This is a genomic window from Dyadobacter sp. (assembly GCF_017744695.1).
GTDB lineage: Bacteria > Bacteroidota > Bacteroidia > Cytophagales > Spirosomataceae > Dyadobacter.
On record NZ_JAGIAS010000003.1, the window covers coordinates 519,045 to 749,730 of the forward strand.

Genomic DNA, 230,686 nt, shown 5'->3' on the forward strand with positions numbered 1-230,686 from the left:
CATTCAGGTTTCTATGGCTACCCCAACGCCGACTTCGGTGGCCCTCAGCGGGAATACCTGGCCGATCCCTTCGGCCCGATGCCTCAAAAAGTTTAAAACAATAATTCATCCAACAAACAATCAAATACCATGTGTGATAACAGATTCGGACGTCGTGGCTTTGGAATGCGCCACGACCATTATGGCAGGCATTTTGGTCCGCAGCGCGAGTTCCGCGTGCCTGTGAACATTGTCAGAAACGAGGGCAGTTATGAAATGCTCATCTTCGCACCCGATCGGAACAAGGAGGATTTCAAAATCAACGTGCAGGGGCTGGAACTGACCATTTCCTATGAATTGAAAGACAATCTAAGCGAAAAGCGTAACTGGATAAGACAGGAGTTTAGCAAAAGCTCGTTCCAGCGGACATTCATGATCGACAGCACCGTCGATACGGAGAACATCAGCGCTCAATACAACAATGGTATCCTGCAACTGACACTGCCGATCGTACCAGGCTCAGAGAAGCCTGCCCAGGAAATCAATGTAAGCTAGCGATTTCAAAACCTTCATCAACTAAGAAAGCCCCTGCATCTTCGCAGGGGCTTTTCTGATTACAAACGCTTAACAAATACTGGTTTTAACTAACCAAAATCATTTATACGCAGGATCCTGTGTGAGCGTAGCCGCTCCCGCCTTGTACGACCGGTCGATCGCCTCCTGTGGAATCGGGAAAAACTCATTCTTACCTTTGGTAAATATCGCACCCTTTTTGTAAACTCTTTTATTCGCTTCGACCGCCACGTAAGCATTCAGTACCTCCGCCGCAATTCCCCAGCGTTGCAAATCGAAGAAACGGTGACCTTCCATTGCGAATTCAAGGCGGGTTTCGAAACGGACTGCTTTGCGGGCGGTAGCAGCGTCGGTCCATGCCTGGTCGTAAGTTTTAATCACGTAGTTTGCAGCCGGCTCATTGAGAACTGAATAATCATCTCTGGATTTAGGTCCTTGTACTGCTTTTTTCACGAAACCGGCCGGATTCATTGCCCTTGTACGGATCTGGTTTACCAGTTTACGCGCGCTTTCGAGGTTACCCAATTCTACCTCGCATTCTGCAAGCCAAAGCAGGATCATACCGTAACGCATGATGCGATAGTTGTTGCTCGAAAGGTTACCCCAGCCGTTGATACCAAAGCCTGCCTTTTCAGAAATATGCTTTTTCGGTGAATAAGGACCTGCATAAGTCTGGTCACGGATGAAATCACTCCCATGAATTTTGAAATCTTTAAAAAGAATTCCTCTGCGCCCAACTGTCTGATCCAAACGCGGATCGAGTGTTCCTGTGTAGGGTTCAAACGGATCGGTGTATTTCAAACCCTGGTCGTTTTTCACGTCGCTGTCATTGAAATTATCCAGCATAGGCAGTCCTGCCGCTGTGGTCTTAAATGCATTCACAAGGTTTTGCGAAGGCTGGTAAAATCCACAGCATCCCCACGGGTCAATGTAAGGGTGGGCCAAACCTACGCCCGCATCGGCAGCATCGCCTGAAGCACTTGAAACTGCATACTGGATCTCAAAGATCGATTCCACATTGTTACGGGTCGCGATCAGGAAGTTATCCTCAAACTTGGGCGCCAGCGAAAACTTGCCCGATGCGATGATCTGTTCCAAAATAGGCTTCGCTTTTTGCAAAACAGCCACATTAGCCGCGCCGGTAGAGATATTCCAACCCTGATACATGTAAGTCTTGGCCAGAAAAGCCAGTGCCGCCCATTTGGTCGGGCGACCTACCTGAGACTGAGCTTCCGGCAGGCCTTCGGATGCAGCTTTAAAATCCGCCTCGATCATCGGCCAAACGTCTTTATCGTTCGGAACTTTCGTGCTTTCGAGATCGTCGAGTTTATAAATCGTCTCGTCGATGTACGGGATCGTTTTCCACATTTTCTTCGCCTCGAAGTGAAACAACCCCCGCAGGAAACGTGCTTCGGCGATAATCTGCTTTCTACGTGTGTCACTTACCTCCGGTACTTCCGCCAGTGTGTTGATCACGTCGTTGGTACGGGCGATGCCTTTGTACAATCCGCGCCACTTATTTTTGATGTGGTTGTTGGTAGGCTGGAAGTCCCATTTTTCAATAAACGATTCTTCGGGCTGGTCACCCGCGTCGGTACCCTTGTACGAATCATCCGAAGCAATTCCACCAAAAACCCAGCTTTGAATGTCGTTGTTCCACGGATCCTGGCCGTCGAGGCCCTGCCCGTCAACCATCGCATAGGCTCCCACAAGCAAGCCTTCCACACCAGAAGGGGTTTTAAGGGCCGTCGGGCTATATTGCCCTTGTGGATCGCGGCTCAGGAATGAGTCTTTACAAGCCGAGACAATCCCGATTGCCAGACCCACCGATAGCATGTATTTTACAAGTCTTGAATTCATATATATCGAATTTTTAAGATCAGAAGAAAAACGGGTTATCAGAATGACACGTTAAGACCGAGCAGGAACGTCCGCGACACAGGCATATAACCACCGTCGAAGCCGAGGGTACGGTCCTCACCTGTCTGGATTTCGGGGTTCAGACCGGTGTATTTCGTAACCGTGAACATATTTTGTCCTTGTACATACACCTGCGCATTACTGAAACCGATCTTCGCGGCAAGCGGCTTGGGCAAGGTGTAAGTGAGTTGCACGTTTTTCATGCGGAAATAAGTGCCTTTTTCAACGAAATAGCTGGACGGGCGGCTGCTGATCTGATCATCCGCATCCATAATGGGTACAGTACCTTGTTTGTGATCCGGCTGCCACGCGTCGTACAATGCACGTTTCGCGCGGTTGCCCTGGAACGTATTGAAATCGGTGAAGTAGCGCAGGTAACTGAAAATCTCATTACCTACGACACCGTTACCGAAAACCGTCAGATCAAAGGCTTTGTAGCCGATATTCAGGTTAACACCATACACAAAATCGGGGTGCGGGTTACCGATAACGGTCCGGTCGTCGTCAGTGATCTTACCGTCGTTGTTAATGTCCGCAATTTTGAATTTACCTGCTTTATTATAGGAGCCGTAAGGTGCCCAGGCTTTCGCTTCTTCGTCAGACTGGAAAATACCCAACACTTTATATCCGTAGTAAGACGAAATCGGTAGTCCCGCCTGTGTGAGGGTCACCGCGGGTACACGTGAGCCTGCGCCGAAGTACTTGGTATTCTCGCTTTCATCGAGCTTATCGACTGTATTACGGTACATCGAGTAGTTGAATGACGCTCCATAACGCAAATCGCCTTTCATCGCGGTATTACGGTAGGATAACCCCAGGTCAATACCTTTGTTCGTCATCTGGCCTACGTTGAATGAAGGTGCATTGGCATCACCGGCCGTAAATGTGATCGGCGTCGAGAAGAGCATATCCGTGGTTTTCCTGTTCCAGAAATCGAGTTCGAGTGTTAACGCGTCGTTCAGGAATGTCGCGTCGAGACCAATGTTGTTGGAAGTGGTCGTCTCCCATTTCGCATTAGGGTTACCGAAAGAAGAGGCATCATAACCGATAGTAGGTTGGCTTCCTGAACCGTCGATCGGATAACCTGCGTGGAAAATATCTGCCCGGTACGTGGTGTAAGCATTGTAGTCCCCGATTTTCTGGTTACCGGTTTTACCCCAACCATAGCGAAGCTTCATGTCATTAATAAAGCTTACCGATTTCATGAAACCTTCATCCGACAAACGCCAGCCAACGCTGAATGCCGGGAATACCGCATTTCTGGAAGCCTGCTGAAAACGGGAGGAAGCATCATTACGCAAGATGAACTGGAACAGGTATTTGTCAGCAAAGGCATAGTTAACCTTTCCGAATTGCGAGTAGAGACTGTAATCCCGGTTTACACCACCATAGTTGGTAGCCTTCGTTGCGTCACCCAGGTTCAGGTAGTTGATAATGGAGGGTATTTCAAATGCATAACCTGAGCGAGAGGCTCCGAACTCTTCTGCAAATTCACGGATAGCCTCAACCCCTATGTACGCGTCTACTTTGTGGTTAGTACCAAAATTGTGGGAGTAGCTCAGTGTGTTCGTCCAAACCCATTGATAGGAGTAGTAATCGGTGGCTGTCGAACCATTGTTGAAGCTACCTTCCACGTATTCAGGGTTGGCGCGACCGATATAACGTCCACGCTGGCTAACACCATCGATACCCAAGCTCGTTTTAACAGTCAGGTTTGGAATGATGTCGAACTCCCCGTAAACGTTACCGAATGCACGCAAGCGGTAAGTGCGGTTGTCTTTTTCGCGATACAGTGTCGCGTATGGGTTGGAGTTATTTCCAAGGTTCAAACCGCGGGAACCGGCGAAATTACCTTTGATGTCGTAGATAGGTAGCAACGGGTGGTGCTTATAGCTACCCGATACCGCATTTTGTTCCTGGTTATTACCAAACCCCCCTTTTCTGTTGTCAAACGATACCGCAAGGTTCTCTCCTACGCGGAAACGCTTGTTGGCTGTCGAGAATTCGGTGTTAGCTCGCACCGTGTAGCGGTCATAGCCGATGAACTTCACAACACCGTCCTGACTAAAATAGCCTACGGACAATGCGTAACGGCTATTCTCCGTACCGCCGGTTGCCGACAGCTGGTAATTTTGAATGGGTGCTGTGGTGGTCAATTCTTTCCACCAGTTGGTATCTGCCGCCTTGGTGATGGCATATATATTACCAGGCACGAGCGAGTATTTTGCCGGATCCACATCCGGTGTACCCTCTTTGCCTTTACTTGGAAATACATAATCCGGCAACGTAACCTCGCCATTCGGACCGTAGGTATATTGCCCATGCGATGGCGTTTTGCCCGCGTACTTGTCTGCCAGATAAAGGTATTGCCCTAGTTCTTTGGCATTCAGCGCTTCTACATCTTTGTAAGCTTTTTGTGTTCCATAATATGCATTGAAGGAAATCACCGGCTTGCCAATCTTACCGCGCTTGGTCGTGATGATCACGACCCCGTTTGCCGCACGCGAACCATAAATGGAAGCCGACGACGCATCTTTCAGGATCTGGATCGTCTCGATGTCATTGGGGTTGAGGTTACCCTGGTTTTCGGTAGGCACGCCGTCGATAATGAACAGCGGGTCGTTGTTCCCGATAGTACCGAACCCCCGTATACGCACGGTTGCGTTACCACCCGGCGTCGCATCGTTCACGATGTTCAGGCCTGACGCACGCCCTTGCAATTGCTGTGCGAATGTGGTCGCCGGAACAGACTGCAGGTCCTTCGCATTAACGGTCGTCACCGAACCGGTAATGTCACGACGTGACTGTGAGCCGTAACCCGTCACAATCACTTCCTCAAGAGCACTTACATCACTGGTCATCGACACATCGATAACGGTCCGATTGCCTATCGCCACCTCCTTGGCAGTATAGCCTATAAATGAGAAAACCAGAGCCTGCGCGCTGGAAGGCACTTTAATGGAATACTTACCGTCTGCGTCAGTGGTAACGCCAATGGTCGTCGAACCTTTTAGTGTGACAGAAGCTCCCGGCAAACTCGAACCGGACTGTTCATCCATCACCTTGCCGGTGATGGTGATATCCTGTGAAAAAGCTGTTAGGGAGATGAGAAAAAGAAGCATGCAAAAAACCAGCCTGCTTCCCAGGTGAAGGTAGTTTTGTTTCATCGTATTTAGTCAGGTTAATATAATTATGCTATTCAAAAATATTCATTTAGAATCATTAAATAATCTAATATCTACAAAATATATTCAATCTAATACAGAATTGAACTATTCCACTTCAATACATCGACCAGAATTGACTTTTTCCAAGAATATAAGGCCAAACAGGATGCATTTTAATCTAATTTTAATGTCAATATAAATAAGTGTCAATTGCACAATTGACACAAAATCAATGATTTATAGTAAAATAATGGTTACAAATGAAAGATTTAGCGTAGGATCAGAAAAGATAAAATATCCGGAAAAGGCTTACCGACGTATTTGGAAGTGAAACTCAAATAATTTTATATAATTAACTTAAATATTCATATTTTAAATTATCCGAAATTAACATCAAATGAGAAAATTTATATTTCAATAAAAAAAGCCACTGTGATGTTCACAGCGGCAAAGTACTATAACACAAACAATTCGGACGTCGAGCTATTTCAACTCCCTCTTGTTCCCTTTCGAGTCTGTAACGGTTACTGTTGATACGTAGTCTGGCAAGAACAATGCATGACTGGATTGCGACAAAAACGACGACCCGTAACCCGGTTCCTCCCGCCTCGATTTTCCATTTTTCAAATGTAACAGTGCGGATGTCTCGCCAGCAGCTAATCCTATTTTCCGGGCCGGCTTGGCAGCTCTGTGGAAACGCAACAAGTCGCGATTCTGAGAGGTAACTGAAAGCCAGTTCCCCCCCGCCGAAGCGACACGCACGAGCCCCTTCATATTACCACCCGCCATATAACCACTTTCGGAAATACTGAGTGGACGAAAACCGCCCTTACCGTCACCTTTGAGCACAAGACCATACATCGCATCGTAGCGTCCCACCGACACCTCGGAGCCGTAATCGTTTCCTGAAAGCATCAGATCGAGGTTTCCATCCTGATCGAAGTCCTCTGCTATCATCCCGAAAAGCGGGGCGAATTGCGCCTGAACAGGCAGTTCACGCAACGCAAACTTTCCACCGCCCAAATTCTCGATATAGCTGCTTTTCATCCAGGTAGCCGACAAATGCAATGCGTCTTTCAACTCCTCCGGTTTCAAAATATCCGGCAACTGCGATTCCGCAAACTTTCCGTACTCCTGGAAGCGTTGCCGCACCTGGATCACCTGCTTACCCATGTCGTCGCGTGTGTTGTATGGAAACTCCTTGTAAGTATCATCCTGCGCCTTGTAAAACACGGTCGGAATCGCATCGAAGTAGCCGTCGTTGTTAAAATCCTTCGCGTACACGCTCACGGGATGGCTTTCCGATGCCCGGCTAAGCGTATTCATCCCCAGGTTTCCGCCTATATAATCCATGTCGCCATCGTTATCGAAATCGCCTGCTGCAAGGCTCCCCCACCACCCTTTTTGCGCTTCAAGCCCGGTGGTAATCTTCTTGAATTTACCCTTTTCATTTTTAAGGAAAGTCAAAGGCATCCATTCGCCGGCCAGCAGCAGATCCGCCCAGCCATCGTTGTCATAATCAGTCCAAAGCGCATCGCAAACCAGCCCGATACCTGCCAACTCGGGCGCAACCGCAGCTGTGACATTCGAAAAGCGTACCGTAGTGCCGTTAGAATCATTGCGCAGCACGTAACTTGAAACCGGCTTCGGGTATTTCCCGGATTCGACCCGCCCTCCGACAAACAAATCCAGATCGCCGTCGCGATCGAAATCAACGGCTTTTACACACGAACCATTCACCAAAAATCCGGGCAATGCAGCGGCATCACGTGTAAAATGCCCTTTCCCGTCATTGAGATACAACGCATTCTTCAATGCATCCGAGCCTTCCTTGATCTCGTAACTGCCGCTTACGATATACAAATCCAGGTCCTGATCCCGGTCAGCATCAAAGAGCAATACGCCCATATCCTCTGATGTTTTCTCAAAACCTTCCGGTCCGGGCAGCAGATCTGCAACCGTGAATTTACCATCGGGCTTTTGGAGTAAAAAACGTCCCTTATGCAGGTAAGCCCCGCCAACAAATACGTCCTCCAACCCATCTCCGTTTACATCCCCTACCGCAAGCGCTGGCCCGTACTGTGACATTTTATGCGGCAATAATTTTTGAACATTAAAATCGATAATATCCATTTCCTCATGCCGGTAAGGCACATTCAAATCACCTGTAACATCGGTAAAAAGCGGCGTCACTGCCATTTCCACTGGTACCGGCGTCAGCACCGCATCTTTTTCCCGAACGACGAGCAACTGGTTTGCTTTGATATTTTTCAAAACCTGACTTTTTCCTCCCGGCCAGGTGATTTTTACTTCCTGCACGGCCTTTTCTTTTCCCAGCCCGAAATGCAAAAACGGCTCGACAGTCGACAAATAGCCCCGATAGGGTGAGTTTTCCGCCACCTGCTTTTTTCCCTCTCCGTAAGAGATCTCCGCAATAGCACCAATCCCCGCCCCATTATAACGGTCTCCTTTAAACGCAATGCGCAGATAATTGCTTTCTTCCGGCTTTAACTGAATACTGTTGTTGCGATAAACCATCGCGGAGTCATTGATATTATTGACGATGTAATCCAGGTCGCCGTCATTATCCAGATCGGCGTATGCCGCTCCATTCGAGAACCCGGGCGTTTCGATCCCCCAGTCGTTGGTCACGTCCTCGAAGCCGAGATTGCCTTTGTTTTTGAATGCAAAATTCCGGATCCTGACACTCGGAATATAATCCAGCATCATCATCGGGGCCATAATGCTCGACACCTCGTTGCGGTAAGCAATGAAATCGAGATCGGTGATGTCTCTTGGAAAGCCATTTGTAATAATAATATCGCGGAGGCCATCATTGTCAAAGTCCGTAACCATTGGCGTCCAGCTCCAATCTGTCTCAGCAACACCGCTCAGCAAGCCTATTTCACTGAAAACCGGAGATTTACCTTTTCCCGAAGGGCTTCCCATATTGAGCTGCAGTGTATTTCTGGCTACCTGATACTGATAACCGAAAAGATCGTTGTTCTGCCAGGTTACGTAGCTGTTTGCCGGTGTCATCATTTTTTTGCGCCGGTTGGTCGCCGGCATCATATCCACCGCCACCACATCCACTAAGCCGTCGTTATTAAGATCGGCTACGTCATTACCCATCGCCGAATGCGAGGTATGCTTGAAGTAATTTGCGGCTTGATCTGTGAAAGTACCATTGCCGTTATTGATGTAGAGAAGGTCGTTCGTCAGGTAGTCGTTCGTAATATACACATCCTTCCAACCGTCCTGGTTCACGTCCGTCACATTGATACCCAGGCTGTAACCCTCGATCAAAATACCCGCTTCTTTGGACACGTTCGTAAAAACCGGATGATTCGATTTCGCATCCCAGTCGTTTCGGTATAGCCGGTCAGTACGCGGCGACGAGCCGTCGACGATTTTTTTGTGATACTTGTTGGGGAAGTTGTTGTCATCCATTTCATTGACGATCAGAAACAAATCCAGGTCGCCATCATTGTCATAATCGAAGAAGGCTGCATTTGTCGTATGCGTCGTATCGGCGATCCCGTACTCCTTAGCCATTTCCTTGAAAACCGGTACCTTGTCTTTCCCTAAGCCCTGATTGACATACAGCAGGTTCTCGCGCTGCTGCGCCACTTCACGCACCGAGGCGCACACGTAAATATCCAGTAAGTTATCATTGTTAATATCCACCAAAGCCACACCGGTCGACCATTTGTTCTGCGGGGCGACTCCTGCCTTTTCGGTAACATCCTCGAATTTGAAGTCACCTTTGTTTAAATACAATTTGTTTGATGCCGTGTTACCAGTAAAATACACGTCGGTCAGGCTATCGTTGTTAAAGTCACCCAACGCTACTCCTCCGCCATTGTAGACATATTCGAACGCCAGAATATTCATTGTATCGTTTTCGGCAATACGGTTCGCAAACCGGATGCCTGTTTCATCAGCGGGCAGTTCGGTAAAAGTTTTGAGTTCTTTTTTGCAGGATATAAGCAGGACCGTGCCCACCAAAACAGGGAGTAAGCGCTTAAAAAGCATTTGCCAGGTGCGATAAAGTTGACAGAATCAGGATATCTCGAAATTAACAAAAGGAGATGGTAAATACATACCATCTCCTATAAATTAGTCAGGTTTGAAATGCTTAGAAACCAGGGTTTTGTTTAAGGACGTCTGCGCCCTGAAGGTCGATCTGGCTCTGTGGTATCGGAAGTAATTCATATTTAGTCGCAAACTTCGCGTTGCCCAACGCACCTGTGAGTTGCTTCGATTCGAAAGTCAGGTAGGCATTCAACTCCTTATCGGCGATTCCCCAACGTACGAGATCGAAGAAGCGGTGGCCTTCCAGGTTCAGTTCCAGTTTTCTTTCAAACCGGACGGCGGCGCGGGCCGCATCCTTGTCGGTCCATGCAGTCTTATAAGTTCCGATCACATATTTCGCTGCCGGAGCACCTCCCTTTTTCACAAAGCCGTCGGGGTTAGCAGCACGAGTACGTACCATGTTGACATATTCTCTTGCCTTTTCAAGCGTACCGGCTTCGATCTCCGCCTCTGCGGCCATCAGGAGCACGTCGGCAAAGCGAATCACGGTGTAGTTGATCGCCGTGTAACCGGGAGTCCATGAGCTGTTATCCTGCAAAGAACCTACGTCGGTTTTGTAATAGGCATACTTTTTGGGGCTGTACGGACCACCATTGGCCTGGTTACGGATCCAGTCGGCGCCTGGGTGATCGATCCAGTCGAGGAACGGAATACCGCGGCGCCCTACCGAGTGATCGAGCCGTGGATCGAGGTTGCCAGCATCAGGGGTGAATGGCGCTTTGGAGAGCAAGCCCATATCCGATACCACGGCGTTCTTTTCCGAGTTATACGAGCCATCGAGAAGCGGCAAGCCGTTCGCATCGGTACGGTGAGAGTTGACCATTTCGAAGCTCGGCTGGAAAAAACCGCAGCAGTTACCCGGGCCATTCGCACCGGTGTTGTAAGGCCAGTTGAGGTCAAACTCAGGGTTCGCATTGTTCACGCTACCTGTGTTGGCCGCTGCCTGTACCGCGAAAACGGATTCCGAGTTGTTGTCGTTCGAAGCACGGAATACGTCGGCATACTTAGGTACCAAAGCGTATTTCTTGCCATTGGTTGTCTGCCCGTTGGCAATGATCTGATCAAAAAGCGTTTTAGCCTCAGGGAATTTTTTCTGATAGAGATACGCTTTGGCAAGGTAAGAAGCCGCTGCCCATTTGTTGGCACGGCCCACCGCGTCCTGGCTTACCGGCAGATTATCGAATGCAAATTTGAAATCCGCCTCGATCTTAGGCCAGAGATCCGCATCATTTTTCACCTTTTCGATCCCGGTTCCATAGTCAACCGACTCGTCTACATAAGGTGTATTGCCAAATGCCTTTTTCAGTTCGAAGTAATAATGTCCGCGCAAAAAGCGGGCCTCTGCGGTGATCCGTGTCTTGGTAGCATCGGTAACATCCGGATCAGCCTTGGCTATAAGGCGTAATACAGCGTTCGCACGAGAAATACCTTCGTAGTTGCCTTGCCATTTTTCAGAGATAACCCCTTGTGTAGTGAGGTATTCATAGCGCTGGATCGGGTTAATGTCACTATAATCACCAGGGTCGGTACCTTTATTGGCATCGCCTCCCCGGATACTTCCCCAAACCCAGTTGCTCGGACTGGCCATCCGGCCGCCCGCACCCTTGCCGTTAATTTGCCCATAAACGGCGATGAGCGCTCCTTCAAGTCCTTTTGTAGAGGTAAGAAGCCCTTCACTCACCGCACCTGTGGCCGGCTTTTCCAGAAAACTCTCTTTGCAGGAGAAAAACACCGTCATAACGCCGGCGATAATCACCATACTATTTGTCAATATCTTTTTCATCGATTCAGAATATTAATGATTCATTCCATGTAGAAACAGCCTGTTGAATAATTAGAAACCAAGGTTTACACCGAAAACCCAGCTTCTTGTTACAGGATAGTTACCCACATCGATCCCGAATTGCGTGTCCGCGTTACCACCAACACCGGGGTCGAGTCCCTGGTATTTGGAGATTGTGAAAATGTTATTGGCTGAGGCGTAGAGTCTCAGTTTCTGCATTTTCAGCTTGGCCAGCAAAGTCTTGGGCAGGTTATAGCCCAGCGAAATATTCTGCATTCTCACATAGTTGCCATTTTCCACGTAGAAAGAGTTGGCTTGCGTATTGGTACTGAAGTTCGAAGCACTTTCGAAAATAGGAATAGTAGCACCTGTGTTCGTTGGCGACCAGGAATCCTTCACCCTTTCGCTGATTGCCGCGCCGGCAAACGAAGGATAGAAATCGGTAAACCATTTTGAAGCATTGAAAATCTTGTTACCAACAGACGTGTACATGTAAGTTTCAACCTCGAAGTTCATGTAGGTCAATTTCAGGTTCAAACCACCCGTGAATTTCGGAACCGGGCTACCCAGGTACTTGCGGTCATCGGCATTGATTACGTTATCGCCATTGATATCCTCATAACGGAAGCGGCCAATGCCTTTTCCATCTTGTGCCGGTGCACGGTCCACTTCTTCCTGAGTCTGGAACAAGCCGAGTACATTATAGCCATAGAATGCTGAAAGCGAATAGCCGAGCTGGTTACGGATGGGTTGCAGACCGCGATAACCGGGGTTGATACCCGCCAGATATTTGTCACCGCCAAGATCGCCGATCTCGTTTTTGAGCACGCTACCGGTTACGTTCAGTTCATAGCCGAGCTTGCCGCCAGCTTTGCCTTTTGTGATGATCTGGAAGTCGATACCCTTATTAGTAATCGTTCCCGCATTCACATATGGAGGCGTTGCGCCAGAGCCTACCACAGCCGGCACTCCTTTCTGGAATAGCAAGTCTTTGGAATCTTTTTGCCACAAATCGAGGATCACGTCCAGCTTGCCATTGAAGAATGTCGCATCAAAACCGATGTTTTTGGTTACGCTGGTTTCCCATTTAGCATCTGCATTACCCAATTTGCTGCGGTAGTATCCTTCGGCTGCGCTGGTGTTGGAACCGGTAATGTCATATGCGGATGTTCCGATCCCTGCCGAATAGAGGCTGTACTGGTTATCAGGCCGCACGGCATTGGAGTTACCCATTGTACCGTAACCTCCGCGAATTTTGAGGTCGCTCAGGAAAGTTACCCCCTTCATGAAATTCTCGGAAGTAACGCGCCATGCCACCGACACCGCCGGGAATACCCCGTAGCGATTAGCAGCACCGAAGCGTGATGAACCATCCCGACGCAAAACTCCGGAAACGATATACCGGTCGTTGAATATATAGTTCACACGGCCGAAGAGCGAGTAGAACGTCACACCATTGCTAAGCTGGCTGTTCGTAACCTTCGACGACACGTTCGACATGTTTACATAATTAATGTCGTTCGAGAATGGGTTCAGACCCGAAGCCTGCAAATCGCGGCTCACGCCGGTATTCAATGCTTCCTGACCTACCAAAACGTCCACATTATGCAAGCCGAATGTCTTGCGGTATTGCGCAGTGTTGGTCAAGGTCCATGCAAAGCGGTATCCCGAACCTTCGCCGTAGCCCACTGCCGAGTTGTTTTCAGAGTTTTCGTACTGGCGGCGTGAATAGTTCCAGTAGGTATAGTTGTTGTACTGGCCACCCAGGCTTGAACGTAACGTCAGGTTTTCAATCGGATCGAACTCGAGGTAAATGTTACCAAAGCCATTCGCATTGAAAGCATTGTTGTTTTTCATACCATCTCTGGTAGCTACCGGGTTTCTCGGGTTGTTGAAACCTTTTGCCGCCGTTCCCGCATAACCGCCGAATTCGTCGTAAACGGGGATAATCGAAGGCATACGGAAAGCGCTCAGGATATCATTCTCGTCGTTTGCTACGCCCTGGCCGTTGTTTGCTCCGCCAATACCCAGTACCTGACGGTATGTTCCCTGAATGTTCTCACCGAATCTCAGGTTTTTAAGGATATTAAACTCGGTATTCACACGGAAAGTGTACCGTTTGAAGCTGTTATTTAACAAAATACCTTTCTGATCCTGCAAGCCCAGACCTACAAAGTAGCGCCCGTTTTCGCCACCGCCGGAGAAGCCCAGCGAGTGCCGGGTAACCGGTGCTGTACGGGTAATCGCATCATACCAGTCGGTACCAGCGCGGTTTGCCCTTACCACCTGATAAACCGTTCCTGCCGTAGGATCGACATTGTATTTTTTACGTTCTGCTGCCAGATCCACGTTGCCGGTAACACCGTACGTTCCGCCCACCATCAGGTAGTCGGGAATTACAGGTGTGGCGCCGGTACCAAATTGGGGGTGCGTCCAGTTTTTATCGCCTGGTTTCCAGCCCGAATTCCGGAATGCATTCCAGGTCCAGTCCGCAAAATCAGTCGGATTCATCATTTTCTGACCACTGCCCGGGGTCGTAAAACCGACCAGACCGTCATAAGTAACGCTCAACTTTCTGTTGCGGGTACCTTTCTTGGTGGTATAGACGACCACACCCGCCGCGGCCCGCGCTCCATAAATAGATGCTGCGGCAGCATCCTTCAATACGGTAGTCTGATCGATGTCGTCCGGATTGAGGAAGTCTGTTGAACCCACTGGCACCCCGTCCACAATGTACAATGGTTCGTTGGCTTCAAAAGAACCGAAACCGCGGACGCGGATCTGGCTGTTGGTACCAGGCTGACCATTGGTAATCACCGTTACCCCCGCCACGCGGCCCTGCAACTGCTGCTCCACGTTACCGGACGGAACGGCCGTCAAATCTTTCGCTTTTACGAGCGCTACCGAACCGGAAGTTTCACGGCGCTTATCGGTCGTATAACCGGTCACCACCACTTCTTCCAATGCCGCTACGTCGTCTTCCATTTTCACATCGACCACCGTCTGATTTCCTACGGTGATTTCTTTCGTTTTGTAGCCGACAAAGCTAATGACAAGCACGTCTTTGTCTGATCTGACATTTACTGCAAAACGCCCTTCCGCATCTGTGTTCGACCCGAGCTGCGTACCTTTTATCAGAATGGTAGCTCCGGGAATTCCTGTGCCCGCGGGATCTGACACAACGCCAGTCACTCTCCGATCCTGTGCAATAGCTGAAAAAACAGTCAGAAAAAGGAGGAGGAAAGTGAATAAATCCCGACCGGGACTTTTGTAGATTATTTTCATATTCCTAGTTAGGTTAATAAATTATTAGGCAAACCAAATTTATAATTATTTAATCAAATATTTATACATATAAGAGCCTTGATTTTATTTTTTGACAGAATAGTACCATAAATGGCTAAAAAAATGTCATATCATGTCACTATTGGACACTTGTGATTTTGACACTAAAAAATTCTCTTTAATCGTTTAAGTAGCGATAAATTATACGATATTACCCTATCGATATAAAAAATGAGTGACAAATGGACAACCAGCAACTGTGTTTTTTACCATGTCGCTGCATTCACTCACAAAATGGTGAGTAACCCGGCCAATGGCTACGGGAAACATTATACGTAAACAGAAAGATTACTCGTCCCGCTTCCAGTCGGCGGGGAGAAGGTTGGAGAAACGGTCGTTGCCCAGGTCGCCGGCAATTTCAAAACCCATCGGCATGACCACCCATCCTTGCGGCGTCGTGACCATGTAGCCCTGCGGAAGCGTTATCTGCGTGTAGGCGTACGACATGTCCGCATAAGGCGACTTACCGTGTTTGTTCATGTTAAATACTTCCAGCTGCGTCAGTGACACCACCAACCGCTCGGTAGGCAGCTCGCCCGGGCGAACGAGGCGCATGCCGCGTACTGGCTCTATCCGGTTATGGATGTGATTAGTAATGGTGTTGTACCCATTCACGCTCCTCACCGACTTAAAAATGCGAAGAGAGTCCGGGATCACCTGAAAAACCTTGAAACCCTGTTCCTGTAAACTATCGGCAACCATGCTCGTCAGCAAATGTTTGAGAGAACCCTTGTAAGCCTCCTTCTGGTTGGTCCGCCATTGCTTGCGCTGTGCATCGTCTTTCGGGGTCAAAAGCTCAAAACGTGTGGCGCCACCATAGTAAACCTTTCCATTAAAATAGTCGAAATCATCCAGGTCCTGATGAATGCGGTAACCCAATGCGTAATTCTCGATAATCAGCGGTTTCGTTGTCTGCGCGCCGAGGTGCCCGTCGTCATCCTCCGAGATCCGCAATACTTCCGGGTTCAGTACTTTGCACAACTTGCTGAATTTACCTCTCCCCAGCAGCTCACGAATGATGATTTTCAAATGCCTCTCGCGCTTTTTATTCTTTTTAGCCACGATGGTCACCCCTTTCAGTTCCTGCCCTTCGCGTAGTTTGAAAACAACTGTCTTGGTACCCGGCTGTTCAAAGCGCAATGTTTGCTTCACGGTTTCGTAGCCCAGGAACGATACCACCAGTTCCAGGTTCCCGACCGCGAGGTTAGGCAACCGGTAGTTGCCGTTTTCGTCGGAATTGGTTCCTATGGTCGAATTATTAATGAAGACATTGGCAAAGGGCAACGGTTTTCCGGTTTTTTCGTCGGTGACCTTTCCTGCGAGCGCAACCGTTCCTGCCTGCTGCGCGAACGTGCTTGTACGCGCAAAAGCGGTTACGGTCAATATCAATAAAAGACGGATAAGGGATATGCGGTTCAGAAAGGGGTGCATCGGACATTCAAAGCTTTAAACCTCAAAGATAAACGAGGAGTTTGTAAACTTTGAACCGATACCCGAAATACCCTGCAAACGTTGCATATCCCTTTCTCTTTCAGCTACGGCTTCGTTTTCAACGTGGCCGTTTTTTGGGACGACGCGTATGAATTTTCTGCAATAATCTCAGCAAAAATGATGGACGTCACGCCTTTGCCCTTCGGCGCGGTGATAGGCACCTTCATCACATAATTGCGCAGCTCGGCATCATACTTCTGCGCACCCGCAGGGATAGTAGCAAGCAGCGTTTGTGCCCCCGCAGCGGTCGGTGCTGAATAAATTTTAAACTCTTTGACGGCTATTTCCGAGGTATATTCGATGTTCACATTCACCGTGCTGAGCGAATCCACTGTTGTAGTCGTTTGCAGCACGCCGGCTGCATTATAGACTTTCGCATCGCCCAGCCAAACTACGGCGATCTGCGGCACTTTTCCATTGCTGACCAACAGCTCCTCGAACAAATCGGGCTCTTTATAGCAACTCGTAAGCACCAGAGACAGGGTCAGGCAAGAGAGAATGTATTTCAAGATCAGTTTCATATTATTTCAATTTTATAAAATCTATTTGTTGATCAGCCACATGAGCACTTCGGGATCCTTTTGATTGGCCAGCACGGTCTTGGAATTACGGGTGATTTCCGAATCAGGGTACTTCATCCGCTGAATGCGTTTGCCCTGCAAATCAGGATTCGGATTGGTCGGCATAGGGAAATCCAGGTAATCATACTTACGGATATCCGTCCAGATATCGCCGATCAACAGCATGGATTTGAATTTCTCGGTAACGATTTGTTTGGCTGTCAGCTTGGAAGCACCTATATTGATCCTCGCATCTTTCAGAAATTGATCGATATCTGTCTGCTCAACACCCACCTTCTTCATGTTGGCAGAAATCATTTCCTGGTACGCCGTATACCCGGCTGCCGAAGTACCTCCGCCTGCATTCCCGGCCAGCCTTGCTTCCGCTTCGATCCCTTTCAACTCGGAGTAGGTCATCATCACGAGTGGTGAGTTGATATTCGAATGCCAGGCTTTGTTGTTCAGGTCGACCGTCGAGCCGCTGCCCGAGCCGGGCACAACGCCGGAATAGACAGTCTGATTATTTTTCAAACCAATCACTTTCGATAAACGCGGGTCGATAATGCCCTGGCTGGTACCATTAAAGAGATCTACGATAGTATTCGAAAATGTGACGGACAGGTTGCCGGTTGTGTTCGGGATAGCCACTTTACTATACCAGGGACTGAGGTTTTTGGAATTGTACTGCAATTGAAAATCATCCTCATTTCCCTTCATACCTTTTTCCAGGGCAGCAAGCGCACCTTCTGCGGCCTGTTGGGGATTCCATATGGAACCATGCCAAAGGTAGCGGGCGCGCAGCGAGTAGGCCAGCCGGGTCCATTTGCCCAAATCGCCCTGGTAAATGAGGTCATCTTGACCGGGTTTCGTTCCGGTGCTGCCGCTGAGCTCAGTCACCGCTTCGCCCAGGAGCTTATCAATTGTAGCATATATCTGCTCCTGCGTATCATATGCGGGAGAAAAGTTCTTCTGGTCAGCCTGGCTGTACGGCACATTCTCCCAGCTGACGGTCGCCAGGCCAAGATTATACGCCGTAAGTACCTTTGCAATACCTACATAAGCCGGCGAGGCTTCTTTCTCTCCTTTTTGAATAATTGCGTTGAGCTGCGGCAGCGCATACAGGTAAAGATTGGACCATCCCAGCGTGTTATCCGTTTCGGCATAAGTATCGATTCCATTGGCTCCGAGCGCGCTACCCAGTTGCTGGGCATACTGACAAGCAACATAGGCCTGCTGAAAACTCGCCTCAGCCGTGTAAAACTGCGCGGTCGGCAGGAGTTCCTGCATGGTCGCATCGCCTTTGAGTGTTTCGTCTGTGTTGATATCCAGGAATTTATCGCACGACGTCAGGAGCAGACCCGCCAATGGCAGCATTTTGAATATGTATCGAATATTTTTCATAAGTTTCTAGAAGTTGACATTGATACCCAACTGAAAACTGCGTGTAGCCGGATTATTCCGTCCCACGAAACCGATGAGGTTGGTCCCGGAGCCAAATGTAAGGGCCTCCGGGTCGTACCCGCGGAATGGCGTATTCAAAAAGAGGTTTGTACCGGTAAAATTGAATCGTACAACTCCTTTGAAAACGGTTTTGGCCAATGCAGCTTTCGGAATCGCGTAGGAGAGGCTCACCGTACGTAACCGGAACCATGAACCATCCTGGATATTGAATTGCGCGGAATTCCCCATGTAACGTGCCGTCGATGGGTTGTAGAATGCATCGTCGAGCACTACCGACTTGGTATTGGGCACATAGGTTACCGAATTATCGGCACCTTTTTGTTCGACAACACCTTTAAACACGACCCGCTCGTAGCGCCGACCGGTAATCTCGATCGAACCGGAACGGAATGCATTGCGCTCGCCGAGATCGACCACGTCGCCACCCTGTCGCCATTCAAGCAGGAATGAAAGACCTATTCCGCGGTAGTTGAAGGAGTTGGTGAGTCCGGCCGTCCAATCGGGTAATGCGTTGCCCCAAGGCACAGTTACCTGGCTCGTAAGCGGAAACCCGTTCGACTGGATGAGCAACTGGCCATCCGGCGCACGCAGGTAGTCGAGACCCCACAGTTCACCGAGCTTGCTGCCTTCCCGCACTTTCAACACACCGCGGCTGCCGTTGTCGAAATAGGAGATTTCTTCAAGCTCATCCGGCATTTCAATCACCCGGCCAGACATTTTTGTAAAATTCAATGACATATCCCAATTGAACCGAGCCGTCTGCACCGGCTTGAAACTGGCTAGCAACTCGACACCCTTATTACGGATCAGGCCGATATTGGTATAATAAAAGGAATAGCCCGATACATTCGAAACAGGCGCACGAACGATCTGATCCTTGCTGTCCATCGTAAAATAGGTAGCATCGAGCATGAGCCGGTTCCGGAAAAACCGTAGCTCGGTACCGAATTCGAGCGAAGTCGTGCGCTCGGGTTTCAGGTTATCCGCCGCAGTCGTAGACCGCCGGACATAGCCGGGCACCGTATTACCAAACGGAAAATTGTCTGCCAGCTCGTAATACACGCCAATCACGTACGGATCCGTGCCCTTACCTACCTGCGCCCACGACGCGCGAAGCTTTCCGTAGCTGAGGATATTGTTTTTGGGCAGGTTTTCCGTGAAAATATATCCGGCGCTGAACGAAGGATAAAAGAAGGACCTGTTAGCCTTGGGGAGCGTCGAAACAATGTCGTTCCGGCCGGTCGCATTCAGGTACAACACATCCTTATAACTCAGCTTGGCATCCGCAAAAAAACTCACGATGCGGTATTGCAGCGGCGAATAGAAGCGCTTTTGCTGGTTACGGTAACTGCTGATTTCGTCGGTAAAAGGCGCTTTCCATCCTTCGCCGCGTTCATAATAGCTGTCAGGCCGTTTGCTGCCCACCACTGAGTTCCCGACCATCAGCGAACCATTCCAGTTTTCATTGAACTGCTTCGTGGCTGTCAGATATAAGTTGGAATTGATTTCACGGTAATTGATATACTCCCTGATCAAAAAACCTTTGACGGCCGTGCCTACATCGAAAGTACTGTCGACCTGCCGCTTGCGCCGCTCGTTGAAAGCGTCCAGGGTAATCTGGTATTTGGCCGTGAGCCAGCCGGTAACATTGTAATTCAATGTCAGATCGGCGATATAGCGATTGACCGCATCGATCCGCGGGCTCTTTTTGACGAGATAAACGGGATTATCCGTAAAACCGGGCAAAAGATTCTTGTAGGATCCATCCGGGTTCAGATAGTCGTTTACATCATAGGTATTCGGCCAGTACGACAATGCACTGAATACTGATTTATCGCCGGCAGGCGGGCGTTTTCCGCCGGAACGAATGTAGTTGAACGAGCCCGAGGCAGAAAAGCGCTTGGTAAAATTATAGGTACCGGCAATTTTAGCGGAAGTCCTTTCAAAATAGGTGGCCGGCACGATTCCTTGCTGGTAGTTATGTCCTGCCGAGACATAGATGTTGCCCTTTTCACTTCCTTTAGTGAGTGTAATATTATTATTGGTACGAAAACCAGTCCGATAAAAGCCGCGGAAATTGTCATAAATGTGGTCGGTTGTATTGCCGATGATCGATGGCCCGAACGACTGGTAGGGCGTCCGCTGGCGCACTTCCGTAGGCGAAATGAACTCCCCGAAACGGCCTTGCAGAAAGCGTGTCTGGATATCGGGTGACTTCCCCAGCACATCCACTCCACCTGATAGCGACACCGAGACATTCAGCTTCCCCGATTTGCCGCGCTTGGTGGTGATGATAATGGCGCCGTTGGAGGCCCGCAAACCATAAAGCGCCGTTGCAGCGGGACCTTTCAGTACAGAGATACTCTCGACATCGTCGGGGTTAATGTCGGCGGCGCGATTGGTATTGGCAAACTGCTCCGAGGCGCCGGGAGAAGCTGAACCTGCGCTCGGCAACGGGTTGCCGGCTGTGGTAGCATTACTGATAATAATGCCGTCAATCACAAACAATGGCTGATTATCGGCGCTTCCGCTGAGCGAGGTAATGCCCCTGAGGATGATGTTCACCCCGGCCCCTGGTGCGCCGCCCGAGCCGGTAATCACCGCGCCGGCAATCTTCCCCTGCAATGCCCCTACCATATTCGGATTGCCTGATTCTTTGATTTCATCGGACCGGATCGACTGTACCGAGTAACCGATCGCCCGCTTTTCCTGCGTTTGCCCGAGCGCAGTCACCACCACCTCATCGAGCATCGACACATCCGCCTCCATTTGCACATTTACATCTGAACGCTGGTTACCCAGAAGCACCTCTTGCTTCTTAAAACCGATAAAACTGAATACCAATACAGCACCAGGTCCGGCTTGCACCGAATATCCCCCCTTTTCATTGGTAGAAGTACCTTGGGAGGTCCCTTTGACGCTCACACTTACGCCGGGAATTTCAACCCCGTCTTTGTCCGTGACTTTGCCCGTCACCGGCCCGCTTTGCGCCCAGGCGGCATTACAGCAGAATGCCATCATCAGGCAAAGCAACGTCATGTTGTTGTGAAGTAGTTTTTTCATCATAATCAGTCAGGTGTCGTTACATGATACATGTAATTTACAATTCGTTCTTTAAAAAGTATTAATATAAATCACAATAAGACAACAAAAGGTAACATATCGATTACCCAGCGGCGCATTAGAAGCTGCCCGATGCGCATATTTTTTTTCAAGTTTTATTTCAAAAAATATTATTACTAGAAAAATAGTTTGTTAACTATAAAAATAGTTTCATATTTACGGTATGGAACTTGAAAAGCTGACCAATAAAGAAGAAGAAGTAATGCAGGTACTATGGAAGCTGGGCACCGCATTTGTGAAAGACATGCTTCCGCTTTTTACCGAGCCGAAGCTGCATTACAACACCGTATCGACCATTATCCGGAATCTGGAAGAAAAGGGCTATGTATCGCACCGGCAATTCGGGAATACCTATGAATATTTCCCTGTCGTGAAGCAGGAGGATTACCAGAACCATTTCGTGTTGGGGAAAGTCGTTGGAGGCTATTTCAACGATTCCTATAAAGACCTCGTTGCCTATTTCGCGAAGCAGGAAAAAGTGACGCCGGACGATCTGCGCGAGATCATCCGGATGATCGAAGAAGGAGCGTAGAGTATTGATGTACCACATTAATCCGCCGACTTATGCTGATCCCTTACCTCATGAAAGTCAGCCTGGTGCTGGCCGTGCTCACATTAGCTTACCGCTGGCTGATCCAGTTTGAAACATTTTCGAGACTTAACCGTGTGCTCCTTTGGCTCAATGTGGCCGCAGCCTGGACATTACCGCTCGTAAGCCTGCCGAGTTGGGGGCCGGTGGAAGTGCAAACGGAGTTTCACCAAAGCATTCCGAAAGTAGTGGAGAAACTTCCGGCACTCGGCCCATCACTGGCGGGTATTCAGTCCGAACCATTTAAAACGCAAATCGCAGCCGCGGAGCCTTCCATGACTGTTGCCGATTGGCTGCTGGTCATGTATTTTGCAGGGATGATGATTTTTTCCGCCCGATTGCTATTTCAATTAAGCCGATTGTTCATTATCGTCGCAAAAGGCCACGCCGAACAATATGCGGGCGGCAATCGCATTCTTCGTGTCGCAGGCTCGGCACCTTACTCATTTTTTAAATGGATCATTCTTGATCCGTCCAAGCATTCCGATTTTGAGTTGCGCAACATTATCGCGCACGAAACCGAACATTCCCGGCAATGGCACAGTGCCGACCTCCTGCTGACCGAAATTCAGAAGATCTGCCTGTGGTTTAACCCGTTTGCGTGGATTCACCAGAAACTCGTACGGGAAAACCTCGAATACCTCGCCGACCGCGCCGTACTGGACAATGGTATTGAGAAAAAGCAATATCAATACAACCTCCTGCATACGGTCATGCGCACGCAGGACTTGCCGTTGACCAATTCATTTGCCCAGTCGCTGCTCAAAAAACGCATTAAAATGATGAACCGGAAGCCCTCGCATTATCTGGTTTGGGGTAAATATGTGGCGGTGCTCGCATTGGTTTACATTTCATCGGCATTCGTTGCGCCTTATCGGGAGCAGATTGTTGAGCTCGCGCCGGAAATGATCAAGCCATTTGTGAAGCCATTGGTAGGAGAAGTGATTACACGAACCGAGCCTGCAAAAGACACACTTACAAGTACAATAAAAAACGAAGAAACCAACCCGGTTCCATTACACGCAAAACTTGTTGGTGAAGTATATGACACACTTCGGATTGCACAGGACTTAGGACCAAAAGTTAAAGGGATTTTTGTCCGAAATGACACCTTATACTGGGCTATTACACCTTTAATGACGTGGGAGCAGATCAATGATATGAAACCCGAACTCAAAAAATTCGGCTACGACATGACTATCAATAAGTTGCAATACGACCCATTGCAGAATTTTATCACCTCTATTTCAGTACACGTTAAAGGTCAAGGCAGTATGGGCGAAGGTGATGAAGGCGATGATAGTACTACGCCTATGAAAGGTTACTCCGGTTTTGTGCGGAAAGGCGGCCTCGGCATGGGCCAAAGTCCACCAGCTCCATTGCGAAGCGAAATGGAAAGAGATTATCGGAGTGCATTAGCCATTAAGAAGGAAAAAGAGGTTGAATTTTTTGAGAAGAACCTCTTCGGTACTATTGGGCCTAATTCGGGTGGCTCGATAAACGAGGGATTTTTTGACGGCAACGGCAACAAAGGATTGCTGGAAAGGGAAGGCTTTGGAAAATCAGAGCAAAACACGCTGCTATTTACTGACAAGCACGCCAATTCCGAATTTTACATTAATACCAACCGCTCGACCCGCGAAGAGGCAAGCAAACTTACCGTCGATAAAATCAAGAAGATTTCTTTCCGGGAAAACAACCAGCACAAGACCTACTTTGTCATTTACACCAAATAGCAGAAGGCGGCCCAAATGAGCCGCCTTCACGTTTTATTAACCTATTACAAGGTCCTATTTCAAATTCAGCTCCTCGCCAATCGCTTTCACTTTCTCTTTCAACGAAGCGTAAACGCTGTCGAAATCCTCGTTCTTCTCCAACGCAGCGCGCACGCCTACGTAGAATTTGATTTTCGGCTCGGTACCGGACGGGCGACAAGTGAACTTCGTGCCGTCTTCGGTGAAGAACTGTAACACGTTCGACGACTCGATACCCATTTCGCCCGATGGAATGGAAACCGTGCTATCCGATTTGAAATCGGTCGTTGTCAATGCTTTGTAGTCGTCCATTCTCACAACCGGCGATCCCGCGATGGTTTTCGGAGGATTGGCACGGAAGTCGGCCATCATTTGCTGGATTTCATCGGCGCCCGATTTACCTTTTTTGGTAAGTGAGATCAGCCCTTCGTAATAGAAACCGAACTGTTTGTAGATTTCCATCAGCATATCGAACAGGCTCAGGCCTTTGTCTTTGGCATAAGCCGTCAGCTCGGCGATCATTGCACAAGACGCGATTGCATCCTTGTCGCGCACCGCGTCGCCGATCAGGTAACCGTAACTTTCCTCACCGCCGCCGATAAACTGCTCCTGGCCTTCTTTCTCGCGGATTACCTGTGCGATATATTTGAAGCCCGTAAGCGTGTTATAGCATTTCACATCGTATGCCGCCGCCATTTTATCGATCAGGTCGGTGGTAACGATCGTTTTACAAACAAACTGCGTCCCGGTGAGCTTACCTGCGTCCTTCCATGCATTCAGGAGATAGTAAATGAGCACGCTGGCTGTCTGGTTGCCATTCAGGAGCTGGATTTCTCCGTGGTGGTTTTTCACAGCGATACCCACGCGGTCGGAATCAGGGTCGGTACCCATTACCAGGTCCGCATCGATTTCCTTCGCCTTCTCCACAGCTTTGGACATTGCCTCGCTTTCTTCCGGGTTTGGATAAACCACCGTCGGGAACTGGCCATTGCCTTTCGGTTCAGCCTGCTCCTGGATGACCGTCACCGCCTCGAAACCCATTTTACTCAACAATTGCGGTACCAGGGTCACGCCGGTTCCGTGCAATGGCGTGTACACGATCTTAAGGTCTTTCTGCCGCTCCAATGCCCCTTTCGAGATCGAAAGCGAGAGGATATGGTCGATATATTTTCCATCCACATCGGCACCAATTTTGGTAATCTTCGAAGCATCGCCGTCAAATTTCACCTGGTCGATGGACGTGATGGCATTCACTTCGTTAATAATGTTGGTATCGTGCGGCGCTACCACCTGCGAACCATCGGTCCAGTAGGCTTTGTAGCCATTGTATTCTTTCGGATTGTGCGAAGCCGTCACCACTACACCGCTTTTACAACCCAGCAAACGGATCGCGAAGGAAAGCTCGGGCGTAGGACGCAACGCTTCAAAAAGGTATACCGAAATCCCGTTAGCTGTGAAAATATCGGCAATGATTTTCGCAAACTCATCCGATTTGATCCGGCTGTCATAAGCCACTGCCACGCTTTTGGCCTCATTCGGGAAAGCTTTGTTCAAATAATTAGCCAATCCCTGCGTAGCGGTACCTACGGTGTAGCGATTCATACGATTGGAACCAATACCTATCAGGCCTCTCAACCCGCCCGTTCCGAATTCGAGGTCTTTGTAAAACGCATCCGTCAGTTCAGTATCGTTGCCTTCATCGATCAATTGTTGAATGGATTGTTTCGTATCGATATCATAATCACCGTTGAGCCAGCTGCTCACTTTGGTCATCACATTCGGTTCCAATTTTGCAGTCATAATCAGTTAAATAGAATTAATTAAGAGAATTTTAAAATGTATGTATCGTCCTTATTTACTAACCTCCATCGGTTCCTTCTCGATGGCCGAGAACTGCTCTTTCGCAGTTTTGTGGATCAACTCCGCCACAAGGCCCGTCCAACCGGTTTGGTGGCTTGCCCCGCATCCGCGACCATTATCACCATGGAAGTATTCGTAAAACAGAACGTGGTCGTTAAAGTTAGGGTCTTTCTGCATTTTCTCATCATGCCCGTACACCGCGCGCTTGCCCTCCGAATCTTTCTTGAAAATATCGATCAGCCGGCACGCAATAGCCAGGGCAGCGTCCTTAATTGTCGTGAGATTACCGGAGTTTGTCGGGTACTCGATCATGAAATCCTCGCCGTAGTAGGTGTGGAATTTCATCAATGAGTCAAATATGAGGTAATTCAGCGGGAACCAGATCGGCCCGCGCCAGTTGGAGTTCCCCCCCATAATGTCGGTCAACGCTTCCGCAGGCGTGTAATCGACCTGCAACACTTCTCCGTTAATATAAAACTTGTAGGGGTTTTCCTCGTGGTACTTGGACAAAGCCCGCACGCCGTAATCCGACAGGAATTCGCTCTCGTCGAGCATCCGTTTCATGATCATCTTCATCCGGTGCCCGCGCAGGATCGACAGCAGTCTGTTTTCCCCCTTCCCTGATTCGAACCAGCGGGAAATCAGCCGCGCGAGGTCAGGGCGGTTGGCCAGCACCCATTCAACCCGGCGTTTGAAAATCGGTAGCTTGTCCAGATTCTGCGGATCAAGGATTTCCACCGCAAACAACGGGATCAACCCTACGATAGAACGAACTTTCAACAGAATGCTCTGGCCGTTCGGAATGTGGATTACGTCATAGTAGAATTGGTCTTCCTCGTCCCAAAGGCTGATCGACGAGTTTTTACCGCCAATCGATTCCATCGCACCTGCAATGTGCAGGAAGTGTTCGAAGAATTTAGAAGCCATATCCTGGTAAACGCCATGTACAAGCGCCACCTCCACCGAAATACGGAGCATATTGAGCGTGTACATCGCCATCCAGCCCGTCGCGTCGGCCTGTTGCAACTTCCCGCCAAATGGCATCGGCGTAGATCGATCGAATACTCCGATATTATCCAGCCCGAGGAAACCGCCACTGAATATGTTGTTGCCGGTATCGTCCTTCTGGTTAACCCACCAGGTGAAGTTCAGCAGCAGTTTATGGAATATCTTTTCCAGAAATTCAATATCCCCTACCCCGTTGTTCTGTTCCCGGTCGATCTCGTACACCTTCCAGGTCGCCCAACCGTGTACAGGCGGGTTGACGTCGGAGAAGTTCCACTCGTATGCGGGTATCTGCCCGTTCGGGTGCATGTAATACTCGCGCAGGAGGATTTCGAGTTGTCTTTTGGCAAAATCGGCATCTACCCTCGCCAATGGTACGCAATGGAAAGCTAAATCCCAGGCGGCAAACCACGGGTATTCCCATTTGTCAGGCATTGAAATGATATTGGCCGCATACAAATGCTTCCAGCCCGAGTTACGGCCCCATTTACGGCCCTGGTTCGGTCCCGGTTGCGCGGGGTCACCTTTCAACCATTCGTACACATTATAGTAGTAGAATTGCTTGCTCCAAAGCATTCCGGCGTACGATTGCCGCTGGATCGAGCGAAGGTCGGCGTCGGCTACATCACGCTGTAAATCATCGTAAAACTCATCGGCTTCACGGATTCGTTTGTTGAAAAAATCTTCAAAACCACCGAACGGCTCCGAAATGGAGTGATTCACAAACCGGAGGCGTAAAGTGACGCTTTCCCCGCCTTTGATGGTTTTGGTAAAACGGGCCGCAGCCTTTGTACCGATATTGTTCGGATTAACGGTATTCGACTTCTGACCACTTACAATGTAGTCGTTGATCCCGTCTTTCGGATAAGCCGTGTTATTGGCTGTGCCGTAAAGCTTTTTGAAGTTCGTCTCGTTCTCGCAGAATAGCAGTTCATCCGCACCATCGAGATAGAGGTTGTATTTCCCATGCTTCCGGTGCGTTACCTCGATCAGGCGGTTTGAAATACCATTCATGATCGGCTTATAGTTGAACGCCTCATAACCCCACGACCAGGTGTTCCGGAACATGATTTGCGGCAGCACGGTAATAGGCGCATCTTCCTTGCCCCGGTTGAAAACCGTCACTTTCATCAGGATATCCTCCTCATCGGCCTTTGCATGCTCGATAAAAATATCGAAATACTCATCGTTATCGAACACACCTGTGTCCATAATCTCGTATTCCGGGTCCTGTTTGCCCCGCCGCCCGTTTTCCTGCCGTAGCTTGTCGTACGGAAATGCCTGCTGCGGGTACTTATACAGCATTTTGGTATACGAATGCGTGGGGGTACTATCGAGATAATAATACATCTCCTTCACATCTTCCCCGTGATTCGATTCGCGGTTGGTCAGACCGAAAATGCGTTCTTTCAGTATTTTGTCCTTATGGTTCCAGAACCCGAAAGACAGACATATATGTTGCTTGTTATCAGAAAAACCACCGATCCCGTCCTCGCCCCAGCGGTATGCTTTGGAAAGGGCCATTTCATGGGTGATATAGTTCCAGGCGTCGCCATTTCCACTATAATCCTCCCTAACCGTGCCCCATTGGCGCTCCGATAAGTAAGGTCCCCATTTCTTCCATCCCTTATTTTCTGTTTGAAGACTTAACCTAACTTTTTCAGCTCCTTGTGCCATTAATCCGTCAATTTTTCGAAAGGAATGAATTTCAATAATTACCCAATTTAGAAAACCGGTTTTCAAAAACACCAGAAACCGGAAGAAAATTGAAAAAATTTAACAATCCGGCAGCTGGTTATCCGCGGCTACAAAAAAGCGCATAAACGACTCATAATGAGCCCAAATAAGTAACCTGCGAATACTTGCAATTAAAGGACCGGGTTGTCTATTCGGATAATATCATAGGAAACGTCCCCCGCGAAGAAATGCGTAAGGGGCGCCGCCTTTTGCGAAGTTTCGACCAGCAGGGGATGCCGTTCGGCGTGCAACAATTCCTCCACGTCCGAGACATATTCCTTGAACATCAATGGATTGGGCAGCTGATAAAACTGGCCGTCGGCGGCTTTCAATACCGGAACGGGAGTCACTTTTCCCCCGGCATTCAATAAGCCATAGCGACGCCGCGCTTCGACATACGCTTCGTCGGTGGCATCGAAAACGATATGTTCAAGCGGCTTTTCAGTGGCCAAACTGGCAGCTATGCGTTTATCGAGCGTTTCGAGCAATGCACGGAGCGCCCAGGTGTGCTTGCCCGTACGTATGCGCTCGCGCAGCGACTGACGTACCAGGTAGGTCAATGCCTGAGTTACGTTCAAACCTATCTCCGCCATTTGTTTGAAAATGAAAGAGGTAGGTGACATTCCCGGGATCGTGTTCGGGTCGTGGAGCAGGATAGTGCCATTTTCAGTCAGAAATCCATCGATCCGCACGCAGGCGTTAATACCCAGTTGCTGAAACGTCGCGGCGATCATCTGCTGAATTTCCTGGTTCTTTTCAAGCGTTGTATCCACGGGAATACGCTTGCGGCTCGCACCAGGCTTATATTTGGCATTAAAATCGAAAACCTTCACCATTTTGATTACTTCGCTCGGCGGCAATGCCAATGGCGAACCATCATCGAACTGAATGCAGCCACAGGAAAACTCCTGGCCATCCACAAACTCTTCTACCAATACCTGATCCTCTGCATTGGAGCTGCTCAGTAACGCGTGCTCATTTCCTTTCGAAAAATAGATTTCCAGCTCGCTGATCAGCGTCGTAGGATGATAGATCGTCTTTTCGCCCAGGATCACCGGGAAACCGATACCTTCATCCAGGTTAGCGATTTTTTGTCCCCAGGCCAGTTTTTCGGCTTCATCCAACTCCGTCCAGGTCTCCGCATCGAGTTCAATCTGGAAAAAACACTGGTTTACAGCCGATACGAATTCTTCCAGGGAATCTTCCTTCACAATCGCCACGCCGATCGACGAGCCCTGGTGAGGAGCCTTGATGACCAACGGCAGTCCAAGATGCTTTTTCAAAACCTGGAAAAGCAGCGGGTAATCCTTCGGTATCCACTGATTGTATTTGAGCGTCCAGCTTTTCTTTTCCTGCCCGTTCACGAGGGCAATCATTTCATTTTGTAATATCTTATCAATTCCAACAGCGGAGCCCATCAAACCCGGACCGCTATATGGGATTTTATACCATTCCAGCAAACCCTGAATCGCACCATCTTCACAATCCGGGCCGTGCATAGCCAGGAACGCAAAATCGAAATGCTCCTTGAATTCCAGCGGCGAAATCAGTTTCCCGATTTCAGCAGAAACACCGGCAGCCGCCAGTTCGGGAAAAGATTCGATGTAAGTTTTAAAGCCGTCTTTTTGAATGCCCGGCGCGGGATAAAATTCCCGGATCTCGGACGAATACATTAATTCCTTTTGCAGCAGAATAAACCTGCCGAAACTGTCCACAAAAACCGGTACCGGCTCAAAAAGTGACTTATCGAGGTATTCAAATGCCGTTTTACCGCCTGCAAATGATATCTCCCTTTCGCGGGAAGGACCTCCAAAAAAAATTCCGATACGCATGTTTGATATTCCTGATTAATGCATTCCAATGATGCCCGCAATATAAGTGACTAATCGGGAGGAATCAATTTCTGGCTATTTACCGCACCGATTAAAACGCAAAAAGCAGCTTCCCGTTCAGGAAACTGCTTTCGATCAATATTGATATGCGTTTTCCGCTGCTATGCCAGCTCGGCCACATTCGAGGAAACAACTTTATTAATGTAAGGCACTGCTTTGCGGATCGATTCTTCCAGGCCTGCGCGGAAAGTCATAGCGCTCATCGGGCAGCTTTGGCAGGAGCCTTGCAGTTCCAGCTTCACAATCATGTCGTCCGTCAGTTCCACCAATTTCACATCACCTCCGTCTGCATGCAGGTAAGGACGCACGGTTTCGAGCGCCTGCTCGATCAATTCTATGGTTTTTTCTTTTGAATCCATTGTTAAAAAGTCTGTCTGCTAAGATGCAAGATTATATCCAAAAAATCAAATCATTCAGTTACTAACTGCTAAACCTGAATTTCAACAGCTTTCGTTTTTTCACGCGATGCATTCCGGATAGCAATTTGCTGTGCCAACGCTTCCGCGGCGTCCATAAACGCGTCATTCACGATCGGATTCGTATCCATTACCGCCGGACGGCCGTCATCGCCCGCCTCGCGAATGCCCTGTACCAATGGAATCTGGCCGATCAGAGGCACGTCAAATTTATCCGCCAGCGATTGTCCGCCTCCTGTGCCAAAAATGTGGTATTTGTGGTCGGGCAGCTCCTCGGGCGTAAACCAGGCCATGTTTTCAATCACACCTAGGATAGGCACATTAATCTGCGGTTGCTTGAACATCGACAAACCTTTCACAGCATCCGCAAGCGCCACTTTTTGGGGTGTCGTCACGACTACCGCTCCGGTTACCGGCACAGTCTGGACCAATGTCAGGTGAATATCGCTGGTACCGGGAGGCAAGTCGATCAACAAGTAATCCAGATCGCCCCAGTCGGTATCGCCGAAAAACTGGCGCAACGCCTGACTAGCCATGGGGCCCCTCCAAACAACCGCACTATCAGGCGGTGTCAGAAAGCCTATCGACATCATTTTAATGCCATATTGACGGATCGGGTTGATAAAGTTCTTTCCGTCTTTGGGCGTAATTGTGGGCTGCATATTCTCCGCACCAAACATCACCGGGATCGAAGGCCCGAAGATATCCGCATCGATAATACCCACTTTCGCTCCCGAGCGGTGCAACGCCATCGCGAGGTTGGCCGTAACCGTCGATTTACCGACCCCGCCTTTCCCGGACGAAATTGCGATCACGTTTTTAACGCCTGGAATCAGCGGACCTGTGTGCCGGGTAGTCGTCACATTGGCCGTAAGCTTGATGATCACCTCTACATCCGGACTCAGATGCTCATGGATCGCATTCTCGCAATTCTTTCTGATCAGTTCTTTGAGGGGACAGGCCGGCGTGGTAAGCACTACCGTAAACCGGACCTGGTTCACACCGATTTCTATATCCTGGATCATACCGAGCGTCACCAGGTCCTTTTTCAAGTCCGGCTCTTCCACAGTACTCAACGCCTGCAATACTTTTTCTTTATTGATTGTAAATTCTCCCATTATTATGGTTGGTACTTTGACTTGATATTATGCAACACGAAATGCCGCCAATGAGTTTGTTACATTCCCGGAAATTCTCCGATCCTACGTTCCACTTCCTCCATTTCCTCTGAAACATCCAAATTTCGTGAAATCGCGTTGAGCTTGCTCCACAGCGATTTCAACATTTTCAAATGTCCCGGCGTGAGGCCATGCTGCGGCCGGTGCGCCAGGGTATCCCGGACAGACGCCCATTCATTCATGAACTTCAATGAGCCGGCTTCTATGTAGGTCCGGGCAAATGCGTTGAAAACGTATTCTTCCGCCACCGTACTTGGATGGATCATATCTTCCTTGTAGAACCGGTAATCACGCAGTTCATCGATCATGATCTCGTACGACGGAAAATAGTCTACATGCTTGTATTTTTCCGAAAGACGGTGGGCGACCAGACGCAGCGTCGACTTGCTCACCTGATTAAGCGGAAGCGTGTCCCGTGTGTGGCGCACAGGGCTTACCGTAAGCAATATGCGCAACTTGCGGTTATAGGGTATCAATTTCTGGATCAACTGGTCGAATGCGATCGCTATCTGATCGAAATGCAGGAGCTCCTTAATGAAACGATCGCTGGGGAGCTTATGACAATTGCCTACGATCAGGTTTGTCTGCCTGTGGCGGTACGCATAGGCAGTCCCGAGGGTAATCACGAGCAGGTCGGCCTCCGCCAGAAACTCACGAATCTCATCCAATTGGTCGGAAAGCTGGGCATCCAATGCACCCTGACCAGTTGCCCATTGTGAAGAATGAAAATCGTGGTGAAGCCAGATTTGGTCGGGATTTTGCAGGAACAATGCCGGATTAGGCCTTTTCCCTTCCACGGCGCTGTCGAGTATTTTGCATATCGTCAGCGGATTGAACACCGTCCCCATCGGGTTATTGAGTACATCAAACTTAAAACCGCCCAACTGGCTGCCCAATACTTCGGCAAAGCAGGAGCCGATGGTCAGTATTTTAGTGTGATGGTCAATCTTCCAATCCGGGGTATCCAGGGCAACTTCCGTACTCAACTTTATTTCCTTCATTACATAAAAACGACAAGCGGGCTACAAAATTAAGCATGAAAACCACAGGATTTCACTAAATGCTGGGGTTTAGCAATTTATAATTTGGGTTATTAGAAAATTTTATATGTTTGACGGTAGTTCACAACACACTATCAGTCGTTAAATGTATGGATGAGAAGACGTATCCGTTCACGCTCATTCCCGGGGAGCTGGTCTATAAGTTTGAGAGCGTTAGTGCAAACAAAAAGATTCAGAAAGCTGTTTTGTTTACACCAACCGGAAATGGGATCGTCTTCAACCTGGCTTTGGTAGACCTGGATACAGACAACCAGATGAGAGATGATATTGAAAGTAGGAATGGGGATATGCCAACAGTTCTGGCCACTGTTTTTCAAATCATTGAGGACTTTCTGAATACGAGCCCGGAGCGCATTGTAATGTTCAAGGGCAGCGATAGCCGGAGACAGCGGCTGTATAGAATCGTCCTGAGCCGCGAATTTTCCTCCATTTCGGAGAAATTCGAAATATTTGGTGGACAGCGTGGCAAAGCGGTCCCCTTCGTCGCAAACGTTAGTTACGAACAATATTACATCAAGCTGCATTCACATGAAGGAGAACAAAGCATTAAAACAGAGCGAGACATTTAAGCTAACTCCCGCCCAGCAACAATTCGTGGATCAAAAGTTAAAGGATGCCAATGAATACCTTAAGACGGCAGATTTATCCCTGCTTTTTGAAAAAAAGTCTAAACCTGAACACCCCTCAAAGTCATAGATAAATGTTCCTACCCTTTGTATTCAAATTGGCAGTAACTGCCGCAATCGTCGGTTGCTCCCAATCCACGTCAGACAAGACACTAGCTCCCGCTACCTACGAATTCGCCCCCACCCCGTCCTGGCAGGACGAGTTCAACTATACCGGCAAACCGGATGCAACCAAATGGAGCTACGACCTCGGCGACCACGGCTGGGGCAATAACGAGTTGGAAAATTATACCGACAAAATCGAGAATGCGAAGGTAGAGAATGGCAATCTGGTCATTATCGCCATAAAGGAACCATCCGGTAAGCAACAGCATAGCTCTGCACGGCTGGTTTCGAAGGGTAAAGCAGATTTTACGTACGGAAAATTCGAGATCAGAGCGAAACTGCCGAAAGGCCGGGGAACCTGGCCGGCCATCTGGATGCTGGCCAGCGGGAACAGCTACGGTAACAGAGGCTGGCCTGATAATGGCGAGATCGATATCATGGAACACGTCGGTTTCGATCAGGACCGGTTGCATGGGAATATCCACACGAAAGCTTTCAATCACGCCATTAAAACCAACAAAGGCAACAACATAGTCGTGAAACGCCTTTCGGAGGACTTCCACGTGTACACATGTGAATGGACGCCCGAGGCGGTCACGATCCTGGTGGATGGCAATGCCTATTTCACATTCAAAAAGGAAGCAACCTACCAATGGCCGGAATGGCCGTTCGACAAGCCGTTTCATTTAATTTTAAATGTCGCGGTAGGCGGTAACTGGGGTGGGCAAAAGGGCGTGGATGACAGCATTTTCCCACAAAAAATGGAGGTCGATTACGTGCGCGTGTACCCGCTCGTAACGAAGTAACGGCTTTGAAAATCCAGTGCACGGAAGTATCTTGCACCATGGATCATTTCGTTGTTTCGGCCAGGAAGTATCGTCCCGTCACCTTTGATTCGGTGGTGGGTCAATCACACATCACTACCACATTAAAGAATGCCATTCGCACCAATCACCTCGCACAAGCTTTCCTTTTCTGCGGTCCCCGCGGCGTAGGAAAGACGACCTGCGCGCGTATTTTGGCCAAAACCATCAACTGCCAGAACCTTGGCGACGATGCGGAGGCTTGCGGCGAATGCGAGTCTTGTGTGAGCTTCCAGAACAACGCTTCTTTCAATATTCACGAGCTCGATGCGGCTTCCAATAACTCTGTGGAGGACATCCGCAACCTGATCGATCAGGTGCGCTACCCGCCCCAGACCGGGAAGTACAAGATCTACATTATCGATGAGGTCCACATGCTTTCGCAGGCCGCTTTCAATGCATTCCTGAAAACATTGGAAGAGCCGCCTTCGTACGCCATTTTCATTCTTGCGACCACGGAGAAGCATAAAATCCTGCCAACGATCCTTTCGCGCTGTCAGATATTCGATTTTAACCGCATTCAATCGAAAGATATCGCGCACCACCTTGCGGATATTGCGAAAAAAGAAGGCATCAACGCCGAACATGAAGCCCTCGAACTGATCGGCCAGAAAGCCGACGGCGGTCTGCGCGATGCGCTTTCCATGTTCGACCTTAACGTCACGTTTTCTACGAACAACCACCTCACCTATGCTGCGGTGCTGGAAAACCTGCACATTCTGGATTACGATTATTATTTCAAAATCACGGACGCGCTCACGGCAGGCAGCATTGCCCGCTCGCTGGTCCTGTTCGATGAGATTTTAAGAAAAGGATTCGACGGCCACCTTTTTGTCATAGGCCTTCTGGAACACTTTCGAAATCTGCTCGTGTGCAAGGACCCGGCAACGGTTACCCTGTTACAGGTTTCGGAATCTGCCGAGCGGAAATACCTTGAACAGTCCCTGATGGCCGATCTCAGCTTCCTGCTCTCGGCGCTCAGCATTACGGGGCAATGCGATATCAATTACAAATCGGCAAAAAACCAGCGATTGCATGTGGAGCTCTGTCTCATGAAACTCGCCAATTTGCCCCAGGTTCTTCAACTTCATTCTCTTGCTGCCGTTGATGAAACGGCAAAAAAAAAAGTTGAGCCCCAACAACCCCTGAACCATTCGGGAGCCACCGCTCCGGGAGCCACCGCCCCGGGAGCCGCCGCTCCGGGAGCCGCTGCTTCACAGCAAGTCGCTCCGGCAAATGGCCAACCATCCAACGGAAGTGCATATACCAATGCGCCCGCACAATCAGCGGCGCAGCCAGCGGGATATCAGGCACAGCCTATTCAGGCCGTTCCTCAGCAGCAAGCTCCCCAGCAAGCTGGGCCTTCGCGACTGAAAACTACCGTTTCGCTGACACAATCGCTTACACCACCCACACAGCAGCCTGCCAAGCAAAGCAATGCCGAGGCTTCAATAGATTACGCTACTGTTCCCAATGGTGCAAAAAAGGAGGAATTGACACTGGCAAACCTGCAACGCTTCTGGTATGAATTCTCCCAAAAGCGCCTCCAAGCAGGAAATTCAACCACGGAGCAAATCACATTGAACCGTGAAATTCAACTGAATGGCAGTACGATCGAAATCGCGCTCGACAATGATCACCAGCAGGATGCGGTGATGAACATGCGGTATGAATTACTGGGTTTTCTGAAAGCGAGGCTCGATGCCCCGAAACTGGATATTAACCCTCGTGTTGCACCACAGGAAGTGAACAGGCTACCTTATACACCTGCCGAGAAATTCAATTTTTTGGCAGAAAAAAACCCCTACTTACTCGAATTGAAACAAGCACTCGGGCTGGATGTGGATTTCTAGTATTGGGAAGATTTCCTTTTCAGGAACAGTTCGTGCAAATGAAGTACTTGCGGGATCAACTCGGAAGCATCGTCATTGTTCACAATGTAGTCCGCAATTTCACGCCTGGATTCATCGGAAACCTGGCGTTCGATAATCGCCCTGATCTCCTGCTCCGAACGCTTGTCTCTTTGCAATATCCTTTGGACGCGTAGCTCAGCAGGGGCTTCCACCACGACTACATAATCCACCGCATTGGACTGACCAGCCTTAGCCATAATAGCCGCCTCCTTCACCACGTATGGCACGCCGGCATGTTGCGCAACCCACGCTTTCGTATCACGAAGCACAACAGGGTGAATAATCGCATTCAGTTCCTTTAACAATGACTCATTTTTGAAGACACCGGACGCGACAAACCGGGTATTGTACATCCCATCCTGATCATAGGCCTCGTCTCCGAGCAATGCAACCACTTTTTCGCGAATCTCGCGATCGTTATTGGTAAGCCATTTGGCGCGACTATCGGCATAGTAGACAGGAATATCCAGGCATTCGAACAACTTGCAAACCATGCTTTTCCCGGAACCAATGCCCCCGGTAACACCTATAAGAAGCGGAAGATCCATGTGGTTATCAGTCAAATGAGGAATAAGCTATGGCTGTGGCGGTGCGCTCAGGAATTGTGCGACTTCGAAGCTGACATATACGTCGCGGTGGCTCACTTCCACCAATGGCGAAACCGGCAACGGAATCGGCAGGCTTTCGTCGTAGTTGTTCTGAATCTTGGGCGTAGGCACGCGGATTTTAATCGTATCCGGGAAGTTTTTGATCAATGAAACCGGCCCGTCCACTGAAATAAGTGAAGGCGAGACATTGATGAAACTGGAAATCACATACCCTTCGCGTACGTCAATACCCGCGCTATCGACGCGGATCGGGATGATCTTCCTGATTTTGGGCTCGAAATTAAGTTCAAAAGTATCCGCTACCACATAGTTGACGTGCAGGTTAGGGAACATTTCCGTAATCTGATCTGTCAGCGTGGTTGAGTTGATGAAACTGGACACCGTCGGATTCTGCACCCGGTAGACCACCGGATTGGCATTAAAATTCAGCCAGGATTTTTGAAGCAAAGTCCAGCCATCCCCCGTTACATTTACCGAAATCCGTTTGGGAAGCGGCTGCATCGGAACATAGGCTGCGTTATCGTACTCGATCGACAGCGGATAATTCAGTTTAAGGGAGTAATTGTCCTTGTTAAGGACATTCATTAACCAAAAAAAGGATGCTGCAAGCAAGCATCCTATAAACGTTTTGATCCTGTTCTGGTTGGGTGGGACTTGACTCACAACAATTTTGAAAATGCATGCATTGGCAGGAATGCATGCCGTTCATGATTAGTTTTACCCGGCAATCGTACGTGAAATAGCCGATTTTTCGACTGTCAGCTTCACTCCTTTGTCCAGCTCAAGCGTGACCGTCGACTCTTCCACTGTATAGATTCTGGCGTGGATACCGCCGATCGTCACAACTTGATCGCCTTTTTTCAGGTTATTGAGCAGTTCTTTCTGTTCCTTCTGCTTTTTCTGCTGCGGACGGATCATGAAAAAGTAAAATACCCCGATGATACCGACCCACATCACGACCTGATAAATCATGCCCTGGGAACCGCCGGCTGCTTGTGCTAAAATAGAATAATTCATTGTAGTAGATGGGTTGTATAAATATTACTTCTTCGCCGTGGTCGAATCCGGCTGAGGCACTGCATTTACAATACCTTTCAGCCTCAATTCAGTATTAGCCGGCTCTGTATTGGCATAGACAGTGATTGTTTTCACCTGCGGCCCGGCCTTGTGCTTACTATCGAAACGGACTTTAATGCTCGAAGTCTGCTTCGGCTCGATAGGATCCTTCGGCCATTCAGGCGTCGTACACCCGCATGAAGAGCTGATGTTGTTGAGAATCAAAGGATATTCTCCATCGTTGCGGAACTTGAACTCGTGTTCCACAATGGCACCTTCCTTGATCGTTCCGAAATCGTATTCCGTACTATCGATCAAAGCAAAAACAGGCAGTTTTGAATTTGCCTGTTTTTCTTCACCACTCTTTTCATTTTTGGAGCATCCGGAAAAAGCTACCGCTATCCCCAGAAACGCGAAAAGGGCTATTTTTTTCATAGGTCATTCGCTGGCCTGGCCCTTGATCTGCGCCATCAGGCGATCCACATCTTCCAGAAGCTTCTCTGCTTTTTCACGCGCATCGTTCACAACACGCTCACCTTCTGTTCTGGCGTAGCTATCGGGCTGGTCTTTTTTATCTACCAGGTCCTGAATCACTTCTTGTAGTTTTTCACGGTATTTGGACAGTCTGTAGGTCAGTTGGGTACGAAGCACCTCTCCTTTGTCGGGAGCATAAAGGATGCCCAATGCCGCACCGGTGGCACAGCCTGTCAGGAATGCGATTAAAGTATTACTGGTTTTACTCATGGTTTCTGCTGTTTTTTTTGCTGCAAACGGGTATCAGCTCATGTATTTATAATGGCTTCCAAAAATTGTTCCATTCTACCCGGCCACAATTTCGGCAGCTTTTACTTATTATCAATCAATCCGCGTCCGCTTTTTCTGATCACGCCTTCTTTGGCCAATTTCACCGAAAGCACGTCCAGGACGCCGTTCACAAACTTACCACTTTTTGGGGTACTGTACCTTTTTGCGATCTCAATAAACTCATTAATGGTGACTTTCACCGGGATACCAGGAAAATGAATAAGTTCTGCGAGGGCTGTTTTGAGGATAATTAGGTCTACCAGGGCGATCCTTTCCAGCTCCCAGTTCTTCAACTGGTCTTCCAGATAAACATCGTACTGGTCGCTTTCTTTCACCACAATCTTGCAAAGTTCCTCCACAAATGCCCTGTCCTCTTCCCAATCCTTGGTAAGCGGCGCAAGCTGGAATGTGTGTGCCAAATCGGCAGTACGCAATGTTTTGATCGCGAGGCTACGGATCAGCTCGCTGTGGTCTGCCCAGTAAAGATCGCGTTGTTCGAGGTATTCTAGTGAAACCTCGTGTTTGAGGATGATCTGTCGCAGGACATGCTGGATAATCTCCTGGTCTTCCTCCGGCGTATGGGTCGCCGATTTGCAATATGTTTCGTAGGTTTCGTCCTTCCGCAAACCCTCCCGGTAAATCTTCCGGATCAGGTTCATTTCGTTGCTCCAGTTGATGCCGCTGCGGATAATCTCCTCTTCCAGCGCCTTATCTTCCTGCAAAACCTTGATCACCCGGTTGGTATCCAATCCTGAATCTTTCGGGAATGGTGCTTCCGGGTCGTCGTACCTGCGCTCGCGGTCGATTTTTGCCTGGTGTGATAGTTCGATCAGCATCGACAGGATCCGGATGAAATCGGCGTAAATCGTTTCCGTTTCATTCAAAACCCTTCTAACGAGTTTTTCTCCATCCGTATTCGTCTGCCGGTTATATGCTTCATAGGCTGTCTGAGCCACTCTCAGCACGCGATCGGGAAGCTCTTCATCTCCGTTGGGTTTACCATTTTTAATAAACTCATCGAGTGTCATGTTCGCGAGCCGTTTCATGCCCGAAAGCTTTTTCTTGTCCTGAAACTCCATCGAGTTAAGGTCAGGAGCAAATGCCTCTTCAATCTGATCGAGTGCCAGTAAACGGTTCGCATCGGCTGTGAGCTGCCGTGCATAAAGTGCCTGAACCGCCTTGGTTCTTAGTAATCTTCTATTCAGCATATGCCGGAATACTATTTGGATAAAAGGTACAGTAAATCAAAGAACGTGTCTGCATGTATTGCAGGGTCATTCTGTATGTAACCCTGCACAGTTGTTTTTAAAATCGACCGCAAAATTAGACTATTTTGTTCACAATCGGAAAATTGGGACGCGTCGTTTTAATTTTGCAACGTTTTGGTAAAATAGGATGTTGGCTAGAAAGCGTCCTGCGCCATCGACAAAAATCTGAACTGGTGAAAGCACTAAAATCCCTTAACAAGTATTTGTGGAAATATAAATGGTACCTCATTCTGGGTATCATTTTTACGATCATATCCAATCTTTTCGGCATTATCCCGGCCCAGCTCGTGCGTTACGCGCTCGACCTCGTGATCGAAACACTGGACATTTATTACCTTTACAATGGCGTATCGCTGCAAAGCGATATGTATGACATTTTTGCGTTCAGCATTCTGCTCTATGGGTTTCTGATCCTACTGATGGCGCTGCTCAAAGGGATATTCCTCTTTTTGGTACGCCAAACGATCATCGTCATGTCGCGACATATCGAATTCGAGCTCAAAAACGATATTTACCAGCACTACCAAACACTCCCCGCCGCCTTTTTCCGCCGCCACAGCACGGGCGACCTCATGGCGCGCATTTCGGAAGACGTGAGCAACGTCCGAATTTACGTCGGTCCGGCGCTCATGTACGGCATTAACCTGATTGTCCTCTTTTTCCTGGTCATTTCTTATATGATCTCCGTCAGCCCGAAACTAACGCTTTATGTGTTGCTGCCGCTGCCCGTACTCTCGGTAAGCGTGTACGTAGTCAACAGCATGATCATGAAACGCTCGCAGGAAATACAGAAGCAACTTTCGGCGCTTTCGACCTATGTGCAGGAAGCGTTTTCAGGCATACGTGTCATTAAATCCTTCGTTCAGGAAGACCGCTCTTACAGTAATTTTCAAAGGGAGGCGGAAGTTTTCAAAACCAAATCACTGGGTCTTACCAAAGTCGATGCGTTCTTCTACCCTATGATCGTCCTTTTGATAGGATTGAGCAACATCCTGGTCATCTATGTCGGCGGTCAGGAAATTATCAATGGCCGCCTTACTCCGGGAAATATCACCGAGTTTATATTGTATGTCAACATGCTCACCTGGCCGGTAATGGCATTGGGATGGACTACGAGCCAGATTCAGCGCGCTGCGTCCTCACAGCTGCGGATCAATGAGTTTTTGAATGAAAAAACGACCTTGGTATCCGAAACAAATCTCAGCAAATCGCTGGATGGCAAGATTACTTTCCGTCACGTCGGCTTCGTATACCCCGACTCGGGCATTAAAGCACTGCACGATTTCAACCTGACAGTCGAAGCCGGTGAAAGTGTCGCCGTTCTCGGAACGACCGGCTCAGGCAAAAGCACCCTCGCCCATTTGCTATGCCGGCTCTACGACCCGACCGAGGGCCAGATCCTGATCGACGGCATTCCCATGAAGGACTACGACGTTCGTGGTTATCGCCGCCAGATCGGTTATGTGCCGCAAGACGTATTCCTTTTCTCCGATAGCATTGAGAACAACGTACGGTTCGGCACCGAAGACATGCCTTTTGAAAGGATAGAACAGGCTGTGAAAGACGCCGATCTTTACAACAATATCAAAGACTTCCCGCAGGGCTACGAAACCATGCTCGGAGAAAGAGGCATTACGCTCTCCGGTGGTCAAAAACAACGCCTCTCGATCGCGCGCGCCATCGCCCGCGACCCGAAAATTCTGGTCCTCGACGACTGCCTTTCCGCCGTCGATACGAACACGGAGAATATTATCCTCAACAACATGAAGCGGATCATGGACCAGCGCACCTCCGTGATCATCTCCCACCGCGTCTCGTCCGCCAAGCTTGCCGACAAAATCGTAGTTCTCGACGAAGGCCGCATTGTGGAGCAAGGCACGCATGCCGAGCTTATGGCGCTGAATGGGGCTTATAAAGAACTGTATGAGAAACAATTGATCTCGGAAGAGGTGTAAAATACAACCTGCACTTGAAATGCAATAGTGATAATTTAACTTTGAATACTCACAAATACTAAATTGATCACACTATGCACTACACAGTCACAATCGATGTTCTCGACGACAATGCGCTTGAACTTTTAAGGAAACTCGAAAACCTGAGCGTCATTCGTCTCCGCGAAAGCACTCTACAGATGAAAGACACGAGCGCCATCCGTTTTCTGAAAGGCAAAATGACCAAGCAGCCAGTGGAGGAAATTGAGCGGGAATTTAGACGATTACGCGGCAAATGAACCAGGCCTATCTTTGGGATACCAACATTGCCGTTTACTATCTTCAACAACAGCTCCCTCCTTACGCAGGGAAAGTAATGGATGACATTGCCGGAAATTCCCGAATCTGTTTTTCAGTCATCACCGAAATAGAATTATTCAGCTGGAAACCAGCCAATCACACATAACACAACAGATTTCGTAGGCATCGAAAAATTGCGTTTACTTGACCCATTCGATCCGCAATAGTTTAGCAGCGCTATTTAGCCAGCTTCTTCACCTCCTGCCGCAAGTCCCGCATTTCCTGATACAGGCCTTGCAAACTTATTTCCGTCTTGTCCTCTTCCAGATTGAAAGACAATTTACTGTTCACCTGCCATACTTCGCGGATCTCGTTGCGATCGATGCGGATCGGCACATAGTCCGGATTGAGCGATATCAGGTTCACAAAAGTTGAATCTTTTTCTTTCCGGATTCTTTTGACCAGCACGCTGTCGATCGTGACAATAACATACATATGTTTATCACTCAGCGAATCCCAGTCATCCACCGCGCGTGCCCAGATCCATTCACCCGACTGCAACGCTGGCGTCATACTATCACCATCCACCTGGAACCCCCTGAATGTCGCATTTCGGTATTCCGGCAGTGGGATTGTAAACGCGGGCAGCGCTTCGAACCACTCGGCATCGCCAATATTGTTGGGATAACCGGCCGCTGCTTTCGCACTGACGAGCACAATGTTATCATTACCCGCCTGATCGACCGTCACCACTTTCGGGTTGACGAATATTTTATCCGTATAAAGGTACTTCTGTGAACTATCTCCAAACAACCAGAGTGGATTGATATGGTATTTTTTGAGCAATTCCTTCACCACCTGCCCGGGTATACGCGTACGCCCCCGCTCGATGTCGGCGGTAGTTGCGCTGATACCCAGTTCTTCGGCAAATGCCGCCTGCGTCAGGTTGAGTTCCTCTCTGATCTGCTTGAAACGCCTGAATTCTTCATCAATAGCCATAAGCATGCGTGATGATTATCGGTTGACAATGTCTTGACCCTTCAAACATACAAATATTTTGGAATATTTCCTTTTAAAAAATGGATATGATCCATATATTTGGAATAAATCCATAATTTTGTAAAAACTCCAAACAGTAGTGGACCGTGCGATATTACATTTTGACCTGGATACCTTTTTCGTATCCGTAGAGCGCAAGCAGGACAGTCGGCTTGAAAACAAACCCATACTGGTAGGCGGCACAGGCGACCGGGGTGTGGTAGCCGCCTGTAGTTATGAAACGAGGCAATTTGGCGTGCATTCGGGCATGCCCATGAAAATGGCCCGAATGCTTTGCCCGGAGGCAACCGTCATTCGCGGAAACGGTGAAGCGTATTCCAAACAATCGAAAGAAGTGAGTGAGATCATCAGCCAGAGTGTGCCCGTGTTCGAGAAGGCGAGTATCGACGAGTTTTATGCGGATCTGTCGGGAATGGACAAATACCACAGTTGCTATGGAATGGCCAGCGAGCTCCGTCAGCGCATTATCCGTGAAACCGGCCTACCGATTTCGTTTGGGTTGGCTACCAACAAGCTGGTATCAAAGGTTGCAACCGGGGAAGCAAAGCCTAACAACCAGCTCAAAGTGGACGCCGGCACTGAAAAGATATTCCTGGCACCTATGGAAGTCCAGAAGATCCCGATGGTAGGCGAAAAAATGAACCAGACGCTGCATAACCTCGGGATCCGGTATGTGAAAACAATCCAGGAGATGCCGATGGAAATTATGGGGCAGGTTTTGGGCAAGAATGGAGTTGCGCTCTGGAATCGAGCCAACGGGCTGGATAACTCCCCTATTGTCCCCTTTCACGAGCGCAAATCGATTTCCAGCGAGCGGACTTTCGGGAAGGATACCGGCGATGTGCGGAAGATGCGTGAGATGGTGCGGGCAATGGCGGAAATACTGGCATTTCAATTACGAACGGGAGAGAAATTAACCTCCTGTGTTTCTGTTAAAATCCGCTATTCCGATTTTAACACCTTTTCGAAACAGTTGAAAATCGCCTACACGTCCGCGGACCATGTATTGATCCCGCATATCGAACGACTTTTCGACCAGCTTTACAACCGGCGGATGATGGTCAGGTTGGTGGGGGTGAGTTTCAGCGACCTTGTGACGGGGAATTACCAGATCAATCTCTTTGACGACACCGAAGAGCGGCTCAACCTCTATCAGGCGATGGATTATATTAAAACCAAATACGCCTATAATAAGGAAGGCGACCAGATCCTCACCTGGGCCAGCACGATGGGGATCTCGGATATCGGCGCCATGGGAAATCCATTCAACGGCGAGCCGCCCATTATTCCCGCGCATAGAAATGCGTAACAATAATCAGGCGGCGTTGGGCTGCAAGGCTTTTATCTCATTCAATTCCTCGGAAATCAAATGTTGTCCTTCTTCAATATCATAATCGTCTTGCAAACCGAGCCAGAACTTGGGCGTCGTGCCGAAGTATTTGCTAAAACGCAATGCCGTATCAGCGGTGACACGTCTCCGCCCTTTAATGATCTCGCTGACCCGCGTCTGGGGAATACCGGTTTCCTTTGCCAATCGATAAGCGGAAATGCCCATTGGTTCAAGAAACTCCTCCATCAGGACTTCACCTGGATGAATATTATTCAGTGTTTCCATTGAAATTTAATGATAATCGACAATTCTAACCTCAGCAGCATTACCATCTAACCACTTGAACACAATCCGCCATTGATCATTGATACGTATGCTGTAAAACTCTTTCAGGTTTCCGGAGAGCTTTTCCAGCCTGTTCGATGGCGGAATGCGTAAATCCGCAAGATTTTGTGAGTTATGAAGCATTCTTAGCTTTCGTCTCCCCACTTGCTGGATTTCCAATGGCGACTTTCCGACCCGCTCGCCGAGCCATATTTTTTCGGTTTCCTTTGAAGAAAAGCTTACGATCATTGCAGGCTGCCGACTCGCGTTAGTAACGCCAAAAGTAAGTACTCAGTTCCGTTTTTCAAATACTCATGTTACTCAACTGCCACTCTTATTTCAGCCTTCGCTTCGGGACGATTCCCGAGGATGAGCTTCTTGCGCTTTGCCGGGAGAATGGATACGACTGTGTCGCACTGACGGATATTAACAACACCTCGGGGTGCCTGAATTTCATCCGCATGGCGCCGAGGTTCGACATTAAACCTATTATCGGGATCGATTTCCGCAATGGCGTAACACAGCAATTTGTGGCACTGGCGAAGAACAACATCGGCTTTCAAACTTTGAACGCCTACCTATCGGCCCAGAAACTGGCGGACGTCCCTTTTCCCGACCGCGCACCGGAAATGGACCATGTGGCATTTATTTATCCCTTTGAAAAACTGAACAAGGAGCGCCGCGAACAGTTTCGCCCCAACGAATACATTGGCATTTCGATGCAGGACCTGGATAAACTGCATTATTCACCACTGCACCGGTTCATGGACAGACTGGTGATCCAACAGCCGGTAACTTTCAGGAACAAAAAGGATTTCAATGCCCATCGCCTGCTGCGCGCGATCGACGGTAACACCCTGCTGAGCAAGTTGACCACGTCGGAAACGGGCAAGGAAAACGAGCAGATCGTACAGGCGAAAGTTTTAGAATATCATTTCAAACAAAAAGACTTCCGGGTTATACTCGAAAACACCCGCAGGCTGATGGGCGAATGCAACATCCAGTTCAGCTTTGGAAGCGAACGCGAGCATCAAAACCTGAAAGTTTTCAGCAAAAACGAGGAGGAAGATTTCAAACGGCTGAAATCAATGAGCTACCAGGCACTTGGCTACCGGTACGGCGACAACATCACGGATGAAATCTTCGATCGCATCGCCAAGGAGCTGGACATGATCCGGCAGCAGCATTTCGTCCCATTTTTTCTGGTCAATCACGACATTGTGAATTATGCACGCCGGAAGGGCTACTACTATGTCGGCCGGGGCAGCGGGGCGAACAGCATCATCGCCTATTTGCTCAATATTACCAATGTCGATCCCATCGAGCTGGATTTGTATTTTGAGCGGTTTATCAACCTCCACCGCAAAAATCCGCCCGATTTCGACATCGATTTCTCCTGGCGCGACCGTGAGGATGTGACACGCTATATTTTTGATACTTACGGCAAAAATGGCCAGGCAGCGCTGCTCGCGACGTACAGCACTTTTCAGCACAGCTCAGCCGTACGCGAGTTGGGCAAAGTATTCGGTTTGCCTGCTTATGAAATCGATGCATTAAGCAATGGCAAATACGACCCGAAAAAGCTCGATCAGCTTTCAGGACTGGTGATCCGGTACGCCGATTATTTCCAGACCAACAATCAGCCGAACCATTTGAGTATTCACGCGGGCGGTATCCTCATTTCGGAACGGCCAATGCATTACTTTACCGCCACCGACGTCCCACCGAAAGGCTTTCCCACCACGCAATTCGACATGGTGATTGCCGAGGATGTGGGGTTAAATAAATACGATATCCTGGGCCAGCGCGGGCTCGCAAAGATCAAGGAAACGCTTGAAATCATCCGCTACAACCGTCCCGAAGCAGCCGGTTTTGATATTAACGACGTCCGGAAATTCAAGACAGATCCGAAGATCAACGATCTGATCAGGCAGGCGCAGTGCATCGGCTGCTTCTACGTGGAATCACCGGCCATGCGGATGCTGCTGAAAAAGCTGGAAGTCGACAACTACCTCGGATTGGTGGCGGCCAGTTCCATTATCCGGCCCGGCGTAGCCAAAAGCGGCATGATGCGCGAGTATATCCTGCGTCACCGTCACCCCGAAAAGCGGAACGAAGCACATCCGCGCCTGTTGGAGCTGATGGAAGAAACGTATGGCATTATGGTGTATCAGGAGGACGTGATCAAGGTCGCGCACTATTTTGCCGGACTGACACTCGGCGAAGCCGATGTAATCCGACGTGGCATGAGTGGCAAGTTTCGCGGGCGTGAAGAGTTTGAGCGCGTTAAAAAGAAGTATTTCAAAAACTGCCGGAGCAAGGGTTACGACGAGGAAATGACCATGGAGATCTGGAACCAGATCGCCAGCTTTGCCGGATTTGCCTTTGCCAAAGGGCATTCCGCCTCATATGCCGTCGAGAGCTATCAGACATTATTTCTGAAAGCCTATTTCCCCCTGGAATTTATGGTGGCCGTTCTGAACAACGGCGGTGGCTTTTACGCGCCCGAGCTGTACATACACGAAGCACGCATGCTTGGCGCGCTCGTACATGCGCCATGCGTAAACCACAGCGAAGCTCAGGCGACAATCCAAGGGCACGAGATTTATCTTGGCATGCAGTTTCTGAATGCATTGGAGGACAAAACGATCGAAAGGATCCTCAGCGCCCGCAGGCAAGACGGGCCGTTCACGTCACTCAACGATTTCCTCGACCGCGTGCCCATTTCAATAGAACAACTGACGATCCTGATCCGGATCGACGCGTTCCGCTTTACAGGTATCGGCAAAAAAACGCTGCTTTGGAAAGCGCATTTCCGGCTGAGTACCACGCCCGTCAAAGTACCTCAAAAACAACTTTTCCATACCGAAATCAAGGATTTTAACCTGCCGGAATTCCACTCTTCCATCCTCGATGATGCCTATGACCAGATCGAATTGCTCGGCTTTCCGCTTTGCAGCCCTTTCAACCTGTTGAAAAATCCATTGCCTAAAAGTGTCATGTCGCGCGAGCTGCACAATTATATTAACCAGGAAGTGGTACAATATGGCTACCTGGTGGCCCTCAAAAACACCCGGACAAATCGCGGCGAGTCGATGCAGTTCGGCACCTTCCTCGATTATGAGGGACAATTTATCGATACCGTCCATTTTCCCACGACGGCCGCCAAAGTGAATGGGTCGGTCAAAGGCGTTTACAAAATCCGCGGCGTCGTGACGGAAGAGTTTGGTTTCCTTACCGTGGAGGTGACAGAAATTACGCGGATGGAATCGGCGGCGCGCTGATGTCTCGCGTGCGCACGGGAGCGATTTCTGAAAGCAGCTCTATCAAAAGCCAGATTAACAAGCCGTTGCGGATGTTAAGAATAACTACCATCGGCAGTTGTTTTGAAATCAGTCCATAGTAATGACCCGGGAATATCAAAACCGTGAACATCAGCGCAACAGTGAATATCACCGAAGCTTTGAATCTGCAAAAGGGGATCAGCGGCAGGAGCCAGATCAGATACTGCGGAGAAAGCACCTTATTGAGAAGAATGAATAACAGTATCTGTGCCGCCGCTGCTGCATTCAATTGCCGGAACGTAATGCCGCCGGGGAGCGAAAAAGATTTGTAAAATGCCCTCAAGAGGAAAACCGCCATGCTAATAAAACAAACAGGCATAGCGATGTTAATGCATTTTAAAACCAGATCCGACAATGGTGTAACAAGGTGCATAGCGCCAAAACTATGCGTAACGTCCAGCTCTATTAATCCGGTTTGTTCCAAAATCAGTAAAATCCCGCCGGCAAGGCTCTCGATCTGAATACCGCGCAGAAGATGGTAATGCATGAAATCGGTAGCTGCATCCATTCCCAGCCAGGCAATGCAGCTGAGAATAGCTGCGCAAATACAGCCGGCGCCGGCAATCAGCCAAAGCAATTTCTTCCCGTCGGAATTGAAAACATAGTATAGGCCAAAGACGGGGAACAGCACGATGCTGTACAACTTCGCAGCTACGGAAACCATCAGCGCCATTCCGGCAGCGAACGGTTTATGTGAAACGTTAACAATCGCCAGCAACGTGAGCAAAGCCGGGAACGGATCAAAGCGAAACAGGAAGATAGGAAAAGCGAACAACGTCGCGATCAGGAAACGCGGGAATGCCTTTCCGCTGGCATCAGATCTGGAAATAATCCACGCCATAACCAATCCTAATACCAGATTTTGAAACACAAACCAGCATGCGAAGCTCTCAAACGACCCGCCTGCCAATTGGCTCAAAAGGCCCGGAATCAGTATGGGAATGAGCGCAAAAATGGGGTATTCGATGCGAAAATCGCGAAATGGCACCTGCCCCTCCATGGTTTTCGAGGCGATACCTTGATATAGTGAAAGATCCTGTATATGCCCGTGGAAGCGAAAGAAAAGGTAATAACTTTCAAGCGCAAGGTAAAACAGGATCACTAGCAGCACCAAAATGTGGCGCGGGCTTTTGGTGAGGTACTTCCTAACGACAGCATTGTCTATGACAACCTGTATTCGAGGTATTCTAAATTCAGACATATATCGGGGTGCTTACGGGGGGGGGTACCTACTTATAAAACTAGCAATTTCCGGGTACTTTCCAACAATTCGTCGCTCACTATTAGGACAATAGGAAACGTCCTGCATTCATCACGACCACATTTGGCCTGTGCGCCATAAATTTTCCAGGGCTACTGTCATACCGTTGTCAATAAGCGGCCATTAATTGCAGTCATTATTAACCTGAAACCAACACAGCCATGGAAAAACTGGATCTTACCAAACATTTCAAAAGTTACTACACCGCAAAGGCCGAACCCGAGATTCTACACATCGAAAAGGCGCAATACCTGTCCATTACCGGCAAAGGAGACCCTTCGGGAGCGGATTTTGCGCGAAAGATCCAGGCGATTTACCCGGTGGCATACGCATTGAAATTCGCATTCAAAGCCCAGGGAAAGGACTTTGTCGTAGCCAAACTGGAAGGTTTGTGGTGGTATGACGAAAAACGTTATGCCGGCATTTCGATAGCCGACTCCCCGAAAGCGATTCCCCGCAGCGAATGGGAATACCGGCTCCTGATCCGGATTCCGGATTATGTGGAGCAAAAAGATGTGCAAGCCGCTGTGGAAGCCTGTTATACCGCCAAAGGTCACGCCGCCATCAGGGAGGTTTCCTATTTTGAAATGGAGGAAGGGAAAGTCGTGCAAATGCTGCATACCGGCCCCTTTGATAACGAACCTGAGACGTTAGCCAAACTGAACGATTACATTTCGGCCCATGCATTGGGCCGCAACGGGCTCCACCACGAGATTTACCTGTCCGATTTCCGCAAAACCTCTCCGGATAAATTAAAAACCATTCTGCGCGAACCGGTTAAATAGATTATTTCAATATCTTTCGCCCCTCCTGAATTTCATCAAAATTAAAATTAGAAAAATGAAAAAGGCGTTCATAGCATTATGCTTGGCCGGATGGGGTGTAGTTTCTGTCGCAACAGTGCACGCACAGAACATGAGCACTCAAAAAATCCCTCTCGATCCCAGTGTAAAGACCGGAAAACTAAAAAACGGAATCACCTACTACATTAAAAAGAATGCGGAACCCAAGAACCGGGCGGAACTCCGGCTGGCGGTAAAAGCAGGCTCGGTGTTGGAAACGGATGCGCAACAGGGGCTGGCGCACTTTATGGAGCACATGAATTTCAATGGCACCACGCATTTCCCCAAAAATGAGCTGGTCAATTTCCTGCAAAAAACCGGGGTACGCTTCGGCGCCGACCTGAACGCCTACACCGGGTTTGATGAAACCGTCTATATGCTGCCTATCCCGACAGACTCCGCCGGATTGCTCGAAAAGGGCATTCAAGTGCTGGAAGACTGGGCCCACGGCGCATTGCTCGATCCTTCCGAAATAGAAAAGGAACGTGGCGTAGTGCTCGAAGAATCGCGCATGGGTCGCGGCGCGCAACAACGCATGCGTGACAAATTCCTGAAAGTGATCCTCAACAATTCGCGTTATGCCGAGCGACTACCGATAGGCAAAGACAGTATTCTGAAAAGCTTCAAACCCGAGACCATCAAGTCATTTTACAAGGATTGGTACCGCCCCGACCTGATGGCGGTGATTGCCGTCGGTGATTTTGATGTTGCCAAAGTGGAGGCGCTGATTTCCCAGAAATTCGGCTCCATTAAGCCGCCTGTCAATCCTAAAAAACGCATTCGCTATGATATTCCGCTGGATGGTTCCACCAAAGTGGCCATCGTGACCGACCCGGAATACCCGCAGAATCTTATTCAATTGATTTATAAACAGCCTAACATAAAGGAGAAATCGTTGCAGGATGTGCGGAACAACTTCGCGCAGGAGTTGTACAATGCCATGATGGGCCAGCGGATGCAGGAACTTACCCAGAAGGCCAATCCGCCGTTCCTCTACGGTGCGAGCCAGTACGGCGATTTCCTCGGAAACCTAGATTCCTACACATCCATTGCGCTCGCAAAGGACGCAGCTTCGATGAAAACCGCCTTAACAACGCTTCTCGAAGAGAATGCACGCGTTCAGAAGTTCGGCTTTACACAACCCGAGCTCGATCGCGCAAAGAAGGATTTTTACAATGCCGTTGAAGAAGATTACAAGGAGCGCGACAAAACGAAATCGGCCAATCACGTGCAGGAATACCTCAACCACTTCCTCCACGACCAGGCGTTTATGGGCGCCGATGCTTATTTCGAGTTTGTGAAAAAGCATTTGGACGGTGTGACGCTGGCCGAAATCAACGGGTTGGCGAAGAAATATATTACCGACAAAAACAGGGCGGTTGTGATCATGGGACCTGAAAAAAGCAAGGACGCCCTCCCTACCGAGTCAGATATCCGTGCATTGCTCAGTGAGGCGGGCAAAGATGTTACGGCTTATGTGGACGACGTTGTGGATGCACCGTTATTAAAAGCCGAACCCGTTCCTGGTAAAATCACGGGTGAAAAAACGCTCGACAAACTGGGCGTCACCGAACTTACACTTTCGAATGGTGTGAAAGTGCTGTTGAAGCCGACTGACTTCAAGAATGACGAAATCCTGATCAAGGCGACGGCCAAAGGCGGATATTCGCTTTTCCCGGGCGAGCGCGAGACGGGTATTTTCACGAGCTATCTCGTTCAATCCGGCGGTGTGGGGCCTTATAACCAGACGCAACTGCAAAAGTTCCTCGCAGGCAAGACAGCCAGCGCAGGCCCATACCTGAGCGAGCTCACGGAAGGCATCGGCGGCAATACCAATCCAAAAGATCTCGAAACTACATTCCAGCTGATATACGCCTATTTCACGGAGCCACGCAAAGATGCGGATGTGGTAACGGGCATATTGGCCAACCAAAAGGCCTATCTGGAAAACATGCAAAAGACTTTGACTCCCGAAAAAGTCTATTCCGATTCATTGAATGCCGTACTGACAAGCCATAACCCCAAGCGTCAGCCGTTGAAACCAGAGAGCATCGACAAAGTGAATCTCGACAGGGCATTTGAAATTTACAAAAACCGTTTCGCCGATGCGTCGGATTTTGTGTTTACGATTGTGGGCGCATTCAAGCCGGAGACGATGAAACCACTGATCGAAAAATACATCGGTAGCCTGCCATCGAGCGATCGGGACGATACGTTCAGCCACCCGAATATTTTCCCGCCAAAAGGGCGCATCGAGAAGGTGATTTACAAAGGTTTGGAACCTAAAAGCCGCGTTACCCTCGTTTCGAGCGGGGAATATGACTATAATCCTGAAAACAATGTGCAGATCGAGGCATTGCAGGAGATTTTGCAGATCAAACTGATCGAATCTTTGCGGGAAGAAGAAAGCGGCGTTTACGGCGTGAGTGTTTCAGAAGGCACCGATAAATTCCCAACTGGCCATTACCGCTTCTCCATCGGCTTTGGCTGTGCACCTGAGAATGTGGACAAACTGGTGAAAAGAGCGCAGGAAGAGATCAACAAGATCAAAACAAACGGAGCAGACCAGAAGGATATCGAGAAATTCGTCGCTGAGACCCAGCGAAAAACAGAGACCGCACTGAAAACCAACGGCTTTTGGCTCGATTACCTCGACGATAATACATTCCTCGGCGACGACCTGAATGAAATTTTCGAGCAAGACCGGTTACTGAAATCGGTAACGGTGGCCAGTACCAAAGCTGCCGCGCAGAAGTATTTCAATGATGATAATTTCATCAAAGTGGTGCTCATGCCCGAGAAGAAGTAAGTACCCCTGTTAAAACAAATCGCCCGGTTCCGAATGCGGAACCGGGCGATTTGTTTAGGCGACTTTTCGTAAACCCTGGATCAGAAACTCCAATCCGTTCATCTTGATTTCCAGCATCGTCCCCAGCAACATGCCGAGCTTGCCGGACGGAAACCCTTCACGGTAAAACCATTCGAGGTAGGATACAGGGAGGTCGGCAATGACCCAATCCTTGTATTTGCCGAAAGGCATTTTGTAGTTAATCAGATCTTTGAGGATCTCGCTGTTCGGATGTGTTAACTCTTGCATACTCGTGTTTTCACGCCTGATTACCTGCGCGAAGTTTAAAAATCAGGTTCGTTTTTAAATCAAATAATTCCTTTTCTAGCCCTACCGGGTAGGTGTGCGGGTTTACAAAGCGTTTAATTCCCTTATAAAAATGTGCCAGCTGCTGTTGCAAACGCTTTCGTGTATCGTGTACCGACGGCAATTTGTAGATCAACTGACCTTTTGCGAAAACGGGGACGAGCAAATCCTCATAATGCACTGACTCGTCGAATGACCTATTTTTTGTGAAATCATACGGGTCCACCATCGTAGCCTTGCCGATCAGCGGAGTTTCGATATCGAATATCATATCCGACACAAAACCGCTTGCATCCCTGAACCGTCTTACCTGCTGAATGCCGGGAGTCGATACCTTGATCGCCTGTTCGGATAGTTTCAGCTTGTAATCCCATTCACCCGAATCGGTACGGATCGCCGCCAGTTTGAAAACCCCGCCCAATGCAGGCTGGTCAAATGCCGTGACGAGTTTTGTACCGATCCCCCATACGTTTATTTTCGCTCCCTGTATTTTTAAGCTGTCCATGATGTATTCGTCGAGGTCGTTGCTGGCCACAATGCTGGTCTTTTCGAAGCCTGCATCATCCAGAATTTTCCTCGCTTCGATACTCAGGTAAGCAAGGTCGCCCGAATCGAGACGGATGCCTGCGAGATCGTGCCCCTGTGCGCGCAACTGCTTCCCCACTTCTGCCGCATGCCGGACGCCGTTCAAAGAGTCGTAAGTATCCACCAGCAAAGTCACATTGTTGGGCATGTGCTTCGCATAGGTTTCAAAAGCTTCCAGTTCGGTGTCAAACGACATCACCCAGCTATGCGCGTGCGTGCCTTTCACCGGAATATCGTACAATTTACCCGCAAGTACATTGGAAGTAGCATCGAACCCGCCGATATATGCCGCACGGCTTGCGGTCACGCCCCCGTCAGGCCCCTGCGCGCGGCGCAAGCCAAACTCGAGCAATGCATCCTCTTTCGCGACGAGCCGCATCCGGGCCGCTTTGGTGGCTACGAGCGATTGAAAATTGATCAGGTTCAAAAGCGGCGTTTCAAGCAGCTGGCATTGCAGAATCGGCCCCTGAATGCGGAGCAACGGCTCGTTAGGGAATACCACCGTGCCCTCCGGAATGGCGTCGATGCTGCACTGCAACTCCATTTTGCGGAGATAATCGATGAAACCGTCGTCGAAAAGCCGGTTGCCGTCCCCGCCGGTGAGCGATGCGATGTAGGCCAGGTCCTCTTCGTTGAAACGGTATTCCTGCAAATACTCGATCACACTGTTCAGCCCGCACGCTACGGTAAATCCGCCCTGAAATGGATGTTTTCTGAAATAGAGGTTAAAAACTGCCTCTTGCTCGGCCTTACCCGACTTCCAGTAGCCATAAGCCATGGTAAGCTGGTACAGGTCTGTCAGAAGGCTCATCGAAGTATCGTAAAGCTGGTTGATCATTTCACTCCGGATTGGTGTCTTAAAACCGCCTATTTACTAAATAATCGGCATTATAGCTACCAATACTGATTTACCAGCCAGACAATCGACCCAAAGGTAGGGGGGAGCAAATGAGTGAATGAGTGAATGAGTGAATGGAGGAAGAATATTCACTCATTCACTCATTCAAAATTAATCATCAGATTGCTTCGAGAATACGCTCGATCGCAACCTGATACCCGATCTTTTCTTTCAATTCGCTGATATGGACACGCTCCTGTTCCATCGAATCGCGGTGACGGATCGTAACGGTGTCGTCCTCCATTGTTTGATAATCCACCACAATACAGAACGGTGTTCCGATCAGGTCCTGCCGGGTGTAACGCTTACCGATCGCCGCATTGTCGTCGTAAACGGTACGGAATGATGATTTCAGCGAGTTGGCCAGCGTCTGCGCTTTTTCCGCCAGACCGTCCTTCTTCACCAATGGCAACACCGCCGCTTTGAACGGCGCCAACGCCGGGTGCAGTTTCAGGAAGGTACGTTCCTTGGCGCTATCACCTTCGCCTACCGATTCGACGGTATAAGCATTGCAGAAAGTCGCAAGGAAAAGGCGGTCAGCCCCTACGGATGTTTCCACCACGTAAGGAATATAGTTACCGTAAGGTTTGCCATTCTCGTCCAGGTCGGCATCGAAGTATTGTTGTTTTTTCTTCGAAAGCTCCTGGTGGTTGCGCAAATCGAAATCGGAGCGGGAGTGGATACCTTCAATTTCGCGGAAACCGAATGGGAATTCGAATTCGATATCGACAGCCGCTTTGGCATAATGCGCCAGCTTCTCGTGGTCGTGGTATTTCAACTTTTCCACCGGCAAGCCTATCGCCTTGTGGAACTTCATCCGTGCTTCTTTCCACTTGTCGTACCACTCCTCTTCGGTGCCGGGGCGCACGAAGAATTGCATTTCCATTTGTTCAAACTCGCGCATACGGAAGATAAACTGGCGCGCCACGATTTCGTTCCGGAATGCCTTACCGATCTGTGCAATACCGAAAGGAACCTTCATACGGCCGCTTTTCTGCACATTCAGGAAGTTCACGAAAATACCCTGCGCCGTTTCCGGACGGAGGTAAATCATATTGGCGTCCTCAGCCACCGATCCTACCTGCGTACTGAACATCAGGTTGAACTGACGAACTTCCGTCCAGTTGCTCGTCCCCGACACCTGGCATTTAATACCTTCCGCAATGATCAGTTCGCGAACACCGTTCAGGTCTTCGGCGCTGAGCAAACGGCCCATTTCGGCCAGCAATGCTTTGGCTTTTTCGGGATCACCGTCTTTTTCATATTGTTCTGCCTTGCCTTCCAGCAACTGGTCGGCGCGGTAGCGTTTCTTCGAATCCTTATTGTCGATCATCGGATCGTTGAACCCGTCGACGTGGCCGGATGCTTTCCAGGTAAGCGGGTGCATGAAGATCGCCGCATCGATACCCACGATATTGTCGTGAAGCTGCGTCATAGCCTTCCACCAGGCCGCTTTCAGGTTGTTTTTCAATTCAACGCCGTTCTGGCCATAATCGTAAACAGCTTGTAATCCATCATATATTTCGGAAGACGGGAATACAAAACCGTATTCCTTCGCATGCCCAACAATGTCTTGCAGAGAGGTAGCAGGTGCCTGACTCATTCTATTCGTTTAAAATCAATAAGAAAAAAGACTATTAAATCCATCAAAATCATGAATTTGGCAAAATTAGGGATTTTGACGGCATTGCGTATTCTTCGCCTGACGGAAATCCCGCGTTAATTTTTCGCTATCGTGCGTACGCCGCTGAACAGGAATGTCCGTTAGCGAACAACCAACATGATATTCCTTATCATAATCCCCTAATAATCAACCAAAAATACCATTGGCATATAATTTATTGGTTTAGGATTACTGACTAACAAACCTGGACTTATGCTATTCAACTACCTTAAAATATCGATCAGGAACTTCCGCAAGCAGCGGTTGTTCAGCGGCCTGAATATACTTGGCCTCGGGATTGGCATCGCGGCCGTGTGGTTAATGCTGCTTTATGTGGCCGACGAATTGAGCTACGACCGCTTCCACGCTAAAGCCGATCGTATTTTCCGGGTGACGCAGGAAGCCGAATGGGCGACAGGCAGTTTCAAGCTCGCCCCTACTTCTGCCCCATTCGCACCCGCTTTGCAAAATGAATATCCTGAGATCGAAAAGGCGGTGCGTATCAGTACCGAGGGCGGTGGCAAAATCCGGTTCGGAGAGAAGCAAGTCGATGCGCACGACATTTTCTTCACCGATGCGTCCGTTTTCGACATATTCTCCTACAAGTTCCTTTATGGCAACCCCGCAACGGCCCTGCGCGAACCCCAGAAGATCGTCCTGACCAAAACACTGGCAACCCGCATATTCGGGGACGCTTCGAAGGCAATGGGACAAACCGTTTTCTTTTCCAATAATTATCCCAATGTCGTCACAGGCGTTATAGAGGACGTCCCTGCCAACTCCCATTTGAATTTCAGCGCATTGCGTTCGCTCCCGACAGATTACACCGGCGGATGGCAGGACGGGGACATTTACACCTACCTCCTTTTAAAACAAGGTACCGACGCGAAAAAACTCGAAGCCAAGTTCCCCGCTTTTTATGCCAAATACTTGCAAAAACAAATGGACAATGCCGATTACCACCTGAATCTGCAACCGCTGACATCCATTCACCTGCATTCAAATCTGGAATACGAGATCGGCACCAACGGCAATATCAAAACGGTTTACATTTTCTCGGCTATTGCCTTGCTGATTCTGATTATCGCCTGCATCAACTATATGAACCTGTACACCGCCCGTTCGCTCAAACGCGTGCGTGAAGTAGGTGTACGCAAGGCCATCGGATCGCAACGTTTTCAGCTGATCGGCCAGTTTCTCACGGAATCTTTTATGATGACGATTCTGTCCGGACTGGTAGGATTTCTACTCGCCAAAGCAGCATTACCATTTTTCAACCAGTTGGCGGAGAAAACATTAAGCCTTGATTTTCAGGAAAACAACTTATTAACGATCGGTATCGCTGTCGCATTCCTGCTTTTAATCGGACTGCTTAGCGGGCTGTACCCTGCATTGATGCTTTCGGGTTACCGGCCCGTCATCGCATTGAAGGGGCAGCTAGGCAGCCAATCGGGCGGCGCGGGTTTCCGGCAGTCGCTGGTAGTATTTCAGTTTGCCGCCACGGTAGTCATGATCGCCTGCTCGGGCATTGTGTACAGGCAGATCCGGTATGTGAATCATAAAGATCTGGGTTTTAATAAAGACCAGGTCCTGACTTTTCACATCGATAAAAACGAGGTGCGCACGCAGGTGGCCGCATTGAAAGAGAAACTGGGACAAAACCCGGTGATCGAAAGCTCAGCCGCCGCCAGCAATCCGATCGGCAGCAACAACATCGGATCGGCCGCACTATTTGTCGAAACCAATCAGGGTGAAATGCCTTCGACTACGCAATTGACGCAACGCTTTATGGCCGACGCGGACTACCTGCGTACCATGGAAATCAAGCTGCTGCAAGGCCGCGATTTTATCAAAAATTCGCCTGCCGATCTGGCCGGTTCGGTTATCGTGAATGAGGCATTGGCTAAAAAACAGGGCTGGCCGAACCCGATCGGCAAAAAAATGCGCTACCCTGCGGATAAAGATGGACATGTAAAAGAACTGACCGTTGTAGGCGTAACCAACGATTTTCATATCTATTCCCTGCAATACAAGATCGAGCCGCTGGTAATCCAGCTCGCGCCTCCGCAGGAACAGGACAACATGTATGTGCGCATCAACGCTGCCAAAACGCCCGAAGCACTTGCCTATATCAATCAGGTTTACAAGACTTTCGACCCGGAAGCACGTCCGGAATTCCAGTTCCTCGACGAGAATTTTGCCAAACAATACCAGGCAGAACAACGCCAGGGTAATGTGTTGCTGGCATTTGCGATATTGGCTATTGTCATTGCCTGTCTGGGGTTGTTCGGGCTCGCTGCATTTGCCGCCGAAGCGCGTACCAAAGAGATTGGCGTCCGCAAGGTACTCGGCGCCAGCGTGCAGGATGTGGTACTGATGCTTTCCAAAGACTTTGTCAAACTTGTGCTCGTCGCCATTGCCATAGGTACACCCATTGCCGTTTACGCAATGAACAAATGGTTGCAAAACTTCGAATACCGTGAAACGCTATCCTGGTGGGTTTTCGCCCTCGCCGGCATCGTCGCGATCGTCATCGCACTGGCAACCGTAAGTTCGCAGGCATTGAAATCGGCGCTCACTAATCCGGTGAAGGCTTTAAGGGCTGAATAAATGGAGGAAAGGGAGGATGGAGGAAAGGAGAAAGGAGGAAGTTAGAATTTTTTATATTCTCAATTCTACCTCCTCCCCTTTCTCCTGTCCTCCCCGTCCTCCCAAACCAAAAAACTATGTTAAAAAGCTACCTGAAAATCGCCATCCGCAACCTCTGGAAGCACAAGTTGTTCTCCTTCATCAACATTACCGGCCTGGGCCTGGCGATGTCGTTCTGCTTCATGCAGCTCATTCAGGTGCAAAGCAGCTTTGAAAAGGACTCCTTCCATCCTTATCCGGAGCGCACGTTCCGCGTCCTCACAGATGCCACCGACAATGTAGGCGAAAAGCATTCTCTCGCGTCGACACCCTTTCCGCTAGGCCCGAAACTGGCGGATGGACAAAGTGTGATCGAAAAGACCGTACGCATTAACCGCTCCTTCGGTGCGAATCTGAGCAATGGTATTAAAACACTTCGGACCTATGGGCTTTATGTAGAGCCCGCATATTTCGAAATTTTCGGCTTCCCGCTGGAAAGAGGGAAGCCGGCCACCGAGCCATGGACGGCAGTGCTCACGCACGATATGGCCGAACGCTATTTCGGCGATGCCAACCCCGTAGGAAAAACCCTCACCAATACCGAAATAGGCACATTTACCATCACCGGCGTTTTTAAACCCATTAAAAAATTCCGGACGCATCTGGATGCCGATATCGTGATATCGATGGCAACCCTACCGCTGGTGAGCAAGGATATCAAAAACGATGACTGGCTCAGCTACAATACTTATACCTTCGCATTGATCACCAAAGGCTCTTCCCGCGCCGACCTCGATCAGGCACTGGCGCGCGTTTCCGCCGAAAATCAAAAGACGGTCCGTTTCAAGGATATCAAAACGCATTCATTCCGCAGCCAGGCATTGTCGGAGATTTCGCCGGATTGGGAAGGACTGCTGGACAATCCGGACGTGGAGCCGATATGGAAAATGGGTGTTAGCCTGCTTATTCCGCTGATGATTATCGTATTGGCGGGTTTCAATTACATTAACCTCACACTCACGCGGTCGCTCAGCCGTGCGCGCGAGGTGGGTGTACGCAAGGTTGCAGGTGCGAAAAAATTCCAGTTAATCAGCCAGTTTTTGGTCGAAACCATTGTGATCGCATTGCTTGCATTCGGACTTGGCTACCTGGGGCTGGTACTTTTGCAGGAGTACATCCATGTAGGCTGGCTCACGTGGGAGGTGGGCGATACACGCATGCTTTGGGCAATCTTTATCGGTTTTACATTATTTACGGGCTTTCTGGCTGGTATTTTGCCTGCGCGAATACTGTCATCTTACCAGCCTGTACAAATCCTGAAAGGTGAAATGGCACCTACCGGGCTGGGCAAATTCGGTTTTCGGAAGACGCTTACGGTTATCCAATTTGTGGTTGCACTGGTATTTATGACCGGTACCGGTATTATGAACAGTCAGTTTGAGTACATGGCGAACGACAACGAGAGCTTTAACCGCAGAAACATCCTGAATATCCCGCTGGCACCAGATAGCGATTTCAAACTTCTGGCCAATGAAATGGGAAGAGAAGCCGGAGTCAAACGCGTGGGCCTCACCTCCGCCACTTTGAATGAAAACGCGGGAAAGGCAAAACTTGCACCGTTATCACGCCAAAATCCGGCTAACCCGGTGGAAACCTTCATTTACGCTGCCGACCGGAATTTCATCGAGAATATGCGGTTGCAATTCGTAGCGGGGGAAAACGTACCTGGTTCCGCCGACACCACCGTCCATTTCGTGGTCCTGAACCAGAAAGCGGCAGAGTGGTTAGGGTGGAAAAATCCCAAAGAGGCCGTTGGACAAACCATTCTGCTGAACGAAACGCAGGTAATCGTATCGGGAATCGTGAAAAACTTCTGTTTTATGCGTTACGAACTGCCGGTGGCACCGCTGGTGCTCGCATTCGATCCGCGGGAAGTCAAGGTCCTGTCGCTGGAAATAGCCGCCGGTACCGATCGTGAACACCTCGCTACTGCATTGGGCAGGACCTGGAAACGATATCATCCACATGAATCGTTTGTGTATTCCTGGTATGAAGACCAGCTTTACGAGGATTACCTGGAAAATGAAGATCAAAAGATCACCGATTTGCTGGTATTCGTCGTATTCACGATCGCAGCAATGGGCTTGCTGGGCATGGTCACCTATTCCATCGCCAAGCGTGTAAAGGAAGTGGGTGTACGAAAAGTAATGGGTGCCAGTACGGCGCAGATCATGCGACTGCTATCCGGTTCATTTGTAAAACTGATCCTGATTGCCGCAATCATCGCGATGCCGATCGGCTACGGCCTCGGGGCACTATTTCTCAACATTTTCACCTATCATCCTAGCCTGGGCCCCGGTGTTTTCCTTACTTGCATCGGCAGCCTGGGGCTCATCGGCCTGCTGACTATCGGCGTACAGACTTACAAAGCCGCGACGACCAATCCGGCCGAGACATTGCGAAATGATTGAATGGAGGGAAAGGGAGGATGGAGAATGGTAAATTTTCCCTTTCTCCATCCTCCCTTTCCTCCATTCTCCCTTCTTCCTTCCTCCTTCGTTAAAAAAAGTTAAACCAATCCCTACTGACAATCAACATCTTGATAAACGTCTAGTTTTGAAGTATGCTAAAAAATTACTTCAAAACTGCCTGGCGAAATCTTTTGAAACGCCGGTTTTACACGCTGGTTACGATCCTCGGCCTGGCTGTCGGAATGACGTTTTCGTTTCTGATGATGAGCTATGTATGGGGTGAATGGCAGGTCAATCGTCATTTGGCTCATGCCCGCAACCAGTACATCATTCGCAGCAAATGGACCAACCCGGAGATGGGCCTGGACCTTACCACCCTCGGCCCGCTGGGGAAAGCATTGAAAACAGACTACCCCAATCTGGTCGCCAACTACTATCGTTACGACGCCATTACCGTAGCCGTATCACGCGGCGACAAGCATTTCAGGGAAGATGTGCAGACCGGCGACTCCGCCCTGCTTGCGATGTATGGCTTCCCGCTCCTGCACGGGCATGCACAAACCGCATTGAACGCGCCTAATTCGATCGTGATTACAGAAAACAAGGCGATGAAATACTTCGGTCGGACGGATGTCGTCGGCGAGTCGCTTACGCTGCACAATTTTATGGGAGGTAAGCAGGAGTACCAGATCACCGCGGTCATGAAAAAGCCACCCTTTAATTCTGTGACTCATTTGCTTACCACTGAGGCGGAGATCTTCTTTCCGTTCAGCAGCCTCGAAGGCCGCAAAGGCTCGGAAGATAACTGGGGATTTGCTTTTATGGTCAACTTCATCGAACTGAAAGACGGAGTCACTCCTGCCGATCTCGCCAAACCCATTGCCCAGGAACTCGCAACGCACGCACCAGAAGCCATCAAAGCCAACCTTAAAGTATACCTGACCCCGCTCAGCAAGTATTACCGCGAAGCGAATAATGGAATCGTCAATAAAATGATCCTGACCCTTTCGGGCATTACATTGTTTATTTTGCTGATGGCAATCGTCAATTTTGTCAATATCTCCATCGGCAGCTCCTCCTCCCGCTTGAAGGAAATTGGTGTGCGGAAAGTCCTGGGCAGCCTGAAACGGCAGCTTATCGGCCAATTTCTGGCGGAATCCATTCTGCTGGCATTCCTGGCGATGCTCATTTCACTCGGATTGTATGAGTTGCTACGACCTTTTTTCAGTGGTATCCTGGGCAAAGAAATCGCATCTCTCTGGTCGCTGACGCCTTACACGCTCATCGCCCCTATATTGATCGCCGTGCTTGTAGGACTGCTCGCCGGACTGTACCCGGCACTGGTACTCTCGCGGGTGCCGTCGGTAGAATCAATGAAGGGTAAACTCCAATCGGTCGGAGACAATATTCTTTTCAGGCGATTGCTCGTTGCAGTGCAGTTTGTCATCGCATTGTTCGTGTTTGCCGGGGCGGGAATTGTGGCACGGCAGGTCGACTATTTTTTCAATAAAAATTTGGGCTACAACAAAGAATCGTTGGTTACCCTTGGCGTTCCCCGTGACTGGACACCCGCAGGGCTCACCAAAATGGAGCAGGTACGCGACGGCCTCGGCCGACTTAAAGAGATTAAAAACATCTCACTCTCTTACGAAATCCCGAATGGGAATGGCGGCTATTTTGGCTTCTACAAACCTGGCCAGGATTCCACAGAAGCTGTTTTAGCCACCGTCCTGCGTACCGACGTGTCCTATGCCCAAACCTACGACGTAAAACTTCTGGCAGGCGATTACCTTCAAAGTCCCAACACCGCCTACCAGCCCGACCGCATCGTCATGAACGAAACGGCGATCAGGTCGCTCGGGTACAGAAGCGCGCAGGACGCTTTGGGACAGCAGGTAAGGGTGCATTTCTATCCCAGCCCATTGACTATTGTCGGTGTCGCCAAAGACTTCCATTTCGAGTCGATGCAGCAACCTATCAAGCCGCTGGTATTTGCCGACGTCCGCGGTACCAACACTTACCGATACCTGAGCATTCGGTTGAACCCGGGTAATATCGGCAGTTCAATGGCAGCGATCCAGCAAAAATGGCGTGAACTCATGCCCGATGCACCGTTCGAGTATGTGTTTATGGATGAAACCCTGCAAAAACTCTATCAGTCTGAAATACAGCTCAAAAAAGCCTCCCGTGTTGCTACATTTCTTTCAGTTGTGATTGTCATGCTGGGAATACTGGGTATGGTTTCGCTCAACGTAGCCCGTCGCACCCGCGAAGTAGGGATCCGAAAAGTACTGGGCGCGACCAGTCTGCAAGTGATCATGCTTTTTTTGCAAGAATTCCTGGCAATCCTGGCCGCCGCTGTTCTGATCACATTTCCGCTGGCAATGCTGCTGGGCAACCAATGGCTGAAAACCTATGCTTACCGCGCAGAAATCGGCTGGGAGGTATTGGCAGGTATTGCGGCGACCTTTGGAGCGATGATCACCGCGCTCGTATGTACGCAGACGTATAAAGCTGCCATTACTAATCCGGTCAATAGTTTGAAGAGCGACTAGTATTATCTTCTCTTAAAATAATTTCAGGAAAGTAGCTAAATCAATCACGTTCAATCTGGGGAACTCTAAATTTTTGAAGACATTAAATCCTCTGTCGTTGGTCACTAAATAGTCGCAATTGCAACTGATCGCAAGGTCGGAGAATTTGTTATCATCAGGATCAGCAACCAGGTTCCATTTAAATGCGGCTTCCGCATGCACTGTATTAGGCGCTACACTCAAGTGATAAAGTACCCTTTGCGCAGTCTGAGCTGAGTATGTTTTTGTGAGGATTTCTTCGTATTCCAACAAAATTTCATTGCTAACATACCAATGGAATTTTTCCGTTGCGAATTCCCGATAAAGCTGATAGTACTTACTAAATGGAGGTACTGAGGCCCTCAGACAATTTGTATCGACAACAATTTTCATTCATTATTTAAAAAAATCATCATCGGTTAGCATTCTGTCAAAATCCTCCTGGGTGTATTGCTTTTCCTTTTGAACTTCTTCTAATTCCTTTTTCAACTCTGAATCAAAGTAAGCCATCAGCAACTTGCGCAACTCGTACGTCTGAGCGTCGCTCATCCCAACGTCGAATAGTCTCAAAAGACTAATCTGCAAGTCACTCAACTTGCCTTTTTCGCTTGATTTTGCCGCAATATCCATTGTCAGTCGATAGATTTTTATATTTATAAATTTAAACAATTTATACAAAAAACCTGCGTCTTCAACTAACTCAACCGAACCGAAAACAAATCCTTGGAACGCAAGTAAACCCAGGTTACCACGACTAACGTCAACACGCCTCCCATCATAACGGATGGAACAGTGCCGAATGCTTTTGCCATCACCCCGGATTCGAAGGCGCCAAGTTCGTTGGAAGAACTAACGAATATGCCATTGACGGCCGCCACCCGGCCCCGCATTTCGTCCGGCGGGTAGATTTGCAGAATGGTCTGGCGGATGATAACACTCACACTATCGAACACACCGGTTGCGAAAAGAGCTGCGCACGAAAGCATAAAACTCGTAGAAGCAGCGAAAACCAGCGTGAATACCCCGAAACCAGCCACGGCCACCAGCATATTACGCCAGGCATTATGCGTTGGAGGGAAATAGGCCATGGCGAACATGGTCAGCATGGAACCTATCGACGGTGCTGCACGTAATAGCCCCAACCCCTCGGGCCCGACTTTCAGGATGTCCTCAGCAAAAATGGGCAACAGGGCAATAACGCCACCAAAAAGCACCGAGAATAAATCCAGCGTCATGGCGTACAGCACAATGCGTGTTTTGAAGACGAACTTGAAACCCTCTTTGAGACTTTCCATGATCGGCGTCACGATTTTCGGAAACTCCGGACGCGTTTTGATCATGCCTAATAACACCCAGCAAACCAGAAAGTTGACAATTACAATCAGTAATGTGTGGGTCAACCCCAGGTAAGCATACAAGAAACCCGCGGCCGCCGGACCAATGATCGCTCCCGCCTGCGAGAAGGAACTGCTCCAAGTAGATGAGTTATGATAAATCGCCCGCGGCACCAGAAAGGGTTTGAGCGAACTTGCCGCAGGAGAATAGAAGCCCTTTGCAAAACCAATTAACCCGAATACAGCATAAATAACCGCCAGATGCTGCCACTCCGCCAGCTTGTTGTAAACACCGGGCTGAAATGCAGTGTATAATATCCCCGAACCCAGCAAAATCACCACCAGACTAATGTGCATGATCGTGATCTTGTTCTTCTGATCGGCCACATAACCGCCAAACAACGACGTAATAATAAACGGAATCGCCTCTGCCAACCCCACCAGACCCAATGCAAGCGGGTCGTGCGTGGTTTTGTACAACTCATAACCCACAATCACTTCCTGAATGCGGATCGTAGCGGAAAAAAGGAAGGAATTGGATACAAAAAACCGGAAATCAGAATAGCGGAGTGCTGCGTACGGATCGTTGGTTGCTACTGTTTTCAAGTGAGTGTTTGGGTGTTGCAAAAAAACAACACCGGCCCCCGGGAAGAATGTTCTGCTTTAACTGAAAATTAATCCCATTTACTATCCCAATGCTATAAAAAGCCGTTAAAGTGCCAAAATCAATGTTTTACATTTCGTTTACAATGTTTTACAGACATTTGTTCGCGTGGATTTCCGGTGTCGGTACTTTTGGATCAAGTAGTCAAATTCATCCAAAAACACATTCGGACATGAACTTCAAAGCAACCAAAATCATCCCGGCGGTACTCCTGTTGTTTATCCTGCAAGCGTCGGTGGCGCTGCCGAACTCAGCTAATACACCCGACGAGAATTCTTTGCTCATCAACGGCCGCGTGGTCACAACGGAACAGTTTGCATATGTCACCAAAGGCATTCTCACACTCGCGAAAAGCAATTCAGTTTCAAACCAAAAAACAACAGTCCCTTTCCTGATTTACCTGAAGCGCGGTAACATGATCGTGAACCCCGAATCCCATGCACACAACTTTGCGGTGTGGAGCTCCGAAATTCACGATATTCTGGAATTCGCCGAGGCTGGCGACCAGCTCATTATCGATCCCGTCAAACCGCACAATACCTCGGCGAGGAAGGTTATCGTCATCAAAAAGACGCAAATCGTCCCGCGATTCCAGTGGTTTTATGTTTTAAGGCAAAAAAAGGACAATTGCTGAAATTCATTAAATTTGGTTATTGGTTCGAGGCTTTATGATGCGGTATTTCAAAGCAATTTTCGGAGGATTCCTGTTCGTGACATGCGTATGCGCGGTACGTCCGGCCATTGCCAATAGCGACGCCGTGCGCTTCTCCGAAAATGTCAACCTGTCGCTTCGGAGGACGGTCGACCTTCTGCTCAGGGCCAATGGCGATTCGCTCTCGCAGATCCCGCCGGTGAGGCAAACCGACGCCCACACGTTTTTAGTGCAGATGGAGCATATGTTCGACTATGATAAACTGCCCGAAATGTTACAACGCTCGTTCGATTCCTACCACATCGACCAGCCATACAGCGTCGCCGTGTTGAATTGCGAAACCGGCGAAGTGAGGCTCGGCTACCAGTTCTTCGATCTCAACCAACCCGGCGGGGTGCCGTGCAGGGGGCGCTCGCGCGAAGCGGGTTGCTATACGCTGCAAGTTCGCTTCACACCGGAAGTCACCAAACCCCAGACTGCGGGTAACACCTGGCTATTGGTGACGGTGGGCGGTACGCTGGCGGGTATTGGCTTTATCGCCTGGACACGTTCACGGAACAAAAAAAGGCCGGAAGCCGGGCCGCAGGAAGCCCCGGTTACGCATTCGCGCATTGCATTCGGTAACTCCTGGCTGGATACCGCCAACCAGGCCCTCTACAACAGCCAATCCACGCAAACATTAACATTCCGCGAAGCCAAGTTACTCGCCTTGTTCGCCCGGAATATCAACCAGGTACTGGATCGTGACGCGATCCTGAAATCGGTTTGGGAGGATGAAGGCGTCACCGTCGGAAGGAGCGTCGATGTATTCGTATCACGCCTTCGCAAAATGCTCGCGGCCGACCCGCAAATCAAAATTACCGCCATACACGGCATAGGCTACAAAATGGAAGTTCATTCCTGATAAAAATCCATGTTCAAAACTTTTCTGAAAATAGCAGCGCGTCAGCTCTGGCAGGGACGGCTGTATGCAGCGATCAACGTCATCGGTTTGGCAATAGGTACTACCTGCATGCTTTTCGCGGTGATCTACATGAGCGACGAACGTAGTTTCGACGGATTTCATCGTAACAATCCCCATCTCTACCGCATTACCAGTTCCTACCGCGAGCGTGGCGAGCTCATTTTGTCGGGCGGTACAGGACAAGTACAGGGGCCGGCCTTCCAGGCGCGCATGCCCGAGGTCGCCCATTTCACACGCGTGATGGGCGGCGACATTTACGGAGATGTGCGGCATGAGCACAATGCATTCAAATTGCAATTGCTTTTTGTGGACGCTTCATTTTTTAACGTGTTCACCTTCCCGTTACTGCATGGAGATACCCATAGCGCACTGCGAAACGTCAATTCGGTAGTCATTAGTAGACGTACGGCGCTGAAGTTCTTTAACCGCACCGATGTACTGGGCGAGTTGCTGCAAATGGATGCCGACCCGTCTGCGATGCGGATCGGGAAACCGCTGATCATCACGGGTGTGGCAGAAGATCCCCCCGGCAATTCCTCGATTCAGTTCGATATACTTTTCCCGTTCGAGTTCATGAAGGTCTCATTCGACGACACGAGCTGGCTGAATGCCTATTTGGGAACGTTCGTAGTGTTACGCCCCGACGCGTTCCCCGGCCGGGTAATCCGAAAATTCAACCGAATTGCGGGTGCATTGGCCCAAACCCAGCTGAAAGATCATCCCGAAGCCTCCGGCATTACCTACGGCTTACAAAAAATGACCGACATTCACCTGAACACGCAGGCAATTCCTAACCAGAATGGCGAATCCGGCATTGTGAATACAAGCAGGCCCGAATACTCTTATATTTTCGTCGGTATAGCCGGATTTATTCTGATCATGGCGAGTATTAACTTTATCAACATCCACATTGCTTCCTCGATGAAGCGCGCAAAGGAAGTCGGGATACGCAAGGCCACCGGCAGTAGCAGTGGGGCGATCGCCATGCAATTTCTCGGCGAATCGGCGATCCTGGTAGGCATTTCTGTGGCTTTTGCCTTCGTGGTTGTAGTTTTATTACTGCCTGCATTTAACCACCTGTCCCAAAAACAAATTGCGCTCGGTGAACTCCTCAAACCGGGACTAATAGGCTGGGTGGTATTTATTTTCGTAGTAAATATCGCCTGCGCCGCTTTCTATCCTGCCTGGCTGATTTCCAGGCTATCAGCGATTGAAACGCTTTACTCTAAAACCCGGCTTGCAGGCAGGAATCCGGCCGGGAATGTGCTGATGGTGTTTCAGTTTGCAATGGCCGTGCTGCTAGGCATCGCGAGTGTGGTATTTTACCGGCAAATGCATTTCATCAGGTCCAAAAACCTGGGTTACAATCCCGATCAGATCATCAAAATAACCATTCAGGGAGTGCGGGATGTTCAGCAGGTTCATATCCGCTTTCAAAACGAACTCGCAAACGATCCCGCATTCGGAGCGGTCTCGCTTGCAGGCGAATTTGGCAACCGTGATGTAGTCGTGAAGGGGCAAAAATTGCTGACTAATGTGCGTACGGTCGACACCGATTATCTCCCGATGCTGGAAATGAAACTGCTGCGAGGCCGCAACTTCTCCCCCACTTTTGCTTCGGACAAAAAATTCGGTGTTTTGGTGAACGAAGCCTTCATTAAAAAAGCGGGTATGACCGATCCCATTGGTAAAACATTAATTCCCGACGACTATTTCGGCAGGCAGGAGCTGACCATTCTCGGCGTCGTCGGCGACTTCCATTTCAACTCGCTTAAAGAGCGCATCGGGCCCATGATCATGCCCATGAGCACGCATTACGGGGGTGGGGAACTATGGGTTAAAATCGCCCAAAACAAAGAAAATTATGCCGTTCGAAAGCTGGAAACAACATTCAGAAAGGTTTTACCCGACGCCGTTTTTGATTATACCTTCCTGCACGACGCTAACGCCCGCGCCTATGCGACGGAGCTTCGCTGGCAACAGATCATCACCCTGGCAACCATCGTGGCAATAATCGTTTGCAGTCTGGGGCTATTCGGCATGGCACATCTTGCGATCGCGCAACGCCGGCGCGAGACAGGCGTCCGGATCGTGTTGGGTGCGACAGGTTATGATATTGCCTTCGGTTTTTCCAAAAACTTCCTCCGCATTATTTTTATCGCCATTCTCATTGCATCAGTCTCAGGCCATTATCTGATGCAATCATGGCTCAGTCAGTTTGCCTACCATACCGGCCTACCATGGTGGGTATATGCCTGCTCCGGGGCGCTGGCACTCCTATTGGCATTGTTTACGGTATTCGCCCAGGCTTTGAGAGCAGCGGCGGCGAATCCTGTGAAAGTTTTAAGGGCTGAATAACCCCTTTTCCGAACGGCTATTCCCGTGTCCGAAACGCGTCCGATTGCGTACACATTTTGTACGGTATCGGACGCACGCTTATCACGATCATTTTAAAATAATCTAAAAATCAATGATTTACACTTTTGGCAAGGCTTTTTAAAATAGGACTGGCATAAGAGACGCGGATGTAAGCATTTGTTTTTAAAACAGGTTGTCCGTAATTACATACCAAATCTCAAACTCCAATTTTTTATGATCCAGTTAGAAAAGATATCCAAATATTACCCGGCAGGTTTTGGCAAAACATACGTGTTGCGCCACATTGATTTGAACATTAAAGAAGGTGAATTTGTGTCGATCATGGGGCCTTCGGGTTCCGGCAAATCCACCCTGTTACATATACTGGGCTTGCTCGAAGAGCCATCCGAAGGCGAATACCTTTTCCTCGACGAGCCTGTTCAGAAACTTTCCGAAAAGAAACGCACCGAATTGCACCGCCACCACATCGGTTTTGTGTTCCAGGCCTATCACCTGATCGACGAACTGACGGTTTATGAAAACATTGAGACGCCGCTTTTGTATAAAGGCACGTCGTCGTCGGAGCGCAAGAGCCGTGTAGCAGAATTGCTCGACCGCTTCAATATGGTTGCCAAGAAAGACCTGTTCCCGCATCAGCTTTCGGGTGGCCAGCAGCAGTTGGTAGGTGTCGCCCGTGCTATCGTGCACAACCCGAAAGTGATTTTCGCCGATGAACCGACCGGCAACCTGCATTCGGAACAGGCGATCGAGATCATGGAATTATTTCAAAAACTTAACCAGGAAGATAAAGTCACCATCGTTCAGGTAACTCACTCGGAAACCAATGCAGGTTACGGCAACCGGATCGTCCGGTTGAAGGACGGATGGCTGGCGTAACCTAACTCAATCTATTAGCCATGAAACGTTTTATTTTACTTTTCTGCCTCCTGCCGTTACTCGGGCAGGCTCAATCCAGGCTGAACCTCGCCGATTGCGTGGACTTGCTGGCCAAAAACAACCTCCTTTACCAGCAAGGCACATTGCAAGCGGAAGCGGCGCAGGCACAGCTGCGGCAGACAAGGTCACAGATTCTCCCTCAGATTTTTATTACGGCCGACCAAAGCCTTAACCTTGGCCGGAGTATCGACCAATACACCAATGCGTATATAGACCAGCTTTACAGCTACAATTCGATCAGTACCGGGTTTCAAATGCCTGTTTTCCAGGGAGGGAAACTGGCAAATCAGACACGGCAAGGAACATTACTTAAAGAGTCGGCAATGGAAAACCGGACAGCTGTACTGAATGCGCAAACCATCCTGCTCATGCAGGGGTACGTGAATGTGCTCGCTACAAAAGCATTGCTCGAAGCCGCCGATCAGCAAGTTGCATCGTCGCAGCAACAGGTAGATAAGGTGCAAAAACAAGTAGACGCCGGGACCGCCGGTAACAACCTGCTGGCGGAGATTAAAGCTCAACTGGCAAACGATAGGTACTTGCAGGTAACCGCACTAAGCAATTATCGTACGGCGCGGCTCGCATTGTTCCAGCGAATGAACGTGACACCCGACGACAATATCGAGTTCGAACCGTTGATACCGAAAGAAAACATCGCACCTGCTGCCGCCAACTCGACGGAGCTTTATGAAAGCGCCTCCAAAACGTTCCCTGAAATCCGGAGTGCCGAGCTGAACCGCCAGAGCTACAAATACCTGGTGAAGTCGATCAAAGCATTGAATTATCCGTCGCTGAACCTCAGCACCAATGTGCGGGCGTTCTATGCTTCGACCAATGATAAGCTCGATTATTTCAAACAGTTGAATGCGACGCGTAATGGCTACATCAACCTCGGCCTGAACATCCCGATTATGGGCCGCTGGGTAACCCGGCCACGTGTGGAACTGGCCAAAGTGCAGGAGCGCCAAGCCCAAAATACCCTGGACATTACCAACCAGCAGCTCCGCCAGGCGATCGAGACAGCCGTACTGAACCTGAATGCTATGGCCGACAAACATGCAGCGGCAGAAGGACAGGTAGAATCGCTCGGAGCAGCATTCGCGGTGGTTGAAAGCAAGTTCAATGCAGGCGTATCCAGCATTTTTGAGTACACGCTTTCCAAAGCGAAACTCGCACAGGCCCAGGGTATCGCTATTCAGGCAAAATATGATTACCTGATGCAACAGAGATTGTTACAATACTACCGTCAGGGTAACTGGCAAGGGGTGTTTTAGACGATAGGCTGTTAAGCTTTAAGCTCTAAGCTGTAAGCTAGAAGCACTAAGACATAAAAGGGGGATCAGCTTATAGCCTATGGCTTACAGCTTAAAGCCCCAAAGACTGTTAGGTTAAATTTGGTATCGGTAATTCTTAGAGGCAGCCAGGCGCATTGGCTGCCTCTTTTTGTTAAATAAACCTAAATGATTAGGTGGTTACATTATGGTTAGTAAATTAGGTGCAAACTAAATTTATGGACCATGAAAAAACTTTTTCTATTGTTACTGCCGGGAATGCTGCTGCTGGCAGGCCAGGCGGAGGCGCAGTTGCAAAAAGGGACGACACACTTCGGCGCGACGATTGGCGCATCAGGTGATGGGGCGCGAAGCAAATCTTCCTCCGGGCCCGTCGAATACAGCGACAAGAGCAATTCGCACGGTATCGCGCCCTCGCTGCAAACCGGCTGGATGATCAGGGATAACCGGATGTTCGGATTTCGGCTTACTTCCGGTATTGTGCTGAGAAATACCAAATACGAGGGAACCGGCCCACTCAACCATTTCGTCAACAATAATTATTCTCTGAGCCTGTCGCCATTTATAAGGCATTACAAATCGATTAATTCCAAATGGGCGCTTTTCCTTCAAAGCGGTGTCGAAGGTTCCTACGTTTGGTCTAAAACCAAAACTAACGATGCTGTCGAAAAGGAAAATGGTTACACCGTCGGGCTTTATGTGCTTCCCGGAATTACCTACTGGATTTCCCCAAGATTTGCCATCGAATCGGATTTGCGGCTGTTATCGCTGGCCGCGAATTACACTGATTTTAATGATTCAAAAACATTCACTTTCAATGCGGGCATCACATCCGGCATTAACAGTTACTTCGGGGTACGTGCAGCATGGTATCTTCAAAAATCCAATTAAATAGCTATGAAAAATACTGCTACATACATTCTTGTGCTGATCATCGTATCAGTATCGACGGCATTCGGCCAGTTGGAAGGCAAACGTTTCATTTCCGGCAATGCGGGGGTGGGCTTCTCTAACCAGAATTCTGAGTATAACCGGTCATCCACTGGCTATTCCTATAATGTTAGTCTCGGCCTGGGGAAATTCAAAACGAGCACTAAAACGGGCGAATGGCTCATTGTAAGTTCGTTGATAGGTGGCAAGCAAAACTATGACCTTCCCAACGAGTCGGTGAACTGGAATGGCATTACTTCGTTTTCGCTGGGGACAGGGTACGCATGGAATTTCTACAAGCATTTCAGTGATAAATTCGGGATATTCGGTGGCCCGGGACTGTCTTTGGTTTATAGTTTCGGAAAGTCGCTTACCAATCCCGGGTCTATTTATTATGAAACTAAGTCAAACCAGGTTTCTTTCAACCTGCAACTTGGAGCGGGTGCCTACTATGTATTAAGCGAGCGATGGTGGCTTACCGGCTCTCTCGCATTTTCGAATCCGGTCTATCTCTCCTACAAATTCGGGAAATCCAAACCCTTTGACCCGGGGCCCAATGTCGACAATTCCGGATTCGAGTATAAGCTCGCGCCTGATTTCACTTTCCCGTCCGTAGGCCTCGGTCTTCGCTATTTCTTTAAAGACTAATATTCCAAATATCCATTCGTCTATCATTAAAATCCCCGTGGATATGGCTTTTAAGGCCATATCCATTTTTTTAGTAATGAAAAAACACTTTCTGATTGTCCTTTTCGCTGCATTCAGCGCCTGTCATAAACCACAAACAACTAACCTGGCCGGACCGTGGGAGCCCGATTACGATATCACACGTTCGGAAGGTGCTATCAAGGAATTCGAGAGAAAAGATGCGGAGCACATGCCGGCGCCGGGCGGAATAGTTTTCACGGGAAGCTCTTCATTTACCAAATGGCCTAATGCAGTGAATGATCTCGCGCCACTGCCGATCATTAACCGTGGCTTCGGAGGTTCTACCCTGCCGGAAGTAATCCATTATGCCGACCGCACCATTACCAAATACAAGCCGAAGACAGTCGTGATCTATTGCGAAAACGATATGTTTGGCAAAAAGCCGAAGTCGCCTGAGCAGGTGCGCGACGCGTACGTGGCGCTCGTGAAAAAGATCCGCGAGAAGCAACCGGATGTCCAGTTGTATGGTGTCTCGCTGAAACCCTCGCCGTCGCGTTGGGCGAAACGCGAAGATGTGATCAGGGCGAACAAGCTCATTCAGGATTTCATCAAGAAGGATAAGAATCACCACTACATCGATGTCTGGCCGGTTATGCTCAAAAACGGACGACCGGACGGCGCTATCTTCGTGAGCGACAGCCTGCATATGAACGAGGAAGGTTACAAAAGATGGACGAAAGTGTTCCGCCCGATACTGGAAAAATCAGTCTGAAAGTATCCTGCACTTTACGGTTTTTTACAAAGATTTTAAAAGAACAGATAAGGGTATTGGTTTTAACGTAAAGTCACTATATTGACCGAAAAAATACATTTCCGGGTAAAAAAGTGATATTCCAGTAATGAAAGTAACAGCGGTTTTTGATATTGGCAGGACCAATAAGAAGTATATACTTTTCAACGAAAAGTATGATATCGTTCATGAGTTTTCAGAATCCCTCCCAGAAACAGTTGACGAAGACGGCTTCCCTACCGAAGATTGTGAATTGTTGACCAAATGGGTGCAGGACCGCTGGGCCGAATTACTGGCTAATCCGGAATTTGATATCAAGGCGGTGAATGTGGCCGGCTATGGCGCCAGCCTGGTGCACCTCGACGCTGCCAACCGTCCGCTTACGCCGCTGTACTCTTACCTCAAACCATTCCCGGAAGACCTATTAAAGCAATTTTACAGCACCTATGGCGATCCAACGCGCATTTCCCTTCAAACTGGTTCGCCAGCAATGGGTATGCTCAATTCGGGGATGCAGCTGTACTGGCTCAAACATACCAAACCAGAGATTTACAGCCAGATCGCTACGACTTTGCATTTACCCCAATATATCCTTTACCTGTTGACAGGCCGGAAAGTGAGCGATTACACCTCTCTGGGTTGCCATACCGCATTGTGGAGCTTCGAAATGTGGGACTACCACGAGTGGGTGAAGCAGGAAGGTATTCATAAGAAACTTGCGCCGGTACTCGCTTCGTCGTCGTTCATTTACCGCCATGGCGACAAGGGCATTCAATCGGGCTTCGGGTTGCATGACAGCTCGTCGGCGTTGATCCCTTACCGCATGGCCGTCAAAAAGCCATTCGTGCTGCTTTCGACCGGTACCTGGTGTATCAATTTCAATTCTTTCGCGTCGAAACCGCTGACATCCTACCAGCTCGAACGCGACTGCATGAACTACCTCACGCCGGAAGGCAGCGGCGTTACCGCATCACGCCTCTTTATGGGCCGTGAGCACGATTACCAGGTAGCGCGCATTGTGGAGTATTTCAAAGTAGCACCTGATTTTTACAAAAAAGTAGTATTTGACGAAGCTATCCTAAACCAGGACACTCCGAAATTCTACTCGGCCTGCATGACCGGTAACGGGCCGTTCCCCGAACCAAATACCCAGGAGTGGCAGATCAGCGCATTTGCTTCGGCAGAGGCCGCATACCATCATTTGATAAAGGGACTTTGTGAATTGCTTTACGTATCACTCGATCTGGTGAATATCAACGACGTGCATGCGATTTACGTGGACGGTGGCTTTGCCCGCAACGAAATATTCACACGACTGCTTGCGCGGCGTTATCCGAACCACAAAGTTTACGTATCGGATCTGCCGTATGCGACATCGCTGGGTGCCGCATTGCACGTGACACGCCCGCAGACGTACGAATTTGCCAACGAAATCCGTGAAATAAAACCTTGATCAGCTGATCCGGCTCCAGTTGGTTTCTTCCTTGCGCAAATTTTCGAGATGATTGCGTATGGGATGGTGAACCGGCTGGAGCAGATCGGGATCGGCAGTCAGGATTTCTTCTGCCGACGCGCGCGCAGCCTTCAATATTTCCCCGTCCTGCGCCAGATTCGCTACCAGTAAATCTACGAGGCCGCTTTGCTGGGTCCCCGAAATATCCCCCGGGCCGCGCAATTGCAGATCCACTTCCGCTATTTCAAAACCGTCATTGGTATTACACATCGTATCGATACGCAGCTTGGTATCCTTGCTGAGCTTGTAATCCGTCATTAAAATACAATACGACTGCTCCGCTCCCCGCCCTACCCTGCCGCGCAACTGGTGCAGTTGCGACAGTCCAAATCTTTCCGCATTCTCGATCACCATTACCGAGGCATTCGGGACGTTCACACCGACCTCTATCACCGTCGTAGCGACCATGATTTTCGTCTCGCCGCGCACGAACCGCGACATTTCAAAGTCCTTGTCCTGCGAACGCATCTTGCCGTGCACAATGCTCAGCGGCACGCCGGGAAAGGCCCTTGCCACGCTTTCGTAACCATCCATCAGGTCCTTCAAATCCATTTTCTCGGATTCTTCGATGAGCGGATATACCATGTATACTTGCCGCCCCTTGGCAATTTCTTCCTTCAAAAATCCGAAAACTGACAAGCGATGCTTATCGAACCTGTGAACTGTTTTAATGGGTTTCCGACCGGCGGGGAGCTCATTAATGGCCGAAATATCGAGGTCGCCGTATAATGTCATCGCCAGCGTACGCGGGATGGGCGTGGCTGTCATCACGAGCATATGCGGATTGATATGCTTGTTTTTGGCCCAAAGTTTGGCTCGCTGGGCAACACCGAAGCGATGCTGCTCATCGATAATGCAAAGGCCCAGGTTTTTGAACTGCACCGCGTCTTCGATCAATGCATGCGTACCTACAATGATATGCAACGTACCGTTCAGCAACTCGCGGTGAATAATGTCCCGCTCCTTCTTCTTTGTCGAGCCCGTGAGTTTCGCAATGTTGACACCGAGCAGGTCGGCAAACTTTTTGAGGCCCTGATAATGCTGGTCGGTGAGGATTTCCGTGGGCGCCATGAGGCACGCCTGCGCGTCATTATCCAATGCAAAAAGCATGGTAATGAACGCAACAATCGTTTTTCCCGAACCTACATCGCCTTGCAGGAGGCGATTCATTTGCTTGCCCGTTTTGAGGTCTTCGTGGATCTCGTGCAACACACGTATCTGCGCGCCCGTGAGCTTGAAAGGCAAATGCTGCTCATAAAACTCCTTCACCAGCACTGTTTTATCAAAAATCAATCCCGGATACTCCGTCTTATGCAGCAGCTTATTCTTGATTAACCGGAACTGGTTATAAAACAGCTCCTCGAATTTCAGCCGTCGCTGCGCCTGGTGCAGCGTGCGGGCGTCCTGCGGCAAATGGAAATGCCAGAGGGCTTGTGCCTTGGAAACGAGCCTGTACTTTTCAACGAGCGGCGCCGGTAATGTCTCACGTATATGCGTATGCGCGATTTCGAGCAGGCTACGCATCATTTTGCTGAGCGCCTTACTATCGAGAAACTTCTTGCGCAGTTTTTCAGTGAGCGGGTAAATGGGCTGCCAATAGCCTGCCGCGGAATTTTCGGGTGTCAGGACCTCTATTTCGGGATGGGTAATGCTCCATTTGCCACCGTAGAGCACCGGTGTTCCATAAATAATGTACTCCCCGCCCCGCCGCAGCCACTTTTCATACCACGCAATACTTTGAAACCAAACGAGTTCCAGATAACCGGTTCCGTCCTGAAATTGCCCGACGAGCCTTTTTTTGTTACCCTCACCAATGAGAGAGAAATCTTTCAAACGCCCTTTCACCTGCGCCGCGGGCATATTTTCGGCCAGTTCGCTGAGCCGGTGAAAAACACTACGATCCTCATGGCGGAAAGGATAATGCTGAATCAGGTCGCCGAAGGTAAAGATATTCAGTTCCTGGTTCAGCAATGCGGCCTTTTGCGGCCCTACGCCTTTCAGGAATTCGATCTTGGTGTCGAAAAAACGGGTTCTAACAGATGGGTTTGTTTCAGAAGTCATTATTCAAATATAAACCGAAATCACAAAAAACACCGTTTGCAGGTCGCAATTGTTAATCTCTGTTAACGGAGTAGCTAATCCGCAGGTTTTGGCTACAAGCCGCTTGATTCACAACGATCGAATGCCTTACTTGCTGCTTCGTATTTCTTGAACCATCAATCATTTACCAAAATCTACACGACTTATGAAAACCACTTTGTTATCGCTTTTCCTCACCCTGATCGCATTCACCTGGGCATCCGCGCAAAGTCCGCACGTAACCGCCAATGGTAAGAATTTAAGCGTAAGGTACGGCCAGCCATCTAAAAAAGGCCGTGTATTATTTGGAAAAGCCGGAAGCGGCAGCCTCGAACCATACGGCAAGCCATGGCGTATCGGTGCTGACAGCGCTACCACGATCACCTTCAAAAAAGACGCCACATTCGGCGGAAAGGCTATTAAAGCAGGCACTTACACCCTGTTCGCAACTCCGAACGAAAAAGAATGGACGCTCATCCTGAACAGCCAGCTCGGCCAGTGGGGTGCTTACAAATACGAAGAGCACAAAGCCAAAGACGTAGCGCATATCACCGTTCCTAACAAGAACTACCCTACGTCGGAAGAAAAACTGACTTTCACAGTAAAAGACAACTCACTGGATTTCCAATGGGATAAAGTTGGGTTTTCAGTGCCTGTGAAATTCTAAAATCAGGCTAGCCTATAAATAAAACGGGGTGTTACCAAAAGTAGCACCCCGTTTCATTTTTCCTTTTCTCCTTCCTCCCCTTCCTCCTTCCTCCTTTTCACAAATTCTGCCTGATCATATTTTCCAGCACCTGCAAATGCTCCGTAAATGCTTTATGCCCATCCTCGGTTGCTTTGTAGGTAGTAAGCGGCTTGCGGCCGTTGAATTGTTTCTGGAATTCGATGTATTTGATTTCTTCCAACGCCTTTAAATGCGAGGCGAGGTTGCCGTCGGTGAGCTGCAACAATTCTTTCAATTCATTAAAACTCAGGGAATCGTTGACCACGAGCACGGACATAAGCCCAAGCCTGATCTTACTTTCAAATACCTTATTAAACTTTTCTAACCACTCCATTACAGGTTCCCTGTGACGCGGACGTCGAGTTATTATTGATTGGCTTCCAGAAACAGCATGGCATCCCGGTTACGGATCCAAACCGCCTGATCGCGTTGATTGTTGGCGGCCATAGTAAATCCGGAGCCTACCAGGCCCGTTCCGACCGACACCCAGAAAAAAGTTTTCAAATTATCGCGGTTACCCGAAAGCAACGATATAATCGAGCCAGCTGATCCGGCCAGCGAAATGGCCAGGCCTATGCCGCGCGTTCTCCTGGATTTCAGATACAGTCCGAGGCCTTCCGGCGAAACCATAAATTCATTGCGCAATGCCTTTTGTCCGGCATAAACGACATTGTTTTTGACAAAACTATTCCCATTTCTCAAATAAATGGTCTCCTTATCGTACCATTTTCTCGCTTTGGAAGCAGTACTGTCCGATGATATCCGTATTTGCGCAGAACAAACCGAGCCCGTGGCCAGTATCAACAGCACCACTGCAAGAGGTGATTTTCCGCCTGGCAACTTCTCCCGCTCGTACCGGTTATACATCGTGAGGCCATAAACGATGTGCAAAACGCCGAAGCCTATTCCCCAGAATATCAGCGAATAACCGGTCAGGAACAACGCGACACAGCCAATACCGATTTCTGAAACACCCATATAAAATACCTCCGGGTAAGTAAACCGGCTCGCATTGACGAGCGCCAGCCCGTAAAACAGCAGCGTTACGGGAAAAACCAGCCAAATGAAACCGTAGTTGAGCATGGCCAAACAGAATATCCCGCCTGTCGCTAGCGGGATCAGCATGGCGATCAGCAACCGCTTGGAACTCCCGTTCCAAACCGTAAGGCCCTTTTTCCGTCCTCTTCGCACCGTGAGAATGATTCCCACCGCCAGCGACGAAACAAGCACGCAAATGCCGTCGACAAACAAAAATTGGATGACATCCTGGCGCGAATGCCCGTGATACGTCCCCAGTGGGGCCAGAATATCGCTGAGCCAGTCGGTTTTAAAGCGAACATACGCCGCGCCAGCGCCGATCAGCGCGAAGATACCGGCGAAAACCCCGCTTAAACCGCTGAGCGAAAGAAATTTGGACGAGCGCTCCATCAGGCTGCGGATCTCGTTCAAAGTATGCAAAGAATCCTGATTCGGGTTCATAAGCGCGTCAAAAGGTAGTAACAGTCAATAATTGTCAGAAATAGTCAGGTGGGCCATTAAAACAGCAGCAGGATTTTGGGTATAAAAACAATTCCTCCCACAATGACAGCTGAAATCGCCAGCAGCAACACGCCGGCGGCAGCGGTGTCCTTCACTACTTTAATGACCGGATGATAGTCGGCCGATACGAGATCGGCCAGTTTCTCGATAGCAGTATTAAATGCCTCCCCTGCCCACACCAGCGCGATCTGGATCACTATAATGCACCATTCGGAGGCCGATATATGGAAAAATACGCCTGCTATGGCCACCACAATGCAGGCGATCAGGTGAATGCGTGCATTATTTTCGTAACGGAACAGGCTGTAAATCCCGGCACCTGCGTAACGGAAGCTTCGGACGGCTTTAAGAATATCGATGGGTCCGTTCATGTTGTTTCAGTTCGGCAAAAATATGGAACGCAAAGTACAACAACATGAGCACGAACGAAAACGTAATGGTGTGTTTGATCGCCAGCGGGTCCCTCAGACTATGGTAAATGCCCTTCGCGAGCGCACCTGGCTGCGTGACGATGTCCCAACTGTTCCAGCGGCCATAGCGGCCCAGAAAGATCCCGAAACCGCTCAATATCATCGAATTCAGGATCGCGAACCAAGCCAGACGCTCGTTCCAGCGGTGAGCGATAATGCGGTGGACGATACGGATGCTGTAAAGGCCAGTCATAAAACCTGCCAGCGAGAATGTAAAAATCATCAACGCATCGTACCAAAGCATATTTTCAGGCACGAAGCGGAGGTGTTTCAAATCGGTGATGATATAAGGCGCATTCGGGAAAAACAGCAGCCAAACTGCCAGATAGATCATCAGAATCCCGAACGGTGCCGGTTTTCGCTTTTCCATTTCCCAAACCCATTTAATGAAAAGCAACGGTATCCACGCCAGAAACAGGTTCCAGGCCAGGAAAACGAAATCCCAGTTTTGCAGGGCAATCCTGACAGATAATAACGCCATTGCAGCGGCAGAAACAAATGCAAGGAGTGCCACTTTCAAATTGCCCTCCAGATAGTTGACCAGGTTTCTCAGCATTGTTTAAGTTTTTTTTAAAGTACTTTGAAACACAAAGTTAATATAAAACAGACTAAAACTCCAAGCGCGCAGGCCGGATTAAATCCAGAAACGGTTACTTTGATTAAACGGTTACTTTTTGTTGTTGGCTACGAAAGCTTTCATCATTGCCCACTCACGGCCCGCAGTTTTGGCTTTAAATGTTTCCAGGCAGCCGCGGTCCTGCAAGGTAATGTAGCAGGTTTTCCCATTCTTGCCCCCAAAGCAGATGTTCGACACCTTCTTCCCGATGGTGTGAATGGTATGGATTACTTTTCCTTCGGGAGACAATACAGCCACTTCGCCTTTACCGTGACGGGTGATGTACAGGTTGCCGTGCACATCGCAGCGCATGCCATCCATCCCGCCATCTTCGAAATGGTGGAGCAGTTTTTTATTGGATAATGTACCATCCGTCGCCAGATCGAACACCCATACGTTACGCTGGACGCTTTCGTTGACGTACAGTTTCTTCTCGTCGGGGCTTACGTCGATACCATTGGTAGTCCCCATGTTGCCAAAGGCCAGATTTACTTTTCCTTCGGGTGTGATATGCCAGATTTGCCCCGTCCCCTCTTTCCAGTTCGGGTCGGAAGCGAAGACGTGCCCGGAAGCGGTCACGGCGAGATCATTCGGCTGGTTCATCTTCGGCTCGTTCGCGAAAACAGAAACATCCTTGGTGATCATATCCACTTTCAGAATGTTGTGCCCGGTGAAATCGGCCACGTAAAAAGTGTTTTTATTCACAAAACGGATCCCGTTGCCCGTACTCCCTTTTGGAAGAGTCACGAAAAAGCTCGCATTCCCCTTTTTACTGAGCTGTGCGATCGTACCATCCCGGGCGAAGTTCACGGCATAAACATTGCCGTCTTCGTCCACCGCAGGTCCTTCGCAGTTGGCGGTAAACTCTCCTTCGTTGGAAAATTTCTTACTTTTTGTCTGAGCGAGACTGATTCCCGAAGACAATAGCGCGACGGTGAGGAGGATTGCTAAAATTCTGGTCATGGGGTAATATCTTCAAAATCACTGATTTTTCCACTTGATGGCGCAGCCAACCGGTTTGGTGATGGTCGTTACCACAGGTTTGCCGCCCACCAGGTTGGTTACGGCCTCGTCCACGTACAGTTTCGTCACACCGGCGGCGTCCTGCGGGTTGTCGTCGATCATCCCCATGTACCGCACCGCAAACTGCGCGCCATTTTTCTGTAACACAAAAGCCTGTGGCGTACGGCCGGCTCCGAACTTACGGGCAACCTGCTGCATATCATCGACAAGATAAGGATAACCATAATGCTTGGCCGTAGCACGCTCCTTCATTTTTTCGAAAGTATCGTCCTGATGCGTTCCGGGGTCGCTCGGGTTGATCGCGATAACGGGGTAACCCTGCCCCGCGAACTTGTTATTGAGGGCAATAATGCGGTCCTCATAAGCCTTCGCGAACGGACAGTGGTTGCTTGTAAAGACCACGATTATCCCTTTCGAATTGGTAAAATCCGAAAGCGACACCATACTTCCGTCGGTATTTTTCAAACGGAAGTTCGATACAGCATCGCCCACCTGGTATCCACCCTGGCCTTGCGCATGAGCGAGGCGCCCGAGTGATACAAGAAAGAGGACCATTAAAACCCACCGACTAACTTTTATCTTCATGTTTTCTAAATCTACTGTCTCTATGACCTCAATAATAGGTAAAAGTAAAAGCGCGACCTGTTAAATTTTGTTAAGGCAACCGTTTACGCTCCATGTCTAAACGCGGGAGTTTACCCGAACCATATAAAGGTAACTTTTTGCGCATTTTTAATCACATCGGCCATTTATAATTCAAACGCGGGTAAGTCCTCAATGATGACAACCCAGGGGCGCCTTACCCTGAATATCGGGACGGGGTCCTGCGAGATATTAAAAAAACGGGAATATTCCGCTTAATACATTGTAATTCTGTCACTCTCTTTCTATCTTTGCACCTCAAATTTTGAATCCAGTTTAATATAATTATTAACATGTACGCAATCGTAGAAATCGCAGGTCAGCAATTTAAAGTTGAAAAGGGTCGCGAAATCTTCACGCATAGGCTTGAAGGTGACGTGAACGCTGCACTTGTATTTGACAAAGTCCTTCTCGTTGATAACGGAGGCACAGTACAGGTAGGTCTTCCGACAGTAGCGGGTGCTTCTGTAAAAGCAACCGTTCTCGAACACCTGAAAGGTGAGAAAGTGATCGTTTTCAAAAAGAAACGCCGCAAAGGATACCGTGTGAAAAACGGTCACCGTCAGTATCTGACCAAAATCAGCATCGACGAAATCGTTGCCTAAGCATTTGGCGGAAGCCTGAAACAGTTCAAAACAGGAAACTACAATTTAAGTATAAGATATCATGGCACATAAGAAAGGTGTAGGTAGCTCGAAAAACGGACGTGAATCGGAAAGTAAACGTCTTGGTGTAAAATTATTCGGTGGCCAGTTGGCAAAAGCAGGTAACATCCTGGTTCGTCAGCGTGGAACCAAGCACAACCCAGGTAAGAACGTAGGCATCGGCCGCGACCACACATTGTTCGCATTGGTTGATGGTAACGTAGTGTTCCGCAAGACCCGTGAAAACAGATCTTACGTTCACATCGAACCGATCGCGGTTGAAGCTGCTGCGGAAGCGTAAGCCACGCACCGTCAGTACTTCCAAAGAAGTTAAAAGAACCCGTCAGGCAACAGTTTGACGGGTTTTTTATTGGCTAATGCGCCCGCGGTCAAACCAAAAGGCCGCATTCGGTGTTCTCTAAACCGGAAAGTTGTTTTACCCTATCATTATCGACCATCCCAATGTTGTCACGACCTATTTTTGTATATACCGAATTGAGCCCCAACCCCAACTCGATGAAGTTCGTCCTGAATTTCGAGCTGGTACCCGACGGCCTTTCGTTTGATTACCCTTCACTGGAAGCTGCGTTGGAAGAGGGCAAGTCGTCACCCCTCGCGGCCGACCTCTTCCAGTTCCCGCACGTGAAACGCGTGTTCATCGCAAGCAACTTCATTACCATTACCAAAGGCGACGATATTGCCTGGGAAGAGGTGCTGCGCGACACGAAGCAATTCATCAAGATTTATTTCGAAGAAAACCACCCGGTATTCGAGCAAAAAACGATCGATAGCAATACGCTGATCGTCGATGCGAGGGATTCCGATACGGTACAGAAAATCAAAGCCGCATTGGATCAATATGTACGTCCTGCCGTTGAATCGGACGGAGGCGCGATCAACTTCCATTCGTTCGACGAAGGTTCGGGCGTGGTGAAGGTACTTTTGCAAGGTTCTTGCAGCGGCTGCCCGTCGTCGACACTCACGCTGAAAGCCGGTATCGAAAACTTGCTCACCCGCATGGTGCCTGATGTGAAAGAAGTAGTAGCCGAAGGCGTTTAATGCCTCATACATATACATTGAAAACCCTGCCGCACCCCGGCAGGGTTTCTTTTTATGATGTGTTTTGTTAGTTTCGGCGCATGAAGCCACCGCTCGAAAAGTTTATCGACCGCATTGAAGCATTACAATCGACCGGTAATGCATTGTTTCCCAAAGGCATTTTCCCGGCGCAGCGGTCCAACTCCATGCTCGGCTATCGGCGACCCGATACGACGATGTTCTTCTCGGCGATCACGGCATTCACGCTTCAATCCATTCGAAAATATTGCAGTCCCGAAAGTCAGGCGCAAATCGACGCTATCCGCAGCCGGGTAACTGCCAACTATCCCGATTTCCAGAATAAAGACGGCCTGAAAACCTATAATTTCTGGAAAACCAAACCTTCACGCCACTTCCCGAATGGCCGTTGGTTTCACCGTTTCGAGCATTTCCGCATTCCCGACGACATCGACGACACTGCATTTGCCTATCTGACCACCTCTCCTTCGGAAGAGGAGTTGTTTTGGTTAAAGGAAAAACTGGCACTCCACGCGAATGGCACCAAGCTCTGGATCAGGAATACCTATCCCGAGTACAAGCAGTTAAGAGCCTATTCCACGTGGTTTGGCAAGAATATGTATGTGGAGTTCGATATGAGCGTGCTAAGCAATATGCTATACTGCATTTTGCATTACAAATTACCCCTGAATGCACATGACGAAGCGAGTTTTGAATACATCCGTTCGGTGATTGAAACCCGGCGGTACATCGATGCGCCGTTCCGTTGCGCGCACCAGTACCCACGCACACCGCTGATCATCTACCATGTTTCGCGACTGATGGCCGCATTCAAACCAGCCGCATTATTACCGGTTTGGGCACAACTGGCCAACGATGCCGAAAACCTTTTGAAAAACACCCGTAACCCTATGGATCGCGTCCTGCTTGCCACATCGCTCATGCGGCTTGGCCGCGCTACGGAACGCATTCCGGTGGAGGATTTTTCAGCAAAAGATTTCAAGGGCTTTTACTTTTTCATAGCCGGCCTTCTGACGGCTTACGAGAACCCTGTGCTTTACAGGCTGTCGGTTAACCCGCTTGTGCACATGCATTGGACGTGCGAGGCTCATTGCTGGGCACTCCTCGCAGAATACGAGGCACTTTGGAACCAGCAGCGACCTCATGCCGCTTTACCATTATCCAATCCCAGATAGGCAAATGGCAGATCATACCATATCATTAAAGCTCCGCGAAATTATCCGCGAAACCGACGACGCCAAAACTTTCATTTTTGAAACGCTCGACGGCAGTACGTTGAACTACAAGGCCGGCCAGTTTCTCACCTTTCTCATCGATATACACGGCCACGAAGTGCGGCGCTCCTATTCGATGAGTTCGGCTCCCGGTGTGGATGCATTTCCCGCCATAACCGTCAAAAGAGTCCCTAATGGCGAAATTTCCCGCTTCTGGATCGACACGGTGCAAACGGGGGATACATTCAGCGTATTGGCCCCCTCTGGCAGGTTTGTACTGGAAAACGAAGATACGGGTGCACGCGACATTGTACTGATCGGCGCCGGAAGTGGTATTACCCCGCTTTTCTCTCTTTTAAAACAAACACTTACACAGGATACCGAAAGCCAGGTAACGCTGATTTACGCGAGCAGAAACATACGCAACACGCTTTTCTGGAACGACATTATCGAATGGCAGGCACGCTTTCCCGAACGACTGCGTGTAGTCCACATCCACAGCCAGCCCACGGAGGAATGGACCGGCATTCAGGGCCGCATTAACAACACCCGGCTGGAACAACTGGTGAGTAAATCGATCCGTTTCAACCGTGAAGATGCCCGCTTCTTTATCTGCGGGCCGTTTGAACTGATGCGTTCCGCGGGCATTACCCTACATTTTATGGGCTTCCGGGGCGAGCAGATCCGCAAGGAGAACTTTGTAATACCATCCCCGCCCCCGCCGCCACCTGTTTCTTACCCGCATCGCATCATGCTCGATTTCCGCGGCTTGACATACGACCTGCTCGTTCCGGCGCATTCCACCGTGTTGGATGCCGCATTGGCCGAAGGAATACAGCTCCCATACAGCTGTAAAGGCGGGCGTTGCTCCTCTTGCGCGGCCGTATGCACGAGTGGTAAGGTACATATGAGCGTGAACGAGGTACTCACCGATCGCGACCTCGCAGAAGGCTGGATATTAACCTGTTCCTCGTATGTCGACAGCGACGACGTAGCGATCGAATTCAGGCAGGAATAAAAACAAAGAAGCGTACAGACCGGGCCGTACGCTTCATTAGGTTTAGGATTAGAGGAATTTCAATGAATGAATTCCTGAAAAGGTTAAGTGTTAGGAATATTAAAGAATAAAATTTTCTTTCTTATCTTATTTACAAAATTACTTGCCAAATCGGTTTTTCCTAACAAAATTTAAAAAAGTGTTCGAGCACGCATTAAAAAACACACAATGTGCTCGTGCACGATGGTTGCTAGAAATAGTATTTTTTAGTGAGATAAAACTAATGGGCAATAGCAGAAATCTCAAATTTATTATAAATAAAATTTGAAAATTTTTGTTCCATATAGTTGCCTTTCACTAGAAATACACTATTTCACCCATCTTCATAATTACTTGTTAGATTTGCTGAACGGAACTGAAAAATCCCTGAATTAAAAGTCGAGTGTGAAAAAGAAAATTGTCAGAATCAAAGATATAGCGGAAAGGGCACAAACCTCCAAAGGCACGGTGGACCGCGTTTTGCACAATCGCGGCAGAGTAGCCGACGATGTACGTGAGCGAATCCTGGCCATCATTAAAGAGTTGAATTACGAGCCAAACCTGATTGCCCAATCCCTGAAATCGCAGCGGGCTTTCAACCTGGCGGCCCTTATCCCCGACCCTAACCTCGACTCCTACTGGGAAGCACCGCACAACGGTCTGGAAAAGGCCGAGAAAGAGCTCCGGCAATACGGGGTACGCATCACGAAGTTCATATTCAATTCGCATTCCGACACTTCTTTTATCTCCAAGGCCAAGGAAGTGGGCCGCGAGCATCCCGACGGTCTGCTGATCGCGCCGATATTCTACAAAGAGGCATTGCCATTTTTCAAGGAATGGGCGGAAATGGGCATACCTTACGTGCTTTTTAACACGCAGATCGAACATGTGAACCCGCTGTGCTACATCGGGCAGGATTCGTACCGGAGTGGGTCCCTGGCGGCGAAAATCCTGCGTTTCGGGCTGCATTCGCCCGGCACCGTGCTCGTAGCACACGTGAATGAGGACATTTCCAACTCTGCGCATTTGATTACGAAAGAAGAAGGTTTCCGTAATTATTTCAAAAGCGAGCAGCTGGAAGATACATTCAGGGTGATCAGCAAGGAAATCAACTTCCCGGATGAAGAAGGGCCCGATAAGCAACTCGACGAGCTACGCAAGCAATATCCCGACCTAAGTGCGATATACGTCACCAATTCAAAAGCATTTGAAGTAGCGGCTTATCTCGAAAAGAATGCATTGAAGGATATCAAATTGATCGGCTATGACCTGATTGGCCGTAACCAGCACTATCTCAACAAAGGCATTATCGATTTCCTGATCAACCAGAACCCGCTGGGACAGGGTTACTGGGGTATTCACCAGCTCGCAAACCATTTGATTTTCAAAAAAGAGATCCCCGCGATCAAATTCCTGCCGCTCGATATTATTACGAAGGAAAACCTGGATTACTACCTCGATCCGCAGTAATGCGACGACGGTAATGTGGGGTCAGGGTTTGTCAGGTGTAGTCAGGTATTGTCAAGTGTGGTCAAGTGTGGTCAGGAGGAGTCATTTGTGGTCAGGAATTGTACCCACTGTTTGGTGTAAGAAAATGCAATGCATAACCGTGTAGCGATGAAATTTAGGTAGCAATCGAAATAAATGATGTATTTTGAAAAATGCCGTCAGGCATGTAACAACAATGCGCTGTTGTTGCATGCCTGACGGCATTTTTAACACAATCCATCGGGTTACGCTTCCTACCAATTTTCCATGCCTGACGGCATTTGGCTCCCGATCAATTTAAAAATTAAAGGCACTTGACCACCACCTGACTACACTTGACAATACCTGACTACACCTGACAAACCCTGACAACTTCTCCTTCAAGTTGCATTACGCATAAACGTTACAGATCCCCAAACTGGCTATACATCTCTTTCAATTTCGGCTCAGTTTCCTTCGCGCGAATGTCTTTCCGTAGCGCGGTTACGCCTTGAATGTCAGTCAGCAGCCCCAACGCCTGGAATGCACCGAAACGTACGAAATATGAAGAATTGTCGCGTGCGAGACCTTCGAGAATTGGAATGCTTCTACGCTGGATATCCTGCTTCGATTTGATGAGGTATTTACCAAAAACTTGCAGGAAATTGTATTTCTCCGTCGGCTTCATTGCGTTCATTTTGGTAAGGAACCACTCGAAGCGCTCGGGCTGGGCGAGGCCGGCATAGTAGTTACCTACCGACGTAATGATTGCGTCATTAGGTGAATTTTCGAATTGCGCTGCCACTTCCGCCGCGTCGTTGGGCTGACTCATGAGGTATTTCTCAATGGCCACCGATGCTACGAGGTAAGAGCTGTCGGTCAATGCCGCTTTAAAAATCGGATCACTGTTATTGTCGCCGAATGAAGCCAGCGTAATGATCGCCTCCGAACGTACCTGCGGGTGCGGATCTTTTTGCGCGCGGTTCTGGATCACTTTTTCAATGTCCGCAAAACCCTCTCCTGCATATTCAGCGAAGTTACTGATCGCCATTTGGCGCAATTTCCAGAACGGATCATCCATAGCCTTCACCAGAATTTTACGTGCCGTAGTATCTGCCAAAGCACCTTCGAGCGACGACAATGCTTCATACTTATGCAGGAAACGGTCGGAATTCACATACTGGAACTCCATTTCAGGCCTATTCTTGTCATGCTCGACAACCGCCAGCAGGTTCGCATCGGCATCGAATACCACCAGGTCGGGCTTTTTCGCAGCAGGGAATTCCAGCGTCTGGTTCACTTTATCCACCACGACATCGTAGCGGCTCTTTTTGCCGGAAACCCACACATCCACTTTCGTCGGCAGCCGGTAAACCGTTGTAGCCAGCGTGTCCTGCGTTTGTTTTACTTTCAAAACCACCTTCGACTGCGCCGGCACAAATTGCTGATCGATCTTCAACACGGGATGTCCGGGGCGGTGGAACCACTGGTCAAAAAACCAGTTCAGGTCCTGACCCGTCACTTTTTCGAAAGAAATACGCAATTCGTCAATTTCAGCTGTGCCAAACGCATGCGATTTGAGATACAGCTGCAATGCCGCAAAGAATGCGTCATCTCCTACCAACGACCGGAGCATATGCAAAATACGGCCTCCTTTGGCATAGGAGTGCGCATCGAACATATTTTCACGATCCTTATAAAAGTAGCGGATCATCGGTACCTGCTTGTTTTCCGATTCTGCCAGATATTCCTTCGTTTCCTGCAAATTACCCCAATCCGCCTCGAAGCGGCCATCGTTATATTCGCTCCAAAGATATTCGGCATAGTTGGCGAAGGATTCGTTCAAGGGTAATTGCCCCCATTCTTCAGCAGTTACATAATCGCCGAACCAGTGATGCGCCAGTTCATGAGCGATCACCGCATCAGAATTGCCGTCTACCAGCGAGCGGGCATCATTTTGCACACCTTCCTCATGCACTGTCGCGGTGGTATTCTCCATAGCACCTGCCACGAAATCACGCACGGCAATCTGCGCGTACTTCTCCCACGGATACTCCACACCGAAGATATTGGTAAAGAAACCCATCATTTCGGGTGTCCGGCCGAAGATCGCATGCGCATCGGCCCCGTATTTCGGTTCCACATAGTAGCTCAGTTCGAGTCCGTTCGGCATCATGTCCTTAGCCACGGCAAAATCGCCTACTGCGATCATGGCAAGGTAAGGGGCGTGGGGTCGTGTCTGTTTCCAGTGATCTGTGCGAAGGCCCTTTTTACCCTCCTCCTGCCCCACGAGCAAGCCATTTGAAAGGGTTTTGTAGGTACTGTCGACAGTAATGTAAATATCCTGGGTAAACTTCTGATTCGGCGCGTCGATGGTTGGGAACCAGCAGGAACTACCCTCAGTCTCCCCTTGCGTCCACACCTGCCGGGGCTTACCTTCGTCGAGGCCGTCGGCATTGATAAAATATAATCCCTTATCGGAAGCGCTGTCGTCTTCCTTTCCTCTTGGCACGTCGTTTGGTTTCGCTATGTAATCGATTTTTACAAAAAGCGTGTCCTTACGGGTGTATTCCTGGCCGAGTTTAATGATGATCTTGCGCTTGTCGTAGGTAAATTCGAGCTTCTTTTTAACTTTTCCTGCAATTTCCTCACCGGTCAGGTCCCCATATTCGCCAGTGGCATCCAGCATTGAAATACCTTTTATTTCAAACCCTTTTGCATCCAGTTCGAGCGTATTCTGCGGATAAAAATGCGGTTTGAACTTCAATATTGCCGATGCCGGCACCTGCTGTTTCACCCAATCCAGCTGTATATCCAGCCTCGTGTATAAAATATCGCTTTTGCGGGCTCTTTCGGGCCGGTAAGGCCCCTGCTTGGTTACCGTGCCCGGATTTCTTCGGTAGAGTGTGTCAGCATCGACGCCAGCCGATGCCGGAGCGCTGAATGAAAGAGAAAGTATGCCAAAAACTGTAAAGATCAATCGGTTCAAAGAAGGCCTTTTAATATCACCGGTCATATCCGCTTTCTGATTGATTGCTAGGAAGTAAGTCAATGTAAATAAGTTAATAAACGATTTTCTGGTGTCTTCGGGCCATTGCTACACCCGCAGCAACGCGCCCGCCTCTGCGGCCCTTCTGGCCGGGATGTACGAAACAACCATAGTTATCATAACGACAATTACGCCCGTGTAGAGTATGTCTTCCCAAATTAATTTAACGGGATAAGCATCCACCAGCGAGGTGGTCATACCCATCGAAACAAAGCCGTACCGCGTTTGCAGCCAGCAAATCACAATGCCGCCCAAAAGCCCCACAATGGCACCCGAAAATGCCACAATAGCGCCTTCGGCCAAAAAGATCCTGCGGACCAGCGACTGCGTTGCCCCCATGGCAAAAAGCATCGAAACATCCTTCTTCTTCTCAATCGCTAACATACTGAGCGAGAAAAAGATATTGATTGCAGCTACTAAAATAATCAGCGAAAGGGTCACTGCCACAAAAAGCTTTTCCATTTTTATCGCCCGGAGCAGGTCCGCATTCAGCGAATCCCGGTCTTTCACTACAAAAGCCTTGCCCAGCTTCGCAGCGATTACCTCGCTTACGTCCTTCTCGGTATAGCCAGGCTCAATGTAAACTTCCAGGGCAGAAAGCTCTCCATTGTAGCCCATCAGGCTTTCTACCTGCTTCAATGGCGCAATGATGTAGTCGTCGTAGCGTGACTCGATGGAAAACACACCACCCGGACGAAGGTCCAGTTGATTGAATGCCTCCGGGGACGTCAGGTTGAGCGTCTTCGTACCCGTACGCGGGTACAGGAGCTCGAGCGGCGTAAATATGTCTTCCAGAGAGATGGATAGTGCATTCCGGATACCTTCCGCAATGATCGCGTAAGGCGTGCCATTGTTTCCCACGAGCTTCACCGAACCCTCGACTATCGCGGTATCGAGTTGTTTCTGTTGTTCGAATGTACTGTCGACACCTTTCAGCCGGATAATGGTTTGCTGGCTTCCGTATCGGGCCAACGCATTATCTTCAATCACCTTAGTGACCAATTTCACTCCCTTAACCGCTTTCAGTTCACTCGTGAGCGCCGGCGTCATTTTGAACCGCTTGCCTTCCGCGGGTACGATACGCACATCCGAATCGAACGTCTTGAAAATTTTGCGATTAAGGTCCTCCATGCCATTGAACACGGATAATACCACCACCATAGCCATCGTCCCGACCGCCACGCCTGCCATGGCAATGCGTGCGATCAGACTGATAAAACTCCTTTTGTTACGCGAAAAAAAGTAGCGAACGGCAATCCGATAGGAAATGTCCATGGGCTCGAACTTGAAATCAGTAGCTATCTTCCTCCTCGTCGGGCTGTGCAGGCGGGATCACCAGATCCGCGAACAACTGATCCATTTTAGCCGCGTATTCGGCAGTGTCGTCGATATAGAATTGCAGGTGCGGAACGATCCTCAATTGGTGGCGAACGCGTTCGGCGAGCTTCTGGCGAATGAAACGGGTATTTTCCCGGATCGTTTCCAGCAGCATGGTTTTGTTTTTATCGGGCAGGAAGCTGAGGTACGCCCGCGCGATGCTCAGATCGGGTGTGACGCGCACGGCAGTGATGGTCACAAACGCACCACTCGTTAAATGCTGCGCATCCTTCTGAAAAATTTCTCCCAGGTCTTTCTGTATTTGCCTGCCTACTTTTTGTTGTCTTTTCGATTCCATGTCTTGAATGTTAAACGGAGGGGTTTTGCCGGTCCTGACCGCACATCCTGGTTCACCAGTTAGGCTAATGTAAACTAACATCTCCTAAATCATTCCCTCTCTCCTTTCAATAAGTACAAATATCCATACTTATTTTGTTTTTGTAGAACCCGGCATTGTAATTTCGTGAAACTTATTCCCATAAGATACCTAATCCACCAGCCGCTTGCTTAGTTTTTTTCGCGTAAACGCACGGTACCAGACCATCAGTTTAGTAGTATTCTTCCTGCTGCTCCGTCTCCCTTTTTTCCTGGGCGGCGCGCCGTTGCTGATACCTGAGTTGAGCTGGATGCTCGTAGGTGAACAAATGGGCCGGGGGTTTATGCTCTACCGCGATGTTTGGGACAACGTGAGCCCATTCTCGGGTCTCACCTACTGGCTGATCGATAGCCTCTTTGGACGGGCTCAATGGGTGTACCAGCTAGCGGCCATGGGCGTTTCGCTGGTGCAGATATTGTATTTTAACTACGTTATCCACTCCCGCGACGTCTTCCCCGAGCGCACGTTCCTGCCCGGCGCATTGTATGCGTTGTTTCTGAATATTTCTTTCGATATGGGTACGCTGTCGCCCATGTTGCTGGCCAATACCTTTCTGCTTTTCGCATTTGGTTCGATTGTGAAAATGCTTGTCAGAAGGGAAGTAACCACGCAGGTTTTCGAGCTGGGGCTTTACATTGGTATCGCTACGCTGTTCTACTTGCCGGCGTCACTGTTTATGGTATGGGCGTTTCTCGCATTGCTGTTCTATACGGGTTCCACTTTCCGCCACCACCTGCTCGGGCTCTTCGGATCGATATTCCCTTTGCTAATGGTCGTGCTGTTTTTCTACCTGAACAACGGGATGGAGAGCCTGAACCGGAACCTCCTCACCTCGGTATTCCAGGTAAAACAATATAACCTCAACGACTTTTCTTCCTTGCTGGCGTCGCTGTTGCTGCCGCTTGGCTTCGGGATCATGGGTTTTATGCGGATTTTCACGACGCTAAGATTTGTGAACTATCAAACTCGCATTCAGCAGGTTATGGCACTGTGGTTTATTGCAGCGGTGTTTACGATCCCATTGATGCAGTTCCTGGCGCCTATGCAATTCGTCATATTCATTCCGCCTGCGGCATTCTTCGCTACGCATTACTTCCAGAGTTTCAAAAAGAACAGCTGGGCTGATGAACTGCAGTTCACGCTCATGGGCGCGATGATTGTTTTGATACAATATCAGGGATTGAGAGGGGTACTGCCGGGCGTTGCCATGGGTAAGCTGGAAAACCTGCGGGCCAAGCCTGCCAGTCTGCCGGAGCAGATCCAGAACAAACGCATTCTGGTTTTAGGACAAAATTCAGGAGAGTATATCAATAACCTCACGGCCACCCCCTACCTCAACTGGGAACTGGCAAGCTACGACTTGCGGAACCTCGATAACTTCGACAGCGTGATTCACGTTTACGACAACTTCCGCAAAGATCCGCCCGAATATGTGATCGATAAGGTGAATATCATGCCGAAACTCCTGAACCGGGTTCCGGCATTGAAAAAACAATATATCCTAAGCCCCTGGAAAGGTATTTATCAACGGGCTTATTAGCAGGAAATCTTGTCGACACGCGTCTGGTGACGACCTCCTTCGAATTCAGTACTCAAAAATGCTTCCAGGCTGGCCAGAGCAGTTTCCAGCTCGATAAACCGCACGGGGAAACAAATCACATTCGCATCGTTATGCTGGCGGGCCAGAGGCGCGAGCGGCAAATCCCATACGAGCGCAGCACGCACACCCTGGTGCTTGTTCGCGGTGATGCACACGCCCTGTCCGCTTCCACAAAGCAGCACCCCCTTTTCGAACTCCTTGCTTTCCACGCCGCTGGCCACCGGATGCGCGAAATCCGCGTAATCCGCCGAATCAGCACTGTAAGTCCCGAAATCCTTTACTTCGAAACCATTGGTGGTAAGCCAGTCGATAACCGGTTGCTTGTAGGGGAAACCTGCGTGATCGGAGCCGATAGCAATTTTTCTCATTACTTTTTTGTTAATTACAGCCCACCGTTCGTTAACGAAGGCGGACAGAGTGAAAAGTTTTTTATTATTGGGTTAATGGTACAAAGTTACCATTATACTGATCAACAACTCAATTGAATGCTAAATATGAGTGAAGAAGTAAAACCAACCAATGGAGAATTAGTGGATGTTTCTCTCCTCAATCCGGCGGTTCCGGAAGACGAGAAAAGGATCAAGGAGGCGTTTGAAGACCGCAACTGGAACGAAATCAAGAGTGCCGATTCATGGGTTGTTTTCAAAGTAATGGCCGAATTCGTGGAAGGATTCGACAAGCTGGCCAAAATTGGCCCGTGCGTTTCCATTTTCGGTTCCGCCCGTACATTGCCCGACAACCCTCACTATAAAACCGCGGAAGATATAGCCGCGAAGCTGGTACGCCATGGCTATGGCGTGATCACCGGGGGTGGCCCGGGTATCATGGAAGCCGGTAACAAAGGGGCATTCCAACAGGGCGGTAAGTCGGTCGGGTTGAATATCAAACTGCCGTTCGAACAGCATAGCAACCTGTACATCGACCACGACAAGAGCATTAACTTCGATTTCTTCTTTGTGCGGAAAGTAATGTTTGTCAAATACTCGCAGGGCTTCATCGTCATGCCGGGCGGCTTTGGCACACTCGACGAGCTCTTCGAGGCGATGACATTAATCCAGACAAAAAAAATCGGCCGTTTCCCGATCGTACTGGTCGGCTCCGCCTACTGGTCGGGGCTGATCGACTGGATCAAGGGAACGATGCTTACCGAGCACAATATCAATCCGGAAGACCTCAAACTGATTAGTCTGGTAGACACCCCCGACGAGGCCGTGAAAGTGATCGATACGTTCTATTCGAAATACCTCCTGAAACCCAACTTCTGACAACAAATATTCTCCACATAGGGCCGTACCGTCAGAACGACAGGTACGGCCCTATTTTTTGGATTATCCCATCATCCAGCACTTTTACATTCCGCAATTCTTCCAGCGAACGGAACGGTCCGTGCTGTGTGCGATAATCGATCAAAACCTGTATTTGTTTTCGATTTCTCAGATAGGGATGCCGCCCGAGCTCCTCCGTGGTTGCCGTATTGATATGGATCTTTTTAACCGCGCTACCCACCTTCGCGAAGCGCTTTAACTCGGATAAAGCAACAGAATCGAGGCCGTAAACTTCATTAAACTGGTCGGTGGAATGAAACCCGCCCAGCCCGTCACGGAACTTCACAATGCGCGCTGCGAGCTTGCTACCGATCCCTTTCAGGCTGATCAGCGCTGTTGTGTCGCATTGGTTAATATCGAATACCTGAACGCTGTTTTTTGTCTCATGCCCGCGGGTTGCGCCCGAATAAGGTTTTGAAGAACCTTGCTGCGCTTCCTCAAACCCCGGTTTCCGGTTCCGGATCACAATATACTGCTCCAATCGCCCATACAGATCCGGCGGGAAATCGTAAATCTTCATCAGATCTTCCTTCCGATTGAAGCGCCCGCCCTTACTTCTGAACCTTTCAATGCGCCCCGCCAGGAATCCGGAAATACCAACGCCCATCAACTCGCGCTCCGAGGCTGTGTTGGGGTCAAATCTGACGAGTTTTATTTGTTCAGGCTTCAATGCAACCGGCTCATTTGAGGCGCTGGACCGATTACGAGGCTTATATTTCGTCTTTTGCTGTTTTTCTAAAAGCAATGCAATGCTATCCAGCACCCTTCGTTCGGGCGGCGGGCTGCCTGTGGGCACGAAAGGCAAGATCCAGCGCCGGAACATGAAGGGCGTCCAGATGATCATCACGCAGCCCAGCATCATTACCAGGGCACCACGCGCTTCTTTTCGGGATATTCCGAAAAAATCCTGTAAACCATTTAAAATTTTCTGATACATACGTCGGGATTGTTTTCTCCTTTTGACGCTGCACCGGCATTTTGGTAACAGATTTTAAAACACAAATGAGCAGACGGTAAGCCGCCTGCCCATTTGTGAACCTTAATTGTATCTATAATTATTGATTTACATAAACACTACCCGCGCTGGCCGACAATGTTACCGGGATACCGCCCCCATTCATTTTACCCTGAACACGGTCCTTCTCCGCCGAGCCGTCAAAGTTTTTGAGCGGGATGGCCACTTTATTACCTCTTAAGTTCAAATCAACGCCTTTATCCAGTGGCATCGTTACGCGCACGCTGCCTGCGGAGGTGGAAAGATCCACATACTTGCCGAGTGATTTCAGTTCCAGCTCAATGCTGCCAGCGCTCGTACTGGCACGCACGCTGCCCGAAACATCGGCCAACCGTACCGAACCGCCCGAAGTTCCGGCGTCGAGCGAACCGTCCACACCCTCTCCGCGGATGCTTCCGCCGCTGGTATGCGCGAGAATATCTCCATTCAGCTTATTCAGTTCAATGCTTCCGCCGGAAGTTTTAAGCTCAATTTTCCCTTTCAATTCATTGGCCTTAATGCTGCCGCCACTGGTATGCAGGTTAATTTCCTTACTGCAATGCGCCACGTCGATGCTACCGCCGGAAGTGCGGCCGTTGATTACGCCATCCAGATCGTCGATTTTCAGGCTGCCGCCGCTTGTCTGGAAATTTTGCGGGCCGGTCAGGGAAGCGATTTTGATACTTCCGCCGCTGGTTTTAAGATTCGTGGCCACATTACGTGGAGCCGTTACTTTGAATGCGATGGAAATATTCCGTTTCTCATTCCATTGCAGGTTATTTTTTCTCTTTGCCGTAGCAATCACTTTGCTGCCTTCGGTACCGATCAGAATATCGTAGTCTTCCAGCCGGTCTTCGATTTCTTCTTTGGTCAGTTCTTTATTGCCGTTCCAGCCATTGCTGCGTATGTACATTTCCACTTTGAAACCATCGGATTGACCGCCCAGTACCGAAATGGAGCCTCCGGAAGTTTCAACCTGTAGTTCTTTCAGGGATGAGCCGTTGAAATTCTTTGTTACGTAAGGTTTGTCATCATCGCCTTGCGCATACGAGCTTACGAAACAAAGCGCGGACAGGACGAAAGTTAGTAATTGTTTAATTTTCATGGGATTCTGTGATTTGTTTGACCAATGATGTAAAACCCCGCCCGCAGGTTGCATGCGATGCTTTTAAAAGTTACATTCAGGTATAGTTTTTGCAGACCAGGTCCAAAATCAGTTATCATCATGAAAACATACCGCGTAAAAGCTGTCCGTGATTCCGAAGAAGAATTGGTATTGGAAATTCTTCAAAACCTCCAAAGAAAAGGAACGATTGTATTCGAAGAAGTCCACGCTGAGCCGGCGCCTAAAGCAACTACACCTGCCACAGAAGAGCAGGTGCAGGAGATTATTGATGAAGCGGAGTTAATACCTTATTATTCCGAACAGGAGGCTAAGAAAATCCTCCATTTGTAAGGGCTATTTTTTGTGGATTTCGATGACTTTGATTTCATCATACGTGGCAGTGCGCCCCCAGCCGCATTGCACGGTATTTTTTGAGCCTGTCAGGCTGTATTTCAAATGGACTGGCGTAAAACTGTAATAATCTTCGATCTTGCCCAGTTCCTTCTCTATTTTGGCGCGGGATGCTTCACTCGGGAGTACCGAGTAGGTCGAATCCTTGGAAACGATCGAGAAGTGCCATGAACAACCGTCGGTAGCGAGCATGTTCGTCCAGGTCGCGTCTGTTTCATAAACCTGTTCGTTAATATCGCCACTTTCGTCATGGCAGCCTATCCAGGCCAGCAAACCGAATAAAACAATCAGGACTTTCATGGTTAAAGGGGTTTAATTGACGGTTAGACACACCCTTTTCCGAATTAGTTGGAAGCAAAGTTACTTTTCTGGCTTTTTAAGAAATCCGGCAAACCATTTCCCCGATTCCTTCACCGTGCGTTGCTGCGTTTTAAAGTCTACAAATACCAGACCAAAACGTGCTGAGTAACCGTGCGCCCATTCAAAATTATCCAGCAATGTCCACGCAAAATAACCGGTAACGTTCACCCCCTCCTGCCTGGCCTTCAGAACGGCACCAAGGTAGTCTGTATAATAAGCCTTCCGCCCCTGATCGTCCACCTTCCCGTCCTGCGGTTTATCTTTAAATGCAGCTCCGTTTTCGGTAATAATCAGCTCCCGCACGCCCTGGTATCGTTGAAACTGCTTCAATATCTCGTACATCCCCGTCGGGCTGATTTCCCACCCCAGGCCGGTCGTAGGAACGTTTCTGAGCGTCGCAGGCACTTCTTTCAGCCACATGACCGGTGCCAGGTACGAATGTTGCACCACCACGCTGAAATAGTTTTGCAGCCCCCAGAAATCAAAATCGAATTTCAACCTTTCGCGGTCGCCCTCCCGCATGAAGCGTTTGATATTGGACAAAAAAGGAAATGCATCCCTGGGATAACCCAGCCCCAATGCCGGCTCGATGAACAGCCGGTTCATAAGCGCATCCGCCCGGCGCGCCGCCCGGATATCTGCGGCGCTCTGGCTATTAGGAACCACGTAAGAGCAGGAAATCGCATTACCTATACGCGCCTCGGGCAATAATCGCCGAAGTACCCGCCCCCCCTCCGCCTGACTGAGCGCCAGGTGATGCACCACCGGCAGGAAGTTATGGATCCCTTTGTTTCCCGGGGCGTGCTCGCCGGTGGTGTAGCCAAGCCCGGCCACGGCCATAGGCTCGTTCAGCACGATCCAGTGGCGCACGCGGTCGCCAAATGCGCGGGCACACACGGCAGCATATTCTGCGAACCATTCCACAATGCGCCTGTTCTTCCAGCCACCCGATTTCTCCAGTACGTGCGGCAAATCCCAGTGATACAGCGTTATCCAAGGCTCTATGCCCAGCACAATGCATTGGTCGATCAGCCGGTTGTAATAATCGATTCCGGCCTGATTTACACGTCCATGCCCGTCGGGCAATACGCGCGACCAGGAAATGGAAAACCGGAACTGCTCAAAACCCAGTTCTTTTACCAATTCCAGGTCCTGCTCGTAACGATGATAGAAATCGCACGCATGCCGTGCGTGATCGCCATTCCGGATTTTGCCTTTCTTTCTTGCAAAAACATCCCAGATACAATCGCTCCGTCCGTCCTCGTGCACGGCTCCTTCGATCTGGTATGCCGCTGTCGCCACACCCCATTTGAAATCACTTCCAAAATCCTCCCGCGACAATGGGCCCGCCGTCGATAGCCTGTATCCCGATTGTTTTATATGTTGATTACTAACTGTTGTCAAGTCTGTGTACCGGTTACTTTCAGACACGAAAGTTAAAACTAATATGTAAACAAAAGCCCTTCGTCCGGAAACTGCGGACGAAGGGCTTTCAAGAATACCAATCCCTGGCTCGAAAGCTTACCTTACCACCAGGATTTTGCGCATCAGCGGACCATTGTTAACTTTCACGTAGTAGGTCCCCTGCGACAGTTTCGTAAGGTCTACTTCGTTGGCCGAATCCGGTGTGGCGTTCAGCACCAATGCACCTGTCTGAGCGTAAACTTTCACATTCGTGATCTGCTGGTTGCTGCTCACTTTAATGCGGTCCACGGTAGGGTTCGGATAAACATTCAGCTGCTCCTGGCCGTCGAAGTTCAGGCTCTTGATGGCGCTGTAAGCGAACGTTTCATCCAGGTCCACCATTTTCAACCGGTAGAGGTTCACGGCAAATGGATTAGTGTGGGTATAGGTGTATGTTTCGAGTTCCTTGCTTTCTCCTTTTGCGTCAACTTGCGCGAGTGCTGTCCAGCTCTTACCATCCTGGCTGTGCTGTACTTCGAAGTAAGCCGAGTTGGTTTCAGAAGTAGTAGCCCAGGTCAGCTGCGCAACCGAGCCTTCTTTTTTCGCAGAGAATGCGGACAATGTTACCGGCAACGGAGGACCTGAGAAAGTAAGACACGCATTGTCTACCAGCAAATCGTTTCCGTTGGACGAAAGCAACACGCGTACAAATTTGCTACCCGACGGAATCGTTCCGCCCAGCGTATACTTTTCGAGGCCCCAGGTTCCACTGTTGAGTGCTTTCGTTACATCCTGCGTTACCTGGCCGAGCTCTACCTGCGCTTCGTTGAGGTATACCAACTGGATTTTCTGGCTGCTGGAAGTGCTGTATGCTGCGTAGATATTCAGCAAAACCTGATTTCCCGTTGTCGTCTGCAATTCTACATCCTGCCAGAACTTACCAGCTCCGCTCAATTTTGCACCGTTTACACCGCACACTGCATAAGTGGGCTCAACGGTCAATGTACCTGTCACGTTCCAGTTGTTCGTACCGTTTTCGAAGCTCGGATTTTGCAATGTGTTGCCGTTACATTCCTGGCAGGTAACCGGCTGCGTAATGTTCGTGCAAATCGCATCTACTTTGAAATAATCACCTGACGAATATAGCAGGAAACGCACTTTCACAGCGCCCGCGGGAGCAGTTGCAGAGATGGAGAATTGTTTCAGTTTGCTGTCAACCACCTGGTAGTTCATGTCCACAACCGCTTCTCCCGAGTTGATCTTGTTTCCGGCACCGTCGTAGAAAGTAAGCTTGAACTGATGTGTCGCACCTGTATTGTGTGTACCCCCGTAAGCAGTCACATCCACTTTCGCTCCCGCTACTACATTAATATCCTGCCAGATAGATCCGGCACCGGTGATCAAACCATTGTAGTTCCCACACATTTTATAAGAGCCGTCGGTACCGAAATTTGTACCGCCCGATTTCGACCAGTCCGCAGTTCCGTTTTCGAAACTTGCATTTTTAATATATTGGTTGGAGTTCACGCAGTCACAGTCAACCGGGGTCGCAGGAGGAGTGATCTTCATACATGCCGCGTCCACTTTGAAATAGTTACCGCTTGAATACAGCAGGAAACGGACTTTTGCAGTATTCGCAGGTGCCGTTGCCGACATCGTGTAAAGGTAAAGCTGATTTCCGCTGCCCACTTCGTAGTTCATGGGCTTCACAACTGCATCACCGATCTGGCTTCCATTTGATGCAAAGAAAATCAGTTTGAACTCGTGCGTCTTGCTGTTATCGTGCGTACCACCATATACGCTCAGATTAACCGTGCTTCCGGCGGCAACGTTGTTAACGTCCTGCCAGACAGATCCGGCACCGGTGATCAAACCATTGTAGCTGCCGCACATCTTATATGCGCCGTCTGTACCGAAGTTGGTACCACTGGATTTCGACCAGCCGGTTGTACCGTTTTCAAAGCTGGCGTTGGTCAGAACGTTGTTGTCACAACCACAGCTGGTCGTGGCATTGGCCTGGAAGGCGAAGCCCAGGCTCAATAGTAAAAGGGTAAAGAGAAACGTAAAATTTTTCATAACGTATTTGATTTGTAATTGATTAGCCGCACCGGCTTTGTCAACAAAATGTACGTCACAAAGGTAAAGATTAGATTCTCTCAAAATAGCACTTTTTTTATATGACAAGTGTGAGGAAATTATGTTTATGTCAATTTTTCAATTATTTCTATATTATATTTTGTAAATATTTCTACAAAAAAATATCTATTTATTTGCATTTCAAGGCCATTTTTAGGTAAAAACATTCTAATAGTATCACAAACTGGTTACATATCACTTTAAAATTAATAATAGCACTTTTTCAATATACCCCCTGAGCTGGGCGTGTGCTGGGCATACACGCCGGTTACTTAAAAACAGAAGAAAATTTCGCCACTTCACCGGCCGCCAGGGTTTTCAACCGGCCATACCAATACCATATTTGTCCGCCTCCAAATCTCGCATAGTCGCAATGGTGACGGCCCCGCAAGTAAAACTTCTACACTTCGAAATGGAGAATGGGTCGTTTTTGACGACGAAATACCTATTTTGGCTAACTAACGGCATTCATGGAAAATGGCCCGTTATGTGGATAACCGTGAGTTTTCACTGAAGAATTTCGACAAAACTTTTTTTTGCTAAAACCCTGGCTTCTACAAGATTTCTATTGACTACGAACAAAATGCAGCCATTTTATGACTGTATTACAGCAGTTTAGCTACATTCTATTCGGATTTACAGACAGCAATATCCAAATAAACTTAGACTGAACACCCCCGAAACAATAGAAAATATTGCCCGATCGCGCGTCTGACAGAACAAACAATGAGGGAAATACCGGCAGGGCCAAATGCCTCTCGAGTTATTTTGACAAGGAGAATCAAAAGCAAAATAGGATTCCAGGCTATTTTTTGTTGCATTTTAAGCTCAAAACCTGCCGCAATAGGCTATTATGAACGCTGAGACCTTCCTATTGGCCTTATCACTGCAGATTTACGGATAACTGTGTATTTTAAGCACGATTTGGCCCCACAAGTCCTCAACCGATTGCTGACATGTTCAAAAGATACCTTGCCATAATGACGCTCGCAGTACTGGCTGCCTCCTGCGGTAAGCGCGAAAATACCAGTACCCATCACAACAGCCTCGACAGCATTGCCAGGGAATACGTCAGGCTCGGACTGTCTGTAGGCCAGTACGATGGCGATTTTGTAGATGCTTATTATGGCCCTGACTCGTTGCGACCGGCTAAAACAGACACCTCTCAGTTCCCGAAAGATGCGTTCCTGCAAAAAACAGCAGCCCTGAAGAAAGTCTTGGCCGCTTTGGCATCCGGCACCGAACAAGACACGCTAACGCGCCGCGCTGCCTGGTTAACTGCCCAGCTCACGGCATTTGAACGACGCATACAGCAGTTCTCGGGCACTTTTGTGCCCTTCGACACCGAATCCAAAGAACTGTTCGATGCTGTGGCGCCGGTTTATGACGAGCAGCATTTTCAGGACCTTATTACAAAGCTCGACCGGCTGTTGCCGGGGCAAGGACCGATTCCGGAACGCTACCAGAAGCTCTCCAATCGTTTCCTGATCCCCCGGGAGAAGATCGATACCGTTTTCCGGGTCGCCATTGCGGAGGCGCGCAGGCGCACGCTGGCGCATTACGCGTTACCTGCGGGAGAGGATTTCAAACTTGAATATGTGCACGACAAACCGTGGTCGGGCTACAACTGGTACAAGGGCAATTACAAAAGCTTGATCCAGATTAATGTGAGTCAGCCGATTTATATCGAGCGGGCTATCGACCTGGCTTGCCATGAGGGTTATCCCGGGCATCATGTGTACAATGCATTGTTGGAAAAGAACCTCTACCGCGACAAAGGCTGGACCGAAATATCGCTCTATCCGTTGTTCAGCCCGCAGTCGCTGATTGCGGAGGGAAGTGCCAACTACGGCATTTCCATGGCATTCCCGGGGAATGAACAGCGGGAATTCTGCAAGAATGTGCTGATCCCGCTCGCCGGGCTCGATACCGCTATGGCCAATGTGTACTTCGAGGCACTGGCGGTACGCTCTGCTTTAAACTACGCCCGCAACGAAGTCGCCCGTGGCCTGCTCGACCGCGGCATGAGCGAACAGGAGGGCAAACGCTGGCTTACCGATTACTGCCTGCTCCCCGAAAAAGGAGCATCGGATTATCTGCGGTTCATCCGCAAATACCGGAGCTACGTGATCAACTACAATTACGGGCAGGACATTATCCGGAAGTACATCGAGGCACAAGGAGGTACGACCGACGCTCCCGACAAACGATGGAAGCTTTTTGAAACGCTCCTGAGCAATGAAAACAGGGCAGGAGACCTTTTAAAGAAGTAAAATGCATTATATTGAACTTCTTTTAACTACTCCCTTTACCCATCTTGAAAAATTTTAATTTACTCACTAAAAAGAACAGCCCTGACATTTTCCAAGCCGGTATCGCACTGATGCTGGCCTCCGTAATCACCGCCGGCGCAGAAGCGCAAACACCGCCCTCTCCCAAAATTTACACTTGCTACCGCGCTGAAAAGAACATCGTCATCGACGGCCGCATAAACGAGCAATCGTGGAAGAAAGCCGCCTGGACTTCCTCATTTGTAGATATTGAAGGGAATAAAAAGCCGTTGCCGCTGCAAGAAACGCGTGTAAAGATGCTTTGGGACGACCAGTACCTTTACATTGCCGCCCAAATCGAGGAGGAACATATCTGGGCATATCAGGACAAAAAAGACCAGATTGTGTACCTGGAAAACGACTTCGAGGTATTTATCGACCCGGATGGCGATACCGACAACTACTACGAGCTCGAAATTAACGCCATCAATAACACATTCGATCTCTTCCTGCCCAAATCCTACCGCAAAGGCGGCAAGGCACAACTTAAATGGGATATTAAGGGCCTGAAATCGGCAGTGTCGGTGAATGGCACCGTCAACAATCCCAGGGATAAGGACAAGCGGTGGATTCTGGAAATCGCTATTCCTTTCGAATCATTGTCTACTGAAAATGTAAAACCGGTAATCCCTGCCGACGGTGCCGAATGGCGGATCAACTTCTCGCGCGTGAACTGGCAGCACGAGATCGGCGAGGATGGCCGATACAAGCGTAAACGCAATGCGGAAACCGGAAAGATCATTCCCGAATACAATTGGGTATGGTCACCGCAAGGCATTATTAATATGCATTATCCCGAATACTGGGGAAAACTGGTTTTCGCCGGAGAAAAAGTTGATAAAACCAAAGGAGTAACCACCGCTCAAAACTGATATAGCATGACCAAACCGGCTATTTTTCTTTTTCTCGCGCTGTTGACCGGGACATTATTCGCACAACCCCGGGCAACCGGCAAGACGGTTGTCGACAAAAAGCTGACAACCGAACTCGAAGCCGCGCTCGCGGGCTTTCACGGGCAGGTGGGCGTGTATGTGCGTAACCTCAAAACCAACCGCATTGCCGCTGTCAATGCCGATTCGCTCTACCCTACCGCCAGCATGGTGAAAGTGCCGATCATGTGCGGCATTTTCGATAAAATCGAAAAAGGGGAAATCCAGTTCAACCGGGAACTGGTTTACCGCGATTCGCTGAAATACGATAACGGCATCGTCGGTTCTTTCCGCGACAGTACGAGGATCGCATTGCCGAAAGTAGTCCATCTGATGATCTCTCAAAGCGACAATACCGGCAGCTTATGGTTGCAGGCGATGGCGGGCGGCGGTGCGGCGATCAACCAATGGCTGGATGGAAACGGGTTTGCGAATACGCGCGTCAACTCGCGCACACCCGGACGGAAGGAGTTTCAGGCACGTTACGGCTGGGGTGTCACTACGCCGCGCGAAATGGCGGAACTGGTAGCAATGATCCGGAACGGCAAGGCTGTCAGCCCTGCGGCGAGCGACCGAATGTACAGGTATCTCGGAATGCAATTCTGGGACGGCGAGGCCATTTCCCAGCTACCGTCGGATGTAAAAATAGCGGCCAAAAGCGGGGCGGTGGACCAGGCGAAATCAGAGGTACTGATAGTGCATGCGCCGCACGGCGACTATGTTTTTTGCATTGCAACCAAAAATCAGGCAGATCAGCGATGGCAGAAGGACAACGAAGGTTATGCGTTGATCCGCCGGGTGTCGGCCATCATCTGGAAACATTTTGAACCCAAAAGCAAATGGAAGCCGGTAGAAGGTTCCGAAAAATTCTGGTTCTGAAAGATCCCGGCAAGTTAAGCTTGCCGGGATTTTACTTAGTGTCCCTCGCTCGATTCGAAGCCAAGGATAGCCAGCCGGTAGGGCGTAGCGGAGACTTTCACCTTATTGATTTTGGACAAATCTGCTGCATTTACCACAAGCAATTCGCCGCTCCTGGGTTGAGTGATGTAAATGTAGCGGGAGGTCGCTTCCAGCTGCGGTTTCTGTGTTTCGTCTTTGGCGGTAGGCCCGGTCACAGTTCCGCTTATTTTCAATGTATTGGTTTTCAGATCATAGACCCGAAGTTCGCCGCTATGCAGCAATGCCACTACATGGTTCCCCGCATAATCGACCTTTGCCTGCATGATGTCGGTATTTGCGAAAACCGGCGTCACCGATTTTGAGGCTACATCGATCATGTACACACCTTTTGAAGCGGTATAACCCAGAAACTTGCCCGCACCTTTTGCTTCCAGAATCGACCCAAACCATGCCTCGCCAAAGTCGGCTGGATGCGGGATAAGCTGCTGATTGCCGGTAGGCTCCACAGCCAGTATACCACTTGCGGACCCGAATAGCGAAACGCTTCCATTGGTCGCATTTCCGTGAATACCCTTGGTTTGAATGGTTGAAGCGAAGAGCGTTTTACCCGAAGCATCGATGATCTTTACACGCTCAGGTAAAGTTCCGGCCACCGAACCGTCTTTTTCCGTAATCGCGTAGGTACCGTTATCGAATTTCGTCATCGCACCATGGTGCGCCACGTTCCCGGCATTGATATGCGTCATTTTCTTGCCGGCGGTGTGAAAATCGGCCTCTTTGGCAATGCTCAGAGTGCCGTCGCCGTCGTTGAAAGTGATGATCTCATCCCCCTTGCTTTTGAAATGGGTAGGCTTGTTACCATCACCCGTCAATACACCGAACTTAGGAGTGCCTTTTACATCTACATGGTCTCCGTGACCTTCAAAACCCGTGTCAAAAAGTTGTACAAAATTGTTGGCCCCACTCAAAATCGCCCCAAAACGCCCGCCTTGCGTGCCATACAATGTCGATTTGGCGTATTGAACTTCGAACTTCTCCGCCGTAAGTTTCACCGGATCCACCAGCGAAAGCTCTTTCGAAATTTCATCATTCACCATTACCCGGATGAACTTGTATTCGGTCTCCTCCACCGGTGTTACATCGTCTTTCTCCTTGTCGTCGCAAGCCACGAGCAACGCGCCGAACGCCATCGATAATACTACTTTGAATAAATGCTTTTTCATAAAAAAATCTTAACATGCAACAATGATGCAAATGTAGTTTTAACCAAACCACAAATGCAACAATGTTGCATATAAAGATTAAAAAAGAATTAAAACAGTCCCTGAGGCTTCCTATCAGGCTATCGCCTCGCGCAACAAGCTCCTGCTTTCTTTCTTCACGAATGTGATGGGCACAAACTCGTCGTTAGGTGCGCCGATATAATAGACCGTCCATTCCGGGTCGTGATGCGCCAGCATTTCGCTAATACAATCGGCACGGTGCGCAACCGGATTGGTACAATCTTCCCAGTAAAACAGCTCGACCCTATAAAACAGGTTCTGCTTGATTCCGTTGATCGTTACCTCAACTTTGATCTCCTGCTTACCTTGAAGCGGCGGGATAGGGATTGCAATGTGGCTCATGGGATTATCTGGTTAAAATTCATTTTAAAAATTGGGAGGAAGGAGGATGGAGGAAAGGGAAGAAAGGAAATCAACAAGACATCGTCCCCTTCCTCCCTACTCCCTTTCCTCCTATTACTCCGCCCGTAGGCTTTTAACGGGGTTCGTCAGCGCAGCCTTGATACTCTGGAAACTGATCGTGAACAGCGCTACCAGCACCGCCAGCGCCCCGGCAACGAGGAACATCCACCATTCGATATCGATCCGGTAGGCAAAGTCGTTCAGCCAGCTTCGTACGGCCCACCAGGCGATGGGCGTTGCGATGAGGATCGCAACGAGCACAAGTTTGAGAAAATCGCGCGACAGCAATGCTACGATGCCCGCTACCGAGGCACCCATTACTTTTCTGACCCCGATTTCCTTAATCCGTCTTTCCGCCGAATAGGATGCCAGCCCGAACAGGCCGAGGCACGATATAAAAATCGCCAGCCCTGCCAGGATACCCACGATCTCGCTCACCTGGCTGTCGGCGCGGTACATTTCGTTGAAATGCTCGTCCAGGAATGAATAGCTGAAAGGCTGGTCCGGGACAAGCTTGTTCCAGGTGGATTGAATGGTTGCGATCGCCTGCTGCGCATTCTTGCCCTTAATGCGCACCGACATTTCGGAATACGACCAGTCCTTCTGGTTGAACATGCAAAGCGTTTCAATTTTGTGGTGCAGGGAGTTAAAGTTAAAATCTTCCGATACCCCGATGATCGTCGACAGCGAGTCCATTCCGGAGAAACCAAACCGCTTGCCGATCAGCGTTTCCATTGTCAGCGTCGGCTCGTCTTTCAACAGCTCCTTAGCCAGCGATTTGTTGATAATGTATGTTTTGGCATTATCTCCTGCACTGTTGGTGAAATTGCGGCCTGCTATCAGTTTGATTTTGTACAAAGACAAGTAGTCGGGATCTACAACCACCTGTGACGAAGTAAGCTCCCGCCTCGCGTGCGTGCCCTGGAACGCCACGCCCGTCTGGTGCAGATTGTTGCCGAGGCGTTGCTGCGAACCGGTAACCGCCTCGATGAACGAACTGGTCAGCAACTCCTGCTTCAATGCATCATATTTCCGATCCGATTTCGAGTTCAAAGGCACAATCACCACCTGCTCCCTGTTGAAACCGGGATCTTTGTTCACCATATACCGCAGCTGCTTGACCGCAAAACCGGTAGCGATTATCAGAAACACCGCACTTGTAAATTGCGCGATTACCAACGCATTCCGGAAACTGCTTTTCCCGGCACGGATCGTACCTTTCAAAACCTTCACCGGCTCGAAAGCCGACAGAAATGCGGCCGGGTATAATCCTGAAAACAGTCCCACAAGTACCGTCCCGGATAAAATCGCCATGAGTAGCCCAGGACTTTGAAATAGTGAAAATTCAAGCTTACGCTGGCTGAAATTGGCCACAGCGGGCATGACCAGTTTGACGACACCCACCGCGAGTATCAAGGCAAACAACGCCAGCAACACCGATTCGCCTATAAACTGTCCCGCCAGCTGAAAGCGCTGCGCACCGATCGATTTGCGGATCCCGACCTCCTTCGCCCGGCCCGTCGAACGTGCAGTCGACAGGTTCATGAAGTTCACGCACGCAATAATGAGCACAATAGCCGCTATAATCGAGAAAACATAGGTGTACCGCTTGTCGAACTTCTGGTAATTGACATAATCATGGGTAATATCCACCGATTGCGCGTGAACGTCGGCCAGCGGCTGCAAAAACAGCTCATAGAACTTCCAGCCGCCCTCCTTCATGTGTTTTTTGAGAAAAGCCGGGAATTTCTTTTCCGTTTTGGCAATATCGGTCCCGGGCGCGATTTCCAGGTAAGTCACAAGCCAGTTTCCGCCCCAGTTTTTCATAAAATCGGGCTTGGCAATGGTGTTGAAGGAAACGAGCGCGTCGAACTGCAAATGCGAATTCGCAGGGGCGTCGTCCATGATACCCGTTACTTTCAGCGTGAGCGTGTCCTCGCCATAATGGTTAATATACTTCCCTATCGGGTCGGCGCTACCAAAGATATTTTTCGCGCTCTTCCGTGTCAGCACAACACTGTTTGGTTCTTTCAAAACCCGGGCCCTCTCACCTTCTGCAAGCGGATAATCGAAGAGTTGAAAGAAATTGGAATCGGTCAGATAAACCTGTGAAAGTTCGATCCTCTGATCGTGGTAATGCATCGCCAGCTTCCCTGCTGTATTTATCCTGACAAACTGCCGGATTTCCGGAAACTCTTCTTGTAGTGTGGGACCCATCGGGAACATCGAAAGCGCCACTTTTTGGGGCGCTACCATTCCCTCGAACTTCTGTACCTCGTCGAGCCGGTAGATGTTTTTGGAATGCATCCTGTCGAAGCTGCGCTCGTAGAAAACGAACAGCATGATGACAATGCACGCAGCCATACTTACGGCCAGGCCCACGATATTGATAGCCGAAAAAACCTTGTTCTTCCAGATGTTCCGGAGGGCGATTTTGAGGTAGTTTTTGAGCATGCTGTTGTTCTGAATAGGGTTAAAAACACCCGGCAACAAATTTATGCCAGCTCAAACAACAACCTAATATTCAATATATTAACCCTCAAAAACAGACAAACACTGTCCGAATTCGGACAATCTTGTTCACCGATGGACAATGCGGAAAAATACTTTACAGAAGCCCTTACCAGCTCTTACGAACACCGATATACCCGCCCGTCCTTCTGGTAAGAACATCGCCATGGTCCGTGGCCACCCGTGCGATAATGCTGGCGTTTTTCAAGCCCCGAACCGCATACTGTGCTCCCAATAGCGATGAGAATTGCCCTCTTGGCGGGTCGAAGTCGGCGCCCGGCGTTCCGAAATTTTTGCTGTAAGAGAGCCTCAGCGTAAGCGCCAGCGAGCGGCCCAGCCTCCCCTGCGCTCCCAGGTAATACACATTCACGCGGTTGTTGGGAAAATACCTGTAATTCCCGAGTTTCGACTGGTCCATATCCTTGCCGGGTATAATAAACGGCGTACCCACAGTCCGGCCCCGGTACGACCATCCTTCCGAGTATTGTGTATGGTTGAAGTAATTGTCGGCTCCCTGGTATTTGCTTCCTGGAATGTAAAATTCGGAACCTGACTGGTCTTTGGTAGTAAGGAATTCCAATGTCAGATGTGTAAGCGCCACATCATTTTCCGGGCCCGGCAGCAGTTTCAGGTTAACGCCATACAGCCCGTCGGGAATGTTCTTGAAAAGCATACTCGAAACGTCCTCGAAGGGATGTTGGTGGTATACAAAAAGCCGGTACCGATCGAGTTTCGTCTCGAAAGCGACGTCATAGCTGCCCAAATGATTCCCAACCCGATAGCTGTCGAACGCTCCGTACCCATTTTTCTCAAACCAGTTTTTGGAAGTAAATGCCAGCACCACGTTCGGGTAAATGGACCACGACGATGGGAGCTCCCCATTTACCGCCAGTTCGGGGTGAAGTTTCAGGTAATCCGAATGTCCCGCCCACATCACATTGTGATTCAGGCCGAGGTAAAACTTGCTTTTGTGTTTACCTAACCTTAAATACAGAAATTTCTGGTGCAGCCGCACGCCCTGGATGTAGTCTGTATAAAACCACCCATGCGCAAATCCTGCATGCACTGCCACAAAGTTCCCTGTGAATTTCAGCGGCGAAAAGCCCACGGTGCCGATCTGTACTTTGGGCACCGGCAATGAATTCCCCGATACCGCATAAAAACCCGACGACAATGTGGTATCGCCCAGCCCCATGACCTCACGCCTGCGTCCCACCCACAGCTCCACGCGCTTGAACCGCACGCTCGCATGCGCCTCCGGAAGCACGACTTCGAACTTGTTTGCTTTGTTATACATTCCTACCGGGCTCACGCCGGCACTCCAATCGAATTTTCGCGGTTTGCTGGTAAGGCTGTCGTAAAAAACATAGTTTCTTCGTGCGGCCGCCTGCAACACACCTGCCGTAGCACGGTCGGGAACCGCCCCAAACTGGTTGGTCCGAAGCCAGAACGGCGTATCGCCATTGGAAGACAAATACGCCCCCGCCTCGACGCCCGCTTCGAGATTGGACACAACCACGCTTTTCTGAGCAAAAAGCTGCCCCGAAATGATTGCAAAAACCGCAACAACGCTGAAAATAAAGGTCCTGCGCAAGTGATTCGCTCGATAAAAGTTTCCCTCCGCAAGATAGGAACCCGCGGAAGAATATTTATTACCGGTGGCGGCGTTTTAACTTAACGTTAATCGTGTGGATTGAGGATGGAGAAGGGAGAAAGAAAGGAGGAAGGGAAAATAAGAATGTCAGTTTAGTCCAAGCAGACAACACCCCATCCTCCATCCACCCTTCCTCCATTCTTCCCTTCCTCCCTACTCCGCCCTAAGGCTCCTGACCGGATTGATCAGTGCAGCCCGGATAGCCTGGAAACTGACGGTCAATAATGTGATCAGCAGCGCTCCCACGCCTGTACCCGCGAAAATCCACCAGGACAGCTCGGTGCGGTAATAGTAGTTTTGCAACCACCCGCTCATGAAATACCAGGCGATAGGTCCCGAAATGACACACGCCAGCATGACCAGCATAACGAAATCGGTCGAAAGTAGCTGCCATAGGTTGACAATGGATGCGCCGAGGACCTTCCTAATGCCGATTTCTTTCGTGCGCTGCTCGGCGACAAAAGATGCCAGTCCAAAAAGTCCTAGGCAAGAAATAAATATGGCCAGCACAGTAAAGAAGGAAGCCAGCTTCCCGATTCGTTCTTCGTCGGCAAACTTTTTCGAAAAGCGCTCGTCGACAAACTGATACGTGAATGGGCTGCTCGGGTCATATTTGCGAAATACGGCCCCTACTTTTTCCAGCGCGTCACTCACCCCTGCCGACGCCGAGAGCCTGATATTGATCACATTCGTATTTCTGTAATTGACCACAAAAAACGCCGGGCTATTCTGGCTAAACGGCGACTCGCGTACCATGTCCTTCACCACCCCGATCACCCTGAATTCCTTTCCACCCCAGTTCAGGATCGATTCAAGCGGCTTTTTAAGGCCCATCAGCTTCAATGCTGATTCATTGATAATCATCGCGGTTGAATCCGAAGGGTAAGCACGGGAGAAATCCCGGCCCCGGGTTAACTCCCATCCCGCCGTTTTACCATAATCATGCGAAATGTGGTTCGACATCAGCAACGGCACCGCGTCGGGGGCTTTGCCCGGCCACCTCAAATTGGTCACCCCGCCGGACTGTGTCGTCATGGAGCCCGACGATTGCGAATAACCGCTCACCACGCCGGTATTCATCAGGTCGTTTTTCAATGCATCATAATGCCCGTGCAGCGCCGGGGTTGTCATAGTCACTTCGATCAACCCCTGCCGGTCGTAGCCAACCGGACGGTTTTTAGCATGCTGTATTTGCCTGAAAACAACCACCGTACCGATGATCAGCGTCACCGACACGGTGAATTGCATCACTACCAGCACTTTCCGCGGCAATGCGGCAAACCGACCTGCTTTAAATGTTCCTTTCAACACTTTTAGCGGTTGGAAAGAAGACAGATACAGTGCGGGATAACTTCCGGCAATGAATGCGGTGAGCAAACTAAAGGCAATCCCGGCAACCCAGAACAGTGGCTCAGTCAATGGCAAGGTGATTTTCTTCTCCGCTACTTCATTGAAAGCCGGCAGCGTCAGCCCTGCCAAAACCAGTGACAACACAAATGCGACCATCACTACCAGCACCGACTCACTGAAAAACTGGCTCACCAGCTGCACCCGCACCGAGCCGATCGCTTTGCGGATACCCACCTCTTTGGCACGCTTTTCAGACCGGGCGGTACTCAGGTTCATGAAATTGATACATGCCAGCAGGAGCACAAAAACGCCGATCGTCCCGAACAACCACACGAATGTGACCAATCCGCCGGTATTCACGCCATTCTGGAAATCCGAATACAGGTGCCAGCGATCCATCGGATGCAGAAAAAACTCGGGTTTGTAGCCCGGCGGGTTCTCTCTTTTCATGCGTGAATCTTTGATTTTGGCAGAAACCGCCGCGAAATCAGCTTCTTCGCGAAGCTGCACGAATATCTGGTAGGAATTTTCGTCCCAGTTTTTTTCCGCTGCTCTTGCGGATTCATTGGTAGCAATAAAAAGGTCCCACGGCGCAAGCACCTGCGTATCCCTGAATGAGCTGTTGTTGGGAAGTTCTTCAAATATCCCCGCCACCTTCACATCGCGGTTGCTGTTGAGCTTTACAATCCGGTTCACCGGATCGGCATTCCCGAAAAGCGAGCGGGCAAATGATTCGGAAAGCAGGATCGAATTCACATCCCCCAGGTTATCGCTACCGGCAACAATCCGGATCGACATCATTTTCGTGAAGGAAGGCTCCACATATTGCCCCGATTTGGAAAACATCTTATCTCCATTCGAAACAACAATATCGCGGTAAACTGATTTGCTGACTTCCGCAAAGTCGGGATATTTTTCCCGCATATCAGCCGCCAGGGGTAGCGGTACCACGTTATAGGACGACTTCTCCGGCCCGAACTGTACAAACTGCCACACTTGTCCGATACGCCCATGATTCCGGTGATAGCGGTCGAACGACACCTCATCGTAGATCCAGAGCCCTATCAGCACGGCCACAGCCATTCCCACCGAAAGCCCGCCGATATTGATGGCGGAATACCCCTTGCTTTTCAGCAAGTTCCTTAATGCGATTTTGAAGTAGTTGTGTATCATGTTTGTTGAATTTTTCTGACGAATAAATGGCCGACTATGGACCGCCGACCGCTGATCTATGTTACCATTCTATCTTGGGCTGACCATGGTCTATCGTCCATGGTCAACGGTCATTCCGACCTCAAACTCTTCACTGGATTCATCAATGCCGCCTTAATGCTCTGGAAACTGATCGTGGCGAGCGTAACAAGTACCGCAGCCAGACCTGCACCCAGAAACACGAAAGGACTGATATTAATATGGTAGTTATATTTGGCAAGCGGAATGTCGTTCAAACTGAATGTAATATTCTCAAAACCAACATTTTTCAAAAAAGGCAATGCAAGCTCCACAATGAGTAGCGCGATCACAAAGCCCAGGAATGCCGTGAGTATCGACTCTGTGAGGAACTGTGCGATGAGCTGCTGCCGTTGCGAACCGACCGCCTTCCGAATACCCACCTCCCGCGCCCGCTTTTCCGAACGCGCCGTACTGAGATTCATAAAGTTAATGCAGGCAATGAGCAACACGAGCATGCCAATCACCGCAAAGAGCCGCACGTATTCGATCGCGCCGCCCGAATTTACCCAATCCTTGAACTCGCCGAACAAATGCCATTTCGGCATCGGATGCACAAAAAGCAGGCCTTCTTCCCGATCTTTCATCTTTGTTCGCACCAGATTGGCAATGCGGGCCGAAAATGCCTCCGGCGTAATGCCGTCGTTCAGTAGCACATAGGTTTGAAGAAAATTGTTACCCCACTGATCCAATGATCCCCGCACAAAGTCGGAAGTCGCGATATTCAGTTCATAAGGCATCAGGTAGTCGAACTGCAACGACGAATTCCTGGGAACATCCTTTAATATGCCCGTCACCATTACTTCAAACTGGTTGTCGACCCGGATCACCTTCCCGACCGGTTCCGCGTCCCCGAACATCGCATGTGCAAGCGACTCCGTAAGAACAATCGAATAAGGGTTTTTCAAAACCTGCTCCGCATTGCCCTTGACGAGCGGAAATGTGAACATTTTCAGGAAGTCGGGATCGGCATAATGACCCTGCCTGCTCAATTTTTGGTCACCCGCTACCAGGCTGTGCTTATCGCCCCAATCGAGTCGCGTAACATACTTTACTTCTGAGAAATTCGTGCGCAGCTCCGTTGCCAGCGGCAGCATGATGCCATCTTGCGTACCCTTATGCCCATTAAAGCGTGTCTTTTTCATAACCCTGGCGATGCTTGCCCGGTTCTCATGAAAATTATCGAAGCTCCATTCATACCGTACCCAAAGGCCGATCAGCAGCGCCATCGCCATTCCCGTCGCCAATCCCAGAATATTGATCGAAGCGTATCCCTTGTTTTTCACAAGGTTTCGAAGTGCGATTTTGATATAGTTTTTCAGCATTATTTTGTTTGTTTAGGAAGAAAGGAAGAAGGAGGAAGGGAAAAGGAGTCGTGACCCCTTTCCTCCATCCTCCCCTTTCTCCTTATTCCATTCTTAAAGATTTAACCGGATTCATCAATGCCGTCCGCACGGACTGAAAGCTCACTGTAAGCAGCGCTATCAATATTGACAGCCCTGAGGCCGAGAGGAATATCCAGGCACTTATTTCGACTTTGTAAGGATAGTTTTCCAGCCATTTTTGCATGGCATAGTAGGCGGCCGGGAAAGAGAGCATGAATGACAGGGCCACGAGTCGGACAAAATCCGTGGATAACAATGCCACAATGCCCGCAACGGATGCTCCAAGCACTTTGCGGATACCGATTTCCTTGGTACGCCGCTCCGCCGCGAGCGTGGCGAGGCCAAACAACCCGATGCAGGAAATGAAGATCGTCAGCACTGCGCCGAAAAGCATGATCTGCTTCCACCTGGCTTCTGACTCGTAGCTTTTGAGATTCGCTTCGTCCACAAACTGATAGGTGTAAGGAACCAGTGGGAAAAGCTTGCGGAATGTCTTTCCAATGTGTGCGAGGCTGGCCGATTCCATACCCGGCCTGATGCGGATAAACACTTTCCCAAACGCATTCCCCGGTTTCATGGTAAAAAGCTGCGACCTGATATCGGTGGTCAGCGACTGGAAATGATAATCTTTCACCACGCCCACCACGGTATACTTCTCGCCGGGGTTATACCAGAAATCCACCTCTTGCCCCAAAGGCTTCTTCCAGCCTGCCTTTTTAACAAATGTCTCATTCACCAGTACAGCCTTCGTTGAATCCGAAGCCAGGGCAGCTGAAAACGTTCTCCCCTCCACCAGAGGTATTTTCATCACTGACAGGTAATTGGAGCCAATTGTTTCGTATGAAAACTCCGTTTCCGTCCCTCCATTGATCTTTGCTATCGTCCCCCATTGCCCGCCGTTTTTGGGCGTCACGGCTGTAATCGACTGGCTTTTCAACAATTCGTCGGTCAGCAACCGGGCTTCCGGCCGCGTCAGGTTTTGCTTTTCAATACTGATCAGGTTCCGGTCGTCATAACCGAGCTCCATATTGGTCAGAAAATTGAATTGCGAACGCATCGTAAGCGTGACAATGATCAGAAATGAGGCAAGCGCGAATTGAACTACTACCAATCCTTTTTGCAGATAATTCCTGCCCGAAAAGTTAAATCGGCTGTAAAGCGTTTTCACCGGATCGTAGCCCGACAGTACCACGGCCGGATAGAAGCCAGCGAGCAAGGCAGTGAGTACAAACAATGCAATATACCCTGCGATTAGCTTCCAGTCGAAGAGGTACGAAAGTGCCAGGGCCTTATTGGCGAGGTGATTAAATGTGGGCAAAACGGAGTCCACCAGCAGGATCGCCAATACAAATGCCGCAAAGCACAACACGAAGGATTCACCCAGGAACTGGGCCGCAAGCTGGTGCCGCCCGCCGCCGACCACTTTCCGGACGCCAATTTCCTTGGCACGTTTCAGCGAACGCGCGACGGTCAGGTTCACGAAATTGATGCATGCGATCAGCAGGATAAACAATGCAATGCCCGAAAGAACGTAGGAAAACAAGGGCTTGCTACCATTCACAAGACCATTTTCAGCACCTAGCTGCGAATCGAGGTGAATGGCCGTAAATGGCTGCAGCCCATAATACCGCTTGTTTTTAAGGCCATACTTCTCTGCCACATATTTCATCGCATCGCGGGCATCGGATTGGTAAATGCGGTTCATCGTCGCGTTCACGGCTTTGATATTTGCCCCGGGAGTAAGTTTCACAAAGGTGTTGAGCGAGCTGTTAAACCACGCCTCACCCCGCATTTCCGACTCATTAACGGGCAACAGCTGTAAAAAATCGAATTGTATCGACGAATTCTGAGGACATTTGGCGGCAACGCCGGTCACTACGAAAGGTTCGAAAGCGGCATGCTCATCAAACGAATCCTTGAATAGCATGGTCTTACCCAGCGCGTTGACGGTGCCAAAATGCTTCTTGGCCATTTCCTCCGAAATAACGACGGATCGCGGCTGGGATAGCGCGGTAAGCGGGTTGCCGCCGAGGAGTGGGAAAGAGAATATCCTGAAAAAATCACGGTCGGCCTGGTAAACATCCTGGCTCACCACCTGATCACCGAGCTTCACATCATTCCGGTGCTGCCTGTAACGGGTAAACGCCTCGATCTCCGGCGTTCCTGCCGAAAATTTAGGTCCGGGCAGATAACCGGTAATGGCACTCGTATTTTCCAGCACCCCGGCCGGGTTTACCGATTTGAAAGTAATCCTGTAAATATCCGGATTATTGGCATGAAAGCTGTCGTAACTCACCTCATCCTTAGTGTACAGCATGATCAGCATCGCGGCTGCCAGCCCGATACTCAGTCCGGTAATATTAATCACCGAATAGACCTTGCTTTGCGCAAGTGTCCGGAATGCGATTTTTAAATAGTTCTTGATCATGGCTTTTACAGCTTTATCAACATTTCATGAGCTTCCTTGTACAATCTATCCTTCGCGTCCACGTATCCCTTATAGCGCACGAGCCGTTCAAGCATGGCTTTGGCTATGGCGGGATTCCGCGTCATTTCGTACTTCGCTACTTTCATCATCGCATCCAACTTGTAGGATTGCTCATTGAAATCGTCGCCCGTTGCCAATGCATTATAAAAAGTCATCGCCTTTTCCACGTCGCCGTTCTTTTCCAGGATCAGGCCCGCATAAAAGGATTTCGCCGGATGCACTTTGTTTGTTTTTTCAAAAACGGCAACCATCTTTTTGCCAAAATCCAGCACAGTCTTGTCCTCCGATTCCGCTATAAATTGAAACGCGGCAGTAGCCTGCCATAACGAATGGCTCGGGTAATTCCGGATCAGCATCTTCAGTAGTTCAAGGCTTTTCGATGCGTTCGCCACAATGGCCTTGCCTGAATAGGATAAGCCCATCGCTGCCCCCAATGCTTCATGCACGAATACGTCTGTTACTTCCTGCGGTCGCTGTTTTTTCAAACGCGCCCCCATCCGGCTCGCATCAACTTCAAAATCAATGGATTCTGTCGCATTCAAAAGATAGTTACGTACAAACGAGGCCACAATCGGGGCGAGCAGCGGGTTTCCGAAACCCAGGAGTGCAGCCGCGGAATGCGCATTGGCCGGGGAAAGCAATATCAGCGACAGATTTCGTTGCGGCACGCGCAGCAGTAACGCCGAGCTGTTGTCGCCGTAGCCGTAGGACCAATGCAAGTCCACGTCAGCGATGGAATAAGTGAACCAGCCCATTCCCTGCGGGCTACCGGGATAAAACGGTGCCGTGATCTTACGGTAACGTTCATTGGACAACAACTTCCCCTCTCCTATCCCCGCCGAATAGCGCACCAGGTCCTGCACGCTGCTCATCATTCCGAAACCGGGCCCGCTTTGCATACCTGCCGGGTTCACGGGCCTGGGTACATACTTACCGGTTGCGGCATCCAGGCTATATTTTACAGCCACCCATTTCCGGAGATCGCCATGCTCCCGATCCGTGAAGCGTGTCAGCGTATGCGTCATTTGAAGCGGTTTTAAAATACCCTTTTCAATCTCCATGGTGAACGGGCGGGTGAGCTCTTCGGTGGTATCTACCGGATTGACAGCCGTAAAAGCATTAAAAACAATATTGAACTTGCTTCCATTATACACAAACGCCGATCCTACCGGGCGGCTTTCCGAAGTATGGCTAACGAGGTGTGCGAGCGTAGTCTGCGCAGTCCAGCGTTCCTTTGTAAAAAAGCGGTTCGGATACTTATCCACCGGGTCATTCAGCGAAAGTTTCCCCGCCTGTTCCAGTTGTTGTAATACAATGGAGGTAAGTGACTTGGTAATAGAAGCTATTTCAAAAATATGGTCTTTTGTGATCGCCACTTTACCGGCCGAGTCGGCATAACCTGCGCTTTTGAAAAACAATAGCCTGTCGCCCTCGGCTACGCCCAGCGCGTAAGCAGGCAGGTCAAGCATGCGTGCATAACGCTCGACGTCTTGCTCAAAGCTCCCCCTGCCCTGCGCCCGGGATTTTTGAGAAACATACAGCAAAGCCAAAAGCAGCAGTAAGTGTTTCATTCCGATCTCAATGATTTCACCGGATTCATCAAAGCGGCTTTCACACTTTGAAAACCCACTGTCAATAATGCTACGAGTATTGTAAGGAGGCCGGTTACCGGAAAAATCCACCACCGGATGCCTACATGGTACGCAAACTCCTGCAACCACTGCCGCATACCCAGCCACGCAACGGGCGTAGCGATCACGAGCGCAACGCATACCAGCGAGAGAAACTCGCCCGAAAGCATGCCCACAATGCTCCCCACTGATGCGCCCAGCACCTTCCTGACGCCTATTTCCTTCGTCCGCCGTTCCGCCGAGAATGCCGCCAGCCCGAACAGGCCCAGACAGGCGATTACCACCGCGATGCAAGTGAAATACAGCACGATACTGCCGGTTCGGCGTTCCTTTTCATAGTTTTTCTGAAAATCCTGATCGAGGAATGAATAAGCGAACGGAATGTCAGGGTTCAGCTTCTTCCAGGCCTCCCCCACCGACGCCAGCACGTGGGCGTAGTCTTTGGTTTTTACATCCGCAATGAAATACTGGTATTTATCCGTAATGCTGGTGGTAAGCGCATAGGGTTTGATTTCCTCATGCAGGCTGCGGAAGTTAAAATTTTTCACCACACCCACCACCTGTAAACTCCGGCGCTTGCCCGCCAGCTCGAAAAACACATTTTTGCCAATAACAGAAGCCGCGTCATAACCCAGTTCCCGGACGGCCGCTTCATTCAGGATAATGCTGCTGGAATCGCCACTGAATGTTTTGGTAAAGGAGCGGCCGGAAGCCATTTTCAGGCCCAGTGTTTCGACATAATCGTCGCCGACGGTTGCGAAATGAATGTCGACGGCGTCATGGACGGTCTTGTTTTCCGCATAAAAAAGCAGGTCTTCGATATTCTCGATCCCCGGATACACCGACCCGCTGGTGGCAGCCTCCACACCCGGAATGCGCAGCACTTCTTCCCTGAATGCATTGTAACTGGCGGCCGCTTTCGCGCTTCTGAATGGTATCACCAGTTTCTGTTCCTTGTTAAAACCCAGGTTTTGATTTTGAAGAAAGGACAATTGCTGCCCGATCACGATTGCCCCGAGAATAAGGATAATGGACACTGTAAACTGGAACACGACCAATCCTTTTCGCAACAACACCGCCGAACTGATGTTCGCCAACCTGCCTTTGAGCACGCTCACGGGCTTGAACGACGACAGATAGAAGGCTGGGTAAAGCCCAGCCGCAAGTCCGGTAAACGCGGTAATACCAGCCATCCAGTACAGGAATGCGGGGTGGGCAAACATATCCAGATTCTTGCCCGTCAGGTTGTTGAAATGCGGTAAAAGTAACTGCACTACCAGCACCGCGATCGCGAGCCCCATGACAGCCAGCATCATCGACTCACCCAGAAATTGGTATACCAGCGAATTCCTGACCGCGCCCATTACTTTCCGAACGCCCACTTCCTTCGCCCGCTTTTCGGAGCGCGCGGTGCTGAGATTCATGAAATTAATGCACGCAATGAGCAGCAGGAATACCGCAATCGACCCGAAAATATACAGGTAGGTCATGCTGCCGTTCGGGGCGACCTCATTCCCGATATTGGATTTCAGGTAAATGTCCGTGACCGGCTGAATAAACAACTCCTTGGAAATACCCAGCGCTTTCAGGTCCGCTGCACCGTGCCGGTTCAGGAACGGCGTCAGTTTGGACTCAAATGCTGCGGGGGCGACACCGTCACGAAGTCTTACGTAAGTTTGAAAAATGTTGTTTATCGCCCAGTTGTTCTGGCTTACGACCCAACCACCCATATCGCCATTCTGCATGGATAAAAAGAAGCGGGCATCGATATGCGACTTTTGGTCGTTCCGGTAAACGCCGGTAACCGTATAGTCAAAATCGCCGAAAGTCAGTCCTACGCGGATTACCTTTCCTACCGGATCGACGGGCCCGAACAGCTTTTCGGCCACCTGTTCGGAAAGGACGAGGGTATTAGGCCGGCTAAGTGCCCCATGCGCATTCCCGTATTTGAAATCGTAAGTCAATACATCGAAAAGCGTCGAATCGGCATAATAGCCGTTGCTTTCATAGAATCGTGTGGTTTGTCGGCCATCCCGGTTTTCAAGCAGCATGCGGTCCACGCCCGAAAATTTCAGTACGCGCGTCACCGACTCCACCTCGGGAAAATCCGATTGGAGGCCGGCCGCCAACGGTCCGGGTGTTCCCGCCCATTTTTCGTTCCGGCTCTCCATCGCAATACGGAATAGCCGGTCGGCTGACCGATGGTGCTTATCAACACGTAACTCATCGGAAATGTACAACACGATCAGCAGGCAAGTCGCCAGCCCCAGTCCCAGCCCGAATACATTAATAGCCGTATAGCCCTTGTTAGTCAAGAGATTGCGAAGGGCGATTTTCAGATAGTTTTTTAGCATTGTTTTTTTATTGGGAGGAAGGAGGATGGAGAAAAGGGAGGAAGGGAAGGGTAAAAAAAGCTGATCCGTTCCTCCATCCTCTCTTTCCTCCTTTCCTCCCATTTTCCTCATTCCGACCTTAACGATTTAACGGGATCCAGCAGCGCGGCCCTGATCGCCTGGTAACTTACCGTTGCCAGCGTGACGAGCATAGCACCGCCACCAGCTGCCGCGAAGATCCACCACGGGATGTCAGTTCTGTACTCATATTTTTGAAGCCAGCCGTTCAGGAAGTACCATGCCACAGGCGTTGAAATCAGGAAAGATATGATAACCAGCGCCACAAACTCCCGGGATAGCAATGCCCAAAGGTTGGATACGGAGGCACCCAGCACTTTACGTACGCCAATTTCTTTCGTGCGCTGCTCGGCGGTGAACGACGCCAGCCCGAACAAACCGAGGCAGCTGATAAAGATTGCCAGCGCGGCAAACACCGTTGCCAGCGTAGCAATGCGTTCTTCTGCCGCGAATTTCCGTGCATATTCCTGGTCTGTGAACTTGTAGTCAAACGGACTGCCCGGATTTACTTCACGAAATACGGCGGCCACTTTTTTGAGCGATTCACGTAATGGCAGCCCGGGTTTTAGTTTTACGCTGATCACATTCGCCCAGCCGTAATTAACCATAAATAATGTGGGTTGTACCGGACTAAACGGCGAACTCATTACCATGTCGCGGATTACGCCCACTACTATATGAGGGTTATCACCCCATTTGACCGTTTGGCCAATAATTTCGGATGGTTTCTTGAAACCCATGTATTTCAATGCCGACTCGTTTAGTACCATACCGCTCGAATCCGTCGAAAACTGACGCGAGAAATCGCGGCCTTCGATGAACTGCCAACCAACCGTCTTGCCGAAATCGTGGGTGACGGCGATTGTGCCAAAATTCTCGTGCATGCCAGGGTCCTTGCCGGGCCATGTGAAACCGCCGTTGTTGGAGTTGACGCTCGTAGATGGAGAAGAAGAGGTCGCCATATCCACCACCGCCCCGGTTTCCAGCAACGCGCTCCGGAGCCGGTTGTATTGGTTGGACAATTCAGGGGTATTAATTTCGACGGTAATCAGCCCATTGCGGTCGTATCCGACGGGCCGGTTTTTGGCATACTGGATTTGTTTGTAAACGATGGCCGTCCCGATGATCAGCGTAACGGAGACAGTGAATTGAAGTACTACGAGCACTTTCCTCGGCATGGCAGCGAAACGGCCCACGCTGAATGTTCCTTTGAGCACTTTTACCGGCTTGAACGACGACAAGTACAATGCCGGATAGCTGCCGGACAGCAATCCGGTAATCAGACAGAACAGCAGGCCGGCAGCCCAGAAATACCCGCTGGTAAATGGGAACTCCATCCGTTTATCGGCCATTTCATTGAACGCAGGCAACGCAAGTATCACTAGCAAAATAGCCATCCAAAATGCCACAAAAACGACCAGAAACGATTCACTGAAAAACTGGTTGATCAGCTGCGCCCGCTGCGAACCTATCGCCTTACGGATACCTACTTCCTTGGCCCGTTTCTCCGACCGCGCCGTGCTAAGGTTCATGAAGTTGATCGACGCCAGCAACAATACAAATATGCCGATCAGCCCGAACAGCCAGACATAGCGGATGCGCGCGTCGGGCTGACCTTTATCGTCCCAGGTCCCGTACAGGTGCCATTTCGACATCGGCAGCAAATAGATTTGCGGATTAAGAAACCGGGCTTCCGGTGTATGGTCTTTTTTTATGTTCTTGATTTTCGCCGAAACCGCTTCAAATGTGGTGTTTTTACGGACCTGCGCCAGCAACTGCCATGAGTTGTTGTTCCATTGCTCCTTGTTGCGCGCGTCTGCTACCCAATTCTGCGTGCTCAAATACAAGCTCCATGGCGCGATAAAGGTAAGGTCCCGGAACTCCGTGTTATAAGGCAGGTCTTCGTAAACCCCAGTCACTTTTACATCCAGGCGGTTGTCCAGCTTCACAATCTTGTCCATCGGGTTTTCCTTTCCAAACAACGCGTCGGCGACCGACTTCGAGATCATAATCGAATTACGGTCTTTCAGCCCATCGCGTGTGCCGCGCAACATGTGCAAGGCGAACATATGCGGAGCTTGCTCAGTGAGGTAGTTGCCGTTTTTGGTAAACTTGTTATTCTTATATGCCAGCACGTGCTCGTCATTCCACGAAGACTGGATCACATACTCGAAATCGTCCATATGGTGCTCTTGCAGATACTGCCCCAGCGGGTACGAGGTATATTGGCCATGATAGGTCTTCCCTTCGAAAACACCCTGTTCCATCACCTTCGCGATGCGGTCGTAGTTTTCGTGGTAGCGGTCGAACGCAAACTCGTCGTATACCCAAAGTCCTATCAGGATAGCCACGGCCATCCCCACAGCCAATCCGCCAATATTGATAGCCGAGTAGCCCTTACTTTTAATCAGGTTACGGAAGGCGATTTTTAAATAGTTTCTGAACATGATCGTCTCTTATTTATGAGGAAAAAAGGAGAATGGAGATAGAGTACCCGGAATTTCCATTCCTCCTTCCTCCCTTTCCTCCTCTACTCCCCCTTCAAACTTGTTACCGGATTCACTAACGCCGCCTTCATCGCCTGGAAACCCACCGTCGCGAGCGTAACGAGTGCAAGACCTGCGGCAGCGATTAGGAAAATTCCTGCATCGAGGTCAATACGGAATGCGAAATTGGCCAGCCATTGGTACATTACCCAGCCTACCAGCGGGAATGCAATGAGCAATGCGATCGCGAGGAGTTTGACGAAATCCATGGAAAGCATCAGCACCACATTGCTTACCGAGGCCCCAACCACCTTACGGATACCGATTTCTTTCTGTCTGCGCTGGGCCGTAAATGCAGCCAAGCCAAAAAGCCCGAGACAGGAAATAACAATCGCCAGTCCGGCAAAATAGCGCGAGAGTACCCCTACCCGTCGCTCCGAGGCATACAGCGCCTTGTAATTTTCGTCCAGAAACTGGTAATCGAACACCAGTCCCTTGTGATGGTCCTGGAATAGCTTGCGCAAACGCGCAATGGTTCCTTCCTCGGTACCGCTTTGAATTTTCACCATTACATTTGGCATAATGGGGTACATCTGGAAGAAGCAGGGCTTCACAGGCTCATATAGTGATTCGAAATTAAAATCCTTCACCACGCCGACGATCTGTCGCTCCATGCCCCAGAATTTCACCGTCTTGCCAACAGGGTCTTTCAGCCCCATACTTTTAATCGCCGACTCATTGAATATGATTTCATTCCGTGCATTCTGGTTTTGGGAGAAAAACCGGCCCTCGCGCAGCGTCATACCCACTGTTTCCATGAAATTATAGCCTACTTCCAGGTTCGAGAACTCGATGTCCGTCCCGGCAGGTTTACCCGGCCATTCGAAACCGGAAATCGCACCATGCTTGCCTGTAAGATTGTGGTAATAACTCGAAGCATTCACCACGCCAGGGGTGTTTTTCACCTCTCCCAGAAAACCTTCCGCCGCTTTCAATTTCAGCGAATCCATTTCGAGTGGTATTTCAAAATGAATAATGTGATCGCGGTTGTAGCCCAGGTTCCGGTTCTGGATAAACTGGATTTGCCGGTAAACGACGATCACCGAAACGATGAAAATCACCGACACCGCAAACTGGAACACAACCAGTCCCCGCCGTACGAGCAATTCGCCGGCGCTATTTTTCAGTTTGCCTTTCAAAACGGAAACCGGATCAAAACCCGACAGATACAATGCGGGGTAGCTTCCGGCCAGCAATCCGGTGACCAGCGTAATGCACAGCGCTGCGAAAATCAGCGTCGGATCGGGCAACAGGGAGATTTGCTTACCCGTAATGTTGTTGAACTCGGGTAACAGGAGCATGACCATGCCCACCGCCACCAGCAACGACACGAAAGTGAGCATCAGCGATTCGCTCAAATGCTGCATAACCAGCGAGCTCCGCAAAGCTCCCACCACTTTTTTGATCCCTACTTCCTTCATGCGGCCAGAAGCCTTGGCCGTGGAGAGATTCATGAAATTAATGCAGGCAATCACCAGGATGAACACAGCGATCACCGAAAACAGCCTCACATAAGTAATGCGACCACCCACCTGTACCCCATTTTCGAATTGCCCATGGAGATATTTGTCAGAATACCGAATGGCGAAAAGCTGGAAGTCGCTGTCCTTATTTTTGGTTTTCAGGAAATGCCGGATCTTTTCGTTAAACAACGCCAGGTCTGCTCCGCTTTTAAGTATTACAAAGGTATTCGGGTCGCTGTTACCCCAGTTTTCCATACCCGGCCGCCGCGCCTTGAACTGTTCGAAATTGAAGAGAATATCAAACTGGTTGCTCGCATTACGGGGATTGCTCTTGAACACGCCCCCCACGCGGTAAAGTCCGCTAAACTGCCCCTCGTCCCATTTCACGGTCTTTCCAACCACATTTTGTACAGTACCGAAAAGCTTTCCGGCCATTTCTTCCGACAGCGCAAGTGTATTCTTGTCGCCGGTCAGCGTGCGCGCATCACCCTGCGTGAACGGGCAGGTGAAAACATCGAAATAGTCGCTGCTGACAAACTGCCCCCCGGCTTTCAACTGCGTTTCACCAACGGACACTACGCCTTTGTTCGAAAACCATTCTGCCGGTACTACTGTTGTCGCCAACTCTACCTCCGGCATCTCCGCCTTCAATGCATCGGCCAGCAGGCCCGGGGTATACTCGCCGGTTTTGATACCATCCTCCTGCGGCTGGTTCACCATGATCTGGAACAACTGCGCATCGTTGGCATTATGCTTGTCGACCCGCAGTTCATCGGTCACCCAGAGGTAAATCAGCAACGTACAAGCGAGCCCGGTAGAGAGGCCCAGCAGATTAAGCAGCGTAAATTGCCGATCCTTGATCAGGCTACGCCATGCGATTTTCAGGTAACTTCTAAGCATAATTATTTATCGTTTTTGATGGGAGTAACGAGGAGGGGAGAAAGGGAGGAAGTGTTTCGTGGTCCCCTTCCTCCATTCTCCCTTTCCTCCATTCCTCCCTTATTCCCTTTTCAAACTCTTCACCGGATTCACCAACGCCGCCTTAACACTTTGGAAACCGACCGTTAGCAAAGCGATACCGGCCGCGAGAAAGCCTGCCCAGGCGAATATTCCCCAATGGATATCGATCCGGTAAGCGAAGTCCTGCAACCAGCGATTCATGAAATACCAGGCAACAGGGCTGGCGATCACGATCGCGACGAGCACCAGTTTCAGGAAATCCAGCGACAGCATTGCCGTAATACCCGCTACCGATGCACCGAGGACTTTCCGTACACCTATTTCCTTGGTCCGCTGTTCGATGGCGAAAATGGCCAACCCGAATAGTCCGAGGCATGACAGGCATACCGACAGCAATGCAAAAGTGGTTGTGAGGCGCGTCGCGAGTTCTTCGCGTTGATAGAACTTCGCGATCTCTTCGTCATAGAAACTGTATTCAAATACATTTTCAGGAAATTGTTTCTGCCAAACGGCACCGATCCGGCTGATCGTCGACGCATCCAGGCGGCTTAGTTTCACGCCGGCCCAGCGGTAGCGCGATTGATCGGCGAATACGATTGTCGGTTCGATGCCCGTGTAGAGATCGCCATTGTTGAAATCGGATAACACGCCCACAATAGTGCCGGTTTTGCCCGCATCGCCCACATGCAGCCGTCGGTTCAACGCAGCCTCGGGTGATTTCAGCCCCAACGCCCGTACCAGTTTCCGGTTGATCAGCAGCTCATTGAGCGTATCCGAATGCACCGGAACGCGGCCTGCAACGAGTTTCAATCCGTAGGTTTTCGCGAAATGGTCATCCGCGGCTCTCGACCGCGCTACGAATTTCTCCCAGTCCCGGTTTTCGAATTTGATCGTTCCGCCACCACTGGTCTGGACCGATGGAGCACTTCGGAAAAACGACAGGTCGGTAACCTCGGGCAATGCTGATAGTTCATTACGCAAAGCCGCTAGCTTGCTGGTTGCTATTTCAGGCAAATTCACATGCAGGATCAGGTCCTTATCCATTCCAAGATCTTTGTTTTTCAGAAATTCGGATTGCAGGATAATCAGCGTCGACACTGCGATCAAGACGAATGAAATGCTGAATTGTGTCACGACCAGCCCCTTTCTGACTGAAAAAAAGCTCCGGGTGTTTTCCTTCAACAAACCTTTAATCGCTTCCACCGGGTTGAACCTGGAAATGACGAATGCCGGATAAACCCCGGCCAGCACGACCACAAACAGCAGCAATACCAGGCAAAAAGCCAATAACTGAGGATCACGGAAAATATCTACACGCACATTCAGGCTCAGCCAATGGCTAAGCATCGGAGCAAAAAGCCACGCGAATCCTACGGAAATGGCGCCTGCGGAAAAGGTTACCAATGCCGTTTCCTGTATAAAAAGCCAAAAGACCTGCGCCTGCGAAACGCCGAGCACTTTTCGTACCCCCACTTCTTTGCTGCGTTTGAATGCCTGCGCAGTAGAAAGGTTGATAAAATTGAAGCAAGCGATGAGAACGAGTAATATCCCCACCGTCGCCAACACGATAATCGTGTTGTATTTGATCTTGCCGCCGTAAGCCATATTGAAGTGTACGTCCGGCAAATCCTGCAAATGGTAGTGAAACACTTTACCGTCGGCACCGTGGTATTTATTAGCGAATGCAGGCATTTGCGCTTCAAATGCAGCCTTGTCCTCCGGCGAACGAAGCGTTACAAAAGTTTCACGACTACCGTCGATCCAGCCCCAGTCTTCATAACCATATTCCGGGACAATCCTTTTCAGGGTAGGCAGTGAAACAAAAATATCTTGCTTAAAATCAGTTTGATCCGGATAATCGGCCAGAATACCTGCGATCACGAGGTTTTCACGGTTATTGGCGCGGATTACCTTCCCCATCGCATTTCTGTTTCCGAAATACTTCCGGGCATACCGCTCGGTTACGACGACCTGATTGGGTTCGCCCATCGCAGAAGCGCTACCACTAATCCATTTATAATCAAATATTTGAAAGAAATCCGGATTCGTAAATGCCACGTGGTCCTTTTCCATGAACTTGCGCGACGTCCCTTCGCGATCGACCCGGATGGTCAGCTCCTTATGCGCCACGTAAGCGGCATCCCGGACATAGCTGAACTCCTTTTTCAATGTTTCATGCAAAACATAAGCCGAGCCCCGCTCCTGCTCCACTGAACCATCTTCGAGGTGCAAGTCTACCACTACGCGATACGTCCTGTCGGCCTTGACATGGTATCTATCCACGCTCAGGTGGTAATTTACCAGTTGGAACAACACAATCGCACCGGCCATTCCCACAGCCAGGCCAATGAGGTTGATGCCGGCATAAACCTTATGTTTCGTCAGATTCCGAAGGGTAAACTTCAAATAGCTTCCAATCATGATAGAGTGTGTTTTGATAAATTATTCACTTCTTAAACTTTTTACCGGGTCAATCCACGCTGCTTTAATCGCCTGATAACTCACCGTCGCGAGCGAGATCAACAGCGCCCCTGCGCCTGCGAGGGCAAATATCCACCAGCTGATTTCGGTGCGATACTGGTAGTTTTGCAGCCATTCGCTCATGGAATACCAGGCCAGCGGCACGGCAATGAGGCTCGCAACGGCCACCAGTGAAACGAAGTCTTTGGAAAGCATGCCCCACAATGCCGCTACCGAGGCACCCAGCACTTTGCGGATACCTATTTCCCTGGTTCGTTGCTCGGCCGTGAACGAGGCCAGCCCGAACAATCCGAGGCAGCTGATCAGGACTGCCAGTGCGGCAAAAAAACCGGCCAGCTTGCCGATCCGCTCTTCGGTCCTGAATTTGGCGTCGTACTCCTGGCTGGCAAACTTGTATTCGAATGGCGCCGCAGGTACCAGCTTCCTGAATACATTTTCAATAGCAGGCAAAGCCGCAGCCGGGCTAACGTTCGGATTCAATTTGATATTGATCCAGTTGGGCGAACCAAACAGAAAGAAAACGGTCGGTTTCACCGGTGCAAACGGCGATTCCATCACCATATCCTTTACAACTCCGAGGACGGTGAAGGATTTGCGGATATTGTCGGTCATCCATTGGCTTTTCCAGGAAACGACCATTCCGACCGGATCGGCAACACCCAGCAAACGGGCCGCCGATTCATTAATGACGAAGCCCGATGAGTCGGAAGCGAAATCTCTCGAAAAATTACGGCCGCTGACGAACTGCCAGCCGGCTGTTTTGGCATATTCCGGCGAGACTGTCAGCGTGGCAAATGTTTCCACAAAACCTTCCGGCATACCTTTCCAGCTGAAACCTTCGTTGGACGACCACACGCCGGTAATCGGGCTTTGCGATTCGGCCGCTTCCTCCACCATGCCGGTATTCTTCAATTCTGTGCGTATAATGTCTGTTTTTCCGTAAAAATCATCGGTTTTCATGGGTACCATCATCAAACCGTCACGCGAGTAGCCAACGGGCCTCTTTTTGGCGAATTGGATTTGGCGGTAAACAATGCTGGTGCAGATGATCAGGGTGACGGAAATCGTGAACTGCAATACCACCAGCACCTGCCGCGGCGTGTAGACGAAGCGTCCGAAATGAGTCCGCAGCGACGCACCGGAGCTTTTGAGCACTTTCACAGGCTGAAAAGAAGTAAGATAAATGGCCGGATAGCTGCCCGCCAATGCAGCGGTAATCACCACAAAACCTACACTGGAAATCCAGAAATAGGCGTTACCCCACGGAATCACCATTTGCTTCGCGGCCAGGTTGTTGAACCACGGCAGCGACAATACCACCCCGACCAGTGCCACCATGAACGAGAGCAGCACTACCAGTAAAGATTCACTGAAAAACTGCCCGATCAGCTGCATTCGCATAGAACCGATCGCCTTACGTACACCCACCTCGCGCGCGCGCTTCTCCGAGCGCGCAGTGCTCAGGTTAACGAAATTGATACAGGCCAGCAAAAGCACAAAGAAGCCGATCAGACCGACCATCCATACGTATTTCACGGGGCCTTCACCCACAGCACCATTCTGGAAATCGGAGTACAAATGCCAGTCTTCCATTGGGTGTACCCACATTTCCGGCTGGGTGGCTGCCTCTTCCCGCATATCATCCATTTTACGGATCGCGTTCAGTTCCGAAAGACGGATGGACCCGCTGGCTGTTTTGAAATCGGTATGGTCGGCCAGCTGGGTGAAGATCCATATCGCGTGGTTGTCCCATTTCTTTTGTTTCATCCAGCGGTTTTTCTCCAAAAAATAGTCCCACGAACCCATGAACTGGACGTCGCTGAACCGCGTGTTTTGTGGAAGATCTTCATAGACGCCCGTTACTTTCAGATTCAGTTCGGTATCTACTTTCACGATCTTATTCATAGGATCGGCATTGCCAAAAAGCGCGCGGGCCGTCGATTGAGCGAGTATAATGCCCTGCTCGTCGTCCAGCGCCGCCCATGAACCACTTACCATACGAAGCCCGAACATTTCCAACGCCCCGCTCTCGATAAACTGGCCGTTACGCGACAATTTCGTGTCACCGGCTGTGAGAATTCTCTCGCCGGTCTGAGTAGAAGCAACAATGCGTTTGAAGTTGCCTCCATAATGCGTTTTCAACTCAGCTACATAAGGCACAGGCAGCGAGAACCACGTTTTCTTCTCCCCACGCTCGACACGGTTTTGCAGTACCTGCCCTATCTGGTCGTAATTTTTGAAATAGCGGTTGAAAGAAAGTTCGTCATAAATCCACAGGCCGATCAGCATAGCCACACCCATTCCGATCGCCAACCCGCCGATATTAATAGCCGAATACCCCTTGTTTCTCCAAAGGTTACGGAAGATGATTTTCAGGTAATTTTTGAGCATGATATTTTAGTTTTGGGGAGGAGGAAGAAAGGAGGAAGGGGACGAAAGGGCGTTGCGTTAATTGTCCTATCCTCCCTTTCCTCCATCCTCCCCTTATTCCGCTTTAAGCGACTTAACAGGATTGACCAGCGCCGCTTTGATACTCTGAAAACTCACTGTCAGCAAAGCAACGCTTACCACCAACACGCCCGCAAGCAGGAACACCCACCATTCGATGCTGACTTTATACGCAAAGTCCGACAGCCATTGGTTCATGCCGTACCACGCCAGCGGCGAGGCGATGACGATGGCGATACCCACGAGTTTCACAAAATCCTTGGAGAGGAGCGAGACGATACTCAATACCGAAGCGCCCAATACCTTGCGCACCCCTATTTCTTTGGTTCGCTGGATCGTCGTGAAAGCTGCCAGCCCAAATAATCCGAGGCAAGCGATCACCACAGCAAGCCCGGCAAAAATCCCGAACAGCTTTCCTACCCGCTGCTCGGATTCATACATATTGTTAAAGCGTTCATCCAGAAAAGAATAACCAAATGGGTTATCCGATGTCGCCTTCCAGATTTTTTCCACTGTTTTGAGCAAACCCGGAATATCTTTCGTTTTGACACGAATGGCCATTTGATACTGGTCGCCACCGTAGAACATCACCAGCGGAGCAATGCGCTCGTGCATGGAGCGGAAATGGAAGTCTTTGGTAACACCTACTACGGTATAAAACCGCTTGCTTTCCGGCGTACCGTTTCCAATGGTCCTGATGCGCTTTCCGATCGGGTCCTTCCAGCCAAATTGCTTCACCGCCGCCTCGTTGACCAGTATGGAAGCACTGTCCCCGCCAAAGGTTTTCGAAAAATTCCGGCCCTTAATAAGGCCTATCCCAAGCGTTTTCAGGTAATCCTCGTCTACCTGATACGTCGTAAAACGATAGGGTGTAATATTGTTCTCGGCATTTTCGGGCAGGAAACCGTCCGTAGCATTGTTGGAATTCCCCGCCGGCAAATAACCTGCCAGCGTCACGCTGCTCACGGCCGAAAGGTTTCCCAGCTGCTCCTTGAAAGTCCTGGCTTTATCACCCAGCAAATAGGTATCGTGCAGGATCAGTACCTGTTCTTTATTAAAACCCACATTTTTGTTCTGGATAAAACGGAGTTGCTGGTAAACGACCATTGTTCCAACGATCATCACGATGGAAACCACAAACTGAATGGTAACCAGCGTATTTCGAAGCCATCCGCTTTTTACACCAGCCTGAATGCTCCCTTTCAGCACCGCCACAGGCCTGAAAGCCGAGAGGAAAAACGCCGGGTAGCTTCCTGCAAGCAAACCGACGATCAAACACCCCGCGAGGGTATAGCCGATCATCCGTGCATTCAGAATGGATTGCAGATCAAACCGCTTTCCGGCGAGGTCGTTGAAACCGGGCAAAATCAGCACTACCATGCCGAATGCGACCAATAGCGAGAAAAATGTCACCAAAACCGATTCGGTAAGGAACTGCGCCATTAGCTGCTGGCGCACCGAGCCCATTACTTTCCGGACGCCCACTTCCTTCGCCCGTCCTGCCGAGCCCGCGGTGGACAGGTTCATGAAGTTGATGCAGGCGATCAGCAGGATGAATACCGCAATAGCGGTGAATATGTAGACGTATTTGATGTTACTGTTGCCTTCCAGCTCATTTTCGAGATTGGAAGTGAGGTGAATGTCGGTCAATGGCTGCAAACCGAAACCGAACTTATCGCCTTTCCGCAGGTATTCGTCATAGCTCATGCCCAGGAACTCCTGGATTTCGGGACCAATATATTTCCGCACCATCTGCGGCATCTGGGCCGAAAGTTTTGCTACCGGATAACCTTTACGCAGCAGGACATACGTATGCGCGCCACTCGACAGCCACTTCTCTCCCAGCGTGATCGATTTCATCGATCCAAAAAAGTTATAATGGAAATGCGAATTGGAAGGTACATCCTCGCAAACGCCCGTCACCCGGAACATACCGCTATTACCCATTTCGAGGCTTTTACCGACGGGGTCTTGGTTCCCGAAGTATTTCAATGCGGTGGACCGGGTGAGAACGATCGTCTTCGGCTCTTTCAGGACGCTGTTGGCATCACCTTTTAAAAGGGGTATGGAGAAGAAATTGAAAAAGTTGGAGTCGGTAAATACGACGCGTTCTTCCAGGAATCGCTTTTCGCCGTTTTTAACAAGGAATGTGCCGTTGGTGCTGAGCCTCGCGTACGCCTCCACGCCCGGGTAGTCGCGCAGCAGGGCGGGCCCTGCGGGAGCAGACGCGCCCGCGATGTTGATATCGTTGCCGCCGATCCGCCCGTGTAATGTGACCCTGAATATGCGGTCTGCATTGTGATTGAAGCGGTCGTAGCTCAGTTCGTGTTGCACGAAAAGGAGGATCAGCATGCAAGTTGCCAGCCCGATAGCCAGTCCGAAAATATTAATGGAAGCGAAAGCCTTCTTGTTCCAAAGGCTCCGGAGAGCGATTTTCAGATAGCTGGATATCATAACTGCGCCGGTTACGGGGTTTAAACGGATGGATTTCCCAATCCGACAGTCAAATTATGCACCAGCCAACAACAATATCACAATTGTCTGAAAATCAATTTTTTATATTTTTAGAAAACAAATCAACGGTGTTCACTATCGGACACGCCCCGTTCGATTTGGAACGGGGCGCGACAGATAGTGTCTATTCACTGCGCAAGCTCTTCACCGGGTTCATGATAGCGGCCCTGATGCTTTGGAAACTGACAGTCACGAAAGCGATGACGGTAGATAATGCTGCGGCGATCACGAACACCCACCAGTAAATATCGGTGCGGTAGGCGAAGTTTTCCAGCCATCGGTCCATTCCAAAATAGGCAATCGGCGATGCCACCACGAAAGCGATCAGCACAAGTTTGAGGAAATCCATAGAAAGCAGGCCCACAATGCTGGTAACGGACGCCCCCATGACCTTTCTCACGCCAATCTCTTTAGTACGTTGCATTGTGCTATACGACGCCAGCCCCAGCAAACCAAGGCAGGAAATGAATATCGCCAGGATCGCGAAGTTGAAAAACAGCTTCTCAAAACGTTCTTCGCTGCGGTATTGGCGGTCAAAGAATTCGTCCATAAAGTAGTAGGAGAACGGCCTGCCGGGGACAATTTCCTTCCATTTCTCCTCGACTGCCGCTACGGTTTCTTTCAAGCGGTTGCCTTCAATTTTCACCGAGACAAGCTCCGTTCCGCCCGGCTCGATGCGCATCGTAAGCGGTTTGATCGTTTCCTGCAAAGACCGGAAATGAAAGTCCTTGATCACCCCGATGATCTTGCCTTCGCGCCCCCATTGCTTGAACCGCCGTCCGAGTGCGTCTTCGGGTGTGGCATAACCCAGCAATTTCACCGTAGCCTCATTGATGACCATCGCCTGGGTTGTGTCCGTCCCGAATTCCCGGGAAAACGGTCGACCGGCGGCCATTTTCAGGCCAAATTGTGGGATATAGTCAAAATCAACGAAATAGAGGTCGAGGTTGGCGACCTGCAATTCCCCGCTTTTGTTCTCGATTTCAGAATATGCCCCCCGGTTCGGGCCACCCGGAACGCTGGACGATGCAGCAGTGGATTGAATGCCCGCCAATCCGCGCAGCGACTCTTTGAATGCCTCACGCTTGGGATCACCCTCGGTGCTGATCACCAGCATTTGATCCTTACTGAAACCGAGGTCACGGTTACGCATGTAGTTCATCTGAATGTAGACGATCATCGTGGCGATAATGAGCGCGATCGAGATCGAAAATTGGACGGTAACGAGCCCTTTTCTCAACAATACACCTTTGGTACTGGTAGAAAAGCGTCCTTTCAAAACCGTTACGGGCTCAAAAGACGACAGGACCAATGCGGGATATATACCGGCCAGAATGCCGATCAGAATCGCTGCAAGCAGCATATATACTAGAAATGAAGGATCGGCAAACAAGTCGGAAACGATCACTTTACCAGCGAGGTTATTGAAAACCGGCACCAATGCCGCCGAAAGCATGATGGAAAACACAAATGCAATCATACAAAGCAAGATAGATTCGCTCACGAACTGCCTTGCCAGCAGTCCTCTGGCCGCACCCACCACTTTGCGAATACCCACTTCCCTGGCCCGCTCTGCCGACCGCGCAGTAGTGAGGTTCACGAAGTTGATGCAAGCGATCAGCAAGATGAAAGCGGCTACAACCGAGAATACATATACGTTGCTCATACTGCCTTTCTCAGCTACATCCCGTTCCGATTTCAAATGCACATCCAGCAGCGGTTCAAGGAAAAGCTTGTACGACATTTTTGACTCACGCATAGTCTTGCCCGCGCGACGCTCGAGGTATTCGGGCAGCTTCTTTTCCAAAGCTTTGCTATCGCTGCCCGGTTTCAGGAGCAGGTAGGTCATCGCTCCGAAATTACCCCATTGTTCGTCAATCTCACGGTTGAAACGTTGTGTCATGGTCGTCATCGAAACAAACATATCGCCCTTGATTAGCGAATTCTCGGGAATATCTTTCATCACGCCGGTAACCTTCGCCGGGAGGCCGTCGCCGGTTAGCAGCAATGTCTGCCCGACCGGATCGCTGTCACCAAAATACTTTTTGGCTGCCTTCTCGGTAAAAACCAGGCTTAGCGGCTCTTTGAGTGCCGTTTTAGGATCGCCCTGAATTAATTTAAAGTCAAAAACCCGGAAAAGCGACGAATCCGCGAATACAGTGGCTTCCTCCTGAAATTTGATATCCCCTTTCCGTACCAGGAAACTGCCGCCATTAGTTCGTGTGTAGGCCTCGACCTCCGGAAAATCCTGCTTAATCGTCGGCCCGAAAGCCCAGGAAGTAATACCCGCGTTTATGGTTTCGGAAGGCGTGATCACGTCGGTCACCAGCCGGTAAATGCGGTCGGATTTGGAGTGGAAAGCGTCGTAAGTCAGCTCGAAATTGACGTACATCGAAATCAGCAAACAGGCCGACATCCCGACGGTCAGCCCCATAATGTTGATAAACGAAAATACCTTATGCTTCCACAAGTTCCGGAAGGCGATTTTGAAATAATTTTTTAACATGACAGTCAGGTAAGATATGGCTTTCATCTCCATACCTATTAAATGCATACCAGAAATCATAACAATTGACAATCAAATACATACGCACGAAAAATAAAAGCCCGGCTGTCCGAAAACGAACAGCCGGGCATGACACCTGTGCGCACAGATCAAAGATTGGCAAAATGCTGTGTCTCGGCATAAACCACGGTTCCGTTACTCAAAATGGCATAAGCGCGGTAATAGTGGTTATTTATACAAATCTGCGGTCCTCTACCTTGATTTTCACCTTGTGGAGAACGGCATGTCAAATAGCTGAACAAAAACCTAGTCATTCCTTAGTGACGCCGCCGGATTAACCATCGCTGCGTGAATGGCTTTCAGACCCACGGTGAGCAGCGTGATGAGTAACATCAAAGTGATAGTAAGGAAATGCACCCATAGCGGAACGCTGATCCGGTACGCAAAATCCTCTAACCAATGCGACATGAAGTACCAGGCGACCGGCATGGCTATCACGCCTGCAATAAGGACCAGCACCACAAACTCCCTCGAAAGCATTCCGACGATACCCGCAGCCGAAGCACCCAATATTTTACGTATGCCGATTTCCTTCGTCCGCGTTTCGGTGGTAAAAGTGATGAGTCCAAAAAGTCCCATGCAGGCTATGAAAATGGCGAGTATCGTAAACACCGAGAACATTCCCGAAAGCCGCATTTCGCTTTTGAATGTCTCATTGAATGCGTCATCGAGGAAATAGTATTCAAAAGGTGTTTCGAGATCGTATTTCTTGAAAAGCTTGCTTATTGTTTTGACCTGGGCAATAATATCCGTTTGAGTGTCTAAGCGCACATATAATATACCCCGCGAAGCGCCTTGCATACGGAGCATATTGGTGGTATCACCGGCTACCGACAACATCATGGCCTTGCCGCCATGCTGCACATCCGAAAAGTCAAAGTTCTTCACGATGCCGTCCAACGTCATCCCTTCCATGATTTGCTGGCCAATCGGATTGCCTTCGATACCCAGTTCGGCAACGGCCTGCTCATTCAGCAAGACCTGGTTACGGCGGGCGCCGGCTGTCGGTGATGTTTTCCATTTTAATCCCAAAGTGCTCACAAACTGCTCATCCACCACCATTTGCGCCACCGCAATATCTTTTTTGGTGATTTTGTTTGGAATGAAAAACATATTATACCCCTTAAAAAGCCCCACGTTCGCAAATGTGGCGTTTGCAACTCCTGCCTGCTCCCGCACCGCATTTCGGAACGGAATGTAATTGGCCGCCATCGACGGCCCAATGGGAATGCTTAGTACCTGTTCCTTATTGAGCCCCAGCTCTTTTCGCTGCATGAAGTTCAGCTGCTCGCGCACAATCAAGCTACCGACAATGAGTGCCATGGAAACCGCAAATTGAAAAATAATAAAAACCCGCCTAACACCAATCCCGCCGATATTACCTGTGAACCGCCCCTTGATTACCTCCAACGGCGCAAAGCCGGACAATACAAACGCCGGGTAACTTCCCGCGACCAAAGCGGTCAGCGCGAGCAGACCTGCCAGAAATGACAAGAAGAAAGGGGATATCACAAAGGAAGTGTCGATTTTCAAACCCAGCAATGTATAAAATGGCTGGCTCAGATAAAAAACCATCAGTAAGCCCAAACTGAAAGCCAGCGCACACACCAACGCCGATTCCATATAAAATTGGCTGCTCAGTCCCATGCGTGTAGCGCCTACTACCTTCCGCACGCCCACCTCACGTGCGCGTTGGGTAGCCCGCGCGGTGGTGAGGCTCATGTAATTGAAGAGTGCCAGCATCAGAATAGCGATGGCCGCGACTGTGAAAATCGGGATGAGCTTGCTGTTTCCGGAGTTGTCGAATGCGCCTCCGAGGTGCATATCGTCGAGACTTTCCAACAAATATTGTGGTTTCAGCTCGCCAGCGATCTCCTTCAATGGTTTGAGGTGGTTCATTCCCTGCTCTGCTTGTACCTTCAATGCTCCGGCCTTCAAAAGCAAATACACGGTAAAATTCCCGAATCCGGCCTCCCAGTTTTTCTGGTTTGTCTCGCTCAGCCTCGGGTAGGTAGCATTGGAAATGACAAAGTCAAAATCGAGGGAAGAATTGGACGGCGGGTCCTGTGCAACACCCGTGATCTGAACGAGGTGTTTTCCTTCATACAACAGCGCTTTGCCAATCACATCGGTATTGCCGAAATATTTGACCGCCACACGCTCCGAAACGACCATTGTAAATGGCTTCTGCAACGCATCTGCCACATTCCCCTTTTCAAGCGGAAAGCTGAATACTTTAAAAAACGACGGGTCGGCAAACAGGATGTTCTTTTCCAGGATCGCTTCCTCTTTCCGTCCGGGATCTGCGATCGCAACACTTCGGTACGAAGGTAAGATTCTGACATAGTCCGCTACCTGCGGCATCCCTTCGGCCAGCACTGGTGCGAAACCAGCCCCAAAATTGCTCATCTGCATTTCGTTGTCACCCATTTTCACCTTGCCCAGCACGCGGTAGATGTCGCTGTGCCTGCTATGGAACCTGTCGTAACTATGCTCATGGACTACGAACATCAATATGAGCGTCGAAACACATATCCCGGCGGCAAGCCCGAGGACATTGATCAGTGAATAGGTCTTGTGCCTGAAAAGACTTCGGATGGCGATTTTGAGGTAGTTTTTAAGCATAAGTATCGTGAGAAGTACTGCTATTGCTGATTGAAATTATCCAGACAACAAATCCGTACCAGCAAACCAAAATATTCAATATCAAATATTTACTCCAAAATCACTGTCCAAAACCGGACATCTATTCAACTTTCTATTTACATCAAACAATAATGTACATTAGTAATGGACACTATTGTTTGATAGCAAAATACAATGTTGTATATTTGAGTTATTAACTCGGACGATGATCTTAAAAAGCACGATAGCGAGCGTAGCGGAAGCACAGAAAGCCAACCTCTCCGTCCTTGAACTGGGATTGGCGAGAACCGCATTGGACAAACTACCCGATATCACCTCACACGCGCTCATCGTTTCCGGCGTGAGGCGTTGTGGCAAAAGCACCCTGCTGCATCAGCTGCTGCGCGAAAAGCATCCAAACGCCTTTTACCTGAACTTCGAAGACACCCGATTGTATGATTTCGAACCTTCCGACTTCGTCCGCCTCGACAGCCTGGTGACAGAGATGAGCCAAACCGCATTATTCTTTGATGAAATCCAGATCGTCGACCGGTGGGAAACCTACGTACGGCAAAAACTGGACGAAGGTTGCAAAATCGTGATCACCGGTTCCAACGCCTCGTTGCTAAGCCGAGAATTGGGCACGAAACTCACCGGCCGGCAGATTACCAAAGAGCTCTTTCCGTTTTCCTACACCGAGTTTTGTGCATATAGAAACGCAGCGCCTTCGGCGGATACCACCCGCGACTATATGGCGACAGGCGGTTTCCCTGAATATGTAAAATCCGGATTGGAGGAGATCATGCACCATTTGTTCGAAGACATTCTGATACGCGACATCGCCGTTCGTTACGGCGTGCGCGACGTGCGGACCTTGCAGCGGCTTGCGTTGTACCTGGTTTCGAATGTAGGCCGGCTGATCACCGGTAACAGACTGAAAACGATGTTTGAGGCAGGTTCTACGAGCACGATGATGGATTATCTTTCGTATTTTGAATACACCTACCTCTTCCATTTCGTACCAAAGTTCAGCTATTCGCTACGTAAGCAGCTCATCAACCCGCGCAAGGTGTACGCGATCGACACGGGTGTGGTGAATGCGAACTCCGGCTCGTTTACAGATGATTTCGGCAGTGTATTCGAAAACCTGGTTTTCCTGCACCTGAGAAGAAATTACAAGGAAATCTATTATTTCTCGGAAAAGAGCGAGTGCGACTTTGTGCTCTCCGAAAAAGGTACGGTGCGTCAGGTGGTGCAAGTTTGCTACGATCTCAATCACGATAATATCGACCGGGAATTAAAGGGACTTTTTGAAGCCATAGCGCATTTCGGATTGACGGAAGGGACGCTGGTGACGTTCAATCAGACCGACGAATTCGAACTGGGCGGTATGAAAGCGCATGTCGTTCCCGCTCATCGATACCTGGCCGATTGACAAAAATGCCGGGCCCGAAAGCCCGGCGTTCATGTTCAGTTTCCGCCATTCTGTACGTCGTCGTTGCGAATACCTCTTTTATTCTTCTTGATATCTTTCAGCTTTCCAAACTTGTAGTTCAAACTGAAATTAAATGACCGGAAGTAATTCCAGCGGTCGGAGAACTGATCGAAATCCGGGCCGAAAGTAGAGTTGTGGAATCTTCTGAATTTCGTAAAAGGGTTGCTCACAGCAGCTGAAAGCGATAATTTATCCTTCACCACGTCCTTGCTCACACTAAACGAAGTGCTTTGGATCGAGTTCGTAGTGCCTTGCAGGTTCACACCCGGACCATTGGCGTTCAGGTTTGCATTCACGCGCCAGTCTTTCGGCAGCTTGTAACCCGTTGAAAGCGAAAATTGGTACATTACCCCGCTGTTGGTCGTCTCAATCCCGTTCACCATGCCGGTTACCTTGCCGTGCGCAATGCGGAGGTTCGTGCTGAAATTCCATTTTTTGGTGATAGGGTAATTGGCATTCAGGTTACCGCTGATAAGTCGTGCACGGCCGGTATTGCCATAAGAAGTCCGTGTGATCTGCGTTTCGGGATTGTAAACGGCAATCTGGAAGATCAGGTCTTTGAAATGGGTATAACCAACCCCGAAATTAATACTACCCTTTTTTGACTTATTATAGCTCAGTTGCAGATCGTTCACATACGCAGGTCGCAGGTCGGGGTTACCGGTGCGTTCAAAGCTTGGGTTCGAGCGGTCCACGAACGGGTTGAGCTGCCAGATACCGGGCCGTTGAATGCGCTGGGTGAAACCGAAGTTGATTCCCGCATTGTTTTTGAGCTTCCGGTTAATCGAAACCGAAGGGATAAAGTTGAAGTAATTTTGCTTCACTTTCGAATCGGTGGAGATAAAGTCCGCGTCGATGATCGTCTGCTCCACGCGTGCTCCGGCCTTCACGCCCCAGTTTTTGAAATTGTACTGATACGTGTTATAAGCGCCAAATACCTTTTGTGTGTTATTGTATTTGTTGCTCATAGCCGCGTCCAGGCTATATGAATTGGTCTCCGGGTCGAAAACCAGATATTGAAAGTCGCTTTTGTTGTCGCGCACAATGCCCTTCAAACCGGCTTCGATATTCAGCTTTTTGACCGGATATACCAAATCAACCTGGAATGTCTGCTCCGAAAAACTCTGGTCGTTGACCTGCCGGTAATCCGGGCGGTCATAATTGATCCGGTCGGAGATACCGATGTTGCCATTTTGCTTGTTGTCGTAGCCATAATAGCGGTAAGAAAAAGTCAGCAGGCGACTTTTATCTGACTTGAAACCCTTCTGATAGTTGATTGCCGCATCCCGGCCGTTGCCACGGTCGGAGCTTTTACTGCTGGCATTGTAGCGTTCGAGAATTTCTTTATCGGCATTCAAGAGCGATGACTGGTAACCATTCTGACTATTTCGGCCGCCATTGACATTCAATTGCGCGCTCAGCAGGTTGAGCGTATCCACTTCGTAGGTAATCTCGTAGCCGATATAACCATTCTTGTTGTTAATCTCGGTCCAGCCGCGTTGATCGAGCTCCGTCGGATTCGTACCCGTAGTCGTACGGTTCGTAATCGACTGCGTAGCCGGGTTTTTATATTGGTTCAAACCTGCATTCAGCGACATTCCGATCTTCCCGAGCTGGGCCGAGAGCGAGCCACCAACTCCCGGTCCGCCCGTCGGGAAGCGTTCACTGACATTGAGCGTTCCGTTATAGCCGTTATCTATTTTTTTGTTGGTAATGATGTTGATAATCCCTGCCAGGCCTTCCGCATCATATTTCGCAGGCGGCGTCGTGATCACCTCGATCCGTACAATGGACGATGCCGGCATGCTTCGCAGCACATCCTTATAGCTTCGCTCGACCATGCTCGACGGCTTGCCGTTGATCAGGATCTTGAAATCGGTATTGCCTTTCAGCGAAATGTTGTCCTCCGCGTCGAGCGACAGATATGGCACCTTACGCATCATTTCGAGCACGCTGTAAACCTTGCTCTCGGGATCCGCTTCCAGGTCGTAACTAATCCTGTCGACCTCCTGTTTGACAATCGGTTTCAATGCAGTAACGGTCACTTCTTTGAGCCCGACGGCCTGCTGGCTGATCGTGACATTCCCCAGGTCGACCTGCCGGCGCGTGCTATCGGTCAGATCCACGTCGATCGTCTTGTTTTTGTACCCTACCCCAACCAGGACCAGCGCGTATTTCATCGGTTTCAGGTTTTGAAACGCGAATGACCCGTCGGCCTTCGAAAAATCGGCTTTGACGGCAGTGCTTTTATCCTTCATCAAATTAACGGTAATAAAATCCAGCACCTTACCGGTTGCAGAGTCGGCCACAACGCCTTTGATACTTCCGCTCGCAGTGATCCCTGCCGCAGGAGCGCCTGCCGCAGGAGCGCCTGCCGCAGGAACGCCTGCCGCAGGGGCGCCTGCCGTCGGCGCGACTTGCGCAAATGAATCCTGGCAGCAAACCAATCCCGGGATCAGGATGGACATGAGTAGTTGGAATAATGTTTTCATGGAGAAAAATTTCATGGCTAATAAATTTTGGAATGGGCATAGGAATTCCGGCAAGAGATTTTGGGCTCTTTCGGACAGTGACCAGTGTGTCAATGAATTATGTAACAGACATTCAGTGACGCACGGATGCAGACTAACCTAAATTTGACATTACAAATGTATTGTAAGGTACTTTGTGATGCAAGGTACTAGGCCTGATTTTTCAGATTAAGTGATGAACGGTGGAATAATAAGGTCGACCGGCAAAGCTCGGACCCTACTCGCGGATTGTGGTTTTATTCAAATGTCTCTCGATCAGAAAATTCAGGATCAGACTCAGCCCTCCGAAGAGAAAGACCATTGCCAGATAGGCCACGCCTTTGCCGAAATCGTACGTATTGTCCAGCCAGTTACCCAGCAGAATACCCAACGCAATGCCGACGAAAAGCATCCCGAATTTGAGTGTAGGATAAAAAACGTTGTTTTTGTCTGTAAAAATCGATGCATCGGCCCCTTTCTCGATCAGGGCTATACGTTCGCGATGACGCGTCATCAGGAATACGTAGACGATCCCGAAAATACCCAGAAAAGCTGCCACTGTTATAATTACACCGCTCATGGCTAAAAGATGATTAAATTTCGAATGTTACCCATTGGACGGAGCCCAGGTATCTACGGTTACAGTTTTTTCAATTTTTTTTCGCAAAAATAATTGACCAAAAGTTGTAACCGGCACGCTGTCCGCGCGGTCATATGGGCACGCGAGCCATGAAATGCATGAAAAACCAGGACGACCGGATCCATATTGAAAACGTAAAGCAGGGTAACCTGGCCTCCTATACTTATCTGGTCGACAAGTATAAGAACATGGCATTTACCATTGCGAAGAAAATCCTGCCCAACGCCCAGGATGCGGAGGACGTGGCGCAGGAAAGTTTTGTGAAGGCGTACATGCAAATCGGAAGCTTTGAAGGTAAATCCAAATTTTCCACCTGGCTTTACACAATCGTTTATCGAACGGCAGTCTCGAAATTGCAACAACCACGACTTGCACTGCAAAGCATCGACGACGAATTCGAAGAAAACTACCATTATGTATACAGTCCCCCACCCTTCGAAGCATTGCAGGCACGCGAGCGCGAGCAGTTTGTGAAAGATGCCATCAACCGATTGCCGAAGATCGAAGCCCTGGTGATCACATTGTACTATTTGAACGACAGCTCGATTGAAGAGATCGAGCAGATAACCGGATTGACGAATAGCAATGTAAAGATCAAACTGTTCAGGGCCCGGAAGGTTTTGGGCAAAGAATTGCAGTTTTTGTTATAATGCAGGAATTATGGAGCAGCAAGACGACAAACAGGAAGCACATTTCAAAAAACTGATCGGCGGAATTAGTACCGACGCTCCCTCGGACGCATTTACGCGCGCGGTAATGCAGCGTGTGCACGAAGAGGCTACATTCCGTACTCTGGTACAAAACAATGTGATAGAAGCCCCCTCACAAGCGTTCAGTAGCGGAATTATCGCGCAAATCCAGGCCAGCAGTACCGCTGTCTCCGCCAAACCAGTGATTTCCAGGAATGTATGGTACTGGCTCGCTGCTGCATGGGCAGCGCTGATCGTCGCCGCTTTCTTCGTGCCAGGTAATGAACAATCTGCACTTTGGGGCAAGTTGAACGGCGTGATCGTATCCAATCAGGTTTTCATTCAGAAGTTTTTAGTTATTCCACAGCCTGTTATTCTTACGATTATCGGATTGTCCGGCCTTATGCTGCTGGATTATTTCCTTCGGGACAAATGGATGCTGCTCAACAAAATGGCCAGGTCCTGAGACCTGGCCGTTCATTCATGGCTATCTTTTCGATCGGTTATCCTCTGCGGTTGTAACGGTTATCAAAACGGTGTTGATAAGCGAACAAACGTTGGCGTTGTGCGGGCGTCAGCACGGCCAGGATCTCTTTCTGCTTCTCTTCTTCCAGTCTCTTCATGCCCTGGTAGGTATGGTAACGCTGGTTCTTGCCGGTCAGGCGATCATATTTGTTTTCGATCTTTTTGATCTGGTTTTCCTGCTTGCGGCTCAGCTTTACGATCTCGTCCAGCTTATTGATTTTAAACTCCTCGGCAGCATTGTCGGCGCGGGCGTCGATCACCGCTGGGGTAGGTCTGTTATATCGCTGAGCGAAGGTATTTCCAGCAGTAAAAGTAACGATGGCAGCGATGGCAAAAATGATCTTTTTCATGGTTTCCAGTATTTAAATTGTTTGTTTATGTCTTTTAGAGGCACATTTCCCTCCTAAGTTTAACGCACTGGAAACGCAATCTGCGAAATGTCACTGATAGTAGATGATAGCCCGTTTTCGATCGACGAATGGGGCTTGGGTCAATACCTCATTCGCTCCGCAGCGACTTAACCGGATTCATCAGTGCCGCTTTGATTGCCTGGAAGCTAACCGTGAGCAATGTGATCGCAACTGCCAGCAATGCCGCTACCACGAACACGACCCAGCTCAGTTGAATATGGTATTCGTATTTATCCAGCCAGTCGTGCAGAAAATACAGCGCGATGGGCGAAGCGATGATGCAGGAGATGATCACCAGGTATACAAACTCTTTGGAAAGCATAGCCCACATTTGCGCCACACTCGCTCCCAACGCCTTGCGTATACCAATTTCCTTCGTGCGTTGCTCGGCGGTATACGCTGCCAATCCGAATAGCCCGAGACAGGAAATAAACACGGCCAACACCGCAAACACCCGGGCAAGCTTTCCTATCCGTTCTTCGGCCCTGAATTTGGCGTCATACTCCTCGTCGGCAAACTTGAATTCAAACGGCGAATCGGGATCGTGCTTGCGGAAAACGGCTTCCACCTTCTTCAAAGCTTTATCCACCGGCGCTCCCGGTGTAAGTTTGACGTTGATCAGGTTGGCCCATTCGTAGTTGAGCATAAAAATCGTCGGTACCGCCGGCTCGTAGGGCGATTGCATCACCATATCTTTGATCACGCCTACTACATGGTGCGGCTTGCTATTGTAACGGATTGTTTTGCCTATGATGTTTTTGAGCCCGGTGAGCTTGACGGCCGATTCATTGAGGATGAATCCGACGCTGTCGGTAGAGAAATCCCGGGAAAAATCGCGGCCATCGATGATCTTCCAGCCGATCGTCTTGCCAAAATCGTGGGTACAGGCGATCGTACCGAACAATGGTACAGAACCCTGCTCTAATCCTTCCCATTCGAACCCGATCTGGTTGGAATAAATACCGGTAGTAGGGCTCGACGACTCGCTCATTTCGTACACGCTGCCCGTTTTCAGGAGATCGTTACGCAACGGATCATATTTACCCCACAAATTGGGAGAAATATTGATCTGCAAAAGCCCCTGGCGATCGTAGCCAACCGGCCTGTCTTTCGCGTGCTGGATCTGCTGGAACACGATGATCGTACCGATAATGAGTGTGATAGACACCGTAAACTGCAATACGACCATCACTTTGCGTGGCACGGCCGAATACTTTCCAACCTTGAATGTACCCTTCAAAACCGATAGCGGGTTGAATGAAGACAAGTAGAAAGCCGGGTAGCTTCCCGCAACCAGCCCGGTAAACAGCGCGAACAAGATCAGCAAGAGCCAGAACTGCCAGTAGAAGAACGGGAATTTTACGTGCTTGCCTGCTAGGTCGTTGAAGGCCGGCAGCGAAATCAGTACGATTAGGATCGCAAGTACCAGCGCGAACATGACGACCAGGAACGATTCACTCAGAAACTGGAATACCAATTGGCTTTTCAGCGAACCGATTGATTTGCGGATACCTACCTCCTTGGCCCGTTTCTCCGACCGCGCCGTACTCAGGTTCATAAAGTTGATGCAAGCCAGCAGCAATACAAATGCGCCGATAATACCGAATAGCCAAACAAACTGAATGCGTCCTCCAACATTCTGGCCGTCCTTAAAGTCGGAGTACAAGTGCCAGCGGCTCATCGGATGGAGCATGTACTGGGGTTTGTCGGTTTTCGAGAATGCGTGGGGCATTTCCACGTCCCGGATTTTGCGCGAAACCGTTGCGATATCGGCGCGATCGGCAACCTGCGCAAACCATTGGAAAGAGTGGTTACCCCATTGCGTCTGGGACTCCTTCACCCAGCCTTCGGCTTGCAGGTAATCGTTCCAGGGCAGGATCAGGTACAGCTCATTGAAACTCGAATTGAAAGGGATATCCTCATAAACACCCGTTACTTTCACATCCTTCTTGATATCGAGTTTGAGTGGTTTATTCAAAGGATCGGCATTCCCGAAAAGTGCTTTCGCCAGCGATTCACAGATCACCACCGACCCCGGGTTTTTCAAGGCTTCATAGTCACCCCGGATCATTTTAAGGCCCAGCATTTGCGGAAACGATGGCTGTGCCCACATCCCCGTTTTATTGATCTTCTTATCGCCATTGGCCAGCAAATGCCCGAAGTTCCAGGAAGCCAGCGCAGTATATTTAAAATCTGCCGGGTATTTGGTCGCCATCTCAGTGACCGAAGGAATTGAAACCGCCGTACCGGTCCCGGTTTGGCCATTGAAAGTCTGGCTGATCCACGCCTGCACCACGCGGTCGTAGTTTTTGTGGTATTTGTTAAAGGACAGTTCATCCCAAACCCACAGCCCGATCAGCATTGTAACCGCGATTCCCACCGCCAGTCCGATGATGTTGATCAGGGAATAAACTTTGTTTTTAAGAAGGTTACGGAGTGCGATTAACAGATAATTCTTGACCATGGCCAGTTCAGATGTAGTGAGAGTTTAGAACGCATTTCGCGAAAGATGTTAAAACCAATGCGCTGGTTGCATCTGTAACCCCGTGATTATTCACTTCTTAATGCCTTCACCGGGTTCGTCATCGCAGCTTTGACACTCTGAAAGCTGATCGTTACCAGCGCAATCAGCACCGCTGCAAAACCTGCCAGCGCAAAAAGCCACCAGCTGATACTCACTTTATAGCTAAAATCCTGCAACCATTCATTCATAAAATACCAGGCAATTGGCGACGCAATCACCAGCGCAATGACTACCAGCTTGATGAAATCGATTGAAAACAACCCGAAAATGTTCATCGCCGACGCGCCGATGGCTTTACGAATACCCATTTCCTTCGTACGCGATTCGGCCATGAATGCTACGACGCCATACAAACCGAGGCACCCGATGAAAATCGCGATAAAACTCAGGATCTTGAAGAGCGAAAAGAACTTGGCTTCCTTCTCATAGAAACTGTCGAGCGTTTGATCGTAGAAGGTGTATTTAAACAAATAATCCGGGAAAGCCGTCGTCCAGAGCTTTTCGATGCGGGTGATCTGTTCGAGCCCGGCATTTTTGTCCAGTTTTACATTTAATGTCTGATAGTTGTTGCGCATGGTGGTCATCACGCACGGGATAATCTCCTGATGAAGCGTGTAGGTATTGAAATTTTTCACAACACCTACCACCGGCAGCTTAGAACTACCTCCGCCAATAGTCAGCCGTTTACCGATAATGCCTTCGGGATTTTTGAAGCCAAGCTTCCTGGCAAATGCTTCGTTGACGACATATTCGCGGATGGTATCCGCAGGCAAATACATTCTCCCGGCGGCCATTTTCAGCCCGTAAGTACTAAAATATGCCGTGTCGGCCGGACGCATGACGACGCTGAAATCCAGGTCCTCCGCGTCGTTTTCATACCTGAATCCGGTTTGCCAGTTGCTTCTCGACATCGGTGTAAATGCACTGTAAGCAACGGATTTCACACCAGCTATCACCCGGACTTCGTCCCGCAATGCTTCCAGCTTGCCTTCCGGCTGATCGGGAATGGCGATCGTCACGATCTCATCCTTTTCAAAACCGAGGTCGAGCGTACTGAAATACCTCATCTGGCTATAAGCGATCAACGTTCCGATCAGGATCACCTGCGAAATTGAGAATTGGAGCACGATAAGGCCTTTGCGCAGATTGGATTGGCCGCTGCCGGCCGTGCGCATTTTTCCCTTCAATGCAAGAATAGGCTGATACCCCGAAACAACCAATGCAGGATAGAAACCGGCGAGAAAAGTGGTCACGATCGTCAGGATCACGCAGCAAAGCAGAATGGACGGGTCCTGAAAAAATACAACGTCCCGTGTCTGGATGTTAAGAATATCGGCGATGTAAGGCAGCAGCAACTGTGCCGAAACCAATGCCAGGATCACCGAAAACACGGTTATTATCCCGGTTTCCGAAAAATACTGCCGCAGCAATTGCCCGCGGGTACTGCCCAGCACTTTCCGCACGCCTACCTCGCGTGAGCGGCGCAACGCCTGCGCGGTAGCGAGGTTCACGAAATTCACGCAGGCGGTAATCAGGATAAAAACCCCAACCAGCGCCATGGCCCAGATCATCCCCTTACTGATCGAACGGCTGGTATAGTTGCCCGTTTTTGTGGCAAAATGAATATCCTTGAGCGGCTGCAAGACGAATTTCACCCGCTTATCCTCCTTTGGCTCTCGGTATTTTTTATTGAATGCCAATAGCTGTTTTTCGAACTGCGCTTCGCTTACATTTTCGGGCAACATCAGGTACACCTGCCCGCCTCCATAGGTCGAAACCCAGTCGTCCCAGTTTGTAAATGCGCCGAATTCCTTCAATGACGCAAAGGAAAGCATGATCGTAAATGGCAGGTTGGTGGTAGCCGGGGGGGCGGCTACGATGCCCGTCACCACGAAATCCATCTGGTTTCTTACGCGGATACTCTTTCCTATCGGGTCGGCTTTCCCGAAAAACCGCAAAGCCTGACTTTCGGTCAGAACAACAGAGCCTGGATTTTTGAGTGCCTGAGAAGGCGAGCCTTTCAGCCATTTATAATCGAACATGCCGAAATATTCCGGTCCGATGAATGCCACATTATATCCCGGATCCGAAAACTTCTTTTTCTCCGATCCCTGAGTAACCGTGATCAACGTCTCGCGCAGACCATAGGTACAGGTAACCTGATTGCGAATCTCCGGATAGTCATTGCGCAACGCGGCCAGGGCCGGAAGCTGGATCCCTGCATTAAAGCCCTTTTCCCCATCCTCCAAACTGTGGTTCAGCAAGCGATAAAGGCGATCTGCATTCTTATGATGGCTATCAAAACTCAGCTCGTACCGCACCGTAAAAAAGATAAGCAAACAACAAGCCAGGCTCAAAGTAAGACCGGTAATGTTGATCAGCGTAAAATTCCAGTTGCGGCGAAGGTTTCTGAATGAGGTCGTTAGATAGTTTTTGATCATGGCACCTTATTTTCTATTTTTGAATACAATCAAAATGATATCGCTATGTTGACATCCACTGGCGGAGTTTATGAAAATGGGAAAATAACATTGGATGAAATCCCCGCGATAAAAAAGAGATCAAAGATTGTCGTCACGTTCCTGGAAGAAATGGAAGAACCGATTCAACCCAAACGTCGCCTGGGCAGCTTGAAAGGGAAGATCGGTACTCCCGATGACTTTAATGCTCCATTGGACGATCTAAACGACTATATGCTTTGATGAAATACCTGCTGGACACCCAAATCGCAATTTGGTCACTAGAAGACCATCCAAATCTTACGACTCCCACACGTACAATCCTTGAAAATTCGAATAATACACTACTTGTCAGTCCAATAAGTCTGATCGAAATATCGATTAAGTTTAAACTTGGTAAACTTCCCGACTTTGTGTTGAGCGTCGAGGAAGTCACCAGGCAGCGTCTAAACGACGGCTTCGAATTCCTCCCAGTCGAACTCGGTCAAATTTATCCTATCAGTCTATCCCGCTTTACGAAGATCACCGGGACCCGTTCGACCGGATGCTGCTGGCTATCGCATTGTATGAACAAATCCCAATCATTTCTTCGGATGAAAAATTCGAACGGTACAAATCACTCGTTCCGGTACTCTTAAACTAACCTCTTATTCGCTCCGCAGAGATTTTACCGGGTTCATCAGCGCGGCTTTGATGCTTTGGAAACTGACGGTAGCCACTGCCACAAGCACTGCGGCCAGGCCAACGGCCACGAATACCAGCGGACTGATTTCGATGCGATACGGATAGTTATCCAGCCATAGCTGCATGAAGTACCAGGCTGCCGGCGTGGCAATCAGGATGGCGATCAGTACCAGTTTTACAAAGTCTTTGGATAACACGAACACGAGGCTCGCAATGCTCGCGCCAAGCACCTTGCGAACGCCGATTTCTTTTGTACGCTGTTCCATGACGATCAATGCAACCGCAAACAGCCCGAGACAAGACAATATCACCGCAACCGCAGACGCAAGACTGAAAATCTGCGAAAGTCGTTCTTCCTCCTTGTACCAGTTGTTGGTATTTTCATCCAGAAACGATCCGATAAACTCCGATTCCGGCGTAATCTCTTTCCAGATGTTTTTGAGCTTCTCCATCGACGACGCCAGACCTTGCGGCGTCACACGCACAAAAATATAGCCGATGCCGTCCGTATGGGAGAGGTACATCGTGATGGGCTTTTTGTCGGTTTTGGATGAATACAAATTAAAATCAGGGACTACACCGATAATCTGATGTTTGACGCCGGCCGTATCGGTCTGGAAGAATTTGCCGACAGGATCCTTTTCACCGATAGCCTTGGCCATACTTTCGGTAATGATAACCCTGCCCATCGAATCAGTCGGATAGGCGGGATTGAACTCCCGTCCGTCGATCAGTTTGATATTGAGCGTTTTGAGGTAATCATAACTAATATGCAGCCAGTCGGTTTCTACTTCGCGTTCTTTGAATGTAAAGCCGATGGAACTGCGGGAAGTGCTACGGTCGAGGCCCGTTCCGAGGTTCACACCCGAACCGGTAATCCCGACGATATTGGGATCATTGGCGAGGCGGTTACGCATTCTGCGCAGCGCAGTCTGCCCATTGACCTTATTCCCTACCGGAATACTGATTACCTCTTCCTTTTGAAAACCCAGCGGTTGTTTCCGAAGGTGGTCGACCTGCTGCACCGCGATGACTGTGCAGCAAATCAGCAGGCTGGAAAGCGCAAACTGCGCGACGATCAATGAATTGCGCAGTATACCCGGTTTTTTGAGCGATACTTTTCCTTTTAAAACCTCGACCGCATTGAATTTCGACATTTGCAAGGCCGGGTAACCACCTGCAATGAGGGTAACAAACAAAAATAGCCCGATCAGCATGGCGATTTTGTCGGGTTCGAAAATGTATCCCAGAGTCAGCTTGGATCTGAACGTTGCATTAAACAACGGCAAAAGCAATATGGCGAGCACCACACCCATCAGGAAGCCCAGAAAGCATACAACTCCCGCTTCACCCCAGATTTGGAAGAAAAGTTGCTGTTTCAATGCACCCAATGACTTACGTACACCCACCTCACGTGCGCGGATAAACGACCGCGCGACGTTCAGATTGATGAAATTAATGCAGGCGATCAGCAAAATGAAAATACCGATACCCATTAGTGCATATATCAGCGATCCTTCCTTACCACCGGAAATTTCCCGGTTAAAGTGAATATCTTCCAGTTTTTGAAGGCGTAGCGCGTACAAATCCCCCCGCTCGTCTGGCTTGGCGCCTTTCTTTTTAAGCTTTGTGATCGTTTCAGCGAAGTATTTAGCCGTGAAAGGTTTCAGCTTCTTTTCAAATGCCAGCTTATCGACTCCCGGTTTGAGTTTCAGGAAAATATTGTGGGAAAATGCATCCCATTGATCCTTCTGATGCTGATAGTCACCCACATTCTCGCTGCGTATAAACGCGTCGAATTGCAATGAAGAATTCTCCGGAAAATCCGCCAGCACCCCACTTACGACGTACTCCTTCTTGTTGCCCTCCAATCCCACCTGAATGTGTTTGCCCATCGGGTTTTCCACGCCGAAAACAGCCTTGGCCATGTGCTCCGTTATAACAATGTTACTCAGGTCGCTTAAAGCGGTTTCCGCGCTGCCCTGCAAAAAGGGGAATGAGAATATTTTGAAAAAATCAGGCTCGGTAAACTTGATGTTCTTGTCCAGGTACTTCCCCTTGTATTCCACCACATCCGAACCATTCACTACCCTTGCGACGGCCTCGATATCGGGAAATTCGTCCTTCAATGCCGGCGTGATCGGAAAAGGCATCGATGCCGTACGATCCACGTGCTCGGGGTCATTGGAAAAGAAATAAGGCTCGAAAATCCTGTCTTTGTCCGCGTGGAAGTCATCGTATGATAAGGCGAAATAGGCCGTCAGGAACAGAAAGACGCTTACGCAGAAAGCCACAGACAGGCCCACGATATTGATGAAAGCATAACCCTTGCTCTTCCAAAGGTTACGCAACGCGATTTTGATATAGTTTTTGAACATAAGAATATGTTTTTGGGGAGGAAAGAAGGAAGAGAGGAAGGAGGAAGAGACTGAAAAAACGCCCTTTCCTCCATCCTCCCTTTTCTCCCTTACTCCATCTTCAACGATTTAACCGGATTCGTTACGGCCGCTTTAATGGCCTGGGTACTCACCGTAAGCAATGCGATGACTACCGCCAACGCTCCTGCCCCGGCAAACATCCACCATTGCAGGCTGATTTTGTAGGCAAAATCGCTCAGCCAGCGGTTCATAAGATACCAGGTTAGCGGAGTGGCTATCACAATGGAGATGACCACCAATTTCACAAAATCGCCTGATAATAGTCCTACAATATTCGTCACCGAAGCACCCAATACTTTTCGCACGCCAATTTCCTTGATTCGCTGCTGGGCTGCGAATGCGGCCAAACCGAACAGTCCAAGACAGGAAATCAGGATTGAAATGATGGTGAAGGCATTGACCAGCCTGGAAGTGCGGGCATCGGCCGCGTAATTTTTCTGAAAGTCCTCGTCGAGGAATGTATAGGCAAAAGGCTCGTCGGGCACGAGAGACTTCCATTTGCTTTCTATAAATGGCAATGCAGCAGCCGCATCTTTGCCTGCGATATGGGCGATCAGGTAGTTATAACTCGGGTCCATATTCAGGAAGAAGGCGTAGGGCTCGATAACCTTGTGCAAATCCTGAAAATGAAAATCTTTCACTACGCCAACCACCTCGACCGAGCCGGGGGTATCTCCGCCGTTGTTAAACAGGAATTTCTGCCCTACCGCTTTGTTCAACGGGACATTGAATTTGCGAAGCGTAGCCTCGTTGACCACTATTTTGTAATTCGTATCTGCTGGAAATTCTTTTGAAAACATACGGCCCACCACCGGTTTGAAACCCATGGTTTCCATAAAATCCGGGGCTACCCAGTTAGTTTTGATCAGATTATCTTCATTGACTGTCTGCCCGGGCAGATAAACCGACATATCGCTGGGATTGAGAATACCCGGATAATAGGCTGTTCCGGAAGCAGCCGTAAGCCTGCTATCCTGCAAAAGTTCATTTTTCAATGCCGTATAGGCCTGTCTGGCCTCCTGGCTCCGGAATGGGATCACAATTTGCTGATCTTTGTTGAAACCCAGCGGCTGATCCTCCATAAACCGGATCTGTCCCTGAATGACGATGGTAGCCACTACCAATCCGATTGAAATCACAAACTGGAATACCACCAGCCCGCGCCGCAGCGTCGTAGCCGATACTGAATTCACAAACCGGCCCTTAATCACATCCAGCGGATTAAATACCGACAAATAGAACGCCGGATAACTCCCTGCCAGCAAACCCGTGATCAATGCGAGAAGTACAAACCCGCCCACAATTTTCGGTTGCAGGAGCTCCTGCACGTCGAGCGATTTGTCGGCAAGCTGGTTGAAGAATGGCAGCAGCATGACCACCAACGCCATGGCAATCACCAACCCTAAAAACGTCAGCACCATGGATTCACCCAGGAACTGCCCGACCAGGCTGCTCTTGTTCGCGCCCATTACCTTACGCATGCCCACCTCAGCCGCCCGTTTCGCAGAACGCGCCGTGGCGAGGTTCATGAAATTGATGCAGGCGATCAGCAACGTAAACACGGCGATACATGCCAGAACATAAAGGTAGGTTGAACTTGTGGTGGAAGATACGATGCGGTCGATCTGACTGAAAAGGTGTATGTCACGGACAGGGAGCAACGCCAGTTTTTTATCGTATCCCGCGATTTTGAGGTCTTTCCGCGCATATTTCTCGATGAATGCAGGTAATTTCGCTTCAAATGCCGCTCCATCGGTACCTGGCCGGAGGCGCAGGTAATGGTAAAACATGTTGTTGTTTGTGAAATTGAGATCGGGCTGCCGCAGATAATCGCCTATCCAGCCTACTTTGAATGACACGAAATAATGCGCATCTATATGGGAGCGGGCGCTTTCGTCACGAAATACGCCGGTTACTTTGAAATTTTCATTGTGCCCGGTTTTACCACCCACTTTCACCGTGCGGTTCAAAGCGGGCTGGTTACCGAAAAGCTTTTGAGCAAGGGCATCGGAAAGTACAATCGAATGCGGATCAACCAGCGCCGTATGCTGATCTCCTTCTAAAAATTGGTAGGTAAAAACATCAAAAAACGTCGAATCGACGTGTGTCCCTTTTGTTTCGTAGAATGAGAGCGGGCCCTTTCCCGGCTGCTCTACCGTCAGCAATGCTTTGTCTTCCAGGAAATTCTGCCAAAGACGCGTCACTTGCACCACTTCCGGATATTCGGCTTTCAGTGCATGCGCATAAGGCGCCGGCGCACGTGGGTTGTCCATTTTCTCCCCGTTCGGCTGCACATTCTCGGAGCGAACCAGGTACAGATCATTGACATGCTCCTGATGCTTATCGAACGAGATCTCGCTCCGAATATAAAGCAGCAGGAGCATGCAACAAGTCATCCCGACCGACAGGCCGAAGACATTGATAATGGAGAACGTCTTGTTTTTCAAGACGTTCCTCCAAGCAATTTTCAGATAGTTTTGGATCATGGCTAGGTCATTGGATTGCATTCCGGTTGTTTTGGAGTGAAGAATTGTGCCAGCCATACACACCCAATATAACGATCTAAAAATCAATTAATTACAGCACATATTAAACAACAAGGGTGTCCGAAAGTGGACACCCTTGTTCGATATTGTCAAACAAAATTAATTCAGCGGTAAAAGCCTGATCTTCGATTTCTGATCAAACAGCGTTATCAGACATCCTGAATCCAAAAAGCCTGCGTAGTCGTGAAAACATTTCAGCACGTTCGGGCCGATTGCCTCAGGGAGTAAATTTTGACTGCATATCTGAAATACACTAGGCGCCCTGGCATACGTTGCAGCAAGAATAGCGCCAAAATCAAGGTCGTGGGTGAATACAACAAAGCCATTTTGTTTAGCATATTCGAAAATTACTTTGTCAGGATCAGTAGCCTTACCGATTTCAGACCAATGTTTCGACACAATTGCATTTTCAGCAAAGTACAGCACCCAAATGGGCGACAGATTCATGTCGATCAATATCTTCATGCAGCCTGGAAAGGGAGTTCGATTTCATCAGCACGCCAGGCAGCATACGCCAGTGCTTCGCTGATATCATCTGCCTCAAGATATGGATAGAATACCAGTACTTCATCGAAACTTCTGCCGGATGCTATAAGCCCCACAATCGTTCCAACCGTTACCCGCATTCCTCTGATGCAAGGCTTCCCTCCCATGACATTAGGATCAAAAGTGATTCTATTCAATTCCATAAGCCATTTTTCCTTAAAGTTAAGGAATATCCCCAAACCAGGGATATCCAAATCCCCTACTCACTCCGCAAACTCTTCACCGGATCGGCCAATGCGGCTTTGATCCCCTGGAACCCAACCGTCAGAACGGTGAGTAGCAGCGCAGCCAATGCAACGAGCACGAAGATGTACCACGGCAGCTGGACATGGTACTCGAAACTCGCCAGGTATTTGACAACAAAAGTGTACGCCAGAGGCAATCCTACAAGCATTGCGATCACCAGCAGGATGATGAAATCGCGCGAAAGCAGCATGGCAATCCCCTCCACACTGGCGCCGAGCACTTTTCGGATACCGATCTCCTTCGTACGCTTGCTCGCTGCAAGCGAAATGAGACCGAAAATACCCGCCAAAGCAATGATAATCGCCAGAAATGTCACGAAGTTGACCATTTTCCAGATCCCGTCGAGGTCGTTGTATTGCCGCCCGAGTTCTTCCTGCATATAGAAAAACTGGAACGGGCGTTTGGACGGTATTTTTTTCATTTCCTTTTCGAGTCCCGCTAAAACGCCCTTTGCCTGCGAAATGTCGGTAAACTTCAATGAAAGGTAACTGTTCAGGCTCGGAGGGCCATCGTACCAGTGCAGCAATGGCTCAATACGCTCCTTCAAGGGACCGTAATGAAAGTCTTTCATCACACCTACCACCGTATACACCTCTGCATTATTACCCTGACGGAGCCGTTTCCCAACAGCCGTCGTCCACCCGAAAGCCTTACGCGCGGATTCGTTGATCACCACGGGGTGCTGCTCGCCATTTCTGTCGAGCTCTTCGGAAAAATCCCTTCCTTCCACCATCCGGATATCATACGTCGCGGTGTAGTCAGTACTCGTGCCGACGTGGCGCAGCCGGATGTTTTTCCGATCCTCGCCCTCCGGCGTATACACGTTATAATTATTCCAATAACGCGTCGGGACAATACCTGAGATGGCGATACTTTCGATCTTCGAATTTTGTTTCAGGTCATTCAGGATAGGCACAAACTGCCGCACGGCTGCGTTCTCATCTTTGTATTGCAGGTCCGACGACACCACGACTACTTTTTCCCCTTTAAAACCCGTATTCGCCTGCCGCATGAAATTGATCTGCCACCGGACGGCAATCGCACCGACTACCAAAACAATGGCAATCACCAATTGCACGACGATCAGCGTCCCCTGCGTCCAGTTTCTCGATCCCGGTTTACCAGACAGTTTTCCCTTCAAAGTATCACGCAAATCAAGCTTGTTGAGGTAAGCCGCGGGAATGGTACCGGCCACGAACGCAATGACGCCAATAATCCCGATCAACGTAAGGAAAGTGGTTGAGTCCTGCTGCCAGTTTACCACCAGCTGCATTCTTCCCTGCCTGAATTCATTGAATTGAGGTACCAGGTATACTATTCCAAACACCACGGCAATCAGCAACGAAGCGGCCAGTACCAGTCCGGATTCAGTCCAGAACTGCGCCAATACCTGGCCGAGCGTCGACCCGGTAACCTTCCGCACTGCCACCTCCTTCGCACGCGTAAATGACATGGCGGTGTTCAGGTTAACCATATTGATACTGATAATCAACACAATGAATACAGCAATGGTAATTGCACCGTAAATCATCCAGCGGAAGGCGGGGTTTTCGTAGTGGATATATTCTTCCAGTGGCGCGATGTGGATTTTCCGCTTCTGGCCGTCCGCATGAAAATGCGTTTTCGCAAAAGCAGGGAATTTCGCTTCCAGCCTGGCGGCATCCGTGCCTTTCCGCAATTTGACGTAAACGGTCGCGAAGGTGTTGTACCAATCGGCATTCGATGCAAAACCCTTGTTGTCTTCCAGATTTGAAACGGGAAGCAATACTTCAAACTGAATCGAAGAATTCGCCGGAACCGGTTCGAGCACACCCGTTATCGTGAAAGTCATCGTATCCTCCACGTTTACGGTTTCACCTACCGGATTAATATCCCCAAACAATGCCTCCGCAGCCTGATCGCTCAACACAATGGATTGCTTGCGCTTCAATGCGGTTGCTGCATTACCATATTTCAATTTGAAGGAAAAAACATCAAAAAAAGTACTATCAACGTACTTCGTCCGCCTTTGCAAATCTTTGCCCTTGTAGTTCAGCCAAACGTCGTTCCAGCCCTGTACGTGTGTACCTGTTTCGATTTCGGGAAAGGTCTTGACCATCTGTCCCAGAATCGGATACACCGTCTGATTGTAGCGGCCCGAAACGTCGGCCGTTTGCACAAAGTAAATCTGGTCATTGTCCTGATGGAAGGTATCAAAAGTAATACCTCTCTGGATAAAAAGGAGCAGTACACCGGCGCTCGCTAACCCCATTGAAAGCCCCAGCACATTAATAGCCGTAAATAACCGGTTTTTCCACAACGAGCGGAACGCGATTTTGAAGTAGTTTTTTAACATGTGAAAAGGGGATAATGGAAGAAAGGAGGAAGGAGAAAAGGGAGGATGGATGAAGCGAAGATTAACATTCTCCCCTTCATCCATCCTCCCTTTTCCCTTCCTCCATTACTCCGTTCTAAGTGACTTCACCGGATTCAGCATGGCCGCGCGGATGCTCTGGTAACTTATCGTTAAAACCGCGATGGTGACCGCCAACGCCGCTGCCGAGGCAAAATAGGTCCACGACATCGGAATGCGATAAGGGAAATCCTGCAACCACAAATTCGCTCCGTAATAAGAAATCGGTAATGCAATGATGATCGAAACGATGACAAGCTTGACGAAATCCATCGAAAGCAGCGCGGTAATGCTCGCTACCGACGCGCCGAGGACCTTGCGGATCCCGATTTCTTTCACACGCGTCTCTGCATTGAAGGTCGCCAGTCCGAACAGACCGATGCACGAAACAAAAATCGACAACACTGCCGCGAGCGTGATCATCTGCTTCCATTTGGCTTCGGATTCGTAGCGTTTCAGGTTCGCCTCATCTTCGAATTTGTATTCAAAAGGCAGGTTTTTGATATGGTTTCTGAAAATTTTCTCAATAGCCCTGATTGTCGCCGGCGTATCCCTGCTATCCAATTTTGCAAAAATGGTACCGACGCGGTAGTTCGGATCCTGAGTCAATACCAACGGGGCGATGGTGTCTTTCAACGATGCATAATGGTAATCGCGGATCACCCCGATAATTTTCATCTTCTTGTTGTTCTTCCATTCGAAATTCACCTCTTGCCCAATCGGATTTTTAAGCCCCGCACGTTTCACAAATGCCTCATTGACCACAATCGCATCCTCCGGATCGGTCGAAAAGCTTTTGGAAAAATTCCGCCCCTTCAATACAGGAATCTGCAATGTGCTCAGGAAATCGTCGCTCACACCAATGTAGCCAAACCCGATCTCCTGGTTGTCTATTTTCGCAACTGTTCCATTATAACTCCCATTAAATGCAGCCACCGATGCAATACCCGAGGTCCCTTTCAACTCATTCTGAACGACTTCCATCACCTCCTTGCCCGGGCCTCCGCGGCCCAGACTGAAACTCACCAGATTTTCGTCGTTGTAACCGAGATCTTTGTTAGTCAGGTATTTGAATTGAGCGTAAATCACGATGGTGCCGATAACCAGGCAAACCGACAATGCGAACTGAAAGATCACCAGCCCTTTGGTCAGGTAATTTTTCCGGGTAAGCTTCGCGCGATTGTAAAGCGTCTGCACAGGGCTGAAACCGGACAGCACCAACGCGGGGTAGACTCCTGCAACGAGGCCCGTCATGAAAAACAATGCCACATAGCCCGACACCAGCCCGGTATCGAGCAAATACGAAAGGGCTAGCTGCTTGTTGGCCAGCTCATTGAAAACCGGCAACGCGATTTGTGTAAATGCGACAGCCAATGCAAATGCGAGAAAGGAAAGCAGAAGCGATTCACCGAGAAACTGGTACATCAGTTGTTTCCGCAAGCCGCCCACTACTTTCCGTACACCGATCTCCTTCGCGCGGTTCAGCGAGCGCGCCACCGTGAGGTTCACAAAATTGATACAGGCGATCAGCAGAATGAAAATGGCGATACCCGACAAAATGTAAGAATAGATGGGGCTGCTACCGTGATCGAGGCCGTTGCGCAGATCGCCGTTATTGCTCTGCAGGTGCATGTCCAGGAAGGGCATCAGATCGAAGGTAACATGGTTCCTGATCTCCCTCCCCTGACTTGCCTCCGCTGTTACCTTACTCTTCGAGACCTGGTTCATTTTACTCACTACCGCATGATAATCAGCCTTTTTATGCAGTAAAACGAATGTGTTCATATAAAAACCCATCCATTCGCTATCCGTCCAACCCTTTGCTTCCTGATAGGCAAAAGGCAGCACGGCATCGAACTGGATCGATGAATTCTGAGGACAACGTTTCGCCACGCCGGATACGACAAATGGTTCAAACTCGTCCCCGACTTTCAGGTGCATGGTCTGCCCCATCGCATTTTTTGTGCCAAAATACTTTTCAGCCAGGTCTTCACTCAAAACGATCGAATGAATGTCCGACAGAACCGTTTTGGAATCCCCGGAAAGCAGCGGCATGGAAAAGACCGAGAAAAACGGAGCGTCTGCAAACAGCACGTCCTCCTTCAAAACCTCGTTCCCCTTTTTAATCACAAAAGAGTTGGTCTGCGCCCGGATTATCTCTTTAATATCCGGAATATCCTGCTTGAAAGTCGGGCCGTGAATCGCATTGGTACTCCCGAATGTACGGGTTTCATGCTCGTCCTTGCTCGTGACCATCACGCGGTACAATTGGTCCCTGTTCGCCTGGAAGCGGTCAAAACTCACCTCGTCTTTCGTGTACAGGACAATAAGCATACAGCAGGTAAGGCCCAGCGACAAACCGGCAATGTTGATCACCGAGAAAACCTTGTTCCTCGTGAGATTTCGGATGGCGATTTTGAAATAGTTTTTTAACATGGCTGTCGTTAGTTTGGAGAAATAGGAGGAAAGGGCGATGGAGTAAAGGAGGAAGGATAAGACTCCCTTTCCTCCCCTTAATCCATCCTCCTTTATTCCCTTTTATTCCGATTTTAGTGATTTCACCGGATTCATCAGCGCCGCTTTGATCGCCTGGAAGCTAACTGTAAACAGCGCGATCAGCAACGCGGCTACACCGGCGACAGCGAAGTACCACCATTCCATTTCGATCCGGAAGGCGTATTTTTCAAGCCAGTTTGTCAGGAAATACCAGGCAACGGGAAATGCGATGACCGCCGCGATGCCTACCAGTTTCAGGAAATCTGCCGATAGCATTCCGACCAGGTTGGAAACGCTGGCCCCCAGCACCTTCCGCACCCCGATTTCCTTCGTTCGCTGCTCGGCGGTAAATGCAGCCAGACCGAACAATCCCAGGCACGATATAAAAATGGCCAGGAACGCAAAGTAATTGGAGAGCTTGCCAACGACCATCTCGGCTTTGTAGAGATTGCCGAATTCTTCATCGGCAAAATGGTATTTGAAAGGCGTACCGGAGTTATACCGTCGGAAAACCCTTTCCAGGCTTTCGATCGCTTGCTTCGTCTTGCCGGCTTCCGCGCGGACCATACCCACTCCCCAGGCCTCTTTTTTAGGTTGGAGACTGATGATCAAAGGCTCTATTGCCACGTGCAGCGAGCCGATGTGAAAGTCTTTCATCAACCCTATAATCTTCCCCTTTTTGCCCCACATCGTCAGTTCCTTCCCTACCGGGTCCTTGTACCCGATTTTTTTCGCGGCCGCTTCATTGACAAGGTAATTCGACGTATCCGTTCCGAACGTAGGGCTGAAATCACGGCCGTCCAACAACTTGATACCCATTGTTTCTATAAAATTGAAACCAACCGGGTTCACGTTGAACAGCAACTGCTTCGTGGTGTCCTTCCCAGGCCAGCGTACCCCCATTGTAGAACTCCCGTATGCGAGTGGGCTCGCCTGCGACCGTGCCACCGACTTGATACCCGGCTCGGCTTCAAGTGCCTGCTTGAATGCATCGAAGTTGGTATTCATGGTATTTTCAATATCAGGAATGTAAAGCAGGTTCTCCTGGCTGAAACCGAGATTTTTATGCTGAATGAAATCGATCTGCCGGTAAATGACGATCATCGAAAGGATCAGGAGGATCGACAGGCCGAATTGAAACACGACCAGTCCCTGCCGGAAATAAGTAGCATTAGGCTTGAACTTCAATGCGCCCTTCAAAATCGTCACCGGGTTCAACGACGACATAAATAATGCGGGATAACTGCCGGCAACCAGACCGGTAATCAATGTCAATGCTAAAAGCAGAAGCAGGAAAGCTGGGTCCAGAAAATCGAGGGAAAGCTGTTTTTCCGTTAATGCATTGAACCCGGGTAGCAATATCAGCACGATACCGATCGCTACCACCAGCGCAAGCAGCGTAATGAGGATCGACTCCCCCATAAACTGCCCGATCAGGCTCGTTTTATATGCACCCACTACTTTCCGCAATCCAACCTCTTTCGCACGTTTCACCGAACGGGCGGTAGCCAGGTTCATGAAGTTGATGCAGGCGATGATCAGGATAAATACCGCCACGACTGTAAACATCCGCACATAATCGATGCGCCCGCCGTTCTGCTTACCTGCTTCCCAATTCGAATAGAGGTATGATTTTCCGTAGTTGATCAGGAACAGATCGACATTGCTGTCCTTGTTTTTGGTTTTGATATAACCCTTGATTTTCGCATTAACCTTGGCGATATCCGCGTTCTTGGCCAACAACACCGCGCAGCGCGGACCGTTGTTACCCCATTCCTTCGACCACTCCGCGCCTTTCTGCCATCGGTCGTAGCTCATCATGAAATCGAATTTCATGGATGAATACCGGGGAATCTCTGCCAGCACACCGGTAACCACTACGTCGTCCTTATTATCGACACGCATTGCTTTTCCGATCGGGTCCTGGCCTTTAAAGTATTTATCGGCCAGCTTTTGGGAGATTACAATGCCGTCGGGACGCTTCAGAGCTGTACGGGCATCGCCTTGTTTGAGTTTAAACGAAAACATCGTCAGGAAATCCCCCTGCACATAGCGGCCCTTTTCATTGTCATACACATTGCCAACCTTCAAAACCGGCGATTGCTCCCAGAGCACCTGACTGGCCTTTTCGATTTCCGGAATGTCCTTCACAATATTCTCTGCGAGAATCCCGGGCGTTGCGGCAAAAGTGTTGATCTCACCCGAGTAATGCTGGTTTTCCATGACAGAATAAAGCCGGGCGTCATTCTCATGGAACCGGTCCATTTTTACCTCGTCCTGCACCCACAACATGATCAGCAAACTACAAGCCATCCCCAGCGCGAGCCCCAGGATGTTAATCGAACTGAACATCTTGTTTTTCAACAAATTTCGCCAGGCGATTTTCAGATAATTTTTAAACATACCGTTTGTTCATTGGTGGTGGAATAAATAGGATGTGCAATATGTTATTGGATATATTTGATAGTCTGTAAATGTAAATGCTATGGAACTGGTGAAAAAAGTGATTGTCCCGACGAGTACAACCTTCACTTTGACGCTTCCCAAAGAAATGATTGGGAAAGAAATTGAAGTTGTTGCTTCCGAAGTAAAAGCACCGCGCACCCTAACCGAACTTGAAAAGCAGCAACGCCAGGAGGCTATCGAGGCTATTTTCAGGGATAATCGCGTGGACCTCAGCAATTTTAAATTTGACCGCGACGACGCGAATAACTATGACGACTAATATTGCGCTTGACACCAATGTTCTATTGTATCTGTATGATGCAAATGATCATACTAAAAGACGTGTCAGTGAAAGTATTGTCGCTTCCAGTCCGATTATCAGCACACAGGTTGTCTCCGAATTCATTAATGTTACAAAACGGGTACTGAAACTCCCAAAACAGGAAATTCTGTACAAATGCAACCTCGTTTTCGATCGCTGTCAGATCATTTCAATTGATCAGGAAATCCTTAATCATTCGTATTACATTTTGAAAAAATATGATTTTCAAATTTTCGACAGCATCATCATATCTTCTACACTAGCAGCCAATTGCAACACATTGTATTCCGAGGACTTACAACACAGCCAGCTCATCGAAGGAAAACTCACTATCATCAACCCTTTCCTCGAACTCTAATAACCTACTCCGACTTCAACGACCGCACCGGGTTCATCAGCGCGGCTTTTATACTTTGGAAACTAACCGTAAGCAACGCGATCACGATCGCCAGCAAACCCGCGGCTACGAACATCCACCAGGCCAGATCTACATGGTAGGCGAAATCGCTCAGCCAATGATTCATGCCAAACCAGGCAATAGGGCTACCGATGGCAATAGCTATGATGATCAGTTTCATAAATTCTTTGGATAGCAGGGCCACGATGTTAGCGACACTCGCGCCCAGCACCTTGCGGACACCGATTTCCTTCGTACGGCGCTCCGCGGTGAATGCCGACAGGCCGAACAAGCCCAGGCAACCAATGATGATAGAAATCGTCGCAAAGGTGATGAATATCTGTCCAACACGCTGTTCGCTGCGATAAACGTTGTCGAAATCCTGGTCCATAAACCGGTAGTTGAAAGGCTGGCCCGGCGCCATTTTCTTCCAAAGTGTCTCTACCTGGGCCACAGTATGCGGCGCGTCGCCTCCTTTCATACGGAATACCACGGAACCCGAGCTTTTATAAAGAATCAAGCTCAATGCGCCAATATTCTTCCGCAGCGATTCGAAATGGAAGTTTTTCACCACTCCGATAATCGTGTAATCGACCCGCTTGGTCAATGCTGCGTCTTCATAACCGAATATTTTCTTACCGATCGGATTCCCTTCACCCAGCACTTTCGCGGCAGCTTCGTTGATGATAATACCCGTAGAATCCGACGGAAATGCCTCATCGAAAGCACGCCCGCTTGCGATCTGGAGGCCCATCGTTTTCACGAAATCGTAATCGACAGCCCATTTCTGCATATTAATACCTTTGTCCTGCTGCATTTGCCCGACCGGGAAAAAAGTATGATCTGTCCGCGAAGAAGGTGTTGGCAGAAAGCTGGAAACCGTTGCGCTTTCGACGTTCGGAAGTTGCAACACCTGCTCTTTAAATGCCTTCACCTGATTGTTCAACGCATATGCATCGTTCACGATCAGCATCTGATCCTTATTGAAGCCCAGTTTCTTGGTTTGAATGTAGTTGAGCTGACGATAAATCACACCCGTGCCAACAATCAGCATCACCGAAATCACAAATTGAAATACCACTAATGCATTGCGCAGGTAGCCGCTACCCTTGCCTTCGAGCTCGATTGTATTTTTAAGGACCTTCAGCGGCTGGAAGGCCGACAGGAAGAACGCAGGATAACTTCCGGCCAAAACGCCGACTACACCGCCCGTCAGCAGCAGTACCGACCAAAACCACACATTCGTGATCGGAAACTGGATTTGCTTGCTTGCCAGATTGTTGAACAGCGGCAATGCGAGGTAAGCGATCAGGATCGCGAGTACCAGCGAAAAGAAACTCAGCATCACCGACTCGGTCAGAAACTGGCTCACCAGTGACGACCGTTCCGAACCTAACGCTTTGCGTACTCCCACCTCCTTCGCCCGGTTAGCCGAACGCGCCGTGGCAAGGTTCATAAAGTTGACGCAGGCAATGGAGAGCAGGAAAATCGCTACTACTCCAAAAATATACACGTACTGGATATTGCCATTCGCGTTAATCTCCGCTGTGCGATCTGAATGCAAGTGGATATCTGTAAGCGGCATTAATGTATAAACCAGGTAGTTCCCTGTTTTCCGGACTTCATCCAGCGTCGATCCCAGAAAACTCTTGATCCATTTGGAAGTATATTTCTGTAAAACAGTTTCAAAATTTGCTTCAAACTGTTTCGCATCCACACCTTCACGGAAAAGAATGTAGGTATTGAAATTATGACTGCCCCATGCGTTTTGCCTGCTTTCCTCCGTGGAGCTCATGGAAAGCAGCATGTTCAAATCACGCATATGCGACTGCGCGGGGATGTCGCGCATCACACCCGTAACCGTATACGTTGCGTTGTTATCTACGACGAGCGCCTTGCCTATCGGGTTAGTGTCTCCAAAATATTTCCTGGCGTTTGTCTCCGAAATCACCACTGTTTGCGGGTTACGCAAAGCGGTATTCGGATCGCCTTGCAACATCGGTACCGAAAACACTTTGAAGAATGTCGAATCGGCATAGAAAACATGGTCTTCTTTCAAATTTTCGGCCGCTTCCGCGCGCCGCACAAGCTGGCTGCCATTCTCCCGCAGCCTGACTACCTGCTCAATCTGCGGGTAATCTTTTTTCAAGGTAAATGCTAATGGATCGGGCGCCACTGCAAGTGCCATATCGGCACCGCCAAAACGGATATCTGCATTGACCCGGTAAATACGGTCCGCATTCGCGAATGAACGGTCGTAGCTTAACTCATCCACAACGTAAAGCGTAATGAGCAGGCAACTTGCCAGCCCAAGCGACAAACCGAATATGTTCAGAAACGTGTAAAACTTGTGTTTACGCAGATTCCGCCAGGCAATTTTCAGATAGTTTTTCAGCATTACTTCAAGCTTTTACATTTCCATGCCGTTTCCAGGCAGGCCCATTTCTTTTTCAAAATTCTCGATGATCCGCTGCCGTTCTTTCTCCGATCTCTCGGCGGCATTCACGGTCTTTTCATAGATGTACTCGTCGCCATCCTTCATGAACCGGTATTTGATGAACATCTCTCCGGTTTCAGAATTGTAACGCACGTGTTTGGAGAAGTCTTTCGGATACTTCGAAGCAGGTTCTTTGATAAATCCTTTCCCGGACGATACTATTTCGGCGTTCACCTCATTGGAGGAAAATGCCATCGTCTCCCGCTCATCGGCTGATGGCTCAGGCTCAGGCTCCGGAGCGGCCACCGGTACAGGCGGCTGAGGTTTGCGTTGGGGGGGCGCCACTGCCACCGATTCTTTGCAAACTCCTTTTGGTGCAGGTAATTCCAGGTTTCCTTCGGCTATGGAAGATAATACTTTGTCGCGCAGCGCTTCACGATCCTCCTTGCTCATTCCTTCCACGTCGAACGACTTGTTGATATCAACGTCTTTGCCGTCCAGCGTCCCGGATACTTTAATCGACAGCTTTTTGCCGTCGTCATCGATACTTCTGCTCAGGTAAGCCCTTTTCTGGGCAATGGCCAGCGTACTTACGCCGGCCAACAGGATGGTTAGGATTTTCTTCATGGTTAGATTTGGCATATTGTTCAAACTAGCTTTGGCATCTGGTCGAGCCCACACACTGCATTCCACGAGGCATTCGCCCCCGCATCAAATGTTCCCGCTATAAAGCCGCGCTAGTCGTCAATAGCCGGAGGATTTCTAAACATGTATTTTTTCGGTCACGATCTTGCCATCGAACAGGTTCACGACACGGTGTGCAAAACCGGCATCGTAAGGCGAGTGCGTTACCATCAGGATCGTCGTTCCGGCACCGTTCAATTGGCTTAGCAGGTTCATTACCTCTTCACCGTTTTTGGAGTCGAGGTTACCTGTCGGCTCATCGGCCAGGATCGTCTTCGGAGTCGCTACCACCGCGCGGGCAATGGCGGTACGTTGCTGCTGACCACCCGATAACTGCTGTGGAAAGTGATTGCGGCGGTGCATCATGTTCATGCGGGTGAGCGCTGCCTCCACTTTCTCCTTGCGCTCTGCCGGAGGAGTTTTGAGGTACAATAACGGCAGCTCCACGTTTTCATAAACCGTCAACTCGTCGATCAGGTTAAAGCTCTGGAACACAAAACCGATGTTTCCTTTGCGAATCTGCGCACGCTGGCGTTCCGACATTTTGGCGACCTCTGTTCCGTAAAACTCGTAGGAGCCTTCGCTGGGGTTATCGAGCAACCCGAGAATGTTCAGCAAAGTCGATTTCCCGCAACCGGAAGGTCCCATGATGGCGACGAACTCTCCATCCTTAATTTCCAGGTCGATGCCGTTGAGGGCAGTTGTTTCTACTTCTTCGGTAGAAAACACCTTGTGCATGTTGTTAATCTTGATCATTTTGGTTTTTTCTGGCTTTCGGCTGTCGGCTTTCGGCTATCGGCCTGGGTTATGATAAAAAAGGTTTAAACTTCGGCTTTCGGCTGTCGGCCATTTAATAAACTTCGGCTCTCGGCTGTCGGCCATCGGCAACGGTACTATCATTCAAAAGATGCTTTCAAAAAGTCGACTGCCGATTGCCGACAGCCGAAGTTAAATTCATTTTCAAAAGCCGACTGCCGATTGCCGACAGCCGAAGTATTTTTTAAAATTCAAGCACTTCATTATCTCCAAAATTCTCGTATGAGCTGGTGATTACCTTCTCACCTGGCTGCAAACCTTCGAGGACTTCGAAATATTCTGGGTTTTTACGGCCTAACGTGATCTTGCGTTTCGCGGCGCGTTTGCCACCATCTGATACTACATATACCCAGTTTCCACCTGTTTCGGAGAAGAAACCACCTACCGGCAGCAATGTTGCCTGCGAAGGCTGGCCGAGTTGCAGACGGATCGGTGCTGATTGCCCTCTCTTAACCATTTCCGGCGCGCCGTTGTCAAACTTCATATCTACTTCGAAACGTCCGCTTAGAATCTCAGGGTATATCTTGATGATTTTCAAACCATAATCTTTTCCATTGAACTCCATCGACCCCGTCAGCCCGACGAAAATCCGTGACAGATAGTGCTCATCTACGCTGACGCGCATTTTGAAACCATTCAAGTCGTCGATCTGGCCGATGTTCTGCCCCTGGCTGATATTGGAACCCACTTCGATATTCATCGACGACAACAGACCTGATACCGGCGCTTTTACCACGAGGTTATCGAGCGTCTGGCGCCATAGGCTTACGTTTTTCTGCGTGCTGGCCAGCGTGCCTTCCAGTTGCGTGATCTGCATTTTGGCGTTCTCTTCCTGGTATTTTTGCGACTCGATCTCGATTTCACGCTGTCTTACCAGTTTCTCATAATCCCGTTTCGTTTTCAGGTAATCAGCCTCCGGAATCACTTTGTCTTTATAAAGCTTCACATTACGTTCATGCGCATCTTTGGCCTGATCGAGTTGAAAATCCAGGTCGCTCAATGTCTTTTGGAGTGTAAACCGTGCTACTTTCAGGTTTTGCCTGGTATTTTGAAGGTCGTTCACCAATCGGCTCGCCTCTGTTTCGGATTGCAGGAAGCTCAGTTTGAGGTTTTGGTTTTCCAGGCGGAGCAACACATCGCCTTGTTTTACCATGTTACCGCCCTCAATCAGTTTCTCAGTTACATACCCACCCACGATCGCATCGAGCTGAATAGTTTTGAGGGGTTGAACTACCCCGGTTACGACGATAAACTCATCGAATTTACCTTTTTGAACCGTCGATATCGTCAGTTTGTCCTGCTCTACATTCAGCTTGCTTCTTGTATCGGCAAAAAAGAACTGGTAAATCAGGAATGCAGCCAGTAAAACGCTACCGCCCATGATGCTGATACGTTTGGTATTCCAGAATTTCTTGGGTTTTACTCGGTCCATTGTTGATCCTCCGGAAAATCCGTTACTGGTGCTTGTCGAGTTAGGTGTCTTAACTTCCATTATATGCTAGTGATTGAGTTCGCTTTTGTATTTGGCTTTACTAATCCAATCACTATGCCAAAGAAGGCTATGCTATCTAATTATTTGAAAATCAACCTTGTTCAAATTCAGAACACCATGAATATTGTTCGTTATCGGACAAATTTGTTCGGGCGCGGACAAGCCGTTCCAGCCGTCTTTTTAAGGTAAAATAGTGACATTTTAGCTTGTTAGGAAATAATATTTCAAATTGCGTCCTTATCTTGACAAACAATTGCGTTAAGTCCCTATCCGGCAGTGTCAACCCGCCTGCGCACCACAAGAAAGAACAGCCATGCTACTATCAGAAGCCAAAATCCTGATTATCGACGACGACGTTGACGTGCTCAGTGCCGCCAAACTTTTACTGAAACGCCACGCCAAAGCCGTCGACATTGAAAAGAACCCCCAAAAACTACCCTTCCTCGTTACCAACGGAGATTATAACCTGATCCTGCTCGATATGAACTTCACCCGCGACGTGAACAGCGGACGCGAAGGTTTCCATTGGCTCGACCGGATCCTCGATATCAATCCCGCCGCGAAAGTGATCATGATCACCGCTTACGGGGACATTGAAATGGCGATCCGTGCGATCAAGTCGGGCGCTATTGATTTTGTACTGAAACCGTGGGAGAACGATAAACTGCTGGCGACAATCAGCACGGCACTCGAAGGCGGCAAGGATAAAGTAGTACCGGTAGCGGAAGAAAAGAGCAAAGACGATAATAAAAAGAATAATAAAGCCACCTCCGACACCATTGTGGCTACAAGCGACAGTATGCGACAGGTACTGGTCACCGCCGAGCGCGTGGCTTCGACCGACGCCAATGTGATCATCCTCGGCGAAAACGGAACAGGGAAAACGCAGTTGGCGAAGCACGTCCACCAGCATTCTAAACGCGCCGACAAACCATTCGTAGCTGTCGACCTGGGAGCGATCAGCGAGACGCTTTTTGAAAGCGAGCTGTTCGGCCATGTGAAGGGCGCATTTACAGATGCGAAAGAAGACCGCGCCGGCCGCTTTGAAGAAGCCAAAGGCGGTACTATTTTTCTGGATGAAATCGGCAACCTCACATTGCCCTTGCAGGCTAAGCTATTGACCGTCATCCAGGAACGCAAAGTAACCCGCGTCGGCTCCAACAAGCCTATCGCACTCGATGTCCGCCTGATTTGCGCAACGAATATGAATATCGAAAAGATGGTGACCGACAAGACCTTCCGCCAGGATTTGCTCTATCGGATCAATACCATCGAGCTCGAACTGCCGCCTCTGCGCGACAGGCCCGAGGATATCAGCGCATTGGCCGACTATTATCTCAAACAATACGCCAAAAAGTATAACCGTCCCGTCAACGACATCAGTAATGCGTTGGTGAAGAAAATGCAGCAGTACAACTGGCCCGGCAATATCCGCGAACTGCAACATGCCGTGGAGCGTGCGGTGATCCTTTCGCAGGAAAAAACCTTGCAACCTGATGATCTTTTCCTCAAAAGTTCGGCCGGACAGCCTGCTACCGCCACCGGCTTCGACCTCGAAGACATGGAAAAAACGATGATCATCAAAGCATTGAAACGCTTCAACGGAAACATCACCGATGCAGCCCGTGAGCTGGGACTCAGCCGCGCAGCGCTTTACCGGAGGATGGAGAAATACGGTTTGTAATCCATTTTAAACCGCATGGAAGTACAATTTTGGCATGTTTTTTGGGTTTAATTCCTGTATAAAAGCTCAACTGCGTCCAATTTTGTACTTCCGATGACGAAATCACTTTCCATATTCATCCTCGTTCTCTTCTCCTGTTTCACATTTGCCCAAACCGGCAGCATCAAGCCCGTACCACTCAAAAACGTCAAAACGACCACTGGTTTCTGGCACGATCGCGTCGAGCTGGCGCACAGCGTGACGGTGCCCCATGCATTGCACCAATGTGAAGAATCAGGCCGGTTCGACAACTTCGCGGTAGCCGGCGGCTTGAAAAAAGGAACGTTCAAAGGCGCCCGTTTCGATGATTCCGATGTCTTTAAAGTGGTAGAGGGTGCCTCTTATGTACTGCAAAACCAATATGACCAGAAACTCGACCATTACCTCGACTCGCTGATCACCCTATTCGCTGCCGCACAGGAACCCGACGGCTATCTCTACACGATCCGCACCATTAATAAGGACACCACCGGCTCCTATGACTGGATCGCGGGGCCTTACCGCTATTCTTTCGAGAATGGTAGCCATGAGTTGTACAATGTCGGGCATTTATACGAGGCAGCCGTGGCGCATTATGAAGCCACCGGCAAAAAGACTTTGCTGAATGTAGCCATTAAAAATGCAGACCATCTGGTCAAAACCATTGGCCCCAAACCAGGGCAACTGGTGGTGGTACCCGGTCATGAAGAAACCGAACTCGCATTGATACGCCTTTACCGGGTAACCGGCAAAAAAGAATACCTCGACCTTTCCAAATTCTTCATCGATATGCGTGGCCGCTCCGACAAGCGCACGCTTTTCCTCGACGAGCATAAGCTCGGCCCCGCCTATTTTCAGGATCAGGTACCCTTCGTGCGCCAACGTGAGGCGGTCGGGCATGCGGTACGCGCGCAATACCTGTACACGGGTGTGGCTGACCTGCTCACCCTCCGCCCCGACGGACAAGACCAGACAGCCGTTCAGGCCATCTGGAATGACGCTACTTATAAAAAACAGTACGTAACCGGCGGAATGGGTGCCCGGGAGGATGGAGAGGCGTTTGATAAACCCTACATTTTACCCAATGACAATGCCTACGCCGAAACCTGCGCTGCCATTGCGAATATGCTTTGGAACCACAAAATGTACCTGCTGACCGGCGAAGCGAAATACATGGATGTTTTTGAGCGTGTACTTTACAATGGCTTCCTCGGCGGAATGGGCGTCAAAGGCAATACATTTTTTTATGTAAACCCGATGTCCTCGAATGGCGTGAATGATTTCAACAAAGGCACCGGTGCGGTACGGCACGAGTGGTTTGGCACTGCCTGCTGTCCCTCGAACGTCTCGCGCTTCTTGCCCTCCATGCCCGCTTACATGTACGCGACCCAAGGGAATACATTGGTGATCAACCTTTTTGGAGACACTAAGGCTAATATCGCGCTTCCCAACACGCCGGTTCAGATTACCCAGCAAACGCAATATCCATGGCAGGGAAATATCCGCATTCAGGTCGATCCGGAAAAGGCTGGCACATTCCCGCTGCACATCCGCATTCCCGGCTGGGCCAACGGACAGGCCATTCCGGGCGATTTGTATCGTTATGAAGACAAACTGGCCAAGCCGGTTGGCCTGACTATTAATGGCAAAAAAATGGATGCTGCCATTGAAAACGGCTATCTGAAATTAAATCGTAGCTGGAAAAAGGGCGATGTGATCGAACTGGTACTGGATATGCCTGTGCGTAAAGTTGCGGCTGACGAAAAGCTCAAAAGCAACCATGGAAAAGTGGCTATCGAACGTGGTCCGGTACTCTATTGCGCGGAAGGCCATGACAACAGAGGGAAAGCGCTTGCGATCAAAATATCCGGGACGCAGGAATTTACGCCGTCGTATCAGAAAGATATGCTCGGCGGCATTAATATCCTCCAATCCAAAGAGCAGAACATCACACTCATTCCCTATTACGCCTGGGCCAACCGCGGGGCGAACGAGATGACGATCTGGTTTGACAGGCAGTAATTTGACGGGCGGCGGTCGGCGGTCAAATCACTTCCTTCCCAGATTCTTCTGAAATGCTTCCAAATCCTTCAATTCTCCGTCCATTATCAGGTTAATATCGCTGTTGTTAAGCACATCGCTTTCAGACTTGATTTTACTTTTGAAATAGAAAGAAAAGGGTAGATCCTTTCCTTTCCCCAGCATTTGTGCACCTGCTTTAATGACTTTCCCAAGACTCACTTCCAGCGGAATTTCGTAAATATCCCTGCTTTTCGACTTCACTTTTGTAATTCCTTTCACAGCCCCTTCCGCAAAGCGTTTTTGTTTACCCAAATCCATGGCATAAACCGGGTCCTGAAATTCGAGTGAAAACGGATTCATGTTGCCCACTTCCACTTTCACCACAATATCCGATTCCTTCAAACCCAGCTTTTTGAAATCATAACCAGCCATTCTGATCTTCGGCAGCCTGTAAAGCGGCAACCGCTTGTCTATATCGAGCACAAGGGAATCTTTTCCAAGAAATGGTTTTTCAAAATGTAATATCGTTTTGAAATGGTAATTGGCGCTGTCCTGCCCTTTCGCAGCCTCTTCGTCGCCTTCCACACGCAGGTTACGGATTTTTACTTTCGCGGGCAATGTCAGCAATGAGCTATCGGCGGCCTTCACTTCGAGCGGTTTGTTATAATGGTCTTCTACAATCGTTTTGTCATTCATTTTCACCACATAATTGATGTTTTTCAAATGCATGCCAACGGGCAGCGGATTATGGACGAGCGTTTTGAGTTCCATTTTAATGGTACTATCGGTAATCTCGCTGATATGCGCGATGGTCATTTCCACCCGCGGTTTCAGACCGGAAGCCGGGTCGGGATCGCTTTTCCTGAAGAAATACCAGACAGCAAATGCTACTGCCGCGATCAATACCAGTATCAAAATCCATTTAAATACACTTCGGCTGTTCATAGGTGTCGTTCAGTTAATGGGAGCTACTGATCAAAAAGCGTTCCCGCCGGCATCACACCCTCGCCACACGTATATGTGTAGGAAACTCGTCATGCGCGGCTCAAACATTTTCACCAAACGGGTTTTCTGCTTTGGTATGGGTTTTTAAAGAGCGTGCGACGATTGAATGGTGATTGCCATTCTTTTTCATCCAAACCATGACCATTAAAAACCAGTATTATGAAAGCGACGAAAAGCAAAACTGCTGCCAAACAAATCACCGAAACAGATAGCGAAAAGTTGAAAGAACTATTTGTAGACGGCCTGAAAGACATTTACTGGGCTGAAAAACAACTCGCCAAAGCATTGACCAAAATGTCAAAAAATGCCACTTCGGAAGAATTGAAAGCTGCATTCGAGCAGCATACAACCGAAACCGAAGAACACGCCACAAGGCTCGAACAGGTTTTTGAAAGAATCGGCGAGAAAGCGCAAGCCAAAAAATGCGCCGCGATGGAAGGGCTGATCGAGGAAGCGAACGAAATTTTGAACAGCACCGACAAAGGTACCATGGTACGCGATTGCGGATTGATTATGGCCGCTCAGAAAGTGGAACATTACGAAATCGCGTCGTACGGCACGTTGCGCAATATTGCGCGCACGCTGGGCCACAGCGACGTAGCAGATCTATTGCAACAAACGCTTGACCAGGAAGGTGAAACCGACCATAAGCTCACCGAACTGGCAGAGGCCTATGTGAATGAGGAAGCAAGTGTGGAGTAGAGGCTTCTGCCTTTCATAAAGCAGAGAGGCGATCGGGAATCCCGACCGCCTCTTTTGCATTCAATATATACATCTACACCAGATTCAACCTGCCATGATCGCCACCCTCCGGCGTGGTACCCGTCATCACTGCTTTGAGCATCGAGAAGAATACGACCATTTTGGAAGAAGTACTATCCCAATAGGCAGCTTCTTGTGTGGTAACCCTGAGCACCGCCAGATCGGGATCGTCTTTCCCGCCCGGAAACCAGGCTTTCGACATCAGGCTCCACAGTTCTTCCTTGCGGCGCTCACTCTCCACGATCGATGCCGTACCGGATACGCTCAGATAGGTATTGTTTTTAGGGTCTGAGTAAATCAATGTCACCGGATCTCCATGCCGGGCATCCCTCACTAGCTCAGTATGCCGGCTGGTGAAGAACCACACGTTACCTTCCGCGTCGATATCCAGCGTCGTCATCGGCCGCGATACGATCCGGCCGTCCTCGTACGTCGTGTACATGCAGAACCGGATATCTTCGGCGAGTGATTTCAGTTTCTTAATAGCCTGATTATCTTCAAAATCCTTTTCCATAACCGTTGTTTTTAGATCTGTTGAAACTTTGGTTTGAACCCGGATCTTTAAAACAACCGTTCCAAAGATTTGTCTTAAAATTCGAGGCGATAATTCAGGATCGGCAGCATTCCTGTTTGGGTAATCAGCTTAACCCTGTCCTCTTTCTTGTTATAAGTGTAATCGAAGGCATTCAGCCTGTTGGTCACATTCTGGATATCGAGCGAGATGGTCGATGTGGTGCGCTTTTTATTTTTGGTATAACTCACCCGCAGATCGGTGCGGAAGTAGGCAGGCAGTTGTTCCGAATAACTCCGTGACCAATCGCGTTCCGTGCGGCCTTTCTCCCTTGATTTTTCCAGATCGATCGGCGTGTAGCGATTTCCGCCAGCCGCCAGGAGCTTGATATTAGCCGCGAAAATATTAGTCTTGCTCTTGCCAACCCTCCATTCCTTACCAGCCAGGAGATTCTGAACGTATTTCCCATTGAAACGACTATCGCGCTCGATACCGTCGCGGCCGGTGTATTTGGATTGGTACAGCGAAGTCGTGCTCATCAGGTAAATACCGGCAGTCAGCGATTTCTCGACAGTCAACTCCAAACCATAACTACGCCCCTTACCATCGCTTGTCAACGAATCACTCACAAAACCGCTGATCTCATTCAACTGCGAATTATAGAGCAAATAGGGCGTCGTCGTGTTCGCAGGACCGATCGGGATATTATAATGATGCTGGTAATACGTTTCCGCAAGTACGCGCCAGCTCGCCGACGGCCTGAACTCATAACCCGCCACCAAATGCGCCGATTTGGTTAGTTTAAGGTTTTTATTGAGTAAATCAGTCTTGTCTTCCGACACTTTCACCTGCGCAAAATAGGTTGAGATGGATTCCGTTTTACTATGCAAACCGGCACCGAAACTCACTGTCGAACGCGGCGCAACCGCCCATCTTACCCCCACACGTGGCTCGATCGAATACCGATTGTTCAGCCCGAGCAACATGCCATGCAGGCCTGCATTCAGCGTAACGGTTGGCGTTAAACGTGACTTCCATTGCGCATAGGCCTGAAACAGCTGCGTATTCCCTTTCCGGTCCACATTGATTTCGTAGGGGCCGTCTTCATTGTCCTTGTCATACAAGTTGAAATCCAGGTGATTGATGATCACTCCGAGCCGAACGGTATTACGTGCATTGAGTTTGTAATTATATAGAGAGGAGAGTCTAAGTGCCTGGTTTACAAATTTCTGCTGATAAGTAGCGTCGATATTTTTATCATAAAAATCGCCCGTCTGGCTCGTGGCTGAATAGGAGACAATGTTTTCCATATAGGATTTGCTGTTGATATAACGGAGGTAATTCACTCCGACCATACCACGATTGGACTTGAATGTCTCTTTCCAATCGTCGTCGTTGACTTTTGAAGTGCTGATACCGCCCATTCCCCAGACGCTCACCACCACCTTGTCGTCGTAAGGAATATATACCTTAAAAGCGCCGTCCTGAAAATCAATCGAAGCATCGCCGTTAAGATTAACGCCGATCTTATTAAGAACGGAAAGAGTAGAATAGCGGTAATTGGCCAGATAAGAAGCGCCGCCCTTCGCGCCAATGGGGCCTTCGGCGGCAAAATCAAGCCCAAGAATACCGGCCTGCATCGCGTATTCACGTTTTTCATTGTTCCCTTTTCTGAGTTTGAGGTCAAAAACACCGGATGTTGCATTGCCATATTCGGCTGGGAAAGCACCGGTGAGGAAATCGGAGTTCCCCAGCACGTTCGCACTCAATGCGCTGATTCCCCCGCCGCTCGCGCCTTCCTGCGCAAAGTGGTTCGGATTGGGGATTTCGACGCCTTCCATGCGCCACAACATTCCCTTCGGGCTATTTCCTCTGATAATAAGCTGATTACTACCATCATCGGTAGCCGCTACACCAGCAAACGACATCGCCATCCGTGCCGGGTCGTTCACCGAGGCCGCGAAGCGTTTCGTCTGGTCGACAGTAAATGAGCGGCCGCTTACGCTCACCATATCGTTTAAAGGGGCACCATTCTCTTTCTGCGCCTTCACAACCACTTCATTCAGCGCACGGAAAGATTCTGTAAGCTTGATATTCAACTCAACCTCTTTCCCCGAGCCTACATTGATTTCCTGCACAAATGCATCGTCATAACCCATGCTGGTAATTTTAAAAGAATGGCGGCCGACCGGCACTTTCTCGATGCGAAAATTCCCTTCGGTATCGGTCACGCCGCCGATGATAGGCGTCACGGAAGTCACGATCACGTTTGCACCTATTACGGGTTGTTGTGATTCGGTATCGATCACCCGTCCCTTAACAGTCTGGGCAGGCTGAGCAAAGGCCAGGGCGCTCACGGCCCCGGCCATTAAGGTCAAGATAAATTTTTTCATGGCTGGTTGTTTTGTAATTCTGACAACTCAGCCTGATGTGCCCCTAAAAATTTGTTGATTTTTTTTCAGCAATCCTCTAAACGGTTCCAGATGACAGGTACATTATAGTGACGAAACTGTTTATCACAGGAAACCATTGTCATCTGCTCTAACAAGCATTGGGAAATGATCATCCGGTCGAATGGATCATTGTGATGCAACGGTAATTTGCTTGTCGACAGTATGTGATCGAGCCCTATCGGCAACGGTTTGATCCCGCTCATTTCAATTGTTTCTAATACAGCACTTAGCCCTTCATGCAGTGCCAGCTTTCCTATCGCGTGCTTGATACCCATTTCCCAAAGAGATGCAATACTGACATAGCATTTGTTGGTTGAATCTTCTATCTGCCGACGTATGGACATAGGAAGTCTGCTATCCTCAGTAATATACCAAACGATAGCATGCGTATCCAATAGTAAATCCATTTTAAAGCCAGTTAAAATCAATCGGATCGTCAAACCCATCCTTGATTTCGATCATGCCTTTCGCCAGACCAGCTACTCGCTTCTGGGGTGGTCTCGGCTCTTTGGGAAGTGATTCAATAAATTTCAGCACTGCCTTTTTGTTTTCGTCGGACAGTTCCAATAGCGTGAGGTATAGTCGTGTATCTGTCATAAGAGTTTTCGTTTAATCAAATTTACAAAAATATCTCCTGACATACCACCCATCTCAAACCTCCCAACTCTCCAACCGATAAGCACTATCCCAAAACACATATTCCAACCGCGAAGCAGTCACATAAGCTTCGATCATCTTCTTCCGCGTCGGCTCCGAAGCATGCTCGGCCAGCCGGTCGCAAATGTCGAGTGCCTTCTGCACGGAATGGGCGAAATCCTCGCCAGCATAGGCATTGATCCAGTTTTGATAGGGATTCGGACTTGCCTGATTGGCATAAATGTAGTCCCCGATTTGCTTGTAAATCCAGAAACAGGGCAGCAATGCAGCAACAGCCACTTCGTAGGGTTCGAATGCGCTGGTTGCCATCAGGTAATTGGTGTATGCGAAACAGCCGGGTGCTTTGCCCGATTGGTAATCGATGACGTATTCTTTGAAATATCCCAGGTGCAATGCGCGCTCTACCAGAATCGCGTTTTGTGCAAATTGGAGGAAATCGAGCAGTTCGTGGCTGTTACCGCCCCGGGTACCGGCTACTGCCAATGCACGGGCAAAATCGGCCAGGTAGAGGGAATCCTGGTAAATGTAAAATTTAAACTTTTCGAGTGGCAATGTTCCTTCCTTCAACTCCTGATTGAACGGGTGTTGCCGTATTTTTTCAAATATCGATAGCGCTTCGGCCCAGAGCAGGTCGGTAAATTTCATGATAGAATCTGCATGGAAAGTGGTGAAAATGAATGATTCAGCGGTCCGGGACCGTGACCTGTAACGACGTCCTTACCCTCCCTGATCGCTCCGGCGATGTATTCCTTGGCAAAAATGATCGATTCCGTCAGGGAATTACCCTTGGCCAGGTATGTGGCAATGGCCGACGACAAGGTACAGCCGGTGCCGTGCACATTCCTGCTGTCGATGTAATCCGATTCGAGGATCAGCGGCTCCTGCCCTCTTTGCGCCAGCACATCGTAAATGGTCGGCGCGACCAGATGGCCGCCTTTCAGCAGCACAGCTTTGCAACCTTTTTCCACCATTTGAATAGCCGCACCTTTCATTGTAGCAGCCGTGCGGATCTGGCCGCCAATCAGTATTTCCGCTTCATCAAGATTAGGTGTAATGAGGTCTGCTCGGGGAAAAAGCTCCTTCCAGAGCACTGCGACTGTCTCATCCTGAATCAATTTGGAGCCGCTGGTGGAAACCATTACAGGGTCAAAAACGACAAAAGACGGTTTGAAACGATCCAGCGCCTGAGCGATAACCAGCGCCACTTCCGCGGTATTCACCATCCCGATTTTAACGGCGTCTACGGTAATATCCTCAAAAACAGCTTCCAATTGCTCCTGCAAGAATACCGGTGGTACAGGATGGATGGCCCGCACGCCCTGTGTGTTCTGGGCTGTGAGCGCTGTAATGGCCGAAGTTCCGTAGGCCCCCAATGCGGCGATCGTTTTGAGGTCGGCCTGGATGCCAGCGCCACCTCCGCTATCGGATCCGGCAATGGTGAGTACAGTTGGGTAACGGTTCATTTTGAATATTTTGATGGTCAGGAATGGTCAGGTTTTGTCAGGAGCTCTTCGCCGGCCACAATATAGATTCCTGAATAATTGCTTTAAGTTCCCGGGCCGCCTCACGTGGCGATGGCGCGCTGCAAATAGCCGATACCACCGCGATGCCATTCGCCCCGTTCAAAACGGCTTCGTGCGCGTTGCCCGTGTGGAGCCCGCCGATCACTACCAGCGGATGCCTGCTTTGCTGTCGCACCCATTGTAACCCCTCAAGGTCCCACGGCTGTTCCGTATCTGTCTTGGTAGGAGTTGCGAAAAGCGGGCTCACGGCAAGGTACGACAGGTTCCAATGCTCCGCTTCAAGGACGTCGGATTGCTTTTCAGCCGATAGTCCAATGATTTTGCCCTCGCCCAGCAATCGGTGGGCCGTCTGGAAGGGCATATCATTCTGCCCGATATGCACGCCGTCCGCATCCACAGCCAACGCTACATCCACCCGGTCATTAATGATCAAAGGCACATTATAACTTTCCAAAAGGTTTTTCAAACGCTTCGCGCGATCGATAAATGCGCGAGTGGAAAGCGATTTTTCCCGCAACTGCACCATCGTAACGCCGCCTTTCACAGCCTCTTCCACAACCCAGAAAAAGTCGCGGCCAAGGCATGCGGCTTCGTCGGTGACCAAATATAGTTCGAGGTTCAACATAATGCACTCATTTAAATGCCGTCAGGCATGTAATATTGGTAGTAAATCATGCAATCTTCAATTTTCGGAAATGCTTGGGCATGTAACAACCATGCCAATTTATTCTATTGTTACATCCCTGACGGGATTTTCAAACATACGATTACAATCCGTCACTACCAATGTTTCATCGCTACGCGACTTGTTACTATTCCAATCTGATTTTACTCAATTCTGCCAGATGCGCCGGACCGACTTCCGCCAATTTATCCAGAAACTCAATCTGGAACGAGCCGGGCAACTTGGCATTTCGATAGGCCAATTCCCCGCAAACACCCATGGTAGCCGCTGCCGAAACCGCCGCTTCGAACGGATTGCTGCAAATCGCCGCAAATGCACCGGTTATGGCGGAAGCGGAGCAACCCATGCCGGTCACTTTGGTCATCAGGGGAACACCATTGGAAACCCAGCCAGTGTGACTGCCATGCACGACCACATCCACCGCACCACTTACGCTCACGACCGAGCCAAAGCGCGCGCTCAATGCTTGCGCGGCGCCGATGCTATCCATCGAGTCGGCTGTGCTGTCGACACCCTTTGTCCGAATGCTGGCGCCGGCCAATGCGAGTATTTCGGACCCGTTGCCGCGGATAATAGTCGGCGGCGCGGTTTCGAGTAACTCAGTCAGCACCTTGTTCCGGTAGGGCGTTGCACCGGCGCCTACCGGGTCAAGAATAATCGGTTTGCCAAGTTGGGTCGCCTTTTTCATCGCCAGCTTCATCGCTGCCACCCAATGCGCCGAGAGCGTGCCAATGTTGATCACCAACGCACCGGCGATGGAAACCATGTCCTCTACTTCTTCCACCGCGTGCGCCATCACGGGTGATGCGCCCACCGCCAGCAAAGCATTGGCAGTGAAGTTCATCACAACGAAATTGGTAATATTATGTACCAGCGGCGCCGAGGCACGCAGTTTTTCGAGGTTTGTTTCGAGTTGAATTGTCATTGGGGTTAATTTAATGCCTTCTCCTTTTAACCGATCCTCCTTCCACGTCACGAGCGAATGTAGTAGTTTTGGGTGGTTATCAAAAATCTCCACACTTCCCTGATCATGATCAAAGCAGCAATTTTCGATATGGACGGCCTGCTCATCGACTCCGAACCGATGTGGACGGAAGCAGCGCGTTCTGTCATGCAAAAAGTCAATTTTGAAATCACCGAAGCACTTCGCCTCCAGACTACCGGATTGTCTATCAAGCTATTTCTTGACTTTTGCCACCAAATCCAGCCCTGGAATACACCATCATTCGAAGAGCTTGAAACTGAAATACTTGAAAAGGCACATCATGATATCCTGGCCCATGCCGAAGCCATGCCGGGTGCCGTTACACTGGTCAGAGAATTGAAAAAACAGGGCCTGAAACTCGCAGTCGCGTCGGCCTCGCATATGGAGTTGATTGAAGGGGTATTAAAAAGACTGGAAATTATTGACTATTTTGACACCTGGCATTCCGGCGAGCTGGAAAAATACACCAAGCCCCACCCCGCGGTGTACCTCACGGCGGCTAAGAAACTCGGTGTTTTGCCCGAAGAATGCATTGCCTTCGAAGATTCGCACGCGGGCCTGCGCGCGGCACACGCAGCAGGTATGATCACGATTTCGGTACCCGCAGCGGAAGTTTTTGAAGATAAAAAATTTGATATGGCACATTACAAGATCCCTTCGCTTGAAAAGTACATTTTAAGCGAAATGTCGGGTGTGCCGCAAAGTGTGATCGAAAACTAAACCTCGACCCTATTCCCGCTTACCCCGCATGATCGGACTCCGGCATTTCAGTATTATGATTATGATCAGGATAATAATAATTGTCCTGAGCGTCATTGCCCTCGCCTGGCTGGCGTCCAAGCACACCAATGAAACGCTGGTGTACATCCTCGGCACCATTTTCATATTCATTCAGGGTTCGCTACTATACCAATATGTCACGAATGTCAACCGCAAGCTGACTTACTTCCTCGAATCCGTACGGTATTCGGACTTTACGATCAACTTCCGGTCGGACAATAAGATGGGCCGGACCTTTAAAGAACTTAACCAGCAGTTCAACGAAGTTTTACTCGCATTCAGGCAGGCGCGCGCCGAGAAAGAGGCCAATTTGCAATACCTCAACACCATTGTCCAGCATATCGGAACCGGTCTCATTACCTTCGATGCCAACGGTCAGGTAAACCTCATCAATAATGCCGCGCTGCGCATGCTGGGTATCTACCGCCTCCATCAGCTGATTGAACTCAAAGAGAAGCACCCGCGCCTTTATGAACTGCTCTCAGACCTGGACACGGGCGTCCGCGACCTTTACCGCACGCCCAACGACCAGCCACTCGCATTGCAGGCAGCCGCTATTCAGCTGCGCGGGATGTGGGTTAAAATTGTGGTATTGCAAAACATCCAGACCGAGTTGCAGCAACAGGAAATCGAATCCTGGCAAAACCTCACCAGGGTGCTGCGGCACGAGATCATGAACTCGATGACGCCCATTGTTTCGCTCGTCGGCACCATGCGCCTGATCGTTAATGAAGATATAGAACGGTCCACAAATGATCAGGAAGCCGTAAACGACCTGAAAGAAGCATTATCGACGCTCGAAAAGCGCAGCAAAGGCATGATGCAGTTCGTGAACGCTTATCGCGATTTCACCACCTTGCCCAAGCCGGTATTCGCCAGCCTGGAAGTCGCCGAGCTTTTGCAGGAAGTATTACAATTGCTTCAAACGGACCTGACACAATCCGGCGTGCTCTGGAAGCTGTCTGTAAAGCCGGAGACACTCACCGTAAAAGCCGATGCAAGCCAGATCCAGCAGGTACTGATCAACCTCATTAAAAACGCCTCGGAAGCATTTTCAAACCAAACCAACCGCCTCATCACGCTCTCGGCTTACCAGGTCGATGGCACGGTGATGATAGAAGTGGCAGACAACGGCGACGGCATCGAGCCAGAGGCATTGGAGAATATCTTCATTCCATTCTACACTACCAAAAAAACCGGCTCCGGCATCGGGCTAAGCCTCTCCCGGCAGATTCTGCAGCAACATAACGGACAGCTGAACGTTGAATCGCAGGTAGGAAAGGGGACGGTGTTTACGTTGGTGTTTTAGGCCTGCGGCCCGACGGCCGACCATCGACCGCCGTCGGCCGTCAAAAATTCCTAACGTTACAACCTTCTCCCCCACCTCGTTGTCTTGCAACAAACCTAAATGAGAACCTGATGAAAAAGTATGTTTTCGTGCTTTTTGCTGTAATGGCGGCGGCCTGCAAAAGTACAGTTGTAGATAAGCGGGAGGATGGCATCAAATACAAAGAGACCGTTACACTGAACGATGTTCCCGCCGCGACGCTGACGTTTTTTGAAGTTGACGACAGCCGTTGTCCGGAAGATGTAGTGTGTATATGGGGAGGGCGGGCCTCGGTAGACCTGCTGCTTTCAGGCGTAACTACCGAAGGGGGCATTAAGGAACACGTCAAAATGTGCCTGGGCGAGTGCAATGCCTCAACCGGCTCCGATACACTGGAAAAGACCTTCGCCGGGCAAAAATACAAGTTCGTGCTCAGCGCGGTCAATCCCTACCCGAATACCCGCGATACTACCCGTACCAAAGCGAAGTATTCGATCCAGCTGAAAATCGAGAAAAAATAGCCTTCGAACTGAAACCGTAAAAAGGGGAGCCCAACAGCTTCCCTATTTTTGTGCCAGTTTGCTCTGTTTGTATCCGTAGCTGAAATAAATAACCAGACCAATCACGAGCCATATCACGAAAATCAGCCAGTTGGAAGCACCGAGCTCGGTCATGAGGTACAAATTGGTGAGGATTCCGGCAACCGGCAGCACCGAGAAATTATGCTGGTAGCTCAAAATAGAAAGTGTACACCAGGTTATCCAGAAAATGATCGTCAGTAGCTTGTGCTCCATAATTTCAGTGAAACTGAGCATCCGCCATTCGACAATTACGCTCTTTCCATAAGTAAGCAGGCCCACGATCGCGAGGCAAAACAGGATCCCCACCAGGTACTTACCATTTATGTAAGGCACGCGAAACTTCGACCGCGCCGAAATGCCTTTGTGATCCAGGTAAAGCACCCCACCGCACACCAGGATGAATGCAAAGAATGTCCCTACGCTCGTCAGATCCACGAAGAAATCCATTTTGAAAAACAGTGCGGGAATACCTACCACAAAGCCGGTTACGATCGTCGCGAAGGACGGTGTCTGGTATTTAGGGTGGATTTTGGCAAAACGTTTCCAGAGCAGCCCGTCGCGGCTCATGGTCATCCAAATCCTCGGTTGCCCCAGTTGATAAACGAGTAACGCGCTCGTAATCGCGATCACCGAGCTTACCGAAATGACGCCCGCCATAAAATCCAGGCCATTCTTTTGAAATACGAATGCCAGCGGATCGCTTACTTTCAGTTCGGTGTAGTTCACCATTCCGGTGAGTACAAGCGTAATGAGGACGTATAATATCGTGCAAATAACAAGGCAATAGATCATCGCCTTTGGCATGTCCTGCTGCGGGTTGCGGCATTCTTCGGCGGTGGTGGAAATAGAGTCGAAACCGATGAATGCGAAGAACACGGCAGCCACACCGCTGAGCACGCCTTTAACCCCATTTGGAGCAAACGGGGACCAGTTTTCCGGCTTTACATAAAATGCTCCTGCAAGTATCACGAGCAAGACGACCCCTACTTTGAGCACCACCATGATATTACTCGCTGTGCGCGACTCGCGTATACCAATATAAACCAATGCGGTAATCAGCAGCGTCACCAGACCGGCTGGCAGATTGAGCAGAACATGGAAGTCGCCGATCGTAGGCGCCGATTCGTAGGCCGCAGCCGCAAAACGTTCATAATCCGACAATTGGGCCGCGCCCACGCTTTGCAGTTTCTGAAATGCCTCACGCGCCGATTCGCCGTTGATCGTGAGCCAGCCGGGCAGGGTGATGCCGAAACCTTTGAGCATACTCACAAAGTACTCCGACCAGGAAATAGCCACTACCATATTGGAAACGGCGTATTCGAGGATGAGCGCCCAGCCGATAATCCACGCGAACAGCTCCCCGAATGCCACGTATGCGTACGTGTATGCGCTGCCGGACACGGGTACCGTACTTGCAAACTGCGCATACGAAAGCGCCGTGAACACACACGCAACGGCCGTAAATACAAAGAGCAACGACACTGCCGGACCGCCGTTGTAGCTCGCCAGACCGATCGTACTGAATATCCCCGCACCGACAATGGCGGCGATACCGAGCGACACCAGGTCGCGTACCCCCAGTACTTTGGCTAATTCCCCTTCGCCTCCCGAATGGGCATCTTTCAGAATTTGGTCGACGGATTTTTTTCGAAAAAGAGGAGAATTCTGGCTCATGCAGGCGCTATTTATCAGGTATCAGTTTGTAATAAGCAGGGCTAAAAATAATGATATTCTAAAACGATCCCGGCATTGGCTGAAAATTTGTTCCTTTTATCCCAAAAAATCCGTAGAAAATTCTTCACAAGGGAAATCAAACAGGTAATGATTGCGTTATCGAACTAATCCCCGTTACTCCGTTCCACCAATTTGCCCATGAAAAAAATCGCTACATGCTTCATCAGCGTCATGCTGTCCCTTCAATTCATTGCAGCCCAAAGCGTTAAGTCCTATTCCACCGCCCAGGCACATTCTCACAATGATTATGAACACGCACGTCCGTTTGAGGATGCTTACGAACAGCAGTTCGGATCGGTGGAAGCTGATATTTTCCTCGTCAACGACTCGCTTTTCGTAGCGCATAACCTGAAAGACATTCGTCCTAACCGGACTTTCGCCACATTATACCTGCTTCCGATTCTGCAAAAAGTACAGCAGAACGGCGGCCACATTTATGCACAGGATAATGTGCCGCTCCAATTGCTGATCGACCTCAAAACGGAAGGCGAACCAACTTTGGCGGCATTGATCAAAGCCCTGGAACCGCATAAGCATATATTAGCGCCGGCCGGCAGCGTCAAAATCGTGGTCAGCGGCAATGTGCCTGATCCCAGCCTGTTCGAACGTTACCCTAACTTTATCTATTTCGACGGTCGCCCGGAAAAAGTCTACACGCCGGCACAGCTGGCACATGTGGGGCTGATCAGCCAGGCATTTCAGCAATATTCCAAATGGAACGGTGAAGGCCCACTTCTAGAAAAAGACAAAAAGAAGATCCAGAAAATGATCAACGACGTGCATGATCTCGGCAAAAAGGTACGGATCTGGGCCACTCCCGACAATATCAACTCCTGGAAAACCATGATGGCCCTGGGTGTCGATTACCTCAATACCGACAAAGTTCGCGAGCTGGGCGACTACCTCCGTACTGCACCCAGGTAGTTTTGCAAAACAAAATATGGCCTGGGATAATTTTTCAGTAGTATCAAATGGCTTTGGAAGAGTTATAGACTATATTGTACTGCCATCAATTAGTCAAACCTGTCCTTCATGTCTGCTGAACAAACCGCTGCGCTCAAAAAAGTCCTCAAACCGATCCACCTCTGGGCCATTGCCGTAGGGCTGGTCATTTCCGGCGAATATTTCGGCTGGAATTACGGTTGGGGCGTCTCGGGGACCATCGGCTTTCTGATCGCGACGCTCGTAGTGACAGTCATGTACGTGACATTTATTTTCAGTTTTACCGAGCTCACGACTTCCATCCCTCAGGCGGGCGGGCCGTTTTCTTACGCTTACCGCGCATTCGGTTGGTGGGGCGGGCTCATAGCGGGTTATGCCACACTCGTTGAATTCCTAGTGACACCTCCTGCCATTGCCTTTGCGCTTGGCAGCTACACCCATTTCCTCTATCCCAATCTGCAAGTCCTGGAAGTCGCATTTGCGTGCTATGCCATTTTTATAGTCATTAATTTAATGGGGATTAAAGAATCGGCTACTTTTTCGCTTGTAGTGACGCTGCTGGCGGTAGTGGAGCTGCTGATTTACATCGGTATCGTCGCCCCGCATTTCTCATACCAGACCTTTGTCTCCGAACCCATGCCTTTCGGATGGGCCGGGGTATTTGCCGCGCTGCCGTTTGCGATCTGGTTCTACCTGGCTATCGAAGGGGTAGCGATGGTGGCGGAAGAAGTGGAAGATCCGAAACGGACCATTTCGCGGGGCTACATTTACGGTATTCTTACCCTGGTGGTGCTGGCATTGGCAGTCATGATTTTTACCGGCGGTATCGCGCCCTGGCAGCAACTGAGCGACATCGACTATCCCCTGCCCGCAGCATTGGGCATTGTGCTCGGCCGCAACAGCGGGCTTACGCAGCTCTTTGCCAGCCTGGGCCTTTTTGGACTTATCGCATCCTTCCACGGAACCGTGATTGGATATTCCCGACAGATTTTCGCGCTCGCGCGGGAAGGCTACCTGCCTTCATTCCTTGGCAACGTCAATGCCCGTTTTCAAACACCGCACTGGGCGCTGGTCGCGGGCGGTGTCGCGGGTTGCCTCGCATTATCACTCGGAACGACCGACCAGGTCATTATCCTCGCCGCATTGGGCGCCGTGGTCATGTACATTATCAGTATGGTGGCACTTTTTGCCCTTCGAAACAAGGAACCACACCTTGAAAGGCCTTTCAAGGTACCCGCATTTCCCTATTTTCCGGCTATTGCACTGGCGATTTCCATTCTATGCCTGATCGCGATCGTGTACTACAACTGGAAGCTCAGCCTCTGGTTCTTTGGCGGGCTCGTGGTGGTTGCCGTTATTTTTAGCCTGACAGGCCGTCACAAAAAACTGGAAGTTTTACAACACTCAGAAGAAGAGCGTCACGCCTAACTTGGCAAAAAACGGTGTTCCCGGCGTGAAATGGATCTCCTCCACAGGTTCGGATTCACCTTTTAACCGGCTTTCCGTCGCAAACTGGGTCTCTTTCCACTGGGTGTTGAACAGGTTCTGCACTGAAAGACCTACACTGTACCGGCTTTTGGTATAATTCAGCTGCATATCGCTCACGAAATAGCCCTTCGCCACAATCGAATTATCCTCGTTGGCAGGGCGATTGGCGATGTAGCGATAGCGGAGCGAGCCATTCAGTCCGTTCGGCATTTGCAGGGATATCCCGCCCGCAGAAGTGAATACGGGGGCCAATGGCAGGTAGTTTGCTCCTTCCATTTCTCCGACGGCCCTGGGCCTGGCCGTATTGAAATCGGCATCGGCGTAGAGCGTTTTGGTGAGTTGGTACCGGACCGACAGGTCGAGCCCTTGCCTGCGCGACTTCCCGCTGGGCTCTACCACGCCCGCATCGCCCACGTACACAAACTCCTGCTGCATCCACAAATACCAGGCGGCTGCATTGACTACCATTTTGGGGAATGGCTTGAAGATCACTCCCAAATCAGAACCATATGCTCCCGGTAAAATCTGCTTGCCTCCCTGGGGCACCACCACACGGGTATCATTCGAGTGAAAGCCCTTTCCGGTATTCAGGTAGAGTTGCAGGTTGGGGTTAAATGTGTAGTAAAAATTGAGTTTAGGCGAAACAATGGCATCAGCGGCGTGTTGCTTCATAACAGGCTGCACAAGAAGATCCTCGTATTGATCCCTGAAATAATCTATTCGAACACCCGCATTAACAGAGAAACGGTCGTTAAACCGCACTGCTTCATCGAGATACAGGGATGCATTCAACTCGTTGATGTTCCCCAGCTTGTATGGATCGAGCGTTTCGGTCCGGTTTTTAGTATGTGAAAGCTCGGTACCACGTGTGAGATCGTGACGGTACTGCACACCCAACGTAGTTACCCAGTTGGTTTTTCCAATATAAGATTCCTTTGAAATACTCCCGTTATAACCATACAGATTACGACGCTCCTTCTGCCGGATCTGGTCGCCATTCAGCGAATCTTCGAGAAAGAATGTAAAGTTGGAATACAGTTCGAAATTGTAATTGCTGTAAAAAAGCTGGTTTTTGATCACAAAATTGCGCGGTGTAACCGTCACGAACTGGGCATTAAAATTGGTCCGACTGGTTTCTCCGCCCTCCGTCGGGTCGATGGAACCGTAAAAGCCAATCAGTCCCGACTCCACGGCGCGGTCCGGGATCTGCCCGGAGTGGTTCCATTTGCTCCAGAATGTAGAGCCTGTCAATGTCAGATTCGTGTTGGAGGTAATATGCCCGTGGTATTTGCCCACTACATTCAGCCTGTTGAAGTTTTGCGGGTTATCAAAATAGGAATTGGTAAATGAATATTCCGAGGCAATGTAGGCAGCCTGGTTTTGCTCCCTTCCTTTCTTTCCCAGCAGGTCAATGCCGGCTACCGCGCGATAAGTATCGAATTGTCCCGCTTCCAGTTTGACGAACGACTTGTCGAGCGCGTCCTTCGTCCGGAAATCGGCCCAGCCCGCGGTGCTGAAATTACCCTTGTCGGTAGTGTAAGGCCCTTTTTTGAAGTCAACGGCATTGACCAGTTCAGGAATTACAAAATGTAAATCGGCATAACCCTGGCCGTGCGCGTGCGAGACCATATTCACCGGCATGCCATCGACCGTCAACCGGATATCCGTCCCGTGATCGATATCGAAACCACGCAGGAATATTTGCTCTGCCTTTCCGCCGCCCGCGTGCTGCCCGATAAACAATCCCGGTACCATACGCAGGATTTCCTGCGAGTTGGTAATCGGACGCAGCCGAATGTCGAGATTACTGATCAGCTGCTGGTCGTGTGCCCGCCGGCTGGAAACCGTCACTTCGCTGAGTTCTACATTAGCTGTGACCAATTCTGTTTTCAAAAAGGCAGTCTCGTCCGAAATCACATTCACCTCTACCACCTGTGCGCGGAAGCTCACGTGCGAGAGCTCGATTTTATACCGTGCCGGCACCAGGTCCTCGAAACGATACTGCCCGAGTTCGTTAGTGATGGCAGCCTTTCCCGTTCCGGAAAGTTGCACCGTCACATCTTTAAGCGGCAGCCGGGTCGACTGATCGTACACCACGCCCGAAATCCCACCCAGATGGGCCAACGCCCTCAGGCTGACGATCAGAAAAGAAAACAGTAATATAAATTTCTTCATAGAAAAGTCGGTGAGTGATATTGCTTGTTGCCTCAGAGTACAAATCCGGGATTCGTTTTTCTTGCCTGCACCAACAAACGGTTTCCCTGTGCTTTGTCGCCGGTAGCCATCGCAATGGCGCTGGCCACTTGCAGCAATTCCGGATCACGGCTACCTGTACGTAATGCCAGTTTCATATGCAGCTTCGCCTTGCCATTATTTTGCCCCTTGAAATAGGCCACCGCCAATGCATGGTTGACGTCGATATTGTTCGGACGCCTGGCATACTCCTTCAAACCGTATGCGATAGCGGAGTCCAGTTGGTTTGTTTTGGTATACAATTTACAAAGTTCCAGGTCAACAGCATGTCCCGAACGGGCATCTTCATCCAGCATCTTCACGACTTCCCGGTATTTTTCGGCGGCCTTTTGTTTATTACCCTGCAGTGCAAAGATATCGGCCATTTCTTCATGGAAAGAAAATTCAGGCATTACTTTCGCAGCTTTATCGAGATCGGTCAATGCCTCGTCATACTGTTTGGCGGCCTTACGTACCTGCGCAAGCCCGCGTAATGCGAACGCGTAGCTCGGGCGCATGGCGAGGATTTCCTTATATTGGATTTCCGCCTGCTTCCACTGGCCTGTGGTTTCATAAAGATGCCCCAGCGTGTTTTTAGCCCAGCATTGCGGTTCCGAACCGGGTAATCCGGCTTCTACTGCCAGCTTCATGGCTGCAATGGCACCTGGATAGTTTCCATGAATTTCGCGCAGATAAGATGCGCGCGAATAGGATTCCAGCGAAGGTTTCAACTCCTGCATTTTGTCGGACATGGCCACAGCCTCGGCATAGTTACCCAGCTCCACATTGGCATCCACCAGCACACCGTACACGTATGCATTGCTCGGATTGATCTTCCGGGCTTGTTCGGCCAGATCGCGTGCTTCCGCAAACTGGTGCTGCGACATTTTCACCGAAGCCTTGAAAGTAGTGGCCTCAAAGTTTTGCGGTTCGATTGCCAGCACATCGTCAAGTACCTTCAACACCGCCGGATAGTAGTAGGGATGCTCACCGGTAATGCGGGCTTCGGAAAGGTAAATGACGGCGATTTGCAACCGGGGTTTGACGTCCCTGGGGTTCCCGGCGATCTTCTGCCTCAGTTCTTTCACCTTTTCTTTGGTCTTCGGCCATTCGACAGCCGAAGCCAGCTCGCCCTGGCGTTCGTACAATGCAGGAATATCTGTGGAAACCGTGGATCCGGTTGGCATCGAAGCGGCTGATTTCTTTGCAGAATCCCCCTTTTGCTTTTTTTCACCACAACCGAGGGCTACCACGAGCCATGCGGCTACAAATATTAAAAGGTAAGTTTTCATAAAGCTTTCAAATTAAATGCGGAAGGATTTGAAATGCCGGGAGCAAACGCCCCCGGCTTTTTGAACTATCTTCTGAGAATTTTAACTGTATAGCGGTCGTTGGCCGTAGTCACCCGGAGAAAGTAAATTCCCGGCTGATTATTCAGTTTCACAACTCTCCTTTCGTTGGCTACCGCTTTGCCAATATGCTGTTGGCCAATCACCTGGCCTTTGCTATTCGCGAGATCCAGTCGCACAGCTTTACCTGCCGCTCCCTGAATTTCGATTACCACGTCGTCGCTGCTGCTCGGATTACCCATGACAACGGCTTTCAACAGAACAGAAGCTCCTTCTGCTTCCGGAGCGGCTTGCCGCCATGTTTTGCTTCCGCAATAGGCCCTGAAATCAAACTTCATGGTCACTTCCGACGACGGATCGCCCACGTACCTTGCTTTCAGCCAAAGTACGCCGCTGCTGTTGTTATCCTTAAACAATTCCGGTTCGACCATCCGGCTGACAGAAGTACCCCATCCGCCATTCACCACGCCCGCCGCCGAATACTCGACGGTATTACCTGGTACACCGCCCGTATGGCCAAACATGAAGCCACCGGTGAGGCAATCGAAATGCTCGATCGTCACAGCCAGGGGTTCCGCGCCGCCTGGCTGCGGCCCTTCATAGCTTGGGCCGCGGAATCCGGGCCAGGGATTTTGCAGGTAAGGGAAGTTCCATTTCAGCGTCGTGTCGTTTTTCGTCACACCCGCATTGAACGACAGTACATTGACAAGGTTCGGCGTAACGGGACTGGTAGATGTTCCCGGCACGAAATCGTCGTACCACAAGCCCACGGCAGCCAATACCACCCCGCCAACCGCCTGCAATTCGATGGTTGTTACATCGTCTTCCAGACGACGGCCGTTCGGGAAGCCATCCATATTCGGGATCCATTGCAAATCCTTGTTGCCATTGTAAGCCGGATCAGTGAGACCAAGCGCCGCTGCCTGAACAAGCCCTAACGAACTGAATTTAGGATCGTTGCGGGGCGTTGCCGGAACCGCCATATTCAACCGGAGCCAGTCACCAAAAGTTGGCAGGAAGTTGTGTATAAATGGCTTACCTGCTGCGAGGGGGTTGCCACCTTTTCCTGTGGCCAGCTGGTACGGAGGCAAATTGGGCACACCGGTGTAGAAAATAGGCAATATATCCACAGCGCGCGGACTGGTAGCATCCGGGAGCAACACACTTCCGAATGCGGCTTCGGACAAAGCGGTACCATCGAGTGCCGCGTTGCCTTTCAGACCATAAAGGCCCATTTTACCATTGCGAAAATCAAATGAACCGAGCGACTTGCTCTGAATGCGCAAGGCAGCCAGGCCAGGCACCGCGGCACCAAACTGGGAGTCGTCCATATACAATGCCAGCTCCGGATTGGTGAAGTATTTGGCAAACTGCAAGTCATTGGCGGGTGATGTCGCATTCCATTTGTCTTTCATACCTACCGGGATCACGGCTTCGTTGGTCAGCGGCATACCCAGGCGCGAAACCTGCACCCAATCGCCGTCGTGACCTACGTCGCCACCATTGTAGAGCGTCGTGATCTTCCTGCGGCTCGATGAAGCATACACGCCAATCACATAGTCGGGATCGAGGATATTGCTGGCTTCGGCTACGGTCTTGTGGCTTTTTTGCAATGTAGCAACCGGCACCTCGATCACGATCGAATGGCAGTTGAATTTGGCCACCCCATCACGCGCGCCCGATTTCCGGACGTTACCGAGGTCGAAAATACCGCCCAGATCAACGAAGAAGGGGTCGTCTACCGGCCCGGCAAAGATTTTCTCGCCGGTGCTGGCCGTCATAATCGCTTTGTCCACCAATGCATTGTACTCCGAACCCAAGCCCACAGGCGTGCTGTTGATCGAGCGCGGCCCGATGTTCGGCGGTGGAACGATGCCGTTCGACACGATGGTCGAGAAGCTATGGCCACCGTCGGTGCTCCGCTCGCAGGTGTAGGTCGTTTTGAGGTTTTCCTTGCCCAGGCGGATTAGAAAGAACGTGGACGGGTCCTCATTCATTTTCTTGAACGTGAAACGATAGATAATGTCCGCGCCGGGAGTTCCTGCATTGTTATCGATATGGATTTCGTAACGGATATTTTCTCCGAACGAATACCAGTTGGGACCTCCGGCGGGGTGTTCGAAAGGAATGTAGTTGGCGACGAGCACAATGTTTTCCTTGTTCACCGGGCTTTTGAATGCATACACATCGGTATTGTCGGCGAGCGGGTCCGTTGAAATCAGTGGCGCCTCACGGTGCGACGAGGCCATTGTCCCCGGAGCACCTATACAAATGATCGCCAGTAGCCCGATCAGATAAAGAAGATTTTTCATATTCATTCTTGCTAAAAGTGTGGGATCAGAAACGGGCTTTTTCGGGATAGTCATAGCCTCTCCATGGATTTGCCAGGTAGGGAAAAGTGCCTTTCAGCGCTGCGTCGTTTTTAGTAGGGCCGGCGGTGAAAGTGAGGACGTTAAGCAACTGCGGCGAAACCGGTGCCTGCGGGGTAGCGTCGTCATAGAACAACCCTACTGCGGCCAGTACCACGCCGGACACAGCTTGCAGTTCGATGGTCGTCACGTCGTCTTCCAGCCGGCGTCCATTCGGGAAGCCGTCCATGTTAGGTATCCATTGCAGATTGGTATTGGCATTGTAGGCTGGATCGGTAATACCCAGCACCGCTGCCTGCACCAGGCCCAAATGACTGAATTTCGGATCGTCCCTTGGCGTTGCGGGTACGGCCATATTCAGGCGAAGCATATCCCCGAGTGTGGGCAGGAAGTTGTGGATAAATGGTTTTCCTTTGGCCAGCGGGTTGTTGTTCTTGCCTGTGGCGAGCTGGTAAGGGGCCAGATTCGGCACACCGGTGTAAAAGATAGGCAGCAAATCCACCGCTCTCGGGCTGGCATTGTCGGGCAACAGCAGCGTACCGAATACCGCGTCGTCCAGCGCAGTACCGGCCAATGCCGCAGTACCCTTCAAACCATACAAACCTGATTTGCCATTACGAAAATCAAATGCACCCAGCGCATTAGCCTGAATACGCAGTGCGCTCAATGAAGGTACCGCCGTTCCGAATTGCGAATCATCCATATACAGTGCCAGTTCCGGATTGGTGAAGTATTTGGCAAATTGCAGGTCATGGCCCGCATACGGTGTAACCGCATTCCATTTGTCCTTCATGCCCAGCGGGATCACCGCCTCGTTGGTCAGCGGCATGCCCAGGCGCGACACCTGCACGTACTGGCCGTCATAGCCGACATCGCCGCCGTTGTAAAGGGTTTTGATCATCTGGCGGCTTGCCGACGCCCAAACGCCGATCACGTAGTCAGGATCGAGGATATTCGCCGCCTGTGCCACGTTTTTACCATCCTTTTGCAGCAGGTTTACCGGGATTTTCAAAGCGATGGTATGCACATTGAAGCGCGCCAGACCGTCCTTGGGCGCGTTGGTAGCATTACCTTCCGGCCGGAAATTACCAGCATCGAATGCACCTGCGAGGTCTACGAAAAACGGATCGTCGACCGGACCGCAGAACACCTTCTCGCCGCTCGAAGCCGTTGCAATGGCTTTTTCAACGAGCGAATTGTAGTCCGGTGCTTCCAGGCCAACCGTTTTTCCTTCGATAGACCGCGGCCCGATGTTGTTCGGTGGCACCACGCCGTTGGCGATGATTGTCGTGAAAGTCATACCGCCGTCGGTACTCTTCTCACATTTGTAAGTGGTTTTAAGGTTTTGCTTGCCCAACCTGATATTGAAAAATGTGGTCGGGTCCTCATTGGTACTTGAAAAAGTAAACCGATACGTGATATCGTCGCCGGGCGTTCCGGCCTGGTTTTTGATATGAATTTCATAACGTACATTCGGCCCGAAATTGAAATAGTTTGGGCCACCCTCAGGCGATTCGAACGGGATGTAGTTGGCGATGATCGTAATGGAGTTGGGATCATCGGGGCTTTTAAAAGCATACAAATCCGTATTATCGGCGAGCGGATCATTGGAAATCAGCGGCGCTTCGCGGTGGCTCGAAGCCAGACTGCTCAGCGCACAAGGCAGCAACAACAGGCACAGAAGAATGCTCCTGAACCTGCAAGGATCCAACATAGAAACTTGCATGAGGTAAAAGTTTAAATACGGAAACGGGAATAAATGTGATCTGAAAGCGCAAAGACATCGATGCAAATCCCGACCCTGCCCACAGGGCCGAAATCCCGGAAAAAAAACGAGCCTCTGCCGAAAGAAAACCGGCAGATTACAAGTAACTATTAACGAAGGGCAATTGAGGTGTTAACAACCATTCGGGCTTATATACGCCATCAATGTGTCGCCCGGATGTACGAAAGGCAAAAAAACTTGTAGTCGCCAAGAGGCAGTACGTATAATTATGTAAATATTAAATTAAATAAATCAAATTAAAAAGATTCGGGCACGCCGGAGTAACCAGGGTAAAACTATTGCTACAACAGGGCAACAGCTTGTGCAATAGCACATTTTGCCGTTATTTTAACACAGGGTTACTTCGAAAGCATTTTGTAAAAGATAATTCGACAATTTCCATAAATCTGACATTGCAATTAATTCGTATATTATCCTATTATTTGTATCCCGGCCGTGCATTTCGTTACGGCGGCTTCCAAACATAACCCACTTTATCATCACTTTTAAGACGGGCAAAGGCTGACTACTTATACCAAAGATGAATATTCTAATCGTTGAGGACGACTTTATCATTGCGAAACATCTCCAATTTTTGCTCAATGGTTTCGGTTACGACGCAAACGATATCGCGACCGACTATACGACTGCCACTGAAATTCTCCACAGCAAGGTTTTCCACCTCGCCGTGCTGGATATTAACCTGAATGGCTACCAAACCGGAATAGACCTGGCGCATTACATCCGGGAAAATTTCAAGATCCCTTTTCTCTTTTTGTCGGCCCATGAGGATATTGCAGTGGTGAATGCGGCATTGCAGGCTGCGCCCCATGCATTTTTACAAAAACCTTTTCAGAAAATTACCGTCTACACGGCTGTTAAGCTTGCACTGAAGAACTATCGCCTGGCGGCACTGGCGGGTGAAACTACTTCGGAGGAGAAAGAGGATACGACGGTGATCAAAGACGCGCTGTTCATCAAGGAAAAACATATGTTTACCAAGATCATGCTGACGGATATCCTATACATCCGGAGCGACGACAACTACCTTGAGCTGCACACTACCAAGAAGAAATATACGATCCGTGAGACGCTGAAAAACATGCTTCAGCAACTTCCTACCAACTATTTTTTCAGGGTACATAAGTCGTTCATCATCAACCTGAACGCCATTACAGCTATCGATTACGTGCACGTGATGATCAACGACATTGAGATCCCGATCACGAACGATAACCGGACTGAACTGCTGAGCCGCATCAGAACTTTCTCCTGATAAATAGTACAAACCGTAGAAAAAATGGTTACTTACGGTTTCCCCGGCTTCACCCCATAAAAGCTATACTTCACCACTTTGATTTGTTGAGGAGTTAAGTGCGAATTAATTTTATAGCACGTAAACACCCTCTTCTATTATTACATATATACTTTACCCCGACAGAAGGCCTGGGCTTCAATAAATTTTAAAATTTTTCTGAGGTCCAGGCATCTGTTTCACTCCAAAAAACGTAATTACGGTCGATTGAGCATATTTGGCATGATACTGAGCATTATGCACACATTTGTTTCTCAAACGCACACCATATTTACCATACCAAACCTAAACTAAATCGCTATCAGTTTTAATTAAATATCGTTGAGAATAATTGAACATCCCCGGGGGCTTCCTCTGGGATGTTTTGTTTCTGTAAGCCATTGATTTTCAGCCAATCGACAGACATTGTAGAGTATGGTCAGGGGGTAGTCAGGTGTTGTCAAGTGTGGTCGGGATTTGTCAGGGGTAGATCAGGTATTTCTTCCGCATTTCTTTGAATTGTCCCAGCCCAGGTTCCCAGCTTTTGCGGACCTCTTCTTCCGACGCTCCGGCGATAATCTGTTTTTTGAGGTTTTCAGTCCCTGCCAACTTGTCAAAGTTGCCCATTTGCTTGCTTTGGCTCATGTCGAAGAACTTCTCTTTCTCAGGATAGGCTTTATAGAGTTCGATGAGCCATTTCAGATGGAGCTTGCCACTTTTGCGGATATCTTTCAAGTCGTATTTTCGTAAATCGAGGCCATAGCACTCCTTATCCTGGTGCAGCGGCGTTTCACTCATCCCTTTGATGCTATGCGGGGTAAAAGTAAAGTCATATTTACCTTTCAGCAGCGGTGCTCCCAATACCGTAAAGGGCATATAGGTCCCCCGTCCCTGGCTCAGAATAGTGCCTTCGAACATACAGATATGCGGGTACAGCATTACCGATTGCTGCGTATTGAGGTTGGGGGATGGCATTACGGGTAGCACGTAAGGCGTATCATGCGTGTAGTTGGCGACTTTGATGATCTTCAACTTACACTGCATTTTGTCGGGGAGCCAGCCTTCTCCATTGATCATTTGTGCGAATTCGGCAATGGTGAGGCCATGCGAAATAGGAATTTTATACATCCCGATCCCCGAATGCAGGTGATCTTCCAGAATGGGCCCATCGACCAGGAAGCCATTCGGATTAGGTCTGTCGAGAATGAGCATTTCCTTGTTATTCTCCGCACACGCTTCCATCACGTGCCCGAGCGTGTTGATATACGTGTAAAAGCGCGCGCCCACGTCCTGGATGTCAAAGATCATCAGGTCGATGGCCGCCATCTGCTCTTTGGTGGGCTTTTTGAGCTTACCATAAAGTGAGATCGCCGGGATGCCGGTCTTGGGATCCACGCTGTCGTTCACTTTATCGCCGTTACTGGCTGTGCCGCGGAAACCATGCTCCGGGCCGAAAATGGTGACGATGTTCACGCCCAATGCCACCAGACTGTCGACGATTGGCTTTGTGCCTATAATGGATGTCTGGTTTACAACGATTCCGATTTTTTTGCCTTTCAGATAATCGACATATTGAGAAATCTGATCGGCACCGGTGGTTGGGCCTTTGGCTCTGGTTAGATCTTCGGGTGCTGCGGAAAGTGAATCGGCCAAGGCCGGTCCCTTCTGGGATGTGGAATTTACGCAGTTGCTGTTCGCTGCTAATGCGGCTGTAAGGCCTACGGCCAGGGCTAATGTTTTCATGGGGTCAGATTTAGGAGTAGCAAATTAGGGTTTTTAATGCCACGAAGACACGAACAACACGAATTTCGTGTATTATTCGTGCCTTCGGTCGGCCGTAGACGTGGCGTTAAAACTAAAACAGCTTCATCTGCCCTGCCCGCATAAACTGAGAAGTATCCAATGGGGGCAATTCACGCCCTGCAAGATATTTCCGGCAAGAATGTTCATGCAACTGCCGGATGTGCTCCGCGAAACTACCCTCTCCCACCATTCGGATCCCAAAACGGGAATCGTTCACAACGCCTCCGTGGCATTCCTTGATCTGGCTCAAAACCTTCGCCGCCCGGTCGGGGAAGTGGTGGTGGATCCATTCGTCGAACAATGTAGCGATCGCGCCATTCAGCCGCACTACTGTGTAATGCGACCATAATGCACCATTTTCGGCAATCGCCTGGATGAGCGCAGGTATTTCCTGGTCGTTCAAACCGGGAATGATTGGCGCTGTCATGACACCCATCGGAATACCCGCGTCACTTAATGTTTTCAGCACCTGCAAACGTCGTTTGCCCGTAACCGTGCGTGGTTCCAATGCGCTGCGCAGTTCCTCATTGAGCGAAGTAATTGAAAGCGCGGCATGCACGAGGTTCAGTTTAGCCATTTTTTCCAACACATCGATATCACGGAGAATCAACGCATTTTTGGTGAGAATGCTGACCGGATTACGGTACCGCAGGCATATTTCCAACAACTGCCGGGTAATCCGGTACTTCTTTTCTCCCGGCTGGTAGCAATCGGTATTCCCTGAAATATGAATATTATGCGGTACCCACTTTTTGGAATTAAAGAGCTTTTCCAGCAATTGCGGCGCATTCTTTTTGACCACAATTTTGGTTTCAAAATCGAGCCCCGCCGAAAAACCCCAGTATTCATGCGAATTACGGGCATAGCAGTAAATGCACCCGTGCTCGCAACCCCGGTAAGGGTTGATCGAATGAAAATTGGGCAAATCAGGACTTTCCGAAACGCTCATGAGCGTCTTGGATTCCTCTTCGATAAATTGTGTTTTGGGATTTACCTCCTGATCTTCCCATTGCTGCCAGTCCTCGGAGGTGTACTCGATCTCGTGCTTGAAGAATTTGTTGGGCGTGTTGATAGCAGCCCCGCGCCCGCGTGCCCGGTTATCCATTGTTTTCCAGTAAGTTGATGAAGTTATGAAGTATGCTAACGAAAGGTGTGTGTGGTGTCGAATGTCACGCTGAGCGCAGTCGAAGCGCATGCGTTGTCGCCGCGGTCCTTCGACTTCGCTCAGCCTGACATTGACATCTTACTTAATATACCGAAAATCCTCGTCACCTTTCAGCGACAGCAGGACGTCGTACATCAGTTGTATGACATTCTGCACATCCTCTTTGGAAACCATTTCCACGGTGGTGTGCATGTATTTCAATGGTAATGAGATCAATGCAGATGCTATCCCCTCGGTAGAGTAAGCAAATGAATCCGTATCGGTGCCCGTCGAGCGGCTTACCGCCTGGCGCTGGAACGGAATGCTCTTCTCCTCAGCCACTCGGATCAGCAGGTCGCGGACATTGTTCTGTACTGCCGGACCATAGCAAATCACCGGCCCGCTGCCGCATTTCAGGTCGCCTTGTTCCTTTTTATTATACATCGGCGACTGCGTGTCGTGCGTTACATCCGTACAAATTGCCAGATCGGGTTTCAGGCGACGCGAAATCATCTCCGCACCGCGCAAGCCGATTTCCTCCTGTACCGCATTGACCACATACAATGTAAACGGCAGTTTCACATTGTTCTCGTGCAACATACGCGCTACCTCCGCGATCATGTATCCGCCCATGCGGTTGTCGAGCGCGCGACCTAGGTAATATTTACCATTCAGCTCATCGAGGCCGTCCGCAAAAGTCACCACGGTACCGACGTGGATACCCATTTCAAGCACCTCATCCTTCTTGGCAGCGCCCACGTCGATGAAAAGCTCGTGCACTTTAGGCACCTGGTCTTTGGCGACGTCGCGCACATGGATGGCCGGCCAGCCGAAAACACCTTTCACCACTCCCTTGGCCGTATGCAAGTTTACCCGCATCGAGGGCGCAATAGCCGCATCCGAACCACCGTTGCGGCGCACGTGGATGTAGCCATCTTCCGAAATGTAGTTCACAAACCACGAAATCTCGTCGGAATGCGCCTCGATCACCACCTTGTAGTCCTGGCCCGGGCCGATAACGCCCACCGCCGTTCCATACACATCGATAATCTGTTCTTCAATATATGGCTTGATATAGTCGAGCCATAGCTGCTGCCCGGTCGATTCGAAGCCGGTAGGCGAAGCATTGTTCAGGTACTTATAAAGAAACTCTGTGCTCTGATCTGACATACGTTTAATTTAAATAACGACTAAAACTGCATCCTCAAAGGTACTTCCACCAGGCACAGAAACGACGCTTCCGCAGATAGCCGGGGTCGTGCTCGTGGGCGTAGGCTTCCCTTTCAAACGAAATATGAAGATAGGCTAAATAATGTTTCCTGAATTGTACGAATCGGATTAAATATTCCAGCAAATACCACACATAAAAGATAACCAGCCCGAGTTCAAGCTGTTGCTTCAAATGAATGCGCTCGTGATTGAGAAAGACCTCCGAAGGGGTCTTCCGTTTCGACAGAATGAATGGAAACAACGCCATTCCGTCGACGCGCAGCGATGGTACATTGAGGAGAAAGCCTTTGAGGCGCATAGATGTGTGACGTTTGTGCCGGCGGTTAACGATTTGTTAATTGACCATGGACCGCCGACCATAGACCATGATACTTTTACATCCATTCGCAAGCCATGGTCCATAGTCGGTCGTCCATGGTCTTCCAAATCTCCACAAAAAAATCGGGTTGCGAAACAGCTCGTTCCGCAACCCAACCTTTCATATCTAAAAGAAACTTACTCCCCGCTGAAACGGCTGATATCGAGTACTTCAAACTCCATCATACCCGCAGGAACCTTGATTTCCGTGGTTTCTCCAACTTTCTTACCCAAAAGGCCTTTGCCGATCGGCGAGCCCACCGAGATTTTGCCGGCTTTCAAATCAGCCTCTTCTTCCGACACCAGCGTGTAGGTCACTTCCATTCCATTCTTACGGTTTTTGATCTTCACCTTCGAAAGGACCGAAACCTGTGAGGTATCCATTGACGACTCATCGATCACCCGTGCGTTGGACAGGATTTCTTCCAGTTTGGCGATTTTCATTTCGTGCATACCCTGCGCGTCCTTGGCCGCGTCGTATTCTGCATTTTCACTTAAATCACCTTTGTCCCGCGCTTCTGCAATTTGTCGTGCAATCTCCGTGCGGCCTTTGGTTTTCATCTCATTCAGCTCGTTCCTCAGCTTGGTAAGTCCTTCTTCCGTATAGTATGAAATTTTAGCCATGACCTTTATTTTGTTTATAAGTCTTTTAATTTTTGAAATTCTACATAAAAAAAAAGAACGGCTCAAAGACCGCTCTACAGAGTTAACGAAACTCTCGTAGAAGGCTAGAAGACCTTTTCTTTTCGGTTGATATATGATTTTGTGTTCACCATAATTTTCTGTTAAGAACGACAAAATTAACAATATTTGTGAATGGTAGCACCATTTTTATCCAAAAGCGCCATCTGTCATGTCAAATCCGCTGAGAATTATTTTTATGGGGACGCCCGAATTTGCCGTCCCAAGTTTACAAAGTCTGGTCGAAAGCAATTCTAATGTTGTAGCCGTCGTCACCGTCCCCGATAAGCCAGCGGGCAGGGGGCAAAAGCAAACGGCTTCACCTGTCAAAATATACGCAGAATCCCAGGGCATCCCTGTGTTGCAGCCTGAAAAATTGAAAAACCCGGCCTTCCTCGAAGAGCTGAAATCCTACAACGCCGATTTGCAGGTGGTAGTAGCATTTCGGATGCTTCCCGAAGTGGTATGGAACATGCCTTCGAAGGGCACATTCAACCTGCACAGTTCCCTCCTGCCCCAGTACCGCGGCGCGGCGCCCATCAACTGGGCTGTCATCAACGGCGAAACCGAAACCGGCGTAACCACGTTCTTCATCGAAAAGGATATCGACACCGGCAAGATCATCTTCCAGGACAGGGAGCCTATTTTCCCCGAGGACAATGCGGGTACAGTATATGAACGCCTCATGCGCAAGGGCGCGAACCTGGTCGTAAAAACCGTACAGGCCATCGAAGCCGGCAACTATCCGCAGGAGCCGCAATCCGAGCCCGAGGACATTAAATCCGCCCCGAAAATCTTCCGCGAAACCTGCGAAATCGATTGGAACAAGCCGGCTACCGAAATCCACAACTTTGTAAGAGGCCTTTCACCTTACCCGGCCGCCTGGACAACGCTGAATGGACTTTCCTGCAAGGTATTCAAGACCAAAGTCGTGGAATCCCAGGGCCATGCCCAACCCGGCGAGTACCTTTCCGATGGAAAATCTTATCTGCATTTCCGCACAGGCAACGGTTGGCTCGCTATCGAAGAGTTGCAGATTGAAGGAAAGAAACGGATGGCGGTTGGCGATTTTTTGAGGGGGTATAAGCTCTAAAGCTCCCATATTTGATAGTACACTTTTACACACATCTATATCATGGCTAATACGTATTCACAGGTTCACCTGCATTTCATATTTGCGCCTAAGTACCGGCAAGCATTGATCCACTCCAGTTGGGAAACTCCTTTGTACAAATACATTACTGGCATCGTAGAAGCCAGGCAGCACAAAATGATCGCAATCAACGGCATGAGCGATCATGTTCATATGTTGATCGGGTTTCGGACCACCCAATCTATCGGAGATTTCATGCAGGATGTGAAGGCAGATTCGTCGCAGTGGATCAACGTCAATCGCTCTTGCGATAGCCGGTTTGAGTGGCAGGCCGGCTATGGCGTCTTCTCTTATTCCAAATCGCAGGTGCCCAATGTGATCAGTTATATCCAGACGCAAAACGATCACCATCGCAAAATGACGTTTCGGCAAGAGTATTTGTCGTTTTTGGAAAAGTTCGAGGTTGAATACGATGAGCGATACGTGTTCAAATCGCCGGAATAGAAGCAGCGAATCGCGTTAGCGATGTAATATTGGTAGAAACATCACCAACGACGCGTCTGGAAATCCCGGCAGGGATGCAACAACAGCGCGCATTGTCGTTACATGCCCAAGGGCATTGCTGAACAATTCGGCAGGCACGTTTTACTACCGATATTACATGCCTAACGGCATTGTTTGGCTACTCCCCGATTACCGTTCGAAACATTGATCCTTAAATCGCGACGCCAGATTAAAACAAAATCTACGAATGCGAAACGCCAAAACCGCATTTCAATACATCTTTGCAAAAACATTCACCACCTGCATGAAAATTTCAATCATCGTAGCCGCCGCTGAAAATGGCGCGATCGGGAAGGACAACCAGCTACTCTGGCGATTGCCGGACGATCTGAAACGTTTCAAACAACTTACATTGGGGCACCCGATGATTATGGGCCGAAAAACATTCGAGTCGATCGGGAAACCGCTGCCGGGGAGGACATCTATTGTGATCACAAGAAGTCCGGATTTTACGTTCGAGGGAGTGGTGGTGGCGCATTCATTGGAAGAAGCGCTGAAAAAAGCAGCAGAAATAGACGGCGAGGAAGTTTGCATTGTAGGCGGCGGCGAGATTTACCGACAATCGCAAGCTATTGCCACCCACATTTACCTGACCAGGGTACATACCAAAATCGAAGGCGACACTTTTTTCGAAATCGAAAACCCCGGGGCCTGGACCGAGACCGAAAGAGCCCTCCACGAGCCTGACGAGCGTCATTTTTTTCCATTTGAATTCATTAATTATATTAAAAAAGCTGATAAATAAGTACTTTTGTGCCCTCGTAACCCATAGTGACTCAATGAAAGTACAAGAGTAGAATGCAAGTAGAAGTTGACACCCTTACCATTGAACTAAGCACAATACCTTTCGATAATCGTCCGGTCTTTATCACTGGCAATTTCTGCAAGTGGCTCCCCGACCTGGAAGAGTACCGGATGACAATTGTAAGTCCGGGCAACTACCGTTTTCAATTCCCCGAAGACGCTGAGTTACCCGATCCGATCGAATATAAATATACCCGCGGCGGCTGGAACCAGGTAGAGCTCGACCGCGCAGGCCGTCCCTATGGCAATCGGTTCATCAAAGCAGGCGAAACATTCGTCAAAGACAATGTAATCCGCTGGCAATCTGACATTTCAAGCAAAACAAACCTTTCGCCTATCGTTGAAACGGTTTCGGAAGCATTTGAAATCACCCAGTTTAACCGCACGCGTCGTGTACGTGTGCTCCTTCCACACGACTATTACGAAAACCCCGACCAGCATTACCCGGTTCTTTACATGACCGACGGCCAGAACCTGTTTGGCAAGGGTTCGGAATATGGTAATTGGGAAATAGACAAAAGCCTGGCAGAACTTGCAAAGGAACATAAGGCCGGTGTGATCATCGTTGCCATCGACCACGGTGAAGAGGATCGCGTCCAGGAACTTTCACCGTACGACAATGCCAAGCTTGGCAAAGGGTATGGTGCCAGATTTTTGCAATTTATCGCCGGCCCGCTCAAAACGCATATCGACGACAAATACCGCACAAAATCGGATCGGCTGAACACCGGTATTGGTGGAAGTTCTGTGGGAGGATTGTTAAGTGCTTATGCGGCGCTGATGTTCCCGCAGACATTCGGCAAGTTCATGGTATTTTCTCCGGCCCTGTGGATTTCCGAAAAAATCTACTTCGACGCCGTGCATTTCTTCGAGCCGTTCGAAACGCGTATTTATCTCTATGCCGGCGGGAAGGAAGGCACCCACATGATCCCGAACGTCACCAAACTACAAGAAACGCTCGAAACCCAAAGTTTTGGTTACAGCCGAGTAAAAATCAAATCCTCCGTAGACGCCCGGGGCGAACACGCCGAAAAGCAATGGAGCCAGGAGTTCCCAAAGGCTTTTGAGTGGTTGTTTTACTAAATGGGAAGAAAGGGAGGATGGAGGAAAGGGAAAATGGAAGCAAAAAGTCCATCCTCCCCTTCCTCTTTGTTCCCTTTCCTCCTTTTTAAAGAATATACTGACTCAGATCCCTGTTCTTCACCAGTGCCGACAATCTCTCCTGCACCATTTCCGCGGTGATAGCGATATGTGAGCCGTCGCCGATGACGTCCGGGATATCGAACATAAAATCATTGAGGAGTGAGCTCATGACGGTTTGGAGACGGCGGGCACCGATATTCTCGACTTCGCTGTTTACTTCGAATGCGATACGGGCGATTTCGCGTAATGCGCCGTCTTCAAATTCCAGTTCTACCCCTTCTGATTCCATCATAGCGGCGTACTGTTTCGTCAACGCGTTTTTAGGTGCTTTCAGGATTTGGTAAAAATCACTTTCCGTAAGACTGTTGAGTTCTACCCGGATTGGGAAACGCCCCTGAAGCTCAGGAATGAGGTCGGACGGTTTGGAAACATGGAAAGCACCAGCTGCGATAAAGAGAATGTGATCGGTCTGGATCACGCCGTGTTTGGTATTCACCGAACTTCCTTCCACGATCGGCAGCAAATCGCGCTGTACACCTTCACGGCTCACGTCGGGGCCGCTTCCGCCGGAGCGGCTGGATGCTACTTTGTCGATCTCGTCAATAAATATAATGCCCAGGTTTTCTGCCTTTTTAATGGCTTCCAGCTTTACCTCGTCCATGTCGATCAGCTTCGACGCCTCTTCGTCCAAAAGCAACTTGCGTGCTTCCTCCACGGTTACCTTCCGTTTTTTTCCCCGGCGCGGCATCATGTTACCGATCATCTCCTGGATATTCATCATCGAAACGTCATCGACGGCCCCGCCTATCATGCCAACATTGGGCACCTGATTTTGCTGGACTTCGATTTCGATTTTTCGGCTATCGAGCTCCCCGTTGCGGATCTTCTCTCGGAAACGCTCGCGGGTGCGCTGGTTGAGCTCCGCGTCGCTTTGCGGCATTTCCTCAGAACCGTTGTCGGATACCGGCTTCACCGCTCCTGAACCGTGAACCGGCGGGATCAATGCATCGAGGATGATGTCTTCCACTGCCTGTTCGGCCTTGATCTTCACCTCTTCCTTTTTCTGGGTACGTACCATGCCTACCGCCTGTTCCACAAGGTCGCGGACCATACTTTCGACGTCGCGGCCGACATAGCCAACTTCCGTAAACTTGGAGGCTTCCACTTTCACAAATGGTGCGTCGGCGATTTTAGCCAGCCGGCGGGCGATCTCGGTTTTACCGACTCCGGTAGCCCCGATCATCAATATGTTGTTCGGGATAATCTCCCGTTGAATGTCCTCAGGACTGTTCATTCGCCTCCACCGGTTCCGCAATGCGATCGCCACATTGCGTTTTGCGTCATTTTGTCCGATGATATATTGGTCGAGCTCGAAAACGATCTGACGCGGCGTAAGGCGGTTAAGGTGTTCTGTCATGTTGATTGCTATGGATTCAAAACCTAACATTAAAAAGAATTATGCCGGTACAAAATGGCAGAAAACCTGCCGATGGGAAATCTTTGACGGCTTTACTTTTTGTTCTCTCCCCTTCGATTACTTTTGTCCCTGCATTTATAATTCCGAAACCAATATAAAAAAGAATTATCCCCAACATGAAAAAACTCCTGTCCTGCCTTTTTACCGTTATTGCCTCACTGCAATTATCCTACGGGCAAGGTACCGCCAATCTGGTCGATTATGTAAACCCGCTGATGGGTACGCAATCGAAATTCAGCTTGTCGGCCGGTAACACTTACCCGGCGATTGCCCTGCCGTGGGGAATGAACTTCTGGATGCCCCAAACCGGTAAAATGGGCGACGGATGGGCTTACATGTATGACGCAGAGAAGATCCGGGGTTTCAAGCAAACCCACCAGCCCAGCCCCTGGATCAACGATTACGGCCAGTTCGCGATCATGCCGGTTACCGGCAAGCTAAAAATCGACGAAGAAAGCCGCGCCAGCTGGTTCTCACACAAAGCCGAGACTGCCAAGCCCCATTATTATAAGGTATATCTGGCGGATTACGACGTTACCACGGAAATCGCACCCACCGAACGTGCCGCGCAGTTCCGCATCACATTCCCGAAAGCGGATACCTCTTACGTACTTCTCGACGCATTCGACAGGGGTTCCTACGTAAAAGTGCTTCCAAAAGAGCGCAAGATCATTGGTTATACTACCAAAAACAGTGGCGGCGTACCGGCGAACTTCAAGAACTACTTTGTTTTGGTTTTTGATAAACCATTCACCTTCTCCTCCGCATTCCACGGCCAAACACTCGCAAAAGACACGCTGGAACTCAGCGCGGCGCACGTAGGTGCGGTAGTTGGTTTTAAAACAAAAAGAGGCGAGCAGGTAGGCATCAAAGTGGCCTCGTCGTTCATCAGCCCCGAGCAAGCCGAGTTGAACCTTCAGCGCGAACTGGGCAACGATTCTTTCGACGCTACCAAGGCGAAAGGCGAACAGGCATGGAACGCGGAGCTGTCGCGTATCAAAGTCGAAGGGGACAATATCGATCAGATCCGCACATTCTATTCCTGCCTCTACCGCGTACTGTTGTTCCCACGCAAGTTCTATGAAATGGATAAGGCCAACAAGGTCGTGCATTACAGCCCCTACAATGGCGAAGTACGTCCGGGTTATATGTTTACCGACAATGGTTTCTGGGATACTTTCCGTGCGGTGTTCCCATTCTTCACACTCATGTACCCGACATTGAATGCGCATATCATGGAAGGCCTGGCCAATGCGTATGATGAGAGCGGCTTCCTGCCCGAATGGGCCAGCCCCGGACACCGCGACTGTATGATCGGCTCAAACTCGGCTTCACTGATTGCCGATTCTTATATCAAGGGCATCCGTGGCTACGATATTAACAAACTGTATGAAGCTATTCTGAAAAATACGCAGAATGCTGGTCCCGTAAGTTCGGTAGGCCGTTTCGGACATGAGTATTATAATGAACTGGGTTATGTTCCTTATGATGTAAAAATCAATGAGAATGCCGCCCGGACCCTGGAATATGCTTACGCTGATTTCTGTATCGCGCAGCTGGCCAAAGAATTGAAAAAACCGCAAACAGAGGTAGATCTGTACCTGAAAAGAAGCCAGAACTACAAAAACCTGTTCGACCCGGAAACGAAATGGATGCGCGGCAAGAATAAGGATGGCAAGTTCCAGTCGCCATTCAACCCATTCAAATGGGGAGACGCATTTACCGAAGGCAACAGCATTCACTACACCTGGTCGGTGTTCCAGGATGTGAAAGGATTGATCAACCTGGTAGGAGGCCGTGAAGCATTTGTGCAGAAACTGGATACCGTTTTCACATTGCCGCCGGTGTTCGACGACAGCTACTACGGCTTCCCTATCCACGAAATCCGCGAAATGCAGATTATGAACATGGGGAACTACGCACACGGTAACCAGCCGATCCAGCACATGATTTATCTGTACAACTACGCAGGTGCGCCCGACAAGGCACAATACTGGACGCGTCAGGTGATGAAGCGACTCTATCAGGCGGCGCCGGACGGTTACTGCGGTGACGAAGATAATGGCCAGACCTCGGCCTGGTACGTTTTCTCTTCGCTAGGCTTCTACCCTGTCACGCCGGGCACGACACAATACGTGATCGGCTCGCCGTTGTTCAAAAAGGCCACGTTGACCATGGAAGACGGTAAGAAATTCACGATCGAGGCGCCTGCGAGCAGCGAAAGCAACCTGTACATCCAGGGCGCGAAGCTGAATGGCAAATCTTATGATAAAACTTACCTCGAGCACAGCGACATTCAGAAAGGCGGAAGCGTACAATTCGACCTGAGCGGCAAGCCTTCGAAAAGCTGGGGCACCAAACCGGAGGCAGCGCCTTTCTCGTTAACGAAGTAACAATGGCGCGAAGCTCCTGCTTCGTGCCGACTATTCGCAGGCCTCCGGCCGGTCTTACATACCCGACCGGCCAGAGGCCTGCGAATAGTGTATGCGAAGCAGGAGCTTCGCACCATTTAACCCACTATCTCAACCAAACATCACCATGAAACTATTACTGACATTACTTTCCGCCACGATCTTCTGCGCCGCCATTGCACCCGACCAGGACGACGAGCTCGCAAAAAGCATCGAGCGCGGCAAAATGATCTATTCCGAAAACTGTATTTCCTGCCATATGGGCACGGGTGAAGGCATTACAGCCACTTTTCCGCCGCTCGCCAAATCGGATTACCTGATGAAAACACCCGAGAATGCGATCCAGGCGATCAAATTCGGACTGATCGGAAAAGTGACTGTGAATGGCGTATCCTATGACAATATGATGCCCGAGCCGGGTCTTGCCAATGAGCAGGTCGCCGATGTGATGAACTACATTATGAACTCATGGGGCAATTCGTCGGACAAGAAAATGATCACCGTGAAAATGGTGGCAGCCATAAAACCGGCCGAAGAAAAGTAACAACAACCATCGAAGCCAATTGCAGCCGCATTGTTCCAACGGACGGTGCGGCTTTTTTTATGGCTAAAATTCCTATGTAACAGAGAGTTTACTACTATTTTAAATAAATCTAAATAAAACCTTGCCTCATAAGAATTCCCGACTGATATTTGCGGCTCGTTAACTATTTAGTCCAATTTTAGATAAATGAAAAGATTTTATATTTTCTTCCTATTCCTGCTGGCAAGTGTCTCCGCATTGGCGCAAAACGGCAGAATATCAGGACAGATACTGAGCTCGGACGGGCAACCGGCTGAGCAGGTTTCAGTCGGAATTAAAGGAACTGCCCGCGGTGCCGTCTCGGACAATCAAGGAAAATTCACAATTGAAAGAATCAAACCCGGAACCCACACATTGCTCGTAAGCTTCGTCGGATTGGCTACCCAGGAAAAGGAAGTGGAAGTAGCGGCGGGCGAAACGGTGAGTGTTTCTTTCACCCTCTCCGAAAGTGCTAACGAATTGCAGGAAGTGATCGTCAAAAGTGGTACAACTTACAAGTCGGACCAGTTTTCTTCCAGCATGAAACTCCTTACACCGATACTGGAAACTCCTCAGAACGTGCAGGTTGTTACTTCAAAAGTATTGGCCGACCAGCAGGTGATCAGCATGAGCGATGGCTTGATCCGCAACGTCAGCGGTGCAGTCCGCCTCGAACACTGGGGTGATATGTACGCTAACATCAGCATGCGCGGCTCTCAGATTCAGGCATTCCGCAATGGCTTCAACGTAGTGAATTCCTACTGGGGGCCATTGACCGAAGATATGAGCTTTGTCGATCACATCGAATTCGTGAAAGGTCCTGCCGGATTTATGCTTGCAAACGGCGACCCAAGCGGTTTGTATAACGTAGTGACCAAAAAACCGACCGGCCAGACCAAAGGCGAAGTTGGCTTCAATATAGGTAGCTTCGGCCTTTACCGCGCTACCCTCGACCTCGATGGTAAGCTCAGCAAGGACAGCAAGTTCCTGTACCGCCTCAATGTGGCTGCGCAAAACAAAGGTTCGTTCCGTGCCTATGAATACAACGACCGTTACAGCATTGCCCCGGTAATCTCTTACCAAATCGACGAGAAAACGAAACTAACCGCTGAATACACACTCCAATACGCGAAAATGTCGAACGTGGGATCGTTTTATGTGTTCTCACCCGAAGGTTACGCTACGCTCCCGCGTGATTTTACGACCATGCCTCCGGGCCTGGCCCCTACAAAAATTAAAGACCAGAGCGTTTTTGTGAATTTGCAGCACCAATTTAATCCTAACTGGAAACTGACGGCACAAGTAGGTTATTTCAACTATCAGCTGAATGGCGCCAGCATGTGGCCGGATTCGGTGAAGGCGAATGGTCTTATTTACCGCAATGTCGGTCTCTGGGACGCGAAAAGCGAAATGACGCTTGGGCAGGTGTTTGTAAATGGTGATGTAAAAACCGGCGCAGTGAGGCACCGCATTCTGGGAGGCATCGATGTGGGTAGCAAAAATTACTTCGCCGACTGGTCGCAATCCTATTCGCTGGATTCTGTGGGCGCTGAATTTGACCCCAAAAACCCTTATTATGGCACACCAGTAATGGGCTATCCGAAATTCGACCGTTCAATGGATCTTGAATCCCGCGCGGCGGCAGGTGGTGGTTTGCAGAATCAGGACTATACAGGCATTTACCTGCAAGATGAGCTGGGCTTCCTCGATAACCGAATCCGCCTGACACTAGCCGGTCGCTATACCTATGTAAAGCAATCGGAATACGGCGGCCCTAATAAAGAGGCCAAGCGGCTCACTCCCCGCATCGGATTAAGCATTTCACTCACTAAGAATACCTCGTTGTACGCCTTGTACGACCAGGCATTCATTCCGCAATCCGGCCGGTTAAAAAATGGTGGTTCGGTAAAACCTGTAACGGGTAATAACACCGAATTGGGTATTAAGCGCGACTGGGCAGAAGGCCGCTGGAACACGACACTTGCATTTTACCGCATTCTGAAAAACAACGAGCTGACAGGCGATCCTGATGCCCCGAACTCCGGACTTAGCATCGAATTGGGCCAGAAAAGAGCGCAAGGCATCGAGTTCGACCTCCGTGGTACCATCATCAACGGCCTGAATCTGACCGCCAACTACGCCTATACCATTGCCGAAATCAGCAAGGTAGGCGAAGGCGTAAAAGATATGGCAGTAGGCGACCTGGTTCCCGGGTTTGCCAAACATACAACCAACGCCTGGTTGAGCTACAAAGTACAACACGGTTCACTGAAAGGTAGCGGTATTTCGGGTGGCTTCACCTACCTGGCGGGCCGCGCTACAACCAACTGGTCTACAACCAACACCAGCCTGAACCAACCCGATTATTTCAAACTGGACGGGGGTGTGTTTTGGGAGAAAAATAACATCCGTTTGACAGCAAACGTGTTCAATATTCTGGACAAATACCTGTACAGCGGCGGCTACTACGACTTCCTGAAATCCTACTACTGGCAAGCCGATCCTCCAAGAAACTACCGTTTGAGCGTTACGTACAAGTTTTAATAGGATAGTTAGATCAACGCAAAGAGGCTTCCCATCGGGAGGCCTTTTTTGTACCTCAAGCTGATTACACTGCGTGGGCCATCATCAATTGAGCCCCTTTTCTGAATTTCACGGCGAGTGCGTCGTATTGTTCATGAATGTCGTTATGGGACGCAAATGCTTGTCCTACTTGCGTAAAGGCAGTCAGTTCCGAAAACTCCTTCACCACTCCCAGCGCCTTCAATCCCATCATGGCAGCCCCCACTGCCCCTGTTTCAACGGTTTCATTCAGTTTCACTGTTTTTCCAAATACGTCCGAAAGCATTTGCACCCAGGTAGCGCTGCGGGCAAAACCACCATTGGCATAAATTGTATCGATTTCCTGCATTTCCATGAGTATTTTGGCAATGCTGTAAAGGTTCAGCAAAATACCTTCCATGACCGCCCGCGCGAAATGCGCACGTGTATGCGTGATGTCCAACCCCGAAAAGCCGCCACGCACCGAGGAGCTCCAAAGCGGTGCGCGCTCGCCCAACAGGTATGGATAAAAAAGCAACCCCTCGGCGCCTGCCTTAACCCTCTCTGCTTCCTTGAAAACCGCATCGTACGATTCCTTGGGAAAGAAAGTGTTCATTAACCATTCAAAAATGACGGCTCCGTTGTTCGAGGGACCTCCTATGATATAGGTTTTTTCATCGAGCACATAACAGAATGTCTGCATGAGCGGATCGGAGAAAGGTTTGGCAGCGCATATCCGTACGGCAGCACTGGTACCGATCGTGACGGCCATTGAACCGTGACGGATAGCACCGCTACCGAGGTTAGCCAGGCAACCATCGCTCGCACCCATGATCAGTGGCGTACCCTCGGGCAATTTTGCAGGATTATCGCCAGGTAGTCTTACAATATGATAGGGCGATACCGCCTCGGGTAGCTTTTCCGCTTTCAGCCCCAGCTTCTTCAATGTATACTCGTCCCATCGCAATTCACGGATATTGAACATCCCCGTAGCGGAAGCAATAGAGTAATCCACTACAAATTCGCCCGTGAGCCTGTATACGATGTACTCCTTCACGCCCACGAACTTGCTCGTCTTCCGGTAAATATCCGGCGCATTCTCCTTCATCCAAAGCAGCTTGCACACAGGCGTCATCGCATGGATAGGCGTTCCATTGTTATGGTAGATTTTCTTACCTACTTGTGACGCCCGCAATTTAGTAGCCACATCGGCACTACGGTTGTCTGCCCAGATAATAAGGTTGGTGAGTCGCTTTCCGTCCTTATCGAGCGCCAGCACGCCGTGCATGGCAGCGCTGAAACAGATCCCGACCGGGTCGCCATGGCCTTTACATTTCACGGTCACCTTTTTCAGCGTTTTGCAGGCAGCCTGGAAAATCTCCTCCGGATCCTGCTCACTCCACTCCGGCCGCGGATGCTGCATTTCGTAACTTTCACTATGCGAAGCGAGGATTGCTCCCGAAACGGTATCGAAGGCGACCGATTTGACGTTTGTTGTGCCGATATCACAACCGATAATATAGGGCATTGGCAATTGTTTTAGAAGCAAAACCTGCATTCCCCCACGCGGGAAAGACGGTCAGTGATTACTAAAACAAAAGTATGGATTTTGGGATAACGAACAACCCTATAAAGCCGTAGCCATACGCTGCGTCCTTGTCGCCACTACGAAAGTCTGTACAAATTTCTCATCGCCGTCTGTCAGCTCGAAGGTGTATGTACCGTCTTTCATCACCGACAAATCGAAATTCTTATGGTAGCGCTTATAAACCAGTGTCTTCTCGACAAAAATAACGTTCTGCTCTTCATCCCTGATCCTCACCAGCACGCGGTCGGTTTTAGGGTATTTGTAACTCAGCTCAAATTGCATCGGTTTTACCTGCATTACATAAAAATCTGCAAAATAGGCGTCAGGTTCGGCATTTGTTACCGTTTGGGCACGGGCAGCCAAGGCGCCGCATAAAAAAGCTAGTACGAAGGTGTAAAGGATTTTCATAGGAGTGAGGTGCTAGGTTTATTAAAATATTTCTATTTCATCAAATCCTCAATTTGCAGAACATAATTTTGCAAATCCGTATCTCAAAAATACTTTACATCAAAATACCATTCAACTACCAAATACATAGATACTTGAAAGTTATTTAAATAGCCATTTCCATTCTTAGCAGGATACCACGAAACTACCCAGCGCTATGCACTTTGTTTAAATAGTACAAATTATCTCTGATTCTCAGCAAATTGCGCCCCCGATCCAGTAATCCGCATTGCCACCGCGCACCAGAACAGATTTCTGAAACAGGACTAAAAAATACAAGTGAATGCGAGAAACTTAACCCCGATTTATTATTTTCGCAGCATCGAAAGCTATTAATACATTCCGAATATGTCTGAAACATCACATACCGAATCTACTCCGCTGCCAACCTTCGCTTACATCGCAGCGTTCATTATCCTTTTCATCATCCTGGCAGTATTTGGCGACCTGTTCGTATTCATCCTCGGAACCATCGGTCTGGTTGTGACTTTCGCAGCGTTTTACAAAGACAAGAGCCACGACGATCATCATTGACAACCGGCCCGCGAGGGCATGATCATATTCAACGGACGGCCAGCTCGGGAAGGACATTAATCACCTCCCATTCGAGTTGGCCGTTCGCTTTGTTTACGATCCAGCTTTCTTCCATCACGCAGGTATCTTCCAGGTCGCGGTACTCGGCAACGAGCTTCTCATTTCGCAACAACAGCCTCACAAATCCATTATACCCCAGCGCACGGCCTTTAATTTCCTTCCTTACCCGCGTGTCGTAGTAATCGATTTTGGACAACTCCCCCGCATCAGGTGGCTTGATCTCCACCGGAAGCCCGCCATGCCCAATGCAGCGCCCGTAGGCCTGCGGCCCCTTGCCATTCCTCTCGAACCGGTACGCTACCAGGCGATGGTCGTGCCCCCAGATCCAGACAACCGGCCGTTGCGCGTCGCCCATGAGCTTCTGCAACTGCTCGCCGGGCCGGATATATTCCTCCCGGAATGCCGACATATATGGATGATGGCTTAAAAACACGATACCACGCGTATCGAGCGGGTCTCCGAGCTTTACCACGTCACGCAGCCAGGCTACCTGCTCTTTCCGCAAATGGCAATCCGGCGGTGAGAGGATTTCAAAAAACGGCCGTCCTACCGAGGTGTAACCCGTATCGATGCCTATAATGCGCCAATAGTCGTTTTCCAGGCAGAAAAACCCGGCCTGCTGCGTCCTGCGCACGTCGCCCACCTGCGCATACATGGCGGGAAGCAGGTGCTGAAAGAATGCATTACCATTGGAATACATTTCATGGTTTCCCGAAAGCGCCAGACTACCCGAAGCGCCGTAATACCAGGAGGCATAAGGGGCCGTAAAGTTCTCCTCCACCTCTTTGGGCGTTCCTACAAAATAAATATCCCCCATATGCACGGTGTAATCCGGCGCATGACGCGCTACGAGGTTCGCAATGGCATCGGATTCGGCCGTATCGCTGGCCCAATCCGAAAGCAATGCAATGCTGATTTCTTCCTTCGTTGCGATCGAAGACTGCAACGGGTAAATGCCCGTGTCGTCGTTCCGCGGGTACGCCTGGTAAGGATGCCTTGCGCCAAACCGGCTGCGCAGGTAATGCCATGCAAAGCCTATCAGGTTGGTTTTGAAAAATTCGGAAATAACATTGGTCACCGATGAGGTTTGCTCTACCCGCCTTTCATACAGTTCCAGCTGGGTTTTGGCATGGTTCTCCGCCTCGCTATGGCCGAGATTGAGGTACTTCTGCGCACGTTCTTCCGAAGTTCCGGGCATAACGGTCCTTTGCGTAAATGGGTATGGATGGTAAATAAAATAATAACCCGTTTAACCTCCATGATGGCAGCAAGATTTTCTTGAAACGCAGCCCCTGCCAGATGTCACCTTTCGGCACATTACCGTTGCTTAAATAATTGACTCCCATGTTGACAATCGCATTCCTTACCGTTACCTTTCGCGAAAATTTATCAACCACCAAACACAAAAATCGAATGAAAAAAATCGCTATTATCTGCATGCTTCTATTGGCCGGCAAAGTGGCATCCGCACAAACCATGACTGCCAAATACATTGCAGATTGGGAACGTGCAAAGGAATTCACAAAGGAGTATCTGGATGCAATGCCCGAAGATGGTTATGCGCTGAAACCTACCCCTGAGATCCGCTCTTTTGCTGCGCAGATGGACCACCTTGGAGATGCCAACTACCTGTTCGTTTCATCCGCAACCGGCAAGGCGAAACCCGAAGAATCTCTTGAAAAAAGAGCCGATCAATCGAAAGCTGCTGTAACCAAAGGTGTGATGGAGAGCTACGATTTCGTGATCGCAGCATTGAAAGGTATGACCGACGCCGATCTTGCGAAGGATGTAAAAGTGTTCGGAATGGATATGAAAGCCGGAACTGCATTTGAAAAGGCTTTCGAACACCAGACGCACCACCGCGGCCAAACCACCCCTTACATTCGCATGAAGGGTGCGACGCCTCCAAAAGAGAAGTTGTTCTAAGCAAAAAGGGCCGATCCACCGATCGGCCCTTTTCGTTATCAGCTCTGTCCGGACACCTTACTTTTCAGATTGTAGAGGTTTAAGGCAAAGAAGCTGTAAATCTTCATAAATACCGGCGGGATAATGAAATCACGGATCACCTCTTTTTTCCGCTCCGGCGATGGCTCGGCCATCGAAAGGTATTTCACCGCATATTTGACGCGTGGCCAGTAAGTCTCGCCGTATTCTCTCGAAAACAGCATTTTATAGTAGTACGTCGCGATATTCTTCGTGAGCCGGTCATGATATTTGTATTTCAATTCCTTATCGATATTGGAATACATTTCAATGCGGTTGAAAAGGAAATCCTTCCCGTAATGATTGTCCGCAAAGCTTGCCCCTCCGCGTTGTTTCCGGTACACCGACATTACCTCGTCAATATAACCGATCGGGCCGCGGGTTGCGAGCATGATATTGCGCGGAATATCGCCGCTCGTCGATTTGTTTGTCCATTCCGGGTCTGGATTCTTCGCAAAATCCTCTCTCCGGAACATCAGGCTCGAAGTTGCGATGAAGCAAAGCTCGTCCTCGCCAATGAGGTCGTCAACCGTAAATTCCTTCTTGTTAATCCAATTGACCAAATGCGGCGGTGCGGAATTGTCATCGTAGATCACTTTTGCATTATGGAAACTGGCCGAGTAATGCGGATTGGCATCCATCATATCAACCTGCTTTTGCAGTTTGTCAGGGACCAGCAAGTAATCGTCGCCGTCAAACTGGGCGATATACTCCCCTCTTGCCGCGGCGAAAGTGGCCAGCGCATTGAATTTTCCGTTCAGGCCCATGTTTTTTGGATGTAGCAAAAGCCTGATTTTGTCGGGGAAACGTTGCTGGTATTCGCTTAATATCGCCCGGGTGTTGTCTTTGGAAAAATCATCTCCTACAATAATCTCGAAATCAAATGTAGTCTGCTGCATCAGGATCGAATCCAGCATTTTTGCCACAAATTTTTCGTGGTTGTAGGTGACTACACACACGCTCACTTTTATCATAGTCACTGTTTCATTGAATAAGCGGAGTCGCTCGGCACAAATTTAGCTGAATTCTCCTCAAAAACTGTACCCCGCTATTTTACGGTTATCTTACCGGGACTCCCGGGCACATAACGGCAAGGCGTCAAAATAAATTCGGTTCGAAATGAATCCGGCGCCGCGATCGTTTAATTTTGGTACTGTTTTCCATCAATTTCAGAAGAATGTCCGCCTCCCCCACAACCGACAAACAACCGATATTCCGCAAACCACAGATATTTAATCAGTTTCCCGAGCTGGTCGCCGCCGAAAGCACACGACATGGCGGTGTAAGCACCGGCCATTATGCGTCGCTCAACCTCGGAGGATCTCAGGACAACCCTGAAAGTATCATGCAAAACAACCTGATATTTTTTGGATCGCTGGGGATACCATTCGAAAACGTCGCAAAAGCTCACCAGGTACATGGCACCGATATCGTAACAGTTACCGCACCGGCACGCTTCGAAGGGTTCGATGCCCTGGTGACCAATGTAACAGGCATTCAACTCGCCGTAACCGTCGCCGATTGCACGCCGATCCTGATTTACGATCCCGTAACGGGGGCGGTGGCCGCCATTCATGCAGGCTGGCGCGGTACCGTAGGCGGGATTGTCGAAAAGACAGTTGCGACCATGCAGAAGAACTACGGCATCCGGCCCGAGGACTGCTTCGGGTATGTGGGCACCTGTATTGATGAATGCAGCTTTGAAGTAGGCGAAGATGTGGCACAACATTTCACCCCAACCTATAAACGCTGGGATGAAGACGCCGGCAAGTTTTTCGTGGACCTGAAAGCCTCCAACCGCGATCAACTGATCCGTAGCGGCATCAAGCCTGAGCATATCGAAGTTTCGCCTTATTCGACCGTGCGTCATAACCACGATTACTTCTCACACCGCGCCGAAAAAGGGCTCACCGGCCGCCTGCTCGTGACAATCGGGCGCATCAGCTAAGTAACAAACAAAACGGCCAGTAGCAGGGATACCGCTACTGGCCGCCTCTTGTATTTTCTGAAATTTATGCCTTTTCCGGTGCAGGAGCAGTCGCTTCTGCCTTGGGAGCAGCCGCCGGTTTCGCAGCAGGTTTAGCAGGCGCAGCTTTCGGAGCAGCTGGTTTTGCGGCAGGCTTGGGAGCGCTCGCTTCTTTACCCACAGTTGGCTTAGCAGGTGCAGCCACAGGTGCTTTGGACGAAGCAGCCGCTACCAGCGCTGCTACTTTTTCTTTTTTCTGTGCCTTGCTCTTCTTGCCGTCCTTCTTATCCTTTACTTTCTTCTCCGCATTCTTGGCCTCTTTGGCCTTTTTCTTGAGAGTTTCCTTTTCAAACTTGGCCACTTTCTTAGCCAGTTTCGCGGCCGCTTTCTCGATCGATTTCTTTATTTTTTTCGAACCGGCAGTGACTGCTTCAATCTTTCCGGTAAGTGTCTCAGCAATCTCTGTCGATAATTTTTTGGTAGCGGATTTCATAAATCTGATATTAAGAATTTCGTAAATGATACATGGAGCCCGGCTCCGTTGGGAGCTAAAATGCGTCAAAATTGACGTCAGACAATAACCTACAAATACCCATTATTAATTTATAAATCGCAAATTTTTCGGATTATTTTTATGTTATCTTTTTTCTCACAAAGTCCCACAGTACGATTCCCGCTGATACCGACACATTGAATGAATGCTTCGTTCCGAACTGCGGGATTTCCAGGCAGCCATCCGATCCCACAATCGCCGCATCACTCACACCTTCTACCTCATTACCAAACACAAAGGCATAAGGGGCATCGCCATCCGGCTCAAAGTTTTGCAGCAGCACACTTCCCTCGGCCTGTTCGACACACCAGACTTTATAGCCCTTCGATTTCAATATTTCAACCGCCTCCGCTGCACTCGGGCATTTCTCCCATGCCACCGACATTTCCGCCCCAAGCGCACTGCGCGTGATCTCACGATGCGGCGGCGCCTGCGTATAACCGCAAAGGATTATCTTTTCCGCCCGCAAAGCATCCGCAGTACGAAAGAACGATCCTATATTGTTCAGGCTCCTGATGTTATCCAGCACGATCACAAACGGAAATTTCTCCGATTCCTTAAACTCTTCGACCGACATGCGATCCATTTCATCTACACTCAGCTTACGCATGAATTTCACTCGATTAATTTCACAAAAAAAGGTTTCTGCACCTGGTACAGAAACCTTTTCGGTATGGTAAGAATATTCTACTTAATCTTGGTAATCAGCTCTACGATGTTCTTAACGCCCAGTTTTTCGAAAATACGGGCTTTATAAGTACTCACGGTGGAGAGCTGCAAGTTCAGCTTTTCTGCAATTTTTGCGGTTCCCAAGCCTTCCTTCAAAAGGTTCATCACATCGGTCTCACGCGGCGAAAGGCTCACGATCGGATCCGGCATGTATTCTTTCGGGTTGATGAGACGGTTGATATTCATTTGCTGCATATCTTCGCTCATATACTTTTTATTGTTCAAAACACTCATAACAGCGGTTTTGAACTCTTCCTCCGGCGCATCTTTCGACAGGTAACCGTCTGCACCTGCTTGAAGGTACATCAAACCGTAGAGTTGTTCGTCGTAGCTCGAAAACATGAGAATTCTGACGCCTGGCGATTTCGCGCGAATGGTTTCTACCATTTTGGTAGTGTTACCGCCCGGAATATTGATATCCAGGATCAGGAGGTCATAAGCCTTGGTCTCGAGTTCCTGAAGAATTTTATCAAAATCGTCAACGTCCGAAATTGTTGAATCCGGAATTAGTGATTTGAGGAGGTGTTTGGTACCGATTCTTACCACAGCATGGTCTTCGGCGATCAGTATGTGTTTCATGGATGGGTTGGGTCCAATGGATGTAAAAAACTACTGGTGTCAAATTAATCCGGACAATCAATTTCCAGCCTGATGATTGTCCTTGAACTGAAAATCCTGATTACCAACCAGTACAATTTTTGTACATTCTAATTGAACTGATTTGATGAATTAACAAAAATAGTAATCAGCATTGTATTAAACATAAAAAATATCAAATTAGTATATCAATTATTTATCAAAATCCTTGATCTGAGCACATTTAACACACATACTATAACTTTTGGCCGCGATCAGTAATAATTTTACGCGCACTTCTCTTTACTCCTGGATCAACGACGACAGCGTCGTGGATGTGTTTCCAATGCAGGAGGCTCCCTTTCCTACTACCATTCCCTGGCTTTTCTTCAGGAGGGAGCAATTGGCCATTCATACTTCTGACCTAATTTATTCATTTATTCTTACTTCCAAAGAATCCAGTCATATTTTGGCCGTATTTCACTGCCTGCCAGGCTCCCGGGAATGGACGTCACCGCCACTGGCCCCATTTGGTGGCATCATGCCGGTAGCACCTTGCCGTGAATGCCAGCTGATATTTCTGCTCGCCTGCATCCGTGAATGGGTAAGCCAAATGGGAGGCAACAAGCTCACCATTAAAACCGCGCCATCTTGCTACCACCCGCCTATCCATCAAATTTGCCATCGCAGCTACCTCGCTGCCGGTTTTTCACCCAATCATACCCATTCTAATCATTATATTCCTATTACCAGTCAGCGTTTTGAGCAGATTATTGAGCCTGCGGAGCGGCGGCGATTAGCCAAAGGCAAAAAGAGTGGTTTACTAGTAACAATTCAACAAGGCGTTTTCGACAAGCCGACCGAAGATTTCTTACATCGATGCTATAAAGCGCAAGGCTACCAACTAACGGTATCGCCGGGTCAGCTGGCAAGGCTCGTAAGTGCTTTCCCTGAAAATTATCTGTTTTTTACTAACCGCTTCGAGGGTGAAACAGTGGCGGTGGCGGTGATGGTGCGTGTCAGCGACGATATCTTATACCACTTCATGTCCGGATACCTGACTGAATACCGTTCTCTCAGCCCGTCGGTCATGCTTTTTGAAGCGGCGTTTGACTATTGCCAAAAAGAAAAAATCACTACCCTCGACCTCGGCATTTCCATTGACCACCTCGGCAACCGGAAGCCGTCGCTAAGCCGCTTCAAGTCACGAATCGGCGGCCGGGAATGCGAGAAGGTTATCTACAAGGCCTGGTTTTGACTCAGATACCGAGGCAGTTACCGTCGCGATAGAATACACTGGTGCAGGTTTCGATACCCACGATCGGGGCCATACCTATGAAGTCGAGCCTGCGGAAACCTGTCTCGGCAAGGTATTCTTTGGCACTGGTGTACCAATCGCGTTCAGAGTTGTCCAGAATCAAGACACCATCGGGCGTGAGGAAATCGGCGGCATATTTGGCGCATTTAACCCTGTTACGACCATCCACCACAATGATATGGTATTTGGAACCCGTCGATTGCACGGATTTTACATAAGTGTCCCCCAGCGGCCGTTCCAGCACTTCCGCATTCGCCGGAAGCTTTGGCTTGATCTGCTCGATCCAGTCGTGATCGTGCTCTACGGCTGTAATATGCTCCACGCGTGCCGCATACCAGCGTGTAGAATTGCCTGATCCGTACTCAAAAACCTGAAAATCAGACTTCAATCTTGGTTTCAAAAAGAAAATAAAAGGATAAGTATACCAGGGAAGCGGGTCACCATTAATATCGATCGATTGTTTGGCATGGAAGCTTTTGAACCATCCGTATTGTTTCAGCGCACCGTCGAGGTACAGCTGAACGCTACCACCGAGGCCGGTCTGGTTCAGCAGGCCCCAGGCAGCACTTTTTATCCTTTTAAGCATTGTAAATCCGAAGCGTGAGTCATCTATCCCACAAACCTACGAATTAATGTATTTTTCTCTCAAAATATTCACGATGCGTTGCGCGGTATTCCCGTCCCAAAGCGGTGGTACCCGCCTGTTACTGAAATCCCCGCTAAGTACTATTTCGATCGTGTCCCGAACCTTTTGTGCATCAAAATCAGGCAGCAGATAATTTGTACCGCACTCAACAGTCACCGGCCGCTCGGTGTTATTCCTTAACGTAATGCAGGGAATGCCCAGGAATGTGGTTTCCTCCTGCACCCCGCCGGAGTCGGTGATAACGGCAGCGGAATGCCGCATCAGGCGTAAGAATTCCAAATAGCCCTGCGGCGGCAGTGTTTTCACCAGTTCCGCAAAGTCAAGCCCGAAAGAAGCGGCATTGCGTGCAGTACGCGGGTGCGTGACAAACACCACCTGCCAGCGTGTTCCGAGGGTTTCCAGCATTCCGGCGATCTTCCTCAACCCGGTTTCATGATCCACATTGGCTTGACGGTGCATCGTCACGAGCAAATATCGCCCGGCATTAATGCCCAAATCGGCCGGAAAGTCATCGATCCGCCCCCGAAAATGCACCAGCGAATCGATCACCACATTCCCGGCAAGATGAACGCGGCGCGGGTCAATGTTTTCACGAAGCAGATTGTCAACTGCTGCCTGCTCGGTCACAAATAGCTGGTCGGATAGCGCATCCGTCAATATCCGGTTCATCTCCTCGGGCATAGTGCGGTCGCGGCTACGCAGGCCCGCTTCCACGTGCGCAAGCGGGACGCGCATCTGCGCCGCCACGAGCGCACATGCGAAGGTTGAAGTCACGTCGCCCACTACGACCACCAAATCCGGGTTTTCATCCCGTATTACCCTTTCGAAGGCATACATGATCTCCGCGGTTTGCGTCGTCGATGATCCTGGCCCGACACCCAGAAAGTGGTCCGGCTCGGGAATTCCAAGTTGCTCGAAAAAGATTCCGGACATATGAAAGTCGTAATGCTGCCCGGTGTGGACGATTTGGGGATGCATGTCTGGATATTGCAAAAAAGCACGGTACAAAGGCGCAATTTTCACGAAGTTGGGCCTGGTGCCGGCCACGAGGATGATTTTCATAATAGTAGTATGTGTTAGGCTATCTGGTGGTTTTTCTCGTACTTCGTCCCTGTAATCAAGTGGTGCCTCAATGGGGATTATTGTACGTCAGGGATTTAAGAGTTCCATTGTTTCTTACGTCGGTGTTGTCATCGGCATTTTCAATATCCTGATCCTTTACAACCAGTACATGACCCAGGAACAGCTGGGTTTATACGCCTCCACCCTGCTTACATTCCCCGTTATTTACATGTCGTTCGCCTTGCTCGGGGTACCTTCGGTGGCGGTCAGGTTTCACAGCCGGTTTCAGGACGAGCAGTCACGAAGGCAACTTTTTACATTCATCATCATCACCCCACTCGTAGGCCTTACGGCATTTGCACTACTATACCTGGTTTTCAAGCCGTTATACCTTAAATTTTACCTCGACCACTCCCCGATGCTGGTCAGGTATTATTACGTTTTCATCCCGCTGACCATCGGAATGGTATACCTGCTGGCTCTCGAATCGTACTCGCGGATCAACCTACGCATTGCCGTGCCGTCACTCATCCGCGAAGTCGGGCTCAGGCTGGCTAACAGCTTGCTGGTAATCCTTTTCGGTTTCAAAATCATCACTTTTGACACGATGGTGAACCTTACGGTGGTCAGCTACGGCGTGGCTATCCTGGCTATGCTGGTCTACCTCCGCGTTCAGAACCGCCTTTTCACCTCGCTGGATTTTGGTTTCATCAAGCATCCCGCATTCAAGGAAATGTACCGCTACGGCCTGTGGGTATTGCTGGGTGGCGCGAGCGCGGCATTGCTTCCGCATATTGAAAAAGTACTTTTGCCGGCATTCGAGGGCGGTTTGGGCAGCACGGCGATCTTCGATATTGCTTCCCGCATTGCCTTGGTTATTTCCATTCCCAGAAATGCCATCGTGATGATCAGCGCACCGATTATCTCGGAAGCGTATGTCAAAAACGATATCCCGCATATCGATACCATTTACAAAAAATCATCCCTGAACCTGTTCATCATCGGGACCTTCCTTTTTCTTGGTATATGGTGCAATATCGACGCTATTTTCAGCCTCATTCCCAAATCCGACATTTATTCGCAAGGGAAATGGGTGGTACTGATGGTCGGCGTTTCCCGTATTGCCGACATGATGACCGGGCTGAACACCGAAATCCTGACCAACTCGCGTTACTACCGCTACGACATCGTTTTCATGCTCTTTTTCACGGTACTGATCCTCGGCGCCAGCCAGTTTCTGATCCCGCGTTACGGCTACAACGGCGCGGCGGCGGCGGCATTATTCGCGACGGTCACCTACAACATCGTCAAGCTGTTTTTTATTAAAAGCAAAATGGGTATCCAGCCTTTCACTACCGGTACCCTCAAAGTTGTGCTACTGGCAGCGCTCGCTTATCTGGCGGTTTATTTTATCCCCGCACCCGACTCGCGCGAGCTGATTTCCGTACTGATCGGCATGGCAATCCGGTCGGTGATCGTGACGGTCATTTTCGGGGGCGGCATTCTGCTTTGGCGCGTTTCAGAGGATATTTCTGCCGGGTTCACTACGGGCTGGTCGATGGTGAGGTCTGGCGTTTTTAACAGAAAGTAAGCTGAGCGAGGCACGAAACCGGCGATTAGGTGCTGTAACCGGCCGCTGTCATTTCAACTTTTGCTATCTTTGACCCAGCAATCATTGCCGCAACGGCCCAATTTTCGGATCACCAATGTCTTTAAAACAAAAAATCGTCGCAGGCCTTCTGAAAGAACCTTACAGCAAGTACCAGCTGATCAGCTACGACCGTACCAAGCCCGTCAAACTGGTAGTAGGTGCCATGTATTCCCTTTTCAAAGGCTGGATCCATTCTGATATCGAGACATTGGACCTGTTGAAAAAGAGCGATTGGGAGAAATATTTCCCTGAAAATTCGATCGACAGGATTTTGGCCGAGCACGTCTGGGAGCATTTGACCCCGGAGCAGGGCCAGCTGGCATTTCAAAATTGCTACACTTTCCTGAAACCGGGTGGTGTACTGCGTGTGGCAGTGCCCGACGGCTTCAATCCCAGCGAGGATTATATCAATTACGTGAAACCGGGCGGCACCGGCAATGGGGCCCACGATCACAAGATCCTGTACAACTATCAACTGATGTCGGGCTTCCTCGAGAATGTGGGCTTCAAAGTGAAACTCCTCGAATATTTTGATGAAAACGGTCAGTTTCACAAGTCGCAATGGAACCCTGAGGACGGTATGATCCGTCGCTCCGCCGATCACGACGAGCGCAACCGTGACGGAAAGCTGGGCTACACATCCCTGATCATCGACGCAATCAAAGGTTGAAATGGGTTCGTCCGGTACACTCGCACCCATTGTTTTGTTTTGCTATAACCGCCCTGCGCATTTGCAGCAAACGGTAGAGAGTCTGCGCTTGAACACGCTGGCGCAGGAAAGCGAGCTGTTTATCTATTCCGACGGGCCGAAAAATGATACCGACAGCCAGGAGGTCAGAAAAGTCAGGGAGTACATTGCCGGCATTTCCGGATTTCGCGCGATTCATATTAGAGAAGCAGAAAAGAATAAAGGACTTGCCACTTCG

The 230,686-nt window shown here is 49.6% G+C and carries 176 protein-coding genes (2 of these 176 only partly in view); 68 read left to right on the forward strand and 108 right to left on the reverse strand.

The genetic code is table 11. The features are described 5' to 3' along the window. Positions 1–96, forward strand: the 3' end of a protein-coding gene (locus J7619_RS14275; RefSeq protein WP_291199326.1) for a hypothetical protein. It extends 162 nt beyond the left edge of the window; only the last 96 of its 258 coding nucleotides appear in the window; the start codon falls outside the window, past its left edge; its stop codon occupies positions 94–96. Positions 97–129: 33 nt separating this feature from the next. Next, positions 130–534, forward strand: coding sequence for an Hsp20/alpha crystallin family protein (locus J7619_RS14280; protein ID WP_291199328.1), 405 nt, complete (start codon positions 130–132; stop codon positions 532–534). A 99-nt stretch (positions 535–633) separates the two neighbouring features. Here J7619_RS14280 and J7619_RS14285 read toward each other — a convergent pair whose 3' ends face one another. The 9 genes from J7619_RS14285 to J7619_RS14325 form a co-directional block, all read right to left on the reverse strand. Further along, positions 634–2,412 (reverse strand): RagB/SusD family nutrient uptake outer membrane protein, encoded by a 1,779-nt coding sequence (locus J7619_RS14285; RefSeq protein WP_291199330.1) that lies wholly within the window; start codon positions 2,410–2,412, stop codon positions 634–636. Between the two features lie 38 nt (positions 2,413–2,450). Then, positions 2,451–5,639, reverse strand: a complete 3,189-nt coding sequence (locus tag J7619_RS14290) for a TonB-dependent receptor (protein ID WP_291199332.1) — start codon at positions 5,637–5,639, stop codon at positions 2,451–2,453. 483 nt (positions 5,640–6,122) lie between these two features. Then, entirely contained in the window at positions 6,123–9,674 is a 3,552-nt protein-coding gene (locus J7619_RS14295) for a VCBS repeat-containing protein (RefSeq protein ID WP_291199334.1), read from the reverse strand. Between the two features lie 103 nt (positions 9,675–9,777). Further along, entirely contained in the window at positions 9,778–11,517 is a 1,740-nt protein-coding gene (locus J7619_RS14300; protein ID WP_291199336.1) for a RagB/SusD family nutrient uptake outer membrane protein, read from the reverse strand. 51 nt (positions 11,518–11,568) lie between these two features. Then, positions 11,569–14,802 carry a TonB-dependent receptor gene (locus J7619_RS14305; RefSeq protein ID WP_291199338.1) on the reverse strand — a complete coding sequence of 1,078 codons (3,234 nt, stop codon included), beginning with the start codon at positions 14,800–14,802 and terminating at the stop codon, positions 11,569–11,571. Between the two features lie 348 nt (positions 14,803–15,150). Further along, positions 15,151–16,293, reverse strand: a complete 1,143-nt coding sequence (locus J7619_RS14310; RefSeq protein ID WP_291199340.1) for a carboxypeptidase-like regulatory domain-containing protein — start codon at positions 16,291–16,293, stop codon at positions 15,151–15,153. A 104-nt stretch (positions 16,294–16,397) separates the two neighbouring features. Continuing rightward, positions 16,398–16,874, reverse strand: coding sequence for a hypothetical protein (locus tag J7619_RS14315; RefSeq protein WP_291199343.1), 477 nt, complete (start codon positions 16,872–16,874; stop codon positions 16,398–16,400). 21 nt (positions 16,875–16,895) lie between these two features. Then, positions 16,896–18,314 carry a SusD/RagB family nutrient-binding outer membrane lipoprotein gene (locus J7619_RS14320; protein WP_291199345.1) on the reverse strand — a complete coding sequence of 473 codons (1,419 nt, stop codon included), beginning with the start codon at positions 18,312–18,314 and terminating at the stop codon, positions 16,896–16,898. A 6-nt stretch (positions 18,315–18,320) separates the two neighbouring features. Then, positions 18,321–21,440, reverse strand: coding sequence for a SusC/RagA family TonB-linked outer membrane protein (locus J7619_RS14325; RefSeq protein ID WP_291199347.1), 3,120 nt, complete (start codon positions 21,438–21,440; stop codon positions 18,321–18,323). Positions 21,441–21,660: 220 nt separating this feature from the next. Here J7619_RS14325 and J7619_RS14330 point away from each other — a divergent pair, with 220 nt between their 5' ends. Together J7619_RS14330 and J7619_RS14335 are read left to right on the forward strand one after the other, a co-directional pair. Next, entirely contained in the window at positions 21,661–22,029 is a 369-nt protein-coding gene (locus J7619_RS14330; RefSeq protein WP_291199349.1) for a BlaI/MecI/CopY family transcriptional regulator, read from the forward strand. A gap of 32 nt (positions 22,030–22,061) precedes the next feature. Continuing rightward, positions 22,062–23,822, forward strand: a complete 1,761-nt coding sequence (locus tag J7619_RS14335; protein ID WP_291199351.1) for a M56 family metallopeptidase — start codon at positions 22,062–22,064, stop codon at positions 23,820–23,822. 54 nt (positions 23,823–23,876) lie between these two features. Here J7619_RS14335 and J7619_RS14340 read toward each other — a convergent pair whose 3' ends face one another. The 6 genes from J7619_RS14340 to J7619_RS14365 form a co-directional block, all read right to left on the reverse strand. Beyond that, entirely contained in the window at positions 23,877–25,640 is a 1,764-nt protein-coding gene (locus J7619_RS14340; RefSeq protein WP_291199353.1) for a phospho-sugar mutase, read from the reverse strand. A gap of 51 nt (positions 25,641–25,691) precedes the next feature. Further along, positions 25,692–28,382, reverse strand: a complete 2,691-nt coding sequence (locus tag J7619_RS14345; protein ID WP_291199355.1) for an MGH1-like glycoside hydrolase domain-containing protein — start codon at positions 28,380–28,382, stop codon at positions 25,692–25,694. Between the two features lie 191 nt (positions 28,383–28,573). Further along, positions 28,574–30,274 carry a D-alanine--D-alanine ligase gene (locus J7619_RS14350; RefSeq protein WP_291199357.1) on the reverse strand — a complete coding sequence of 567 codons (1,701 nt, stop codon included), beginning with the start codon at positions 30,272–30,274 and terminating at the stop codon, positions 28,574–28,576. A gap of 161 nt (positions 30,275–30,435) precedes the next feature. After that, positions 30,436–30,693: a NifU family protein gene (locus J7619_RS14355; RefSeq protein ID WP_291199359.1), complete on the reverse strand. Its 258-nt coding sequence runs from the start codon at positions 30,691–30,693 to the stop codon at positions 30,436–30,438. A gap of 68 nt (positions 30,694–30,761) precedes the next feature. After that, positions 30,762–31,868 (reverse strand): Mrp/NBP35 family ATP-binding protein, encoded by a 1,107-nt coding sequence (locus J7619_RS14360; protein ID WP_291199362.1) that lies wholly within the window; start codon positions 31,866–31,868, stop codon positions 30,762–30,764. A 59-nt stretch (positions 31,869–31,927) separates the two neighbouring features. Then, positions 31,928–32,929: a GSCFA domain-containing protein gene (locus tag J7619_RS14365; protein WP_291199365.1), complete on the reverse strand. Its 1,002-nt coding sequence runs from the start codon at positions 32,927–32,929 to the stop codon at positions 31,928–31,930. 149 nt (positions 32,930–33,078) lie between these two features. Between J7619_RS14365 and J7619_RS14370 the strand changes: the two genes are divergently transcribed. The 3 genes from J7619_RS14370 to J7619_RS14380 all read left to right on the forward strand — a co-directional run bounded on the left by J7619_RS14370 (position 33,079) and on the right by J7619_RS14380 (position 36,436). Further along, complete coding sequence (locus J7619_RS14370; RefSeq protein ID WP_291199368.1) at positions 33,079–33,558, forward strand: DUF6934 family protein; 480 nt, start codon at positions 33,079–33,081, stop codon at positions 33,556–33,558. Between the two features lie 131 nt (positions 33,559–33,689). Beyond that, complete coding sequence (locus J7619_RS14375; RefSeq protein ID WP_291199370.1) at positions 33,690–34,526, forward strand: glycoside hydrolase family 16 protein; 837 nt, start codon at positions 33,690–33,692, stop codon at positions 34,524–34,526. Between the two features lie 38 nt (positions 34,527–34,564). Beyond that, positions 34,565–36,436 (forward strand): DNA polymerase III subunit gamma/tau, encoded by a 1,872-nt coding sequence (locus J7619_RS14380; protein WP_291199373.1) that lies wholly within the window; start codon positions 34,565–34,567, stop codon positions 36,434–36,436. Here the strand turns inward: J7619_RS14380 and coaE are convergent. From coaE to nusB, 6 genes are all read right to left on the reverse strand, one after another. Continuing rightward, complete coding sequence (gene coaE, locus J7619_RS14385) at positions 36,433–37,044, reverse strand: dephospho-CoA kinase (protein WP_291199376.1); 612 nt, start codon at positions 37,042–37,044, stop codon at positions 36,433–36,435. The genes J7619_RS14380 and coaE overlap by 4 nt on opposite strands. Before the next feature lie 27 nt (positions 37,045–37,071). After that, the gene (locus J7619_RS14390; protein ID WP_291199379.1) at positions 37,072–37,689 is read right to left on the reverse strand and encodes a hypothetical protein; all 618 of its coding nucleotides are present in this window, start codon (positions 37,687–37,689) and stop codon (positions 37,072–37,074) included. A 132-nt stretch (positions 37,690–37,821) separates the two neighbouring features. Continuing rightward, a complete protein-coding gene (gene yajC, locus J7619_RS14395; RefSeq protein WP_291199382.1) occupies positions 37,822–38,121 on the reverse strand; it encodes a preprotein translocase subunit YajC in 300 nt (99 codons plus the stop codon). Between the two features lie 24 nt (positions 38,122–38,145). Beyond that, positions 38,146–38,595 (reverse strand): DUF1573 domain-containing protein, encoded by a 450-nt coding sequence (locus J7619_RS14400; protein WP_291199385.1) that lies wholly within the window; start codon positions 38,593–38,595, stop codon positions 38,146–38,148. Positions 38,596–38,598: 3 nt separating this feature from the next. Then, positions 38,599–38,904 (reverse strand): YtxH domain-containing protein, encoded by a 306-nt coding sequence (locus J7619_RS14405; RefSeq protein WP_291199388.1) that lies wholly within the window; start codon positions 38,902–38,904, stop codon positions 38,599–38,601. A gap of 101 nt (positions 38,905–39,005) precedes the next feature. Then, on the reverse strand, positions 39,006–40,172 hold the full coding sequence (gene nusB, locus J7619_RS14410; RefSeq protein ID WP_291199391.1) for a transcription antitermination factor NusB: 1,167 nt from the start codon (positions 40,170–40,172) through the stop codon (positions 39,006–39,008). Positions 40,173–40,405: 233 nt separating this feature from the next. On the opposite strand from nusB, the gene J7619_RS14415 reads away from it, so the two are divergent. Next, complete coding sequence (locus J7619_RS14415; protein WP_291199394.1) at positions 40,406–42,187, forward strand: ABC transporter ATP-binding protein; 1,782 nt, start codon at positions 40,406–40,408, stop codon at positions 42,185–42,187. 74 nt (positions 42,188–42,261) lie between these two features. Further along, positions 42,262–42,465 (forward strand): hypothetical protein, encoded by a 204-nt coding sequence (locus J7619_RS14420; RefSeq protein WP_223401214.1) that lies wholly within the window; start codon positions 42,262–42,264, stop codon positions 42,463–42,465. 238 nt (positions 42,466–42,703) lie between these two features. On the opposite strand, the gene J7619_RS14425 is transcribed toward J7619_RS14420, so the two are convergent. Then, positions 42,704–43,471, reverse strand: coding sequence for a LexA family transcriptional regulator (locus J7619_RS14425; protein WP_291199401.1), 768 nt, complete (start codon positions 43,469–43,471; stop codon positions 42,704–42,706). A gap of 133 nt (positions 43,472–43,604) precedes the next feature. On the opposite strand from J7619_RS14425, the gene dinB reads away from it, so the two are divergent. Then, entirely contained in the window at positions 43,605–44,834 is a 1,230-nt protein-coding gene (gene dinB, locus J7619_RS14430; RefSeq protein WP_291199404.1) for a DNA polymerase IV, read from the forward strand. A gap of 6 nt (positions 44,835–44,840) precedes the next feature. On the opposite strand, the gene J7619_RS14435 is transcribed toward dinB, so the two are convergent. Together J7619_RS14435 and J7619_RS14440 are read right to left on the reverse strand one after the other, a co-directional pair. Further along, positions 44,841–45,140 carry a HigA family addiction module antitoxin gene (locus tag J7619_RS14435; RefSeq protein WP_291199407.1) on the reverse strand — a complete coding sequence of 100 codons (300 nt, stop codon included), beginning with the start codon at positions 45,138–45,140 and terminating at the stop codon, positions 44,841–44,843. Between the two features lie 6 nt (positions 45,141–45,146). Further along, positions 45,147–45,428, reverse strand: coding sequence for a type II toxin-antitoxin system RelE/ParE family toxin (locus J7619_RS14440; RefSeq protein ID WP_291199410.1), 282 nt, complete (start codon positions 45,426–45,428; stop codon positions 45,147–45,149). Positions 45,429–45,493: 65 nt separating this feature from the next. Here J7619_RS14440 and J7619_RS14445 point away from each other — a divergent pair, with 65 nt between their 5' ends. Next, positions 45,494–48,463: a DNA polymerase III subunit alpha gene (locus tag J7619_RS14445; RefSeq protein ID WP_291199413.1), complete on the forward strand. Its 2,970-nt coding sequence runs from the start codon at positions 45,494–45,496 to the stop codon at positions 48,461–48,463. Here the strand turns inward: J7619_RS14445 and J7619_RS14450 are convergent. Then, positions 48,435–49,724, reverse strand: a complete 1,290-nt coding sequence (locus J7619_RS14450) for a hypothetical protein (RefSeq protein ID WP_291199416.1) — start codon at positions 49,722–49,724, stop codon at positions 48,435–48,437. The two genes, J7619_RS14445 and J7619_RS14450, sit on opposite strands and share 29 nt — an antisense overlap. Positions 49,725–49,945: 221 nt before the next feature. Here J7619_RS14450 and J7619_RS14455 point away from each other — a divergent pair, with 221 nt between their 5' ends. Then, on the forward strand, positions 49,946–50,569 hold the full coding sequence (locus J7619_RS14455; RefSeq protein ID WP_291199419.1) for a GyrI-like domain-containing protein: 624 nt from the start codon (positions 49,946–49,948) through the stop codon (positions 50,567–50,569). A 55-nt stretch (positions 50,570–50,624) separates the two neighbouring features. Continuing rightward, positions 50,625–53,435 (forward strand): pitrilysin family protein, encoded by a 2,811-nt coding sequence (locus tag J7619_RS14460; protein WP_291199422.1) that lies wholly within the window; start codon positions 50,625–50,627, stop codon positions 53,433–53,435. 54 nt (positions 53,436–53,489) lie between these two features. Here J7619_RS14460 and J7619_RS14465 read toward each other — a convergent pair whose 3' ends face one another. The 3 genes from J7619_RS14465 to J7619_RS14475 all read right to left on the reverse strand — a co-directional run bounded on the left by J7619_RS14465 (position 53,490) and on the right by J7619_RS14475 (position 56,866). Beyond that, on the reverse strand, positions 53,490–53,723 hold the full coding sequence (locus J7619_RS14465) for a DUF3820 family protein (RefSeq protein ID WP_291199425.1): 234 nt from the start codon (positions 53,721–53,723) through the stop codon (positions 53,490–53,492). Positions 53,724–53,733: 10 nt separating this feature from the next. Continuing rightward, positions 53,734–55,203: a nicotinate phosphoribosyltransferase gene (locus J7619_RS14470; protein WP_291199428.1), complete on the reverse strand. Its 1,470-nt coding sequence runs from the start codon at positions 55,201–55,203 to the stop codon at positions 53,734–53,736. A 178-nt stretch (positions 55,204–55,381) separates the two neighbouring features. After that, complete coding sequence (locus J7619_RS14475; protein WP_291199431.1) at positions 55,382–56,866, reverse strand: glycine--tRNA ligase; 1,485 nt, start codon at positions 56,864–56,866, stop codon at positions 55,382–55,384. Between the two features lie 273 nt (positions 56,867–57,139). On the opposite strand from J7619_RS14475, the gene J7619_RS14480 reads away from it, so the two are divergent. The 3 genes from J7619_RS14480 (at position 57,140) to J7619_RS14490 (ending at position 64,580) form a co-directional block, all read left to right on the forward strand. After that, the gene (locus tag J7619_RS14480) at positions 57,140–59,536 is read left to right on the forward strand and encodes an ABC transporter permease (protein WP_291199434.1); all 2,397 of its coding nucleotides are present in this window, start codon (positions 57,140–57,142) and stop codon (positions 59,534–59,536) included. A gap of 116 nt (positions 59,537–59,652) precedes the next feature. Beyond that, the gene (locus J7619_RS14485) at positions 59,653–62,025 is read left to right on the forward strand and encodes an ABC transporter permease (protein WP_291199437.1); all 2,373 of its coding nucleotides are present in this window, start codon (positions 59,653–59,655) and stop codon (positions 62,023–62,025) included. 152 nt (positions 62,026–62,177) lie between these two features. Continuing rightward, entirely contained in the window at positions 62,178–64,580 is a 2,403-nt protein-coding gene (locus J7619_RS14490; protein WP_291199440.1) for an ABC transporter permease, read from the forward strand. A gap of 12 nt (positions 64,581–64,592) precedes the next feature. Here J7619_RS14490 and J7619_RS14495 read toward each other — a convergent pair whose 3' ends face one another. From J7619_RS14495 to J7619_RS14505, 3 genes are all read right to left on the reverse strand, one after another. Then, on the reverse strand, positions 64,593–64,991 hold the full coding sequence (locus tag J7619_RS14495; protein ID WP_291199443.1) for a putative toxin-antitoxin system toxin component, PIN family: 399 nt from the start codon (positions 64,989–64,991) through the stop codon (positions 64,593–64,595). A 3-nt stretch (positions 64,992–64,994) separates the two neighbouring features. Next, on the reverse strand, positions 64,995–65,228 hold the full coding sequence (locus tag J7619_RS14500; RefSeq protein ID WP_291199447.1) for a hypothetical protein: 234 nt from the start codon (positions 65,226–65,228) through the stop codon (positions 64,995–64,997). Positions 65,229–65,293: 65 nt separating this feature from the next. Beyond that, positions 65,294–66,538 carry an MFS transporter gene (locus J7619_RS14505; protein ID WP_291199450.1) on the reverse strand — a complete coding sequence of 415 codons (1,245 nt, stop codon included), beginning with the start codon at positions 66,536–66,538 and terminating at the stop codon, positions 65,294–65,296. 230 nt (positions 66,539–66,768) lie between these two features. Here J7619_RS14505 and J7619_RS14510 point away from each other — a divergent pair, with 230 nt between their 5' ends. The 9 genes from J7619_RS14510 (at position 66,769) to J7619_RS14550 (ending at position 76,640) form a co-directional block, all read left to right on the forward strand. Then, positions 66,769–67,230 carry a hypothetical protein gene (locus tag J7619_RS14510; RefSeq protein ID WP_291199453.1) on the forward strand — a complete coding sequence of 154 codons (462 nt, stop codon included), beginning with the start codon at positions 66,769–66,771 and terminating at the stop codon, positions 67,228–67,230. Between the two features lie 34 nt (positions 67,231–67,264). Continuing rightward, a complete protein-coding gene (locus tag J7619_RS14515) occupies positions 67,265–68,152 on the forward strand; it encodes a winged helix-turn-helix domain-containing protein (RefSeq protein WP_291199456.1) in 888 nt (295 codons plus the stop codon). 9 nt (positions 68,153–68,161) lie between these two features. Next, on the forward strand, positions 68,162–70,570 hold the full coding sequence (locus J7619_RS14520; protein WP_291199459.1) for an ABC transporter permease: 2,409 nt from the start codon (positions 68,162–68,164) through the stop codon (positions 70,568–70,570). Between the two features lie 234 nt (positions 70,571–70,804). After that, entirely contained in the window at positions 70,805–71,467 is a 663-nt protein-coding gene (locus J7619_RS14525) for an ABC transporter ATP-binding protein (RefSeq protein ID WP_015814340.1), read from the forward strand. A 20-nt stretch (positions 71,468–71,487) separates the two neighbouring features. Beyond that, on the forward strand, positions 71,488–72,801 hold the full coding sequence (locus tag J7619_RS14530; RefSeq protein ID WP_291199464.1) for a TolC family protein: 1,314 nt from the start codon (positions 71,488–71,490) through the stop codon (positions 72,799–72,801). A gap of 243 nt (positions 72,802–73,044) precedes the next feature. Next, on the forward strand, positions 73,045–73,710 hold the full coding sequence (locus tag J7619_RS14535) for a hypothetical protein (RefSeq protein WP_291199467.1): 666 nt from the start codon (positions 73,045–73,047) through the stop codon (positions 73,708–73,710). Between the two features lie 6 nt (positions 73,711–73,716). Then, positions 73,717–74,397 carry a hypothetical protein gene (locus J7619_RS14540; RefSeq protein ID WP_291199470.1) on the forward strand — a complete coding sequence of 227 codons (681 nt, stop codon included), beginning with the start codon at positions 73,717–73,719 and terminating at the stop codon, positions 74,395–74,397. Between the two features lie 76 nt (positions 74,398–74,473). Beyond that, the gene (locus J7619_RS14545; RefSeq protein WP_291199473.1) at positions 74,474–75,169 is read left to right on the forward strand and encodes a GDSL-type esterase/lipase family protein; all 696 of its coding nucleotides are present in this window, start codon (positions 74,474–74,476) and stop codon (positions 75,167–75,169) included. A 127-nt stretch (positions 75,170–75,296) separates the two neighbouring features. Beyond that, on the forward strand, positions 75,297–76,640 hold the full coding sequence (locus tag J7619_RS14550; protein WP_291199476.1) for an FGGY-family carbohydrate kinase: 1,344 nt from the start codon (positions 75,297–75,299) through the stop codon (positions 76,638–76,640). On the opposite strand, the gene recG is transcribed toward J7619_RS14550, so the two are convergent. Continuing rightward, complete coding sequence (gene recG / locus J7619_RS14555) at positions 76,641–78,761, reverse strand: ATP-dependent DNA helicase RecG (protein WP_291199479.1); 2,121 nt, start codon at positions 78,759–78,761, stop codon at positions 76,641–76,643. 184 nt (positions 78,762–78,945) lie between these two features. Between recG and J7619_RS14560 the strand changes: the two genes are divergently transcribed. Continuing rightward, complete coding sequence (locus J7619_RS14560) at positions 78,946–79,446, forward strand: DUF2911 domain-containing protein (RefSeq protein WP_291199482.1); 501 nt, start codon at positions 78,946–78,948, stop codon at positions 79,444–79,446. 97 nt (positions 79,447–79,543) lie between these two features. Here J7619_RS14560 and J7619_RS14565 read toward each other — a convergent pair whose 3' ends face one another. The 6 genes from J7619_RS14565 to J7619_RS14590 form a co-directional block, all read right to left on the reverse strand. After that, entirely contained in the window at positions 79,544–79,840 is a 297-nt protein-coding gene (locus J7619_RS14565) for a transcriptional regulator (protein WP_291199485.1), read from the reverse strand. A 32-nt stretch (positions 79,841–79,872) separates the two neighbouring features. Next, positions 79,873–80,985 carry a hypothetical protein gene (locus J7619_RS32165; RefSeq protein WP_310589806.1) on the reverse strand — a complete coding sequence of 371 codons (1,113 nt, stop codon included), beginning with the start codon at positions 80,983–80,985 and terminating at the stop codon, positions 79,873–79,875. 56 nt (positions 80,986–81,041) lie between these two features. Continuing rightward, positions 81,042–81,416 carry a diacylglycerol kinase family protein gene (locus J7619_RS14575; protein WP_291199488.1) on the reverse strand — a complete coding sequence of 125 codons (375 nt, stop codon included), beginning with the start codon at positions 81,414–81,416 and terminating at the stop codon, positions 81,042–81,044. After that, positions 81,391–82,071: a DUF1361 domain-containing protein gene (locus tag J7619_RS14580; protein WP_291199491.1), complete on the reverse strand. Its 681-nt coding sequence runs from the start codon at positions 82,069–82,071 to the stop codon at positions 81,391–81,393. Before J7619_RS14580 ends, J7619_RS14575 begins: the two co-directional genes overlap by 26 nt. Before the next feature lie 111 nt (positions 82,072–82,182). Continuing rightward, positions 82,183–83,094 (reverse strand): SMP-30/gluconolactonase/LRE family protein, encoded by a 912-nt coding sequence (locus J7619_RS14585; protein ID WP_291199494.1) that lies wholly within the window; start codon positions 83,092–83,094, stop codon positions 82,183–82,185. Between the two features lie 18 nt (positions 83,095–83,112). After that, positions 83,113–83,739 carry a thioredoxin family protein gene (locus tag J7619_RS14590; protein WP_291199497.1) on the reverse strand — a complete coding sequence of 209 codons (627 nt, stop codon included), beginning with the start codon at positions 83,737–83,739 and terminating at the stop codon, positions 83,113–83,115. Between the two features lie 350 nt (positions 83,740–84,089). Here J7619_RS14590 and rplU point away from each other — a divergent pair, with 350 nt between their 5' ends. From rplU to J7619_RS14620, 6 genes are all read left to right on the forward strand, one after another. Beyond that, positions 84,090–84,401 carry a 50S ribosomal protein L21 gene (gene rplU / locus J7619_RS14595; RefSeq protein WP_015814326.1) on the forward strand — a complete coding sequence of 104 codons (312 nt, stop codon included), beginning with the start codon at positions 84,090–84,092 and terminating at the stop codon, positions 84,399–84,401. Between the two features lie 61 nt (positions 84,402–84,462). Beyond that, positions 84,463–84,741 (forward strand): 50S ribosomal protein L27, encoded by a 279-nt coding sequence (gene rpmA / locus J7619_RS14600; protein ID WP_015814325.1) that lies wholly within the window; start codon positions 84,463–84,465, stop codon positions 84,739–84,741. Between the two features lie 161 nt (positions 84,742–84,902). Continuing rightward, positions 84,903–85,499 carry a NifU family protein gene (locus J7619_RS14605; protein WP_106596132.1) on the forward strand — a complete coding sequence of 199 codons (597 nt, stop codon included), beginning with the start codon at positions 84,903–84,905 and terminating at the stop codon, positions 85,497–85,499. Positions 85,500–85,579: 80 nt separating this feature from the next. Then, positions 85,580–86,692 (forward strand): hypothetical protein, encoded by a 1,113-nt coding sequence (locus J7619_RS14610; RefSeq protein ID WP_291199501.1) that lies wholly within the window; start codon positions 85,580–85,582, stop codon positions 86,690–86,692. Positions 86,693–86,696: 4 nt separating this feature from the next. Further along, a complete protein-coding gene (locus J7619_RS14615; RefSeq protein ID WP_291199504.1) occupies positions 86,697–87,749 on the forward strand; it encodes a ferredoxin--NADP reductase in 1,053 nt (350 codons plus the stop codon). 423 nt (positions 87,750–88,172) lie between these two features. Beyond that, complete coding sequence (locus J7619_RS14620; protein WP_291199507.1) at positions 88,173–89,237, forward strand: substrate-binding domain-containing protein; 1,065 nt, start codon at positions 88,173–88,175, stop codon at positions 89,235–89,237. Positions 89,238–89,658: 421 nt separating this feature from the next. Here J7619_RS14620 and J7619_RS14625 read toward each other — a convergent pair whose 3' ends face one another. The 3 genes from J7619_RS14625 to rbfA form a co-directional block, all read right to left on the reverse strand. Next, positions 89,659–92,223, reverse strand: a complete 2,565-nt coding sequence (locus J7619_RS14625; RefSeq protein WP_291199510.1) for a M1 family metallopeptidase — start codon at positions 92,221–92,223, stop codon at positions 89,659–89,661. Positions 92,224–92,331: 108 nt separating this feature from the next. Then, positions 92,332–93,558, reverse strand: a complete 1,227-nt coding sequence (locus J7619_RS14630; protein ID WP_291199513.1) for an FtsX-like permease family protein — start codon at positions 93,556–93,558, stop codon at positions 92,332–92,334. Positions 93,559–93,574: 16 nt separating this feature from the next. Then, positions 93,575–93,958, reverse strand: a complete 384-nt coding sequence (gene rbfA, locus J7619_RS14635; RefSeq protein WP_223402948.1) for a 30S ribosome-binding factor RbfA — start codon at positions 93,956–93,958, stop codon at positions 93,575–93,577. Between the two features lie 205 nt (positions 93,959–94,163). Between rbfA and J7619_RS14640 the strand changes: the two genes are divergently transcribed. Further along, positions 94,164–95,576, forward strand: coding sequence for a hypothetical protein (locus J7619_RS14640; RefSeq protein WP_291199519.1), 1,413 nt, complete (start codon positions 94,164–94,166; stop codon positions 95,574–95,576). Here the strand turns inward: J7619_RS14640 and rpiB are convergent. Next, positions 95,573–96,004, reverse strand: coding sequence for a ribose 5-phosphate isomerase B (gene rpiB / locus J7619_RS14645; protein WP_015814316.1), 432 nt, complete (start codon positions 96,002–96,004; stop codon positions 95,573–95,575). The genes J7619_RS14640 and rpiB overlap by 4 nt on opposite strands. Positions 96,005–96,130: 126 nt before the next feature. Here rpiB and J7619_RS14650 point away from each other — a divergent pair, with 126 nt between their 5' ends. Next, positions 96,131–96,901, forward strand: a complete 771-nt coding sequence (locus tag J7619_RS14650; protein ID WP_291199524.1) for a TIGR00730 family Rossman fold protein — start codon at positions 96,131–96,133, stop codon at positions 96,899–96,901. 31 nt (positions 96,902–96,932) lie between these two features. On the opposite strand, the gene J7619_RS14655 is transcribed toward J7619_RS14650, so the two are convergent. Together J7619_RS14655 and J7619_RS14660 are read right to left on the reverse strand one after the other, a co-directional pair. Further along, entirely contained in the window at positions 96,933–97,898 is a 966-nt protein-coding gene (locus J7619_RS14655; RefSeq protein WP_291199527.1) for a helix-hairpin-helix domain-containing protein, read from the reverse strand. A 118-nt stretch (positions 97,899–98,016) separates the two neighbouring features. Beyond that, the gene (locus tag J7619_RS14660; protein ID WP_291199530.1) at positions 98,017–99,060 is read right to left on the reverse strand and encodes a hypothetical protein; all 1,044 of its coding nucleotides are present in this window, start codon (positions 99,058–99,060) and stop codon (positions 98,017–98,019) included. 120 nt (positions 99,061–99,180) lie between these two features. Here J7619_RS14660 and J7619_RS14665 point away from each other — a divergent pair, with 120 nt between their 5' ends. Then, positions 99,181–99,411, forward strand: coding sequence for a hypothetical protein (locus J7619_RS14665; protein WP_291199533.1), 231 nt, complete (start codon positions 99,181–99,183; stop codon positions 99,409–99,411). Positions 99,412–99,414: 3 nt separating this feature from the next. Here J7619_RS14665 and J7619_RS14670 read toward each other — a convergent pair whose 3' ends face one another. The 3 genes from J7619_RS14670 to J7619_RS14680 all read right to left on the reverse strand — a co-directional run bounded on the left by J7619_RS14670 (position 99,415) and on the right by J7619_RS14680 (position 103,311). Then, a complete protein-coding gene (locus J7619_RS14670; protein WP_291199536.1) occupies positions 99,415–99,771 on the reverse strand; it encodes a hypothetical protein in 357 nt (118 codons plus the stop codon). A 60-nt stretch (positions 99,772–99,831) separates the two neighbouring features. Next, positions 99,832–101,235, reverse strand: coding sequence for a GH1 family beta-glucosidase (locus J7619_RS14675; protein WP_291199540.1), 1,404 nt, complete (start codon positions 101,233–101,235; stop codon positions 99,832–99,834). A 117-nt stretch (positions 101,236–101,352) separates the two neighbouring features. Next, entirely contained in the window at positions 101,353–103,311 is a 1,959-nt protein-coding gene (locus tag J7619_RS14680; protein WP_291199543.1) for a T9SS type A sorting domain-containing protein, read from the reverse strand. 1,016 nt (positions 103,312–104,327) lie between these two features. On the opposite strand from J7619_RS14680, the gene J7619_RS14685 reads away from it, so the two are divergent. The 3 genes from J7619_RS14685 to J7619_RS14695 are packed head-to-tail and all read left to right on the forward strand — an operon-like array spanning position 104,328 to position 107,509. After that, positions 104,328–105,644 carry a hypothetical protein gene (locus tag J7619_RS14685; RefSeq protein WP_291199545.1) on the forward strand — a complete coding sequence of 439 codons (1,317 nt, stop codon included), beginning with the start codon at positions 104,328–104,330 and terminating at the stop codon, positions 105,642–105,644. 44 nt (positions 105,645–105,688) lie between these two features. Further along, on the forward strand, positions 105,689–106,573 hold the full coding sequence (locus J7619_RS14690) for a carbohydrate-binding family 9-like protein (protein ID WP_291199547.1): 885 nt from the start codon (positions 105,689–105,691) through the stop codon (positions 106,571–106,573). 6 nt (positions 106,574–106,579) lie between these two features. After that, the gene (locus J7619_RS14695; protein ID WP_291199550.1) at positions 106,580–107,509 is read left to right on the forward strand and encodes a serine hydrolase; all 930 of its coding nucleotides are present in this window, start codon (positions 106,580–106,582) and stop codon (positions 107,507–107,509) included. 35 nt (positions 107,510–107,544) lie between these two features. On the opposite strand, the gene J7619_RS14700 is transcribed toward J7619_RS14695, so the two are convergent. The 16 genes from J7619_RS14700 to J7619_RS14775 form a co-directional block, all read right to left on the reverse strand. Next, positions 107,545–108,753 carry a hypothetical protein gene (locus tag J7619_RS14700; RefSeq protein ID WP_291199553.1) on the reverse strand — a complete coding sequence of 403 codons (1,209 nt, stop codon included), beginning with the start codon at positions 108,751–108,753 and terminating at the stop codon, positions 107,545–107,547. A gap of 114 nt (positions 108,754–108,867) precedes the next feature. Continuing rightward, complete coding sequence (locus J7619_RS14705; RefSeq protein ID WP_291038095.1) at positions 108,868–109,155, reverse strand: hypothetical protein; 288 nt, start codon at positions 109,153–109,155, stop codon at positions 108,868–108,870. 114 nt (positions 109,156–109,269) lie between these two features. Then, on the reverse strand, positions 109,270–111,669 hold the full coding sequence (locus J7619_RS14710; protein WP_291199556.1) for an ABC transporter permease: 2,400 nt from the start codon (positions 111,667–111,669) through the stop codon (positions 109,270–109,272). A 166-nt stretch (positions 111,670–111,835) separates the two neighbouring features. After that, entirely contained in the window at positions 111,836–113,320 is a 1,485-nt protein-coding gene (locus J7619_RS14715) for a capsule assembly Wzi family protein (protein WP_291199559.1), read from the reverse strand. A 213-nt stretch (positions 113,321–113,533) separates the two neighbouring features. Continuing rightward, positions 113,534–115,903: an ABC transporter permease gene (locus J7619_RS14720; RefSeq protein WP_291199562.1), complete on the reverse strand. Its 2,370-nt coding sequence runs from the start codon at positions 115,901–115,903 to the stop codon at positions 113,534–113,536. A gap of 110 nt (positions 115,904–116,013) precedes the next feature. Further along, entirely contained in the window at positions 116,014–117,285 is a 1,272-nt protein-coding gene (locus J7619_RS14725; protein ID WP_291199565.1) for an ABC transporter permease, read from the reverse strand. An 82-nt stretch (positions 117,286–117,367) separates the two neighbouring features. Then, positions 117,368–119,773 carry an ABC transporter permease gene (locus J7619_RS14730; RefSeq protein WP_291199568.1) on the reverse strand — a complete coding sequence of 802 codons (2,406 nt, stop codon included), beginning with the start codon at positions 119,771–119,773 and terminating at the stop codon, positions 117,368–117,370. A gap of 5 nt (positions 119,774–119,778) precedes the next feature. Continuing rightward, a complete protein-coding gene (locus J7619_RS14735; protein WP_291199571.1) occupies positions 119,779–121,404 on the reverse strand; it encodes a serine hydrolase in 1,626 nt (541 codons plus the stop codon). Next, complete coding sequence (locus J7619_RS14740) at positions 121,401–123,929, reverse strand: ABC transporter permease (protein ID WP_291199574.1); 2,529 nt, start codon at positions 123,927–123,929, stop codon at positions 121,401–121,403. The genes J7619_RS14735 and J7619_RS14740 overlap by 4 nt, the downstream gene beginning before the upstream one ends. Beyond that, a complete protein-coding gene (locus tag J7619_RS14745; RefSeq protein ID WP_291199577.1) occupies positions 123,926–126,322 on the reverse strand; it encodes an ABC transporter permease in 2,397 nt (798 codons plus the stop codon). Before J7619_RS14745 ends, J7619_RS14740 begins: the two co-directional genes overlap by 4 nt. Before the next feature lie 83 nt (positions 126,323–126,405). After that, entirely contained in the window at positions 126,406–128,784 is a 2,379-nt protein-coding gene (locus J7619_RS14750; protein WP_291199580.1) for an ABC transporter permease, read from the reverse strand. Between the two features lie 99 nt (positions 128,785–128,883). Then, positions 128,884–131,265, reverse strand: coding sequence for an ABC transporter permease (locus tag J7619_RS14755; RefSeq protein ID WP_291199582.1), 2,382 nt, complete (start codon positions 131,263–131,265; stop codon positions 128,884–128,886). Between the two features lie 21 nt (positions 131,266–131,286). Further along, complete coding sequence (locus J7619_RS14760) at positions 131,287–133,716, reverse strand: ABC transporter permease (protein WP_291199585.1); 2,430 nt, start codon at positions 133,714–133,716, stop codon at positions 131,287–131,289. A 93-nt stretch (positions 133,717–133,809) separates the two neighbouring features. Beyond that, positions 133,810–136,227 carry an ABC transporter permease gene (locus J7619_RS14765; RefSeq protein ID WP_291199588.1) on the reverse strand — a complete coding sequence of 806 codons (2,418 nt, stop codon included), beginning with the start codon at positions 136,225–136,227 and terminating at the stop codon, positions 133,810–133,812. A gap of 184 nt (positions 136,228–136,411) precedes the next feature. Continuing rightward, on the reverse strand, positions 136,412–138,820 hold the full coding sequence (locus tag J7619_RS14770) for an ABC transporter permease (RefSeq protein ID WP_291199591.1): 2,409 nt from the start codon (positions 138,818–138,820) through the stop codon (positions 136,412–136,414). A gap of 279 nt (positions 138,821–139,099) precedes the next feature. After that, the gene (locus J7619_RS14775) at positions 139,100–141,478 is read right to left on the reverse strand and encodes an FtsX-like permease family protein (RefSeq protein WP_291199594.1); all 2,379 of its coding nucleotides are present in this window, start codon (positions 141,476–141,478) and stop codon (positions 139,100–139,102) included. Between the two features lie 226 nt (positions 141,479–141,704). On the opposite strand from J7619_RS14775, the gene J7619_RS14780 reads away from it, so the two are divergent. Beyond that, positions 141,705–142,913, forward strand: a complete 1,209-nt coding sequence (locus tag J7619_RS14780; protein ID WP_291199597.1) for an ATP-binding protein — start codon at positions 141,705–141,707, stop codon at positions 142,911–142,913. A 35-nt stretch (positions 142,914–142,948) separates the two neighbouring features. Here the strand turns inward: J7619_RS14780 and J7619_RS14785 are convergent, their stop codons facing one another. Together J7619_RS14785 and J7619_RS14790 are read right to left on the reverse strand one after the other, a co-directional pair. Then, positions 142,949–145,465 (reverse strand): outer membrane beta-barrel family protein, encoded by a 2,517-nt coding sequence (locus tag J7619_RS14785; RefSeq protein WP_291199600.1) that lies wholly within the window; start codon positions 145,463–145,465, stop codon positions 142,949–142,951. Between the two features lie 256 nt (positions 145,466–145,721). Beyond that, positions 145,722–146,063, reverse strand: a complete 342-nt coding sequence (locus J7619_RS14790) for a DUF6249 domain-containing protein (protein WP_291199603.1) — start codon at positions 146,061–146,063, stop codon at positions 145,722–145,724. Between the two features lie 158 nt (positions 146,064–146,221). On the opposite strand from J7619_RS14790, the gene J7619_RS14795 reads away from it, so the two are divergent. Beyond that, on the forward strand, positions 146,222–146,773 hold the full coding sequence (locus tag J7619_RS14795) for an RNA polymerase sigma factor (protein ID WP_291199606.1): 552 nt from the start codon (positions 146,222–146,224) through the stop codon (positions 146,771–146,773). Between the two features lie 10 nt (positions 146,774–146,783). Then, positions 146,784–147,278, forward strand: a complete 495-nt coding sequence (locus tag J7619_RS14800) for a hypothetical protein (RefSeq protein ID WP_291199609.1) — start codon at positions 146,784–146,786, stop codon at positions 147,276–147,278. A 37-nt stretch (positions 147,279–147,315) separates the two neighbouring features. Here J7619_RS14800 and J7619_RS14805 read toward each other — a convergent pair whose 3' ends face one another. The 3 genes from J7619_RS14805 to J7619_RS14815 form a co-directional block, all read right to left on the reverse strand. Beyond that, positions 147,316–147,687 carry a hypothetical protein gene (locus J7619_RS14805; RefSeq protein WP_291199612.1) on the reverse strand — a complete coding sequence of 124 codons (372 nt, stop codon included), beginning with the start codon at positions 147,685–147,687 and terminating at the stop codon, positions 147,316–147,318. 148 nt (positions 147,688–147,835) lie between these two features. Next, positions 147,836–150,211, reverse strand: coding sequence for an ABC transporter permease (locus J7619_RS14810; protein ID WP_291199615.1), 2,376 nt, complete (start codon positions 150,209–150,211; stop codon positions 147,836–147,838). An 86-nt stretch (positions 150,212–150,297) separates the two neighbouring features. Then, complete coding sequence (locus J7619_RS14815) at positions 150,298–152,712, reverse strand: ABC transporter permease (RefSeq protein ID WP_291199618.1); 2,415 nt, start codon at positions 152,710–152,712, stop codon at positions 150,298–150,300. Positions 152,713–152,757: 45 nt separating this feature from the next. Here J7619_RS14815 and J7619_RS14820 point away from each other — a divergent pair, with 45 nt between their 5' ends. Beyond that, entirely contained in the window at positions 152,758–152,973 is a 216-nt protein-coding gene (locus J7619_RS14820) for a hypothetical protein (RefSeq protein ID WP_291199621.1), read from the forward strand. Positions 152,974–153,274: 301 nt separating this feature from the next. Then, positions 153,275–153,373 (forward strand): hypothetical protein, encoded by a 99-nt coding sequence (locus tag J7619_RS32250; RefSeq protein WP_409012729.1) that lies wholly within the window; start codon positions 153,275–153,277, stop codon positions 153,371–153,373. A 4-nt stretch (positions 153,374–153,377) separates the two neighbouring features. Here J7619_RS32250 and J7619_RS14825 read toward each other — a convergent pair whose 3' ends face one another. The 7 genes from J7619_RS14825 to J7619_RS14855 form a co-directional block, all read right to left on the reverse strand. Continuing rightward, complete coding sequence (locus J7619_RS14825; protein WP_291199625.1) at positions 153,378–155,792, reverse strand: ABC transporter permease; 2,415 nt, start codon at positions 155,790–155,792, stop codon at positions 153,378–153,380. Positions 155,793–155,881: 89 nt separating this feature from the next. Continuing rightward, positions 155,882–158,338, reverse strand: coding sequence for an ABC transporter permease (locus tag J7619_RS14830; protein ID WP_291199628.1), 2,457 nt, complete (start codon positions 158,336–158,338; stop codon positions 155,882–155,884). Positions 158,339–158,497: 159 nt separating this feature from the next. Next, positions 158,498–158,863, reverse strand: a complete 366-nt coding sequence (locus J7619_RS14835; RefSeq protein ID WP_291199631.1) for a DUF5615 family PIN-like protein — start codon at positions 158,861–158,863, stop codon at positions 158,498–158,500. Beyond that, positions 158,860–159,087, reverse strand: coding sequence for a DUF433 domain-containing protein (locus J7619_RS14840; RefSeq protein ID WP_291199634.1), 228 nt, complete (start codon positions 159,085–159,087; stop codon positions 158,860–158,862). The genes J7619_RS14835 and J7619_RS14840 overlap by 4 nt, the downstream gene beginning before the upstream one ends. Positions 159,088–159,143: 56 nt before the next feature. Then, a complete protein-coding gene (locus J7619_RS14845; protein WP_291199637.1) occupies positions 159,144–161,525 on the reverse strand; it encodes an ABC transporter permease in 2,382 nt (793 codons plus the stop codon). 105 nt (positions 161,526–161,630) lie between these two features. Beyond that, a complete protein-coding gene (locus J7619_RS14850; RefSeq protein WP_291199641.1) occupies positions 161,631–164,018 on the reverse strand; it encodes an ABC transporter permease in 2,388 nt (795 codons plus the stop codon). A 102-nt stretch (positions 164,019–164,120) separates the two neighbouring features. Continuing rightward, positions 164,121–166,481 carry an ABC transporter permease gene (locus J7619_RS14855; protein ID WP_291199645.1) on the reverse strand — a complete coding sequence of 787 codons (2,361 nt, stop codon included), beginning with the start codon at positions 166,479–166,481 and terminating at the stop codon, positions 164,121–164,123. Positions 166,482–166,563: 82 nt separating this feature from the next. Here J7619_RS14855 and J7619_RS14860 point away from each other — a divergent pair, with 82 nt between their 5' ends. Further along, positions 166,564–166,803: a hypothetical protein gene (locus J7619_RS14860; RefSeq protein ID WP_291199647.1), complete on the forward strand. Its 240-nt coding sequence runs from the start codon at positions 166,564–166,566 to the stop codon at positions 166,801–166,803. Then, positions 166,793–167,203, forward strand: coding sequence for a PIN domain-containing protein (locus J7619_RS14865; protein ID WP_291199650.1), 411 nt, complete (start codon positions 166,793–166,795; stop codon positions 167,201–167,203). The genes J7619_RS14860 and J7619_RS14865 overlap by 11 nt, the downstream gene beginning before the upstream one ends. Positions 167,204–167,207: 4 nt before the next feature. Here J7619_RS14865 and J7619_RS14870 read toward each other — a convergent pair whose 3' ends face one another. From J7619_RS14870 to J7619_RS14885, 4 genes are all read right to left on the reverse strand, one after another. Next, positions 167,208–169,640 (reverse strand): ABC transporter permease, encoded by a 2,433-nt coding sequence (locus J7619_RS14870; RefSeq protein WP_291199653.1) that lies wholly within the window; start codon positions 169,638–169,640, stop codon positions 167,208–167,210. Between the two features lie 12 nt (positions 169,641–169,652). Beyond that, positions 169,653–170,306, reverse strand: a complete 654-nt coding sequence (locus J7619_RS14875; protein ID WP_291199656.1) for a hypothetical protein — start codon at positions 170,304–170,306, stop codon at positions 169,653–169,655. 135 nt (positions 170,307–170,441) lie between these two features. Continuing rightward, positions 170,442–171,119, reverse strand: coding sequence for an ABC transporter ATP-binding protein (locus tag J7619_RS14880; protein WP_106596182.1), 678 nt, complete (start codon positions 171,117–171,119; stop codon positions 170,442–170,444). Between the two features lie 244 nt (positions 171,120–171,363). Continuing rightward, positions 171,364–172,611 carry an efflux RND transporter periplasmic adaptor subunit gene (locus J7619_RS14885; protein WP_291199662.1) on the reverse strand — a complete coding sequence of 416 codons (1,248 nt, stop codon included), beginning with the start codon at positions 172,609–172,611 and terminating at the stop codon, positions 171,364–171,366. Positions 172,612–172,984: 373 nt separating this feature from the next. Between J7619_RS14885 and J7619_RS14890 the strand changes: the two genes are divergently transcribed. Both J7619_RS14890 and J7619_RS14895 read left to right on the forward strand, forming a co-directional pair. After that, entirely contained in the window at positions 172,985–174,355 is a 1,371-nt protein-coding gene (locus J7619_RS14890; RefSeq protein WP_291199665.1) for a sigma-54 dependent transcriptional regulator, read from the forward strand. A gap of 93 nt (positions 174,356–174,448) precedes the next feature. Continuing rightward, complete coding sequence (locus J7619_RS14895; RefSeq protein ID WP_291199668.1) at positions 174,449–176,395, forward strand: glycoside hydrolase family 127 protein; 1,947 nt, start codon at positions 174,449–174,451, stop codon at positions 176,393–176,395. 27 nt (positions 176,396–176,422) lie between these two features. Here the strand turns inward: J7619_RS14895 and J7619_RS14900 are convergent, their stop codons facing one another. After that, entirely contained in the window at positions 176,423–177,340 is a 918-nt protein-coding gene (locus J7619_RS14900; protein ID WP_291199671.1) for an LEA type 2 family protein, read from the reverse strand. Positions 177,341–177,559: 219 nt separating this feature from the next. Here J7619_RS14900 and J7619_RS14905 point away from each other — a divergent pair, with 219 nt between their 5' ends. After that, positions 177,560–178,102, forward strand: coding sequence for a ferritin-like domain-containing protein (locus J7619_RS14905; protein ID WP_291199674.1), 543 nt, complete (start codon positions 177,560–177,562; stop codon positions 178,100–178,102). Between the two features lie 73 nt (positions 178,103–178,175). Here the strand turns inward: J7619_RS14905 and J7619_RS14910 are convergent, their stop codons facing one another. The 8 genes from J7619_RS14910 to thiM all read right to left on the reverse strand — a co-directional run bounded on the left by J7619_RS14910 (position 178,176) and on the right by thiM (position 184,916). Continuing rightward, positions 178,176–178,676 (reverse strand): pyridoxamine 5'-phosphate oxidase family protein, encoded by a 501-nt coding sequence (locus J7619_RS14910; RefSeq protein WP_291199677.1) that lies wholly within the window; start codon positions 178,674–178,676, stop codon positions 178,176–178,178. A 74-nt stretch (positions 178,677–178,750) separates the two neighbouring features. Continuing rightward, the gene (locus J7619_RS14915) at positions 178,751–181,066 is read right to left on the reverse strand and encodes a TonB-dependent receptor (RefSeq protein ID WP_291199679.1); all 2,316 of its coding nucleotides are present in this window, start codon (positions 181,064–181,066) and stop codon (positions 178,751–178,753) included. 65 nt (positions 181,067–181,131) lie between these two features. Next, positions 181,132–181,533 (reverse strand): type II toxin-antitoxin system VapC family toxin, encoded by a 402-nt coding sequence (locus J7619_RS14920; protein WP_291199683.1) that lies wholly within the window; start codon positions 181,531–181,533, stop codon positions 181,132–181,134. Position 181,534: 1 nt separating this feature from the next. After that, positions 181,535–181,723: a DUF2281 domain-containing protein gene (locus J7619_RS14925; protein WP_291199686.1), complete on the reverse strand. Its 189-nt coding sequence runs from the start codon at positions 181,721–181,723 to the stop codon at positions 181,535–181,537. A gap of 54 nt (positions 181,724–181,777) precedes the next feature. Beyond that, entirely contained in the window at positions 181,778–182,428 is a 651-nt protein-coding gene (locus J7619_RS14930) for a TenA family protein (RefSeq protein WP_291199689.1), read from the reverse strand. Beyond that, positions 182,425–183,246 (reverse strand): bifunctional hydroxymethylpyrimidine kinase/phosphomethylpyrimidine kinase, encoded by an 822-nt coding sequence (gene thiD, locus J7619_RS14935; protein WP_291199692.1) that lies wholly within the window; start codon positions 183,244–183,246, stop codon positions 182,425–182,427. The genes J7619_RS14930 and thiD overlap by 4 nt, the downstream gene beginning before the upstream one ends. 37 nt (positions 183,247–183,283) lie before the next feature. Further along, positions 183,284–183,931, reverse strand: a complete 648-nt coding sequence (gene thiE, locus J7619_RS14940; protein WP_291199695.1) for a thiamine phosphate synthase — start codon at positions 183,929–183,931, stop codon at positions 183,284–183,286. 187 nt (positions 183,932–184,118) lie between these two features. Further along, positions 184,119–184,916, reverse strand: a complete 798-nt coding sequence (thiM, locus tag J7619_RS14945) for a hydroxyethylthiazole kinase (protein ID WP_291199698.1) — start codon at positions 184,914–184,916, stop codon at positions 184,119–184,121. 105 nt (positions 184,917–185,021) lie between these two features. Between thiM and hxpB the strand changes: the two genes are divergently transcribed. The 3 genes from hxpB (at position 185,022) to J7619_RS14960 (ending at position 187,604) form a co-directional block, all read left to right on the forward strand. Then, the gene (hxpB, locus tag J7619_RS14950) at positions 185,022–185,696 is read left to right on the forward strand and encodes a hexitol phosphatase HxpB (RefSeq protein ID WP_291199701.1); all 675 of its coding nucleotides are present in this window, start codon (positions 185,022–185,024) and stop codon (positions 185,694–185,696) included. A 55-nt stretch (positions 185,697–185,751) separates the two neighbouring features. Next, positions 185,752–187,065 (forward strand): PAS domain-containing sensor histidine kinase, encoded by a 1,314-nt coding sequence (locus J7619_RS14955; RefSeq protein WP_291200365.1) that lies wholly within the window; start codon positions 185,752–185,754, stop codon positions 187,063–187,065. Positions 187,066–187,175: 110 nt separating this feature from the next. Next, the gene (locus J7619_RS14960) at positions 187,176–187,604 is read left to right on the forward strand and encodes a hypothetical protein (RefSeq protein ID WP_291199704.1); all 429 of its coding nucleotides are present in this window, start codon (positions 187,176–187,178) and stop codon (positions 187,602–187,604) included. 42 nt (positions 187,605–187,646) lie between these two features. Here J7619_RS14960 and J7619_RS14965 read toward each other — a convergent pair whose 3' ends face one another. Further along, positions 187,647–189,338, reverse strand: a complete 1,692-nt coding sequence (locus J7619_RS14965; RefSeq protein ID WP_291199707.1) for an amino acid permease — start codon at positions 189,336–189,338, stop codon at positions 187,647–187,649. A 198-nt stretch (positions 189,339–189,536) separates the two neighbouring features. Here J7619_RS14965 and J7619_RS14970 point away from each other — a divergent pair, with 198 nt between their 5' ends. Together J7619_RS14970 and eat are read left to right on the forward strand one after the other, a co-directional pair. After that, the gene (locus J7619_RS14970) at positions 189,537–190,322 is read left to right on the forward strand and encodes a phosphatidylinositol-specific phospholipase C/glycerophosphodiester phosphodiesterase family protein (RefSeq protein ID WP_291199710.1); all 786 of its coding nucleotides are present in this window, start codon (positions 189,537–189,539) and stop codon (positions 190,320–190,322) included. Between the two features lie 108 nt (positions 190,323–190,430). After that, positions 190,431–191,768 carry an ethanolamine permease gene (gene eat / locus J7619_RS14975; protein WP_291199713.1) on the forward strand — a complete coding sequence of 446 codons (1,338 nt, stop codon included), beginning with the start codon at positions 190,431–190,433 and terminating at the stop codon, positions 191,766–191,768. Here the strand turns inward: eat and J7619_RS14980 are convergent. The 4 genes from J7619_RS14980 to J7619_RS14995 form a co-directional block, all read right to left on the reverse strand. Next, positions 191,745–194,003: a TonB-dependent receptor gene (locus J7619_RS14980; RefSeq protein WP_291199716.1), complete on the reverse strand. Its 2,259-nt coding sequence runs from the start codon at positions 194,001–194,003 to the stop codon at positions 191,745–191,747. The genes eat and J7619_RS14980 overlap by 24 nt on opposite strands. Positions 194,004–194,035: 32 nt before the next feature. Continuing rightward, positions 194,036–195,352 (reverse strand): lipopolysaccharide assembly protein LapB, encoded by a 1,317-nt coding sequence (locus tag J7619_RS14985; RefSeq protein WP_291199719.1) that lies wholly within the window; start codon positions 195,350–195,352, stop codon positions 194,036–194,038. Between the two features lie 65 nt (positions 195,353–195,417). After that, positions 195,418–197,721: a DUF4331 family protein gene (locus tag J7619_RS14990; protein WP_291199722.1), complete on the reverse strand. Its 2,304-nt coding sequence runs from the start codon at positions 197,719–197,721 to the stop codon at positions 195,418–195,420. Between the two features lie 25 nt (positions 197,722–197,746). After that, on the reverse strand, positions 197,747–199,504 hold the full coding sequence (locus J7619_RS14995) for a DUF4331 domain-containing protein (protein ID WP_291199725.1): 1,758 nt from the start codon (positions 199,502–199,504) through the stop codon (positions 197,747–197,749). A gap of 580 nt (positions 199,505–200,084) precedes the next feature. Here J7619_RS14995 and J7619_RS15000 point away from each other — a divergent pair. After that, complete coding sequence (locus tag J7619_RS15000; RefSeq protein ID WP_291199728.1) at positions 200,085–200,819, forward strand: LytTR family DNA-binding domain-containing protein; 735 nt, start codon at positions 200,085–200,087, stop codon at positions 200,817–200,819. A 498-nt stretch (positions 200,820–201,317) separates the two neighbouring features. Here J7619_RS15000 and J7619_RS15005 read toward each other — a convergent pair whose 3' ends face one another. From J7619_RS15005 to greA, 5 genes are all read right to left on the reverse strand, one after another. Next, complete coding sequence (locus tag J7619_RS15005; protein WP_291199731.1) at positions 201,318–202,580, reverse strand: DUF1343 domain-containing protein; 1,263 nt, start codon at positions 202,578–202,580, stop codon at positions 201,318–201,320. 112 nt (positions 202,581–202,692) lie between these two features. Next, positions 202,693–203,745, reverse strand: a complete 1,053-nt coding sequence (locus tag J7619_RS15010; protein ID WP_291199733.1) for a PA0069 family radical SAM protein — start codon at positions 203,743–203,745, stop codon at positions 202,693–202,695. Positions 203,746–203,883: 138 nt separating this feature from the next. Next, positions 203,884–204,954: a M42 family metallopeptidase gene (locus tag J7619_RS15015; RefSeq protein WP_291199736.1), complete on the reverse strand. Its 1,071-nt coding sequence runs from the start codon at positions 204,952–204,954 to the stop codon at positions 203,884–203,886. A 34-nt stretch (positions 204,955–204,988) separates the two neighbouring features. Beyond that, a complete protein-coding gene (locus tag J7619_RS15020) occupies positions 204,989–205,312 on the reverse strand; it encodes a hypothetical protein (RefSeq protein ID WP_291199739.1) in 324 nt (107 codons plus the stop codon). Between the two features lie 197 nt (positions 205,313–205,509). Beyond that, on the reverse strand, positions 205,510–205,995 hold the full coding sequence (gene greA / locus J7619_RS15025) for a transcription elongation factor GreA (RefSeq protein ID WP_291199741.1): 486 nt from the start codon (positions 205,993–205,995) through the stop codon (positions 205,510–205,512). A 256-nt stretch (positions 205,996–206,251) separates the two neighbouring features. Between greA and fmt the strand changes: the two genes are divergently transcribed. The 4 genes from fmt to J7619_RS15045 all read left to right on the forward strand — a co-directional run bounded on the left by fmt (position 206,252) and on the right by J7619_RS15045 (position 209,596). After that, positions 206,252–207,145 (forward strand): methionyl-tRNA formyltransferase, encoded by an 894-nt coding sequence (gene fmt, locus J7619_RS15030; RefSeq protein WP_409012734.1) that lies wholly within the window; start codon positions 206,252–206,254, stop codon positions 207,143–207,145. Positions 207,146–207,187: 42 nt separating this feature from the next. Then, positions 207,188–207,649, forward strand: a complete 462-nt coding sequence (gene tnpA / locus J7619_RS15035; protein WP_291199747.1) for an IS200/IS605 family transposase — start codon at positions 207,188–207,190, stop codon at positions 207,647–207,649. 304 nt (positions 207,650–207,953) lie between these two features. Further along, complete coding sequence (locus J7619_RS15040) at positions 207,954–208,454, forward strand: dihydrofolate reductase (protein ID WP_291199750.1); 501 nt, start codon at positions 207,954–207,956, stop codon at positions 208,452–208,454. Positions 208,455–208,507: 53 nt separating this feature from the next. Continuing rightward, the gene (locus tag J7619_RS15045) at positions 208,508–209,596 is read left to right on the forward strand and encodes an alpha/beta hydrolase (protein ID WP_291199754.1); all 1,089 of its coding nucleotides are present in this window, start codon (positions 208,508–208,510) and stop codon (positions 209,594–209,596) included. A gap of 85 nt (positions 209,597–209,681) precedes the next feature. Here the strand turns inward: J7619_RS15045 and hslU are convergent, their stop codons facing one another. Beyond that, positions 209,682–211,073, reverse strand: coding sequence for an ATP-dependent protease ATPase subunit HslU (gene hslU, locus J7619_RS15050; protein WP_291199757.1), 1,392 nt, complete (start codon positions 211,071–211,073; stop codon positions 209,682–209,684). 176 nt (positions 211,074–211,249) lie between these two features. Between hslU and J7619_RS15055 the strand changes: the two genes are divergently transcribed. From J7619_RS15055 to J7619_RS15065, 3 genes are all read left to right on the forward strand, one after another. Continuing rightward, entirely contained in the window at positions 211,250–213,526 is a 2,277-nt protein-coding gene (locus J7619_RS15055) for a GH92 family glycosyl hydrolase (RefSeq protein WP_291199760.1), read from the forward strand. A 145-nt stretch (positions 213,527–213,671) separates the two neighbouring features. Next, on the forward strand, positions 213,672–214,088 hold the full coding sequence (locus tag J7619_RS15060; protein WP_291199763.1) for a cytochrome c: 417 nt from the start codon (positions 213,672–213,674) through the stop codon (positions 214,086–214,088). A gap of 186 nt (positions 214,089–214,274) precedes the next feature. Further along, a complete protein-coding gene (locus J7619_RS15065; protein WP_291199766.1) occupies positions 214,275–216,650 on the forward strand; it encodes a TonB-dependent receptor in 2,376 nt (791 codons plus the stop codon). Between the two features lie 64 nt (positions 216,651–216,714). Here J7619_RS15065 and J7619_RS15070 read toward each other — a convergent pair whose 3' ends face one another. After that, positions 216,715–218,175 (reverse strand): gluconokinase, encoded by a 1,461-nt coding sequence (locus tag J7619_RS15070; protein ID WP_291199769.1) that lies wholly within the window; start codon positions 218,173–218,175, stop codon positions 216,715–216,717. Positions 218,176–218,274: 99 nt separating this feature from the next. Next, positions 218,275–218,643 (reverse strand): hypothetical protein, encoded by a 369-nt coding sequence (locus tag J7619_RS15075; protein WP_291199772.1) that lies wholly within the window; start codon positions 218,641–218,643, stop codon positions 218,275–218,277. A gap of 387 nt (positions 218,644–219,030) precedes the next feature. On the opposite strand from J7619_RS15075, the gene J7619_RS15080 reads away from it, so the two are divergent. Then, on the forward strand, positions 219,031–219,216 hold the full coding sequence (locus tag J7619_RS15080; RefSeq protein ID WP_291199775.1) for a hypothetical protein: 186 nt from the start codon (positions 219,031–219,033) through the stop codon (positions 219,214–219,216). A gap of 28 nt (positions 219,217–219,244) precedes the next feature. Here J7619_RS15080 and J7619_RS15085 read toward each other — a convergent pair whose 3' ends face one another. Then, positions 219,245–220,474, reverse strand: a complete 1,230-nt coding sequence (locus tag J7619_RS15085) for a metallophosphoesterase (RefSeq protein ID WP_291199778.1) — start codon at positions 220,472–220,474, stop codon at positions 219,245–219,247. A gap of 215 nt (positions 220,475–220,689) precedes the next feature. On the opposite strand from J7619_RS15085, the gene J7619_RS15090 reads away from it, so the two are divergent. Then, positions 220,690–221,202, forward strand: coding sequence for a DinB family protein (locus J7619_RS15090; RefSeq protein ID WP_291199781.1), 513 nt, complete (start codon positions 220,690–220,692; stop codon positions 221,200–221,202). A gap of 38 nt (positions 221,203–221,240) precedes the next feature. On the opposite strand, the gene J7619_RS15095 is transcribed toward J7619_RS15090, so the two are convergent. Beyond that, positions 221,241–222,233 carry a glycosyltransferase family 2 protein gene (locus tag J7619_RS15095; RefSeq protein ID WP_291199784.1) on the reverse strand — a complete coding sequence of 331 codons (993 nt, stop codon included), beginning with the start codon at positions 222,231–222,233 and terminating at the stop codon, positions 221,241–221,243. A 203-nt stretch (positions 222,234–222,436) separates the two neighbouring features. On the opposite strand from J7619_RS15095, the gene pgeF reads away from it, so the two are divergent. After that, positions 222,437–223,207, forward strand: coding sequence for a peptidoglycan editing factor PgeF (gene pgeF, locus J7619_RS15100; protein WP_291199787.1), 771 nt, complete (start codon positions 222,437–222,439; stop codon positions 223,205–223,207). Between the two features lie 64 nt (positions 223,208–223,271). Here pgeF and J7619_RS15105 read toward each other — a convergent pair whose 3' ends face one another. The 3 genes from J7619_RS15105 to J7619_RS15115 all read right to left on the reverse strand — a co-directional run bounded on the left by J7619_RS15105 (position 223,272) and on the right by J7619_RS15115 (position 225,086). Next, positions 223,272–223,718, reverse strand: coding sequence for a histone H1/H5 family protein, HCT subfamily (locus J7619_RS15105; protein ID WP_291199790.1), 447 nt, complete (start codon positions 223,716–223,718; stop codon positions 223,272–223,274). Positions 223,719–223,857: 139 nt separating this feature from the next. After that, a complete protein-coding gene (locus J7619_RS15110; RefSeq protein WP_291199793.1) occupies positions 223,858–224,388 on the reverse strand; it encodes an RNA methyltransferase in 531 nt (176 codons plus the stop codon). 77 nt (positions 224,389–224,465) lie between these two features. Next, on the reverse strand, positions 224,466–225,086 hold the full coding sequence (locus tag J7619_RS15115; RefSeq protein WP_106599727.1) for a response regulator transcription factor: 621 nt from the start codon (positions 225,084–225,086) through the stop codon (positions 224,466–224,468). 262 nt (positions 225,087–225,348) lie between these two features. Here J7619_RS15115 and J7619_RS15120 point away from each other — a divergent pair, with 262 nt between their 5' ends. Then, complete coding sequence (locus J7619_RS15120; protein WP_291199799.1) at positions 225,349–226,341, forward strand: GNAT family N-acetyltransferase; 993 nt, start codon at positions 225,349–225,351, stop codon at positions 226,339–226,341. A 1-nt stretch (position 226,342) separates the two neighbouring features. On the opposite strand, the gene J7619_RS15125 is transcribed toward J7619_RS15120, so the two are convergent. Then, positions 226,343–226,987: an FkbM family methyltransferase gene (locus J7619_RS15125; RefSeq protein ID WP_291199802.1), complete on the reverse strand. Its 645-nt coding sequence runs from the start codon at positions 226,985–226,987 to the stop codon at positions 226,343–226,345. Positions 226,988–227,023: 36 nt separating this feature from the next. Then, positions 227,024–228,109: a non-hydrolyzing UDP-N-acetylglucosamine 2-epimerase gene (gene wecB, locus J7619_RS15130; RefSeq protein WP_291199805.1), complete on the reverse strand. Its 1,086-nt coding sequence runs from the start codon at positions 228,107–228,109 to the stop codon at positions 227,024–227,026. A gap of 70 nt (positions 228,110–228,179) precedes the next feature. Between wecB and J7619_RS15135 the strand changes: the two genes are divergently transcribed. From J7619_RS15135 to J7619_RS15145, 3 genes are all read left to right on the forward strand, one after another. Next, on the forward strand, positions 228,180–229,700 hold the full coding sequence (locus tag J7619_RS15135; RefSeq protein ID WP_291199808.1) for a lipopolysaccharide biosynthesis protein: 1,521 nt from the start codon (positions 228,180–228,182) through the stop codon (positions 229,698–229,700). Positions 229,701–229,815: 115 nt separating this feature from the next. Continuing rightward, entirely contained in the window at positions 229,816–230,430 is a 615-nt protein-coding gene (locus J7619_RS15140; RefSeq protein ID WP_291199810.1) for a methyltransferase domain-containing protein, read from the forward strand. A 1-nt stretch (position 230,431) separates the two neighbouring features. After that, positions 230,432–230,686 carry the beginning of a glycosyltransferase gene (locus J7619_RS15145; protein WP_291199813.1) on the forward strand. It continues 648 nt past the right edge of the window, so only the first 255 of its 903 coding nucleotides appear in the window; the start codon lies at positions 230,432–230,434; its stop codon lies beyond the right edge, outside the window.

Coding starts and splice junctions, on each gene's coding strand:
- J7619_RS14280 (WP_291199328.1), top strand. CDS start 130: ATGTGTGATAACAGATTCGGACGTCGTGGCTTTGGAATGCGCCACGAC.
- J7619_RS14285 (WP_291199330.1), bottom strand. CDS start 2,412: ATGAATTCAAGACTTGTAAAATACATGCTATCGGTGGGTCTGGCAATC.
- J7619_RS14290 (WP_291199332.1), bottom strand. CDS start 5,639: ATGAAACAAAACTACCTTCACCTGGGAAGCAGGCTGGTTTTTTGCATG.
- J7619_RS14295 (WP_291199334.1), bottom strand. CDS start 9,674: ATGCTTTTTAAGCGCTTACTCCCTGTTTTGGTGGGCACGGTCCTGCTT.
- J7619_RS14300 (WP_291199336.1), bottom strand. CDS start 11,517: ATGAAAAAGATATTGACAAATAGTATGGTGATTATCGCCGGCGTTATG.
- J7619_RS14305 (WP_291199338.1), bottom strand. CDS start 14,802: ATGAAAATAATCTACAAAAGTCCCGGTCGGGATTTATTCACTTTCCTC.
- J7619_RS14310 (WP_291199340.1), bottom strand. CDS start 16,293: ATGCACCCCTTTCTGAACCGCATATCCCTTATCCGTCTTTTATTGATA.
- J7619_RS14315 (WP_291199343.1), bottom strand. CDS start 16,874: ATGAAACTGATCTTGAAATACATTCTCTCTTGCCTGACCCTGTCTCTG.
- J7619_RS14320 (WP_291199345.1), bottom strand. CDS start 18,314: ATGAAAAATATTCGATACATATTCAAAATGCTGCCATTGGCGGGTCTG.
- J7619_RS14325 (WP_291199347.1), bottom strand. CDS start 21,440: ATGATGAAAAAACTACTTCACAACAACATGACGTTGCTTTGCCTGATG.
- J7619_RS14330 (WP_291199349.1), top strand. CDS start 21,661: ATGGAACTTGAAAAGCTGACCAATAAAGAAGAAGAAGTAATGCAGGTA.
- J7619_RS14335 (WP_291199351.1), top strand. CDS start 22,062: ATGCTGATCCCTTACCTCATGAAAGTCAGCCTGGTGCTGGCCGTGCTC.
- J7619_RS14340 (WP_291199353.1), bottom strand. CDS start 25,640: ATGACTGCAAAATTGGAACCGAATGTGATGACCAAAGTGAGCAGCTGG.
- J7619_RS14345 (WP_291199355.1), bottom strand. CDS start 28,382: ATGGCACAAGGAGCTGAAAAAGTTAGGTTAAGTCTTCAAACAGAAAAT.
- J7619_RS14350 (WP_291199357.1), bottom strand. CDS start 30,274: ATGCGTATCGGAATTTTTTTTGGAGGTCCTTCCCGCGAAAGGGAGATA.
- J7619_RS14355 (WP_291199359.1), bottom strand. CDS start 30,693: ATGGATTCAAAAGAAAAAACCATAGAATTGATCGAGCAGGCGCTCGAA.
- J7619_RS14360 (WP_291199362.1), bottom strand. CDS start 31,868: ATGGGAGAATTTACAATCAATAAAGAAAAAGTATTGCAGGCGTTGAGT.
- J7619_RS14365 (WP_291199365.1), bottom strand. CDS start 32,929: ATGAAGGAAATAAAGTTGAGTACGGAAGTTGCCCTGGATACCCCGGAT.
- J7619_RS14370 (WP_291199368.1), top strand. CDS start 33,079: ATGGATGAGAAGACGTATCCGTTCACGCTCATTCCCGGGGAGCTGGTC.
- J7619_RS14375 (WP_291199370.1), top strand. CDS start 33,690: ATGTTCCTACCCTTTGTATTCAAATTGGCAGTAACTGCCGCAATCGTC.
- J7619_RS14380 (WP_291199373.1), top strand. CDS start 34,565: ATGGATCATTTCGTTGTTTCGGCCAGGAAGTATCGTCCCGTCACCTTT.
- coaE (WP_291199376.1), bottom strand. CDS start 37,044: ATGGATCTTCCGCTTCTTATAGGTGTTACCGGGGGCATTGGTTCCGGG.
- J7619_RS14390 (WP_291199379.1), bottom strand. CDS start 37,689: ATGAATGTCCTTAACAAGGACAATTACTCCCTTAAACTGAATTATCCG.
- yajC (WP_291199382.1), bottom strand. CDS start 38,121: ATGAATTATTCTATTTTAGCACAAGCAGCCGGCGGTTCCCAGGGCATG.
- J7619_RS14400 (WP_291199385.1), bottom strand. CDS start 38,595: ATGAAAAAAATAGCCCTTTTCGCGTTTCTGGGGATAGCGGTAGCTTTT.
- J7619_RS14405 (WP_291199388.1), bottom strand. CDS start 38,904: ATGAGTAAAACCAGTAATACTTTAATCGCATTCCTGACAGGCTGTGCC.
- nusB (WP_291199391.1), bottom strand. CDS start 40,172: ATGCTGAATAGAAGATTACTAAGAACCAAGGCGGTTCAGGCACTTTAT.
- J7619_RS14420 (WP_223401214.1), top strand. CDS start 42,262: ATGCACTACACAGTCACAATCGATGTTCTCGACGACAATGCGCTTGAA.
- J7619_RS14425 (WP_291199401.1), bottom strand. CDS start 43,471: ATGCTTATGGCTATTGATGAAGAATTCAGGCGTTTCAAGCAGATCAGA.
- J7619_RS14435 (WP_291199407.1), bottom strand. CDS start 45,140: ATGGAAACACTGAATAATATTCATCCAGGTGAAGTCCTGATGGAGGAG.
- J7619_RS14440 (WP_291199410.1), bottom strand. CDS start 45,428: ATGATCGTAAGCTTTTCTTCAAAGGAAACCGAAAAAATATGGCTCGGC.
- J7619_RS14445 (WP_291199413.1), top strand. CDS start 45,494: ATGTTACTCAACTGCCACTCTTATTTCAGCCTTCGCTTCGGGACGATT.
- J7619_RS14450 (WP_291199416.1), bottom strand. CDS start 49,724: ATGTCTGAATTTAGAATACCTCGAATACAGGTTGTCATAGACAATGCT.
- J7619_RS14455 (WP_291199419.1), top strand. CDS start 49,946: ATGGAAAAACTGGATCTTACCAAACATTTCAAAAGTTACTACACCGCA.
- J7619_RS14460 (WP_291199422.1), top strand. CDS start 50,625: ATGAAAAAGGCGTTCATAGCATTATGCTTGGCCGGATGGGGTGTAGTT.
- J7619_RS14465 (WP_291199425.1), bottom strand. CDS start 53,723: ATGCAAGAGTTAACACATCCGAACAGCGAGATCCTCAAAGATCTGATT.
- J7619_RS14470 (WP_291199428.1), bottom strand. CDS start 55,203: ATGATCAACCAGCTTTACGATACTTCGATGAGCCTTCTGACAGACCTG.
- J7619_RS14475 (WP_291199431.1), bottom strand. CDS start 56,866: ATGAGTCAGGCACCTGCTACCTCTCTGCAAGACATTGTTGGGCATGCG.
- J7619_RS14480 (WP_291199434.1), top strand. CDS start 57,140: ATGCTATTCAACTACCTTAAAATATCGATCAGGAACTTCCGCAAGCAG.
- J7619_RS14485 (WP_291199437.1), top strand. CDS start 59,653: ATGTTAAAAAGCTACCTGAAAATCGCCATCCGCAACCTCTGGAAGCAC.
- J7619_RS14490 (WP_291199440.1), top strand. CDS start 62,178: ATGCTAAAAAATTACTTCAAAACTGCCTGGCGAAATCTTTTGAAACGC.
- J7619_RS14495 (WP_291199443.1), bottom strand. CDS start 64,991: ATGAAAATTGTTGTCGATACAAATTGTCTGAGGGCCTCAGTACCTCCA.
- J7619_RS14500 (WP_291199447.1), bottom strand. CDS start 65,228: ATGGATATTGCGGCAAAATCAAGCGAAAAAGGCAAGTTGAGTGACTTG.
- J7619_RS14510 (WP_291199453.1), top strand. CDS start 66,769: ATGAACTTCAAAGCAACCAAAATCATCCCGGCGGTACTCCTGTTGTTT.
- J7619_RS14515 (WP_291199456.1), top strand. CDS start 67,265: ATGATGCGGTATTTCAAAGCAATTTTCGGAGGATTCCTGTTCGTGACA.
- J7619_RS14520 (WP_291199459.1), top strand. CDS start 68,162: ATGTTCAAAACTTTTCTGAAAATAGCAGCGCGTCAGCTCTGGCAGGGA.
- J7619_RS14525 (WP_015814340.1), top strand. CDS start 70,805: ATGATCCAGTTAGAAAAGATATCCAAATATTACCCGGCAGGTTTTGGC.
- J7619_RS14530 (WP_291199464.1), top strand. CDS start 71,488: ATGAAACGTTTTATTTTACTTTTCTGCCTCCTGCCGTTACTCGGGCAG.
- J7619_RS14535 (WP_291199467.1), top strand. CDS start 73,045: ATGAAAAAACTTTTTCTATTGTTACTGCCGGGAATGCTGCTGCTGGCA.
- J7619_RS14540 (WP_291199470.1), top strand. CDS start 73,717: ATGAAAAATACTGCTACATACATTCTTGTGCTGATCATCGTATCAGTA.
- J7619_RS14545 (WP_291199473.1), top strand. CDS start 74,474: ATGAAAAAACACTTTCTGATTGTCCTTTTCGCTGCATTCAGCGCCTGT.
- J7619_RS14550 (WP_291199476.1), top strand. CDS start 75,297: ATGAAAGTAACAGCGGTTTTTGATATTGGCAGGACCAATAAGAAGTAT.
- recG (WP_291199479.1), bottom strand. CDS start 78,761: ATGACTTCTGAAACAAACCCATCTGTTAGAACCCGTTTTTTCGACACC.
- J7619_RS14560 (WP_291199482.1), top strand. CDS start 78,946: ATGAAAACCACTTTGTTATCGCTTTTCCTCACCCTGATCGCATTCACC.
- J7619_RS14565 (WP_291199485.1), bottom strand. CDS start 79,840: ATGGAGTGGTTAGAAAAGTTTAATAAGGTATTTGAAAGTAAGATCAGG.
- J7619_RS32165 (WP_310589806.1), bottom strand. CDS start 80,985: ATGAACCCGAATCAGGATTCTTTGCATACTTTGAACGAGATCCGCAGC.
- J7619_RS14575 (WP_291199488.1), bottom strand. CDS start 81,416: ATGAACGGACCCATCGATATTCTTAAAGCCGTCCGAAGCTTCCGTTAC.
- J7619_RS14580 (WP_291199491.1), bottom strand. CDS start 82,071: ATGCTGAGAAACCTGGTCAACTATCTGGAGGGCAATTTGAAAGTGGCA.
- J7619_RS14585 (WP_291199494.1), bottom strand. CDS start 83,094: ATGACCAGAATTTTAGCAATCCTCCTCACCGTCGCGCTATTGTCTTCG.
- J7619_RS14590 (WP_291199497.1), bottom strand. CDS start 83,739: ATGAAGATAAAAGTTAGTCGGTGGGTTTTAATGGTCCTCTTTCTTGTA.
- rplU (WP_015814326.1), top strand. CDS start 84,090: ATGTACGCAATCGTAGAAATCGCAGGTCAGCAATTTAAAGTTGAAAAG.
- rpmA (WP_015814325.1), top strand. CDS start 84,463: ATGGCACATAAGAAAGGTGTAGGTAGCTCGAAAAACGGACGTGAATCG.
- J7619_RS14605 (WP_106596132.1), top strand. CDS start 84,903: ATGTTGTCACGACCTATTTTTGTATATACCGAATTGAGCCCCAACCCC.
- J7619_RS14610 (WP_291199501.1), top strand. CDS start 85,580: ATGAAGCCACCGCTCGAAAAGTTTATCGACCGCATTGAAGCATTACAA.
- J7619_RS14615 (WP_291199504.1), top strand. CDS start 86,697: ATGGCAGATCATACCATATCATTAAAGCTCCGCGAAATTATCCGCGAA.
- J7619_RS14630 (WP_291199513.1), bottom strand. CDS start 93,558: ATGGACATTTCCTATCGGATTGCCGTTCGCTACTTTTTTTCGCGTAAC.
- rbfA (WP_223402948.1), bottom strand. CDS start 93,958: ATGGAATCGAAAAGACAACAAAAAGTAGGCAGGCAAATACAGAAAGAC.
- rpiB (WP_015814316.1), bottom strand. CDS start 96,004: ATGAGAAAAATTGCTATCGGCTCCGATCACGCAGGTTTCCCCTACAAG.
- J7619_RS14650 (WP_291199524.1), top strand. CDS start 96,131: ATGAGTGAAGAAGTAAAACCAACCAATGGAGAATTAGTGGATGTTTCT.
- J7619_RS14655 (WP_291199527.1), bottom strand. CDS start 97,898: ATGTATCAGAAAATTTTAAATGGTTTACAGGATTTTTTCGGAATATCC.
- J7619_RS14660 (WP_291199530.1), bottom strand. CDS start 99,060: ATGAAAATTAAACAATTACTAACTTTCGTCCTGTCCGCGCTTTGTTTC.
- J7619_RS14665 (WP_291199533.1), top strand. CDS start 99,181: ATGAAAACATACCGCGTAAAAGCTGTCCGTGATTCCGAAGAAGAATTG.
- J7619_RS14670 (WP_291199536.1), bottom strand. CDS start 99,771: ATGAAAGTCCTGATTGTTTTATTCGGTTTGCTGGCCTGGATAGGCTGC.
- J7619_RS14680 (WP_291199543.1), bottom strand. CDS start 103,311: ATGAAAAATTTTACGTTTCTCTTTACCCTTTTACTATTGAGCCTGGGC.
- J7619_RS14685 (WP_291199545.1), top strand. CDS start 104,328: ATGTTCAAAAGATACCTTGCCATAATGACGCTCGCAGTACTGGCTGCC.
- J7619_RS14695 (WP_291199550.1), top strand. CDS start 106,580: ATGACCAAACCGGCTATTTTTCTTTTTCTCGCGCTGTTGACCGGGACA.
- J7619_RS14700 (WP_291199553.1), bottom strand. CDS start 108,753: ATGAAAAAGCATTTATTCAAAGTAGTATTATCGATGGCGTTCGGCGCG.
- J7619_RS14705 (WP_291038095.1), bottom strand. CDS start 109,155: ATGAGCCACATTGCAATCCCTATCCCGCCGCTTCAAGGTAAGCAGGAG.
- J7619_RS14710 (WP_291199556.1), bottom strand. CDS start 111,669: ATGCTCAAAAACTACCTCAAAATCGCCCTCCGGAACATCTGGAAGAAC.
- J7619_RS14720 (WP_291199562.1), bottom strand. CDS start 115,903: ATGATACACAACTACTTCAAAATCGCATTAAGGAACTTGCTGAAAAGC.
- J7619_RS14725 (WP_291199565.1), bottom strand. CDS start 117,285: ATGCTGAAAAACTATATCAAAATCGCACTTCGAAACCTTGTGAAAAAC.
- J7619_RS14730 (WP_291199568.1), bottom strand. CDS start 119,773: ATGATCAAGAACTATTTAAAAATCGCATTCCGGACACTTGCGCAAAGC.
- J7619_RS14735 (WP_291199571.1), bottom strand. CDS start 121,404: ATGAAACACTTACTGCTGCTTTTGGCTTTGCTGTATGTTTCTCAAAAA.
- J7619_RS14740 (WP_291199574.1), bottom strand. CDS start 123,929: ATGAGGAAAATGGGAGGAAAGGAGGAAAGAGAGGATGGAGGAACGGAT.
- J7619_RS14745 (WP_291199577.1), bottom strand. CDS start 126,322: ATGTTCAGAAACTATTTAAAAATCGCCTTCCGTAACCTGATTAAAAGT.
- J7619_RS14750 (WP_291199580.1), bottom strand. CDS start 128,784: ATGCTTAGAAGTTACCTGAAAATCGCATGGCGTAGCCTGATCAAGGAT.
- J7619_RS14755 (WP_291199582.1), bottom strand. CDS start 131,265: ATGATTGGAAGCTATTTGAAGTTTACCCTTCGGAATCTGACGAAACAT.
- J7619_RS14760 (WP_291199585.1), bottom strand. CDS start 133,716: ATGCTCAAAAATTACCTGAAAATCATCTTCCGTAACCTTTGGAGAAAC.
- J7619_RS14765 (WP_291199588.1), bottom strand. CDS start 136,227: ATGATATCCAGCTATCTGAAAATCGCTCTCCGGAGCCTTTGGAACAAG.
- J7619_RS14770 (WP_291199591.1), bottom strand. CDS start 138,820: ATGAAAGCCATATCTTACCTGACTGTCATGTTAAAAAATTATTTCAAA.
- J7619_RS14775 (WP_291199594.1), bottom strand. CDS start 141,478: ATGCTTAAAAACTACCTCAAAATCGCCATCCGAAGTCTTTTCAGGCAC.
- J7619_RS14780 (WP_291199597.1), top strand. CDS start 141,705: ATGATCTTAAAAAGCACGATAGCGAGCGTAGCGGAAGCACAGAAAGCC.
- J7619_RS14785 (WP_291199600.1), bottom strand. CDS start 145,465: ATGAAAACATTATTCCAACTACTCATGTCCATCCTGATCCCGGGATTG.
- J7619_RS14790 (WP_291199603.1), bottom strand. CDS start 146,063: ATGAGCGGTGTAATTATAACAGTGGCAGCTTTTCTGGGTATTTTCGGG.
- J7619_RS14795 (WP_291199606.1), top strand. CDS start 146,222: ATGAAAAACCAGGACGACCGGATCCATATTGAAAACGTAAAGCAGGGT.
- J7619_RS14800 (WP_291199609.1), top strand. CDS start 146,784: ATGGAGCAGCAAGACGACAAACAGGAAGCACATTTCAAAAAACTGATC.
- J7619_RS14805 (WP_291199612.1), bottom strand. CDS start 147,687: ATGAAAAAGATCATTTTTGCCATCGCTGCCATCGTTACTTTTACTGCT.
- J7619_RS14810 (WP_291199615.1), bottom strand. CDS start 150,211: ATGGTCAAGAATTATCTGTTAATCGCACTCCGTAACCTTCTTAAAAAC.
- J7619_RS14815 (WP_291199618.1), bottom strand. CDS start 152,712: ATGATCAAAAACTATCTAACGACCTCATTCAGAAACCTTCGCCGCAAC.
- J7619_RS14820 (WP_291199621.1), top strand. CDS start 152,758: ATGTTGACATCCACTGGCGGAGTTTATGAAAATGGGAAAATAACATTG.
- J7619_RS32250 (WP_409012729.1), top strand. CDS start 153,275: ATGCTGCTGGCTATCGCATTGTATGAACAAATCCCAATCATTTCTTCG.
- J7619_RS14825 (WP_291199625.1), bottom strand. CDS start 155,792: ATGTTCAAAAACTATATCAAAATCGCGTTGCGTAACCTTTGGAAGAGC.
- J7619_RS14830 (WP_291199628.1), bottom strand. CDS start 158,338: ATGATCCAAAACTATCTGAAAATTGCTTGGAGGAACGTCTTGAAAAAC.
- J7619_RS14835 (WP_291199631.1), bottom strand. CDS start 158,863: ATGAAGATATTGATCGACATGAATCTGTCGCCCATTTGGGTGCTGTAC.
- J7619_RS14840 (WP_291199634.1), bottom strand. CDS start 159,087: ATGGAATTGAATAGAATCACTTTTGATCCTAATGTCATGGGAGGGAAG.
- J7619_RS14845 (WP_291199637.1), bottom strand. CDS start 161,525: ATGTTAAAAAACTACTTCAAAATCGCGTTCCGCTCGTTGTGGAAAAAC.
- J7619_RS14850 (WP_291199641.1), bottom strand. CDS start 164,018: ATGTTAAAAAACTATTTCAAAATCGCCATCCGAAATCTCACGAGGAAC.
- J7619_RS14855 (WP_291199645.1), bottom strand. CDS start 166,481: ATGTTTAAAAATTATCTGAAAATCGCCTGGCGAAATTTGTTGAAAAAC.
- J7619_RS14860 (WP_291199647.1), top strand. CDS start 166,564: ATGGAACTGGTGAAAAAAGTGATTGTCCCGACGAGTACAACCTTCACT.
- J7619_RS14865 (WP_291199650.1), top strand. CDS start 166,793: ATGACGACTAATATTGCGCTTGACACCAATGTTCTATTGTATCTGTAT.
- J7619_RS14870 (WP_291199653.1), bottom strand. CDS start 169,640: ATGCTGAAAAACTATCTGAAAATTGCCTGGCGGAATCTGCGTAAACAC.
- J7619_RS14875 (WP_291199656.1), bottom strand. CDS start 170,306: ATGAAGAAAATCCTAACCATCCTGTTGGCCGGCGTAAGTACGCTGGCC.
- J7619_RS14880 (WP_106596182.1), bottom strand. CDS start 171,119: ATGATCAAGATTAACAACATGCACAAGGTGTTTTCTACCGAAGAAGTA.
- J7619_RS14885 (WP_291199662.1), bottom strand. CDS start 172,611: ATGGACCGAGTAAAACCCAAGAAATTCTGGAATACCAAACGTATCAGC.
- J7619_RS14890 (WP_291199665.1), top strand. CDS start 172,985: ATGCTACTATCAGAAGCCAAAATCCTGATTATCGACGACGACGTTGAC.
- J7619_RS14895 (WP_291199668.1), top strand. CDS start 174,449: ATGACGAAATCACTTTCCATATTCATCCTCGTTCTCTTCTCCTGTTTC.
- J7619_RS14900 (WP_291199671.1), bottom strand. CDS start 177,340: ATGAACAGCCGAAGTGTATTTAAATGGATTTTGATACTGGTATTGATC.
- J7619_RS14905 (WP_291199674.1), top strand. CDS start 177,560: ATGAAAGCGACGAAAAGCAAAACTGCTGCCAAACAAATCACCGAAACA.
- J7619_RS14910 (WP_291199677.1), bottom strand. CDS start 178,676: ATGGAAAAGGATTTTGAAGATAATCAGGCTATTAAGAAACTGAAATCA.
- J7619_RS14915 (WP_291199679.1), bottom strand. CDS start 181,066: ATGAAAAAATTTATCTTGACCTTAATGGCCGGGGCCGTGAGCGCCCTG.
- J7619_RS14920 (WP_291199683.1), bottom strand. CDS start 181,533: ATGGATTTACTATTGGATACGCATGCTATCGTTTGGTATATTACTGAG.
- J7619_RS14925 (WP_291199686.1), bottom strand. CDS start 181,723: ATGACAGATACACGACTATACCTCACGCTATTGGAACTGTCCGACGAA.
- J7619_RS14930 (WP_291199689.1), bottom strand. CDS start 182,428: ATGAAATTTACCGACCTGCTCTGGGCCGAAGCGCTATCGATATTTGAA.
- thiD (WP_291199692.1), bottom strand. CDS start 183,246: ATGAACCGTTACCCAACTGTACTCACCATTGCCGGATCCGATAGCGGA.
- thiE (WP_291199695.1), bottom strand. CDS start 183,931: ATGTTGAACCTCGAACTATATTTGGTCACCGACGAAGCCGCATGCCTT.
- thiM (WP_291199698.1), bottom strand. CDS start 184,916: ATGACAATTCAACTCGAAACAAACCTCGAAAAACTGCGTGCCTCGGCG.
- hxpB (WP_291199701.1), top strand. CDS start 185,022: ATGATCAAAGCAGCAATTTTCGATATGGACGGCCTGCTCATCGACTCC.
- J7619_RS14955 (WP_291200365.1), top strand. CDS start 185,752: ATGATTATGATCAGGATAATAATAATTGTCCTGAGCGTCATTGCCCTC.
- J7619_RS14960 (WP_291199704.1), top strand. CDS start 187,176: ATGAAAAAGTATGTTTTCGTGCTTTTTGCTGTAATGGCGGCGGCCTGC.
- J7619_RS14965 (WP_291199707.1), bottom strand. CDS start 189,338: ATGAGCCAGAATTCTCCTCTTTTTCGAAAAAAATCCGTCGACCAAATT.
- J7619_RS14970 (WP_291199710.1), top strand. CDS start 189,537: ATGAAAAAAATCGCTACATGCTTCATCAGCGTCATGCTGTCCCTTCAA.
- eat (WP_291199713.1), top strand. CDS start 190,431: ATGTCTGCTGAACAAACCGCTGCGCTCAAAAAAGTCCTCAAACCGATC.
- J7619_RS14980 (WP_291199716.1), bottom strand. CDS start 194,003: ATGAAGAAATTTATATTACTGTTTTCTTTTCTGATCGTCAGCCTGAGG.
- J7619_RS14985 (WP_291199719.1), bottom strand. CDS start 195,352: ATGAAAACTTACCTTTTAATATTTGTAGCCGCATGGCTCGTGGTAGCC.
- J7619_RS14990 (WP_291199722.1), bottom strand. CDS start 197,721: ATGAAAAATCTTCTTTATCTGATCGGGCTACTGGCGATCATTTGTATA.
- J7619_RS14995 (WP_291199725.1), bottom strand. CDS start 199,504: ATGCAAGTTTCTATGTTGGATCCTTGCAGGTTCAGGAGCATTCTTCTG.
- J7619_RS15000 (WP_291199728.1), top strand. CDS start 200,085: ATGAATATTCTAATCGTTGAGGACGACTTTATCATTGCGAAACATCTC.
- J7619_RS15005 (WP_291199731.1), bottom strand. CDS start 202,580: ATGAAAACATTAGCCCTGGCCGTAGGCCTTACAGCCGCATTAGCAGCG.
- J7619_RS15010 (WP_291199733.1), bottom strand. CDS start 203,745: ATGGATAACCGGGCACGCGGGCGCGGGGCTGCTATCAACACGCCCAAC.
- J7619_RS15015 (WP_291199736.1), bottom strand. CDS start 204,954: ATGTCAGATCAGAGCACAGAGTTTCTTTATAAGTACCTGAACAATGCT.
- J7619_RS15020 (WP_291199739.1), bottom strand. CDS start 205,312: ATGCGCCTCAAAGGCTTTCTCCTCAATGTACCATCGCTGCGCGTCGAC.
- greA (WP_291199741.1), bottom strand. CDS start 205,995: ATGGCTAAAATTTCATACTATACGGAAGAAGGACTTACCAAGCTGAGG.
- fmt (WP_409012734.1), top strand. CDS start 206,252: ATGGGGACGCCCGAATTTGCCGTCCCAAGTTTACAAAGTCTGGTCGAA.
- tnpA (WP_291199747.1), top strand. CDS start 207,188: ATGGCTAATACGTATTCACAGGTTCACCTGCATTTCATATTTGCGCCT.
- J7619_RS15040 (WP_291199750.1), top strand. CDS start 207,954: ATGAAAATTTCAATCATCGTAGCCGCCGCTGAAAATGGCGCGATCGGG.
- J7619_RS15045 (WP_291199754.1), top strand. CDS start 208,508: ATGCAAGTAGAAGTTGACACCCTTACCATTGAACTAAGCACAATACCT.
- hslU (WP_291199757.1), bottom strand. CDS start 211,073: ATGACAGAACACCTTAACCGCCTTACGCCGCGTCAGATCGTTTTCGAG.
- J7619_RS15055 (WP_291199760.1), top strand. CDS start 211,250: ATGAAAAAACTCCTGTCCTGCCTTTTTACCGTTATTGCCTCACTGCAA.
- J7619_RS15060 (WP_291199763.1), top strand. CDS start 213,672: ATGAAACTATTACTGACATTACTTTCCGCCACGATCTTCTGCGCCGCC.
- J7619_RS15065 (WP_291199766.1), top strand. CDS start 214,275: ATGAAAAGATTTTATATTTTCTTCCTATTCCTGCTGGCAAGTGTCTCC.
- J7619_RS15070 (WP_291199769.1), bottom strand. CDS start 218,175: ATGCCCTATATTATCGGTTGTGATATCGGCACAACAAACGTCAAATCG.
- J7619_RS15075 (WP_291199772.1), bottom strand. CDS start 218,643: ATGAAAATCCTTTACACCTTCGTACTAGCTTTTTTATGCGGCGCCTTG.
- J7619_RS15080 (WP_291199775.1), top strand. CDS start 219,031: ATGTCTGAAACATCACATACCGAATCTACTCCGCTGCCAACCTTCGCT.
- J7619_RS15085 (WP_291199778.1), bottom strand. CDS start 220,474: ATGCCCGGAACTTCGGAAGAACGTGCGCAGAAGTACCTCAATCTCGGC.
- J7619_RS15090 (WP_291199781.1), top strand. CDS start 220,690: ATGAAAAAAATCGCTATTATCTGCATGCTTCTATTGGCCGGCAAAGTG.
- J7619_RS15095 (WP_291199784.1), bottom strand. CDS start 222,233: ATGATAAAAGTGAGCGTGTGTGTAGTCACCTACAACCACGAAAAATTT.
- pgeF (WP_291199787.1), top strand. CDS start 222,437: ATGTCCGCCTCCCCCACAACCGACAAACAACCGATATTCCGCAAACCA.
- J7619_RS15105 (WP_291199790.1), bottom strand. CDS start 223,718: ATGAAATCCGCTACCAAAAAATTATCGACAGAGATTGCTGAGACACTT.
- J7619_RS15110 (WP_291199793.1), bottom strand. CDS start 224,388: ATGCGTAAGCTGAGTGTAGATGAAATGGATCGCATGTCGGTCGAAGAG.
- J7619_RS15115 (WP_106599727.1), bottom strand. CDS start 225,086: ATGAAACACATACTGATCGCCGAAGACCATGCTGTGGTAAGAATCGGT.
- J7619_RS15125 (WP_291199802.1), bottom strand. CDS start 226,987: ATGCTTAAAAGGATAAAAAGTGCTGCCTGGGGCCTGCTGAACCAGACC.
- wecB (WP_291199805.1), bottom strand. CDS start 228,109: ATGAAAATCATCCTCGTGGCCGGCACCAGGCCCAACTTCGTGAAAATT.
- J7619_RS15135 (WP_291199808.1), top strand. CDS start 228,180: ATGGGGATTATTGTACGTCAGGGATTTAAGAGTTCCATTGTTTCTTAC.
- J7619_RS15140 (WP_291199810.1), top strand. CDS start 229,816: ATGTCTTTAAAACAAAAAATCGTCGCAGGCCTTCTGAAAGAACCTTAC.